Origin of the sequence: Pseudoalteromonas sp. A41-2 (genome assembly GCF_015767615.1) — a bacterium.
Taxonomy (GTDB): domain Bacteria; phylum Pseudomonadota; class Gammaproteobacteria; order Enterobacterales; family Alteromonadaceae; genus Pseudoalteromonas; species Pseudoalteromonas lipolytica.
The window spans coordinates 1,317,631-1,548,316 of record NZ_CP065231.1 but is presented as its reverse complement, the minus strand read 5'-3'; the positions used below and the strand labels follow the sequence as shown (position 1 = coordinate 1,548,316).

Genomic DNA, 230,686 nt, shown 5'->3' with positions numbered 1-230,686 from the left:
AAAATGGAGGCGTTAGAACAATCCCGTCGAGTCGTGATGTTTGAAGTAACTGTTCTATATTACTGATCAGCTCTTCACCACGTAATTCACACGGGTGAATCAACAAATTATAATTGTGTTCATGACACGCAGCTAACGCACCTGTTTGTACCCGCGTGATATAACTCTTACTTGGATTATCGTATAAGCAACCAATAATAAAACTACGGTTCTGCGCTAACCCTCGTGCGATAGGGTTTGGTGTGTAATCAAGCTCTTTAAATACTTTTAGTACTTTTTCGCGTGTAGCATCACTCACGTTTGGCTCATTATTGAGCACACGAGACACTGTTTTTTTAGAAACACCGGCGTAGCTGGCGACACTATTAATGGTTACTTTTTTCATCCGATACTCATCCAACGACACTCCTTGGTTACGCGTTACTATTTACATGTAAACACGCAGCAGCACCAACCAGTGGAATGTTGTCTTGTGTTACAAGCGTAACAGGGATTTGCGACGTATATTGCGACATAATACCTTTATCAGCAAAACGCTCAACAAATCGACTAGATAATAACCGTTGTTGCATACGAGGTAAAATCCCACCACCAATAAATACACCCCCTAAGGCGCCAAATGTAAGTGAAAGATCACCCGCAACACTGCCAATCCAATCACAGAACTGGTTAAGTGTGGCTTCGCATACTTCGCACTGGCCTGTGCTTGCCAGCTCGCTTATTTGCGCTGCATCAAGGTTTTTAGCTTCAACACCTTTAACAGCGGCCATTGCGCGATATAAATGGGCAATGCCTGGACCTGAGAAAACAGTTTCTACAGATACATGGTTTAATTGCTTTTTAAGCTCTTTAATTAACTCACGGTCAAGTTCGGTCACTGCCGCAAGCGTAATGTGTCCTGCTTCACAGCTTAATACAGCACTGCCCTGCGACGTTCTCACTAAACAAGCAGCACCAAAACCCGTACCAGGTCCCATGACAGCAATATTTGCATTGTCATCAGCTTGCCCAGCTTTCACTGCGACATTTTTTGAATCATCTAAATAAGGTGCAGCATACGCAAAAGCAGCAAAGTCATTAATGACTTCTAATTGCGTAAAAGCAAATTCATTTTTAAGGTCGGCAACACTAAAGTGCCAACCTAAGTTAGTAAGGTGTACTTGTCCAGCTTTAATTGGACCCGCAACGGCTAAACATGCTCGCGACGGTTTTGCATACGAAATATGATTAAAATAATGTGATATGGCGCTTTCAAGTGAACCAAAATCTGCGCTTGGAAATTTAAGATTTTGCTCGATAACGAATTGATTTGTTTGTTCGTTAAAGTCTGTGATTAAGGCAAAACGCGCATTAGTGCCACCAATATCGGCAACGAGAATGGGATCAAATTCTGTGTTAGGCTGTGTGTTCATGTTGTTTTCTCTATTTGTCTAAGCTTTTTGCCGCTTATTCTTATATTTTTCAATGGCCTAGCCACTGTATTTGATAATACTTTGAGCTATCCTCTCAAAGCAGCTATCTTTAGTATTAAAAAAATGCTGCCCAAATAAATGGGCAGCCAAATACGTTTTGACAACAAAATGATAAAACAGTGACATTATGACACCGGTGTCAGCTTTGAATCAATAAAAATTTTCATTATTTACCCATGCATACGTATTTATTCACTAAAATGACAGTGTAGGTATGGATAAAAAGTAAAATAAATGCTTGCTTATTAACGTATTTCGCTTTGCTGTGTGACTCATCACAAATTGCTTGAAAAAAATAATAAATAGCCGAAAATGGCACTCACTGACACTGTAACTTGGTAACCATATGAAAGGTAAGGCTACATCATTTGACATTGCACACTATGCAGGTGTGTCTCAGTCAACCGTGTCTCGCGCACTCAGAAATAGTCCGCTGGTCAACGAAGAAACACGTCGACGAGTTCACGAGGTCGCAAAACAGCTTAATTATAAAGTAGATAAAAATGCCAGTAACTTGCGCACGCAACAAAGCAGTACCCTCGCGCTGTTACTCTTTGAAGATCCTACATCGGATGAGTCACAAATAAATCCTTTCTTTTTGGCCATGCTTGGCAGTATTACGCGTGCTTGCGCAAAAGAAGGCTACGATTTATTGGTTTCCTTTCAGTCAAGTAGCTCTGATTGGCAAGCCGACTATGAAGATAGTCACCGCGCTGATGGCCTTATATTACTTGGCTATGGCGACTACTTAGACTATCAACCCAAGTTTAGAACCTTAATTGAGCAAAACACCAAGTTTGTTTGTTGGGGAGCCAGTGTAGATAACCGCCCTGACTTAACGGTTAGCTGTGATAATTATGGTGGCGGAAAAATGGCGGCGCAGCATTTACTGGCAACCGGTCGCACCGATTGTGCTTTTATAGGTGATGCATCAGACCATAGCCCTGAATTTTTTGCTCGCTACCACGGTTTTAAAGATGCCTTTTTGGCAAAAGGGATTACTCTTAGCGAACGAAAAATGGCCAATGCAATTTCTACAGAAGAGTCAGGTTACCATGCCACTCGTTCACTGATTGCTAATAATATTCGCTTTAACTCGCTGTTTGCTGCGAGTGACTTAATTGCTATTGGTGCTATTCGGGCTTTAAAAGAAGCAAAAATCAACGTGCCCGACGATGTTCATGTTGTAGGGTTTGATAATATTGCTGTTGCGAGTTTTGTTAATCCACCGCTAACAACAGTACAGCAAGACACCACACTCGCAGGGCAAATGTTAGTTGATAACCTTTTAAAACTAATTCGAGGTGAACCGGTTGAGAACACCCTACTCCCGCCGCGTTTAATCATTCGAGGTTCAAGTATTTAAATCGCTAGATAAGGGCTCTTAAGCGAGTCAATCTCTAGCCATTTTCATTCACTGACAATTCAACCACCATTAAAATGGCTTTTTTTTCGATTTACCCAAGACTATTACCGCGAAAAAGCAGATAATTACACCTATTATGATGAAAACGCTATTAGCAAGCTTTTAAAGTTTGTAGTAGCTAAGCGCACTAAGGTGGAATTTTTTAATGGAAATTAAAGTTAATTTTCTCGACAACCTCAGACTTGAAGCCAAGTTTGATGACTTCTCTGTCATCGCAGATCAACCTATACGCTATAAAGGCGATGGTTCAGCACCAAGTCCTTTTGACTATTTCTTAGCGTCTTCTGCACTGTGCGCCGCTTATTTTATTAAAGTGTATTGTAACTCTCGTGATATCTCGACGGATGGTATTCGTGTTGCACAAAATAATATTGTTGATCCTGAGGATCGTTACAATCAAATATTTCAAATTCAAGTCGAATTACCAGAGCACCTATCCGAAAAAGATCGCACGGGTATTTTGCGCTCAGTAGAGCGTTGTACAGTAAAACGTGTTATTCAGACAGGCCCTGAATTTAAAATTGATACCGTAGAAAACATTGAAGCCGATGCGCAAGCAATGTTAATGGCAAAACCTGATGAAGATCATAATACCTTTATTTTAGGCAAAGACTTACCGCTTGAAGAAACCATCGCGAATATGACCGCGATACTCGAAGACTTAGGGATGAAAATAGAAATTTCATCTTGGCGCAATATTGTGCCAAATGTATGGTCGTTGCATATTCGTGACGCCGCATCGCCTATGTGTTTTACCAATGGTAAAGGCGCAACCAAAGAAAGCGCACTGTGCTCTGCGCTTGGTGAGTTTATAGAACGTTTAAATTGTAACTTCTTCTATAATGATCAATTTTTAGGTGAAGAAATAGCAAACAGTGCATTTGTTCATTACCCAAATGAAAAATGGTTCAGCCTAACCGACGATGACTCCCTGCCTGAAGGTATATTAGACGACTACACGCGCGACATTTATAACCCCGATGGCGAATTATGTGGCTCTCACCTAATTGATACTAATTCAGGTAACACAGCGCGCGGAATTTGCTCTATTCCTTATGTGCGCCATTCAGATGGTGAAACCGTTTATTTTCCATCAAACTTGATTGAAAATTTATTCTTAAGCAATGGTATGAGCGCGGGTAATAACTTTGCAGAAGCAAAAGTACAGTGTTTGTCAGAGATTTTTGAACGGGCCGTTAAACGCCAAATAATTGAGCAAGAAATTGCTCTTCCAGATGTACCTGACGCAGTCTTAAATAAATACCCAAGCATTGTTGCTGGCATTAAAGGCCTTGAAGAACAAGGCTTTCCTGTTGTTGTTAAAGACGCATCACTGGGTGGTCAATTTCCGGTTATGTGTGTCACGCTAATGAACCCAAAAACAGGCGGTGTATTTGCCTCGTTTGGCGCGCACCCAAGTTTTGAAGTCGCATTAGAGCGCAGCCTTACAGAGCTGTTACAAGGTAGAAGCTTTGAGGGCTTAAACGATGTTCCTAAACCGACCTTTAATAGCATGGCCGTGTCGGAGCCAGAAAATTTTGTTGAGCACTTTATTGACTCAACAGGGGTTATTTCATGGCGCTTCTTTAGTGCGAAGCATGATTTTGAGTTTGTGGAGTGGGATTTCTCAGGCACAAACGAAGAAGAAACCGCAAGCTTATTCGGTATTTTAGAACGCTTAGGTAAAGAAGCCTACATTGCAGAGTTCTCAGATCTTGGTACTGCGTGTCGTATATTAGTCCCTGATTATTCTGAAGTTTACCCAGTCGAAGATTTGATTTGGGATAACACTAATAAAGCCCTAAATTTCCGTGAAGATATTTTAAATCTGCACCGTCTAACTGAAGATCAACTGGCTGATTTAGTTGAGCGATTAGAAGAAAGTGAGTTAGATAACTATATCGATATCATTACGCTAATCGGTATCGAATTTGACGAAAATACGGTATGGGGTCAATTAACAATTCTTGAGCTTAAGTTATTAATTTACCTAGCATTGGGTGATTTAGAAGCCGCTATGGAGCTAGTTGAAGCCTTTTTACAATACAACGACAATACCCTTGTTGAACGAGGTCTATTTTATCAAGCGATGCATGCAACACTGGAAGTTGCGCTTAGCGATGACCTAGAAATTGAAGATTACATTCACAACTTTACGCGTATGTTTGGTCAAGAAACCATGGACGCCGTGGTTGGCTCGATTAATGGGGATGTTATGTTTTATGGTTTAACCGAAACAAGTATGAAACTTGAAGGCTTAGACAGACATCAGCGTTTAATCGACAGCTACAAAAAGTTGCACGCAGCGCGAGCAAAAAAAGCAGGTTTATAAGGCACAATCAGACACAATCAGACACAATCATTTTGCTGAACTGATAAATAAAAAAACCGCTGAGGGTTAAAGCTCAGCGGTTTAATTTTAATATTTAAATGCTCAATTTACTTCAAAGCATCTTCGACAACAGGGTAATGATCCCACACATGTTTATCGCTTAAAGAGCGAAGTAATTTAATGTACTCTGCATGCGTCCACGCAAGTGGTGTCGCTGAGTTCGTCCCCTCGCCTAACACATAGCCAGCTTTATTGTTACCAACACCATCCCACACTTGCTCAGGTAGCATCATGCCTTCATTAGCAAATGCTTCCATGCCTTTTACATACGTGTTTTTGATCGTGTTTTGTTTCATCGCATTTAAGCTATTGCTGGCATTTGCTGCGGCAATTTCATAGTGACCGCGTTCACCCGTGAAAAACGGCCATACTCGCCCACGCTGACCTGGGGTATTATTCCCCCCTTCTGCGTAGTTATTGCCCGTAACTTCGTCTTCGCCGTAACCATCATTACCATAACGACGGTAGCCTGGGAATGACCCTGAGCCATCAGCAAAGTTAAAGGTATAGCGCACTTGTAGGTTATCAATTAAGCTTTCGTCATCATATTCTGGAAGCGTTTTTACAATGCTTGGTGCAAGCGCATCACGAACACCGTAGCGAACCAGCTCTAAAAATCCTCCGTCCAGAATTTGCTTTTTGTCGAAGCCATCACGACCATTATTCGCATTAAGCGTGGTCGATGAGTTTGGATCTTTATCTTGGCCAATGCGAATGAAATATTCTCCATCGGCATTGTCTGATTTTAGGTTACCTTGCGTGGTAAACATGGTGCTTTCGATTTCACTATTGTATTGCTTAGCGGTTTCTAAGTAACGCACTGCGTTTTTAGTATCACCTGCTTTTCTGGCAATATCAGCAGCAGTAACTAGGCCCGCTACAACAGCAGCAGTCGTAGAAGGAGAGTAACCGTTTTGTTCTTCCCAGCGCTCTTGCTGCGTTGCGGGTGGGGTGATTTGTGTATCATTCCACAGAATCTTTGCAAGGCCACCATCTACCAAAAAGTCAGCCGCTGGTTTGAGCATTTTGCCATACCACTGTGTTAACTCTTGGTCGCTAAGTACGTCGGCTTGATGAAGTTTCCATGCAAGCATAATTGGCATAGCCGTTTGGTCAAGTTGCACACCAACCCATTCAAGTTCACCATCAACGTGTGTTTTTTGTAAAAACCAACCAGTGTCTCCCCCGTTACCAGGAGTACGAGCGGTAACTTGTACTTTTTCTAAATATTCAAAGGCTGTCTTAGCTGTTTTAGTATCGCCCATGGCCATAAATGCCATAGCCACCTGATAAAAGTCACGTACCCAGACTGCTTTATAGCCTGTAGAACCTGTTTTAGCTGAGACCGTTTCACCCCATGGGTTTGATAACGACGCAATTAGTGCCCCCGCATGCGTTTTATCTTCTTGCGCCTTTAATACCATGGCACTGGTATAAAGTAGTTTGCCATTATCAGCGGTACTGCTAGTTAATGTGCTAAGGGGCTCAAGGCTTGCTAAGTAGTCTTGCCAACCAATTGCATCACCTTTACCGTTATAGGCATCTAGTAACTTTTGATAACCTTGACTTAAGCTTGCTTGACCTTCTTTTAAGCTCGCAGCTTCTGATTGACCAAAACTTAGTGCTAAATCGAATGTTGTATTAGTTGAAATATCACCCAGTTCAGCAAGTAAACTAACGTTACCCGATTGCTCACCGGTATTTTGGTACGTTGTGCCAAGTGATTGCGACTTTTTAAGTTCTTTTAAACCATCGCTTATCCCCGTAAAACCAACCGTTGCCTGCTTGAATGGCTGACTAGCTTGCAGTGATAAGAAATTATCGCCTTGCCATGCAACTAAGCCTTTATCAGTTACTTTAGCAAAATCGTCTAGGCCGTTATTATCAATATAAGGGTTCACATTCACATAGGCTTTAACGCCTTCTAAATCGGTATTAAATACGCTGCGTACAAACAGAGTTTGACCGTTTGGATCAGTGAAAATATGCTTTTCTAAAGAGAAACGACCTTGCTTATCTTTGCTTACCACTTTATAGGCAAGTGAAAGTGGCCGACCTGCTTCATCTTTGTATAGATAATCAATGCTGACATCAAGATCGTCATTTTCTGTCACAGTAAAATCTTTGCCTACTACAACAAATTGCATATCTTTAATTTGTGCTTGGTGAATAAGACCAAACATGGTTTCAGTGATCATGCCTTTGGCAATTGAAAACCACACTTTTGACACTTTACCAGTCGCAGCTGAATCATCATAATGACCCGCTTTATATTGCTCATAGGATGTGCCAATACCTGTTTTACCTGAATAAGCCCAAAATGGCTCAACACCGGGCGCGCCTGGGGCTGAAATCTGCGTTAACGCTGTTGTTGATACAGATTGCTCAGAGCTACAAGCCGTTAAACCTAAAGCAATAAAACTTGCCGTAATAAGATTAATTTTTTTCATTGTGTGTCCTTATTATTGTTGCTTAACGCGAAGTACAGCGAACGCTGCCAGTACGAGCGACACAGCACCTAGCACTAACGCATAAATGGGTTGGTTATCGAAGAAGTGGCGTAAAATCAAGCCTAAAACACTCGCCGCAAGTAACTGTGGGATAACGATAAAAAAGTTGAAAATCCCCATGTATACCCCCATTTTTTTAGTGGGTACAGAGGTGCTTAACATGGCATACGGCAGTGATAAAATAGATGCCCATGCAAAGCCTACTCCTATCATGGGCCAAATAAGTAGACTGGGGTCTTTAATAAAGATAAAGCTGGCAAGTCCCAAGGCACCCAGCACTAGATTGATTGCATGCGCCAGTTTTAAACCACACTTCTTAACGATGACCGGGATACATAATGCTGCAATGGCTGCAAACCCGTTGTACGCTGCAAACAAAACCCCAACCCAATCGGCTCCGTTGTTATAAGCCAGTGAGCCTGTGTCACTACTGCCGTAATGAAAACTGGTTACCGCTGAGGTTGTATAAATCCACATAGCAAACAGTGAAAACCAGCTAAAAAATTGCACTAAAGCCAGTTGCTTCATTGCCTCAGGCATTGTGAATACATCATTTACTACTTGATAAAAGCCACCCGAGGTTGCATTTTTAGCTTTTAACGCTCCCGCAATGAATTGAATAACACCAAAACTAATTAAACCACCCGCTAATAAATAAAGCTCTTTTTCAAGTGATAACCCCGTAACAATGCCCAGCACCACGATACCAAGCACAGTAAAAATAACCGCACCTTTATTAAAGTTTACATTACTGTGAGTGGCGTTCTGTGCGTCGCTGTGTTCATGTTCATTAAAGCTTTCAAGCTGTTCTGGTGAATATTCTTTGGTGGTAAATATGGTCCAAAAAACGGCAACAAGAAGTACAACTGCACCAAAGTAAAATGAAAACTTTACCGAATCAGGAATTTGACCCGCAGGTGCAGTGTTAGCAATATCAAACCAGTTTGTCATCATCCACGGTAAAGCAGAGGCAACAACCGCACCAATCCCTATAAAAAAGCTTTGCATGGCATAACCAGTTGCACGTTGCTTCTTAGGTAGGTTGTCGCTTACCAGCGCACGGAAAGGCTCCATAGTGACATTAATAGAGGCATCCATAATCCATAGCATCCCCGCAGCAATCCACAGGCTGGGCGAATTTGGCATAATAAATAACGATAACGTTGTTAAAATTGCACCGTAGAAAAAGAATGGACGACGACGGCCTAGTTTATTCCATGTTTTGTCGCTCCAGTAGCCAATAATAGGTTGAACAATTAAGCCTGTTAGCGGTGCGGCAACCCACAAAATAGGGATGTCATCAACATTCGCGCCAAGGGTTTGAAAAATGCGGCTCACATTACCATTTTGTAATGCAAAACCAAATTGGATACCGAGGAACCCAAAACACATGTTCCATATTTGCCAGAAGCTTAGCGTTGGTTTGTTATTATTCATAATCAGCCTTTAGGGTATATACTGCGCTGCTTAAGCCGTTCAGTTTTAATTGAATGGGCGCCTGTTTTGTTAGGTCAGAAATAACAATGTCGGCATGACTTTCTAAGTTATCGGTAAGGGTAAGTGACGTGTGATTAAGCGTGGGGAGTTGCGTTGCATTAAGTGTAAATGACACAGTTTGAGACGCTTGTGAGAAGTTACTCACTACCAACACCAATTGCTGACCTAGCTTGCGGGTAAAGGCTATTACTTGCTCTGAACCAGTTAGCTCAACTGCTTGCATGTCACCGCCCACAATGGCAGGTAACGTATTAAGTGACATTAGTTTTGTGTAATAGGCCCGCAGTTCTGCTTGTTCTTTCGTTAATGCCCCACCATCAAACTTTCCATCATTCATCCATGCTTGATGCGCTGGCACACCCACGTAATCAAAAATACTGGTACGGGTTGGGTCGCCAAATCCAGCGTCTTCAGAGCCATCTTCACCCACTGCTTGGCCAAAATACAGTAATGTCGGCGAGCGAGTCATCAGTGTTGATACCACCATAGCTGGCTTCCCTTTTTCGCTGCTACCCGCAAAATCAGGACTAGCAATACGTTGCTCATCATGGTTTTCTAAAAAGTGCAGCATGTGCTCTTCAATATCGGCCACTTCGCTTTGGATATCAAAAATACTAGTGGCAGGTTGCTTACCTTGCATAACAGCTTTAACGGTATCGTAAAAACCAACTTTGTCGTAAAGGTAGTCCATCTTGCCTTGCTGAATATAAGGACGATAAAGGCTTGGGTTGTATACTTCAGCTAAAATAAACGCATCCGCTTTTTGCATTTTGATAGATGAATTTAAAAAACTCCAAAACTCCACTGGCACCATTTCGGCCATATCATAGCGAAAACCATCCACGCCTTTATCTAACCAGTAAAGCGCGATATCACGGAATTTATACCAGCTGTTTGGTAAGTCTTTGTCTTGCCAGAATGCATAGTGAGCGCGGTAGTCTTTACTCGCATAATCAGCTGGCAACGTTGGAAAATCATAACTGCCGTCAGGCTTAACACCGTAGTTAATTTTTACTGTTTCGTACCAATCATTAATATCTGGTTTTGCTTCGCGAGCTCCATTACCTGTCCATTTAGCGGGCGTTTCATCAAAGTGATTATCAGCAAGTGGGTGTGGCTGCCCACCTAAAACTTGGTAATCTTCACTTGTAGGTACTTGGAATGATTGACCTGTGACATAGTAAAAGTTGTTATCACGTACGTAAGCTTGTGTTGTATCGTCTTCAGCACCAAAGTCTTTAATTCCTTTTGGTTTTGCTACTGAGTCATAATTACGCGCCACATGATTAGGCACAATATCGATGATGACTTTCATGCCATGTTGATGCGTACGTTCGATAAGCTCTACAAACTCTTCTAGCCGACGTTCAGGGTTTATCGCTAAGTCAGGGTTTACATCATAATAGTCTTTAACAGCATAAGGTGAACCTGCTCGGCCTTTTACAACGTCAGGATCATCTTGCGATAAGCCATAGTGTGTATAGTCAGTCACTAACGCATGACGTGGTACGCCAGTGTACCAAATGTGGGTAGTACCAAGCTCTTTTATTCCCTTTAATGCTGCGTCATCAAAATCAGCAAATTTACCCACTCCATTTTCTTCAAGCGTCCCCCATGGTTTATTTGTGGTGTTGGTATTACCAAATAAGCGGGTAAACACCTGATATACGACGGGCTTCGACACTGTTGCATGTGTTTGCTGTTTTTGTGTGTGCTGTTGTGTTGTTGCTTCATTACCACAGGCTGCTAAACCTAAAATAGAAGCCACGACTAATGCAGTTAATTTATATGTTGTCATCACTACTTCATTATTCTGTAAATATCAGTTAATACTAATGTTAAGGGCTACTCACGGACAGTAAATGCATACGTATTCACCCTAAAACTCACAATTATTCAAGTTCAATTAAGCGTGCTTGCATGGCTTTTAAGCGAATAGGCACAGTTAAAGTAACAGATTCGTTGCTCATTAAGTCGACCCCCGTTTGAGTGTTTTTAAGTACTTCTTGCATATAACTGACATCCCACTCAAGGTCATGTTGGTTTTTATTCAATAACACCACAACTTTTTCACCATTGTGCTCGCGCACATAGCTGTAAACACCTTGCTTAGGTGAAAAATGCATTAAACTCCCTTCACTAAGCGCGGGCTTTTCTTTGCGCAGCTTCAGTAATGTTTGCATTGTGCTTAACATGTCTTTTTGGTCTTTAGAGAGTCCTTCACCGGTAAAGGCATTGACTGTATGTGCTCTAAAACCACCTGGGAAATCAATTCGAATATCGCCATGGTCGTTACTTGGGGTATTATCTAATAGCACCTCTGTGCCGTAATAAATTTGTGGAATTCCGCGTGTAGTCAACAGTAATGTCATTGCCAATTTTGTTTTAGCTAGATTTTGACCCAGCTCTGTATAGACACGGCTCATATCGTGATTGTCGGCAAACACTAAAATATTATCGGTATCTGCATATAAAAAATCATTCGCAAGTGATTGGTATACCCTGACCCAGCCCGTGTTCCAGCTTTCTTGTTCATTCAGTGCTTTAATTAGCGCCTCTTGCAATGAAAAATCCATGACACTGGGTAAGTCTGAGGTATAACCATCTTGATTTATTTTTCCGCGTTGCCAGTACGATGCAATTGCAGGATTACTTGTCCACTCTTCACCCACAATATTAAAATTGGGGTATTCGGTCATAATCGCTTTAGTCCAATCTGCTAAGAACGCTTTATCTGAGTATGAATACGTGTCGACGCGAATGCCGCTCAAGTTAGCGTATTCAATCCACCAAATGGCATTTTGAATAAGGTAAGTCGACAATAACGGTTGACGCTGATTTAAATCAGGCATCGACTCAACAAACCAACCATCATTAAATTGGCGCTTATCGTATTGGCTCGCATGTGGGTCTTGAATTGTTTGACGGGCATGCGTTGTGGCATTTTTACCTTTTTCAAACTGACCATCAAAGTTAACCCAATCAGCTGTTGGCATATCAGACATCCACTGGTGCGATGAACCAAAGTGATTAAGAACCATGTCCATCACTAAACCGATACCATGCTCTTTTGCTTTCACTGATAGCGTTTTATAGAGCTCATTACTGCCCATACGCGGGTCGACCTTGTAAAAATCTGTGATTGCATACCCATGATAAGAGTAACTTGGCATATTATTTTCAAGTACAGGTGTTAGCCAAAGTTGAGTGACGCCTAAATTTTCTAGGTATTCAAGACTATTAATCACACCTTGAATATCACCGCCATGGCGCCCGCCCTTAAACTCAGGGTTTGCTGCCTCTTGCATTGAAGCAATACTATCGTTCGTTGGATCACCGTTAACAAATCGGTCAGGATTTATTAAGTACAGTGTGTCTTTATTTGTAAATCCTGGGCGCTTTGCACTGTTTTTATTACGGGTATTTAACCGATATTTAAAGACCGTTCCATCCGACGCTTTAAAGCTAAGTTCACCTGCTTTTGCATTATCGCTGATGCTTAAATTCAGAAATGCGTAGTTAGCATTATTCGTTGTTGTAACCCCTTTAAACTCAACGCCTTTGTAAGGCAACATCTGCCAAGTTTGTTTCGCAATGTTGCCCTCGTGAAGCATAACTTGTAACGATTCGTTCTGCATGCCCACCCACCAGCTTTCTGGTGAGGCAGTGATTGCATAACTCGCTGTCGAATTTAAAAACGTTAATACGGTGCTTACTGCAAAAATTGTATGTGTCTTTTTCATAATTAATTTTGTATTTTTTCTAAAAATTCACTGTGGCTGGGCAGCTGCTCAACCGTGCTATTAATCAAGGTTTTTAAATTGCTAAATAGCTCATTAAGCTGATTATCTGTTAAGGCATTTGTTAAAGGATGATAATCTTCAGCAATCAGGCCTTGCCCTATCAACACTTGTTGCCACGCGACTTCGGCAAATAACTCATCGTCTTCACGCACTAGCTTACCGCTGGTTTTAAATAGCGCTATTTTCTTAGCAAGGCTGCTTGGAATATCCATGCCCTTACAAAGACGCCAAAATGGACTGTCGTCTCGCTCTGTAAGTTTGTAGTGGAGAATAATAAAGTCACGAATTCGCTCAAATTCTGTTTTACTTTGTTTGTTAAATTCATCCACTAAGTTTTGCGTAATACCTTGATGTGGAAAAAACTTAATCAACCGGATAGCTGCACTTTGAATTAAATGAATACTGGTTGACTCTAAGGGCTCTAAAAAACCACTCGATAAGCCAATCGATACTACATTTTTATGCCACTGCTTTAAGCGTCGACCCGTTTTAAATTTAATAATTCGTGGCTCAGTTAAGGGCTTAGCTGGCAAGTTGTTTAGCAGCTGCTGTTTTGCATTTTCATCTGATAGATATCGACTTGAATACACCAAGCCATTACCAACACGATGTTGGAGTGGAATTTGCCATTGCCAACCTGACTCTCTAGCGATAGAGCGGGTATAGGGAATGGCGTTGCTTGCAGACTCACTTTGGACAGCTACAGCGCTATCACACGGTAACCAGTGCGACCAATCTTCAAACCCCGTATTCAGCGTTTGCTCTATAAGTAATGCTCGCAGGCCGGTGCAATCAATAAATAAGTCCCCTTCAATCAGGCTACCATCTTCTAGCTTTAACGCATTGATAGACCCTGTTTGATCGCATTGACTTATCGTTTCTATTTTTCCTTCAATGCGATTAACTCCCCGCGATTGGGCTAATTCTTTTAAAAATTCACCATAGCGTGTCGCATCAAAATGATACGCGTAATGTAAGCCCGCTAATTGAGTATTAGGAATGTTTTTGAGATGGGCAAATTTATGCGCTTTTGCAGCTTGGTAGTTGAGAGAGAAATCCCAAAAATCAGGGGCGTTTTGTGTTTGGTTTGCTTTCAACCAAAAGTGATAAAATGCGCAAAACGGGAAGTCCTTACCTATTTCGCCAAAAGCGTGCATATAACTGTGCCCTTGGCTACGCCAGTTTTCAAACTCTATCCCCAGTTTAATGGTTGCACCAGTCGCCTTGATAAATTCTTTCTCTGAAATACCAAGAGCCCCATTTAAATGCAAAATAGGAGGAATACTTGCCTCACCAACGCCAACAGTGCCAATTTCGGCAGATTCAACGAGAGTAATATCAAGTGATTTTCCAAGCACTTTGTTGAGTAGTGCGGCGGTGATCCACCCAGCAGTTCCACCACCGGCAATCACAACTTTTGTTATTTTTTTTGCTTCCATAGTACACCTAACACCAATTTCAATTCATTGAGTGTAGCCCACTGATATAAAAAAGCCCTTGTAAAACAAATCACAAGGGCAATTTTCTATCGCTGTTTAAGCTAATTACAGCTTGTAGCTGAAACCTAACAGGAATGTACGACCGTAGTCTTGGTAATCACGTACTTGCAGTGCGTTATCACCTTGTAGAGACGTGAACGGCTCTTCTGTGATGTTTTGCACTTGGAAAGTAACACTCAAGTTTTCGAGACCTTGGATACCAGCTTCTGCAAAATCATAGCCGATTTGCGCATCCCAAATTGTTTCGCCTTTGATATCAACTTGCGTTGTTGCAAAGCCTAAACCATAAACATCGCCCTTAAAGTCGCTACGTTTACGCATGCTAGTACGCGCTTGGAAACCATTACGTTCAAAGTACACGGTCAAGCTATCGATTTGGTCCGATAATCCAGGTAACTCATAATCATTACCATTTTGGTCTGTAATATCCTGCTCAACACCAGTATGGCTTGCGATTAAACCAAAACCATCCAGTGAATCACTAAACATAGTGAACGGTAGTGTTAATGAAAGCTCATAACCCCAAAGATCACCTGACCCACCATTAACTTTACCAGAACCTGTACCTGTAGATGAAGCTGGGATTTCACCTGTAGATGGGTCCGCCACACCACTCATGTCGATTTCATATGTACCATCAAAAATCCACTGAGTGATATCTTTGTAGAAAAATGCTGCTGCAAAGTACCCTTCTTCATGGAAGTAGTTTTCGTAACTTAAATCAAAACCTGTTGCCTCTTTTGGCTCAAGTTTAGGATTACCACCTGACACATTCCAAAAGTTGCCATTTTCATCTGGCTGTTGACTGTAAGATGCGTTCACTGATGCATTCATTTCATCTAAACGCGCACGAGAAATCGTTTTCGCAGCACCAAAGCGTATTGTTTGCTCTTCATCAATTGCAAACGATAAGTTTAAGCTTGGTAAGAAATGACTGTAGTCATGACTGATGTCTGTTGGCGTAACAACAACGAGTCCATCCACCGTGTTTGCAGCAAAACCTTGCGAAGATTGCTCGGTTCTTACATAACGAGCACCAATATTACCTGTTACAGGAATAGAGCCAAGTTCAGCATTAATGTCAGCTTGCGCAAAAATGGCGGTTACTTCTTCTTGCACTGTCCACGATTGTGTTTTGTGTTTTTGATCCGTTAAACTTTCTTGTAAAAGGTTATAATAACCATCATTTACTAAGCCGTTCGTATCGTAAGCAACCATGTTACCCATACCGATAAAATCAAGGCTTGCACTTCCTAAACGATACTGTTCAGGAATTGATAACATACCTGGATTGTCTAAAGAGAAGTCTTTTAATGTCATGAAGTAACCTTCAGACACTTTACTCTTCTCACGGTCACGGTAAGACATACCAAATGAAACACGGCTGATATACGCGTTATCTAACACCTTGCTTGCAGCAAGTTTTAGTGTGCTTAATTCATCGTTGATTTCTGGTGCATTGATAAAACCATCTTGGGCTGTATTCTGATATGGCGTATCTGTCAAACCATACTTGTCATTCAATGCAGCGCTTGCACCCCATGATAAAGGACCACCTAATTGAATTAGATCATAATCACTGTAATCAAGATTATGTGAGAACTGCGCTCCGGTATTGCCACCGTCAAAAACATAACCAATCGTATCAGCAACACCATTTGCATCACCGCGGCCTGTACCTGAATAACTCTCGATACTCCAAATTTGACGCTCAACTTCTGAACGACTCGCATCAAACTCAACTGACCATTCGTCATTAATATCGTATTTAGTATTGAAACCAAACTGGGTTAGTTCTGCATTACGCTCTTCATAGTCGTTACGAACAACAACACGCTGGCCTTCTGTTACTGCACTTGTGATAAAACCAGAATCTGCATCTACAACTGCAGAGCTAGGATCGATTGTTCCTTGACCCCAAGCGAATGGTACTTCAATACCACGAAGGATTTTCTCGTCAGAAAAATCTACGTAAAGAGCATCAAATGTCATATTAAGGCGGTCATTCGGTGCTGCTTCAATAACGAGCATTGCTGAATCACGCTCAAGCGTTGATGAACGTACGAAAGGCTTTGCCCCACCTAAAATAGAATAAGTGTTACCATCTTCACCCGTAAATTCTGGATAACCCCATGAATTCCAGCGTTTCTCTTGGTTAGGTGAGCTCATTGTGTTGTAAGCAAATGCAACACCGATGGTGTCATCAGCAAACTGATCAATGTATGAAACCGTACCACGGAAACCTTTATCGTCACCGTCTGGGTTTAATTTATCAAAACCTGTTTGCTCATATTGGCCATTAAACATGATAACTTGCTCGCCTTTACTTAAAGGCTTAACAGTTTGCATGTCGATTACACCAGCAATACCTTCCGCTTCGATACCTGCGCTTGGTGTTTTGTATACCGTTACGCCGCTCATTATTTCTGATGGGTAAAGGTCAAACTCAACACCGCGGTTATCGCCAATTGATACTTGCTCACGACCGTTAAATGTTGTTGCACTTTCGTTTTCACTGAAACCACGCACACTTACGCGACTAGCACGACCATCTAGACGTTGTGCTGTAAGGCCAGGAAGGCGTGCGATTGATTCTGCAATTGATGAATCAGGTAATTTACCGATATCTTCTGCTGAGATTGACTCAACAACTTCAGGAGTGAAGCGTTTCGTGTTAATAGATTCTACAACACTGCCACGAAAACCTTTTACTTCGATAACTTCAACGTTATCGTTTTTTGTTTTTTGGTCTTCTTCTGCAGCATACGCTACAAAGCTATTTAAACCTGCGGCTGTTAAAGCCAGAGTTAATATACTTGGTTTGAACATAGACATGATGTTTTCCCATTACCCAAATTGTAATGTCAACGCCTTGCAGTTATTCATGATAGCAATAGCTGTTAATCGCTGACTGATTTTGTTGTCAACACGAATATTAACGCTCAGATTATTTTCTTAACAAATTTATGCATACGTATTCAGACTAGACGATGCAAACAAAAATTAACAACAAATTTACACGTGGATGTTGTAATGCATTGTTTATTAATCGTTTATTTATAAAACAGAGACGTCAAATGTGAATGAAACATTTTTTATCCAACGTCGTATTGTATTTGGCACAAATACGTATGGAGCACGCCTCTACCTAGTTTATATAAAAGTTGAATGTCATTTAAAAAAGGTAAACGAACGCAAAGTGTTAATTGGTCTTACCAAAAATATTTTGCACCTTTATGGTGAAAGCCAATTAAATTATGCACCACGTAGGCGCGTTGTTTGGTATCACTCTCAACGGCAAAAATTGGTAAATAATTTACTCTTAAAAATAATCGCTGTAAAAGTGGACTCAATCCCTTAGTTTTACAACGATGGCAGATGAAATTACCGTGCATACGTATGCAGAGTTTTTACAGCATCCCACCCTTCACGTATGCTTTTGACATTCTGGCAACATATTAATACGCGTTGCCCTAGGGTTTACATACACTGAGTGTCACGATGGAGAAAAACATGGCTCAAAAGCAGTGGTATAAAGGTGCGGTTATTTATCAGGTTTATCCGCGCAGTTTCCAAGACACCAATGGCGACGGCATTGGTGATATCAAAGGTATCATTGATCGCATTGATTACATTAAAAGCTTGGGTGTGGATGCTATTTGGGTTTCACCTTTTTTTAAATCACCCATGAAGGACTTCGGATACGACATTAGTGATTACCGCGATATCGATCCTATTTTCGGTAACCTAGACGATTTTGACGAATTAATTGCCCAAGCGCATGAGCGCAATATTAAAATCATCATCGATCAGGTATTGAGCCACACTTCAGATCAACACCAGTGGTTTCTCGATAGCCGTGAAGATAAAAATAATGATAAAGCAGATTGGTACGTGTGGGCTGACGCAAAACCTGACGGCACTCAACCAAATAACTGGCTGTCTATTTTTGGTGGTCCTGCATGGCAATGGGAGCCACGTAGAGGGCAATATTATTTACATAACTTTTTTGCTGAACAGCCTGATCTAAACTTCCATAACCCTGAAGTGCGTAAAGCCGTCCTTGATAACGTTGAGTTTTGGCTGAAAAAAGGCGTAGATGGCTTTCGTTTAGATGCCATTAACTTCTGCTACCATGATGCATTATTACGCGACAACCCCGCAAAACCCCCTGAGAAACGTCAAGGTCGAGGTTTTAGCGAAGACAATCCATATGCATTCCAGTACCACTATTACAATAATACACAACCTGAAAACTTAAGCTTTATGCAGGATATCCGTGCGTTATTAAATAAATACCCTGGCACAGTAGCCCTTGGTGAAATTTCATCTGAAGACTCACTAGCAACAATGGCTGAATATACATCGGGTGGCGATAAGCTTCATATGGGATATAGCTTTGAATTACTAACAAACGATTACAGCGCTGAGTATATTCGTAACACAGTAAGTACACTTGAAGAACGAATGACAGAAGGCTGGCCATGTTGGGCGTTTAGCAACCACGATGTTGAGCGTGTTGCGAGTCGCTGGAGCAAAGGGGATAACATCAACCCTGACCAATGCAAAATGTTAACAGCACTTCTTGCATCGCTTCGCGGTAGTGTATGCATGTATCAAGGCGAAGAGCTTGGATTAGGCGAAGCAGACGTTGCATTTGAAGACCTACAAGACCCATACGGGATAACTTTTTGGCCTAATTTTAAAGGTCGAGATGGTTGCCGCACCCCTATGCCATGGGATGCAAGTGATATAGAGCAAGCTGGGTTTTCTACAACAAAGCCGTGGTTACCTGTGGGTGAGCAGCACAAAGCAGTTGCTGTAAGCGCACAAGATGATGACAACAACTCCATTCTAAATGCATACCGTGAGTTTATGGCTTGGCGTAAAGCGAAAGATGTACTGCTAGAAGGAAGCATCGAGTTCATTAATACTGATGAGCCAGTACTTGCATTTTATCGCAGCCTCAACAGCACTAAGATGCTATGTGTGTTCAATCTAAGTGCACAACGCGCTGAATTTACAACTACTGATGTAATAACGCAGCAGCACAATGAACTATCACATCACACTGCTGAATTAACAGATAATACAGTTACTCTGCCCGGGTTTGGTTGTTTTTATGCAACTCTGAGTTAATCATCAGTTGTATTGTGAGAAGGCCCTGCATTATGCAGGGCCTTTTTTCTTAATGATTTGTTGTTTTACTATTAATATAATCTGTCAGCGCGAATAGCACGCCCGAAACAACAAAAGTAACATGTATTAAAACCTTCCACAGTAATTCATCCGTTGAATGATTTGCCGAACTTATAAACACCTTTAAAAGCTCTACTGCCGATATAGCCACAATAGCGCTTATTAATTTCATTTTTAGGCCAGAGAAGCCCACTTTACCCATCCAAACGGGTCTGTCTTCATGGTTATCTATATTGAGTTTAGAAACAAAATTTTCATAGCCACTAAAAATAATGATTAATAATAATCCCGCTAATAAAGCGGTATCAACCAGTGTCAAAATACCAACCAAGAGTTCCTGATTGCTCGCTGTGAATGTATTTAAGGCCATGCTGTATAAGTATTTAAAAAACTTTAATAGTAGAATCACAACCGCAACTAACAAACCGATAAAAAACGGGGCTAGCAACCAACGAGAGCGGAAAATAAAAGTTTCTACGACTCGCTCTAGTGTTGATGGAACTTTTTTAGGTTTTGTTTGCGACACTGACTCTGACATAACTACACGCTCATTTTATTTTTAAAATTATGTGGATAATACGTGGTTTACAATGCCAATGACTAGTTTCTACAGACAAAAAAATGATTATTTTTTGCTTATCTTAACGATAAAAATATTTCGTTATCTTTTTTAGATATTTAGTTTATAAATTCACTCAAGCAAAGTGGATAACAGTTTGCGTTCCATTACTGCGCTTTTCGATGGCAGTAACTATTAATTATGTTGATTAGGAATAATTAAATGAACAAAGCATTGCTAGCACTAATTTTGGCACCTGTATTAAGCGTGTCAGCGTCATACGCAATCGCTAACGAAGCACCTGAAGCGTCACCAGAAATGATCAAAGAATTCACTGAAATGTGTTTAAACTGGGCAAAGGACGACGATATCAGCAATGAAGAATTAAAACCATACGTATTAAAATGTGTTAACGATGAACTTGAAGCTGAAGGCTTTAAGAAAGTAAAAGACGTACAAATCTAATTTATCGTTGATAGCTAATAAAAAACCGGAGTTGACACAATGATGTGCGCTCCGGTTTTTTATGTTCAGCTATTCTATCGCTTTAACAGACAGGCTACTTTTTAGCCTTTGTTGCAGCTTTCTTTTTAGCGGGGGCCTTCTTCTTACTTTCTTCTACCCATTTTCCACCTTGATAATGAGCTGTCCAGCCTGTTGCTTTGCCGTCTACCTCTGTCATCACATACTGTTCTTTATTTTTACGGCTATAACGAACAATTGATGGGTTACCATCTGGATCATGCGTAGGAGCATCTGCTAGGTAATAAAACTTCTCAGAAATACGGTCTCTAAAACGTTTTAATTCTTCAACTTTAGGAGCTCGCGTTTCCCGTGATTTCGGGAATGTATTCGCCGCTAAGAAAATACCCGACGCGCCATCACGCAGCACAAAATACGCTTCTGACTTTTCACACTCTAATTCTGGTAAATGAACAGGATCTTCTTTTGGTGGCGCAGCTTCACCATTTTTAAGTAGTTTACGGGTATTTTTACAATCATCGTTACTACAACCAAAATATTTACCGAATCGGCCAGATTTTAGTTGCATATCAGCACCGCATTTATCGCATTCGATTATTGGGCCGTCATACCCTTTAATTTTAAACGTGCCTTGCTCAACCACATAGCCTTTACAGGCTGGGTTATTACCGCAGACATGCAGCTTACGGGTTTCATCAATTAGGTATGAATCCATAGCTGTTTCACAGATAGGGCAACGCTTCATTTGCATCAACGTTTCTGTCTCGACGTCTTCAACATCGGCAGCAATAGCTTCATCACCAGATACAAGATTCATTGTCGTAGTACAGCGCTCTTTGGGCGGTAAGTTGTATCCTGTACACCCTAAGAAAACACCAGTCGATGCAGTACGAATCCCCATTTTACGGCCACAGGTTGGACAATCTATATCTGTTTCAACCATTTGGTTCTGACGCATACCACCTTGTTCTTCATCTCCTGAAGCGATTTCAAGCTGTTTTGAAAAGTCTGCATAAAACTTATCGAGTACTTGCGTCCAGATGCGCTCGCCTTCAGCGATATCATCTAGGCGACCTTCCATTTTTGCTGTGAAATCGAAGTTCATTAAATCTTCAAAGTTTTCAACTAAGCGGTCAGTAACGATCTCTCCCATTTTCTCAGCAAAGAAACGACGGTTTTCAACTCGCACATAACCACGGTCCTGAATGGTTGAAATAATTGAGGCATACGTTGATGGACGCCCAATACCTCGTTTCTCAAGCTCTTTAACCAAGCTTGCTTCACTAAAACGAGCAGGTGGTTTTGTAAAATGTTGTTTCGGGTCAAGCTCAACTAAGCTCAGAATTTCACCTTGCTTTACAGCGGGGAGTGACTGATCTTCTTCATTTTTCTTACGCACAGCAGGCTGTACTCTTGTCCAACCATCAAAACGAAGGACACGGCCTTTTGCTTTTAATTGGTAATCACCCGCGCCAACCGTTAAGGTTGTTAAATCATATTCTGCTGGCACCATTTGACACGCGACGAATTGACGCCAAATTAACTCATATAATTTTTTCGCATCGGCTTCAACACCGTCTAAATGACCCGACAATACAGAAACACTTGAAGGACGAATCGCTTCGTGCGCTTCTTGTGCATTGCCTTTAGAGCTGTAGCTAATAGGTGCTTTTGGTAGGTACTTATCACCGAACTGCTCAGCAACATAGTCACGGCACATTTCAACCGCATCTTTTGACAAGTTGGTTGAATCAGTACGCATATAGGTAATATGACCTGCTTCATACAAACGCTGAGCAAGCATCATGGTCTTTTTAACACCATAGCCTAAGCGAGTGCTCGCGGCCTGTTGCATAGTCGATGTAATGAAAGGAGCACTCGGTTTGCTTTTACTTGGCTTTTCTTCAACGCTTACAACTTCATACTGAGCTTTCTCAAGGTCACGAACCGCAGACATTGCTTGCTGCTCGTTAACAGGCTTAAATGCCTTATCAGCGTGTTTTGTAACTTCAAGGCGTAAGGCAGACTCACTATTTTTAACATCGGCATGCACATCCCAAAACTCTTCAGGAATAAATGCTTTTATTTCACGTTCACGTTCTACCAGCAAACGAACAGCAACAGACTGAACACGGCCTGCAGAAAGACCGCGTGCAACTTTGGCCCACAACAACGGCGAGACCATAAAACCCACTACTCGGTCAAGGAAACGGCGTGCTTGTTGCGCATACACCATATCGGTGTTTAATTCACCGGGTGTTTCAAAAGCTTGCTGAATCGCATTTTTGGTAATCTCGTTAAAAACAACACGCTTATATTTCTCTGGCTCACCACCGATAATCTGTTCGAGGTGCCATGCAATCGCTTCCCCTTCTCTATCCAAATCGGTTGCGAGATAGATTTTATCGGCATTTTCTGCAAGCTTCTTTAATTCTTGAACGACTTTCTCTTTGCCAGGCAAAACTTCATAATGGGGTTCCCAGCCTTTCTCAGGGTCAATTCCCATACGTGCAACAAGATTTTTGTAATCTCGTTGTTTTTTATACGCAGCTTTTTCTTCTGGTGACATTTTTCGAACCTCAGCAGGGGTTTTCGTTGCTGCTGTTTTCGTTTTGCCTGAACCTGAAGTCGGTAGATCACGTACATGCCCAACACTGGACTTGACGATAAAATCGTTACCTAAGTATTTATTAATTGTTTTAGCCTTTGCTGGAGACTCTACAATTACAAGTGATTTGCCCATAGCTGCCTATTTCTGACCAAGAATTTTAAAAGTTTTTTGCCCTTATAAATGTATATCTATCACATCAAACAAATTAGTATGATTTATTAACATCGGAGCACGAATATTTATAGGTATATCTACAAACACCAATTGTTACAAGCTTTTAATCGAAACTTTTAACCATTGACTGAATAATTGAACAATTTTTGCTTCTAAATTAGCCAAAATGATAATTTGCTGTATTTTTATGGGGAATATATAGAACAGCAACAAAAATGCCAACCTTCTGGTTGGCATTTTTTTAAATTTAAACAATTAAATACTTGTTAACCATCATCACTGATTGCGATTGGAGCTGAGGTAACTAAGCCTTTACCTGTGGTAAATTGAACAACTAGGTTCCCCTCTGCTTTTTTATTTGCTTCAGCCTCTCTACTAATTGTTAAACCAAAAGACATGGCTGACGTTTGACTAGTATTAGGCAGCTCAAAGCCAGATGTTCCACTGTAATCACCATTATCAGTGCTCACTGAAACCGCCGTACTCGCTGGTAATGGGTTATTGTAAACATCTGAAAAATAAAGCTCGAAACTTAAAGCAGCCAATTGGTTGCCAACCATCGCTGTGGTTATATTTATTGAACCTAAATCACAGTAATCAGTGTTATCTGTAGGTTCTAAGTCCAAAATAACGGCAGTTGATGAGTCACCAGCTTGACGATAAATCGTATTACACTGCGCTATATCAACCCCTAATTGCATTGCATTGTCAGTAAAAACTGTTGGGTCTGCTGCAGTTTTTTCATTGAGAGCCGAAGCAAATCGATTACGTAACTCAGCTTTTGTAACGACAAAACGAGTGTATGCTTCACTGCCTGACATAACAATTTCAAAAGTATCCCGAATATCAATGACTTCTTTGGTACATAAACTTTCAAACGTTGCTCCCACGGTTGGGGTAGTCGCGCTTTCAGTACACACTAAACCATTGTATTTACCATCAGCAAGTGTATGCATTCCATTTAAGTCAATATCCCAATTTTCCTCAAATTGTCCTGCATTGGTATTTGTTGGGCTACAGGGATCAGTTGCATCACCTTCTTGGCAAAATTCAGTTGACTTCGTCACAGTGCCACTCACTGGGTCGTAAATAGCTGCTAAACCGTCATAGAAACCATTTTCATTATGGTCGATAAAAGCTTCTGGTAAGTCATAGCCACTGTAATATTCATTAGTATCAAAGCGGCCATTCCCATTAATATCAATATATGATTCTTGACCCTTTGCTGTCACCAACACCGTCGAACGTGCGCCTAATGGTACACCATCGTCAAAAAACGCAGCGTTTCTAATTCCAGCCATACAAGGGGCTGCGGAACCAAAATAAAGGTCACAATTGATAACACCTGTTTTCGGGTTGATACTGTTGATTTTATTGCCCCACTTATCCTCGGTAAATGGCTTTGGATTCTGTGAACGCCACTGCGCAACACATTGACCATCAACTGTATTACACTCAAGTTGAGGGTTAAATTCAGCACCATCAAGAGTGCCAACCGCCCCACCTTCTGTTGTTAAATACACAGCCGTACCATCTGGTACAGGGTTATTAAAGTGATCAGCTAAATAAACAGAGATATCCGTGGTATCACCAATATAATTAAGTGCTTCTATGTTAATTATAGTAGGGCCGGCTGTGAAACTATTACCATCGGGTAAGCCTGAACTAATAGAGACTAAATCTGATACACTCACCACTTGCTCATCAAGTGACACTAATGATAATTCACCTACAGGACACGATACATTACCATTACGTTCCGCTTCTGCTTTTTGGCATTCTAAATACAACTCCTGCCAACACGTGACATTATTATTCTGATCAGCAGGTATGAGCTCTTCAGGTATATAACACGCCTGTACACGTACCGCTTGTGGCACAAAGCCAGCATTTACTTGAATGCGAGCAAGCCCTTCAGAATCGGTAGAAACACTTGCATGTGAATAGCCACCTGCATCTGTTACCTCAGATAGTGAAATGCCACCGTTGGTTGAGCTTAAACGAAAATCCATTCGTTTTTGTTTTGCAGCATTACCGATTTCATCCGTTAGCTTAAATGTTAATTGACTGATTTCCTTACGAGATACGCCACCAGTTCCTTTTAACGCTAAAACATTTTCAGTGGCTTCAATGAATTCTATTGAACTGACTTCTGCAGCAGAAACAGGAACGTTTACATTAACTACTTTGGGCGTGCCACCGGTGAGCACTGTGGCTGTCACAGTATCACCTTGCGAAGTATTACATCCATTGGTTCTGTATGTAGCCGTTGCAACCCCGCTAATACTGGTTGCTTTTGAGTCCATTACAGCCAATCCCGACTCTACGCAACCAGACGTAAACTCAACATCGAGCGGTGTAACAATTGGGTTTCCGTTGCTATCAAAAATCGAAACGGTGATCACCGTAGTTGCACCAGCAGCCAATGGAACATATTCACCGTCGATTGGGTTACCTGACGCATCAAGTTTGTTGTATAGGCCATTGGTGATTTCAACATTAAGCTCTGCGGTGGCAATTTCAAATGCTTTTGAAAGAGTCACTGACTTGGCTGTCACCGACACTTCACCTGCACCACTGTTTGCACCTGGTTGTAGTTTTAAAACCGCGAAACCAAAAGGATCCGTTAATGCTTTGCCAGACTCAGGTAATAAACGACCTAGGTCAGTAGATAACTCTGCGATAATTCCTTCGATTCCATCACCTGAGCTGGTATCGGTAACTTTAACCAGAACGTCAATGAGTTGATCAGATGAAAACTGATTAACAACAACACAGCCCGATGATAAATACGTTGTTTCTAATGAAGTCGTATAGCGATTAGCATCCCAGTCTGCCGCACAACCTTTTAAAAGCTTAATATCAAGTGCGGCTTCTGCATTTTCGATTGGGGCATCATCACCACTCGAAATAAAACCGGCGATTTTAGTAATTGTGTTACCACTTTCATCAGTGTATGTAGCTACAACTTGACCCGCCCCTTTTGAATTACCGCTACTTAAAGTAACAAATGCTTCGCCGTTGGCGTCTGTAAGTGCCGTCCCTAAAACAGGCGTAATTTTACCTGTATAGTTGGTAGAAAAAGAAATCAGTTGACCTGCTAAAGGCGTCTCATCGTCTAATAGAGTGGCTGTTACTGTTCCTTTATTATCTTTACTTACTGGGTTTTCTACACTGAATGGGAGGCCTGAGGCATCAACAATAGAGACGCCCAATGTCACTGTGCCACTCACACTTGAATCATCTGACTCAGAACCGTCTGATGTAAATGCAAATGTATCAAAATAGGTTTCGCCACTGACAGTATAAGAGGCTGTCACAATACCCGCACCGGCAACATCACCCGCTGTAAGCGTCATGAGTGCGTTACCATCGTTATTTGTTAATGCTGTACCTGATGAAGGGGTTAGCGATCCAATATCATCGGCAAGTGAGAATGTAACTCTTTGACCCGAGATAACTTCATCATCACGTTTTAAAGTAGCAACTAGGTCTAATGGTGCACCAGCGGTTACTTCATTATTGCTAGTTTGAGTTCCTTTAACAAAACCATTTAATGTAACCGTGAAAGTTTGATCGCCAGTTTGCGCATTGTCGCCCGCTGTTGAAAAGCTAAAACTACCAGAGAAAACAGTACCTGAGCTTGAGGTAAAACTGGCAATAATTTCATCTGCGCCAGCTTGGGTGCCTGCGTTTAATTTAACTTCAGCATTACCTTCACTGTTAGTCAGCGCTGAGGGTTGATCTAAAGTCCCCAAGTTATCCGCTAATGAAAATGTTATTTTTTTACCTGTTACATCTGAATTGCTACTCGTTAAAGAGGCGCGAATCATTAAGGGCTGATCGGCTGTTACATTATTCGATTCAGTACCATCAGCGCTATACCCTTGCACTGTTATTGTATAAGTTGGGTTATCAGTAGTATTCCCACCGTCTAATGAACCCCCTTCTTTCTCAAGTGATCCACCACCGCCACAGGCGACTAAAAGTGAGCTGAAAACTATAACACTTAGCCATCGCAATAAAGGCATTGACCTCTCCCTAGTTAGCTATTTTCATATTTACATTATTGTTTACCTGATATTAACCTAAAATCTGGACGAATATCATAATTATTTTATCTGAATTGCATCGAATTAATTCTAATATTTATCGAATTTTTCTGTATAAAAATCTTCATGCTGGTAGGCTATGGCAAAATTTATAAAAATATAGATTAGGTGTATGTCAAAAGTCCGTTCATTGAGTCTCACATCTCGTATCATGATTGGTATGGTCTTGGGTGTGATCGTTGGTTTTATCTTCCAAGCAATTTTAGCGGGTGAAGACGATTTCCTTATTCCACTAGGGTTATTCTCTTTGCCAATTAAAGCATTTTTCGTTGATGGTATTTTCCACATTGGTGGTCAAATATTCATTGCCAGTTTAAAAATGCTCGTCGTGCCCCTCGTATTCGTTTCCTTGGTGTGCGGTACGTGTAGTTTAAGCGATCCAAAAACACTGGGCCGTTTAGGGGGTAAATCAATTCTACTTTACTTGGTTACAACAGCGATCGCGATTACTGTTGCGATCACACTTGCACTGTTATTTAATCCTGGCGAGGGTATAAATTTACCGTCAGATGCAACCTACAGTGCGAAAGAAGCCCCGACTCTTGCGCAAGTTATTATTGGGATGTTCCCAACCAATCCAATTGATGCAATGGCAAATGGCAATATGCTACAAGTTATTGTTTTTGCCCTTCTTTTTGGTGTGGCAATGGCTTTAAGTGGTAAAGCAGGTAAGCGAGTTGCTAGTGTATTTGAAGACCTTAACACTGTTATTTTAAAGCTTGTAACACTGCTAATGAACATTGCACCTTATGGCGTGTTCTTTTTAATGGCGAAACTATTTACAACCATCGACTTTAAACTGATTAAAAGCTTGGCACTGTATTTTAGTATTGTGATGCTAGCATTATTTATCCACGGTTTAGTGAACTACAGTATTCTTTTAAAAGTGTTAACAGGACTAAACCCAATAACGTTCCTAAAGAAAATGAAAAATGCGTGTCTGTTTGCATTTAGTACATCAAGTTCAAGTGCAACGATGCCAATCACTCTGGAAACTGCCACTAAAAAATTAGGAGCTCAGAACTCAGTAGCTTCATTCACGGTCCCATTAGGCGCGACTATTAATATGGATGGCACTGCTATCATGCAAGGTGTTGCGACCGTATTTATTGCGCAAGTATTTTCTGTTGATTTAACTATATCAGATTACTTAATGGTTATTTTAACTGCGACTTTAGCCTCAGTTGGTACTGCAGGTGTACCCGGTGTTGGTCTGATTATGCTAGCGATGGTGTTAAATCAAGTAGGCTTGCCTGTAGAAGGTATCGCTATCATTATCGGTGTTGACCGTTTACTTGATATGACGCGAACAGCTGTCAATGTAACTGGTGACTGTATGGTGACATGTGTGGTAGCAAAATCGGAAGGACAGTTCGATGAGAAAGTCTTTAACGACCCTGACGCAGCCAAAGACCTAGAAGATTATCACAAATCAATTAAATAAATTTGGTCAATAAAAAACCCGCTCCTGAAGCGGGTTTTTTATTTGCATGAAAGCGAATAAATTTAAGGATTCATTCCTTTAAAACGTGACATTAAATTTACCCCTGCTTGGCTGATACTTGAACTCAGACCCACCGCGAGTTTATCCGTTAAGTTCTTTTTAACTTTGTACTTTACTTTATAGATTTGGCGTTCATCCGCTTGGTTTAGCAAGATATCATCACTGGTTTCAATTTTGTCCACTAAGCCTCTATCAAAGGCCTGAGTTGCAAACCAATGTTCACCTGTGGCAACCGAATCGATATCAAGTGAAGGACGTTGTTCACTCACGAAGGTTTTAAATAAACCATGTGTTTGTTCTATTTCCTCTTTAAACTTCTCACGGCCCTTCTCTGTATTTTCACCAAAGAGTGTCAAGGTGCGTTTGTATTCACCAGCAGTGATTTGCTCAAAATCCACATCATTCTTCTTCAAAATTTTATTGAAGTTGGGTATTTGTGCAATAACCCCTATAGAACCGACAATTGCAAATGGCGCAGCAACAATTTCGTTGGCAACGCACGCCATCATATAGCCACCACTGGCTGCAACCTTATCAATTGCAACGGTTAAATGAATACCAGCATTGCGTAAGCGTTGCAGTTGAGATGCAGCAAGCCCATAGCCATGAACCACTCCACCACCGCTTTCTAAGCGTACCAATACTTTGTCTTTTTCTTTGTCAGCAATGGTAAGAATTGCAGTGATTTCTTCACGTAAACTTTCAACTTCATGGGCATCTATACTTCCATTAAAATCAATCACATATAATCTTGGCTTAGGGTCTTTATCTTGCTGCTCTTTGGCCTCAGCTTTTTGTTGTTTAAAGTAGGCCTTAAGCTCTTTTTTAGAGAGCGTATTTTCAATAAAGTTTTGCTTAAGATCAGCCAATTGCTCACTTAAATCATCAATGCTTATCTCGCCTTTCTTAGCCTTTGGCTTAACAGCAGCACCCACAATAATCGCAACGATGGCAGCAACAGCAACCACAAAAGTAAGGGTTTTGGCAAAAAACAAGCCATATTCATATAAAAATTCCAAACACTCTCTCCATTAATTGTTAATTCGCCACAATTTATCATGCTTTAAGGCAAAAAAAAGCCACATTATGTGGCTTTTTACTTAATTGGCGGATTTCACTTATTCTGTGACAACATCCGTATTCGTAACCTGTAGAAATTGACCGCGAGCTGCTAAGAAAGTCCCAATTTGCAGCTGCATTTCAGTGGTCGCTGCTGCACTCTCTTGCGCTGTTGCACCTGAGTCTTCAGTAGGCACAGGTGTTAGCACAGAGCTGTGATGTCCTTTAGTAAACTTAACAACATAACTCATAGGATCTGCGGTAGGCGCTTGTGTTTCAGCCACTGTCGTTAACCCCATAAGCTTTGCAAGAGGCAGACTCCCTGCAATTGGGTTGCTTGCAACCATCGGTGGAATAACTTGGTCTGCTTTATTATCTGCACCATCACCCACAACAACACTCATGTATACTGGTGTACCAAGCGCTGCAACTGCAGATGCATAGTTAGAGGGATCGCCACTGTCTAGTGCGGTTTGTGCTGCAAACGCAAATTGCGTTACTACGCCTTGAATATTAGCAAGTTTTTCGGTTTCACCAGCCATAGTTAATGAACCTACATACTCTTTATATGCACATGCTACAAAAGCCGTTTGATCAGCGGCTAAAGAACCACAATTTGAAAGTGCTTCATTTTGTGAATACGCACTAAACTCAGCCGACTCTTCAATACCAGCAGCAAGTAACACAGAACCTTGTACAAATGGGCCAAACCTAGCTGATTCGATTAAGAAACTAGCAAGACCACCGCCACCCACTGGCCAGTGCAACGCTTTTTACATTAAACAGTGGATCAACTTGTTCATCCAACGGTGAATTAGCAACCGCGATAAATGCAGGCGCCACTACAGAGCCCAGTGAATGGCCAAGGAAAGAGACATCTTGTGCATTAAGATCAGCTTGGCCTGTGAAGTTCAAGCCCATACGTAAACCTAATAAATCAGCTACCGATTGACGTAAGCTATCACGTGCAACTAATAATGACTGCAAGTTCATGTAGCTTAACACCGACCCAGTCGATGCATTAAAATCATCGGTGCCATCGCCATTAACATCAACACCGCGGCTCACCATGTCTTGGGTGATCAATTGCTACAGTCGCAAAACCTTGAACTGATAACTGAGCCGTAATGGCTAACATGTCTTCTTTTTTAGACGTAATACCATGTTGTAAAATAACAATTGGCCAACCACCCTCTGGCATTACAAGCTCATCTTCTCCTAATTGCACTCGGACAGCATTAATTACAGGCAAAATTGGCTTCGTAATTTGCACCGGTACATTAGCCATGCTCTGTGTTTTTGGGATGGTATTGTACTTAGTTAGATGTTTCGTTTGGTCAAGCCCTAAATCACGCAATTTACCACCACTTAGCGCCATACAAAGACCATCATTCTCGCTAATTGGATCCGTTGGAAATGATGCTCCCGCAGAAGACGCATAACCAAGTACTGCCACACCACTGTCACACAACCCTTGCCAATAGGTTGCCGACAAATCACTGACATCAGTCCCCGTCGGTGTACCTAGGTACATGGGTAGCATCACGCTGCCTTTTTGATATTGCACCCCTGCAAAAGCTGGCGATAAACCAGTAATACCCCGTGATGCAAATACTTGCTCAACTGTCATAACAGGTCGCTCTGGGATTTGCACTGTAGGACGCGGTAAAGCGTCTTGGGTTAGGCTGGCAGCTAGCAGTTGTTTAACAGTGCCTAATACTTGACCTGCTGATTGCATTGTCATTGCCGCAGAGTAAATAATGTCATCTTTACTGATTTGGCCACCTGAAGTGACAGCATTTTCATAGCTGTTAATAACTGCTTGAAGTGACTTTTGAGAATCAGTAATAAGCGGTGCTTCTTCACTAACAAGCGCATACGTAGACGAAGGCTCAATTGAACGACCTTCAGAGTCCAACAACGACGTCGTTAATACATTTATATATGTACTACCCGCTTTAAATGGTTTTAGCGGAATAACAGCGACAGAATCACTCGAACCTTGCGTAATAAAATCAACACCAAAAGTGAGTTCTGATACCAGCTTACATGCAATACCTGCAGGTACTTGTGAACAGGTCTCATCAGTTTGACTTGCACCCATCACAACTTCAAAAATACGTACAGCACCAGGCCCCCCCGCCGAAGCGGCATCAAGCGAAACACCTGGAGGGAATGCGAGGTCGATTTTAAACGGAGTCTGTGTTGACCAACCATCGAGTGCACCCAATGCAAGTTGAGGATTAGCATACGCGGCACGAGGAACACTGACATTGTTGTCATCTAATTCGCCAGGGATATTCAGTGTACCGTCTAGTGTGCCACTCATTAATAAGTCATTTGGCACAGAGATAACACCGTTGGCAGGGTCAAACTTAACTGTCGCGCTAGGGATGATAGGAGGGCTGTCATTTTTTACATCTTCTAATGTTTCTCCTCCACCACAGCCGGTAATGACTGATGCAATGGCTAGTGAAAGTAGCAATTTTTTCATAATTTCGCTCCGCGCAAATCTTATTGTTATTGTGTGTTCAAGTATAAAAGTAGTCGCTAGACTGCCTTTAGTTAAGTTAATTTAATGTAATTAGGTTATTAATAAGACATTAGACCAGTTAAAGTTAACGTAAAGTTTCAATTTTCGCCACCTTAATTTGCAATAAATTCGATAACTTGGCTTTTTGCTATGGTAAAATAGAAAAAAATGTAATCAATGGTACTTTTATGCACACATATAAAGCTGCTGAGAATGCGCTAAAAGACAAAGTAATTCTAATAACAGGTGCCGGTGATGGTATTGGTCGCGTTGCCGCATTAACCTATGCAAAGCAGGGTGCCACTGTTATTTTACTTGGAAAAACAACCAGTAAACTTGAAGCTGTTTACGATGAAATTATCAATGCGGGTGGTCCACAACCTGCTATTGTGCCAATGGACTTAAAAGGCGCAACTAAGCAAAACTACCGTGATCTAGCTGCTACTATAGAACAACAATTTGGTAAATTAGACGGACTCCTCAATAACGCTGGAATTTTAGGGTCGCTCGGCCCGCTTGAGCACTTTTGCGTTTCAACTTTCGAAAATATCATGAAAGTTAATGTGACAGCGCAGGCTATGATCACTAAATATATGTTCCCAGTACTTCGTAAATCGCCGAGTGCTTCTGTGATATTCACATCGTCAGGCGTTGGCCGTAAAGGGCGTGAGTTTTGGGGAGCATACGCTATTTCAAAATTTGCAGTTGAAGGGATGATGCAAACATGGGCATCTGAAGTAGGTAAAACTAATACCCGTATTAACTGTATTAACCCTGGTGCAACACGGACAGCCATGCGCGCGTCTGCCTACCCAGGTGAAGACAGAGATAAATTGGCTACTGCAGAAGATTTAATGCCAACCTATTTATATCTGATGAGTGATGATTCTAAAGAAGTGAATGGTCAATCACTTGATGCACAGCAAAAATAAAAAACGCGGGTATTAAACCCGCGCTTTACTGTTCATTAACGGCGCTTAGTTTGTTTAACACGGTGATTATGCTTTTTAACCGCTTTACGAATTTGATTAATCTTAGCGCGCTTCTCTTTACGCTTATCTGGGATTGCAGATAGCTTAGTTTGTGTCTCACGGCCTAGCTGTACGGTTTTACGCAAATAATTCACTGTATCTAGGTCAAGCTCTGCCCATCCACCTTGCGGTAAACGTTTATCAAGTTCTAACTTACCATAGCGAATACGGATCAAACGAGACACTTCAACATCTTGTGACTGCCACAAACGACGCACTTCGCGGTTACGGCCTTCAGTTAATGTCACATTAAACCAACGGTTAATGCCTTCTCCACCCATCGGCTTTATATTTAAAAATTTCGCAGGGCCATCTTCAAGCTCAACCCCTTTAGTCAAATTTCGTAACGTTTCGTTAGTAACTTCACCAAATACACGCGCCGAGTACTCACGCTCTACTTCATAACTTGGGTGCATCAAGCGGTTAGCCAGTTCACCGTCATTAGTAAATAACATTAAGCCAGCCGTATTAATATCTAGGCGCCCGACCGCAATCCAGCGATCACCATCAACACGAGGGAGACGATCGAATACTGTGCGTCGGCCTTCTGGGTCTTTACGTGTACATAACTCACCTTCTGGCTTGTTATACATTAATACACGACAAATACGCTCTGCCTTATCTTCAATTTTTACTACATGACCGTCGACACGAATTACATCAGTTGGTTCAACACGATCACCTAAACGGGCAACCTTACCATTTACACTCACGCGATTTGCATCAATGTATTTTTCCATTTCGCGGCGCGAACCCACACCCGCTCTCGCCAACACTTTTTGTAACTTTTCAGTTTCTACTGTACTCATTCAGATAGTTCTCTCACAGAAGGATCACTCAATAGCTGGTTGATTTTACTTTCCTGAGTATCAGGCAAAGGCGGTAACTCATCTAAACCAGCTAATGAAAAATAGTCTAAGAAAGTGGCCGTCGTTGCATAAAGCGCCGGGCGCCCTGGCACTTCTTTGTGCCCAACAACTCTTATCCACTCTCTTTCTAATAACGTTTTAATAATTCCTGAGCCCACCGTTACACCTCGTACTTGTTCAATTTCGCCACGGGTGATTGGTTGTCGATAGGCAATCAGAGATAATGTTTCTAACAGCGCTCTTGAATATTTAGGCGCACGTTCTTGCCATAAATTCGCAAGCCAAGGCGCAAGGCTTGCACAGGCCTGAAAGCGATACCCACTGCCAACAGCAACAAGTTTTATGCCGCGAGTTTGATAATGCGTTTGAATCTGTTCAATTGCATTATTAATTCTGGGCATTGATACGCTTAACTCAGCCAAAACCGTTTCTTTTAAATGACGTTTAGACAGCGGTTTTCCAGCAACAAAAATCGCGGCTTCTATGATTTCGACAAGCTGTTCATCACTGATACGTTTTGTAGCCATTGCACCTAAAGGTCATTTTATTTCACTAACGCTCTATTATGACAGAAGTCACTGAAGGTTGGAAAATTTATTACTAAAAACCAGCGTAATTTACGCCATGCTTTTGCAGCGTGGATAAAACAGAGACTTTTTTGACAGTTTTAGTCATTAAAAAAGCGCTACAAAGAGCGCTTTTATCATTCAGAGTAAGTTATTGCGTCATTCAGCAACACTCACCTGTTTTATAAACAGTTATTTTCATTAAATTGCTGCGTTTTGGTAGCGTTTTACAAAGTCTGTCACCGCTTCGCCATTACATTTTAATGAATTTAAGTTACCTATTTTCTCACGCACAGGAGTTAAGCCTTGCTTAAGTGCTGTAATACAAAGCTGAGTTTCTTTTTGCTGGTTTTTTGCAAAAACTTCAACCTGCGCTTTTTTTGGAACATGCTGTGAGGGTGCTTTTTTAGCGAGCTCACGAATGTCAGTTCCATTGCATAAAATACTTGGTGAAAAACGTGACATTGCGATGCCATGTTTTGCTGCTTCTTTACGAGCAGCGGTAAACCCTTCATTTGCACTTAAACTACATAACTTAGATTCGATACTGTTGTCTGCAGAAAAGTAGCTCGGGTTGCTTGCTAATGTGCCAAATGAGATAGACGCAATTGAAAGCATCACTAATTGTTTTTTCATGGTTTACCTTTAAGTAGTACATAATTTGAACGGGTGTGTTCGCGCATTATATAAACAAAGATAAGCAGATCAACTGAATTATTTATTTAATTTAATAATTAATAATGAGTTAACAATACCTTTAAGAAGTCAATCAATTGTGCAACATTTATTCATAGTGTTTTTCAAAATTTGCTCATGAATAGCCGTTAGTTTGATGGTAGAATTAACCTACTCGTTCTAAACAAAAATAACTTATAGGTGCACGATGAAGGTAATTTCATTCAACATTAACGGGCTGCGTGCTCGTCTACATCAATTGCAAGCCGTTATCGATAAACATCAGCCTGATATCATTGGCTTACAAGAAATTAAAGTTCACGATGAAGCCTTCCCTCTCGAAGACGTGCAAAAAATGGGTTATCACGTTTATTTTCATGGTCAAAAAGCGCATTACGGTGTAGCTATGCTGTGTAAGCAAGAGCCAAAGTCTATTGTTAAAGGTTTTGCAACAGATACAGACGAATCACAGCGCCGTATGATCAGCGTAACTGTGGCGCAAGAAAATGGCCGTGACTTAACGGTAATGAATGGTTACTTTCCGCAAGGAGACAACATTGCTCATGAAACAAAATTTCCTTATAAACGTCAGTTCTATAAAGATTTAATGACGCATTTAAATGATAACCACACGCCAGATCAAGATGTAATCGTGATGGGAGATATTAATATTTCACCGACTGACCTCGATATTGGTATCGGTGAGCCAAATCGTAAACGTTGGTTAAAAACCGGTAAATGCTCATTTCAACCTGAAGAGCGTGAATGGCTAGCCACATTATTAAATTGGGGTTTTAAAGACACGTTCCGCGAACTTTACCCTGAAAAAACAGAGCAGTATTCGTGGTTTGATTACCGCTCGAAAGGGTTTGATGACAACCGAGGACTGCGTATCGACGTTATTTTAGCAACTCCAACTCTTGCTGAGCGTTGTGTCGAATCTGGTATCGATTACGAATTACGTGGAATCGAAAAGCCATCAGATCACGCCCCAATCTGGTCTTCTTTTGACGCATGATAGAGCAATTGCAATGGCAGCTCCCTTTGTGGAGCTGTGTGGCTTTCATACTTTGGCTTAGCTTTGATAAAAACAGCTTTGCACAGCTATTGGCAACGCCAATCAGACAAGTAGGTGTGCTTGCCTGTGCACTTGTGCTTGCTGTGCTGTGGCGTATAAAAGCCGGTATTTTACCTGGCCTCGAATTGCATATACTAGGGGTCAGTGCCGTTACCCTTATTTTAGGCTGGCGGTTGGCAATTTTTGCAAGTGTACTGGCAAGTGCCTTGTTGATTTTAGTGGCTCAGTTGCCCATAAGCCTTCTGCCGATTCACTTACTTTTCACTGCCTTTATACCCATTTCGCTCAGCTACCTGTGTTTTGTGCTTTGCTATACCTACTTACCAAAACACTTTTTTATCTATATCTTTTTCTGTGCCTTTTTAACTGCTGCACTCATCGCCTGTATTAAAATACTCACCAGTGGCATGCTCTATTACGTTATGGGTGAATATAGCTTGATTGAAATTTCGCAAAACTACCTAATTTTATGTGCCATAATTTGGTTTCCTGAAGCGATGCTCAATGGCATGGCTATTACCTTATTGATCACCTATCGCCCACATTGGGTTAAAACCTTTTATGATAAGGACTACTTAGACTCATGAGTCTTCACTACCACTGCCCGCTTTGCAAACACGCACTGACTTTAACTGATAAAACATATCGCTGCGTGAATAATCACAGCTTTGATATTGCCAAAGAAGGCTACGTAAATTTATTACCCGTACAAAATAAAAAGTCGAAGCAACCGGGTGATAACCTCGACATGGTACAAGCGCGCCGCGCCTTTTTATCTGCTGGCCATTATGGCTTTTTACAGCACGCTATTGCTCGCTTAGTCTCTAAATTAAAACCTGTGTCAGTAATAGATCTTGGCTGTGGCGAAGGGTTTTACACCCAAGCGATAGCGAACTCATCGAATGCAACAGTGTATGGGGTCGATATTTCGAAACCGGCAGTGAAATATGCCGCAAAACGCTATGAAAATGCCCATTTTAGTGTCGCATCAATTAGCCAATCGCCCTTTGCAGATAGTGAAGCTGATGTACTGGTAAGTGTCTTTGCCCCGCTTTTTGCAGACGAACTCGCGCGCCTAGCAAAACCCCAAAGCACATTGATTGTGGCAAGCCCCGGCCCATGGCACCTTAAAGAGTTAAAGTCGTTTATTTACGCAGATGTTAAACCACATACCCAGATAGAAGCGCCCAATGGTTTTAGCACAAAATCGACAGAGCTACTTGAGCAACAAACCGTATTAAGTGTTGAAGACATTAAGCATTTGATAATGATGACGCCATTTGCGTGGAAATTTCGCCCTGAACATTGGCAAGAAATAGAACAAAAAGGCCCGCAAACAGTGACATTATCATTTTATGTGAGCCAGTTTATTCGTGACTAAAAGTGTTCTTTTGTGAAGGCTTTGTCCATTTTTTCGAACATATCTTTTAGCAGTTGAGCCAAATCAGAATAGCGTGGTTTTTCAGTCGTTAATTGCGACTGGTAACCATGCGCTTTCATTTTACTATGAAGCTCTGTGTACCAGTTAAACATTGCAGGCTCTAACCGAGTTTCTGCGCGTTTACCTAACCACAACAAACCTTGCAATGGTAATGACAGAAAAAATAATGCAATTGTAATTGCTTGTGGGAAAAATTCACTGCCTAAGTAGTTTACTTGCATAAACACAGTCAGCATTGCCAGTATAGGCATTACTGTAATGGCAAGCTCAGTGGCTTTTATCACTTTAAATTCAGCAAACAAGGGAGCAAGCTCTTGTCGCATAGGCCACTTTTTGGCGTATTGGCGACCTGTTTGCACTTGTGACATGACACTTTTTTGCATCATCACTCCTAGGTTTTCATACTGTTTCACATGTGAGTGTAACACACTCCCGGACACAATCCCTGCAAAACCTGTCCTAGTTTTTTGTTAATCAGGCTAACGTTTAACAACTAAATGAGATAAAATATTATCGGCACAAGTCAACAAGACTTTAGTATAATTACGACCTAACTCTGTTAAGTGTAGCAACAAAATATGTTTTTACTATACTGGCACAGAACACTAATTATCAAGCCGTACTCACTCTGATATTGTATTTTTAGGACTCAGCTATGCCTTTGCAACCTTGCTCACCACGCCATGTTTTAGTATTAAACTGTGGTAGTTCAAGTCTAAAGTTCGCCATTTTAGACGCCACCACCTCCGACGAAATAATTTCTGGTCTTGCTGAACGATTAGGCTCAGAAACACCTTCAATTAAGTACAAATACAAGGGCAACAAGCAAGTTATTGAACTAGCAAATGGTCAAGCACATGACGCGGCAATCGCTGAGTTAGTTAATCTGGTGAATAGTTTAGGTTTAGCAGACAACCTAATAGCTGTCGGGCATCGTGTTGTTCACGGTGGAGAACATTTCACCGAGTCAGTGCTAATCGACAACGATGTATTATCTGCGATTGAAAAAACGGCAGCCTTAGCCCCCTTGCATAACCCTGCAAATTTACTTGGTATTCGCACTGCGCAGCAGGCATTTTCAACGCTGCCACAAATTGCAGTATTTGATACCGCTTTCCATCAAACAATGCCAAATATTGCTTACTTGTATGCCCTACCTTACTCGTTATACAAAGAGCATGGCGTGAGACGATACGGCTTTCATGGTACCAGCCATTTCTATGTAGCGGGTGAAGCGGCAAAATTACTTGGCAAAGAACGCGAACAAACCAATGTGATCAGTGCTCATTTGGGTAATGGCTGTTCTGTGTGCGCCATTAAAGATGGCAACAGTGTTGATACCAGTATGGGCCTAACCCCCCTTGAAGGCCTTATGATGGGCACGCGAAGCGGTAGCATTGACCCGGGTTTATTTACGTTTTTAACCCAGCAACTTAACTATTCTGTACAAGAAATTGATGATCTACTAAACAAACAAAGTGGTCTATTAGGTATCAGTGAGTTATCTAACGATTGTCGCACAATTGAAGAAGCGGCTGTTGCTGGTCATCAGCAGGCTAATCTTGCGCTTGATATTTTCTGCTACCGATTAGCAAAACAAATAGCCGCATTTATGGTGCCTTTGCAGCGCCTAGACGCGCTGATTTTTACCGGGGGTATTGGTGAAAACTCAGACATCATTCGCAAAAAAGTGATCACACAATTAGGCTTTTTAGGCCTTATTTGTGATGATCAAGCAAATTTAGCCGCACGCTTTGGTCACGCAGGCTTAATCACACAAGGTGATGCCTTTACAAAAGCCTTTGTTATTCCAACCAATGAAGAATGGGTAATAGCAAACGACGCAGCACGCATTGCGAAGGAGTGTTAATTATGGCTCGCAGAATAATGTTGATCCCTATTTCAACAGGGGTTGGTTTAACATCCGTTTCGGTTGGTTTAGTACGCGCACTTGAACAAAAAGCGTTAAAAGTAAACTTTTTTAAACCGATTGCACAGCCTCGTTCAGGTGATACAGGCCCCGAGAAGTCAACACAAATTGTGACTCATGGCTCCCCCATCACTCCACCTAAGCCTTTTGATTTAGCCTATGCTGAGCAAATGATTGGGGATGGTAAGGGAGATGATCTACTTGAAGAAATTGTTGAACGCTTTGAAAACACCATAAAAGAAGACGAAATTGCCATCATCGAAGGCATGGTGCCAACGCGACGCCAGCCTTATGCTGGGCGAGTAAACCGTGAGATAGCGCAAACTCTTGGGGCTGATATTGTCTTTGTGCTAACCCCAAGCAACGACAGTAATGACCAAATTGAAGACCGCTTAGAAATTGCTTCTGGTAACTACGGCGGAGTCAATCACCCTCGCGTATTAGGCTGTATTTTTAATAAAGTGAATGCCCCACTTGATGAAGAAGGCCGCGCACGTGCTGACCTTGTTGAAGCGCATGAACCTGAGCAACTTGAAAACGAATTAAACCGTTTAGCTTCATTGCCTATCTTTAGAAAACACCCATTTAAATTACTTGGTTCAATTCCGTGGGATTTTGATCTTGTTGCACCTCGCGTTAAAGATTTATGTGAATACTTAAAAGCGGAAGTCATTAATGAAGGTGATATGGCACACCGACGTTTACGTCACGTTACTTTTTGTGCTCGCACGGTCTCAAATATTTTAAACCATTTTACCCCAGGCGTCCTTTTGGTTACGCCCGGTGACCGCTCCGACGTACTCGTTGCTGCGTGCTTATCAGCAATGAATGGTACAAAAATTGGCGCTATATTACTCACCGGTGGTTTTAAACCTGAAGACCGTATTATGCAGTTATGTGAGCAAGCAATGGACACTGGTTTGCCTATTATTGCCACAAAAGAAGACACTTGGCGCACTTCATTGCTGCTGCACAACTTTAATATGGAAGTGCCGTGTGATGATGACCAACGTATCGATAAAGTGAAGCACCATAACGCCAGCCACATCGACTCTGACTGGCTAGACAGTCTTGCGAAAAGCGTCGGTCGCACCCGAAAAATGTCACCGCCAGCGTTCCGTTTCTTATTAACAGACAAAGCACGCCAAGCGAACAAAACGGTTGTGTTACCCGAAGGTAATGAGCCACGTACAATTAAAGCTGCCGCAATTTGTGGCCAACGCGGGATTGCCAAAACCATTCTCCTTGGTGATAAAGAAGAGATTTTACGTATTGCACAACAGCAAGGTGTTGAGCTTAACGACCATGTAACCATTGTTGAACCTAAAGATGTGATCAACGAGTATGTTGCACCAATGGTAGAAATTCGTAAAAGCAAGGGCCTAACAGAAGTCGTTGCACAAGAACAACTGCTTGATAACGTTGTACTTGGTACGATGATGCTCGAACAAGGCAAAGTAGATGGATTAGTATCAGGGGCCGTTAATACCACTGCTAATACGATTCGCCCGCCATTACAACTTATTAAAACAGCACCAGGCTCGTCATTAGTATCATCGGTGTTTTTCATGTTGTTACCTGATCAAGTGCTAGTCTATGGTGACTGTGCTATTAACCCTGACCCAACGGCTGAACAACTCGCCGATATTGCGATTCAATCAGCTGACTCTGCCGCTGCATTTGGCATTGAACCCCGTGTTGCGATGATCAGTTACAGTACTGGCACATCAGGTTCAGGAGCTGATGTTGAAAAAGTGCGTGAAGCCACCAAGTTAGCGCAGCAAAAACGCCCTGATCTCATCATTGACGGTCCTCTTCAATACGATGCCGCAATTATGGAAAATGTCGCAATTAAGAAAGCGCCTGACAGCCCTGTTGCGGGTAAAGCAACTGTCTTTGTGTTCCCAGATCTTAATACCGGTAATACAACCTACAAAGCCGTACAACGAAGTGCAGAACTCATCAGTATTGGGCCTATGTTGCAAGGTATGCGTAAACCTGTGAATGACTTAAGTCGCGGTGCATTAGTTGACGATATTGTCTACACAATTGCCCTTACGGCGATTCAAGCAAAACAGGCAGAAAGCTTACTAAAATAACCCCTCAAAAATTAGGCTAGTTTATAATTCACTTATAAATTAGCCTGTTACCTTCTTTATACTGAGCTATTCCCATATTTATCCACAGATTCTGTGGACAACCTTCCAGCCCCTCTTTGACTAAAAACACGGCAACTAAATTTATTGCGCTTTAACTTACTCGTATTTATATATACTATAAATTTAAAGGCGACCTAGATAGGATTACAGATGTCAAAACAAACGCTACAGCTTCATAGCACAGAACTTACGATTCATAGCCTTGATGTCAATGACACAATTGATCCTGCCTTACTTCAACAAGCCATTTTTTTTATTGCTAAAACTGCTGACGAATTATCGATTGTTTGTCCGAGTAGTTTTGAACTTCAAAGCCTTGATCAAGAGACTGATTGGCTAGCACTTGAAGTGATTGGTCCATTGGGCTTTTCACTAACGGGGATAATGGCAAATATTTCTGGGGTATTAGCAAAAGCCTCTATTTCAATTTTTGCGTTATCAACGTATGACACTGATTATGTATTGGTAAAAAAACAAAGTATGCCAAAAGCCATAACTGCGCTAAAAAAAGACGGCTACCATGTACTCGGTGAGCAAAAGTAACCCCATGAGTAACGACGTAAAATACTTGCCAGAGCGTACGCTAAGAAAAAGCCAAATAATGGCCATTAAAAGCCCTTTTAGCGGTCGGGTAAAACCAATAACAGAACACCCTGAGCCCTTTTTTCGGTTTTCGACATTGGGTCCGGGGATTTCTGTTGAGCTCACAAGCCATAACATTATTGCACCGTTCGATGGCACCTTATTACAAGTTAAAAATGCGGGTAAAGAATACCTATTACAAGCAAACAATGGCCTGAAAATTTTAATAAATTTATATTTTTCATCTGAAGATGATCACATTAATCACACCAACATTGCTAAATTAAACGGCAATAAAATTTCCCAAGGCGAACGCTTAGCGTATTTCGATTTACGTGAATTAACGCGCCCAATGATAGGCACACTGTGTGTGTTGAATGCTGCAAACCTTGGACCGCTTTATTTTTCGTTATCTCAGGTCACCGCTGGGGTAGATACATTACTAACAGTAACTAAAAAGTAGAATTTATGACGATCATGTATGGTATCAGCAATTGCGATACAATTAAAAAAGCCAAGAAATATTTATCTGATAAAAATTATGACTTTACTTTTCATGACTATCGAAAAGACGGCATTAGTATCGACCTTATCACCGAATTTGCACAACATATAGACTGGCAAGAACTCGTCAATAAGCGTGGCACAACCTACCGTCAACTCACTGATGAGCAAAAACAAAATTTAGATAAAGAAAGCGCTTTAGCACTCCTTGTCGCGCAACCAGCAATGATAAAACGTCCAGTACTGATTCATAACGGTCAGTATCATTTAGGATTTAAAGCTGCTCAATACGACGAGATTTTTGCCTAATGACTGATCCCGTTATTGAATTAGCCCAAGCACTCATCCAACGAGAATCGGTCACCCCTGACGATGCAGGCTGCCAAGCGCTTATGAACGAACGCTTAGAAAAGCTAGGGTTTAATATTGAGTCGCTATTTTTTACCGACACGCTTAATACGTGGGCAAGAAAAGGGACTGAATCTCCCCACTTTTGTTTTGCCGGACATACCGATGTTGTCCCGACAGGCCCAGAAAAAAATTGGCAATTCCCACCTTTTTCAGCCCTTATTAAAGACGGTATGCTTCATGGCCGTGGTGCTGCAGATATGAAAGGCTCTTTAGCAGCAATGGTTATCGCAACTGAGCGCTTTGTTGCTAAACACCCTGACCATAAAGGCTCCATATCATTTTTAATCACCTCTGACGAGGAAGGCCCATTTATCAATGGTACAACCCGAGTGATTGATACACTCGAAGCACGTGGTGAAAAGATTGATATGTGCTTGGTCGGCGAACCGTCTTCGCGTGATGTGCTCGCAGATGTTGTAAAAAATGGCCGCCGAGGCTCTCTCACAGGGTTTTTAACTGTCAAAGGAGTGCAAGGACACGTTGCCTACCCTCACCTTGCTGAAAACCCCATCCATTTAGCTGCCCCAGTTCTTGCAGAACTGAGCCAAACTCAGTGGGATGAAGGTAATGCGTTTTTTCCAGCGACCAGTTTCCAAGTATCAAACATTAATGGTGGCACCGGTGCCGGCAATGTCATCCCTGGTGAGTTAGACATTCAATTTAATTTTAGATTTAGCACCGAAGTAACCTATGAAGAACTACAACAACGCGTTGTTAAAATTGTTGAAAAGCATGGCTTAAACTACGAATTAAGCTGGATTGTTAATGGCTTACCTTTTTTAACCGACCACGGTCCGCTCGTCGACGCAACGGTAAACGCCATTAAACACGTTACGGGTCGCGATACTGCACTTGAAACCACAGGCGGTACGTCTGATGGACGTTTTATCGCACAGACAGGTGCCAAAGTCATTGAACTTGGTCCTCGCAACGACACAATTCATAAAGTGAATGAATGCGTGAGCTGTGACGACCTCATTCAACTTGCAAAGATATACGAAACCATTCTCGAGCAATTGTTAACATGAGTCAGCCCTATTTACTGCAATGCGTTACAGGGTCAAGTAGCTCACATTTAGTTGAGCTGCAGAACCACCGTTTACATGCAGATATTGTTACCGACTTTTTAGCATTACAACAAGGCGCTAAAAGGGCTGGAATTGAGCTTAGAATTGCCTCAAGTTTTCGTGATTTTACGCGCCAAAGTGCAATTTGGAATGCTAAATTTAAAGGCCTTCGCCCTGTTTATACCCTTGAACAAGAAACCGTTGACCTATCGGCATTGAGCGATGCTGAAAAATGCCACTCAATTATGCTTTATTCAGCCTTACCCGGCGCGAGTCGACATCATTTTGGTACCGATTTAGATATTTACGACACTGCAGCCATCAGTGATAGTTATCAACTGCAATTAAGCCCAGAAGAGTATTCAACTTCTGGGCCATTTGCTAGATTAACAGCGTGGCTTGATGATAATCTCGAGAAATATGGCTTTTTTCGTCCATACCGAGAGTACATGGGTGGCGTTGCACCTGAACCATGGCATATCAGCCATATAGCGCAGTCAGCAAACATGATGAAGTACCTTTCTATCGACACATTACAACAGCGCATAACTGAGAGTGACTTATGTGGCAAAAAAGCCATTTTATCCGAGTTAAACAGTTTATATGAACGCTATGTATTAAATGTAAATAGCCCACAATAAGTTACGTTCTCACTGGCCTTTTTGCTAATAGAAACACCATAACAGCGCCAAGAATTAAGGCGCTGGCTATCACTAACCTCATGGTTAATAGCTCATTTAAAAATACCACACCAGCAAACGTTGCTAGTACAGGCACAATAAGTTGAACAACGCCTGCTTGACTGCTTTTGAGTTTAGGTAACACTAAGTACCAAATACTATACCCAACCCCTGATGCCAGTGAACCCGAGGCTATAGCAAGCCAAATGCCGGTAGGTGATAAAGCGTGCCATTGCATCGCCACTAACAAAATGAGTATGGGTACGAGCATTAAGCTCCTAAGAAAGTTATACGCGGTTGCTTGAAGAGGCGCTTCGCATGTTTTTCCTCGAATACTGTATATTCCCCAAGCAACACCACTGACAGCCATTAACACCGCGGGTAATAAGGATGGAACCGTTGCAGAGGGTAACATTAGATACACAAAGCCGGCAAAAGCAACAATGAGTGCGCCCCACTGCAATTTACGCAATGGCTCTTTGCTAATAATACTGTGCCCTATCATCGTCAATTGCACTGCTGAGAATAATATCAGCGCCCCCGTTCCCGTGTTTAAATTAACGTAAGCAATTGAAAAGCACAGCGCATACACAAACAAACTCAATGCACTTAGGTTATTACCTTTGTCCACAACGGTCATCGACTTAACTGATTTAACCTGCCATTTCATTAACAAAAATAAGGTCAATGCACCACTTACTAAACGAATGGCAGTGAAGCTCAAAGGGTCAATATCACCACTTTGTAAAGCCATTCTGCACAATAAAGAATTGGCGGCAAAAGCGCACAAAGCCATCAAGGTATAGAACACAGTGGTTGGCAAAATACAGATATCCTTTTGATAATAAAATACAAGACCGTTCTAAACGTAAATCACTTACGATTTTTTACATAATTTATCATAGACGGTTAAGTCGCGTATGCTACTCTGATTACATTGTCTTATAGGAGTATTCAGTGCATCGACATTTATTTATTGGAGCTGTTTTACTGTTATCTGGTTGCAGTACCATAGGTATTACTGATCTATTCCAAGATTATGCAACACAGTTAAGGCCAGTGCGCCAAGCTGTCAGCCAAAATGATATCGACACAGCCAACCAACTATTACCTAGTAACAGTTCAATGCACAGTAACTATTTGTTAAATCAGCTGGAAACTGCGCGGTTAGCGTTTTTATCAGATCAGCACTCTGAGGCTAACAGCACATTTGAAGCTGTTTATATGAATATGGAAAAAAAGCGCCAAGCTGCAAAACTACAAATAAGCGCAGGTCTTGAGCAAAGTAACGCATTATTAACCAATGACTCAGTCATTAGTTATGAACCACCCGCGTACGAAATGACTATGTTGCATAGCTATAAAGCGCTTAGTTATGTATTTGAAAACCAATTAGAATCGGCTTTAGTAGAAATAAGGCGTGCAAACAAAGTACAAGAAGATGCACTGAAAGATAATCAAGCTGAGCTCGATAAACGCACTGAAGAAGCCGCCGCTGGCTACCCCGACATGACCACGCTAATTGGTGATGTGAAGAACGGTTTTCAAAATGCTTTTACGTTTTATTTATCGGGTATGCTTTATGAGGCGAATAAACAATTTGATGATGCCTATATCGATTATAAAAAAGCCCTAGAGATAAACACCGATAATACATATTTACAACAAAATGTATTACGACTCGCTAAAAAACAAGGTTTTGATCAAGACTTTGAAACTTTTAGTCAGCGTTTTGGTAAGCTCAATGAGGTCAACGCCAATCAAGGTCAGGTTATTATTATTGCCGAGCAAGGCCTGATCCCTGCTAAGCAAGAATATAATTTACGGTTACCCATTTATACTTCGCGTGGCGATGCGCGTTTTTACAGTATCGCCATGCCCGTATACAGTGACGTGCCTTATGTGAGCTCACAAAAAAATATCACGGTCTCGGGTGAAAGTTTAACACTCACGCCGATAGTTCGGCTTGAGTCACTTGCAGCGAAAACATTGAAAGATCAAAGCGCGGGCAGAGTTTCACGACAAGTTTTGAGGCTAGTGGCAAAAGAAAAAATGCGTGCAGAACTTGCCAGAAGTGGTGGTGATGTCGGCAATATTTTAGCGAATATATATAACCTTGCCTCTGAGCAAGCAGATACTCGCAGTTGGTTAACTTTACCAAATCAGTTAAGTATCGCACAAACAGCAATGACCCCTGGTAATCACTCTCTGTGGGTGTCAGGGCACGGAAAAATTGACTTTGCGGTTAGTAAGCAGGGGTTAACCTTTGTCTACCTAACCTTTATTAATAACTACTTTGACTCACATGTAGTCCAACTCTAGGAGCAATAATGAAATATTTAGTGCCATTACTAACCCTATTACTCGTTGCGGCTTGCTCCTCTCGCCCAACCACCTCTGGTATCGGTGTCGAGCAAGCATCACAACAATATAATCAACAACTTATTGTTAATAACCCTGAACTTGGTAACAAGCTTGCGATTTCTGATGTAAAAACTCGCCAAACCAATGGCTTAACCGATGTGGTTGTGACATTAGCAAGTCAGTATAAAAAGTCTCAATATTTACAATATCAATTTACTTGGTATGACGCCGATGGGTTTGTCATAAAAGGCAATCACTCACCATGGCAAGCAATTACCTTGTTTGGTTTTGCAAAAACACAACTACCGGGCTTAGCCCCAACATCTGATGCAGTCACCTTTTCGCTTGCTGTTCGTGAAGTCTCAACAGAAGCACAAGAATTCGAAGATTAAGGAAGCCACAATGAAATTATATTCAGTGAAATCAGCCACCGCTATCGCAATTGCAACGTCGTTACTGTTATCTGGCTGTGCCAACAAAGCAGTTGTCAGTTATGGTGATGCTCAGGCTGTTGAAACAACCGATATCAACTTTGGTTCAACTGATTTGCAAAAGGTCGCCAGCCAAATGACAGATTCGTTATTGGCATCGCCTGTTGTGGGGACATTAACAGCAAATTCGCGTCCTATCGTGTTTGTTGAGCGGATAAAAAATAAAACCAGCGAGCATATTGATACAGAATCAATCACTGACTCTATTTCGACACAATTATTACGCAGCGGTAAATTCCGTTTTGTTGATATGACGCGTGTCGAAGCGGTGCGCGAACAGCTTAATTTCCAAAATGTCGACCCGCTCGTCAATCCCAATACTGCAATCGCATTTGGTCAGCAAGTGGGAGCGCAGTATATGTTATACGGTAACCTGTCGAGCATTGTAAAATCTAATGCAGATAAAGCCGATGTCTATTATAAATTCACAATGCGTTTAATGGATTTAAAAAGTGGCCTGATTGAGTGGGCTGATGAAACTGAAATCCGTAAAACACGCGAAAAATCTACTTTTGGCTGGTAGCCAGGAGGTTATATGAAGTACCTTATTAGTTTATTTAGCCTATGTTTACTGCTCAGTGCGCCGAGTTACGCAGATTATCAGCGTAATAAAGCGGTTCCCGTGCAGCAAGTTTTGTTTGGTTCAGTGCAGTCAGTTCGTAATATTACCGAGCAAGAACTGGTTAAAGACCAAACAAATGGCTGGAAAACCTTTGGCGGCGCACTATTAGGCGGTGTTGTAGGGAATCAATTTGGCGGCGGAAGTGGTCGAACTGTGGCAACTATTCTTGGTTCAATGATTGGCGGGTCGATTGCACACAACCGTCAGCAATCAAGCCGTTATATTGAATATCAACTTGTTGAGTTAATGATTCAAGTAGAAAGTGGCGAGCAATACATGGTCGTTCAAGACAAGGATAGTCGGATGATATTTAATCAAGGTGACAAAGTTCGTCTTGTTTATTTAAGTGATAACACCGTTCGCGTAGATAAGGCTTTTTAATAGTAATACTAATTCGCTTAATTAAGTAATCTATTTTGAGGCAATAAAACCGCGTTGATAATAAGGTAAAAATGTCGTTATTTAGGTGTTATCGGCAATTGCTCTGCATCTATGCAGTCGTAAGTCAGAGATTTTTAACGCGGGTAGCGACAGGTTCAATTCCTCAAAATGATTAAGTCTTATTGCACATTGGAATAAGTATTATTAAGTATTATTGCGAACTGGTAAAAGTAACGGCGAGCAATCGTTACTCCATAAAAAGAAATGCCGCTCACCTAAAGTGAACGGCATTAGAGCCTTAGCTCGCTGTTATGATCGCTGATTTTAGCTCTGTTTGTAATCTGCAAAGAATCGTTGCATCTTACCCATTGCTTCAGTTAAATCATCTTTGTTCGGTAAAAACACCAATCTAAAGTGGTCAGGCTCAGGCCAGTTGAATGCCCTGCCGTGCACGAGCAGTATTTTTTCGGCTTTCAGCAAATCTAAGATCATGCGTTCATCGTTTTTAATCTTAAACTTGTCGGTGTCAACTTTTGCAAAGGCATACAGTGCGCCTTTTGGTTTTTTACAACTAATGCCGTCTATCGCATTTAGTCCTTGCCATGCAATATCACGTTGCACACACAAGCGCCCACCGGGGTTAATTAGATTATCGATTGACTGTACACCACCCAATGCTTGCTGAATCGCATATTGTGCAGGTACATTGGCACACAGGCGCATAGATGCCAACATATCTAAACCACGCACTAAGTCTTCCATTACACTTGTACGGCCACTTAATACCATCCAGCCCATACGCAAGCCCGCTGCTCGGTATGTTTTTGCAAGGCCGTTAAAGGTAATAATAGGCACATCATCACACAACGCCCCTATTGAGGTATGTGTGGCGCCGTCATATAAAATTTTCTCGTATATCTCATCACTTAATAACAGCAACTTATGCTCTCGCGCAATATTAATAAGCTCCATTAATAAGTCATCACTGTAGACAGCCCCCGTTGGATTGTTCGGGTTAATCAGTACCAGCGCTTTTGTCTTTGAGGTAATTTTACTTTTTATATCAGCAATATCTGGAAACCAATCTTGTTCTTCATCACATAAATAATGAACAGGGTTACCACCCGCTAATTTAACAGACGCGGTCCATAGTGGGTAATCGGGTGCTGGGATCAGTACTTCATCATCGTTATCAAGCAATGCTTGAGTCGTCATTTGAATAAGCTCGCTCACCCCATTACCGATATAAATATGGTCGACATCTAGGTTGAATAATCCACGTTGCTGATAGTGTTGATAAACAGCCACACGGGCAGAGTAAAGGCCTTTAGAGTCACAGTAGCCTTGGGCTGAATACAAGTTACGGATGATATCGCGGTGCATATCTTCAGGCATATCAAAACCAAAGGCCGCAGGGTTGCCAATATTAAGCTTGAGAACTTTTTGACCTTCATCTTCCATTTTTCGAGCTTGTGCAAGCACAGGCCCACGAATGTCATAACAGACACCGTTAAGTTTGTGACTCTTTTTTATTTGTGACATGGTTACCTCTACTATTAGACCCTAAGACTAACCTAGCAGAGGCTAACCACGCTAGTGGATTTTTGAGGTTATAACTGAAATAAATTCAAGTTATTAGCGACCAGCAAACCAGGCCTGTAGTTTTTCAACTGAACCTGCAACTTGCGCGTCAAGGTTTTGTGACTTTTCTATTGCTGTATCCACATGCCCCTCGTTTAACGCCTGTTCAATTTCGCGAGCAACATCAGATAAGCTCGATGCACCGAATTGCGCAGCATTTGACTTTAAGCTATGTGCATGACGCGCAGCAACTTCATTTTCTGAATCCAAATTCGCTAAAACTTCACCACTCAAGCGTTGAAACTCACTGCAGCAAAAGGTTAAGGTGTCGGCAAATTGATCACCCAAAAGCGATTCCATACCTTCAAGTGCACCTTCATCTATTGTGATCGTCGTCATGTTTATCCCTTGATCAAAAACGTCATCATTTAAATCGCAACTCTAGCTGTTCATTATAAAAAAGCAACCCTATGACCAGAGCTCATGTATAATAGCCATACTTTAATTGTATGCTAGAAGTTTAATATGGCTAGAGAACTGTGTTCGGGTTGTGGCTTTTCAGTCAGAACCTGCTTATGTAATGCGATAAGCATAATTAATAATAAACTAAAAATCATTATATTACGTCATCCTAGCGAAGAAAAAGTAACTAAAAATACAGCGCACCTGCTTAAATTAGGTTTAGCGAACTGTATTATTTTGAGTGGTGAGTCTGAGCAAGACTTTCCTGAGCTTGCCTCACTGCCAACACAGAGTACGGCACTGTTGTATCCCGCCGATAATGCAATCATGCTTGATAAGTGCACTGATGCAACATTAGACTTTAAACAACAGCTTACTCATTTAGTGGTGCTTGATGGCACATGGAAAAAAGCCTACAAAATGCTGATGCTGACCCCAAGTTTGCAGCACTTCAAGGCTGTCAGCTTCGCCACTTTACCAAAAAACAAATACGTGATCAGAAAAGCACCTCGCGCCGATAGCTTGTCGACATTAGAAGCCGTTGCACAGAGCCTTAATTTAATCGAACAGTGTAATGTTGACCCGCTTTATCATTTACTCACGGCGCTTGTTGAAAAACAAACTCAGCACATGCCTCAAGCAGTCAAGGCACGTTACTTATAATGCGAGTGTCTAAACGTTTAAGTGCGGGGTTTAGCCGCCAAGGTCCCGATTACCGTTTTGATGACCAAGTTGATTTTGACGATATTCGCGACACGTTCGGATTTCGTACCCTCGTTGTGGGTCATTGGGTTACCAAGCAAGAACGATTATTAGCTGCAAATTTAATTTATGACGCGCTGGCAGATCTCGCACAAATACTGTCATTACCACCTGTGGCAATGGGCCTTCGTGGAAAACTGAATTTTGCTTTCGGTCATGGCGGTCAAAAAGGAGTGCAAGCACATTATAATGCGCAAAGCCAAACACTTGCTCTGGCAAAAAATGCCGGAGGAGGAGCCCTCGCACATGAGTGGTTTCATGCCTTTGATCACCATATTTGCCAGCATATGTTCCCACACAGACAACCCATGCAGTTTTGCTCATCATTGTGGTTAACCCAAACACCTGATTTAACACACCCGTTAAATCATTTCCTCAATCAGTTTTTTCATCAGGTTTTTTTAGATACTCAAGGTAATAACCCAAACGAGTTCGTCACACAATCGATAGCCTTTGATAAACAACGACAGCATATTTATATGAGCATGCCAGAAGAACTTGCGGCACGGTGTTTTGAGCAATGCATTGCTGTCCATCCTGCGATTAAAAATAGTTTTTTAGTGAGTGGCTTAAATGACGGTGGTTTAATTTACCCAAGCATAGAGCATACATCACGCTGCTCAGACGCATTATTACGGTATTTTAATCAACTAGGTGTGCTTTTACATCGTGGCTAACATCAACCGACTTAAAGTTCTTGATCCACAGTAAATAATCGTCAGCCTCAAGCGGTTTAGAAAAGTAATATCCCTGCCCTATTTGGCAGCCATAACGTTGTAAAATGGCCAAGCTCTGCGGGTCTTCAATGCCCTCGGCCACCACTTTGGCACCGAGCGTTTTAGCAATATCACAGGTTGCTTTACAGATACTTTGATCATTTAACGAAAAAGCGAGATTAAGAACAAACTGCTTATCAATTTTCACCTCATCAAAGCCCAGTTGACTTAAATAAGCGAGTGAAGAGTAACCTGTACCAAAATCATCAATGGCGAGTTTCACACCAATTAAGCGATAATCGTCCAGTGTTATTTTTATATTTTTACTTTCTTCCAGGGTCGCTGATTCTGTTAACTCAAGCATCACAGAATCAGCACTTACACCTAGCTCATTTAACTTAGTAATAAACAGCACAGGTAAATCTTTATTGAGCAAATCTTTTGCCGAGATATTAATAGAAATGACATGCTCAGGTATTAACTCACAAAACCTTGCTTGCCATTCTATGCCTTTCGCAACGACCCACTCGGTAAGTTGATTAATGACCCCTGAGGACTCAGCAATCGGAATAAAGGTATCAGGGCCGATTGCTCCAAGTGCAGGGTGATGCCAACGAAGTAGCGCTTCGCAACCCACAATATCACCCGTTTCTAAACATATCTGTGGCTGAAAATGTAAGTTTAATTGATCTTCTTCAATCGCTAATTTTAATGATGCGGCAATGAGCAGCCTTTGCTCAGAGAGTCTCGCACTTTCTAAATCAAACATACGCCAGCGCTCACCTTGCAGGCGCTTTTCACTCATAGCTTGAATCGCGCACTGTAGAATTTGTCTGGCGGTATTACCATGTAAAGGATAATGGGCAACACCAATATCAACACTATCAACTAATTTTACATTGTTATGCGTGATGCCCTCTTCAAACACTCCATGAATCAAACAAGCAAATTGCTCTATATGACTCAGTTCCAACTCCCCCATTACAACACAAGCAAAAATACTGTCATCAACGCGTGCTATCCAGACACCTTGATCAACATGGGTTTCCAGCCTTAAAGCATTAATCGATTCAAGCTGTTGGGTAAGTACATCCAGCGTAGTCACAATGCAGTTATTAGCATGCTCATAGCCAAATGTTGCTCTGGCATTTACCAAGACATGGGGCCTGAACAACATCACAGAAAAATGTTGTTTGTGCGCTACTTTTTTCATTATTTCACTCAGTAGCAATTGTTTATTGGGTAATTTTGTATCCGCATCATGTGTCATTGAATAATTAAATGATGAAATTCTGTGTCTATCTTTAAGTAACAACAATGAACTAATAGCTAACGATGTGAATAATACAATGACATTTTGCATGGTGTGATTACCAACACCAAAGCCATTCCACACCAACCAACTAAACGCTTGAACAGACAACGTAAGCACCATTAATAATCTTAAACGCGTACGCTCACCTTTTCCTTTATACAAAATAGTAATCGCAATACCTGCGAGCATTAAAAAGACGATACAACTAAAAATGTACGACGATTGCAGATTGAGTTGTGGCAATAACGAAGCCATTATTGTAGTAATAATTGACACACTTAATAAAGCGATCCACACCGATTTATAGTGACTTTTAAGTCTGTTTATTGCAGCAAAGTGATACAAAAAATAAGCACCAAAACACAATGCATACTGGTTTACAAGCCACTTAGCGCTCCACTCTAACCCGCTAACAAAAAAGCTCGTTAAACCATTATCTATCATAAATCCAATGGTCACTAAAACGAAGTAAGCATTTAATGTCAGATACTTAAAGCGTTTCGATATGAAGTAATACACCCCACATACAAACATGCATAAAACCAATACACCCAGGATAGCGCCATACCCCAAAATTGTTTGGTGTAAATTAACTTCAAACGTTTTAGCTGAAACAACCCCGACTTCAATTGATATCGCATGCTCATGTTGGAAGTTAAGAAGTGCCCAGCGATTTTGACGATTGTGATCGACTAACCAATGTGGTCTCACACTCGATAAGCTGACTAATGATGCCAATCTATCTTTATTTTGAATTTGTAATAAATCATCAAGAAGATAAAACTTTTTCCACGTTAAGTTGGGTTCAGCAATATACACAACGTAGTCTTGATTACTTGGTAACTTATTTAAGTCGATGACAAGCCAATACGAACTGTGTGCTTTTAAGCGAAGTGTTTTGGGTTCAAGCATATTTACTTTATGCTTATCGTCTAATTTCTGCTGCAGTGATTGGCTAACAATAAAAACTGGGTCATCAGTGTTTATCAGCCAAACAGGGAGTTCAGCCGCATTTAAAGTCGCTGTAAAGGTATACAAAAAAAGACAACAAGTAGCAGTTACCAGCTGTTTATAAAACGTAAGGATGCACCTGCTGATTGAAAGCATTTTAGCTCCGTGCCATTAAACACCAGCTAAAAGTATGGGGGGGAACAGCGTAAATTGCCAACTTTTGGGAACGATTTGCAATTAAAGTACTGTGGCCCGTAGGCCACATAAGAAAAGCTTACTTATTATCGTCGCTAATACGACTCGCTACCGCCGAGTTTTGGTCTTTATATTTCGCATCTTTACGGGTGTTGTAAGGATTTTCGGCTGGGCTGGTCATGGTCTCAAAACTCATCGCCCCTATTTTCATCATGGGTCTTAATGCCAAAGGCAATTTACCCGAGTTATAAAACTCAAGCACAATATTACCTGACCAACCTGGGTCAATTCGGTGTGCCGTTACGTGCACCATTAAACCAAGGCGAGCGAGTGAGGAGCGGCCATCTAACCAACCCACAATATCAGCGGGTAACGTAACTTTTTCATGCGTAATCGCCAAGGCTAATTCGCCTGGGTGAAGAAAAAAGGCTTCTTCTTCCGCTAACACGATTTCGTCGCTCATAATCGATTCCATCGCTTTATTAAGTTGATCTTTCGGACCGCTTAAATCAACGTAAGCTGCGGTATGATCTTGAAACACTCGAAACTTATTGCCTAAACGTAAGTCTACCGTCACCCCAGAAATCATGTCTTTACTCGGTGAAGGTTCTATAACGATACGACCCTCGTTAATATATTGCTGAATATGGGTATCTGATAATCTCATTTATTATTCTACCTAAAACAGCCAAACAGTTATTATCAACATGTTGCGCTGTAAAAATTATCTTGCTTCACGTTAGTTCATGCATTTAATGCAATCAATAAGCGTTAAAGCTCACAGTATGCTGGGATTATTGTGACACAAAACTCACTTATCAAGTTAGTCTTACAGACATTTCTTCATGAATTAATTTTTTATACTCATTTAAACCGTTAAGAATAACTTTTACGTTTAGTATGGGGTGAAATGATTTTTTTAATACAATGAATGTATAACAAGACGCGACATAAGCTGAGAAAATATGAACCTTCAAATACGTTAACGAGTTCGTACTCTCGCGATGTTAGTGCGCAAAATAGTAAATAAGCCGCTCAGAGAGCGGCTTTCATGTCTTGGGAGATAACGTGTTGTTTAAAACCTGTAGCGTGCACCAATTGCGTAACGAGCGCCGTATTGACGAGCAAACAAAAACTGCTCTTCGTAACGGCCATAACCGCGCTCGGTTTCATTATTGAGGTTAATTCCCTCAAAGAACACCGTCATGTTTTCGTTTATATCGTAGTTTACGCTTAAGTCCCACTGCCCGAATGTGTCACCAAACTGTGGTGGTGCATCCGCTGAGCCTTGTGATTGGCCAACACCAATCAAGTAAGCGTCACGCCATGCGTAGGTCACTTTTACCGACAAACCGTCTTTGTCATAGAAAGCTTGGAAGTTTGCAGAATTACTCAAACCTGGTAGTGGCGACTGTTGTGTTAGGCTGTCTACGTCAAATTCAACATCACCATCAACAAATGTCGCGTTCACACCTAAGCCAAAGCCGCTTTCACCAAACAAGTGCTGTATCGCAACCTCTACACCATCAACTGACTTACTGTCCGTGTTTTGCGGCTGGGTAATATTCCACACTATTAACGGGTCTGAACTACTTGGTTCTATTTCACCATCAGCATTACCATAGCCAAGGGCAATCATTTCGTTAAAAATGGCTTTGCTTGTGACTTGCTCATTACGCGCTTCAATAGCTGCAATGGCTTCTTGATAACGCGGCCCGTCTAAAATATCGTAAAGGCCATCGATTGTCGTTTCAGTGATTTGACGTTGAATAAAGTTATCCACGTCTTTTTTAAAGTAACCAACAGACGCATAGCTGCCTTCGCCGTAGTAATATTCAATAGACACATCCAAGTTTGTAGACTCAAATGGCAACAGGTTCGTGTTACCTTGCCCACCCGTGCGAGCACCCGGTTTTGGACTGCCGGTCAGGCTGCGTCCACCCGCTAAATCGCCCAAAGGAGCTCGAGCCATCGTTTTACCCCACGAAACACGGCCAACGAGTTCATCGGTTAACTCTACTTTTACATCAATATTAGGTAACCAAATATCATAATTGCCTTGTTCTTGGTAAAAGTTATCGGTGCCGCCAGCTTCATATTGCATGATCCACTCTGATTCACTCACCCAATTCACTTGTTGTTCAACACGTTGGCGTACCGTGCTGGTGACATCCGTTTCTTCATAGCGAAGCCCAGCATTAATTTGTACAAAGTGATTAGCGACATCAAATTCCCACAACGTATTCACGTAGACGCTTTGCGTTTTCTCTTCAACATAACTTTCACTGTCAATGCCATCGAAAAAGGGATCGATTGAATAGTAGTTATCACCTAAAAGATCTTCGTTTAAGTAAGCGAGTTGCCGGGCTAAAGCCTCTTCAAAACTGTAGGTATAGTAATAGTTCGGTTGTAAATCACTGCCTCCCCCCTCAAATTGATCTAACATGTCACCCGTTTCCTTGTAGGTGAACATGCCATCAGGAAAGATTTCTGTGAATGATGGGTTAAAGCCAGGACCCCCTCGCAAACCACTCCATGCAGTGAACCCACCCATGGTTTGTTTTGTATGTGCAGCACCAAATTTCACTTTTACCAATGGGATTTCAAAACGCTCATTAAACCAATGTGTATGCAACTGCGCTTGCTCAACGTTCGACTCACCCGGAGAGTAAATAAACTGGCTGAAATTTGAGTCAATCTCGCTTGGGTCTAGTACCGTAGTCCCGTTGTTCCAATTAACGTAAGCATGCGGGATCTCACCTGTACGGTAATCGTAAACCTTACTACGCAATTGATCTGAACCGAGGATGATTTGCCCCGATGAACCTAATCCGTCATCAGCACCGTTGTCTATTTCATTTTTAGAGTCGTGGTAGTCGAACTCTACTTCCCATTCATTGTTAATTTGCCACTCTAGGTTTAAACCAATTGAGCGTGCTTTAACTTCAGTGGTTTCTCGATTTGCTGTGAATGAGCCATCGTTACCACTAATATCAGCGAATAAAGCAGTACCGTTTTCATCCAGCTCATAGCGATTGATGTTACCACCGAACTCGTTCCAGATACCCCAACCAACGGTATTAACGCCTGTGATTGCTCGGCTTGCTGTGTAATCAAGCGTAGCAACAAAGTTATCAATGGGCGCATACTGCAAAGTCACTTGACCATTTGTACGTTCACGTTCTGCATCCGCAATGCTGTAGTTCATATCTTTCGGGAAGAAATGATTACCAACACGTTTACCTTCGCTGTCGACTGCACGCGGGTCGATAAATGCCCCCTCATCTAGCGTCGGTAAATCGACATTGGCTTGCCAACCCTGAATATTGGCATTTTGCTGTTGAAAATCACGCTCTTGATGAGAAAACGATACCGCAAAACCAACAGAATCTTCAGCGTAGGTATTACTGTACATGGCAGAAAACTCAGGAGTTACATCATCACCTGCCTCGTTTGACGAATCGTGAATAGCCTTAATTGAGGAACTAAATTTTTCACCAGGGCTATTCAATGGGCGAGTCGTGATAATATTGACCGTCGCCCCCAAGCCCCCACTTGGCACATCAGCTTGACCTGACTTAGCCACTTCGAGCGCACTGACACCATCTGCGGCAATATTTTCAAGTGCGTAAGAGCGGGTATAACCCGTCCCCGGCATTTGACGTCCGTTTAACATGATAAGATTAAACTCAGGGCCAAACCCCCGTACTGTGATTTCACTCCCCTCGCCATTCGAGCGGCTGACAGAGACACCCGTTATACGTTGTAATGACTCGGCCAAATTGGTGTCGGGAAATTTACCCATTTCTTCTGCTGAGATGGCATCAATCACTCCCGTTGCGTCTCGTTTCATGTCCATGGCACGGATCATACTGCCACGAATACCTTTAATTTCGATGACTTCGATTTCTTTATCTACTTGCTGTTGCTCATCTTGAGCATACGCCATTGAGAGATTGCCAAACCCTGTTGTCAGGATCATTGCGATTGATGCTGCAAGAGGTGTTTTAATTAATTTTGTGCTTTTCATGATTACCTGCTTTTGCAAAAAATTGTCATGTAAAATGGGTGCTGTTTTGTGTGCACCCTAGCCTGTTGTCAGATGAAATTATGGGTTTGTAATCACGGCATTATCGATACGATAGACCGCACCTTCTCCCATGCCCCACGAGGGAAATACCATGACAACGTCTATTGCACTAATATCAAGACCTGCACTGAGCAAGTCAGACAATGTATAGGTGTAAGTTTGCCATTCCCCGACCACAGGCTCGACGCCTTCTTGGCTAGCACTTAGCGCAAGCTCAACAGCTTGACCTGCATCATTCGATTCGATTTTGAACAACCACTGCGCATCTTGATTGCTGGCATTTGAAACCAGTTTCATTTCAAAACGAACAACCCCTTCAGAAACCATATGAGAAGCATCAAAACTCACGCCATCAGCAGCTAAAAAGCCCATAACAGTAGCTGTTGCACCTATTTTAAACTCAGCCACAGCACCATGCGCTTCATCATCCGTTTCAACTGTTGGTGTACGGCCTGCGCAGCAATCCCAAATACTCCATTGCTCAGCGACATTATCAGCAAATAATGTGAGATCAGACTGTGGTTCTGGTGCATAAATACGTGCATTATCTACACGATATACAGCCCCTTCACCTTGACCCCAAGCAGGGAAAATCATGATCACATCAATAGCGCTGACATCTAAGCCTGCTTGCAGCAACGTACTAATAGGGAAAGTATAGGTTTGCCATTCACCCGCAACAGGGTCAACCCCCTCAACACTGGTGTTCAGATTAACCTCCACAGCGGTTGTACCGTTGTCTGATTCAACTTTTAGCAACCACGCTGCCTCTGGTGTGCTCGACAGAGATATCACTTTCATTTCGAACTGCAACATCCCCTCGTCCACAAGCGCTGTCGCATCAAATTGTGAACCACTACCACCTGATGATGTCCGGTTAATAAAGCCCATAACTGTCGGTTGAGCACCGATAGAAAACTCTGCTGTTACCCCGTGAGCCTCATCATCCATGACTTCAATTGGCGTTGAGCCACCACAACAATCCCACAACGGCCAGTCAATGTTCGTTTCATCTGTGAATAACGTTAATGAAGGTAAAGAGGTCGATGCGCCGTTTGTAATTTCAACATTATCAACACGATAAACTGCACCCTCACCTTGACCCCATGCAGGGAAGATCATGATGACATCAATAAGTGACACATTTAATCCTGCATCTGCAAGTGCTTGCAGTGGAAAGGTGAAGGTTTGCCATACACCGACGACAGGTTCAGCACCTTCAGTACTCATGTTAAGGTTCATTTCGACTGCAGAACTGCCCTCGTCACTTTCTATTTTAAAAAGCCAAGGAGCATCTGGCGTGGCAGGTAATGACATGATTTGCATATCAAATCGTACGTAACCATCCTCCAACATAGCACTTGCATCATAAGGTGAAGCAACACCATTTTCGTCAGTGATAAAGGCTTCACGACTAATAAATCCATTCACTGTTGGCTGCGCACCAATATTAAACTCAACTACTTCGCCACGCTCTACATCTTCAACAAGGGCGGGTGTAGAACCACCACAGCAATCCCATGCAGGCCAATTTGGATTGAAGCTACCATCAAAAATGGTAAGCGGCGTAACCGTGCCATCGCTTGGCGGCGTTGGGGCTGGTGCAGCACCTTCTACCAGTGCATCTTCTACGCTGTCATACCCTGGGCGGACAGTTTCACAGCCTTTACCCGTGTCTGGATTTTGAGCACACTCATAAACTCGTACATAATCAATTTCGAACGCTTGACCATTTTCGAATGCACTCGTATCTATGCCCGTCGCATTAACGTTTTCTGGCCAATCACCACCAACTGCAAAGTTTAATATCAAGTAAAACTCTTGATCATAGGGTGAAGCATCCCAAAATGTCGTTAGTTCACCCGTTGTTTGGTCGAAATATTCTGAATACCATCCTTTATGCTTTAGCGCTAGCGCTTCGCCGCTGGCGTTATAAAGCAGTTCAGACTTTCGCTGAGTCGCGTAGAGGTAGTCATCAATATACCAGCGAATTTCTCCCTCTTGCCATTCTATTGCATAGGTATGGAAATCATCTGCAGGGTTTGACGCCTGATCAAAGGTATACGCTTTGCCGCTTTGATCGTTATTTGGCCACTCTTTACCATAATGCAATGTTCCGTAGATGTTTGATTCTAGACCATCATCGGTAGGCACTTTAAGGTTCACGGCTTCAACAATGTCAATTTCACCAGAGCGGGGCCAACCGCCGTATACTTCGTCTGTGGGCATCATCCAAAAGGCAGGCCATGCACCTTGACCACTTGGCAGTTTAGCGCGCATTTCAAAGCGTCCGTATTTAAAATCAGCTTTATAGCGAGTATTTAGACGTGCTGAGGTATACGGTTTAGTCGCACCTTCCTCTGCGGGCAGTGCAACAATATTTAGAATGCCATTTTCAACAAAAGCATTATCTTTGCTGTCGGTGTAACATTGTTTTTCGTTATTACCCCCACCGGCACAATCAACTTCGAAGTTCCATTTACCATCGTCAATTGAATCGCCATTAAAGTCATCCTCCCATATCATCACCCAATCAGAAGTGGGTTCACTTGGGTTGATAGTGTCGATTTTTGTTTCTGTGGCAGAGCCACCGCAGCCAGCTAATGTCGCTACAGAAAGCGCCATCGCAAGTTGTGTTATGTGTGTTTTAATTCTGTTCATTACATTGAACCCTAACATGAGTGTTTGTTAGTACTCAGCTGATCGGTATAAGTATTTTTTTAATCAGCCAATTGTAAGCGCTTACATTTAAGGGCAAATAAAAAGCCAAACAATGTAAGCGCTTACAAAAGCGTATGTCAGGGTTGTGAAAAGGTCAATAAAATATTAACAAAAATCGAACATTTGTGTCTTTTAAGTAGACAAAAAACACTCTAAAGGGCAGTAAATGCACTGATTAAGCACAAAAACACAAATACCTCATTGTCACAATGAGTAATAAAAAACAAGAAATTAACATTTTTTTCTGTGTTTAATCTTCTGTTATCAGTATTTCTACCGAACTATTTTGTGTTTGCTGGTAATGCAAGCTGCTGGCTAGGATACGTGCAGCATTTTTGTAGGTAGCGCTGATTGATGCTGCATTATCTCGAGAAATTACCTGCCCTTGCTCCGAGCTTTCACGTATTTCAATCGCAAGAGGGATGTTGGCTAATACAGGCACACCATGGCGGTGAGCTAATTTTACAGCGCCATCTTTGCCAAATACATGATTGGGTTCGCCGCAATGACCACATAAAAAGTAACTCATGTTCTCAATAAGACCCAATACTGGAATATTGACCTTATTAAACATAGCAATCCCCTTTTGTGCATCAGCTAGGGCTAAATCTTGCGGTGTTGTAATAATTACAGCGCCACTAGCAGGTACTTTTTGACTCATGGTTAGTTGAATATCACCGGTGCCGGGCGGCATATCAACGATGAGGTAATCAAGTTCACCCCAATCGGTCTCATTCATAAGTTGATTAAGCGCCCCCGATGCCATGGGGCCTCGCCACACTGTTGCATCATCACTCGGCACTAAGAAACCAATTGATTGCGCTTTCAAATTATGTGCTTCAAATGGTAATAAGTTTTTATTATCCAGTGTTTTAGGCTCAGCACCCTGCAGACCTAAAAGTAAAGGGATCGATGGGCCATAAATATCAGCATCTAAAATCCCCACTTTAGCTCCCTCTTGCTCAAGTGCTGAGGCAAGATTCACAGCCGTTGTCGACTTACCCACTCCCCCTTTGCCAGATGCAACAAGTACAATCTGCTTAATCTGCTTAAAGCAGCATTGGTTGGGTAATGACACCTCGGCGTCGATGCTCACCGATACTGAGAGCTTATTGCTAACAAACTCTTCGATTTGTGCTAATTCTCCCTTGCCAGCAAAGGGTAATTCCAGCTTAACCTTAAAGCTTTTGTCGGTATTTATTGTTATTTCTTTTACCCATTGGGCTTCAATCCCAATCGCAAATGCGCTGCTTCTATAAGCAGCTAACGCATCAAGTAGCGGTTCTTTTTCAGCCGATTTACCAGAGAATAATTTTGACAGTCCAAACATAGCAATAAAATAGCGTTTCTTTGATGAAAAGTGCTTCGGAATTATGTAACATTCAAGGCATTAAAACCAGACAATTAGATAATATCATTGCGTTGTTTTGTATATAGGCAACTCGCAATGAATTAAATAATGATATTCATGCATTTTTGCAACGAACTATCCTCAATTCGGAATGATTATGGCACAGCGAAAGATCCTGATTACTAGCGCATTACCTTATGCCAATGGCCCGACTCACTTAGGTCATTTATTAGAATACATCCAAACTGATATTTGGGCGCGTTTTCAAAAGCAACAAGGTCATGAGACCTATTACGTGTGCGCAGATGATGCTCACGGCACCCCCATTATGCTTAATGCGCAAAAACAAGGGATCACGCCAGAGGAAATGGTTAAAAATGTCAGTGTAGAACGCCAACGCGACTTTGCTGATTTCAACATAGAATTTGATAACTATCACAGTACCCACAGCGAAGAAAACAAGCAGTTAAGCGAGCTTATTTATAACCGCTTAAATGATGCGGGCCACATTAAGAAGCACACTATTTCTCAGCTTTTTGATCCAGAAAAAGGCATTTTCTTACCTGACCGTTTTGTAACAGGTACTTGCCCAACGTGTAAGTCTGAAGATCAAAACGGTGATAGCTGTGACGCATGCGGTGCAACATACAGCCCAACTGAACTTATCAATCCACGTTCTGTCATGTCGGGTGCGGAGCCTGTGTTAAAAGACTCTGAGCACTACTTCTTTGACTTGCCAGCCTTTGAAGACATGCTAAAAGAGTGGTTACACTCTGGCACTATCCAACAAGAAATGGCTAACAAGTTAGACGAATGGTTTGCAGATGGCCTGCAGCAGTGGGATATCAGTCGTGATGCACCTTACTTTGGCTTTGAAATCCCAGGTGCTCCAGGTAAATACTTCTACGTATGGCTAGATGCACCCATCGGTTACATGGCCAGCTTTAAGAACCTATGTGACAAGAAAGGCATCGACTTTGATGCGTTCTGGCGTGAAGACTCAGAAGCCGAACTTTACCACTTTATCGGTAAAGACATCATTTACTTCCACAGTTTATTCTGGCCTGCCATGTTAGAAGGGGCAAACTTCAGAAAACCAACGAATGTATTCGCTCACGGCTTTGTCACCGTAAATGGCGCAAAAATGTCTAAATCTAAAGGCACTTTTGTAAAGGCACGTACTTATCTAGATAATTTAGACCCTGAATATCTACGCTACTATTACGCGGCAAAACTTAACAACGGTATTACTGATTTAGATTTAAACCTTGAAGATTTTGCCCTGCGTGTAAATTCAGATCTGGTTGGTAAAGTGGTCAATATTGCAAGCCGTTGTGCTAGTTTCATCACCAAGAAATTTGACGGGAAACTAAGCGACACAGTGATGGATGAAGCGTTACTAAGTGAATTCCAAGCGGCATCAGACAGCATTACTAATCATTACGAGAATCGTGACTATAGCCGTGCTATTCGTGAAATTATGGCGCTTGCAGACAAAGCCAACCAATTTATTGATGCTAAAGCTCCTTGGGTGTTAATTAAAGACGAAGCAAAACAACAAGAAGCGCATGACGTGTGCTCACTTGGTCTCAATATGTTCCGTGTGCTTATCACCTACTTAAAGCCTGTTTTACCAGGAATGGCTGCCAATGTTGAAGCCTTTTTAAATGACGCATTAACATGGCAAGGTGTGCAAACAGCACTAGTGGGTCATGCTATTAATAAATTTAAACCGTTAATGCAACGCGTTGAAATGGATAAAGTAAATAAAATGATTGAAGAATCAAAAGAAAGCCTCGTCGCTGAAAAAGACAAGATTGATCCTAATAGCCCATTAGCGAAAGAGCCAATCAGCCCTGAAATCGAATTTGATGATTTTGCTAAAGTTGATTTACGTGTAGCGAAAATTGCAAAAGCAGAACACGTTGAAGGTGCTGATAAGTTATTAAAATTGACGTTAGATTTAGGTGGCGAAACTCGCCAGGTATTCGCCGGTATTAAATCTGCGTATGCGCCTGAAGACATCGAAGGCAAGCTGACCGTTATGGTAGCGAACCTTAAACCACGTAAGATGCGTTTTGGTATGTCTGAAGGCATGGTGTTAGCAGCAGGCCCTGGCGGCAAAGAAATCTATATTCTTAACCCTGATGAGGGTTCAGAGCCAGGCATGCGTGTCATGTAAGGTAAAACCTTATTGTAAAAAAACCGTTGTGTGCAAACACAACGGTTTTTTTATATTCGGCATTTATGTTGTTGGGCACGCGGGGTGTTCGGTTAATACTTGGGTAATAATTTGGCCAAATACTTGGTGCTGTTGCTCAGTAATAGGGAAAGAGGCGCTGTAAGAAAGCGTATCGGCAAGTTCTCCGGTAATAATTTCATAAAAGGTCATCGCAGTTAGCAAATGCCCAGCATTCGAGGCATGATTACCGTCACTATGGTATAGATTCACTTCTGGTAATCTTGCTATCGCGTTGTCCCACACTAAACCGATGGGCGCAACACAGCTCGTTTCTTTATCACTAATGGATAAATGTAACTTATAAACCGCTTCACCTTCTTTGCTATCCCCCCTTTGTGGGTGTTCAGGGAATAGAATTGGCGTGATTCCCAGCACTTTTGCATTCGCAATTAGACGCTCGGTTTCTGCCGTAGAATAATTTACAGATCCCGATTGAGAATACTTTTGCCCTTGAAAAATCGCATGACTCCACTTGTTTTGTTTTAGCTTTTCGATATTCCCGGGTGAATTCACTATTTCATCCAAAAAACGGCCACTCACCGTGAGGGTCGCAACCTGACTATTACTTAACTCACTCGAAATTAACTGCTCAAGCAAGGTCGCAAGTTTTGCGCTATGACTATTGCCATAAATGATAATGTTATAATCAGCACTTGCGCTATTATCAACAATGTCGGTGCTATTATTAGGAAGTGAGCTGTCAGGCTCGGTTGCGATTGGGTTTTCAGTCTTTGAACTCGAACCACATGCAACTAACCCAACAAAACTCATCAATAAAAAGTAAACAATAAAAGGCTTAAATCGTTTGCTGTCCGTCATTGATTATTCCTTATTTAGACGTATCTTTTTCATGTAGTCAATATTGAGACACAAAACGATAAATAGCCAATTATTATCTGACGCTTACTCACACTTAACTATTTCATCTTCAGGGTGCTAAATATAAATCTTTAAGAAACCGCTCTTTGCGGGGTAAGTAATGATCATCATAATCAAGCGACACCAGCACCCTTTCTGCTTTTCCTAACAGCTCACTACGCGGCACTAAACCGATTACACGCGAGTCTGCACTGTTATCACGGTTATCTCCCATCGCTAAATACATATCTGCAGGGATAACCACTGGCGCAAAATGCTGCATCACAGAGGGGGTCTTCGACACCTGAATTGCATGTTTAATACCCGCAAGATTTTCTAAATACGTTTGCTGCCCTGCTTCATCATCCACTAGCGAGTAATCAAGTGCTTGACCATTAATAATCAATTTATTATCAACTAACTTAACCGTATCACCCGGCACTGCAATCACACGTTTAACTAAGCGGTTATTAGCAGCAGTTGAATCAAATACAATGATATCGCCCGCTTTTGGCTCATCAAGGCGCGCCAGTGAGATATGACTAAATGGTAACCGTAAATCATAGGCCATTTTATCGGTTAAAATACGGTCTCCCTCAACAATTGTCGGCTTCATAGACCCTGTGGGTACTTCATACCAATCGGCAACAGCACTCCTAAATACACTCATTAAGCAGATGAATACAATCAATGAACGGTTATTTTTCCATACGTTAGCAAGCCAATTCATATTCGTTCCTTCTGTTGTTAGTTTCATTAAGAGTCTTTGCCGTTCAAATTAGTTCTTAGCTAAATGTAACGAAATACTTCAAAGATAAAAATATCATACATGGTGTTAAAAATATTTGACACAACCAGCAATGAGTAGTTTACTTAACACCAAGTCAAATATTTTTTACACTGGATGATAAAAGATGAGCTACAAAGAACTGACAATTTGGGGCACGTTGGGAGTGACTATTGGTTTGTTAATTTATTACCTTACTGGTATTAACTCATTACAAACAAACGGAAACCTAAGCCAAGATACAATGGTTTCTTACTTATATAAGGTCGTAATTACTGCGGTGATACTCGAAATTATTATGCAATCAGTGCTTGCAGGCATTAAGCACAAAGAAGCAGATTTAGGTGATGATGAGCGCGATAAACTCATTGAACTTAAAAGCGCTAAGCTTGGCCATTGGTTAACTTCAGCAATTATTTTAATGTGTGTATTTTTAGCCACTCAGATAGAGCGTGTATCTGGTCGCATGTTATTACCTGAAGTTTCAGATTTATATAATATAATGCACTACCTCATTATAGGCTTTTTGATCAGTGAGATTATCACGACAGCCAGTAAGGTGTATTTCTATCGAAGAGACAGCTAATGAAAAAACAGCTCAGTAATACTATTCGAGAATTACGATTTCATCACGATGAAATGACGCAGCAAGCTCTGGCCGAAGCCGTCGGTGTTTCAAGGCAAACAATTGTCGCCATTGAAAAAGGCAAATATTCCCCTTCACTTGAAGTGGCTTTTAAGATTGCTCAATTGTTTGATAAGAAACTCGATGACGTTTTTTCTTATCAATAGCACGCTTGCAATAAAAAAGGTTAGCATGCAGCTAACCTTTTTTATTCTATTTAAGACTGTTGATTTTTAAACTGTGCTTTCGCTTGTTCAACTTCGTCATTACTGATACCTACTGACTCAGCCGCTTCTTTTATTAAATGCGGTTGTGTCATAACCAACGCCATCAGTTGTTGAAGTTTTTCGGGCGGGATCCCGAGTTGCTGAACTAAGCCCATAGCCATCATTGGGTTTTCCATAAATGCTTGAAAAAGCTCACGTACTTTTTCGTCACTCACGTTATGCTCTTTCAGCATTGCGATAATTGGGTTCATACTAACCTTGATTAATTTACTGCTAATAAGCTCAATAATGTGGGCAGTTTTTCGTTATTCAACCAGTAGCACCACTTTACCCGAATTTTCATTATTATCTAAAATGCGGTGAGCCTCAGTTGCATCCTGCCAATGCAGGGTTTTATATATATTAAAGTCAAATTTACCCGCAGCAAGTTCGCCATAAAAGCGAGCTATAAACTGTGCTTTTAGTTCACGTTTAAAAGCAATAGAGCGGTTTCTAAGTGTAGAAGCATGAAATGAAATACGTTTACTCAGCAAACGTGCGAAATCAACCTCAGCAAAGCGCGCATCTAAAAATGCCAACATCACAATTTGGCAATCCATTGCAGCAACAGCAGCATTTTTATTTAAATAATGCCCAGCAACGGGGTCGACAATTGTATTTGCTTGTAACTGATGTGTCTTCATATACTCCACAAAGTCGGTGGTTTTATAATTTATACAGTGATCGGCACCCAACTTTTTTGCATGCGCGCATTTTTCATCGCTCCCCGCAGTAATGACTACCTGAGCCCCAATAGCTTTTGCCATTTGAATAGCGGCACCACCTACACCACTTGCACCAGCGTGTATAAGTGCGGTTTGCCCAGCTTCAAGCTTGCCAAATTGAAATAACGCCGAAAATGCCGTGAGATAAACTTCACTTACCGCAGCCCCTTCAGCCATACTCATTGAGTCAGCAAGCGGCATCACCTGTGCTGCATCTACCGCAACATACTCACTGTATGCGCCTCCGGCACACAAAGTAAAAACGGGTTTATTAAGCCAATCAACCTCAACGTTTTCCCCTTGTGCGACGACAGTGCCAGCACACTCTAGACCTAAAATCTCACTGTCGCCTTTAGGAGGTGGGTATTTATCTTGCCTTTGTAAACAGTCAGCACGATTAACGCCTATTGCGGCGACCTTAATCAGTACCTCATCGTGTTTAATATTCGGCTTTTCAATTTCTGCAAACGTTAACTGTGAATTTTCGTGCTTAATATAACGCATAACACCTTCTATTTAATTCGCTGCCAGATTTCAGCTTCCACCAATTTACCATTTTCATATAAAGTATGATGCCATAAATCACCGTCTACTTTGTAATCAAATGCCATGGTTTTACCTTGTAATGAAGGCACATTACCATAAGAAAAAGTCTCGATAAATTGCTGGTCTTGCAAAACATATTTGCCGCCACCCGCATAATGAAAATTGCCATTTTTCTGCGTAATATAACTAAAATGAGTATCGGTAATTAGCTTTACCGAGGTTAATTCGGGTGCTTTTGCCGTAACATACCCTTCCTTTGTCGCATACTTTCCTTCAACAAACTGCCAACTCCCCACCAACGGGTTCGCATTCGCGAATGAGGCTAGCAACAAACTTGAAATGCCGAATATTTTTAGCATAGTGTACTCCCTTAATTGTTCGTATTAGCATACGCCAATACCGGATCCCGATGAAGGACTACGTGGTTGAGATTTTTTCACCCCTGTTTTGCTCTCATTTCACTAAATCGCCACGATTGTTTATACGGATACACATCCAATAATTGTCCCTCATTAATAGCCGCTTGCAGTCGCTGCCACATAGCAACACTGAAAATGTCGTGATGCACAGCATTAAAAAATGAAAATGCCGTTTTATTTGCACTGAAAAATACCTTGAATTGGCTCGGAAACACATCGTTTTCAGCAATATCAAAGTAACTCTCGCTGCTTAACTCTTCTAACGAGTCAGCACTTTTTGGTAACTCTCGAAATTGACACGCCGTCATCGGGCAAATTTCATCGTAATCATAAAACACCACTCTTCCCCAGCGGGTCACACCAAAGTTCTTCATCAACATATCGCCTGGAAAGATATTTGCACCTGCCAGCTCTTTGATAGCTTTACCATAATCAATCATAACAAGTTCAAGTTTTCGTTCATCACACTGATTAATATATAAATTAAGCGGTGTCATTTTCCGTTCAACATACACATGACGCAAAATAAGCGCATTACCCGATATAATTAAACTGTCGCCAATTTGGCGCTTCATCGTAGTGAGTAATTCTTCACTAAATCGACTTAAATCAAACGCTAAATAACGAAATTCATGGGTATCAACCAAGCGCCCCACGCGATCGGCTTGCTTTACAAAGTCGTATTTCGCCATGACATGTTGTTTAGTGGCGGTTTTTGGTGCGCTAAATTTATCTTTAATCACTTTGTACACATAATCAGAGCCAGGTGTCGTAAATACCAACATCACCATGCCAGGCGTACCTGGGGCAATAATGTATTTATCATCAGGAGGGCTATTTTTAGTGGTATCAACTTTATAGCGATAAAACTCGGTTTTGGCATGCTTGATAAATCCTATCGCGTTAAATAACTCAAAACGTTGCTTATGGGGCATCAGCACGCTGAGGTAATCAACGTAACGCGCAGGTTGGTCGGTGTCGACCATAAAGTAGGTTCGCGCAAACCCAAATAGCAGACTAAGTTGATCGGCGCCCATCATGACAGCATCAATGTGCAGCCCTTTTTCACTATTTAGTAAGGCTATGGCAAACGGCATATTATCACCATTTTTAGCAATGCATCGCCCAATGATGTAACACGCTTTATTTCTAAAAAATAATGAATTAGCGTATTCGATATACCCATCATTCAGTGCTAACAGCTCATAAACCTGTGGGCACTGTTTTTTTGCTCCTGCGATTAAAGTACGCTGCAACATGTCAATATCATCAGTGAAATGTGCATAATCGGAGCGAAATACATGACGACTCACAAGGGTTTTTATCGCATTTTCAAAACCACTTTGTAACGAGATCCGACTTACCAGAGAATCAAACGGACGAGGCCCTAAGCGGTACCGTGCCTTTAAAACAAACAAATGAACATTACGGATTTTACGTGAGTCCCAAATAGCCCCAAATGTCGAGTTGAAAAACGTATGTGCAATGGGCTGGTTTTCGTGATTTTTCACCATTTCTGCATAAATTTGTTTTGCTAATAACCACAGAGCAGGATCGTTAACTTCGCTGTAAGCTATGATCTTTACAGCTTCACTTACTTTTTTTACTTGGCCTTCGTAAACCTGTAACCGTAACTTCATTGCTGTTTGCACTTGATGCCATTGACGTTGTTCAAACCGACTTTGTGCCCCTAAAGTGATATTCAAAAACTCTGCAAACATGGCCTCAAACCCTGCATACACAGCGCGGGCTAGTTTCGTGGCAATAATATTCTTTAGTTGTTCCGACTCTGTTTTTTTACGAAAAATTGCATCGTGTTGAGGCATTATTGATATCACTTATGCTGATTATTTTAGTTGCCGTGTTTACACACAATAGCAAGCACGCTTTAATTTAGGTAATTAATAAAGATAATAAATAAGATTGATCAGATGAATATTAGGCATGTCGACCTAAATCTATTGGTGTATTTAAATGTACTGATAGATGAGCAAAATGTATCAAAAGCAGCCAATAAACTTGCCTTAACGCAGCCTGCGATGAGCAATGCATTAAAACGGTTACGTGATTTATTTGACGATCCCTTGCTCGTTCGAGCCGCTGGCACAATGACACCCACAGCCAAAGCGCTGAGTCTCAAGCCTGAAATTGAAGCACTGCTAAAAATGGCCGAAGAAATCACGCAACCAAGTGAACTGTTTGACCCAAGCACTGCAAATATAACGTTTCGGATCATGGCAAATGATTATCTAGAATCAACCTTAATAGCCCCTTTTATCACCCAACAACTGGCGAAAAGCCCCGGCCTTAATTTTGATATTTTGAGTCCAAGCGACGTCAACTTACACGATATGGAAAAGGGCACAATCGATTTAGCTATAAACCGCTTTAATGGTTTACCCCGTTCATTTCACCAAGCCAGTGTCTGGCGCGATAACTATTGCTGCTTAAGTCACCCTGACAATCCTTATCTACAACAGCAAACGCTTGAGAACTACCTTGCACAAGAGCATATTTGGGTAAATCGGGCTGGCTGGGGGGTTGAAGCAGCGGTGACTAATAAATCCGGAAGTCAAAAATTAGGCTGGGTAGATGAAGCATTATGGCAGCTCGAACAAACGCGTAATATTCGTGTATTCACTCGCCATTACATGGTCGCAAGCTTGCTCTGCCAATCGCCTAAATTGATAGCCACGCTGCCTCGACGTCAAGCGATGTTGCTCGCAAAACACACCGATTTAGTCATAAGTCCAGTGCCATTTCAAATTGTTCCCATTGAAGTAAAAATGCTGTGGAGCCCATTATTACACCATGCAAACCCGCACCAATGGCTGCGTCGAGAACTATTAGCTTTTGCAAATACAGTGGCCGACAGATAACAAATTAACAATATTGATAAAATCAATATCAGTTATTGAAAACAACAATTTCATTAATAATGAGTGACAGGCTAGAGTGAAGTTAAGCACATAAACAAAGAGAACTTGATATGGAAACTTCAGCACAATTCACTCAACAAGACGGCCTTTACATTAATGGTCAATTACACACTTTTATTGAACAGCAACTTTGTAAAAAAAGCGAAATTGCGTGTGACGAGATATACCAGATTCTTGCAATACTGGTTGATGAATTTGGGTGTCAGTGTCGTAAAACGAAACACCAAGCAGATGATGTTTTACCAACAGAAACACTGTTAACTGCCTACAGCTCTGTACGCACTCATCCACATTGTCATGTAGATGCTCAAACGACGACCGCTGTACTTGATGAGTATTGCTGCCAAGTACCGGCTATTTTAGTGGTTGCTCTTATGGATACGCTAACAGGTATTACAAGCGACGAGCCTGGTGCAAAGCACATTTACCAACGTGCCGCAGCACTGACAGGTAAACCATGCGTCTACGCCATTAATAGCGCACACGCTGCTTAATATGCGCATTACTTTGAGTTACTTATTCGAGCGATGATGTTTTTTGCAAAATCACTGCAATTAAGCATCGTCGCACCGGTGACATAGTCAGCCAAATCAAAGGTAAGCTCTTTTGCCAATAATGTTTCTTCCAGAGCTGATTCCACTTTTTGTGCAGCCTCCTGCCACCCCATAAAACGCAGCATCATTACCGCACTTAAAATACTACTGCTTGGGTTCGCCGTGTTTTCACCCGCTATCCGGTTAAAAGTGCCATGTGTTGGCTCAAAAAAAGCGACCTCATTATTTAAATTTGCTGCTGGCATTATACCAACGCCACCGACTTGTGCAGTCAACATATCGGCCAAATAATCACCATTTTGATTGGTGGTTACGATTACATCAAATTGTTCTGGTGTAAGCAACGCCTGCTGAAGCATATTATCGGCAATCACTTCTTTAATGACAAAATCGTCCTGATTGTCACGCTTTATTAGCAACCAACGGCCATTCTCATGGGCAACAGCATTAAACTCTTGCTCTGCAACCGCAAAGGCCCAGCGTTTAAACGCCCCTTCTGTAAACTTTAATACATTCCCTTTATGCACCACAGTTAAAGATTTACTTTGTTGTTTTAGTGCATAATTGAGTGCATATCGCATCAAACGCTCGGCCGCTTCTTTTGAACTATTTTTAATGCCAAGCCCACACTGGGTATCAAAACGTAATCGTGTCACCCCCATTTCTTGACATAAAAAGTCGAGCATTCGCTCGTTGTCAATACTGCCAGCTTGCCATTCAATACCCGAGTAAACATCTTCTGAACTGTCGCGAATAACGGTTATGTGGGTTTTTTCAGGCTCTTTTAATGGTGAGGGTAAATGCGGATAACTGCGGATAGGCCGCATATTAACGAATAAATCCATTTCATGGCGAAGTGCGACGTTCAAAGAACGAAAGCCCCCACCCAAAGGAGTGGTTAGCGGACCTTTTATGGCAATTTTAAACTGCCTTACGGCATGGAGTGTTTCTTGTGGAAACCAATCTCCGTCGTAGAGTGCGGCCGCTTTTTCACCGTTAAACACTTCCATCCAGTGAATCCGACGCTCTCCCTGATAAGCTGCCTCAATAGCAGAATCAACGATACTTCGCATAACGGGGCTAATATCTTGCCCAACACCATCCCCTTCAATGTAAGCGATTACTGGATTGTCAGGAATACACCACTGGCCATTTTTATCGATGGTGATTTGTTCACCCTGCTCTGGCACTGAAATATGTTGATACTGCATCATAACGTTTTAGCAACTAGTCGGTTGAATATGCTTTGTGAGTATCTATTAATACCAAGATTTGTCTGCACTGTCTGCGTATGTATGGAAATACCCATTATTCAAATCATTAATGACACACTTTGTCTATTTCGTCTTCCATGGCCTTAAATAGCGAGGCAAACAACTGCGTGTCTAGCGTTACGGTGTCATTTTTTAATGCACTATCAACAGCAAGTGCTTTGATATAAAGCGTCTCACACTCAAACATGTTGGCTGCGCCCTTTAACATGTGCACATTTCGACTTAAGCCTTCGATATCCATTTTTTTATATTGCTTACGCATATCGGCATATTGATTTTTAAGTCCTTTGATATAGTCATCCTTAAGCAGTTGGAATTCGTGTTCAGGTAGCTTTATATCAGCCAACTCATCGCAGTCTAGGTAACTGGCAATTTTATGACTAAATGCATTACGGTCTATGGGCTTTGCAATTAAATCGGTGAAACCTTGGTTCATGTAACGCTCTACCTCATGCTTCATCGTGTTCGCGGTTAAAGCAATAATGGGCACCGAGATCCCCGTCGCATGCATCATTTTCAGTGCTTCTTGACCATCCATAATTGGCATTTGAATATCAAGTAATATTAAGTCAAATGTGTTCTCAAGCGTTTGCTGCACGGCATCTTTACCATTTTCAACCGTTGTGACTGTTAGCCCCATACGCTCTAAAATACGTGCAAATAAACGTCTGTTGTCAGGGTGATCTTCAGCGAGTAACACCCGACCTTTTAAATTTTCTGGCGCATCAAGTTTACTAAACGGAGAGGTTTCGACTAATCTAACTTCACTCATATCATTGAGCCAACGCGTATTGTCTGTTGTGTACACAGCGATTGTTAAAGTAAACTCACTACCTGAGCCAACGTAACTTTTTACACTGATATCACCATCCAGTTTTAGCGCTAAACTTTTAGAAATATTAAGACCCAAACCTGTGCCACCATACTGACGAGAAATACTCGAATCCGCTTGGTAAAAGGCACTGAATAACGACTTTTGTTCAGAATCTGTCATGCCAATACCGGTGTCTTTCACACTGATCGCTAAGGTATTATTCTCACAACTCACCGTAAGCGTTATTCGCCCAACCTGAGTAAATTTTAGTGCATTGGTCGTCAAATTTAATAATATTTGCCTTAATCGGCTAGGATCGGTCACGATGTAATCAGGCAGAGGGAATTGATAATCAACGCTAAATTTTAAGCCTTTATCACGTATTTGCTTACCAATAAGTGATTCAATATTCGCTATCGTGGCAAATAAATCGGTTTCAATGAGATCAATTTCAAGCTTATTCGCCTCTATTTTCGACATATCCAAAATATCATTAATAAGGCCGAGTACATGGCGACTATTTTGTAAAATGACACCGATGCCATGATTTCGTTCATGAGGCTTAATATCACCAAGCATAATGCCATCAGCATAGCCAATAATCGACGTCATGGGTGTGCGTATTTCGTGGCTAATATTGGCTAAGAAGCGACTTTTAGCTTCATTTGCGTCTCGTAATTCATCGGCTAATTCTTCAAGTTCAAGTGTTCTTAACTGTACTTTTTGCTCGAGATTTTTATTAAGCTCAACATTATCCTCATGCAACAACCTAAATTTATCAGCGACAGCAAACGCAAGTAGCATGGCATCCATCGCGGTGCCAATCAGTCCTAATAAATATAAATTCATCGACGTGGCAGGCAATAATCCTAAGTTTGTAAGATTACCCACCATGTTAGGCACCATCATGGCAACATAGGCCAGTACAAAATAACGTGCAGGTTTGAAGCCAATCAACATACAACGTACACCGATATACAAGCCTAAACACAAAGCGACACCCGTTACTAATGTTGACCAATAAAAACCAAAGCTAGGCCACACAACACAAAATGGGATCCCCAATGTTGCGATAACCCCGACAGTCAGAGACAGCTGCGATAATTTCGGAAACGTTTCCTTTAACTTAAGGAGATTATTGTAAAATAAAATGTTGGTCAGTGGCGTGAGTGCAAAACCTAGCCAATGTAAGTGCGGGTTGTAATACCCAAACAATTGATCCGAAATATGAAAGAAATGACTCCATGCGAACACCCACGAAGCGGTGAATAAAGCATAATATAAATGCGTGACGTCTTTAGACACTAAATAAATTAACAGGTTATACAAACCAAGCGCTATACCGACCCCAAAACACAGCATGATGATTACATTTTCGAGCGTGATAATTTCGAAATAATCTTGATACGGCGTTAACACTAACTTTGCAGGAGTATAAAAATAATCGCTTTCAAAATGTGTGATCAACGTATAGCGCTTGCCTTTTTCAAGGTTTAGGCGGTTTCCATAGTGAAATGCAAATTGGTTTTTTTCGACGCCACCTGTCACAAAACTTCGTACAGGTTGAGAAACATCGGTTAGGTCATAAATCCGACTTTCTATTTTTGAAACCAAGGTATTGTAGGGGTACAGGACAAGGTCTTCGATATCACTTTGATTTTCTATATCGACAATCAACCAGTAACCGCCCCCAATCGAACTGATACGTGATTGTGGCCTTTTTGAGGCACGCCAGCGTTTAATATCAGCCGCAGATTGAGGAAATCGATTGTCTCTCGCAGCTAATATTTGCCCGACATCATGTAGGTTCTGCTCAAAAGATGCGTCTGTATATATAAACGCTTGTTCGGCGCACACTGAATACGTTGAATAAAATAGAAAAAGCAAACTGCCTAAGAATAGCTTTAACCGCATTCACAGCGCCCCTAATAAACAAAAGTCATAAATCATCAAAATTGAAAAGCCACATCAAAGCCATAACGTCGCCCTTCTCCTTTAAAGTCTTCTAACATACCCAGAAATGAACTCAAATCGAATTTTAACTGACTGTACTCTGTATCAAATAGATTTTTTCCCCATAATATAAACGACCAGTTATCTACATCATATTTAAAGTGTGCATTAACAAGGCTGTAGCTTTCTTGACGGGCGTACGGGTTCATATTTTGATCAAAGTAAAATGCTGACTGATAGTCAACCATCACATTGGCTGAAAACGGGTTATTCATTAACCGCGTATCATACTGCAACCCTGCCGATACATTCCATTTTGAAGTAAAAGGTAATTGATTATCGGTGATACTATTACCCAATGGATCGACATACTCTTCGTACTCAGCATGTGGAATATAGCCCACTGATAACTGCATAGCGAGTTGTTGGGTGGGCTGATAATTTATTTCACTTTCGAGACCATAAATTATAGAGTCGGCTACATTTTCAAGCAATTGAACTGGCGGCATTTGCGGTGTTTCAGAGGCTTGATTCATAAACACTTGCTGGTCATTATAATCATAATAAAACGCAGCCCAGCTCATTCGTAACCGTTGTTCCGGCCAATACGTTTTCAGGCCAACCTCATGGGCATTTAAACGCTCCTTGCCGTAATCAGCTAAGATTGCTTGTTCTTCAGATGATAAAAAGCCGCCATTATACCCGCCACTTTTGCTGCCATTAGCAAAACGATAATACAGGTTCGCTGTGTCAGAATACGTATAATTGAGAGCAAACTGACCGGTAATGCCATTATCGGATTGCTTATCAGAAACCGTGTAAAATGGCACTAAAACCCCTGCTAAATCATTTGGGTTGACTACCACATTTAAGGTTGATGTAGAGCTGTATTCAAGTGATTCATAATCGTAACGTAGACCTGCAGTGAGCAACCAACGCGTGGCTAATGGCACTTCAATTTGGCTAAATAGCGCTACGTTTTGTGTATCGATATGATTATCGTAATAAAATGTGGCCGTTAAATCTGCAGGCAAAATACCACGAAAGTCGCGTAAAATATCATTGATGTTATCTTGCTTAATCGTTTCATCAGCAAAATACACCCCACTGGTCAGCGTGTAATGAGTAAATTCATTAAGGACCCTAAACTCTTGACTGAATAAATGGGTGTCTAAACCTAACACTCCTTCGCACAACCTAGCAGGTGAGCCATCGCAATTAAATGCATGGCTTCGCTCTAAATTATTAAAACTACTTACGGAGGTCACCGTTGTGTTATCACTCGACTGCCAATTTAATTCGCCGATAAAGCCATAGCCGTCTGATTTATGCGGTGAGTCATTATTAACACTCACAGTAAAAAAGTCGTCACTCCCATCGTTAAACCCAAAGCTATCAAAGCACCGTGTTGAACCCGCATCGGCTGGTGAACATAATTCACCCGTTAATGGGTTTGCTATAATACCGATACTCCCCACTGGCTGCGAAATGCCATCCCAATCTTCAATATGTGCTTGCAGGTAAAGCTCTACGTTATCCCATTGACTTAACAGTGACAGCCGTGCATTTTTTTGCTCCATGCCCGCGGTCGGTGATGCAGAAAAATTATTTTGTGTCGAATAGTCATAATCTTGATAATTGAATGCTAACCGCATCGCCGTTTCATCGCCCAGCGGTTGGTTCCACATCCCCTCTAAGCTACTGGCGTTATTGTTGGCAATACCCAGTGTTAACGACCCTGCTTGCTCAAACTCAGGCCTATTTGTGCGGATTAAAATTGCCCCACCGGTTGAGTTTCGACCAAATAACGTGCCTTGCGGGCCACGCAAAATATCAACATGCTCTACGTCATACAGGTTAATAATTTGGTTATTTGCCGAACCAACCGCCACGCCATCAAGGTACATAGCTACAGGCGATGTATTCGCAGTATTGTAATCAAGTAAGCCAATTCCCCGAATACTGACGGCGGGAGGTGTGCCCTCGGCCGCGTTTTGCGTTATTTTCACGTTCGGTGCAAATAACCCTATTTCGGTTGAATCTTTAAAATGCTGCGTTTTTAAAAGTTCGCCATTCACTTGGCTTACCGCAACACTGACGTCTTGAATTGATTGTGGACGCTTCTGTGCATAGACACTAATAACTTCCATGTCCTTTTCAGCCTCTGTATTTTGCGCTGAGGCATTACCCATGACACATGCCGCTAAGCAGCTACTCGCAAGCATAGTGAGTTTAGGATTGAATTGATAAGGACGTTTCATTCGTTTTTAGACCTTAAAAAGAGGGACGTATGTTAAATTATTGTAATTTCCAGTAAGTATAGACCAAACAACGCTGTAAAGTCGCATAAAAAGCAGAGGGTTAACGGCTTTTATGCCACATTAAAGTCGCTGTTGACTAAACATTACCCTTTTTCAAAAGCGTGTTCGCCGCTAATTTGACTTGGAAAGCCGCAGAGTGAGCGTGACGTTTGCATGCCAGCCATCACCGCCGCTTCAACACAGCCAGCATTAACGCCTGTTTTTATCCAATCGCCAGTAAGGCGTAAGTTTTTATAGTGGCTGCCATCAGTCGCTAATCTAAATTTGCTCGACCCTGTAACAGAGAGTACATAACGCTCACTGGGATCAATATTTACCCGCCAATACTGTTGCTCTAAAACAGGCAAAATACTGTGTGGATCTTGGTAAAACACCTGCCAGTCAAACTTATTATTGGTATAAGCGTGCGGCCACAATGCTTGCATATCAATGCTGAATAAATACTGCATATTTTGTTTAACCTCAGCTTTCATTTGCTCAGGAAAATGATGTGCCGTAGCGGGTGGATAATGCTCACACGTAAAAGCGCTACAAAAGTAGGCAATATTAACGGGCGGATCACTGTCTGGCCACGCCTCTTTGTCAACGAGATTGCTCATTGCAGCCCATGTATCGAAGGGTTCAACAAAACCACTTAATATAGGCCCTTCTTGAGCCGAATTGGTATCGGTAAAGCCGAGTTGTTGATCAGTTTTATTCAACCAAACTTGGCAAGCTTGTGTCGCAACACTCTTCACCTTACTTGCTTGTAAAGCAAGGGCATTATCGTCGCTAAGTAAATCTGCCGCCACATGCTCAAGCGAAGCAACAGATACCCCCAATATTAGGGTATCAAAATCAACTCCATGCACTAACGTAAGACTTGGAAGTGGCTGCTTAAAATGCGCTTCATATACTTCTGGCCAGTCACTCCAGAACGACTCTAAATTAACCTGATATTCTTGCAACAAATGCGCTTGTAGCGGGTTTATTTGGTCTAAGAGCGGCTCACTTGGCCAACAAGGCAGCTGCTTTACATTGATAAGCGGCGCATATTCACCCGAATTTAAGCTGACCTGCTGACGCAGTTCAATATGCGATACCACAGCTTGCCCATGAGAATCTTGACCCGGCGTTAATTGTGTAAGCTGGTGGAAAAATTTAAATTTTACACCGCGTTTTTTGAGTAGCTCATAAATAGGAGCAAAAATGACATCTCCCATGCCTGCTTGCATTTTCCACATCACTCCCCCTTTATAACAAAGGCCAATTCTTAGCATGGCAAGTGCTGCAACACCGGCCTCAACATTAGGCTTGTTAAAGTCGCCATTGGGGTATGCAAACACCAAGTCATAAAAACCTCGTACAGGAGCAGAATTAACGCTATAGGCTCTATTTGCACCATTTTTTTCGAGCCATTGACGAAAATCATAACAATTAATTACCCCAAAACCATCGCGATAAACTTTATCTTTTATCAGACCTGTCAGCATCGCAATAGCCAGATCGGCACAAATATATAGCCTGCGCAGTTGTGCATTATCATCCAGTAACTCTATTACTTGCTCTTTAAACCAACGCTTTAATTTGCGAACGATATACCAAATCACTAAACGATCAGCTTGCTTGTCTGTGTGGGTTGTTTGCTGTGCGGTAAACTGTTGTAAGTGCGTAAGTAAAGAGCGAGGAGTGGAGATAATCTCGGCCGCATCCGATTCAATGTCATCAATAAACTGTTTTGCCGAGGTAACCTGAGTATCAATATTCGCTTTTATTTGCTGATAGAGGTGCTTTAGTAAAAACTGATCTCGTGGCTTTTTAGTAACTAATGTGGTTTTTGCGTGTTGCTCACAGACATCTTCAATGTCTTCGGTCCATTTTTTCAGCCAAGCCAGTGTCATCGTAACAAAATCCCACACTGTAATATCCAAGCTTCCATCTGCTGGATTACCCGCAACGGTTGGGAAATCTATCGGCCATGTTTGCCACTCGTTATCGATAAACTCTTGTAATGCAATAAAACTATGCGGCTTAAACGCCTGTTGCCAAGTTGCAAGCGGTGAACTCGCTGGCCTGTCCAAATTATTGTAGACCCCTTGCAAAGTGCGAAAGCTATTTACATAAGCACCAAACCACACATGCAAGCCATGCTCTTCAATACGTTGACCAAAGTGCTGATTGCGACCACTTGCGCCTTTGCCTCCTAAGCGCCATCCTTGTTGATAAACGGTTATTTCGCGATGTTGCTGCCAATCTTCTTGCTCGGTTAAATACACCGCGGCAGTCATTGCAGCAACGCCACCCCCTACGATTGTGATTTTTTCTTTGCTCATGGTCATCCTTTACGCAGGTAAAACCTGGCTTGCGCCAAGTTGATCAAAGTCCATATTGATGTAAAAAGGCAAATGTACCGCTTGGCTTCCTAATTGAATACCAAACATATCGTGCAACGGAAAACTCGCTACTGACTTCACATCAAGGGTAAAATTATTAGTTAACAACTTAAGTTGGTGAATTTTTTTTATCACTGATGGAGAATGCACAACAGAGCGATAAACGGCACTTGTACCCTCTCCATCTGGGAATTGCTTAAACAATATTTGATCCATTTGCGGGTGAATAAACCCCTCAAACAGTTGCTTGATTAATGAAAAATCTACGCCTTTAACTTCATCATCAAAAAAATCAGCCACTCGCTTCGAAAAAAGAGCAAGGTTATCTAATAAGTTTTCTGATGTGTTGATATTGTCTTGTTCAATTGATAATAGTTCATGCATTGCAAGCTTTGAATTAGCCGAGAACACATCAAAACACGGCAATGAAATTGAAAAACGTGATGTTTTGTTCGCCGGTGTGGGCATGTCATAGTCACATAAATATTTGTTGTAACCCCATACCTCACGCCCATTTATTAGCGCATAAATATTATTCACACTAATGAAGGCGGGATACCAATACAGGTGGGCAATATCACCATTAACCACTTTAGAAACAGGTAACCAAATAATAATGTCGGTTTCTTGCATCCAGCCCTGTTCAGAAAACGGAGGGGTCAGAGACGATATTTTTTCAATATCAGTAAACGTGAGTAAACACACACTGCCTAACACATTGAATGACACAGAATCATTTGCAACTGTATTGAGTGTCGCATCGACATATTGCTGCATTTTTTGCTCACAAGCAGACACGAAAAAACCATACATTGCCGCGTTAATCATGCGGCATGGCGGCTTAGCAACGGGGTTTGATAAAAAGTGGCAGTATTTATATGGGTTAGTCATAGTCATTAACTAAATTGTTGTTTACTCATGACTATAGACTAGTTTTACTAGTTCGTTACAAGTTGTTCATTGCATTTTTTGGTGAAAAGTTGCTCTATATATGCTTGGTAACCAGCATGATCAAAATTATCAGATAACGGGTTCATAAAACCATGGGCATACTGTGATACTTCACAGCTGACATTCGGTTTATCTCTGAGTGTAGCCACCACTGGTGCAATATCAAAATGTGCTTCACTGTGCGCAAAAATAAACTGACAAGGCACTGTCGCCGATAAATCAAGGTGATTTCTAACTTGTGATGGGTAAAATGCAATAATTTTCTTTATGTAGGGGTTTTGTAATTCTGCTTGCGCTCGCCAAACTGCTGATGCCCCCGCACTAAAGGCAATGATCGTAGTTGGTCGCTTAACAGCGGCCATTTTAATGTAGACTCGCTCAAGATAGGTGTCGTGACCACACTGATTCAAAAAGTGTTGATATTGAACGTGCTCAGAAACCGGTGTTTGTATTTCTCCTAAATAAGGTTCACACAAACTGACTTTGCCACTAAGCTGCTGCGCAAGCTGTGATAAATGTGCTGTATTTCCGAATATATCTGACACCAAAAGGTAGTTCATTTATGTACTTCTGTGTTGTTATTATTGTGCCCGTAAAGAATACGCGTGTTTCAAATAAACATCCAGAAAAATAATACTTGCGTTTAAATATTTATTGCAGTAGTCTACTCGTCTGGTTTTTATAAACCTCGCGGTTAACCCCTTACCTTGATCCAGTAATTCCCGCATATTCGTATAAATACTTGCACCTGTGTGACTCAATGACATTTTGATGAATTTTAAAATTATCACCAAACTGTCACAAATATAGTCAACACTGTAGGCAAGACAACAAATGTCAGTCTGTATTATAAGTTCCCTTACAAAGCTCTACAGAACACTGACAAAAAGAAAGAGTGAGTTTTATTATGTCATACAAATACAATGGATCTTTGATCCAAATAGCACATCCAGTGCAATCAATTTCGGTTAACAAACAGCGTGTAATTTTTAGCGACACGCAAGGCCTAAAGAATGCCATCTTCCAAAAGGCGAGCGATGCACGCCAATTTGTAAAATGGTTAAAGGCCAACTAAACCCAAACCGAAAAAGCGCCAGCATACCACGCTGGCGTTTTAGTTTTTAACTTTCGTACGCTTATCTAAATTCCTGCTACACTTATATTTTTAACCTACGAATAGGTAGTGAAAATGCGTTTGGCATGGTTTTTTTTACTATTTTTTTTGTGCCCTTTTGCAAATGCAACTAATCAATCTAAAACGATTGAATGGATCGTAGTTGATTTTGCCCCCTACTACATAATGAATGACCGTTACGAAGGTATGGGACGTGACGAAAGTGTCATTAAACTGCTTAAAAATGCTCTACCCGATTACACTTTCACACGCACTTTATTGCCTGCTAGTCGTGCCATTCATGAGCTATCAAATCCACACAATAATTACTGCATGTTGTCTCTATATCAAAGCGAACATCGCAAACAACACATTGCATTTACAACACACACGTCCACTGTAGGTTTGTCACCCTCCATTGCGATTCGTAAAGAGCTAATTGAAAAACTTAATTTAGATCCCTCTAAGCCGGTATCACTAAAGTCATTACTTAACGACAAACACCTTGCATTAGGTGTATCAATGAGCCGCTCATTTGGCAGTAATATAGATAACGTAATTAACTCAAGCCATGATGCAAATATTATCTCAAGACCAGGCCGCGATACCCTTGCAAGCTTAACTTATATGCTACACAAAAAGCGCATTGATATTTTATTAGGATACCCAAGTGAGCATTATTATTTGGCGCACTCGATGGGATTCGAGAATGAATTAACCCAACTAACACTCTCTGAAGCGCCTAAATTAAGTGTTGGTTATATTGGCTGCACAAACAATGAACAAGGCCATGCAATGATTACCTTGTTAGATAAAGCGCTGGAGGAAATAGCGCATACACAAAATTTTGAAGATATCTTAGTACGATGGTTGCCAGATAACTTAAAACCAATCTTAGAAAAAAGGTTAAGAGATAGAAATGAAAGTGCCGCTCATTAAGCGGCACGTTTCGTGTAGTCGTTACTTACGAATACCTTCGATAAACAGGCCAATATCAACATGAGTTGATGCTGGGCCTAAGTTGTAATCAATACCATAATCAGCCAGTTTTAAGCTTGTTTCACCTTCAAAGCCAACACGGTAACCACCCCATGGATCTTTACCTTCGCCAATTTTATCAATTTCAAAAGTAATCGTTTTTGTTACACCGTTAAGTGTAAACTCACCAGTTACATCGGCTTCATCGCCTTCTTCATCAAACTTGATTGATGTGCTTTTAAACGTCGCTGTAGGGTATTTATCTACATTTAAGAAGTCTTTACCACGTAAGTGCTTATCACGTTCAGCATGGTTCGAATCGATACTTTTTGTGTCAATAGTGACATTGATCTTTGATGCATCCGGTGCTTTGTCATCGTAACTAAAATCACCTGAAAACGTATTAAAACGACCGTGTAACCAGCTATAGCCTAAATGTTTGATTTTAAATGTAACAAATGCGTGAGCACCGTCTGTATCAATCACATAGTCTGCGGCATTTGCATTCGCAGTAGATAAAAGTGCAGCGCTTAGTGCTGTGCTTAATAATAATTTTTTCATATTAATCATCCTTCAATGGTTTGATCATTCTAATTAAGGTTTTATCTTTATCGATAAAATGATGTTTTAGTGCCCCTAAAGCATGTAAAACAACAACACCTATAAGCCCATACGCGGCATAAAAGTGAATTTTACCTGCAATATCTTCTTGATTAGCCACCGACTCGGGTAAAGCCGGAACAGCAAATAAGTTAAATACGTCGATCGCACGGCCATCAGCCGTCGAAATTAAGTAGCCAGATGTAACAATGACAATAAGGGCTAAATAAATTAATTTATGTACAGAGTGCGCAGCCATGTTTACCGCTTTAGAGCTTCCTGCAACAGGGTCTGGTTGCGTGCCTAATAAACGCCAGCCAAATCGAAACAATAATAAAGCAGCTAAGGTAATGCCAACGCTTTTGTGTAAATCAAGAGAGCCTTTGTACCACGTATCGTAATAGGTTAACTCAACCATATAGACACCTAAGCCAAACAGACCAAATACCCCAAGTGCCATTAACCAGTGAAGTAAGATAGCTACCCAGCCGTAACTTGACTTTGAATTCTTTAACATACTCATTTCCCATGAGAACCATGAAACTAAACACAGCTTAGCTCAGCTGTAATACAATGAAAATAGCGTAAAACAAACAGCTTCTGTGCGTATACGCACAAGTAACATTAGAATAGTCAGTGGTTAGTGGATTAAAAGCTTCTCTCAGTAAAACGGGTGTCTAAACTCTGACAGCTTTAAACTTTAACTTTCTTCCACCAGCCCTACGTAAATCTGGCTATTGGCATCAACTTGAAAGCAGCTTATGAGGTTTTCTTTTACCAGCTCTAGCATAGCGATAAAGCTTACAACGACACCGCTTCGGCCTTCTTCAACGGTAAACAGCGTATGGAATGGTAATTGTGATTGGGCTTCGGATAGCTTGTCTAAAATTAAGCTCATGCGCTCACGAGTAGACAGTGCTTCTGCGGTGATATGATGATGTTCAAATGTTTTAGCACGTGCCATTACATCGCTTAATGCAAGTAATAAGTCTTTCATTTCGACGTCTGGTAATAGCGCTTCACGCTCGCTAAACTCGGGGGCTAATGCCTCTGCTACAAAAATATCACGACCTTCTCGAGGGATCTCGTCAAGGTTTTCTGCTGCTTTTTTAAATTGCTCGTATTCTTGTAAGCGTCTGACTAGCTCTGCGCGCGGATCGTCGTCTTCTTCCAGTTCCTCATGTTTTGGTAACAGCAATCGTGATTTAATTTGTGCTAACAAGGCTGCCATCACTAGGTATTCACCCGCAAGCTCGAGTTGAAACTCACTCATCATTTCAACATAGCGAACGTATTGTTCCGTAATACTAAAAATCGACAGCTCTAGTACATCTAATTTATGCTTTTTAATTAAATACAAGAGTAAGTCGAGCGGACCTTCAAAGGTCTCTAAAATAACCTCAAGTGCATCGGGTGGAATGTATAAATCTTCAGGCTTGTCGACCACCGCTTTACCATGCAAAAAAGCCAGTGGCAGCTTTTGCTGCACTGGCTCTTGTATGTCGTTTGGGGCATTACGCTCTGAGCTTGTCAATGATGTCTCTATATTTCAAACGGTTTAGTATCGCCACAACCAACACGTAAAATTTCGATATCATCATCTGATAAATCAATCACTGTAGTGGCCTGTTCAGGAAGATAACCACCATGAATAATTAAATCAACTTGCTTTTCGATGCGATCACGAATTTCATCGGGATCAGCTTCGGTGAATTGCTCACCCGGTAAAATTAAGGAACACGACATCAACGGCTCCCCTAATTCAGCCAATAAGGCACATGTAATCGGGTGTTCAATAACGCGAATACCAATGGTTTTTTTCTTTTCGTTTAGTAAACGTTTAGGAACTTCCTTGGTTCCTTTAAAAATAAAGGTGTACGGTCCTGGTGTGTTATTTTTAATCAGCCTAAACAGCTGATTGTCTACACGTGCATATGTTGAGAGCTCAGATAAATCGCGACATACCAAGGTAAAATTATGGTGTTTTTCAATGCCTCGAATACGTTCTATGCGCTCTTTTGCTTGTTTATTACCAATACTGCAACCAATCGCATAACCCGAATCAGTTGGGTACACGATAACTCCACCTTGTTTAATAATATCAACAGCTTGACTAATTAATCTCGGTTGTGGATTATCTGGATGGATATGAAAAAACTGACTCATTACACACTCCTATTGCCCTTCCCACGCTTGCCAAACACCTTGGCAATCTTTGGGTAAGTATAAATTTTTTCCCAGCTCCAACCAGCTTGTAGGAAAATGAAAGTCTGACCCCTGTGAGGCGAGTAAATCATATTCTCTAGAAAGCTCACCTAAAAACTGGCGTTCACTCGGTGCTTGCTGGGGTTGTGCAACTTCCATTGCATCGCCCCCCGCGTTTTTAAACTCGACTATCAACTTACGCAACCACTTATTCGACATTTGATAACGACCAGGATGCGCCAGAACAGCCACCCCACCCGCTTGATGAATAGCCGCTATCGCCGTTTGCATATCGCACCAGCAACTTGGTACATAGCCTGTTTTGCCACGGCCTAGGTATTTTTTAAAGACACCTGGAAAGTTTTTGGCTACGCCGCGCTCAATGAGTGCGCGAGCAAAGTGCCCGCGGGTAATTTGGGCATTGTCGGCAAATGCTTTCGCGTCGTCATAAATACCTTCAAAACCATTTTTTGCGAGGCGATGACCTATTTCGATGGCACGCTCTTCACGCTTCGCCTGTTGCGAGCTTAATAGCGAAATCAAGGCTTCATTCTCATCGTCGATATTTAAACCAACAATATGAATTTCAAAGCTTTCCCACTTAGTTGACACTTCAACACCGGCAATTAATTTAAGCGGTAAATCGTCATTCGCAATGATGTCACGTGCAGGGGCTATCGCCGCCAATGTGTCGTGATCGGTAATTGCGAACACATCTATATTTTTTTCAACCGCGCGGTGTAATAGTTGCTCGACTGATAGCTGACCATCAGAATATGTGGTGTGGCTATGTAAATCGTATTTTATCAAAGGAAAAGACTGCTTAACGTAAGTTCTTGAATCATTGATAGGAGTATAACAAAGATTTTATACTAATTGTTGTAAATTAATGCTTGACAGTATCGGCTCAGGTACGCTTTACTGTATGCACTTTAAGACACGTTGAAAAAGAAATAACAATGAACAAAACAATTCAAATCACAATTTGGTGGTGGCACTCGTAACTAGCGGGTGACGAATTGTCGTGTCTATACGATTTCAAAACCCGCTCATGTAGCGGGTTTTTTTATATCTAAATTTTAAGGTTTTATAAATGAATAACATAGCAACTCTTACACATCATTGGTGGTGGCGCCTGGCTTAGCGGGACGGTAAGGGTCTATCTAATTTATAGACATTATTATACGAACCCCGCTTAAGCATCGCTTTGCGGGGTTTTTATTTTTGGGAATGAGGGAGAATAAGGTTTGATTTTTAGTCATATAACAACGACACCGGGTGAGGTGACCAGTATCACTCAAGTGCGTGACTACATTAGTAGCCCACTTGCGTTATACAGTTTACTCGATAAACCCAATTCACTGCTGTTAGAGTCTGCAGAAATTGACTCTAAAGACAGTGTCAAAAGCCTAATTTTGGTTGACTCAGCGCTACGTATTGTTTGCCATGGTAAACACGTCACACTGACAGCACAGTCAAATAACGGCAAACAATTACTACCTTATTTACAAAGCCATGTGCAAAACTGCGATGCAGTGCTTATTGAAGACACACTCACATTGACCTACAACGAAGTAGCGAGCGATATTGACGAAGCCAGCAAACTGATTGCCGACAATGCTTTTAGCGCTCTTCGTAGCTGTATAAACAGTATAAAAAGCACCACAGACAACCCTTTTTCAGTCTTTCTTGGCGGGGTGTTTGCCTACGACATGGTCGCAAATTTTGAAACGCTGTCTGACGTACCTGAAGGTGAAAACAGCTGCCCAGACTATGTTTTCTATTTAGCCGAAACACTTGTGATAATTGACCATCAAGCCAAAACCACCGAGTTGATTGGTAATGTGTTTAACGGCCCAGAAGTGCACGCCAATTGCTTCGAAGTCGGTCAGCAGCTAGAACGCTTGAACAGCGAATGTGACAACGCAGCGCAATACCAAGGACAAAAGCAAAGCGGTGCAAGCTCTGTCTCGGTTGATGTCAGCGATGAGCAATACTGCGAGCATGTCATCAAATTAAAAAAGAACATTGTCGATGGCGATATCTTCCAAGTCGTACCATCACGTACTTTTTCTCTTACCTGCCCAGATTCACTTCATGCCTACAGCCAACTTAAGCAACAAAACCCCAGTCCTTACATGTTTTACATGCGCGACGAAGAGTTTGTGTTATTTGGTGCATCGCCTGAGTCAGCACTTAAATATTGTGTTGATAGCAAGCAAGTTGAAGTGTATCCAATTGCAGGTACTCGCCCACGCGGTAAATTTGCCAATGGACAAATAAACCCAGATTTAGACAGCCGCATTGAACTTGAACTACGTAACGACCAAAAAGAGCGCGCTGAACATTTAATGCTGGTTGATTTAGCCCGTAACGATGTCGCCCGTATAAGCGTGCCGGGTACACGCCATGCCAAAGAGCTATTAAAAGTAGACCGCTACTCACAAGTGATGCATTTAGTTTCACGCGTGGTCGGTACATTAAAACCTGAACTTGATGCCCTGCATGCGTATCAAGCATGTATGAATATGGGCACCTTAGTCGGTGCTCCCAAAGTACGAGCCGCTGAACTTGTACGTCAAACAGAACAAAAGCGCCGTGGTAGCTACGGTGGTGCAGTTGGTTATTTAACCGGTGATGGTGCGATGGACAGCTGTATTGTTATTCGCTCAGCCTTTGTGAAAAACGGCATGGCTTATGTACAGGCAGGTGCTGGCGTGGTGTTTGATTCAGACCCGCAGTCAGAAGCCAATGAAACGCGCGCTAAAGCACAAGCAGTGATTACCGCAATTCAATCGACTTATGAGGCACAATAATGAACACACCATCAGCCTATAAAATCTACTTTTTAGATAACTTTGATTCATTTAGTTATAACTTAGTCGATGAACTTTCTATGTTAGGGTGCGAGTTAGTGGTATACCGTAACAATATCAGTGCACAAAGCATTTATAACAAAATGTGCCAAGAAACTGTGCCAGTATTACTCGTGTTATCACCTGGGCCGGGAGCCCCCTCAGATGCGGGCTGCTTAATGGCATTAATTGAGCTTTGTAAGGGACGTTTCCCAATGCTAGGTATTTGTTTAGGCCAACAAGCATTAACACAAAGTTATGGTGGCGTGATTGGCCATGCAGGTGAAACCGTTCATGGTAAATCGTCGATTATTGCGTTGTCTGATCACCCTGTATTTGCAGGGATGGGTGAAAAAATGCCAGTAGCGCGTTATCACTCACTCATGGCAACTAAAGTGCCAGACGCAGTCGATGTCATTGCCTCGTATGAAAATATTCCAATGGCAATTTATCACCCGCAAGATAATGCACTTGGTTACCAGTTTCATCCAGAATCGATTTTAACGCCAAACGGCGCCTTGCTATTACAGCAAAGTATTGAGTTTTTAACCGCACGCGTGCAGTAGAGGAATAACATGGAAGCAACAACCCTATCCCCGTTAAACCAATTATTGGCCAATCAACACTTATCGTTTGAGCAATCAAGTGCCTTATTCGATGCAATAATGAATGGCCAATTAAATGATATAGAGCTAACTGCTGCACTTATCGCGTTAAAATTTAAAGGTGAAACGAGCGACGAAATCGCTGGCGCTGCAGCATCTATGCGCGCCAACGCAGTGCCATTTACCACCAGTAAAACACTGTTAGCCGATAGCTGCGGTACCGGTGGCGATGGCTCAAATACGATTAATATAAGTACCACGGCTGCCATTGTTGCCGCAGCCGCGGGTATCAATATGGTAAAACATGGCAACCGTAGCGTATCGAGTAACTCGGGGTCAGCTGATTTACTAAAAGCCTTGGGCATCAATATTGATATGAGCCCAGAGCAAGCTGCCACATGCTTAGAAAACACTGGCTTTGCATTTTTATTTGCCCCGCATTATCACAGCGGTGTGCGTCATGCGATGGGGGTACGTACTGCCCTGAAAAGTCGCACTATTTTTAATATTTTAGGTCCGCTTGCCAACCCAGCCGCCCCCCACGTGCAATTGCTTGGTGTCTACGATGCATCTCTTTGCTTACCGATGGCCGAAACCCTAAAAACCCTCGGCACGCGTCGCGCTATGGTAGTGCATGGAGCCGGTACCGACGAAATTGCGCTACACGGCGAAACCAAGGTCGTTGAGCTCAATGATGGCAAACTAACCGAGTACACGCTGACAGCAAACGATTTTGGTCTTGCAAACTATTCACTTGAACAATTAGCAGGTCAAGGCCCAGAATATAATGCGAAAGCCAGTTTAGCGATTTTACAAGGCCAAGGGGAAGACGCTCACAACGCAGCCATTATTGCCAACGTTGCAGCGCTACTTTACCTAACAGGCAAAGCAAGCGACTTAAAAACAGCCGCGAAACACGTAACCGAGTTGTTAGCATCTGGCAGCGCGATGAACACATTGAACGCAATTATTGAGGTAAGTCATGGCTAACGTATTAGACAAAATTGTTGCCGACAAACGTATCGAACTTGAAACCAGAAAAGCACAGCGTCCACTTACATCATTCATTGCGGATGTTGTGCCAACCACCCGTGATTTTGAAGGTGCGCTGGCAGCAAAAGGCACACAATTTATTTTAGAATGTAAAAAAGCATCGCCTTCTAAAGGGCTTATCCGTGAACCGTTTAACTTAGATGAAATTACAGCGGTCTATAAAAAATACGCAACCTGTATAAGCGTATTAACCGACGAGAAATATTTTCAAGGAAGCTATCACTACCTTGAGTATGTGCGCAGTCAGGTTGAGCAGCCGATTATTTGTAAAGACTTTTTCATCGATGAGTACCAAGTGTATTTGGCACGGTTATCAGGCGGTGATGCCATTTTATTAATGCTGTCAGTACTCAATGATGAGCAATACTTAGCACTGCATAACGTCGCAGATACTTTAAATATGTCGGTGCTGACTGAGGTTAGCAACGAAGAAGAAGTGAGCCGTGCACTTGCACTGAATGCTCGTTTGATTGGCATCAACAACAGAGACCTGCGTGATTTAAGTACGGACTTGGCAACCACTGAACGCTTACGCACCTTAATACCAAACGACAAAGTAGTTATTTCAGAGTCTGGTATATACACACACAACGATGTAAAACGCCTTGCTCCTTTATGTGACGGTTTTTTAATTGGCAGTTCACTCATGGCTGAACGCGATTTAGACGCAGCTTGCCGCAAGGTGATTTTAGGTGAAAATAAAGTGTGCGGTTTAACCCGTTCACAAGATGCTGAGGCTGCTTATCAAAGTGGTGCGGTGTATGGAGGGTTAATTTTTTACCCTAAATCGCCTCGTTATGTTGATATTGACTGCGCAAAACAAGTGACACAAAGTGCCCCGCTTGCCTATGTTGGCGTGTTTGTTAACGCACCACTTGAACAAGTCGTTGACTACGCACAAAGCCTAAAATTAGCCGCCGTCCAATTACATGGCGATGAGAATAGCGAGTATATTCAAAGTCTCAGAAAGCAGTTGCCACTTGGCTGTGAGATTTGGAAAGCGCAAGCGGTAAATGGCACGTTACCAAAACCGCTTGAAGGGGTTGACCGCCACTTATACGACACATACAGCAAAACCCAAAAAGGTGGCACTGGCGAAGCCTTTGATTGGTCAATATTAGACACAGCCACAGTGCCATTTATGTTAGCGGGCGGCTTAAATCCAGAGAATATTCATGCAGCGCTTTATCGCGGTGCCAAGGGGCTTGACCTAAATTCTGGCGTAGAAGCGTCAGCAGGTAAAAAATGCCCAACAAAATTACACAATGCGTTTTCGCATATCAGAAATTATTGAGGTTAGAATGCAAAATCCAGCTTATTTCGGTGAATTTGGTGGTATGTTCGTACCACAACTGCTTGTACCAGCACTTAAGCAATTAGAAGCAGAGTTTAATAAATCACAAAACGATCCTGCTTTTCAGGCAGAATTTGAAAAATTATTGAATGAGTACGCAGGTCGTCCAACGCCATTAACGTTAACCCGAAACTTAATAAAAAACCCCAAGGTTAAATTGTATTTAAAGCGTGAAGATCTCCTTCACGGTGGTGCACACAAAACCAACCAAGTACTGGGCCAAGCGTTATTAACAAAACGCATGGGTAAAAAAGAAGTGATTGCAGAAACAGGGGCTGGTCAGCACGGTGTTGCAACAGCACTTGCGTGTGCCCTACTTGGTTTAAAATGCCGCGTTTATATGGGTGCAAAAGATGTTGAGCGTCAGCAGCCTAACGTGTTTCGTATGAAGTTAATGGGCGCAGAAGTTATACCTGTAACAGCCGGTTCTGGTACGTTAAAAGACGCAGTAAACGAAGCACTTCGTGATTGGTCTGCAAACTACAAAGATGCCCATTATTTGCTAGGTACAGCAGCAGGTCCGCATCCATTCCCGACCATGGTTCGCGAGTTCCAAAAAATGATCGGCGAAGAGGCAAAACAGCAAGTATTAAAAGCAGAAGGCCGTTTGCCTGATGCCGTATTAGCCTGTGTAGGGGGTGGCTCAAATGCCATTGGTATGTTCACTGATTTTATCGATGAGCCAAGTGTAAAACTCATTGGTGTAGAGCCTGCGGGTAAAGGCTTAGATACCCACCAGCACGGTGCTACTTTATGTAAAGGCACGAAAGGTATTTTACACGGCACCTATACGTACATTATGCAAGATAATGATGGCCAAATTGAAGAGTCTTACTCTGTTTCTGCTGGCCTTGATTACCCTGCGGTGGGTCCTCAACACGCTCATTTACATGAAACAGGCCGAGCTCAGTACGTCGGTATTACCGATACCGAAGCACTTGAAGCATTTCAGCTCCTTGCTAAAAATGAAGGGATCATCCCTGCGCTAGAATCGAGTCATGCACTGGCTTATGCACTGAAATATGCCGAGCAACAAACCGAAGACACAATTTTAGTGGTTAATTTAAGTGGCCGAGGCGATAAAGATTTGGCTCACGTTCACAGTGTTTTATCAGAAGGAGGCGCGCTATGAGCCAAACTAATCGTTACGGACACATGTTCGCCACATTAAACGAGACAAACCAAGGTGCGTTTGTGCCCTTTGTCACCATTGGCGATCCTAATAAAGAGCTCAGTGTAGAAATCATCAAAAGTTTGATAGATGGCGGCGCAGATGCGCTTGAGCTAGGTATCCCGTTTTCAGATCCAATTGCCGATGGCCCAGTTATTCAAGCAGCGAACATTCGCGCACTTGATGAGAACATAAATACCCAAGACTGTTTTGATATTATTAAACAAGTACGTGAATACAATGCCGACATTCCCATCGGTTTATTACTGTATTCAAACCTTGTGTTTAAACGGGGCATCGAAAAGTTCTATCACGATGCAAAAGACGCCGGTGTTGATTCAATTTTAGTGGCTGACGTGCCGCTGCACGAATCAAAGCTGTTTCGTCAAACGGCAATGAAAAATGGCATTGACCCAATTTTTATCGCAACCCCGAATGCCGATGACGACACCTTACGTCAGTGTGCATCTTATGGCCGTGGTTATACCTACTTGCTTTCACGCGCGGGGGTTACGGGCACTGAAACCAAAGCACAAATGCCTGCTGATTCATTGGTTAAAAAGTTAAAAGAGTACCATGCAGCCCCTGCTTTGCTCGGCTTTGGTGTATCAACACCTGATGATGTGAAATCGGCGCTTGAATCGGGTGCTGCTGGTGCAATTTCAGGCTCTGCGGTTGTAAAAATCATCGAAGCAAACCTTGACGACCAAGCAGCAATGCTAAGTGGTTTAAAGGCGTTTGTTGCCAGTATGAAAGCGGCAACGAAGTAACGCGCAACCAATATTAAAAAAGGGCCCTGTGGCCCTTTTTTGCTTCTTATGACTAATGATGACGATGAACGCCTTCTTTTATTTCCTCAATAAACTTACGATTGAACGCCTCTAAGTCAGCAGGACTGCGGCTTGTTACAATCCCTTCGTCGACACACACTTCTTGGTCAACCCAATTGGCACCAGCATTAATTAAGTCGGTTTTAATGCTCGGATAAGAGGTCACTTTCCGATCACGTAATTTGTTAATCTCGGCTAATAACCATGGGCCGTGGCATATCGCCGCAATCGGTTTGTTCTTACCGGCACTGAAGAAGCCATCCACAAATGCTTTTGCATCGCTATCTTGTCGTAACGTATCTGGATTAAATAATCCACCTGGCAGTAATAACGCGTCATACTCCGTTGAATCAGCTTCACTCACAACACGGTCTACAGTGACACGCTCCCCCCATTGATTTTCATTCCAGCCTGTAATATCCCCACGTTCAAGAGATACCACTTCGACTAGCGCCCCAGCTTCTAATAAAGCGCTTCGGGGTGACAGTAGTTCGCTTTGTTCAAAGCCATTGGTGGCTAGAATTGCAATCTTTTTACCATTAAGTTGGCTGTTTAAATCTGACATGTTACCTCCTTATTACTGTGAAACTACACCAGTAAAAGCAGACAACATGCCAAGCTTAATACATTGATATTATTGAAATTAAATTTAATGAGTTGCGACAAGCTCTGTAAATACTACAGTGCCTTTGCAAATCCTACTTAAAGAATATCCTTTAAAGCTTTGGCAGGCTTAAAAACAGGTTTATTTGCGCCTTCAATTTCAATTTCTTCACCCGTTTGTGGATTGCGGCCTTTACGTGCTGGGTAATAACTTAAAGCAAAGGTACCAAACCCGTTAATTTGTACTTGATCACCTTCTGAGAGTGATTTTTCAATGGCATTTAACATACTATTCAGCGCTGCTTGGGTGTCTTTTTTAGTTAATTCACTGTGGGCTGCCATTTGTGACACTAAGGCGGCTTTATTCATAAACTGCTCCAAAATACGCCGCTTAATCATCTAAGGTTAAGCGGAAAAAGATAAGGTAAAACAACCTAAACACGGGTTTAGGTTAAATTGGCTCGGCAGGCTAAGCGTTAAGGAAAGCTAAGTCAACCTTGTATCTTAGCCAATATATTGATACAACCCATTATCTTTTTAAATGAGAGCATTTTAAAATCTATGCATGCAATTATTGAATATATTCCGCTGATTCTGTTTTTTGCGGTTTTCAAACTCGTTGATATTTACTGGGCAACAGCAGTACTTATGCTAACTACCTTGATACAAGTTGCGTATTGTTATTTTAAGGAAGGTAAAGTACCGACTCGCCACTGGGTCTTTTTTGCTATTGCCGTCGTGCTAGGAACATTAACGTTAGTTTTCCATGATGAGCAATTTGTAAAATGGAAAGCCACAATTGTATACGCAATTTTAAGTTTCACCTTATTATTTAGCCGTTATGTACTTGGTAAAAACCTCGTAAAAAAAGCATTGAGTTCAATTTTAGAAAATGCCTCAGAAAGTAAACAAGAAGTCATTGTTCCCGACTCCTTGTGGAATAAACTAAATTTATTCTGGGTGGCTGTTACAGCGGGTATCTCAGCACTTAATATTTATATTGCTTATAATTTTTCACTCGATTTTTGGGTTAACTTTAAAGTATTTGGTTTAATGGGTATCACCTTTGTTTGCGTACTTGCGACCATTATCCTGCTGTTCAAATACTTACCCGAAGATGACGAAAACACCGATACGAAAGAACTGTAATGTCATAAAACTGTCGTCTTAGCTTGGTAACGTAAACAAAAAACGCGCTGAGACGACATTGAACGCCAATCAATACCGCTGGTTTGAATTTACCCTCATATTTGTTTCGCTTCCGCTTTTAGGCTTCTTGTTACGCGCACACCTTGCGAATTGGCTGATACCCGCCCTAATCATTTTAATGAGTGTCTGCGGGATGTTACTGTTATCAGACCCCCACTTTAAGCGCTTTCGTTTAACCAGTCTTGGTCAATTTAGTGCCGTTAAGCGCAGGCTATTTAGCTTTTTCTTTTTAGGTGCACTCTTTTCAGGTATGTTTTACGGCATCATAAATCAAGAAAATTGGTTTTCATTACCCCGAAACTCATTCAACGACTGGCTGTTATTGTTGCTGCTTTATCCTATTTTATCTGTGATGCCACAAGAGCTGATTTTTAGGACGTATTTTTTTCACCGTTATAAACGCATTATGCCAAGCAAAACAGTGCGGATTTTTGTGAGTGCTTCAGTCTTTGCCCTCGCTCATATTGTCTATGCCAATGTACTTGCGGTACTGCTTGCCTTTATGGGCGGCCTGTTGTTCTCCTATACATATGCGAAAAGCCGCTCCACTTTTGTTTGTGTTATCGAGCACAGCTTATGGGGGCTTTGGATGTTTACTTTAGGACTGGGTGATGTTTTAGATGCAGGGGCTATTTAGCGAATATAAAAAAGCCGCGCAAGGTGCGCGGCTCAATAACGAACGGGTTTTTAAAATCCGAAAATACTAAATGCAAAGAACTTCGTTGCGACAGTATTTACAAATATAAGCAATAAAATAGCCGGAATAAATGTTGATAAAGAGAAGTTCACATACTTTTCTGTAAAGCTGCCTATATAACCTTCACAACCTTGGCTTAACTCTTCAGATAGATTTGCTTTTTTCCAGCGATACATAACGAACAAGCACACCATTAAACCATTCAGCGGCAAAATAGTATCGTAGAACACGTCATAAACAATATCGAATAAGCTTTTATCTGCGCCACCATAATTTACAAACGACGTTAACGACTCCACCATACCAAACGACATGGTGCATAAAACCGTTAAAACACCTGTTGAAAGCGTTAAAATAGCTAACGCTTTTTTACGGCTAATACCTTTACGATCGCTTAGCGTTGCTGTTGGTACTTCAACAATTGAAACCAATGACGTAATTGCGGCAAAAAACACCAATAAGAAAAATACAAAAGCAACGACCGACGCACCAAAGTATCCGATGTCAGCTTGAAGAGCTAACAGAATTTTGGGTAAGTACACAAAAATCATTGATACTGATGAATCTGATAACGTACTTGGATCTGTATTTGGGTTAAAACTAAAAATAGCAGGTAACACCATAAGACCAGCAATAAATGCCACTAATGAATCCGTGACCGCGACCATTTTTGCACTGCCAACAATGTCATCTTTCTTAGAAATATACGACGCATAGGTCATTAAGATACCCATACCTAACGATAAAGAGAAAAACGCTTGAGCCAATGCCCCATTTAATACGCTAGCATCCATTTTACTGAAATCTGGAACGATGTAATATTTAACACCCGCCATAGCATTATCAAGGGTTAATACATAAACAACTAAGGCCGTTAAAAGTACAAAAAGCGCTGGCATCATAAACTTCGCGGCTTTTTCAATACCTTCTTTAACACCACCCACCAGAATTAAATTTACAATAATGGCGACAACAGCCATGTAACCAAACACAGTATAACTGTTTATAAACGTGCCAAAATTATCTGGCTGAGCGAGTGCATCTAAATTACCCAATGCAGTTTGCGATAAATAACCAAAAATCCACACTGTGATTACCATATAAAAAACAGCAATCATAAATGGCGTTAATACTGCTAAAAAGCCTGCAAAGTTCCATTTAGGATCGTTACCCGCTAAAAGCTTGTACGAACCAAGGGGATCTTTTTGCGCCTTGCGACCCATTGCCATTTCGGCCATCATTACCGGTAAACAAATAAAAATGACAAACAGTGCATAAACTAAAAGGAAAGCGCCACCGCCATTTTTAGTTGCCGAAACTGGAAAACCCACTAAGTTACCAATTCCTACAGCAGAACCCGCTGCCGCTAAAATAAAACCGAGGCGGGAGCTAAAATGCTCGCGTTTTTCGCTCATTTAAAAACCTTATTATTATTTTTTCAATCCCGCGACTCTACCAGTGTTACACCGCGTATTTCAAGCTTTATAAGTTAAAGCTATATGCCCAGCTGTAAAGATTATTACGCGAATAACTTCTCGTCTATTGACAAGAATATGCTACTATTTTCAAAAATTACTTTGGGAACACACCATGTTGTATATGATTTATTCAACAGATGTTGAAAATAGTTTAGAGGCACGTAAGTCTGCACGTCCTGCTCACTTAGCTCGCCTGCAAGAGTTAGCCGATCAAAACCGATTATTCACTGCGGGCCCATTGCCAGCAACTGACAATGAAGATCCTGGCGAAGCTGGATTTACTGGCTCTTTAGTCGTTGCAGAGTTTGAATCATTAGAAGCGGCTCGCGAATGGGCAGCCAACGATCCTTATATCGCTGCGGGCGTTTATGATAATTCTGTGGTTAAGCCGTTTAAAAAAGTATTTGGTTAAGCCCTTTTAGGCCTGAACTTAACTGAAGCAACAATTCAGTGTTTGTTCACTGCTTATTAACTAAAATTTGCTCGTTGAATCACTTAATTTAACGTTTTTACTTGAGTTTTAGTTAATTGGTTAATTAAACTAAAAGGGTCTGGTTTAGGAGTTCCCCATCATGCGCATATTGTTAGCCTTCAGTTTTAGCCTACTATTTGCACTTTCAAGCTATCAAGCTGCTGCAAATAACAAGCAACCTGCTGAGGTGACTAAAAAGCAAGCTGTTGTTATAGCTAAAAAAGCTGAAGATGGCCGAACCCTCAAGATCACAGAGCAAGAAAAAATATATACCGTGAGAATTTTAAAAACGAACGGCCATGTGGTTGATGTCCACGTGAACAAAAAAACTGGCGAAGTGAAAAAGGATTAAGAATGCGAATTTTAGTAATTGAAGATGATTTACATTTAGCAGACAACCTTCGTAATGCTCTAGAAAAAGAGCGTTATAGTGTAGACCTTTGTCACGACGGTGAAGCTGGTTTATTTCATATTACAGAGTACCCGCTTGATATGGCTGTGGTCGATCTTGGCTTACCAAAAATTGATGGTATTGAGCTAATCAACAAAGCACGTGCTCAGGGTATTACAATCCCTATTTTGATTTTAACAGCACGTGACCGTTGGCAAGATAAAGTAGAAGGCTTAGATGCTGGCGCAGATGACTATTTAACAAAACCATTTCATGTTGAAGAGTTAATTGCCCGTTGTAATGCACTTATCCGCCGCAGTGCAGGTAAAGCAAACCCAGAAATGACAGCCGGCCCGATAAAAATCCATACCCGCTCACAACAAGTCTGGGTTAATGACAGAGAATTAAGCTTAACGGCATACGAATACAAAGTGTTAGAGTACTTGATGGTTAATCCGCAAAAAGTGATCTCAAAATCTGAGTTAACTGAGCATATATACGACCAAGACTTTGACCTTGACTCAAACGTTATCGAAGTTTTTGTTTTACGTTTGCGTAAAAAGCTTGACCCTGAGGGTACATTGAACCCTGTTGAAACATTACGCGGCCGTGGTTACAGGCTTAAAAGTCAGTGGTAGCATCGCAAATTCCGCTTAAAGTAAGGCAAGGATTTATCCTTGTCTTTGTTTTATTGGTCGCTTTACCCATTTTATTTTTCTCAATTGGTAAAGCTTATTATGCCTCCCTAGTAGAAGCGACCGAAAAAACCCTTGAAGCTCACCTTTACTCATTGATCTCTGAAGTTGATTTCACCGAGCGTGGTATTGTGATGCCAAGCACAATTTTAACGCCAGAATTAAACCGATTAAATTCAGATACCTATGCAATGATTTACCGAGGTGATTTACCCGTCTGGTATTCTGAGTCAGCCACAAATATTAATTTTATTCCCGATAACTTTGAAGCGCCTGCAGGCTCAGCTGATTTTCGCCGTGTAGAGTACAATAATGTTGTGTACTGGCAATTAACGCTCACCGTTATATTAGAAAACATCGATCAATCAGAGCATGCTCGCTTCATTTTGCTCAAACGCAACGACGCTCTATTGCGTTTAATGGATGGTTTTAAACAAACACTCGTCAATTGGATGTATGTAATGGGGGTAGCCATTGCGGCATTGATGGCAATCGGCTTTGTTTGGAGTGCGCGACCTTTACAACGGTTAGATAAAGAAATTAAAGCGATTGAATCGGGTGATAATCAACAAATAAAAGGGCTTTACCCTGTTGAGCTACAAACAATCAAAGCCGATTTAAACCTTTTGCTTGAATCACAGCAGCGACAAAAAGAACGTTACCGTGCTTCACTCAGCGACTTGGCGCATGCCCTAAAAACACCGCTGGCTGTATTAAAGTCGAGCCCTTTAGCCAATGACGCAGATGCACAAGAACAGCTAGACCGCATAAATGTGATGATCGAACATCAATTAAAACGCGCTGCAACGGGAGCATCTGACACGTGGAAAAAGCAAACCCACATCAAACCTGTTATTGATTCTATCCTAAGTGCAATGACTAAAGTGTATCGTGATAAAGATATTATTTTTACTTCAGAGGTGAGCGAAAAAGATTACTTCTTAGGGGATAAAACTGATTTAATGGAGCTACTTGGGAATTTAATTGATAATGCATGTAAAGCCTGCCGTTCTCAGGTCGATATAAAGGTTATACAAAATAAAACGTTAACGGTGAGTATCTGTGATGACGGCCCGGGTGTCCCACACGATAAGCGTGAATCGTTATTAACACGTGGCACACGTCTAGACACTTACGAGAGCGGTCATGGGGTGGGTATGGCCATCGTTTCCGATTTAGTAAACTCCTACAATGGCACACTAACAATCAGCGATGCTGAAAAACTAGGTGGTGCAGAGTTTATCTTAGAGTTTAATTATCATGATAAAAAATAGACCTTCTTTAATCAGTTCATCAGCCCTAATAAGCTTACTCGCCCTCAGCTCGCATGCAATCGCAGATCAAAACTGTGTGCTTAAAGGCAATCATCCTGATGAAACTAGGCATTATATTCAATGCTTAGATCAAACCATTGAAGATTTACAACGTGACCATAAAATGTGGGTCAACAAACTTACAATGGATATCGAAAAAATTAAAGAAGAGACAGGTAATAGTCAAATTTTGCCTATTTTTCAGCGTAGTTTAAAAAACCAAGAACGTTATTTAGAAGACAGCTGTCGTTGGCGCTACTTACAAAAAATGCCAAATGCAACAACAGCGGCAATTACCTATAAACACTGTGAGATTGAGATTTTAGAAAATCATATTAAAGTTTTACAACGACCATTAAATTAAAAAAGGCGCTTAAGCGCCTTTATTAATCTTCTAGTTTTAACTCTTCACCATTACCAAGCAAAGTAGCAAGCCAGCGCCCTTCTTGACTTGTCTCTAGCGCAATTTTAACGATCATCGTAAGCGGTACCGACAACAACATACCTACAGTACCCATGAGCCATCCCCAAAATATTAACGATAAAAAAACCACCAGCGTTGATAAACCAAGGCCTTTACCCATAAATTTTGGTTCAACAATATTTCCCATTACAGTGTTAATAACGAGATAACCACCGGCAATAAAACTGGCCACCAGCGGGCCCTGGGTTATCAGCGCCAATAATACTGCAGGTATCGCGGCAATAATCGACCCTATATTAGGAATGTAGTTAAACATGAAAGCAACAACACCCCACAGCACAAAATAATCAACATTAAGCGCCCAAAGCATAAAACCAGCCAGCAGACCCGTGCCTAGGCTCACCATCGTTTTTATGGCTAAATAGGAGTTAATTGAGTCTAAGAAACGGTCAATTTGCTTCATTTTCATTTCGGGGTCATCTAATGCCAAATGTATCTTTTTGCCCAACATAGGGCCTTCAAACAGCATGAATACTACGGTTAGAATAATCAAAAATAGATTTGCCATTACACCACCCAGCCCCGTTAGCATGTTAGTGGCAACATCGATTATTTTACCTGGATCAAACAGTGATATTATTTGTTCTTTGTCTATCAAAATGTTGTAACGCGCGGCAACATTTACTACCCACACAAATTCTTCTTTTAATTGCGCTTTATATTCTGGGAGATTCTTCGAGAAATCTGTCATCGATTGCCCAACCAACCCGGCAAGACTGATCCCCACACCAACAATTATCATCATTACAAATATCACTGCTATCGCTTTGGGGATGCCATATCGGGCAAAAAAACGAATTAAGGGATTACATATAATGGCAATAAATGCCGCCAAGACAAATGGAATAACAATCACACTTGCAGCTTTAATTCCTGCTAGAACAATAACTAATGCAGCAAATATCACTAAACTCTTATTAACACCCGTCAAACTCGACAAAATAAAATCCTTGTAAACTATTTCCCCCAGTGTAAGTGAAATGAGCAACAAAATAAATCACAACGCACTTGGCATAATAAGTGCTTAGCATATGTACGAAATTTGTACAAATTATAATATTGAGTTACCATGCGTTGAAGGCGCTTAAAAGGAGTTATAAATGTCACATTTATCAGAACAAGAGCTCTCTTTTTTCAACAGCCTATTTGAGGCAGAACACGGTGTAAAAGATTTAACAACCGACACTAAAATATCTGTTAACTTTAATTTACCCGACAAGCTGAATGGTCTGTTAAACAATGCCAAGCTAACCTTACTTGCTGAAGTGGGTATTTATCAATTGTGGTTTCCACTTGAGTTTATTGTTGACGACAAAGGGCAAGTTACCCCCACGTTAAGTGCCCCCGAAGTGATCGATACAAAAGGAATTGAACGCAGCTGGCGTACCCCCAACCTAGAATTGCAAACAGAACAATACCTGATTATTTCACTGTCTAGCACGGGCGTATTGTTGCAACCCAAAAATGCTGAGGAAACGCTCGATAAAGAAATTTTACTCGCTTTTAATCTGCCGAATAATGAGCATGTCGTCATTAGTGCAAAACCTGTGCGTGTCACAAGTAATGGCGTTGCAGCTAAAATAGAAAAAATTTGCGAAGGTGAAGACGCTATGCGTCAATACTTGTTTGATATTCATAAGCATCATCATGCAAAACTGTATGAAGAGGAAAATATTTCCACTGACCTTATCTAGTTGCAGGCTATGCTGAGCTTCGTTAAGCTTGGCTTTTTTGCACCTAAATCCAAAAAGGTATTTTATGAATTATCCTATCGGAACCCCTGGTAAGCCATGGAACGACGCAGATAAAAAAGCATGGCTTGAGTTACAATCTGTCAAGCGAAGCTACCAAGATGATGTTGTTTCACAATTAGACGCCTTATCAGCTCACTTCGATATTGAGCAGTATGGTGCACTAAGTTATGACACCGAAAACTACCCTCTTTACATTCTAAAAAGTAAGCATTGGCAAGCAGATAAACCGTGTGTGCTGATAACCGGAGGTGTTCATGGCTATGAGACAAGTGGCGTTCATGGTGCACTAGCCTTTGCTAAAACAAAAGCAGCTGACTACCTTGAACATTTTAATATCTTGGTTGCGCCGTGTATTAGCCCATGGGGTTACGAAACAATCAACCGCTGGAATCCGAACGCAACAGATCCTAATCGTTCATTTTATAAAAATAGCCCCGCAGAAGAATCAGCAGCTATTATGTCTTTTTTAGCAAAGCATGATATCGCACCGTTAGTGCATGTTGATTTGCATGAAACAACCGATACCGATAACAGTGAGTTTCGTCCAGCGCTGGCAGCCCGAGATGCAAAAACCCACGATAATTGGAACATTCCTGATGGTTTTTACCTTGTTGCAGACAGTGAACGACCGCAGGATGCCTTTCAAACCGCAATCATTAAAGCCGTTGAAAAGGTAACACATATTGCTCCAAGCGATGAAAACAACCAGCTCATTGGTGTTGTACAAACTCAATTTGGCGTCATAAATTACGAGGCGAAAAAATTGGGTTTATGCATGGGTTTAACCAATGCAAAATATGTTACTACCACAGAGGTATACCCTGACAGCCCACACGCTAACGATACAATTTGCATCAATGCTCAAGTCGCTTCTATTACCGGAGCACTTGATTACGTTGTTAATAATTAGTTAGTTATAAATCAATTATGTTGCATATAAATTATACACATACGGACGTAATGCAGGTAAATTATTAATTAAAATAAACAATAGCGAAAAAGTTATGCTTTTTCGCTATTGTTCAAAAAATCGCTAGACACGCACTGCAGATTGTATAAAATTCGCGCTCTTTTAATTAGATAGGGAAGCAAATTGAATTTTAAGAATCACTATGGCAGTGTCGCTATAATCACTGATGGCCCCATTATTATTGGGCAATTTTCTGGTAATATTAATGCACGTTTGGTCAACGACTTCGCGGCTGGATTAAAAAAACATATTTGCGATTTAGCTGGAAAACCGTGGGCATACATTAGTCATTCAACAAATTTATATGCAACTACCCCAGATGCTGAGCACGGTTTTGTCAGCTTATTAAAAGAGTTGAAAGATACCAATTGTAAAGCCACCGCGTTTATATTTAGCTCATCCATTGTGCTAAACCAAATGAAGCGTGTAATTGCTCAAGCACAATCACCGATTCAAATTCTAGACTGTTTATATGATGATTTAGACAGTGCAAAGGCCTATGTTCTAAAACAACTAGAGTTAGCAGAAATGGCTTGTTAAAAACAAGCCATTTAATACCAATGTGCAAAAATACTTAATCTTTTTGAGTGATTAAACCAGTCGCTACCTGCGTTAAAAATGTCTGGTTTCAAACACCTAAATAACTAAATTTTTGCCTTGTTATCAACGCGGTTTTATTGCCTCAAAATAGACCACTTAATTAAGCACAATGGTATAGGTAGCCACTGTTTAATCTCTGTAGAATTTACTTTCTTTCGTTATGCCAATACTCGCATCTTCCAGTGCTTGTATATGAAAACGAATTGATGTCACTTTTGATTTTAACCCATAGCCATCTGCAACAACAGTCACTGGCACTCGCTTCATTTTACCGGCTTCAATTAAAATTGACTCTGGTACTTGCAACACTGCCCCATCAATTCCTGAAATGCCAATCGTATAATTTAACGGCTGCTGTGTTTTATTGATAATCGACAACGTGTAAGGATTCTCAACTAGCCCTTCAAAGTTAACCCGATATAAAGCGTTTCTATCCCTTATCACTGATGCTTCGATTGGCGTACGCATTGCTGTCCATACAACCATAGCTAAAATAAACAAAGCTGTTAGACCACCATAACCAAGTAGCTTCAACCTAAATGGATTTGTCGTTTCACCATCCATTTGCTTTTCAGAAGCATATTTTATTAACCCTTTTGGATAGTTAAATTTTTCCATTGTACTATCACAAGCATCAATACATAACCCACAGTTGATGCACTCGTATTGCAAGCCATTACGAATATCGATGCCAGCAGGGCAAACTTCAACACATAGATTACAGTCAACACAGTCACCTAGCCCAAGTGCTTTAGGGTCGGCTTTACGTTTACGTGCACCACGTGTTTCTCCCCTTTGTTGGTCATAAGTTACCACTAACGTGTCTTTATCAAACATCACTGATTGAAAACGAGAGTAAGGACAGGCGACAGTACACATTTTTTCACGTAAAAAACCCGCATTGCCATACGTACAAAATGCAAATAAAAACACCCAGAAGCTTACAATACCTGACATTTCAAGCGTAAATAAACTCATGTATAACGACTTTGCAGGAATAAAGTACGCCATAAAAGACATCGATGTGATTAATGAAATAAGTAACCACGCAGCATGTTTAATCACTTTTTTTTGTACTTTTGTTGCCGACCAAGGTGCCTTATCCATTTTTATACGTTGGTTTCTCGATCCTTCTATTTTTTGCTCAACCCATGTAAACATTAACATCCAGATTGTTTGCGGACAGGTGTAGCCACACCATACTCGCCCTAACCAATTCGTAACGAAAAACAAGGCAAATGCACCAGTCATAAATAACATAGCTAAAATCATAAAGTCTTGGGGTAATAGCGTTAGGCCAAACAAGCTAAACTTTTGACTCGCAACGTCTAATAGCACTGCTTGGTGACCTTTATAAGGTATCCATGGAATCGCTATAAATATAAGCATTAAAACCCATCCAAGGTATCGACGAATACGTTGAAAACGGCCTTTTTGCTCACGAATATAAATGGGACCCTCTTGATTATAGGGCTTGATGATTAGGTCTTGCTCTTTGATTTCTAATTTCATTTTGCTACTTACTGTTAGTCTCGGTTCTAACAAGTAAGAGCAACAATCAGGCCAACAACAAAACACACATAACACATTGAAAAATAACGATATAAAATATATAAAACGCCTTAATTTCGTGAAATACCGCGAGCTTGCGTGATATTTCGCGCCTTAGTATTTAATACCTAGCTTTTTCATTTTTGATCGCAGAGTACTTTCTGGCAACTCAAGTAATGTCGCAGCACCATCCTCACCAGAAATTTTGCCATGACACTGCTTGAGTACAGTACAAATATGCTGTTTTTGCGCGGCATCAAGTGAAAGTACCACACCAGAAGCAGGGTCTTTATCACTCAACGCAGATGATAATTGCAGAACATTTTGTTTTGATAGAATTGCTTCACGCTCAAGTATGTTTTGTAATTCACGAATGTTGCCAGGCCACTCGTAGTTAGCAAGCTGTGCCAAGGTTGTTTTTGTAAGACCTTTAAAGTGTTTGCCAAGACGCTTATTAAGCTGGTTAATAATATTAGCAGCAAGCAAGGGGATATCTTCTTTTCGCTCACGCAATGCTGGTACGCGAATAGGAAATACATTTAATCGGTAATAGAGATCCATACGGAAACTTCCCTGCTCTACCATCTGCCATAAGTTTCGATTTGTGGCTGCAATAACACGAATATTCACAGTTAAAGTGTGTGTTCCCCCTACGCGCTCAAACTCATGTTCTTGTAATACTCTCAAAAGTTTACTCTGTAATTCAAGCGGTAGCTCTGCTATTTCATCTAAAAAAAGCGTTCCGTTATCAGCTAACTCAAAGCGACCTTTCCTGCGTTCATTCGCGCCTGTAAACGCCCCTTTTTCATGACCAAATAATTCAGATTCGATCAAATTTGCTGAGAATGCAGCACAATTTACTTTGATAAAAGGTTGCTCAGCTCTCGTACTCAAACGATGTAAGTTACGTGCGACAAGTTCTTTACCTGTGCCATTCTCCCCCAAAATAAGCACTGTGCTGTTTGTTTGGCTGACAAGGGTAATTTGTTCAAGCATCGTTTGAAATGAGTGACTTTTTCCAACAAGACCCGAATCTTGCCAATCTTCATTTAACTCAGAAATAAGATAAGCATTCTCTTCTTGTAATTGTTCAGATAAATGCTGTACTTGCGCCAATGCATCACGCAAAGCGAGTTCAGTTTGCTGTTGTTTTGAAACGTCGCGAAAAATCGCGACAGCCCCTATCAGCTCACCATTCTTATAGACAGGTGTTGAGGTGTATTCTACTGCAAAATGGCTTCCATCTTTGCGCCAAAACACCTCATCGGTTACATGCCGGTGCTTGCCATCAAACATGGTGCAATATATCTGACATTCGTCGGCAGGATATGGCGAGCCATCTTTTCTAGTATGATGATGATATTGATGAATTTTTTTACCTAATAACTCATCGGCATGCCACCCCGTCATGCGCTCTGCAGCAGGGTTAACAAACACCGCATTGCCCGATAAGTCAAAGCCATAAATCCCTTCACCTACCGCATTGAGTAATAATGTTGGGTCGTTTAAAAATTCCTTAATCATACATAGGCTCCACTCGCGAAATATCACGAGCATTATGACAAGCTTTTAATTAGCAAACAAGTAAAGTAATAAAGGACTGTTATACCAATTGGCTTAATTAAGTGGTCTATGTTTAGGCAATAAAACCGCGTCAATAATAAGGTAAAAATGTCGCTATTTAGTTGTTTTCGGCAATTGCTCCTGCATTGCTCTACCTCCTGCATCCATGCAGTGGTAAATCAGATATTTTTGTCGCAGGTGGCACAGGTTTTACCACTCAAAATGATTATCTATTTTTACGAATTGGTGATAGTCAGTTGGCAACTAAGTTTGACGTTTACAAAATTACACTGACGTTTTTAGAAAAACGACTTAACTATTTTTAAATTGACGCACTCAATACATTAAAAAAGCGGCATTTTGCCGCTTTTTACACTGCTTGCTGATACCCTTTCTAGAGAGTAGGTACTAAGAGAATTTCACCCTGTGATACTTTCATATCCAAAGGTAACTTACTTAGTAGTGCCACTTTAGGGTCATTCATATTTAGTTTATAAACTGGATTAACGGCTAAAAAGCTATTTATAACTTGCATCGCTTGCTCATCTAGTAAGTTTAAATTACCTTTAAACCCAGCAGTATCGACCGTGGTGTCTATTAATTTCACATTACGAAGAAACACCGCTTTTTTCTCACTGTCATAGAAAGGACTGCCTTCGATTTTTAGTTTTAATCTTACTGGGTATTTAAGTGCAAACGCTTTAATCACTGCACTTGAGTCTGCGCCTAAAACGACTACGTCGCGTTTATCTGGACCAACGTTAACACTTAAGTCATTTACTGAAAAATCAACTGGCAAACCCATCAACTTAATTTGTTCACTGAGTTTTGGTAACTGATTTGCAAGTGCAGTTTCTATTTCTGAATTTGTAAATGAATAAACAGAGACACCTTGATCTGTGCTCTTACACGCCCCTAAAAATAAACACGTAAGTAATATTAAAATTCTCATTTTTTTCCTCAAAAAAGCCGCTTTAAAAGCGGCTTAAATCAACCATGTTAACTTATTTAATCTTTCAATAATCAAGATAAGTAGGATATGACACCCCACTTATCTTGAGAGAAAACTAAATACCTTAATCGATTGCTATTAATCGTTAAATTGCGAATATAACTTTAAGCCTAGCTAGTGTGTCAGGTGAAACTGAACCTTCACTGACCGCTAAAAGTTGTTTTAAATAGTAGTAAACATCAGCCTGTTCGCCACGATGCTTATCATCAAGCATTGCAACTTGCTCTGTCATACGTAATTGGCTATCGGCTGATTCAACCCCTGCTAAAATTTCAATACGTGTCAACAACTGCTGCGCAGTTAATGCTGTTGTTAACGAAGCCTGAAATTGAGCCGGTATAGTACTGCCCTCTTCTAGGGCACTAAACAAAGCAGCTAGCTTTGATTGTTCAGCTTGTTTACCAAGCACCTCTGTTTTCGCCGCGATGGCACTTTCTAATTGCGCAACTCGACCACTAAGTGATTTAGAGTAGTCTAATGCCGATAATTTAGCCGCTAAGTCTTTAAGTTGTGCTAAGTGAACCACACTGCCTAACGCAGACTCAAGCTCGGTTAATTCCACTGCAGCGACTTCATCATTATGCTGTTGAGCTTGCTTTTGTATTTCAAACTCTGCGCTACGCTTTGCAAATGTCTCATCGTTGACACGTCTAAATTGCTGCCATAACGTGTTTTCTGCTTTCATGCCAGCAAAACCAATTGTTTGCCATGTTTGTTGCAATGCCTTTAATTGCTGACATGCGGTTGCAAGGTCGTCAGATTGAGAAAGTAGTGTTGCCTGCTCAACGAGGGCACTTTTCTGTTCCGCATTGGCTTTGTGAAATGCTGCTAACTTCGCATTCACTTGCGACTGAACCGTTTTGAACTCGCTGTGTAATTCACGATACGTTTTAGGGTCTACATTACCCGCAGAACGCCATGATTTACTGATGCGGTTATACTTACTTTCAAACTGTTTCCAGTCAAAATCATCGGTCTGTGCATCAAGCTCAGCTAATTGCTGCATTTGTGCAATAATATCTAAACGCTGTGTTTTTGCGTGCTCGCGCAACTGCTCTTGCTCTGCAAAATACTCACGACAAGGCGTGAACAACACTTCAATGTGTTGATCAAAAAGTTCACCCTGCTGTTTTTCGGCATCAGTATCTAAACGACCTAATTCATTCCAACGACGGCGTAATTGTTTAACTTGCTCAGCACGCTGTTTAGGATCGGTACATGGCGTTGCAACAAGCTCACTGACCTCTTGTAAAATAGCGTCGCGCTTCGGCGCCGATGCATATTTTTGCCAGTCTTTCGCTTCTGCTAGCTGTGCCTCAAGATCTGCTTTTAATGTATTTAATGGCTGCTTATAAGACTCAGTTAATGTCTCATATAACTCTTCAAATCCTTTAAAAACACCAAAGGCAACATTAAAACGACCTTGATCAATCAAACGTTTAACATCACGTGCTTTGCGCTTCGCGGCTTGTTGGTTTTTGTCAAACTTACTCGTTAATGGCAACATAGCATGTTGCCACGCTTTCACACATTCCGTTAAGTTAGCTTTAAAGCGCCCTTGTAGGCGAGACGGGATATGCGAGAGTTTTTTTCGCGCGAATTTGCTTTTCTGCTCAAACTCTTTATTTAGCGTATCAAACTGTGTTTCATCGTCGCTTGTCGTAACCGCAGATAAAGCATCGAATGCCGCTTTATAGTCAGCAATTGCAGCAACTAACTGCGGTAACTGCTCCACTTGTTTAAACAAATTCGCTAAATGCTGTTTCACATCACGTACATTTTGATTGTCAGCAAGCTCAGTCTCAGCAAGTGCCTCTTTTGCTTGACTTACTTTCGCTTCAAGCCAATCTTGCTGTATTTGTTCTGGGGTCTCTAGACCGAGCTGTAATGCATTTTCAATTTCTTCGCCTAGCGCTTCTAAAGTAGCCAGTGCTAACACTTGACGCTGTTGCTCTGCAAGCTTTTGCTGTTGCGCCTCATGCTCTTTGCTAAGCATCGCAAGATGTGTATCTAACTTTGCGATAATGGCTGAGTATTTTTTATCTAATAAGTTGACTTGTTCATCCGTTAGCCACTTTAACTCGATGGCCTGCCATTGCTGTAGTAAATCAGCATGTTGCTGAGATACTAGGTTGAAATCACTTTTTTCACGCAGTGCATTAAGTTTAGCAAGTACAATTCGGGTATCAGCTTCAACTTTAGCCGGCATTTCAGCGGCTAAACGCTCATTTTCTAAATGGGCAGCAAGTTGCGTATGCGCTTCACCTTTAGCATGTTTCAAAAGTGGTTTAGACAGTTGGTGTTGAATTACAAGTTCAACTAATTTGAGCTGTAACTCTTCGCTTCCTTCTTTGAAAGCTTTATCAACTAGGTTTGGGTTAGCTAAGCGTTTTAGTAACTTAACACGTACTTGAATTTCTTTTTCTGCAAACGCGAGTTTTTCAAGTGTTTTAACGGGTGCAAAACGTTCAATGAATTCGTTTTTTATGCTCTCATCAAGCTGACTGTCGGTGTTTAACACCGCTTGATTTATATGCTGTTCGGCAATCTCTTTTAATGCCTGATCTTGTTTATATACTTGCCACCATAAAACAATATCATTTACTTTATTCAATGCTTTTTTACGGATTTCTGCTGAACTGTCTTCAAGCGCGATGCTATTCAAAATGTTGACATCACGTTCTGAGTCAAGGCGTTCAACAGCAGCCAAACGAACTTGGCTCTTAGGGTGTTTCCATTTCGGTGTAAATAGGTGTTTAAAGATCATTTTCACTAAACCTAGCTATTTCATTTTCAGATGCGAATTCTTTTTGCAATTGAGCTTTGCTCTTTTGCACCATTTCACCATTGGCACCAATGGTAAACTGCTCATTGGTCTGCGAAACTTTAGCTTGATAAAGCATCACGAGTTGAACGGTTTGTTGTTTTTGCTCTTCAGTCAATACTGTGCCATCAGGCCATTTGCCTGTTGATGCGCCATACTGAAGACGTTCAAATACTTCTGGGGTGATATTCTTAACGATGTGATCAATATTCATGTTACTTTTTCTTTTTTAAAACAACTAAATAGATACGGCTTACAATATACCATACAAAGCCTACTGCCATGGCTGCCGAATAGGCATACCACTCTAAAGATTCTGCTTCAGGGTGAATAAAGTAATAACAGAAAAAGCCCCCTAAAAATAAAATCAGTGCGAGGAAAGAATGATTCATAAACTTTTGCTGTTTACGAATGCGCGTTTCTTTTTGCATTTGCTGCAACTGCTCATTGCTCAGCTCAGTGACTTGGCACTCACAATGAGGACATTGTTTATGTTTGTCAGATATTGATTTTGCACATTGCGGGCAACTAATAATCGCCATATCTTTCTCCATACTACGCATAAAAAAGGCGCCTTTAGGCGCCCTTTATTGTACTTGTTTTATGAGTCGATGTCTTTTTCGAATTGCATTCAATCGTGAAGATTCGAAAATAGTAATAACTAAGACGCTCTAACCCACACTTTAAGTTTATTGCTTTAGCAACTTATAATTTATCTTTTGCCTTTTGTTCAAGGCGTTTTTCCCAGAATGTGGCATTTTTAATCCCTAACTTAATAGGGTCAAATGTAATTTCGCCACCGGCTTTCTTTTGCTCTTCATAATCGCGTAAACAATTAAGCGCAGGCTTAGCCACGAAAAAGATAGCTAAAATGCCCACAATATTAATCCACGCCATTAAGCCAACACCGATATCACCAATAGCCCAGATATACCCAGAGCTATTAACCATACCGTATGCCACCATAAACATAATAACGAGCTTTACAAGAACAAGTGGAATGCTCCCCTTGAAGTAACGATTTAAGTAAGCAACGTTTGTCTCTGCGATATAGTAATAAGCAAGAATTGTCGTAAATGCAAAGAAAAACAACGCAATACCAACAAACGCCTGGCCAAAACCACCAAACACACTAAATAATGCCATTTGCGTAAAGGCTGCTGAGCCAATTTCAGTTGCTGCATCAACGTTTTGAACAATAAATTGCCCTTCAGGTAATTCACCTACGATATTATATTGTTGAGTAATTAAAATCATTAATGCCGTTGCTGTACATACAAAGATAGTATCAACATAGACTGAAAAAGCTTGCACTAACCCTTGTTGTGCTGGGTGATCAACCTCAGCGGCTGAAGCAGCATGCGGCCCCGTACCCTGACCCGCTTCATTTGAGTATATACCGCGTTTTACACCCCAACCTATCGCTGCACCAAAGCCCGCTTGAGCCGTAAATGCGTCAGTAATAATAAGTGAAAAAATACCCGGTACTTTATCAAGGTTTATAAATACCACGATTAAAGCAAGAACAATGTAACCAAGAGCCATAAATGGCACAACGATTTGAGTAAAGTTGGCAATACGTTTAATGCCACCAAAAATAATGAATGCTAACACAATCAAAATGATCGCAAGTGCAACCAGTTTAAAGCTACCAACATCACCAAAACTTGTGCTCACTAATGTACCTTCGCCAAACACTTGGGTAAATGAGTTACCTACCGCATTCGCTTGTACACCTGGTAAAAATACACCGCATGCGATAATTGCCGACACAGCAAATAGCACTGCTAACCACTTTTGTTGTAAGCAACGATCAAAGTAATAAGCAGGGCCACCGCGATACTGGCCATCTTCTTCTGATTTATAAATTTGACCTAGTGTTGATTCTGCATACGCGGTACTGGCTCCTAAAAATGCCACGACCCACATCCAAAAAATAGCACCGGGGCCACCAAAACCAATTGCTGCAGCTACACCTGCGATGTTACCAACACCAACACGGCCTGATAACGAAACTGCCAAAGCTTGAAATGATGAAATACCGGTATTAGAACTGTTTGAGCTTAGTAGCAACTTACACATTTCTTTGAAATGTCTAACTTGAGCAAAACGGGTTAAAACGGAATAAAACAGACCTGCGCCAAGACATAAATAGATGAGTGCACTACTCCAGACTACGTCATTAACGGCGCTTACAAAAGCTTCCATGGATATCCTCTATGATTATATTTTTTATTGTTAGTTACGATACTCGGCGTTATCTTGTGAGAATGCGCGACATACATATAGATGCGAGAAATAAATACTAAGATTAATTTACTTCTCAGCTAAACGTATTGAATATTAACTTAAATCAACCAACCTTGTTAACAGTTAATTTTCAATATAACAAATCTAATTACGTGATATGTAGCAGAAACAAGGACGGGCATCAGTATTCGCTGATGCCCGTCATTGGATTAGACTCGTTATCGTAATTTATCGACAACGTTAACAATGGCCGCTAGTGTATCTTGACCAAATTGATACGAGCGACGATCTGACCAGCCATAGTCAGGATCTGGTAAATCGTTATTATCTTTAAATGGCATTTCAACAGTGTACGCCAAAGCATTAAACTCATGAGCAACTGCAGAAGAACCAACCGTTAAGTTCGCTTGGCCTGGTTCATCTTTCGGATAACCGTGCTCATCTTGGAATTCAGGTGTCACTGTTAATAGCGCTGCTTTGAAGCTGTCTTCAAGCTCTTTTAAGCGGTCATCGTATCCCGGAATGCCTTCGCTGCCCGCAACAAAGTTATATGGAATAGCTTCGTCACCATGAATATCTAGGTGCATATCAAGGCCTGTTTCACGCATTTTATTTAGCACTAAGAATACTTCAGGGCTATTTTCCATGCTTGGCGTTTGCCATTCACGATTTAAGTTCACGCCTTTAGCATTGGTACGCAGATGACCACGAACGCTGCCATCTGGGTTCATGTTTGGCACAATGTAGAACACCGCTTTTGATAAAAGTGCAGCGGCATGTGGGTCTTCATCATCAAGTAATTTATGTAGTAAACCTTCAACGTACCACTCAGCCATCGTTTCGCCTGGGTGTTGGCGTGCAGTAATCCAAATTGTTTTCTTATCACTGCTTGGAATACCAACACGTAGCACACTCATGTCACGACCATCTAACGTTTCGCCGAGTGTTTCAAGCTCACAAGCGTGCTGGCTTTGTGCCCATGCTAATAAATCTAAATGACGGTCATAGCTGTATGGCGCAAAATACGCGAAATACACGCTGCCACACTCTGGTTCCATTTCAAATGATAGTGTGCCATTTGCGTACTCTGAAGGGACACGGAACCACGTTTGACGGTCGTAAGACGCAACAGCATGGTAACCTTCCCAACCATCTGGGTAGGCTGAATTTTCTAAGTTGTTGATATGTAACTTGTGGTTTTGAAATGGGGTTGTTTCTAGACGAAAGTGAAACCACTGGAAAAAATCAGACTGATTATCTTTATTGATTTCTAATTGAATATTCAGCGGGTCAACGGCTTCAATAACCTTGATGTTACCACTGTCAAAATTGCTGGTAATTTTCATTCTATAAACCTATTGCTTAAAAATAATTCTTAACGACGTAGTCATTAGATAAGAATTAAGTCAACGCACCGATTAGGACGTTTTGTTAGTAATATGTAGCAGACTAAATACAGCCTACCACATGCAGAAAATTTGCAAAAACTTTCACGACTAAAAAAGCCAGCAATATGCTGGCTTTTAAATTTATCACGTTAGTTATTAGCGAGGTAAGCTTGGGAACGTTACTTCAGCCATATCACGCATACAACGTACTACTTGGCAGCTATAACCAAACTCGTTATCGTACCAAACGTAAAGTACAACACGGTTGTCATCAACAATCGTCGCTTGTGAATCTACAACACCTGCATAGCGGCTGCCCACTAAGTCTGTAGATACGATTTCTGTTGATGCTGTGTAATCGATTTGGTCACGTAAATCTGAATGCAGCGCAGTATCACGTAAGAAAGCATTTAACTCTTCAACGGTTGTGCCTTTTTCAAGGTTAAGGTTTAAGATAGCCATTGATACGTTAGGTGTAGGTACACGGATAGCGTTACCCGTCAGTTTACCTTCAAGTTCAGGTAATGCTTTTGATACAGCTTTAGCAGCACCTGTCGAAGTGATAACCATGTTAAGTGCCGCAGCACGACCACGACGCTCAGCACTGTGGTAGTTGTCGATTAAGTTTTGGTCATTTGTATAAGAGTGAACCGTTTCAACGTGGCCATTCTTAATACCAAACTTATCGTTTAATGCTTTAAGCGTTGGTGTGATTGCATTTGTTGTACAGCTTGCTGCACAGACAATTTTATCTTCAGGCTTGATATCTTTGTTATTTACACCGTAAACGATATTTTTAATATTACCTTTCGCAGGCGCAGTTAAAAGTACTTTTGAAGCGCCTTTTGATTCTAGGTGAAGTCCAAGACCTGCTTCGTCTTTCCAGATACCAGTATTATCAACGATAAGCGCGTTGTCGATACCGTATGCAGTGTAATCAATTTCGTTAGGTGAGTTAGCATAGATAACTTGGATGTAGCTACCGTTCGCTTTAATTGCATTGCGCTCTTTATCTATCGTAATAGAACCATTGAAAGGACCATGGATTGAGTCACGACGCAATAAACTTGCACGCTTTTCAAGGTCACCGTCTTTACCGCCACGTACAACTATCGCGCGTAAGCGTAAGTCTGCATAAGGACCTGATTTTTCAATTAATAAACGAGCTAACAAACGACCAATTCGGCCAAAACCATATAAAACAACGTCACGTGGCTCTTTACGCTCTGCATTCGCAATTTCAGCAAGCTCTTCAGTTAAATACTCTTCAACAGAACGGCCTTTAGCGGCATCGTTATATAAATAACCGTATGCTAATTTACCAATATCGATGCGTGCTGAGTTTAAATCCATTTTGCTGATGGCTTCTAAAAATGGGAAGCTCTCGCGCAAACGTAATTTAGTGCCTTCAAACTGAGCAACAGTTTTGTGGGCTTTGATGATATCGATAGGGCTAGCATTAACAAGCGGGCGGCCATAAACAGCAATTTCGATACCGCGGTTACGGTATAGGCGACCAATAATTGGTTGCATGCTTTCTGCGTAATCTTGGCGTTCTTGCCAGCTGTTTGTGTATTCTAACTCGTGAGATGAGGTCATTTTTTTTACCTAATTAAACAATTTTGAACGGATAGCCTTAAAAATATGCTGTGATTTGAGAGCAACACATCTCAGGCAGGGGTATTCTAATTTAAACTCAAATGATTCTCCACTGTTACAGAACAATTCATTGCGCTAGAATAAAGTCGTATTTATTAACTCGAGGTTAAGGAATGTTACTAAGAGCAAGCGTTTTGCTTGGTTTATTGGCATTAACAGGGTGTGAAGATCCGCTTACACTGGCTAAAGTGTGCGACGAAACACCGGGTTTTTGTAGTGATCTAAACAAAGATAGCCACTGCAAAGAACAACGTGCCGATGTGATAATTCAACGTTATGTTGAATATAAGTCACCCACTGACGAAAACAAATATCAATTATTGAAAGACTTTGAAAAATATAATCAATGTGTGTCTTTGGCAGCAAAAATTGAGCATATTAAGTTAAAAGAAAAAACCACATCTCGTGTGGAAGGTCATTTAACCAGTATTAAAGAAATGACACGTATCTTCCAAGACACAAAAGATACCAATCATCCAGGGCTACTCTATTACCATTGGTCACGCAATAACGACCAATCAGCGTTATCAAAATTACTTGCTTTAGAGAACAAACAAGATAAACGCGTAACAGAAAATGCAGAAATACAATTTTTCTTAGCCAGTTACTATGTCAAGTTTGACGATGAAAAAACCATTGATCTGCTCTACAAAACATTAGAGCTAAATAAGGCGGGTCAAACACCTAACCCAGAAATTTATCCAACACTTGTAAGCTTATTTTACAAACACGAAAAATATAAGCACGCTTACACATTTGCACGTGTTGCACAATTATCAGGGTTTGAAAATGTTGATATCTTGCCGATTGAGCACAAGCTCACCGTTTCTGGTAAAAGTCTCGACAGCCTCAATGAGCTCGCACAAAAAACTTACGACAGCATTCAAGCTGGCGAATTTGTCTCGCCCCGAGGCTTTTAAAAATAAAAAAGGCAGCGAATGCTGCCTTTTCTTATTTTGATTTGCTTGTACCAACTTCCACACGAGTTTTAAGCTTCTGACCTGGTCTAAAGGTCACAACTCGGCGTGCCGAAATAGGGATGTCTTCGCCTGTTTTCGGATTACGGCCTGGACGTTCTTTTTTATCTCGAAGATCAAAGTTACCAAATCCAGAGAGCTTAACCTGCTCGCCTTTTTCTAGCGCTGAGCGGATTTCTTCAAAAAACGCTTCAACTAAATCTTTGGCATCTTTTTTATTGATCCCGAGTTTTTCAAATAGGTGTTCAGCTATGTCGGCTTTAGTAAGCGCCATATCTAGTCCCTCAACGATGCGTTAAATTGTTCGGCCAATGCGGCCACCACATTATCAACTACTTGATTGATATCTTTCTCTTCGAGCGTTCTATCAACCGCTTGCAGTGTTAGAGCAATCGCCAAACTCTTATAATTTGGCTCAATACCTTTGCCCTTATACACATCGAATAAGTTTAGGTCAACCAATTGATTTCCGCCAACTTTTTCTATGACCTTAAAAATATCACCCGATTTCACGTGATCTTCCACTAAAATCGCGATATCACGGCGGTTTGACGGGAATTTCGACACTGCAACTGCTTCAGGTAATTTTCTTTTTTCAAGAGCCGACATTTCAATTTCAAACACGAATGCTGTGTTATTGATATCTAGCGACTTTTGTACTTGTGGGTGAACCGCACCAAAGAAACCAACCTTTTTACCATCAGCATAAATAACGGCAGATTGACCAGGGTGTAAGCCATCTGACTGTTCTGCTTTTATCTCAAAACGTGACATATCGTTGCTAATAGCTAAAAGTGCCTCAACATCGCCCTTTAAGTCATAAAAATCAACAGGACGCTTTTCTTGAACCCAATGTTCACCGTGAGCAAGACCCGAAATCACACCACCGATTACCGCAACTTGGTTTACCCCGTTTTCGGCCTGTTCGTCACGTAAGAATTTTAAGCCATGTTCAAACAAACGAACACGCGGTTGCTGACGATTTTGGTTATACACCAATGATGCCAACAAGCCAGGCATTAAGCTTACACGCATCGCTGACATTTCAACTGAAATTGGGTGCGGTAATATCAATGCATCACTTTGCGGATGCAGGATTGCTTGTGCTTTAGGGTCTACGAAGCTGTATGTGATGGCTTCTTGATAACCACGTGTCACTAAAGTATTACGGAATTTAGTAACCGAAACATGTGATTCATTGTGGTTAGTCATTTTTAGCTTAGCTGTCGGCGCTACGTTTGGAATGCTGTTATAACCAAACACACGCGCCACTTCTTCAATTAAGTCTTCTTCGATACGGATATCAAAGCGGTAACTAGGTACATCAGCGCTCCATACACCATCGACAATTTTCACGTCTAAGCCTAAACGCGTTAGGATATCAGTAACTTTTGCATCATCAATGTGATAACCAATGACACGGTCTAAACGCTCACGGCGTAAACGCACTTCAGTTACTTTTGGCAATTTATCATTTGCAACCGCTTCAACGACTGGACCTGCTTCACCACCTACAATATCAAGTAACAGTGCTGTTGCACGCTCCATTGCATCTTTTTGCAAGGCAAAGTCAACACCGCGCTCATAGCGATGTGATGCATCTGTGTGAAGACCGTAACTACGTGCTTGGCCCGCAATAGCAACTGGGTTGAAAAACGCACTTTCTAATAAAATATCAGAGGTTGATTCTGTCACACCTGACTTTTCGCCACCAAAAATACCTGCAATAGCAAGCGCTTTGTTGTGATCTGCAATAACAAGCGTAGACTCATTCAGTTTAGCTGTGTTGCCATCAAGAAGGACCAACTCTTCGCCCGCATGAGCGCTGCGAACTTTAATGCCGCCTTCAATCGCATTTAAGTCAAATGCGTGCATTGGGTGGCCAAGCTCTAATAACACGTAGTTTGTTACATCAACCACTGGGTCGATTGAACGAATACCACTGCGGCGCAGCTTTTCTACCATCCAAAGTGGTGTCTGTGCATCTAAGTTAATTCCCTTGATTACACGACCTAAATAACGAGGACAGGCATCATCGTTAACAAGTTCAATTGAAACTTTGTCGTCGATCGTTGCAGCAACTGGCGCAATATCAAGTGTATTAACATCAATACTGTTTAGAACACCCACTTCACGGGCAAGACCTTTTATGCCTAAACAGTCACCACGGTTTGGTGTAAGGTCAACATCAATGATGTTGTCATCTAGGTTTAAATACTCGCGTAAATCTGTACCGATTGGTGCATCAGCTGGCAATTCCATGATGCCGTCGCCTTCTTCGCTGATCCCTAATTCAACGAATGCACACAGCATACCATGTGAGGGTTGACCACGAAGCTTGGCTTTTTTAATTTTAAAGTCGCCAGGTAAAACTGCACCAACCGTGGCGACAGCTACTTTTAGTCCTTGACGGCAGTTTGGTGCACCACACACGATATCAAGAAGCTCATCACCGCCAACATTTACTTTAGTCACACGTAGTTTGTCTGCATCTGGGTGCTGACCGCATTCAACAACTTCACCAACGACAACACCGGTAAATTCTGCCGCTGCGGGCTCCACGCCATCCACTTCAAGACCAGCCATTGATAACTGTTCCGAAAGAGCCTGCGTGTCGATTGCTGGGTTAACCCACTCTCTTAACCACTTTTCACTAAATTTCATTTTATTTCTTCACTCTTAACGGAACTGGTTTAGGAATTTTAAATCGTTTTCGAAAAATGCACGTAAGTCATTTACGCCATAACGTAACATTGTTAAGCGCTCTACACCCATACCGAATGCAAAGCCGGTGTATTTTTCAGGATCGATACCTACTGATTTAAGAACGTTAGGGTGTACCATGCCACAACCAAGTACTTCTAACCATTTACCGTTTTTACCCATTACGTCAACCTCTGCTGATGGCTCAGTAAATGGGAAGTAAGATGGACGGAAACGAATTTCCATATCTTCTTCAAAGAAGTTACGTAGAAAATCGTGAAGAATACCTTTTAACTCTGTGAAACTAACATCTGTATCAACCATCAAGCCTTCCACTTGGTGGAACATCGGCGTGTGCGTTTGGTCATAATCGTTACGGTATACACGACCAGGAGAGATAATACGCAATGGCGGCTGTTCCGTTTCCATAGTACGAATTTGCACACCACTTGTTTGCGTACGTAGCACAAGCTTAGGATTAAAATAGAAAGTATCGTGATCCGCACGCGCTGGATGATGCTCAGGAATATTTAATGCGTCGAAGTTATGAAAATCGTCTTCAACTTCAGGACCTGATTTAACCGCAAAACCTAATTCGCCGAAAAAGCTCTCAATTCGCTCAATTGTACGAGTTACTGGGTGTAAGCCACCTGTTGGCATGACACGACCGGGTAATGTTACGTCGATCGTTTCTGCGGCTAGCTTTTCTTCAAGAGCCTTACTTGCTAGTAACTCACGCTTTTCGTTGATTGCTGTTTGTACTTCTTGTTTTGCTTGGTTAATCACTTGACCCGCTTCTTTACGCTCTTCAGGGGCAATCTTGCCAAGCGTTTTAAGTAAGTTGGTGATTTCACCCTTTTTACCAAGGTAATTAACCCTGATATCTTCTAATTGCGCGATTTCACTCGCACTGGCTACAGCCTCAAGTGCTTGCGCTAAAATATTTTCTAAGTTCATTGAGTACCTGGTTTTTCACAGAGGATTTTGTAATAGCTAATGATAACTGAAAGCAAGGACTAGATTCTAGCCCTACTAAAGCTTTAACGTTGATTTTATGAAAGGAATAGTTAATTTTCTTTGTGCAGCCATCGATGCATGGTCAAGTTTGTCCAATACATCCAATAATGCTCGCATATCACGACTTAATCGGGTTAATAAAAAGCGGGCACACTCATCGGTTAATTCAAGGCCACGCATATGAGCACGACGTACTAGCGCTTCTGCTTTATCATCATCGCTCATAGAACGAATTTGCAACGTTGTGCCCCACTTTAAACGCGACTCCAAGTCGGGCAAATTAATATGCAACATGTCTGGAAGCAAATCAGCCGTTACCACTAAAAACTTGCTCGGCTCGTTAAAGCGATTAAAAAAGTTAAAAAGGCCTTTTTCCCACGCATCATTCCCTGCAATAAGGTGCAAGTCATCAATACATAGAACATCGAGCGTTTCTAATCCTTCGAGCACAACTGGACCAAAATCAATGACCTCTCGCATCGATAACAACATCGTTGATAGACCCAGTTCTTGCGCGTGAATACAGGTTGCATAAAGTAAGTGTGACTTGCCTGAGTCACCTAAACCACACAAATATGTGTATTGAAACTTGCTATTTAACTTAGTAAAAGCATCTTTCAAGTGGCTGACTTCAAGCGAGTTTTCACCACCAAAATACGATGTAAATGTTTCATCATCAGGCAACGTTACTGGCAATGCCATTTGCATAGGTTCTTGCACGAGTGTTAAAGCCCCTGCCATTGATACTCTAGTTCATCGTTGTTGACGACTTGATAAAAATCTCTTGGGTTTTGGTAGGCTTTAAAAGCACTATCAAGTTCTAATGCTTTTCTAAAATCATTCATACTGCCAGTGTGGTTCACAACAAATTGTACGGAGTCAGGAGTACGAACAGCAATTTGTGCTTGTGTAACAACACTTAAACTTTCTAAGCGACGTTTTGCAAACTCAATATCAACAAAGTTCGTAATTCCTTTTAAATGAAAGGTTGCGGTTGCGAGTTGCCCAATCATGGTAGGATCAATGGCGTACTCAAGCGCTAAGCCGCCTGCTAGGCTATCTACCATATCAGCCACAATTTGTTGCTTATCACCCACCAAGCGATTCGATTCAAACAATTCATCATTGGTAAACCGCCAATCAAGCACCCACGTTTCAGAATCCTGCTGTTTATACATGCGCGCAGTAATACTTCTTTCAGCACTGTAACGACTTGAAGCTCGCTCTACAGGGTCTGAAAAGTTCCCCCATACTTCTGGTATACCGACAATGGCTCGATCTTCTAAATCAAGCAATGGCACAACAACGGGTAAACCGCGGCGACCTGCTTTATCATATATAAGCTGTTCAAGCTGAGGGTAACTTTCTTGTGTCACAAGTTCGCGACGCCAGTTATCTTCAATTGCAAGCCAAATTGCCACCAATGGACGACGAGTCCCCCAAAGTGGGAGATTTAAATCTTTAATTAACGCATTGATTTTATTCGCTTCAAATTTTACGACGAGATTTAAAGTGCCATCTGCTTTTTCGTCGTATTCGAATTTAAGCATGTAATCTGAAATGTCTTTCGTGCGCTCTTTCGCGGTTGGATTTTGATCCGCACTCGTGTCGCCACTCACTTTAACCAATACATTCAGAAGCGCTTCACGGCTTGCTGCTAGGCGAGCATCGCGTGATTTATCAGCCACTTTAAGGGTATCTTGGTATAAGTTGGTTACTTCAACTGCAAATACTGACGCACTCGAAAAAAATAATAATAAACAAATAAGTAATCTAGACACTGGCTATTAGTTCTTGCTTTTAAACTCATTTGATCCTAAATCAAAGCCATAAACAAAGCAAAGTTAATTTACTGAACGGTCGCTGATCATAAGGTGATTCATCGTGCACAACGCTGTTAGAAGACTCATTAATAAAGGACGAATCAGCGCTAGGCGAAGTAGACAGCTTTAAAGATTTCAGCCCACTCTTCCCCTTTGATCGATACATCGTGATTAAACACCGTAGGAGATTTATGGACTCCCATAAAATAATGACACTGCGAGTAATCGTATGCGTTTTCGTGCGTTTGGTTCTTTTCGCGAAAGCGCTAAAAGCTGTTCAGCTATGTTTTGGTTCAATGTTATTAACCGGTGATTTTATATAGCCTATATTAGATCAGATATTTAAGCGGAATGGTATTAGTTTAGCGTAAAGTGAGTGATTCAATAAACCCCTTCATTTTTGTCATCATGATTAAACAACATGGGAATCGTTATTAAACATCTGATTACAAAGCGTGGGAACGGCTTTAGCCGTGAATGTCAGGGGTGTTGTATGAAGGGCATATCAGACACTTTCGGCACTAAAGTGCCTCCTACGTCTCTTCACCTTGCGCTTATGCGCCTTTTATCTCTGTATGCAATCTCGGCATAGTGCTGGACGATTTAGCCCTGAACGCAAAAAACCCGCTGCATTGCTGCAACGGGTTTCTCTAATTAGGAGCCATGGTGCGCTACGCAGTAGGATGTCCTACTTTCACATGGTCAATGCCACACGATGCTTACAAAGATATAGGTCGTAGGGGTCTTGGTTGGGTATTTTATTTTTCTACAGGCAACAAAAAACCCGACTCTTTCGAATCGGGTTTTTCTAATTAGGAGCCTGGCGATGTCCTACTTTCACATGGCAAATGCCACACTATCATCGGCGCTGTTTCGTTTCACTACTGAGTTCGGCATGGAGTCAGGTGGGTCCAAAACGCTATTGTCACCAAGCAAAATGCGTGGAAAGGATTCTCGACAAAGCGCATCGCGCTTACGAGTCCTTTGCGCAAGGTGAACTGATTTCGCATTAAGCGCTGCGGTTCACCCTACATAAAATTCGGAATTCTGATAATCGTAAATCTACTTTAGTATACTAACTTCTGTCTGTTACGCTGTCATAAAACGCGTTTGGCGTTGTATGGTTAAGCCTCACGGGTAATTAGTACAGGTTAGCTTAATGGCTCACACCACTTCCACATCCTGCCTATCAACGTTGTAGTCTTCAACGGCCCTTCAGAGACTTTAAAAGTCTAGTGAGAACTCATCTCGAGGCCTGCTTCGCGCTTAGATGCTTTCAGCGCTTATCAGTTCCGAACGTAGCTACCGGGCAATGCCATTGGCATGACAACCCGAACACCAGCGGTTCGTTCACTCCGGTCCTCTCGTACTAGGAGCAACCCCTCTCAATTCTCAAACGCCCACGGCAGATAGGGACCGAACTGTCTCACGACGTTCTAAACCCAGCTCGCGTACCACTTTAAATGGCGAACAGCCATACCCTTGGGACCGACTTCAGCCCCAGGATGTGATGAGCCGACATCGAGGTGCCAAACACCGCCGTCGATATGAACTCTTGGGCGGTATCAGCCTGTTATCCCCGGAGTACCTTTTATCCGTTGAGCGATGGCCCTTCCATTCAGAACCACCGGATCACTATGACCTACTTTCGTACCTGCTCGACGTGTCTGTCTCGCAGTTAAGCTGGCTTCTACCATTACACTAACCGTACGATGTCCGACCGTACTTAGCCAACCTTCGTGCTCCTCCGTTACTCTTTGGGAGGAGACCGCCCCAGTCAAACTACCCACCAGGCACTGTCCGTAACCCCGATTAGGGGCCAACGTTAGAACATCAAAACTACAAGGGTGGTATTTCAAGGACGGCTCCACAAAGACTAGCGTCTCTGCTTCAAAGCCTCCCACCTATCCTACACATGTAGGTTCAATGTTCAGTGCCAAGCTGTAGTAAAGGTTCACGGGGTCTTTCCGTCTAGCCGCGGGTACACAGCATCTTCACTGCGATTTCAATTTCACTGAGTCTCGGGTGGAGACAGCGTGGCCATGGTTACACCATTCGTGCAGGTCGGAACTTACCCGACAAGGAATTTCGCTACCTTAGGACCGTTATAGTTACGGCCGCCGTTTACCGGGGCTTCGATCAAGAGCTTCGTCCGAAAACTAACCCCATCAATTAACCTTCCGGCACCGGGCAGGTGTCACACCGTATACGTCATCTTGCGATTTTGCACAGTGCTGTGTTTTTAATAAACAGTCCCAGCCACCTGGTCACTGCGGCTCCAATCAGCTTAAAGAGCAAGTCTCATCACCAATCGGAGCGTACCTTCTCCCGAAGTTACGGTACGATTTTGCCTAGTTCCTTCACCCGAGTTCTCTCAAGCGCCTTAGTATTCTCTACCTGACCACCTGTGTCGGTTTGGGGTACGATTCGGTATAATCTGAAGCTTAGAGGCTTTTCCTGGAAGTATGGCATCAACAACTTCACCACCTTAGTGGCTCGTCTCGTGTCTCAGTCTTAAGAGTCCGGATTTTCCTAAACTCTCAACCTACTCACTTTCACATGGACAACCAACGCCATGCTTGCTTAGCCTGCTCCGTCCCCCCATCGCAATTATACCAAGTACGGGAATATTAACCCGTTTCCCATCGACTACGCCTTTCGGCCTCGCCTTAGGGGTCGACTTACCCTACCCTGATTAACATGGGATAGGAACCCTTGGTCTTCCGGCGTGCGGGTTTTTCACCCGCATTATCGTTACTCATGTCAGCATTCGCACTTCTGATACCTCCAGCAACCCTCCCGGGTCACCTTCAACGGCTTACAGAACGCTCCCCTACCACTCAAAATAAATTTTGAATCCGCAGCTTCGGTGCATAGTTTAGCCCCGTTACATCTTCCGCGCAGACCGACTCGACCAGTGAGCTATTACGCTTTCTTTAAAGGGTGGCTGCTTCTAAGCCAACCTCCTGGCTGTCTGGGCCTTTCCACATCGTTTCCCACTTAACTATGACTTTGGGACCTTAGCTGGCGGTCTGGGTTGTTTCCCTCTTCACGACGGACGTTAGCACCCGCCGTGTGTCTCCCGGATAGTACTTTACGGTATTCGGAGTTTGCAAAGGGTTGGTAAGTCGGGATGACCCCCTAGCCTTAACAGTGCTCTACCCCCGTAAGTATTCGTCCGAGGCTCTACCTAAATAGATTTCGGGGAGAACCAGCTATCTCCCGGTTTGATTAGCCTTTCACTCCTAGCCACAGGTCATCCCCTAACTTTTCAACGTTAGTGGGTTCGGTCCTCCAGTTGATGTTACTCAACCTTCAACCTGCCCATGGCTAGATCACCGGGTTTCGGGTCTATACCTTGCAACTCAACGCCCAGTTAAGACTCGGTTTCCCTACGGCTACCCTAATCGGTTAACCTCGCTACAAAATATAAGTCGCTGACCCATTATACAAAAGGTACGCAGTCACCCAACAAGTGGGCTCCTACTGCTTGTACGTACACGGTTTCAGGTTCTATTTCACTCCCCTCACAGGGGTTCTTTTCGCCTTTCCCTCACGGTACTGGTTCACTATCGGTCAGTTGGGAGTATTTAGCCTTAGATGATGGTCCACCTATATTCAGTCAAAGTTTCACGTGCTCCGACCTACTCGATTTCACTTAAGATGCATTTTCGTGTACGGGACTATCACCCTGTATCGTCATACTTTCCAGAATGTTCCACTAACACATAATAAGCTTAAGGGCTGGTCCGGTTTCGCTCGCCGCTACTTCCGGAATCTCGGTTGATTTCTGTTCCTACGGGTACTTAGATGTTTCAGTTCTCCGCGTTCGCCTCTTACACCTATGTATTCAGTGCAAGATACCTGCAAGCAGGTGGGTTTCCCCATTCGGAAATCCTAGTCTCAAGTGCTTTTTACTAGCTTGACTAGGCTTATCGCAAGTTAATACGTCCTTCATCGCCTCCAACTGCCAAGGCATCCACCGTGTACGCTTAGTCACTTAACCATACAACCCAAACGGGTCTTTGTTAGTGACAGCTGTTAACTTCGCCAGAAGTTAATTCATCAAATAATGATGAGAATACTAAAGTAGATACCGATTAATCTGTCGATTAATTGGCATATTTTTACTTTTGAAAACTCTTGATAAATAACAATGTATTCATCAGAATTTATTATCAGCTTTCCAAATTTTTAAAGAGCATATTAATTAGTGAAGCCAATGGCTTTACTAACTAACAATCATCTGTGTGGACACTACGAACAAATAAGTTCTAAATCGTATAAGGAGGTGATCCAGCCCCAGGTTCCCCTAGGGCTACCTTGTTACGACTTCACCCCAGTCATGAATCACTCCGTGGTGAACGTCCTCCCGAAGGTTAGACTATCCACTTCTGGAGCAACCCACTCCCATGGTGTGACGGGCGGTGTGTACAAGGCCCGGGAACGTATTCACCGCGTCATTCTGATACGCGATTACTAGCGATTCCGACTTCATGGAGTCGAGTTGCAGACTCCAATCCGGACTACGACGCACTTTAAGTGATTCGCTTACCCTCGCAGGTTCGCAGCACTCTGTATGCGCCATTGTAGCACGTGTGTAGCCCTACACGTAAGGGCCATGATGACTTGACGTCGTCCCCACCTTCCTCCGGTTTATCACCGGCAGTCTCCTTAGAGTTCCCGACCGAATCGCTGGCAACTAAGGATAGGGGTTGCGCTCGTTGCGGGACTTAACCCAACATCTCACAACACGAGCTGACGACAGCCATGCAGCACCTGTATCAGAGTTCCCGAAGGCACCAAACCATCTCTGGTAAGTTCTCTGTATGTCAAGTGTAGGTAAGGTTCTTCGCGTTGCATCGAATTAAACCACATGCTCCACCGCTTGTGCGGGCCCCCGTCAATTCATTTGAGTTTTAACCTTGCGGCCGTACTCCCCAGGCGGTCTACTTAATGCGTTAGCTTTGAAAAACAGTTCCGAGGAACCGAGCTTCTAGTAGACATCGTTTACGGCGTGGACTACCAGGGTATCTAATCCTGTTTGCTCCCCACGCTTTCGTACATGAGCGTCAGTGTTGACCCAGGTGGCTGCCTTCGCCATCGGTATTCCTTCAGATCTCCACGCATTTCACCGCTACACCTGAAATTCTACCACCCTCTATCACACTCTAGTTTGCCAGTTCGAAATGCAGTTCCCAGGTTGAGCCCGGGGCTTTCACATCTCGCTTAACAAACCGCCTGCGTACGCTTTACGCCCAGTAATTCCGATTAACGCTCGCACCCTCCGTATTACCGCGGCTGCTGGCACGGAGTTAGCCGGTGCTTCTTCTGTAAGTAACGTCACAGCTGAATGCTATTAACATCCAACCTTTCCTCCTTACTGAAAGTGCTTTACAACCCGAAGGCCTTCTTCACACACGCGGCATGGCTGCATCAGGCTTGCGCCCATTGTGCAATATTCCCCACTGCTGCCTCCCGTAGGAGTCTGGGCCGTGTCTCAGTCCCAGTGTGGCTGATCATCCTCTCAAACCAGCTAGGGATCGTCGCCTTGGTGAGCCATTACCTCACCAACTAGCTAATCCCACTTGGGCTGATCTTATGGCGCGAGGCCCGAAGGTCCCCCGCTTTGGTCCGAAGACATTATGCGGTATTAGCAGTCGTTTCCAACTGTTGTCCCCCACCATAAGGTACATTCCCAAGCATTACTCACCCGTCCGCCGCTCGTCAGCAGAGTAGCAAGCTACTCTCTGTTACCGCTCGACTTGCATGTGTTAGGCCTGCCGCCAGCGTTCAATCTGAGCCATGATCAAACTCTTCAATTAAAAGTTTTTTCTGTCCTTCCCATTAAGGGAGCGGACATGCTCAATGAATTCTGAATTTATTTAACATCTTTCGATGTTGAATTGACTGTGCTGAAATAAGTAAACTTATTTCCGTTGGTCACTCAGTTTAAATTGAGACTCTAAATTTGTTTGTCTTACTACCTAAGTAGCTCGACTGTTAGAACTCAATCTGTACGAGTGCCCACACAGATGATTGCTTTATATTGTTAAAGAACGTTTCGAGTTGCTTTCGCGTCTCGAGGGATGCGTATAATACATCCTTAATTTTTCGAGTCAACACTTAATTTTAAACTTTCTTTCGAAGACTTAAAACCGAAGTTTTACTTAACTCTCTGCTACGTTGTTCAGCGTCTTTCGTTGCTGCCCGCCGTGTCAGTGAGGTCGCATTATAGGGAGATGGATTTTTTACGCAAGCACTTTTCTTACTATTTTTTAATTATTTTTAAATACGTTAGATACCCACTAAGTACCAACATCTTACCCACAAAACCCTGTGGATAACTCTGGTTTTTTAACAGAATTACTAAACTATCCCTCTTTGTTGTGGTAAGTTGCGCCGCAGATTTTCCACTCGCTCACAAGGCATGTAAAATGACAGATATTATAAATAGTATAAGTGGCCTACTTTGGGGTCACATTCTGGTTTACCTATTAATAGCTGCGGGGCTATTTTTTACTCTTCGACTCGGTTTCATTCAATTCACCCAATTCCCCCATATGATCAAGGTTATGTTTCATAGCCGCCAAGGTTCAGGAGAAGGCATCTCCTCTTTTCAAGCTTTTTGTACTTCTTTAGCCGCTCGCGTTGGTACAGGTAATATGGCGGGTGTAGCAGTTGCACTTTATTTAGGGGGCGCAGGTGCTATTTTTTGGATGTGGTTGATTGCTTTAATTGGTATGGCAACCAGTTTTGCTGAAAGTACACTTGCGCAAGCTTATAAAACGGTCGATGAAGACGGTAACTTTCGAGGTGGTCCTGCTTATTATATGGAATACGGTTTAGGTAAACGTTGGATGGGCGTGATCTTTTCGCTGTGTTTGATCCTTGCCTTCGGCCTTGTATTTAATGCTGTACAATCTAACTCTATCGCTGCAGCGTTTGATGTCGCGTTTGGTATTCCAAAATATATTGTCGGTATTACGCTTGTGCTTGGTTCAGGCATTATTATTTTTGGTGGTTTAAAGACAATTTCTCGATTCGCAGAGATGGTTGTTCCCTTTATGGCGCTTGCCTACTTACTCGTCGCACTTTATGTCTGTGCAATCAACTATGAATTATTACCTAATGTGTTTATGCATGTAATTAATAGTGCATTTGGACTTGAACAAGCAGGTGCAGGTGCTATTGGTTATGGCGTGATGCAAGCAATGATCCAAGGTATAAAACGTGGTTTGTTCTCAAATGAAGCAGGTATGGGTAGCGCCGCGAATGCTGCTGCAACAGCAACACCTAATCCGCCACACCCAGCTTCACAAGGTTATGTACAAATGCTTGGCGTCTTTGTTGATACCATTATTATATGTACAGCCACAGCGGCTCTTATTTTATTATCTCAACAATTAATCCCAGAATCAGGGGTTACGGGTATTGCACTGACACAAGCAGCACTTGAGGAGCATGTTGGAAGTTGGGGCGCAACCTTTGTTGCAATTGCGATTTTATTCTTTGCATTCACATCGATAGTTGCCAATTACTCATACGCTGAAACAAATCTATTATTTCTAGAACATAACCACGCTGCAGGTATGGTGATCTTCAGATTATTAGTGCTGGGTATGGTAATGTTTGGCGCACTTGGTGAGTTACCTATTGTCTGGACTCTCGCTGATATATCCATGGGCCTTATGGCTATCGTCAACGTTATTGCGTTATTTATGTTGTCAGGTGTCGTAATTTGGCTTGCTAAAGACTACAACACCCAACGTAAAGCGGGCAAGCTACCCACGTTTGATCCGTCACAAAACGAAAAATTAAATCAAACAATACCAAAAGGTGCTTGGCGTAAGTAAGCTTGATAAGTCTTTGCTTAATTTAGTGTCGTATTTTCAGGGAGCTGTTCAGCTCCCTTTTTTGATTCTGCAAGCTTTTCAAAAACCGTGAGTAAGAATGTAACTTGCTGTTCGGTTAACGTTACTTTTAGCTTTTCTGTTAACTGAGCTTTGACTTTTGTTTTAAGGGCTTGCTTTTGTTCTGCCGAAAATAGCGGCTGAGTTTGTTGTTGGTAAGATTGCACTGCCGTGAGCACTTCCATCACCACTTCATTGTCAAAATCAACAAGTGCTGTTTTCGCTTTCTCGAGAGCTTGTTCTGTTTTATCAAATGCCGTTGAGACTTTTTTGACTAACACACTGACTTCATGAATCTTCAGTACGTCATTGATGTTAGACATGATAATCGCAACCGGAATAAGAACAAGCGCAATGGCGAAACACACACCAAACACTGCGCCTACCCAAAACTGATTTAAACCACGTTTAAATTGTTCCATTATCTGTCCTTGATACTTTATGAATAATACCACTGATAATGTAAGGAAATTTAACGCATACATTAATCAAGTAGCCATAAACAAACTATAAAGCTATTTTGGAAATAACAAAACTAATTAGAGTAAATAAGGAAATAGAAATAAATATGAAATAGAGTAGATATAAACTTTGAAGTATAAATGGTGCCCGGGGCCGGACTTGAACCGGCACGTCCTTACGAACGAGGGATTTTAAATCCCTTGTGTCTACCAATTCCACCACCCGGGCATCGGGTCGCTCTAAGAGCATGTGGAGTATTAAATGGAGGCGGAACCCGGAGTCGAACCGAGGTAGACGGATTTGCAATCCGCTGCATGGCCACTCTGCCATTCCGCCTTATCGCTTCCAAATAATTGGAGCGGCACACGAGGCTCGAACTCGTGACCTCAACCTTGGCAAGGTTGCGCTCTACCAACTGAGCTAGTGCCGCAAATTTAGTGTTTTATCCATACAGTTTAAACTAAATAAAGTTTAAATGGTGCCCGGGGCCGGACTTGAACCGGCACGTCCTTACGAACGAGGGATTTTAAATCCCTTGTGTCTACCAATTCCACCACCCGGGCATCGGGTTTGCTATTTAAAGCAAGTGGATAAAGCTAATATGGAGCGGCACACGAGGCTCGAACTCGTGACCTCAACCTTGGCAAGGTTGCGCTCTACCAACTGAGCTAGTGCCGCATCATATTAACTCTAAAGTTAAACTATTTTAAAACTACATTTGGTATTGTAGTTAACCACAAATGGTGCCCGGGGCCGGACTTGAACCGGCACGTCCTTACGAACGAGGGATTTTAAATCCCTTGTGTCTACCAATTCCACCACCCGGGCATCGGGTTGCTCAAAGAGCGTGTGGAGTGTTGAATGGAGGCGGAACCCGGAGTCGAACCGAGGTGGACGGATTTGCAATCCGCTGCATGGCCACTCTGCCATTCCGCCAAATTAGATAATTGGAGCGGCACACGAGGCTCGAACTCGTGACCTCAACCTTGGCAAGGTTGCGCTCTACCAACTGAGCTAGTGCCGCTTTTCTTTATCTTGTGGGCTATGCCCTCTCAACACGGACGCATTCTACAGAGATTATTAAACGCGTCAATATAAAAAATGCGAGTTTTAAACTGTTTGCTTATTTTTTATCTAAAATGGTGTGTAATTATACGTTTAGGATCAATTTTTGGTCAATTCTGACCAAGCAGCAAACAAATATTGCAGCATCGAACTCAATGTTAAGAACGTGGCAATATATAAAAGTCCATAACTTAAATAAATCATCCAGGTATCAAACTGCCAAATAAGTCCGATTATCGCCAACATTTGTGCAGCTGTTTTGAACTTGCCCATATTAGATACAGCAACGTTATCTCGTTTGCCCTGCTCTGCCATCCATTCGCGTAAGGCAGAAATAACTATTTCACGGCTAATGATAACAAGTGCGGGAATCGTCATATATAAATTCTGATAATGACTAGATAATGCCACTAATGCAGCACAGACCATTACTTTATCGGCAACAGGGTCTAAGAATGCACCAAAAGGTGTAGACTGATTTAAACGGCGTGCTAAATAGCCATCAAGAATATCAGTAATTGATGCAAGCCAAAAAACAAACGCGGCCGCGAAAAACGCCCATGAATAAGGTAAATAAAATATCACCAAAAAAATGGGGATAAGAAAAAGTCTAAAGGTTGTGAGTGTGTTTGGAATATTCCACATAACTACTTGGAGATGTCTTTTTTTCTATATTCGCATGAAGGCTACGCCTTGTCATGCAAATGATTAAATATCTTTTCAGCCATTTCAGGGCTGATCCCAGGAACTTGTTTTAGTTGTTCTATATTAGCAGCTTTTACCCCTTGCATGCCCCCTAAATATTTTAATAATGATTGTCGGCGCTTTTGCCCCACACCATTTATTTCTTCAAGTAATGATTGAGTCCGTTGTTTCTGACGCTTATTACGATGTCCTGCAATTGCGAAACGGTGTGATTCATCGCGAATATGTTGGATCAAATGAAGTGCCGGCGCATCTGAATCAAGCGGAATAGTCTTCCTACCGCCGTCAATCAATAAGGTTTCTAAACCGGGCTTACGGCTCGTGCCTTTTGCTACGCCAACTAACAGTGGCATTTTGCTATGGGGCCAATTTTCAAAATATTGCTCAGCACGCGATAATTGCCCCTTACCACCATCAATAAAGATAACATCTGGGATCTTGTCTTCATCAACAACTTTGTTATAACGCTTGTTTAACGCAAACTCCATGGCGGCATAGTCATCACCGCCAGTAATACCCGTCACATTAAAGCGACGATACTCTTTATTATTTGGCCCTTGTGAGTCAAACACGACACAACTTGCTACTGTGTTTTCACCCATTGTATGGCTGATATCAAAACACTCCATGCGATTAATGTCGTCAAGCCGAAGTGTTTCTTTTAATTGCGCATAACGCTTGTTAATTGAGTCTTGCGTGCTTTGTTTTACACTTATGCTGTTAAGCGCATTCTTATTTGCAAGCTTTAAGTATTGCGCTCTCTCACCTCGATTCGCTACTTTCAAGGTGACTTTACGCTCTGAAATTGTGGTAAGCGCATTACTCAATGGCTCACTTTCTTCAATAGCAAACGGCAAAATGATTTCTTTTGCAATTCGCCCTGTTGCACCCGGTGCTAAATAGTATTGCCCTAAGAAGGAGGTGAGAATTTCTTCTTGCCCTGAATCCTTAGGGACTTTAGGAAAATAAGTCTTACTGCCTAATACTTTATGATCGCGGATCATTAATAAATGTACGGCATTTAAACCGTTTAAATGTGCAAAGCCCACCACATCCATTTCAGCATGATTACCTGAAATAGATTGTTGCTCTTGCATTTTTCTAAGCAACAAAATTTGGTCACGTACTTTAGCAGCCAGTTCAAACTTTAGTGCTTTACTGGCCTGTTCCATTTTTGTAATTAAATCGGCAATAACTTCATGTGACTTGCCAAGTAGAAACTTACGAACAAAGTCGACTTCTTGACTGTACTCTTCATCAGATACTTTGTTGACACAAGGTGCAGAACAGCGTTTTAACTGATACTGAAGGCATGGGCGACTTCGTGCACGATAATAGGCATCTTCACATTGACGAACAGGAAAGATTTTTTGCATTAGCCGTAAGCTTTCTGATACCGCACCCGCACTTGGAAAAGGACCGAAGTACTCACCTTTAATTTTGCGACTACCACGATGAAACGCCAAACGGGGATGTTTATGATTTGTCAGTAAAATATACGGATACGATTTGTCATCTCGCAGTAAAATATTATAGCGAGGCTGATATTTTTTTATAAGGTTGTTTTCGAGAAGAAGAGCCTCAGTTTCTGTATTCGTCAGGGTAACTTCAATGCCACAGATATTGCTAACTAATACACGCGTTTTACTGTCTGTTACATTGCTGCGAAAATAACTTGTAACACGCTTTTTGAGGTTCTTTGCCTTACCGACATAAATAACTTGCCCTTCACTATCAAGCATTCGGTATACACCGGGTTCGCTTGATAGTGTTTTAAGAAAACGGGCGGAATCGAAATCAGACATTGAGCAAATTAATGCGAGCTATCAATGTCGATCATTTTATGACGTATCGCCAAATGGGTTAACTCAACATCGCCACCCACATTTAGCTTTTCAAACATACGATAGCGATAGCTATTGACTGTTTTAGAGCTGAGGTTTAAACGCTCTGCGATATCTTGTGCTTTTTCACCTTTGGTGATCATAAGCATAATTTGCAGTTCACGCTCAGATAAACTTTGGAAAGGGTTTTCATCAGTACGACCGCTAACTTGCGCAAGAGCAATCTGCTGGGCAATTTCAGGCGCAATATAACGCTGACCCGCATTAACAGCACGAATGGCATTAACCATTTCATCAGACCCAGCCCCTTTGGTTAGATAACCATGGGCACCAATTTGCATTACTTTACTTGGGAATGGATCTTCACAATGTACAGTAAGCACAATAATTTTCACATCAGGGCAGTAACGACAAATTTTCTTCGTCGCTTCTAAGCCGCCAATACCTGGCATATTCATGTCCATTAACACGATATCAGGTGAGTTTTGACGGCAAAATTGCACCGCTTCTTCACCTGTTTTAGCTTCACCCACCACTTTAAAACCACGAACATCATCAAGTATACGTCTGATCCCTGTCCGTACAAGCTCATGGTCATCAACTAAAAGTACATTAATCAATGGAACACCCTCAAATAACCCAAATATATGCTTTTGCACTATTTAATGTGCCACATTAGCACAGAAGAAGTGAAACGATAAATCAAAATATCGTTTCACTCGTTAATTTTACGCTGCGGCTTTCTCGCTAAAGCGATCAACCCACAACGCAATGATACCATCGCCTGTTACATTACAGGCAGTACCAAAACTGTCTTGCGCTAAATAAAGGGCAATCATTAATGCCACTGCACCTTCATTAAAACCAAGCATACTTGTTAACAAGCCTAACGCAGACATCACTGCACCACCTGGTGCACCCGGTGCTGCAATCATTACAACGCCTAACATCATAATAAATGGCAACATACCAAACAATGACGGCACATCCATATTAGGTGATAAAAACATGACAGCCATCGCACAGGTAACGATTGTAATCGTCGAACCTGATAAATGAATGGTTGCACATAGAGGCACAGTAAAGTTTGCAACATCTTCTTTTACATTGTTGGCTTTACTAGAGCGTAACGAAACTGGAATCGTCGCCGCGCTCGACATTGTACCTAAAGCAGTAAAATAAGCTGGCAGCATATTTTTTACAAGCTCTAATGGGTTACGCTTTAATAATAAACCAGTTGTTACATATAAAACGGTTAGCCATAACCAATGCATTATAAGTGCGGCAAGTAACACAATACCGAAGGTTTGAAGGGTATCAACAACGGTACCAGCCACTGTCATTTCAGCAAACACACCAGCAATATAAAATGGTAATGCTGGAATAATTACTTTCGCCAACAAGCCATCAATAACATCGCGACCTTGATCTGACACTTTCTTTAAAGTATCCAGCTGCAACTGGCTCATACCAATACCAAACACAAATGCGGTTGCAAGCGCGGTCATCACACCCATTAACGGCGGAATTTCTAGATCAATAAAGCTACCCACTTCTGTGGCAACTTCAGCTTCAAATGTTAAGCCACCATCAAATAATGGGATCATGGCACTCACGAGTAAAAATGCCAATGTGCCAGCAATGATGGTAGAGCCATAGGCAAAGCCAACTGTTTTGCCAAGTAAGTGGCCCGAGCCTTTTGGCAAACCAGCAATACCTGATGCAATAAAAAATAAAATAATCAGCGGAATCGTAAAGGTGATCAACTGACCAATAATTTCTTTTGCTGTATAAAGGAGTTCAACACCCGTTAGTGGCACATACAAGCCCACTAAAATACCGGCAACAATACCGGCAATTAATTTAAGAATTAACTTCATAACGATCACTTCTTTTTTTTGGTGGTAACCTTTTACCACGTTTTGATTTACTTTTGTTATAAAACAGCCAAATTTGTGTTTGATTGCCTAATTTACCACCACGATTATCCTGAATCTAATTTGAACGTAAATATATGCACCCTATCGCGTTGCATTTGTTAACAAACTCGTAAATTAATAACATGCGCGCAGTTTTGAATACCAAAAATAGTACTTATGTATAAATCAATTTTAAGTGTGGCCCTTTTGTGTACGCCTTTTACAAGCTTGGCGACTAGCCTACCCATTCAACTTCCATTTATTGCTGAATCTGCAACAGTTGATGGTCAACTGGATGAACCTAGTTGGCAGCAAGCCAGAAAAATAGTAATCGATAATGTCACTTGGCCTTACGAGAATGCTAAGAGCCCAGTTACTACCTTTGCCTATGTCTATGAAGATGGCGAAACCTTATACATAGGTTTTGAAGCAAACGATCCGAACCCTGAACTTATTCGCGCTTTTTACCGTGACCGTGATGCTGCATGGAATGATGACCTAGTCGGCCTAAAAATAGATTCATATAATAATTCGCAGCTTGCTTATCAATTTTTTATTAATCCATTAGGTGTGCAACAAGACTCCATTGAAAACGAGCTTACAAAACATGAAAGCTCTTCATGGGATGGTATTTGGGATAGCGAAGGCGTTATTCATGACCGTGGTTATACCGTTGAAGTGGCTATTCCACTTCGCGTACTTAACTTCGATGACAGCATTAAAACCAAAACCATGGCTATGGAGTTTGTCAGATTCTTACCACGCAGCGAACGTTTGCGTATTTCTAATATGAAAATTGACCACGGCAATAACTGCTGGATTTGCCAAATGCCAAGCTATCAAGGTTTTGAAGAAGCCAAACAAGGGAATAACGTGGCCGTGATCCCCTCTATTGTATTAGGCAAAAATGAAACCCGAGAGATAGAGAATGCTCATATTGATGAATGGGAAAGTGAAAACACCACCGAAGCAAGCTTAGATTTGAAATGGGGTATAACACCCGATATCACATTAAATGCCACTATTAATCCTGACTTTTCACAAGTTGAGGCCGATGTAGCGCAGTTAAGTGTTAACAACAACTTTAGCTTGTTCTTTCCTGAAAAGCGGGCATTTTTTCTTGATAATGCAGACTACTTTGCTTCAACACTCAATTTAATCCACACCCGTAATATTGCTCAACCTGATTACGGCACAAAAATAACGGGTAGCAAAAATGGTCATACTTTCGCAGGCTTTATAGCCAACGACAATCAAACCAATGTGCTGATCCCTGGCAACTTGGGCTCGTCGCTTGTCTCTCTAGATAGTAAAAGTGAGAACGGTGCTTTGCGCTATCGATACGATTTTGAATCAGGTTTGTCATTAGGCTCAACAGCCACACACCGTCAGAGTGATGACTACAAAAACACGGTGTACAGCATCGACAGCAAATATAAACCAACGGTGAACGACACGTTTCTCGTACAAGTCCTGAAGTCGGAAACTCAGTACAGTCAAACATTTATCGATGAGCTTTGCGATGGCAATAACTGCACACAGCCAGAACAAGTGACATGTGAAATCAATCGCGACTGTGATTATAACGAAGGAGTTTTACGGGTACTCAACCAACAGGAGCAATCAGGGAACGGTTACTTTGTAAAATACCAACACGACGAAAAATATTGGCGTGCGTTTGCAGACTATAATTACCGCGATGCCGACTTACGCGCTGATTTAGGTTTTATTTCACAAGTTGATTTTAAAAAATTTACCACCGGTGGTGAATACCGCTGGTATGGCGATAAAGGTAATTGGTGGAATCGAGCTAACCTTTATGCCGATTGGGATATTACACATAACGAGAATAACGAACTACTTGAGAAGGAAGCGCAGTCAAGTTTTTCAGTCAGTGGCCCATTACAAAGCTTCTTTGAGTTATCAGTTGAACATCGAAACCGCAGAGGGCTTCGTCATGACAAGTCACGACTAGACATAGATGACAACACGGATCTATTTAGCGAAAACGGCATTGGCTTTTACAGTGACTTTAAGCCACAGGCAGGTTTGTTTGCCTCTCTATATATGTATACCGGAAATGCAGTCGATTTAGCGAATAACCGTGTTGGTGAAAAGCTGCATATTCGCCCTGTTCTAAATATGAACTTAGGTAAGCACTTTGAAGTACGATTACGTCATACATACGAACAACTAGAAGCTGATGGTAGCGATGTTTTCACTGCTAATTTAAGCGATGTACGTTTGACTTACCAATTTAACGTCAATAGCTTTTTACGTCTCGCTGTTATTTACACAGACCTAGAGCGCAATCAAGCTAACTATCAAGACGACGTAGACAGCCAATACAAAAAGCTCGCCACACAATTACTGTATTCATACAAATTGAACCCACAAACAGTCTTTTTTGCTGGCTATTCTGATAATGGCTACCAAGATGATGAACTGTCATCAATCACCCAAGAACAACGAACCTTATTTGCTAAGTTCAGCTACGCTTGGTTATTGTAGACTCATTGAGGGCACTCAAACGAAGTGCCCTTTTTTTCCTTTAGTTTTAAAGCTTATTCCTAAATGCTATAAGCCTATTCGCTATATGTTATAGCCAAACTTTACTTTCGTTTTTTATTAGGCGAAGTAAAGTGTGACTATTACAGATCGATAGCCTAAGCTATTTGATCCCGATTGAATAAATTGCTTCCAAGGGAACATTATGTCTAACATTTTTGAAGATAATTCATTAACGATTGGTAACACACCAATTGTAAAGCTTAACCGCGTTACCACAGGTAATGTGTTTGCTAAAGTAGAATCACGTAACCCGAGCTTCAGTGTTAAATGCCGTATCGGCGCTTCAATGATCTGGGAAGCTGAAAAGTCTGGCGTTTTAACAAAAGACAAAGAGTTAATTGAACCTACATCTGGTAATACGGGTATTGCATTAGCATTCGTAGCCGCTTCTCGTGGTTACAAATTAACTCTGACTATGCCAAATACAATGAGCTTAGAACGTCGTAAGCTATTAAAAGCATTGGGTGCAAACCTTGTGTTAACCGATGGTGCTAAGGGGATGAATGGCGCAATTGAAAAAGCGAAAGAAATTCAAGCGAGCGAGCCTGAAAAGTACATTCTTTTACAACAATTCGAAAATCCAGCCAACCCTAAAATCCACTTTGAAACCACGGGCCCTGAGATCTATGATGCAATGGATGGAAAAATCGATATCTTCGTAGCTGGTGTAGGCACGGGCGGTACAATCACTGGCGTGAGTCGTTACCTTAAGCTTGAAAAAGGCCTAAATGTGCAATCTGTTGCTGTTGAGCCAACAAATTCACCTGTTATCAGCCAAACGCTTGCTGGTGAAGAAATCAAACCAGGCCCTCATAAAATTCAAGGTATCGGAGCCGGCTTCATCCCGGGCAACTTAGATTTAGAAGTTGTCGATTCAGCGGAGCAAGTATCAAATGAAGATGCGATTGCAATGGCACATGAATTGATGAAAAACGAAGGGATTTTAGTCGGGATTTCTTCTGGTGCAGCGGTTGTTGCAGCTAAACGTTTAGCTGAAAAACCAGAAAATGCAGGCAAAAATGTTGTCGTTATTTTACCAAGTGCAACAGAGCGTTACTTATCTAGCCCATTGTTTGCAGAAGAGTTTAGCGACAAAGAGTTAGTACAGTAATTACACACTCAAAATCAAAAAAAAGGATGCATGTGCATCCTTTTTTATTACATAAAATTCAATATTATCCAATAAAGTTACTGAGTTAACTTTACATCACTGCCATTTCGTCACACACTTAAAGTTATCTTGAACTGCCAAACAATAACAATGAAAAAAATACTCTTTATTTGTGCTCTATTAAGTGGCGTGCTGCTGTTCGGTTGCGGCTCTGAAGATTCTCCAAAAGGTGAAAAGAACACACCAGGAAACACAGCAACCTTATATTTCGATGCCCTTTATAATCAAAAAGATTTCGATCTTGCAATGCAATATGCCACCCCTAAAATGGCGCGCATTATGAAATCTTACGGCACAGCAAGCCAATTTGCGCGTAACCTTATTAATATGCAATACGATGAAGTCGTGATTGAAGTCGATATGACAAATATGAGTCTACGCGAACAGTACGGTGATAAAGCGAATATAAACCTAATATTTACCGGCTACTTTAATGGTAAGAAAATAGATGATATGCGCAGTGTTCAAATGATACGTAAAAAGAGCAATTGGTATATCGAAAAAATTAATCCAGACCCATTTGCACGATAAATAACGTTTAAAAAAGCCTTGCTCTTGCAAGGCTTTTTTATACTATGAGCTACAGCTCACCGGGGGCAAAGTTATCAACAGCAATGGCTCGTTTTCGCAGCGCATTTGCTTCATTCATTCGCTCAACAACCGTGTCGTTAATCAAGTTTTTCTCTGCCGCTGCCGCTATCGCATCTTCAAGCTCTAAATTACGGCCAATGGTGCCCTCTTTTTGCCACTTGCGCAGCTGCTTGAAGTCTTCATGAGTATCAATCATCGCCATAAAGGCATTTTCCATCACACCCGTCCCCGCATTCTCATCTACATAGCACAAGTGTGTTAACCTATCTCTGAACACACCAGGCTTACTCATGTGCTCACACATAGTTTGCGCCAGCTCATCACTTGGGCGGTGATAATGGTTGCCTAATGGAAACACAATACGTTTAAGTAAAAAGTTCACTACAGGGTTTGAGAAGTTTTTGAAAAAGCCATCAAATGCTTGGCCAATACTAAACAGTGAATGTTCTACTGCGTATTGAACAAACGGTAAATCGGCCTGTTGACGCCCTTCATCTTCGTAACGTTTAAGTACACAAGAAGCTAAATACAGGTGGCTGAGAACATCGCCTAAGCGTGCTGAAATCATTTCTTTGCGCTTTAACTCGCCGCCTAAAACTAACATCGCTACATCGGTGCAAAACGCTAAGCCTCGGCTCATGCGCCCTAATTGCTTATAATACACAGAAGTGGCACCACTCACAGGCGCTTTGGCAAAATAACTACGCGTTAAACCGTGTACAAAAGCCATCCCCGCATTACTCCCAGCAAACAAAATATGCTGTAGTAGTAGCGCGTCGAACTCTTTTAACGCTAAGTCGTGATCTTCCATTGCAGCAGCTTCCATTTCTTTAAGTACAAATGGATGGCAGCGGGTTGCGCCCTGACCAAAAATCATTAAATTACGGGTAAGAATATTCGCGCCTTCTACCGTAATAGACACTGGGATCCCCATATAACCATGAGCTAGATAGTTATTAGGCCCGACTTGAATTCCCTTGCCTGAATGAATATCCATTGCGTCGTTCATTACTGTACGACCCATTTCTGTCATATGGTATTTGGCAATCGCAGTGACTACCGAAGGGCTCAATTTTAAATCAATGGCTCCTGCGGTCATTAACCTTGCAGACTCAAGCGTGTAAGTTAACCCGCCGATGCGTGCCAAAGCCTCTTGCACTCCTTCAAATTGACCAATAGAGACACCAAACTGTTGACGAACAGTGGCATAGGCAGATGTCATCCGTGAAGCTAAATGCCCGGTTGCTGTGCTTAAGGCGGGTAACGAAATACCGCGGCCTGCGCTTAAGCATTCAACCAACATACGCCAACCTCGTCCTGCACCCTGCTTTCCACCAATAATCCAATCAAGCGGAATAAATACATCTTTACCGTACGTGGTGCCATTCATAAACGCCATATTCAATGGATAGTGGCGCTCACCTGTTTGCACGCCTTCGTGGTCGGTTGGAATTAACGCACACGTAATGCCCAGCTCTTTTTTATCACCTAGTAAACCATCGGGGTCATACATTTTAAACGCGAGCCCCAACACGGTCGCAATCGGTGCAAGCGTAATGTATCGTTTCGACCAGTTAAGTTTTAAACCAATGACTTCTTCGCCATTAAACTCACCTTTACACACGACACCCGTATCAGGAATACTCCCTGCATCTGAGCCGGCCTCAGGTCCTGTTAATGCAAAGCATGGCACATCATCACCTTTTGCAAGGCTTGGTAGCCAACGCTCTTGCTGCTCTTTTGTACCGTAATGAAGCAGTAATTCTCCCGGTCCTAAGCTATTAGGAACCATAACCGTCACAGCGGCTGTTAGACTCTTAGTGGCAATTTTAGACACAATGGTCGAGTTAGCAATTGCCGAAAATTCACGACCACCAAACTTCTCTGGAATGATCAGTGCAAAGAAACCTTCTTTTTTCAGGTAATCCCATACTTCTTTAGGCAGGTCTTTATCTTTTTGAACAATTTGATAATCGTCGAGCATTGCCAGCAAGGTTTCTACTTGCTCAGCTAAAAATGTACGTTCTTTTTCGCTCAACTCAGGCTTAGGAAAGCGATGTAGCTTTTGCCAATCAGGGTTACCACTAAATAACTCACCATCCCACCAAACATCACCCGCTTCCATTGCTTCGCGTTCTGTTTGAGATAAAGGCGGTAATACCCTTTTAAACATACTAAATGTAGGTCGCGTGATCAGGTTTATGCGAATATCTTTCACAGCAAAAATCACAATCACAGCAACCAGTAACAGAATAATTACAGTAGTCATTGTGCAATCCTTTTATTTTAATCAACTGCCTCAAGTATGACTGATCGTACCATAAATACAACGTGTCAAATCGTAACGGTGACTCAATTCGGCTCTTCGCTTGTTCTTTTTTTCGACACTGCTATTATGCCACTACCATACTAAAACTACTGACACATCAGAGCTCAGCCAGTAGTTCGATAACAATAACATTCTTTAGGGAAAAACTATGAAGACTCCATTTAAGCTCAGTGTGAGTGCTGTAATGGTCGCAAGTGCGTTGGCACTTTCTGGCTGTAACGACGAAGCGCCTACTGCGAAAACAACGACCACGCAAACACCACCCCAAGCAACAGCACAAGATGCAGATAAATTTATCGCAGAAACAGAAAAAGAATTAAGTGCACTGTTTTTAGAATCGAGCCGTGCTGAATGGATTTACGCAAACTTCATTACTCATGACAGTGCTGAGTTATCAGCAGAAGTTAATCGAAAAATGACTGAATCGGTTGTGCGACTCGCTAACGAAGCAGCCAAGTTTGACAGTATAGAGCTTGATTACGATGCGCGCCGAAAACTCGATAAACTAAAGCTAGCTCTCACATTGCCTGCACCTCAAGATGCAGCAAAAACTGCTAAGTTATCACAGCTTGTGGCTGAACTCGGCGGTATTTATGGTAAAGGGAAATATTGTAAAGAAGAGGGAAGTTGTTTAAGCCTAGGTGAAATGACCGCTAAAATGGCCACCAGCCGAGACTACAACGAACTACTCGATTTATGGCAAGGTTGGCGACAAGTATCAAAACCTATGCGCCCGTTGTATGAACAACAGGTTGTGCTAACCAATGAAGGCGCTAAAGAGCTAGGTTACGCAGATACAGGTGCAATGTGGCGAAGCAAGTACGATATGCCTGCTGATGATTTTGCCAAAGAACTCGATCGTATTTGGGGTCAAGTTAAACCACTTTACGAATCGCTTCATTGTCACGTTCGTGCAAAACTGGGTGAACAATATGGTGAAGATAAAGTACCCCAAGACCAACCAATCCCAGCACATCTATTAGGCAACATGTGGGCACAAACGTGGGGCAATATCTATGATGTTGTTGCGCCTGAAAACGCAGATCCTGGTTACGATGTGACAGCATTGCTTGCTGAACACGATTACGATGAACTAAAAATGGTTCGCGGTGCAGAAAAATTCTTTACATCAATGGGATTCGCACCACTTCCTGACACGTTCTATGAACGTTCATTATTTATAAAGCCTCGTGATCGTGATGTGTTGTGTCATGCCTCTGCATGGAACATCGATAGTAAAGACGATTTACGAATTAAAATGTGTATTCAACGCACAGGCGAAGAGTTCTCAACTATTCACCACGAGTTAGGGCATAACTTTTATCAACGTGCCTACAACACTCAACCGGTTTATTATCAAGAAAGTGCGAACGATGGTTTCCATGAAGCAATTGGCGACACCATTGCCCTCTCGGTAACGCCGGGTTACTTGAAAGAAATAGGCCTGTTAAATGAAGTGCCTGATGAGTCTAAAGATATTGGGCTATTAATGAAAATGGCTCTTGAGAAAGTCGCCTTCATTCCATTCGGCCTGCTTGTCGACCAATGGCGCTGGAAGGTATTCTCTGGCGAAGTAACACCTGAAAACTATAATAAAGCATGGTGGGAGTTACGTGAGAAATATCAAGGTGTGCAAGCGCCAATCGCTCGAAGTGAATCAGACTTTGATCCCGGTGCAAAATACCATGTTCCAGGTAATGTGCCTTATACACGTTATTTCTTAGCTCATATTTTACAGTTTGATTTCCACAGAAGCCTTTGTAAAATTGCGGGCAACGAAGAAGCCATTCATCGCTGTTCTGTGTATAACTCTAAAGAGGCTGGTGAGAAACTAAATGCAATGCTTGAAATGGGCTCGAGTCGTCCATGGCAAGAAGCACTTGCAACCATTACCGGTAAAGAACAAATGGATGCCACTGCAATCTTAGATTACTTTGCACCATTACAAAAATACCTTGATGAACAAAATAAAGACCGTGAGTGCGGTTGGTAAACAACCTAAAGCAAAAAGCCCGCATATGCGGGCTTTTTCATATAATCAAATAAATGATTAGAACTGCAGGCTAACGTTTGCGAAGTATGCATCGTAATCTGAGTCATCCCAGTTGTTTGCATAACCCACTTTTAAGCCCACATTTTTGTTGAAATAATGTTGAGCACCAAAGCTGTAATCATCTTCTTTGTTAAATGTAACAAATGCCGATGTTGCTTTTGAGAAATAGTAGTTAGAACCTAACTCCCATGAACTACCTGCATTATCAGTATCAGAGATAGTCCCTTCAACCGTTAAGTAATTACCTTGTTTAAGGTCCATGAAGTACTTCGCATTCACCGCGCGATAATCAAAGTCATCATCCGCTGTTAATGTGAAGCCCACGTAATCTGTGCTGTTTAGCTGGTGATTGTACTTAAGATCAAACATCACCGAATTTTCACCGTCTTCAACGTCGATGAATGTCGCTTTTAACAGTAGGTTCGGATTAAAGAAATAACCCGCAGATACGTTAAATACATCTGTGCTCGAACCATAGTCATAATTGTTATAGCCCGCACCAAATACGAAATCTTTTACAAAGTACTCACCGCCAAGACCCGTCACATCACCAAAGTCATCATCAGCATACGAACCATACACGTTGGTTGTTTTGTTGATGTATTCAAATTGATCATACGGACCTAATGTCGTCTTTGGAGCAAAGTAGTAAGTTGAATCAACACTCACAGTGTCGTTGCCATCGGTGTCCATGTACCCTAAATGGCTAATTGATTGATAACTATCCGCAGCAGTCGCGGCAGTTGACAGAAGCATACTTGAAATAATAACTGCTAACTTTTTCATAAACAGATTTCCCTATTAACATTGTTTTATTGCTATTAAAAACTAGCCTGTTGGCTAATGTGGGCACATGCTAACGTGAGAAAACTGAACAACAACTTAACTAAGCATTTGTTTTTACTATACTAATTGTAATAAAGTGTCGGTAAATGTAAAGAAAAAGTTGGCTTAAACGGATGTTCAAAGCCCCCTTTTTCTAGAAAAGAACAAGCAGTTCAGTACCTTATATAGAGAATTGGCTTATAATTTTATAAACTTCATTAATGTTATCTCCGGCTTTAAAGTCTTTAGTGATTGGTGTTGGATCTGACCCAACCCAAATTTTCAACTCCGCATCTAAATCAAAATGACCGGCACTTTCCTTACTAAACTTGGTGATTTTTGAATAAGCAATACTCAAAATTTCCATTTTAGAACCAGTAACACCTTGTTTATCAATAAGGATTAGTCTTTTATTGGTAAAGATAAACATATCGCGTACAACCTTGTAGGCTTTTTGTACGCTTTCTCCTTCAATTAATGTATTGGCAATTAAATGCTCTAAGTCACTGTTATCGACTTCGCTTGCATTCCCCATTAACCCACTTAATAGACCCATGATTAGCTCTCCTTATTAAATATTTGATTTTCAAGTGTATGACCATTAACCAATTGGCGATAGTGCCAACCTTGTTGATAACAAAAATGAAGAAGATTGATATCAAATGGGTCAGCGCCTTTTTCAAACTCTATAACATATTCTTTTGATTGACTCATATAGACATGGTTGACCTCTGGCAAACTTGATAGTTTGGTCTCTACCCCGTCGTATAATTGACTCAGTTGCAAAGTGATATAATGTTTGTTGTCCTGACTTGTTGAACGAGCTTGATGCTCGCTTAACACACCTTGGTCTAAATGCAGCACTTGAGAGCATAAACGCTCGAGTTCAGTTAAATCATGCGAGCTCAAAATAAAAGTCGCTTCATTGCTAAGTGTACTGACAAGCTCGCGCACTTCACGCGCATGAATCGGATCAAGGCCAGCGGTTGCTTCATCTAGCATCACGATTTCAGGTGTGCCTATTAATGCTTGCGCAATTGTGACGCGCTTGCGCATGCCATGCGATAAATCATCAGGGCGATGTTTAGCTACCTCAGCCAAACCAACCAGCTCAAGTACGCGTGCGGTTTCTTTGTTGCGTACCGCATTGCTTAAGCCTTGTAATTGACCATAAAAATTAAGTTGATGGGCAATGCTAAAGCGCGGGTCCAGTTGAGCATCTTGTGGTAATGCAGTGAGCTTACCAAACAAGGCCGCACTGCCCGGTTTATGTCCCATTACCGATAAACTTCCTGCGCTAGGTAAAATGTAACCACAGAGCAAACTAAATAGCGTTGTTTTACCGGCTCCATTTGGCCCAACCAATGCCACTGGTGCCCCTTTACTAATTTCGAAACTGACATTATCGAGCGCACGTTTACTGCCATAATTTTTCGATAGACCTTCGCCACGAATTAATACGGTCATAATGAACTCCTTGCAAAAATACGCTCAGCCACAACTAACAAAACAGCTGTCTGCAGCAAAGGTAAACCGACACCTAACATCAGCCCAGCCCTTTGCCCTGCCATAAGGTCAATTTGATAACCTGGAAACAGATAATTTAACACCTCAAAAATAGGCCATTGCCAGCTTAAAAGACCAATAATAATGTTCCCTGCTGCAAAAAATAAAATAGCCAAAACAAAGGATAATCGCGCAGAACGTGCAAACGTATTTAAAAAACTCATTAACGCGATAAATGGCATAACGGTGATCACTAAATGCAGTAATAAAACAACACTGCGGCTAAGCCCAGATACAAATAAGCTCGGCTCTCGGTACGCTAACATCGAAACAGTGGCCATTAAGGTCACAAATAAAAGTACGGTGAGTATTAATAACTGCCCTAAAAAGCGACCTATAATTATTTCGCTACGCGTCGCTCTCAAGGATAAAAAGCGCAGTGTGCCGCGTTGTTTATCTCCCACGGTTTGGTCACTGCATAAAAATAAACAAAAACCAGGAAAACTAAACAAAGCAATAAGCCAATACACCGCAAGCTCTGATTCTGGCCAATCGAGAAGTTTACTAATTCCGATAGCACCAAACATTTGCCTCGCAAAATCGGCAAAATCTGGCGAACTTATTAAGCTAACAGATTGCGCTATGGGGTAGCGTAAAATTAATAACCAACAAATGGCAAATGCGGCAACGGCTAGTAACCCTCTTTTAGTTAAAAAGAGTCTTACAAGCTCAAATTGTGCAATTTGCGCAAGGCGTTTAGGATGTAACTGCGTCACTCATAATCCTTAATGAATTTTAATATTTAATTTACACTAAGGTGAAACAGCTTGAATTACCAGAAAAAAAGAGCCGATAAACGGCTCTTATGTAACAAAGTATATTTTTAAGTTAGAGGTGCTGCTCATAAATGGCGAGTGCTTGATCTAAATCGGCTAGCAAATCAGCCACATCTTCTAGGCCTATATGTAAACGTATCACAGGGCCTTGCGTCCAACCTGTTTCAGAACGCAGTCCTTTCATGGTTAAGTTTGCCGTGACGAGGCTTTCATATCCTCCCCATGAAAAGCCCATTTTAAAATGCTGTAAGCTATCTAGAAATGCATCAATGGCTTGCTGATTACCTGCTTTCATTACAAATGAAAACAAGCCATTACTGCCATCAAAGTCACGCTTAAAGAATTCATGCCCTGGGCATGTTTCGAATGCAGGATGGCGTACATGATCAACCAATGGGTGGGTTTCAAGCCATGTTGCAACGTCAATTGCAGCTTGCTCATGTTGTTTTAATCTCACAGCCATCGTACGAAGGCCGCGCAATGCTAAATACGCATCATCTGCTGAGGTACATTGACCCAATAAATATGAGTTTTCTCTTAATGTTGGCCAATATTTTTTGTTTGAAACCGCCACACCCATCATTACATCGGAGTGACCAACAATGTACTTTGTTGCAGCTTGAATACTGATATCAACACCGTGCTCAAGTGGGCGATAATGCAATCCGTTCCCCCACGTATTATCGAGCATGGTCATCACACCACGTTCGTTTGCTTTAGCAACCATCGCTGGCACATCTTGAATTTCCATGGTGATTGAGCCCGGCGATTCTAAAAATAGCACGCGGGTGTTGTCTTTTATAAGCGCACTAATGCCCGCGCCAATGCCTGGCGGGTAGTAAGTGGTTTCTATGCCCAAGCCCGCCAGTATTTTATCGCAAAAGTCGCGTGTCGGCTCATAAGCCGTGTCGACCATTAAAATATGATCACCCGTTTTTACAAACGACAATAAAGCGTTACTAATAGCCGCAGCGCCTGATGGATAAAGCGCACAGCCTTCGCCACCTTCAAGTTCAGCGATGGCTTCTTGTAATGCAAAGTGTGTTGTTGTTCCTCGTCTGCCATAAAACAGTGTTTTATCACCCCGTTTTTTTGCTGCTTCTTTTAACTCTGCAACTGAGTCGAATACCACCGTTGACGCACGTTGCACTACCGGGTTAACAACGCCTTGTGTATAGGCTTTCTTACGCCCTGCAGAGACGAGTTGGGTATTTCTATTTATCTTTTTCATTTGTTTTCCAATCTGCTTTACAGGTTGCGCCAGTGCTCAACCAAAAATCGTGAAATAGAATCTTGTCGTGTTAGCTTAAGGTGATTGCCTTGTTCATGCCATTGCCCAAATTCATTAAGTTCAGCACGACTAAACCATCTCGCATCGTCTAATTCGTCTTTATCAACTAAGATATCTTCTGACACGGCGGTTGCCATAAAACCAAACATTATAGAGGAAGGAAATGGCCACGGTTGAGAGGCAATGTATTGAATCTCTGTCACCTCAATCCCCGCTTCTTCCATTACTTCGCGTGCAACGGCTTGTTCTAACGTTTCGCCAGGATCAACAAATCCAGCAAGCGTTGAATAAACCCCTTCGGGCCAACTGGCTTGGCGACCTAGTAAACAGCGCTCAACGCCATCAGCAAAGGTTTTTGTTACAATCATAATAACGGCAGGATCAGTGCGCGGGAATGTTTGATGTTGACAGGTTTGATTTTCACATAAGCGTGAATGACCCGCTTCAACCATGTTATTTTCATGACCACATCGACCACAAAAACGATGCGTTGCATGCCAAAAGCATAAACCTCTGGCAAGGGCTGCAATAGAGCCTTGTTTAAGTTCAACTTGAGGGCCTAACTTGCGAATATCAACAAATTCAGCACCATCAAGTACGGGAGCTATTACCGATTCTGGAACGTCACTTACATCCAATGCAAAATGAGCAATGTCCTGCTCATCAAGGCCAAGCAAAATGCCTTTTGATAAGTCTAAATGATCCACTTGCGATAACCGTAAATAACATACTTGCGGCGTATCTTTTACGAATAAACTTTGATTTTTATTAACCAATAACCAGCGGCTTTGCGAATTTATTTGTGCCTTTAGCCACTTAGGATCTTTGCGACGATTTGATGCACGGTCCAATGGCATTTGAGAGTAATTCAGCATGACGTTCCTTTGAAATAATTTACATCTTCTACTCTAACCATTTAAAGAAACTACGTTTTAGTATCCTAAAAAGGTTCGTCTACGAAATTACCATAAGCTGATGATAAACCCAATTTATAACGGGCATAAAAAAAGCCCAAATGGGCTTTTTTATGCTCTCTCACAATTTTACAAGCTCGCTAGGTGTGCCTGTAATTTTTGGTTTTCAGCCTCTATGTGCTGATAAAACGCTAAATCTTCTAATTTACTTGCGGCAGCTTTATCGATAATAATCACTGCATCTTTGTGTAGCTGCAATGCTGATGCTGGGCATTTCGCCATTAATGGGCCTTCAACCATCGCATGTACAGCATCGGCTTTACTTTCACCTGTTGCTAGCAGCACCACTTTTTTAGCGTCGAGAATGGTGCCAATCCCCATCGTAATTGATAAATGAGGCTGGTATTCGCCCTCAGCAAAAAAACGCGCATTATCATCTATCGTTGCTTTAGTCAGTGTTTTAACACGTGTGCGTGATGCAAGCCCTGACGACGGCTCATTAAAGCCAATGTGACCATTACGACCAATGCCCAGTAATTGCACATCAATGCCGCCCGCATCGACAATTTTTTGCTCGTAGTCTTTACACGCAACCAAAGGATTCTCTGCATCCCCTGGCGGCACATGCGTATTGGCTTTATCGATATCAATATGATTAAACAGCTGCTCATTCATAAAGTATCGGTAACTTTGTGGATGCTCACCTGTTAAACCTAAGTATTCATCTAAATTAAATGTTGTCGCTTGGCTAAAGGAAATATCACCCGCTTTATTTTTAGTAATGAGTTCTTGATATAGCGCAACAGGTGTTGAACCTGTTGCGAGACCAAGTACTGACGCTGGCTTTTTTAATAATTGTTTTGCAAAGATGTCAGCACCATAGGCTGCGACTTGTGCGGCATCATCAAGAATCACTATTTGCATATCGATTAGCTCTAATTTTAAGTTGGAAAAAAATGGGATCTAAAACCCAACCACACGTGCAATCTAATTGGGTTTTAGATCAAGCCACTGCCAGGATACGGTACAGTGACTACAACCATTATGACAACGCTGTCATTATCACTTTTAGATTTAAGTTTGTAAAGTAAAAGTGAATAAAAAATAACTGTTTTCGACAAAAATATGGGGCTATTTTGTCATACACTCACGAAAATTTTGCGGCGGTACATCCAATGTAACACCAGCATTTGAACGGCCAGTAATGCAATAACACTCATTAAAGGCTGCCATATTTCTGGTGTTGAGCGGATCACTCCACCAAACACACTTTGGCTTACATAGCCCCAATTCACCAAACTTGATGCCAAATAAATAATAATTGAATTAGCACCAATGATCACAAATGGATACGCTGCTCGCTGGCCTGGCAGAATATCCACCAGCGCGTAAAACACAGCAAGTAACATCGCACTCCAGCCAACAGTGACCAATACAAACGAACTCGTCCATAATTCTTTATTTACCGGAAAATGTAAGTCCCATAACCAGCCTAAACACACACAGATAACCCCTGAGGCAAACAGTATCACCGACATTTTCCATTCACCCATTTGCTGAGCTCGGGCAATAAGTTGGCCTGCAAACACACCGATTAAAGCATTAACAATCGCTGGAACATTCGACAGCACGCCTTCTGGGTCAACGACACGGTTTTGATAGCTAATGCCTGGTAATAAATGTGCATCAAACCATGCATTCCAACTCCCCGCTGCAGATAAGTCCCCTGCACTGCCACCGGGTACTGGCACAAAGCACAAAAGGACCCAATAACCGACTAAAATAGACAATGCCGTGATAACTTGAGTACGCAGACTCGTGTGCCACACTAGCATGGCACAAAAAAACCACGCGATCGCAATGCGACCAAGTACACTGGCATAACGGATTTCATCAAGCGCCACAGGCATGCCTGTGCCCCAACCATGATTATACAAAATCCCTAATAGGCACAATAATAACAAACGCTTAGCTGCCTTACGGTAATACACTTTACGCTCATCCCAACTTAAGTGGTCAATGCGCTTCGGTGCAAGCCCCATAGCAACGCCTGATAAGAAAATAAATAACGGGAAAATTAAGTCATAAAAAGTAAAGCCATGCCAGGCACTGTGCACAGTATGTGCTTCAAATACTTTCCAGCCAGTCCAGCCTGTTAACACAAATAGCGCTGCGAATATCGACTGACCACCTAATATCCAAAACATGTCCATGCCACGAAGCGCATCTAATGAGGCTAAACGTTTTTTTGTAGGGTGTGTTGTTGTCATGTTATTACCTCGAATACAAAAAGCCCCGCGATACAACGGCGGGGGTTTTTACCAGGGAAGTTAATTACAGCGCTTTACCAGCAATAAAAGTAGCTGTCACACATTGATGCTCATCAAGTACGACAAAATCGGCATCATAGCCTTCTAGTAAGCGGCCTTTTTTCTTTAAACCGAGGTACTGTGCAGGATACAGTGACGCCATGCGTAATGTTTCCGCTAAACTAACATCTAATGTATTCACGGTGTTTCGCACCGCGCTTGCCATGTCTAATACACTGCCCGCCAACTCGCCCGTCGTTGAATTTAAACGATCACCTGTTCGAATTACTTTTCGACCATCAAAAAAATCAAATTCCATATCATTTGTACCCACAGGTGGCATCGCGTCTGTGACTAACATGATTTTCCCACGTTGCTTAGTACGAATTGCCAACTTGGCTGATGATGGGTGTACATGGTGACCATCAACAATCAATCCGCACCAGCTGTTATCATCCCAAAGCGCGGCACCAACAACACCAGGCTCTCGAGAAGTGAACGCTGACATAGCATTAAATAAGTGTGTAAACCCATCGGCTCCCGCTGCAAGTGCTGCATTCGTTGTCGCAAAATCAGCATTCGTGTGACCAATAGATACTTTTACACCACACTCGATTAAACGAGCAATGTCGTTGGTACTGACACTTTCAGGTGCCAAGGTCACCATTTTTATACCCAAGTCTTGACGTGCATAAATCGCAAATTCTTGTTCTGTTATTGGTCGAATGAATTGCTCACTGTGCGTGCCTTTTTTAGGGAATGATAAATGTGGGCCTTCAAAGTGTATTCCTAGTACCCCAGGTACCCCCTCAGCAAGTGCTTTGGCTGTTGCATCAGCCGCCATCGCCATTACTTCGACTTTATCGGTGATCAAGGTGGGCATCAGTGCCGTAGTGCCAAATTGACCATGTGCTTTCGCTATTCGGTCTAAGCATTCTGTTGTTTGCTCAGCATTAAAGAAGGCACCGCCTCCTCCATTCACTTGTACATCAATGAAACCCGGAGCGACTAAGCCATCTAATTCAATCGCATTATCAACAGCATCAACAAATGTCATCACCCCATTTGCAACACTAAAAAAAACATTTTCTAAAAACTCGTCACCGGTAAACAATGACGTAGCATGATAAGTAGCCATTACAGAGCAACCTCTTGATTTTGTTCGAGCACTGATTGTTGTGCGAAATACACAGCGCCCATTTCTGGTGGCTGAATAGGCGCTTCTACGCGTTTTGCTATCTCGGTATCAAGCCATTTATTAAGGGGCTCTGCTAGGCCACCAATCATCGATAATCGAGGAGGCTTATTTTCAAGTAAACGGTGCGCTAATTTACTCACATAATCAGCACCATCTTGAACGATAGCAGTGGCAACCGCATCGCCATTATTAGCAGCGTCAAACACATAGCGCGCTAGTTTTGCATAACTACTTGAAGGCTGTCCCGACATTTGCTCAACAATACCCATCGCATTTTCAGCAGAAAAATGTTCAGTAATCACTCTCGTTAAGCTCGTTGAAGGCCCTAAGCCATCTAAATTAAGTAATGATGCTTTAATTGCTTCTAAGCCCATCCATGCGCCACTTCCTTTGTCACCTAACGCAAAACCGTGGCCACCAAAGTTAGTTGTGCGACCATTTACGCATGAAAAACCACATGAGCCAGTGCCTGTGATAATAACAGCGCCATCACTGCCCTCATGTGCCCCTATACACGCGGTGTGTAAGTCGGTCGTTAAGAACATTTGTTTGAATGGATGATCCCATTCCATAATTTTATCGTAAAGGCTCGGAAGATTTACACCCGCTAATCCTAAGCCAGCATAAAGTTGATGAACCGTTTCAAGGGGTAATCCCGCGTCTCGAAGCGCTAGCTGTGTGGAAACCATGATTGATTCAAGTGTGCGTTCCAAACCATGTAATGGATTCGCTGGACCACCCAGGCCGGTTCCTAATACACCCTGTTTAACAGAGTAGATAGTTGCTCGACATTTCGTTCCGCCACCATCAATACCAATAAACAACTGGTCCTCACTCACACTCTTCGCCATCATTTAACGACCCCTAACCTTCGTTTAGTTTTTGTCTCAATCGCACTTTTTTTCTTATCTGAATGCGAAATCATCTCGACCCATGTTGATTTAATGTTACACAACAAATGACAGCGTTGTCATTATATTTTTTATAAAAATTAGCATTAGTTTCATATTTATTCATAATCCACTGAATTAAATAGCTTTATTTAAAGGTAAGAAATTTTAATTCTCCACCAAGGATGGCTGATAACGCTTTCATTCACACCTTTTTTGGCATAAATCTGGTTTTGACAAACCACGTTTCCTTTATTTGTAATCAGTGTAACTCATGTTAGCTTAGCTGAAATAATACTTTATTTAAATATTTTATTTATTATGGAATAATTTTTCTTCACTTACCGAGCAACAAAGAATCATCAATACAATGAAACTCAGCAGCAGCGTGTTTAAGCACATCGGCAGTAAGGTATTCAGCGCCATACACATCGCAAGGAATGTGGTAGTTGTGTGCTAGGTGGCCAAGCAATAAGGCAAAGTCACCATCGCCGGAGAGCAAAATCATTTTATCGAGTTGTTTTGCATGCTCAAGCATATCAATGGTGATACCAACATCCCAATCCCCTTTTGCGCTCCCATCGCGGCGTTGAATAAAAGGTTTAAGTTTTACCTCAAAGCCAATCGCACGAAGAATATTTTGAAACTGAGACTGTTTCTCATCACCGCGATAAATTGCATACGCAATCGCGCAATCAATCTGATACCGTTCGCTCATTTTCGCCCAGAAGGCATTGTAATCAAAATTCTTTTTATAGCTCTCTCTGCAGGTATAATAAATATTCTGCACATCAACAAAAATGCCGACTTTTGGCTTATCAACTGCTTGCATACTGATTCTATTCTTAGTGGTTTGATCACACTGTAGCATATCTTGGTTGAAATTTACGAAAGAGTAACCTAAATTGGTTACATAAAACAAAGTAACCGAATTTGGTTACTTATCGCGATGTAACTGAATTAAGTTACTTTAAAAAGGAAATCCATAATGATAGCGGTGATCAGTGGTGATTTAATTAAATCACAAAAAATCCCCCAGCAAGAATACGACGCGATGCTGTATCAGCTTGATCAGAGTCTACGCTTTATTGCTAATCGGTTCGACGCTGACTATACCATTTACCGCGGCGATGCTATGCAACTGCATCTAGCGACGCCTGATACAGTATGTTGTGCGGCGATACTTTTATATTTGCAAATGAAAGCCGCTAATTATGAGCTCAGACAAAGCCTGGCCATTGGAAAGGTTGATAATCCACGGGCTGATATAAAAACAGCCACAGGCAGTGCCTATACTCTATCTGGGCGGGGGTTAGATAATATGGGCCATCAACGACTCACTTTACAAATCGACAATCAGCCCCTTGACGAGGGTTTTTTACTCAATATTGAACTAATTGAAGTATTACTTGAAAAAATGAGTCAAAAACAAGCAAATGCGTTGTTTTATTATTTAACAGCAGAACACAACAATCATGCCGAACTTGCTAAAGAACTCGCAACAAGCCGAGCCAATGTCACAAAACTTTTAAATTTAGCTCACTACCAATTAATTGAACGTTTTATGCAGTACAGCCAAACCACACTCAAAGGAATGACAACATGAGTTTTTCATTACTTATCGTAAGCTTAGTTTTAGCGCATTTAATTGCCGACTTTTACTGGCAACCCATGAGCTGGGTGCATGACAGAAATACACGCCACTTTCGTGCCAGCAAACTTTACTTACACGTGCTCACCCACGGTGTTAGCTCATTTTTGGTGCTATTACTTTGGGAGTTTAATTATGGTTGGCAAGCACTTTCAAGCGTCGTTATCGCCACGGCAGTAATTATGGTTACACACTATGTAATCGACCTTGCTAAATCTTACTCAAGTAAAGGCGTGGTTCCTTTTATTGTCGACCAACTTGCACATTTAGTTATCTTGTTATTACTGGCTATATGGTTAAGCGACAACGATGAGTTTTTTACACATAGCTGGGAATGGTTGATGCAACCGGCAACATTATGGGTGCTGTGTGGCTATTTATTGGTTTTAAATCCAACAGCGGTGTTTATTCGCATGATGTTAGAGCGCATCACATCTGGCTTTAGCGCCACTGGCAGTTTACCAGCCGCAGGACAAAGTATTGGCATGCTTGAGCGCGTATTAATGCTAACATTTATCTTACTGGACCAATTTGCAGGCGTTGGCTTTTTACTTGCAGCAAAATCCGTATTCCGCTTTGGTGATTTAAGTGCCAGTAAAGATAAAAAACTGACTGAATACGTTATGCTCGGTACCTTACTCAGTGTCAGCATGACTTTATTCATTGGCTTAGCGGTTAATTACCTCAAAGCAGTGTGACTTTGCAGACCCATAAAAAAACGCGCCAAAATAGGCGCGCTTTTTATTAATCAACCGATAAATTAGCTGTTATTTGAGCCACCGTTTTTAGGGCGACGTTTGCGTTGAGCATTCCCCCCTACAGACTGACGCTTAGCCCATGGGCTTTGTGTTTGCTCGTCACTTCCTTTAGTGGCATTAGATTTTTTTCCCGAACCACCACGGCGTGGACCTATGCCACTGCCATTGCTATTTGGTTTTTTACTATCCGACTTCGGCTTAGAAAACGGCTGTTTGGCTTTTTTCGGCTTTTTAGGTTTAATTGGGCGTGCATCAAGCTCTCTTTCAGGCACGGGATTGCTTGGTTCAAACCCTGCTTCAGTCGCGCGCGGGATCAATTCACCAATAAAACGTTCAATACCGTATAGATCAATGGCATCCTCGGCTGTCACAAACGAAATAGCATGCCCAGAAGCACCTGCACGACCAGTTCGACCAATTCGGTGTACATAATCTTCGTACACATTCGGCAAGTCGTAATTGATAACGTGCGGCAGCTCAACAATATCAAGCCCTCGGGCTACGATATCTGTGGCAACTAATACGCGTACTTCGCCATTTTTAAAACCTTCAAGCGCTTTAACACGCGCACCTTGCGATTTATTACCATGAATAGCCGCGCCCACAATGTCATCACGCTCTAACTGTTTAACCAAACGGTTAGCACCGTGTTTGGTACGGCTAAAAACTAATACCTGTTGCCAATTGTTGGTACGAATCAAATGGCTCAATAGGGCTGTTTTTCTTGACTTATCAACCGCGTAAACCGATTGTGACACAGATTTTGCGGTGGTGTTTTTAGCTGCTACAGAAATCTCGACTGGGTCGTTAATAAGTCCCTTTGCTAAGGCACGTATTTCATCAGAGAACGTCGCTGAAAACATCAAATTTTGACGCTGCGTAGGTAACTTCGCAATGATACGTTTAATATCGTGAATAAAGCCCATATCAAGCATACGGTCGGCTTCATCAAGCACTAACACTTCTAAGGTATCAAACTGGAGCGCATTCTGATTATGTAAATCCAGTAAGCGTCCCGGTGTTGCAACTAAAATATCAACACCTTTACGAAGGCGCATCATTTGCGGGTTAATTTTAACGCCACCATACACCACAAACGAACTAATATTAGAATGCTTAGCATATTCTTCTACGTTTTCGCTCACTTGTAATGCAAGCTCACGTGTAGGTGCAAGCACAAGCGCGCGCACGCGATTTCCACTTGCCTTTTTGCCTTTGGCTAAACGCTCGATTAACGGTAAAGTAAAACCTGCTGTTTTGCCTGTACCGGTTTGCGCCGCGGCCATCACGTCTCTACCCGCTATAATCGCAGGGATCGCTTGTGTTTGAATAGGCGTAGGTGTTTCATAGCCTTTTTCTAAAACTGCATTAACTAAAGACTGTGATAATCCTAAGCCATCAAAACTCATAGTGTCTCTCAAATTCAAAAAGTCAGCTGAATTGCCGAAGTGCGCGCATTATACCTATGATAGCCAATAATGCATGGAATTATTTTATAACGGCGATTTATTGGTATGTGTATTAAAGACGAAAAAAGCGGCCTGAGCCGCTTCTTTCTAGTCGTTTGCTTTTACTTAACGCCTAGCTCACGTAAACGTTCTTGTAAATAACTATCGGCAGTATAGCGCTCAGACAATACAACATCTGGACGCGGGTGAAGGAATAACGGTAACGAAATGCGTGATTTCGTTGACGCTTTACCCGTTGGGTTGATCACACGGTGAATAGTCGATGGGAAGTAACCACCTGACGCTTCTTGTAACATGTCACCAATATTGATGATCAGGTTACCAAAATCACACGGAACATCTAACCAACCGCCATCTGTTGTTTGTACTTGCAAACCTGGTTCGTTCGCTGCTGGTAAAACCGTTAATAAGTTAATATCGCCATGTGCTGCGGCGCGAATCGCACCCGGCTCTTCATCACCCGTCATGGGGGGGTAATGTAAAATACGTAGAAGTGTTTGCTCAGAGTCTGCAATCATATCTTTAAGATCGATAGAAAACTTAGCACGCACGTCTTCTGGTGCTTCAGCTTGAACCCAGCTTAAAAGTGTGGCTGCAAACTCATTGGCTAAGCGATAGTACTCACGAATTTCTTCTTCTAATTGTGCGGGCACTCGGCCTTTAGGATAAACGTGGTAGTACTCTTTAATATCTTTTACGGTAAAGCCTTTTGCAACTTCAGACACAGACGGCGGGAAATAACCATCTTGTGTTTCTTTTGAGAATAAAAACGCATGCTTTTGCTCAGAATTAAAGAATTCTTGCCAATTTTTATAGATTGATTCAACTAATGACTGAGGAATTGGGTGATTTTTTAATACACCGAAACCTGTGTTTCTTAGTGACTCAACAAATTGAGCGGCCGCATCGCTCGCTTTATAATCAACGGTAGGTAAATGTTGCATTGTCTTTTCCAGTGAATAAGGTTCTAGAAGTCTGTGCTAAGCATAGCATTTCTTCATTATAGCGCTTCGCGAGGATAGAGAAACGCAGTTAAAAATATAAGGACTTATGTCCTCCCCTACAGGCTGAGTTCCTGAAATTTGACACAGATCAACTAAACTTTATCGACTATAATACACACGCTAGAACGCACTTTAATGTGCTTATTTAGATACGTTTCAACGTAAAAGGATTGTTTATGTTCGCCAGGCTTCACCTTGTACTTTTCAGCTTACTAATGCTACTCGGTCAATATACCTTTGCAGTAGAACAGACAAGCTATAAGGTTGAAAATATTAAAGACAATATATACCGCTTTAGTGCCGGCCATTACCACAGCGCCTTTATGATCGTTGATAAGGTTGCATTAGTGACTGACCCACTCAATAGTGATGCCGCACAATATTTAAAAAGTTATATAAGGAAAACGTTTAACGCCGACATTAAATACATGGTGTACAGCCATAGCCATGTTGACCATGCCATGGGCGGTAATGAACTCATTGATAAAAACACCACGGTCGTTGCTCACCAGTTTGCAGCTGATGACCTTAAATTAAATAAAGTGCCTACAGCCCTACCTGATCTTACATTTACCGATACACTCAAAATCGAATTAGGTGATAGTTACGTGCTTCTTAATTACTACGGGCCAAATAATGGCCGAGGTAATGTCAGTATGCGTTTTATGCCAGCTAATGTACTTTACGTTGTTGATTGGATTGTACTTGGCCGCATGCCTTATAAAAACCTCATAGGGTACGATATTAACGGAATGCTCTCTTCCACAAAGGCCATTCTTAATGAGCCACCTTTTGCTGTGTTTATAGGTGGGCACGCTGATACTGGCAACCGCGATGATGTGGTGTCTTACTTACACTATATTGAAGACTTACATGCAGCCGTTCGCGATGGCATGTTAGCGGGCAAAAAACTCACAACCTTACAAAAAGAAATTACTTTAGAGAAATACAGCCATTTAAAAATGTATCAACAATGGCTGCCACTAAATATAGAAGGTGTGTATAACAACCTCGTTGAGATGGGCTATTTTAATTTCCGCAGCGATATTGATGCCCAGTTTTAACTGAATATCAAAAAAAATTAATAGCGTGATAAAAACGCATCGAGCTCTTTGCGCATACGCTCGACCAGTACTTTTGGACCACCATCATACATATCATTATGGCGAGAACCTGCCATTGTTACTTGTGTAACAGGGTATAAAGCCAACTCTTGCTGTGTGAGCAATACGTTGTCATCTGCAGGGTAGTCACTGCCGCGTAGCGTAAGCACAGCAATGTTTTTATTACGTGGTATCAGCATACGACGATGATCAAGGGTGATCACTTTACTCACTTTCGCTGGGTAAATAGCGGCATACAAGGCTGCAATATCGCCGCCATTTGAATGCCCAAACAAGGTTAACTGGTTAAAATCATACGCAGGATAACGCCCTTTAAGTTCATTCACTAAAAACACCAGCGTTTCTACACCGCGATGCCAATTTTCCATCCGCGTCGTCATGTAAGGCGGCTCAGGATTTAAACTTGGGTCACCGTTTAATTCATGCGCAACTTCAACCGTTAAATAGCCATGCTGATGAAAAACCTGCTGCGCAAATTGATAATCTGTATGCGCCATACCGTAACCTGCGCCAATAAAAACAACGGGGCACTTTTTCTGCGCGGTGCATTTACTATCGGTAGGCGTTATCGTCACTGAAATATGGCGCGATCGTTGGGTATCAAACAAAACCTCAGTTTCAGTAGCAATGGCTCGCTGTCCAAAAAGCGTAAACGCTAATAACAAAGTTATTTTTCTTAGAGTCAACACTTTCTACTGCTCTAATTTATATTCTAAACTGCGTTTAACCATCGGCCACTCGCCATCAATAATTGAAAACACCACCGTGTCACGCACATGCCCATCGGCCATTACTTGGTGGTTTCGAAGTACACCGTCTTGTTTAGCCCCTAAGCGTGCAATAGCATTGCGTGATGCCAAATTGTGCCAATGAGTACGAAACTCTACAGCAATCACATGCAGGGTTTCAAAAGCATAACTAAGCAGTAACTTTTTGCATTCGGTATTGACGGCTGTGCGCTGAAAGCGCTTGGCATACCAAGTATAACCAATTTCTAAACGGCGGTTTTTAGTATCAATATTACAAAAACGGCTTGAGCCGATAACCTCGCCACTTTGCTGGTCTATAACTGCAAATGGTAATGCTCGGCCCTGAGCTTGTTGCTCAAATGCCATGGTTAAATAATCATCAACACGCTCTTCATTGGGCACAGAGGTAAACCATAATTTCCACAACTCGCCATCTGCGGCTGCATTTACAAGTGCATCACGATGCGCTGGTGTTAATGGCACTAATTTAATAAATTTTCCTTCCAAGGAGGTGGGACTTAAATTCATGACTTTCCTTAATCCTATTAGTAATGGTACTTAATCCACCAGCTCTATATCGAGCCCGGCGAGTAAGTCCAAAGCTGCATAACGCTCGAATTTAGCTTTACTTATATTATTAGCGGTTATATCAATAGCAAAATGGCTGGCACCAATAAAATTAGCTTTACTGAGGTTGGTTTGTTGAAACACGCTGTCACGAAAATCAGTATCAGTAAAATCAGCAGATGATAAATCCGCATGCCTAAAATCAACATCTTTAGCAAAACAGCTGCGCATTTTTAAGGCCTTTAAACTGAGTTCAAAAAAGCTGCTATGGCTAAGTTCACAGCCAATAAAACTCACAGGGGCACGGGTGGCAAGCAGCGGCCAATCAACATCTGTAAAGCGTACACTGTTTAATTTACACGCTTTAAAGCTCACCTCTTCAAGTGAGGTATACTTGAGCCCAAGCGCCGCTAAATTACAGTTTTTAAACTCGCATTCTATAAACCGACAGTTTTCAAACTGGCTGTGGCTAAAGTCACAGTCGATAAATTCGCATTGCTCAAATTCGCAATGCGAAAATGTTTGCCCTGCTAGGTTTACTTCAAAGGTGTGTTCAAAATAAAGCGAATGGCTTGTGATCACGCGCTCGTCTCAATATCTTTTTTAAGCGCCAGTACAGCAATAAATACCAGACCAAATAAAGGCATTAAACCTAACAAACCACCGATAATAGCGACAATGATAGGGGTTGTCGTTTTACGTTTACCGAGGTAATAACTCATTACAGCAAAAAACGGAACTAAAATAAGCATTAAGTAATTAATAAAGCTGGCGTTTATATTCATACCCACTCCTTGAAATACACCATATAAAAATTAATTTAAACACAAAAAAGCCCTAAGGGGTACACCTTAGGGCTTTCATTAAAGCTTATAATTCAGTTTATTAAGAATTACTCAGCGTCTTTTGCAACCACATTAATCGCAAGCTCTGTTAACGAATCCGCATTGGCTTTGCTTGGTGCATCTGTTAATAAACATGATGCTTGCGTTGTTTTAGGGAATGCAATTACGTCACGAATGTTATCAGTACCGCATAACAGCATAACTAAGCGGTCAAGACCAAACGCAAGACCTGCATGCGGTGGTGTACCGTATTTTAGGGCGTCAAGTAAGAAACCAAACTTGTCTTGTTGCTCTTGTGCATCAATACCTAAGATTCTAAACGCTGTTTCTTGCATGTCGGCGTTGTGAATACGTACTGAGCCACCACCTACTTCATAGCCATTCAATACCATGTCGTATGCATCAGAGATTGCTGCGGCAGGGTTTGCCTCTAGCTCTGCTGGCGAAATTTCTTTTGGAGCCGTGAATGGGTGGTGAACCGCATGTAATGTACCTTCGTCGTCTTCTTCGAACATTGGGAAGTCAACAACCCATAGCGGTTTCCAGCTATCAAGGTTTGTAATACCTAAATCAACACCAATCTTAAGACGTAGCGCACCCATTGCTTCGTTAACCACGTTGCGTTTGTCTGCACCAAATAGAATGATATCGCCCGATTGCGCATTAGTACGCTCAAGTAATTGGTTAATCACGTCTTCATTTAAGAATTTAGCGATTGGTGATTGTACACCTTCAACGCCCGCAGCACGGTCGTTAACCTTCATCCATGCAAGGCCTTTCGCCCCATAAATACCGATGAATTTAGTGTAGTCGTCAATCTGCTTGCGAGAAAGCTCTGCACCGCCTGGTACAGTTAACACGGCAACACGGCCTTTTTCGTCGTTTGCAGGGCCTGAGAAAACTTTAAATTCAACGTCTTTGACTAAGTCAGCAACATCAACAAGTTGCATTGGGTTACGTAAATCTGGCTTATCTGAACCGTATAAACGCATTGCTTCGCTGTAAGGCATGACAGGGAAGTCACCTAAATCAACGTCAAGCAGTGATTGCCACATTTCACGGATCATTTTTTCTGTCATCGCACGAACTTCATTAGAGCTCATGAATGACGTTTCTAAATCGATTTGTGTGAATTCTGGCTGACGGTCAGCACGTAAATCTTCGTCACGGAAACATTTAACAATTTGATAGTAACGGTCAAAACCCGACATCATTAGTAATTGTTTAAATAACTGTGGCGACTGAGGCAATGCATAAAAGCTGCCTTTGTGCACACGGCTTGGTACTAAGTAGTCACGCGCACCTTCTGGTGTTGCTTTTGTAAGTACGGGTGTTTCGATATCTAAGAAACCATTGTCATCTAAGAAACGACGCACAAAGCTGCTCGCTTTTGCACGTAGTTTAATACGGTCACTCATTTCAAGACGACGTAAATCTAGGTAACGGTATTTTAAACGGCGCTCTTCAGAGTTTTGCTGATTAAAATCAAGAGGTAATGGCTCTGAACGGTTGATGATAGTTAAGCTTGTGCCTAAAATTTCAACTTCACCTGTTGCCATGTCTTTATTTACTTGGCTTTCAGGGCGTGCGCGAACAACACCTTTTAACTGCACACAAAACTCTTGGCGTAGTTTATTCGCAGTGTCCATTAATCCTTCTACTTCAGGATCAAATACCACTTGAACGAGCCCTTCTCTGTCACGCAAATCGACGAAAATAAGTCCACCAAGGTCACGGCGTTTATTGATCCAACCACATAGTTCAACTTCTTGATCTACGTGAGATTTATTTAGCTGTCCGCAATATATAGAGCGCATAGTATTCCTGTCAGTTAAAGACTTATAGCCGCCTGCTCTTAAGAGTTCGCTATTTTGAGAGCAAAAGCCACTATACAAAGTAATCATTTAAGGCTGAGCATTATACCCAAACCATCTCAAAATGCGAGTACCAGCAGTGCGCCAAGAAGCCTAAATATGCGCACTGACTTCTGAGCATTCATTTCTTTTGTTACACTACGCGCAGTTTAAATTTATTGGTTGATTTAATGCTGTACTTAGGTTGTCCGCAGTGGTCTAGCACCGCATGGAAAGGAAATTTACTCTCTAGTCACTGTAAAAGTGCCGACATGCTCAACGAGTACGCGCACACCTTCAATTCGGTTGAGGGCAATACCAGCTTTTATGCTGACCCAAGTCACGAATCATTATTACGCTGGTGCGATGCTGTACCCAACGACTTTAAATTCACCTTTAAATTTCACCGACGCTTTAGCCATGAATTACAACTCACCAATATAAACAATGAGCTAAATGCATGGCTGACCCTGTTTGAACCTATTTTTGCCAAAACTGGGCAAATTATGTTGCAGTTACCAAGTGCCTTTGGCCCTAATGCTCTGCCCCTGCTGACTAATTTTATTGCCCAGTTACCCAAACACCTCAATTATGGTGTTGAAGTACGCCATCCCGCGTTTTTTCAAAAAGGTGATGCTGAAATTCGCCTTAATCAGCTACTAATTGAAAACAACATTAATCGCATAAGTATGGATACACGGGCTTTATTTGCAGTGCCCGCAGAAACAGATGCATTGATTGATGCGCAAAAGAAAAAGCCTTATTTGCCTGTACATGCTATAGCAACGGGCAGTAATCCGATGCTGCGCTTTGTGATTGCAAGCCTTAACCATGAATACAAATCGTATTACCAACCTTGGCTTAAAAAAATAAAACAATGGCTTGAGGAAGGTAAATCACCGTATGTGTTTTTTCATACCGCCGATAACCGCGAATCGCCACTATTGGCGAGGCAATTTTGCCAAGATTTAGGTTATAATCACCCGGTACTCGCGCCTTTTACAGGTGAGCGAGAAGCCAGCCAAAGCAGTTTATTTTAATTTCAGAGTGCATATGAAAGACTACAGCCGTTATTTTCAAGGTTACCCGCCCCATATCGTTGACCAAGTATTACAGCTTTTTAGTAATGACAAAGCCGCACAGTATTTAAAAGGTAAATACCCTGACGCGCATAACATCACCAGTGATAAAGCCTTATACAATTATGCAACCGAGCTTAAAAAACGTTACCTTAAAAACGCCCTGCCTTTTGGTCGTGCCGCGTTTAAAAAACAAGGCGATATGGTCACCAATGCGTTAGGTACGCATACTTTTCGTATGCAAGGCAAAACGCGTAAGCACGACCTAGCCATTAACAGCGACTTACTATGCGCACCAGAGCCGTTATTAAAAGCATTGGTTGTTCACGAACTTGCACATTTTAAAGAAAAAGATCATAACAAAGCGTTTTATCAACTCTGTTGCCACATGGCGCCGCAATACCATCAACTCGAGCTTGATTTAAGAATATTCAGTGTGTTGGTAGGTGAAGGGAAAAATCCGTACTGAAGCTATCTGCTAAACTTCAGTAACCTCAAACCTTCTTTGCCCTATCAGCTGCCCTGATTCGGTAACCACTTTAACGACCCATTTTCCTGCGGGATTAGCAGGGAAATTCGTTTTGTGGCTCCATGCTCTATAGCCTTCTTTACGACCGCCGGAAATATCCAGGGCTATGCGTTCAACTTCTTTACGATTATGCACCCAAACATGGAAGACTTTTTCATTTAAACCTCTTGGGGCTTTAACTGCGCTAAAGCTGTATAGACCTTTTTGATGTAAATCATACTCGGTTAACTTTTGGATAGGCTCTATTGGTTTACGGGCTTGTTCATCAAGCTGATACGACACGCTCATATCGGTTAAACGCAGTGCCGCAGGCGGCACAAAGCTACGTAATTGCCAAAGCCCGGCACTTAAAGCGCAAAGCAATAGCACCAACAGCGGGAAACGCCACCATTTTGCATTCGGCATCAAATTGCCAAGACTTGGAATTGTTAAAATAACAGCCGTGATCAGCGCAATTTCAAAACTTTGACTGGTCGTTAATTTTAATAAAATAGGTAAGGTAACCGACAACACGACAAACAAAGAAAAGCTATGAAACACACTAAACCAGACACTGTGCCTTGCGAGCTTTTTGTAATAGAGGGGATCAACAACAGAAACGAACGCACAAAGAATGATTAAGGCGGTAAACGCAGCCTGACCATGATCCCAGGTTGTCACCGCTAAGAAAAATGGTAAAGCAAAAAACAGGCTTTCTTGCTGCACAACTTGCAGCGCAAAGCGCATCACGTTGGGCGACACCGCCACACCAAAACGCTCCTCTACTTTATCTCTTAGCCAGTTATCTATTAACAACCACAACCAAGTGACTAATAACAAAATAGAGATAAGTTGCGAAAACGATTCTTTTCGCTCAACAAATACATAGCTTGCCACACCACTGCAAAACGCTAACACCGCCATCAACCCCGGCCGCTTCTGCATCATGAAAACAAATTTAGTTATAACGTTTTTTAAGTAATTCATGCAGTCATCAAATCCTTTTTAGGCTTTGTGAGTAAAGCATAAATTAGATGAATGTAGGCTTTAAAACGAGCTTTTAGTTCAAAGCTGTAAGATATTTAGATAAAGTTAACGAGCATCGAGTATTTTTTCTAAAAGGAACAAATGAAATGTTATATAGAGTCTTGATAATACTTTTATTACTTTTTAAGTGTACAACTGCGAATGCTTTTGAAGATTATAACTTTCTAAATGGTGAATGGACTTGCAAGATGAAATCAGTATTAGAAAACGATGCAATACTTGAAGTTGATAGCCACATAACTACTTCAATTAAAAATTTAAACTCATACGCAAAAAGCTTTTTTAAAATTTATTTTAAGCAAAACCCTGATTTGGCCTCTATTATCTCTGTTGAATCGTCAGAAAAAATGGATTTTGAGGGTGATATCATGATCAGCTTTGATTCTAAAACCCATAAAACAGATTTAATCAAAGATGAGCTAAATATCTTTTCACCAGAATCTGTGAAAAGCTTTACTCGAGGGCCTTCAGTGACAGTTAAATCAAAAATTCAAAAGATAGACGATGAGACTATTACGTTAATTGGGATCCCTGCTAAAGATGTTATCAATTGCTTTAAAGCACAAAAAAGCGCGGTCTAAACCGCGCCTCTGTTTTATCTAACAGCTGAAAGCCCAAGTCGTTGAGTTACAACCCTAATTCAGCCATAAAATCATCATCGGCATCGTCTGCTTGTGATGCTGCTTTTTGCTTTTCAGCTTTTTGTTTTGCTTCGTTTTCAATGATGTCATCAGGGTCAACCGCTTCTGAAATATCAAAGTCATGAAGCTTGATAAACTCAGTTTTATCCATCGCAAGCTCAAGATAGAAGATATTTTGCTTCGATGTAGTGAATGTCACGCGGCGTGCTTGTGGTCTATCCATAGTGGTATCAACCGAAATCTGTACTTGCTTGTTGATTGCCATCATCTTAGGTTGGTTTTGGGTGATAGACGTATGCAATTGGTCACGTACTTTAGAAGTAAAGTCACCCACGATTTGGTTCATCAGCTCACCAAGTACGTTGGCAACGTCGTCTGATAAATGGCTATTGGCTATTTCTTCTTCTGGCATACCCATACTGCGCATATAATCATGGTAAATTTCCATCGCCGCTTGTGCCGTGAAGTTTGTTACCACCAGGCCTGTAAAACCACCATCGAACAATACAAAACAACCTATATCTGGGCGCATGCAGGTACGGGTAATTTTTTGTACCATAGCCGAATAGCTAATTTTATTGCCACTTGCTGACGATAATACGCCGGTTACTGAATGACACAGAGTTGATAAGATATCTTCTGTACTGATCACTTTGCTTTTAGTCATTAAACTTCTCTTTCTTGTACTTGTTATTGATAATTCTAGCCAAGCTACTGAATTTATCACTGACTATCCAGCTAAAAATGCTAAAATAGCGGTATTATTTTTTAAAGAGACTGTTCACGTGACGCAAAAAGACAGTATTTATGCCACTGAGCAAGCGGTTAAAGACTTTAGTTTTGACCAACATGTAGTTGAAGTATTCCCAGATATGATCCAGCGTTCGGTGCCGGGTTATGCCACTATTGTTAGTACCATGGGAAAACTAGCTGGTGAGTACGCACAAAGTAACTCAAACCTATATGATTTAGGCTGCTCGTTAGGCGCTGTAACATTAAGCATGCGCCGTAATATTCGTACAGATAACTGTAATATCATTGCGGTAGATAACTCACAAGCCATGGTTGAGCGTTGTAAACTGCATTTACAAGGCTTTCGTTCTGAAGTACCCGTTACAGTTACCCTTGGTGATATTAACGATTTAGCCATTGAAAATGCTTCTGTTGTAGCAATGAACTTTACCCTGCAGTTTATTCCGCCTGAAAAGCGCCACGCAGTGCTTGAGAAAATCTATGCTAATTTAAAGCCCGGTGGCGTGTTGCTGCTTAGCGAAAAAATTAAAGGTGAAAATGAGCAATGCAATAATTTGCTGATTGATTTACACCATGATTTTAAACGTCACAACGGTTACTCAGAACTTGAGATCAGCCAAAAACGCACAGCGATTGAAAATGTTATGCGCCCTGATCATTTGAGTACTCATTTAGCACGCCTCACTGAGATTGGCTTTAGCCAAACCCAAGTATGGTACCAATGTTTTAATTTCTGCTCGATGATTGCCATCAAGTAACAGCACAACGATATAAAGAGTATTTCATGTCTCAATGGTTTAACCAATTTTACGCTGCAATAGCACAAAGCCCGCTCAGTCATTGGCTCGAAACCTTGCCTGCTCAACTTAAGCATTGGGAGCAAGAAGCAAGTCATGGTGATTTACCCAAATGGCAAAAGGTATTAAAAAACTTACCAGAAATCAGTACGGATCATGTAAACCTGCAAGATAAAGTACAGATAGGCACAGGCGATGAGTTATCAGAAGGTCAACAAAAGCAGCTCACCCATTTATTAAAACGCATGATGCCTTGGCGTAAAGGCCCATTTAGCTTACACGGTATCGACATTGATACTGAATGGCGCAGCGATTGGAAATGGGATCGTTTGTTGCCGCATATTGAGCCATTAAAAGGCCGTACAGTACTTGATATTGGCTGTGGTTCTGGTTACCACTTATGGCGTATGCGTGGTGAAGGTGCCAACTTTGTGGTGGGCATTGACCCCTCTGATCTATTTTTATGCCAGTTTCAAGCGATTAAACATTACCACCAAGATGACAATGTTCACTTATTACCACTCGGTGTTGAAGCACTGCCAGAGCTTAAAGCGTTTGATACCGTGTTTTCGATGGGGGTGTTATATCATCGTCGCTCGCCTATCGACTTTTTAGCCCAATTAAAAGCACAGCTTCGTCCTGGGGGTGAATTAGTGTTAGAAACGCTGGTTGTCGAAGGTGACGAACACACGGTACTTGTGCCCACCGATCGTTACGCAAAAATGCGCAACGTGTGGTTTATTCCAAGTACGGCAGCATTAAAGCTGTGGATGGAGCGCGTTGGTTTTAAAGATGTCCAAGTTAAAGATTGTGCAATCACCACACTTGAAGAACAACGCAAAACCCAGTGGATGGAAAACGAGTCACTGGTTGACTTTTTAGACCCCACCGACACCAGCAAAACGATTGAGGGCTACCCTGCTCCTCTGCGGGCTATTTTAACGGCGAAAGCCTAACCTATTTTACCCCTCTTTATTTAGGCGCCAGAACACACTGGCGCCTCTATCTTTACACCTTCATTCTCATTTTGCGGACAACTGTCCTTGTCAAGTCGGTTAAAGTGATTTTTCAACTAGCCGCGCCAGTGCAATTGTTGTAAAATACGCGCGTTTCTAAGCAACCCACATGCAACTTTTTTGAGGAAAACCTGTGAGCGAACAAAAACAGTCTCTTAGCTATAAAGACGCGGGCGTAGATATCGATGCCGGTAATGCACTTGTTGAGCGTATTAAAGGCGTCGTTAAAAAAACCAAACGTCCTGAAGTAATGGGCGGTATCGGTGGTTTTGGCGCACTTTGCGAACTACCAACTGGCTATAAAGAGCCTGTCCTGGTTGCTGGCACAGACGGTGTTGGTACAAAACTACGTTTAGCAATCGATCTTAAAAAGCACGATACAGTGGGTATCGACCTTGTTGCTATGTGTGTAAACGACCTTATTGTACAAGGTGCTGAGCCACTATTTTTCCTTGATTACTATGCAACGGGTAAATTAGACGTCGACACTGCAGCCGATGTTGTAACAGGTATCGGTAAAGGCTGTGAGCTTTCTGGCTGTGCGTTAATCGGCGGTGAGACTGCTGAAATGCCAGGTATGTATGAAGGTGAAGACTACGATATGGCTGGTTTCTGCACCGGTGTTGTAGAAAAGTCAAAAATTATCGATGGCACTAAAGTGGCTGCTGGCGACCAATTAATCGCTCTAGCATCAAGTGGTCCTCATTCAAACGGCTTCTCATTAATTCGTAAAGTACTTGAAGTATCAGGTGCTGACACAAGCGCTGACCTAGACGGCAAAACACTGGGCGATCACCTTTTAGAGCCAACTCGCATCTACGTTAAACAACTTCTTGAGTTATTTAAGCAGGTTGACGTTCACGCGTTATCGCACATCACAGGCGGTGGTTTCTGGGAAAATATCCCACGTGTTTTACCTGAATCTGCAAAAGCAGTGATCAAAGGTGACAGCTGGGAATGGCCTGTAATTTTCAACTGGTTACAAGAAAATGGCAACATCACAACTCACGAAATGTACCGTACATTTAACTGTGGTGTTGGCATGGTATTAGTTGTTCCAGCCGATAAACTTGAGCAAAGCCTAGCGATTCTAAAAGATCTTGGCGAAAATGCATGGCATATCGGTGAAATCCAAGATGCAAAAGCTGGCGAAGAGCAAGTTGAAATTTTAGGTGGCCGTGATTAATGGCCCCTTGTCGTCTTGTTGTATTAATTTCTGGTAGTGGTTCGAATCTTCAGGCCATCATTGATGCCTGTGGACGTGGTGAAATTAACGCCGATATCGCCGCTGTAATTAGTAATAAAGCCGACGCCTATGGCCTTGAACGAGCAAAGAATGCAGGTATACAAACACGTGTACTTAGCCATAAAGACTTTGACTCACGCGAGGCCTATGATGCAGAGTTAATGGACATTATTGACAGTTTTGAACCAAATCTGGTTGTATTAGCTGGTTTTATGCGTATTCTAACACCTAACTTAGTGCAAAAATTTAAAGGAAAAATGTTGAACATTCATCCTTCTTTGTTGCCTAAGTACCAAGGGCTGAATACCCACCAACGAGCGATAGATGCAAAAGATGATGTTCATGGCGTTAGTGTTCACTTTGTGACAGAAGAGCTAGACGGTGGTCCCGTTGTGCTTCAAGCCAAAGTGCCGGTACTCGAAAACGATACCGCAGAAACACTCGCACAACGTGTTCATCAGCAAGAACATATAATCTATCCTTTGGTGGTCAAGTGGTTCAGTGAACAACGACTCAAGATGGAAGCAGATTATGCAGTTTTTGACGAAAAACAACTTCCTGCACACGGCGCGCACTACCCAGAATAAAAATCGAAGTGCCCTACTCGCGTGTGTGGGCACTTTATTACTTCCTACCAGTGTTTTAGCTGGCGATCTCACTCAATACCAAGCCAAATACGATGTACTTCGTAAAGGTGAAACCCATGGTAAAGCAGTACGCGAACTTAAAAAAACAGCCAACGATAGCTATGTGCTAACTTATCATAGTGAAATCGAATGGATGATATTTTCTGATTCACGAAAAGAAACTTCAAAATTTACCTATCAAGATCAAAAAGTATCGCCTTTAAGCTACACAATGGAGCGCTCTGGTACAGGACCTGATAAAGAGTACACATTAAAATTTGATGCTGCACAAAAGCAAGTGAACAGTAATCAAAGTAAATACCCGCTAAAATTTGATTGGTCAGATGATTTTCAAGACTCTCTGTCGTACCAAGTTCAAGTGCGCGAAGAGTTAAAGCAAGGTAAAACCCAGCTTTCATACCCATTAGTAGATAAAAAAGGAAATCTGCGTAGCTACGACTTTGAAGTCATTGGCACCGAAATGATTTCTTTACCAATCGGCAATATTGAAGCCATTAAAGTAAAACGCTTATACGATAACGATAAACGTCAAGCCCTTGCTTGGTTTGCTCCCGAAATGGATTACATGTTAGTGCGTATGTGGAAAGGCGAAAAAGGCGTGGAACAGTTTGAAGTACAACTTAACTCATTCACAGTAACAGCACCTGTGAGTACGCCGACTGCGGTTAAGCAAGAAATGAGTAACGAAGCGCCGTAAAAGCGCTTCGATGTTATCGTTATATTTTCTCGCCCATTTTAAATAGCACGAACTCACCTGGTTCCATTTTTTGCCAGCGCTCATCGTGGGTAAGTGGTCGGGTTGCAATGACAGTAACCACATCATTCGGTGTGGTTTCTTTTTGAAAATCAACCACCATATCAGCATCAATTAATGTGGCTTTGCCAAACGGCGCACGACGGGTGATCCAATGCAGATTATTAGTACAATAAGCCAACACATACACGCCATCCGTTAATAGCATATTAAACACCCCCTTTTCTCGCAGAGTATGGGCGAGTTTTGCGGCATAACGGAAAACCGACGCCATGTTGGATGGGCGCTTAGGGTACTTTTCACGAATTTTATCGAGTAGCCAGCAAAAAGCCAATTCACTGTCGGTGTTGCCAACTGGCCGATAGTAATCAGGCTTTAAGTCATGATAATTAGACAACTGACCATTATGTGCGTAAGTAATTTCGCGGCCCCATAATTCACGCGTGAATGGGTGTGTATTTTCAAGACACACGCGGCCACGATTGCCCTGACGAATATGACTAATAACCGAAATACTCTTTATAGGATACGCTTTAACAAGCTTCGCAATCTCAGATTGGCAGCTTGGCTCAGGATCCTTAAACGTACGGCAGCCTTTTCCTTCATAAAAAGTAATGCCCCAGCCATCTTTATGTGGTCCGGTGTTACCGCCACGTTCTAATAAGCCTGAAAAACTAAAACAAATATCCGTTGGTACATTGGCAGACATGCCAAGCAACTCACACATAGAACTCTTTACCTATAAAACTAAATGAAGGAATGGCATTAATAGCGAAGCTGTGCCAGCAGTTATTGTTAAACATAGCGACACTATTAGCAACTACCCTATTTGTATTTTATTAACTATCTGGTTGAACACGCTAAATTTTTACTTTTATCAACATTATTATTTATTAAATCGCAATAATAAACCCGAATGCCAATCTGGTTGTCTGCTCATCATGGTTTACACTGTAAAAAAATGAACAGGTAAAATTAGTTTTATCCGTGTCCCCCTCTTGATAATTAGCGTTTCTAGCGCTACTCTAAGAGAGGTGGTCTGACCTCTATTAAGGAATAATCAATGACTCTCTTATTTTTACTTGGTTTACTCGTGCTGCTTAGTATTGCGAGTTACCACAGAGCAAGCTGGAATACCTGCTTAGGTATTGCCATTGCGACCTTACTTGTTGGCACTTTTGCTGGCGCGTTTGGCGCAATTAGTTGGCTACTATTCTTATTAATTGCTGTGCCACTTTCTGTGACTAGCATTCGTCAACAATACATTATCAAGCCTATTTTTGCTGCATTTAAAAAAGTAACTCCGACAATGTCGGATACAGAAAAATCAGCAATCGATGCCGGTACAACATGGTGGGAAGCGGATCTATTCTGCGGCCGTCCTGACTGGAATAAATTACATCAATACCCAGTACCCAAACTAACCATTGAAGAGCAAGCCTTTATTGATGGTCCTGTTGAAGAAGTATGTGGCATGCTTGATGATTGGCACGCAACTCATGAATTAACCGATTTACCACAAGATGTTTGGCAATATCTAAAAGATAATAAATTCTTTGCCATGATCATCAAAAAAGAATACGGCGGTTTAGAGTTTTCTGCGTTTGCACAATCATGCGTACTGCAAAAGCTTACGAGTAAATCAACACTACTTTCTTCAATTGTTGGTGTGCCTAACTCGTTAGGTCCAGGTGAGCTGCTTCAGCACTATGGTACTAAAGAGCAAAAAGATCATTACTTACCACGCTTAGCAAGTGGTCAAGAAATTCCATGTTTCGCCCTAACCTCACCTGAAGCCGGTTCAGACGCGAGTGCTATTCCTGATTACGGTGTCGTATGTAAAGGTCAGTGGAATGGTGAAGAAGTGGTAGGTATTAGCCTAACATGGAATAAACGTTACATTACCCTTGCACCTGTTGCGACAGTGCTTGGTCTTGCTTTTAAATTACAAGATCCAGACGGTTTATTAGGTGATGACAAAGAGCCAGGTATTACTTGTGCGCTCATCCCAACAGACACCCCTGGGGTTGAAATTGGTCGTCGTCACTTCCCGCTAAATGTTCCATTCCAAAATGGTCCTACTCGCGGTAAAGATATTTTCGTTCCACTAGATTACATCATTGGTGGCCCTAAAATGGCTGGCCAAGGCTGGCGTATGTTGGTTGAATGCTTATCGGTAGGCCGCGCAATCACCTTGCCGTCTAATTCAACGGGTGGAATTAAAACCATCGCACTTGCTACTGGTTCATACAGCCGCATTCGTCGTCAATTCCGTTTACCTATCGGTCAAATGGAAGGGGTTGAAGAGTCACTCGCAAAACTTGCAGGTTATGCCTACAGCTCTGATGCCGCAGTCAGCATGTCGACCGGTGCCGTTGACCTTGGTGAAAAGCCGTCAGTGGTATCAGCTATCATTAAATACCACTTAACAGAACAAATGCGTGAAGCAACCATTCACGGCATGGATGTTCACGGTGGTAAAGGCATTATGCTTGGTCCAAACAATTATTTAGGCCGTGGTTACCAAGGTGCGCCAATTGCAATAACAGTTGAAGGTGCAAACATTCTTACGCGTAACATGATCATTTATGGTCAAGGTGCAATTCGTTGTCATCCGTTCGTACTTACTGAACTAGGTGCATGCTCGATTGAAGACCGCGAAGAAGCACTTGCAGTATTCGACAAAGCACTTATGGGTCATATTGGTTTTACCATTTCGAACCTAGTACGTACTAAGTGGTTAGCATTCACCGGTGCGCGCTTTACAAGTACGCCGTACAAAGATGAAACCGCAGAGTTTTACCGCGTAGCGTCACGTTTTAGTGCTTCACTTGCATTAATGTCTGACATCAGCATGGCTGTGTTTGGTGGCTCATTAAAACGTAAAGAGCGTATCTCAGCACGTTTAGGTGACTTACTAAGCTACTTATACCTAGTGTCTGCAACACTTAAACGTTACAACGACGAAGGCCGTAAAAAAGAAGATTTTGCGCTTGTTCAATGGAGCTGCCAAGATCACCTTTATCACTGCCAACGTGCACTGGCTGACTTAATTAATAACATGCCGTCTGCTGCGCTTCGTGCGATGCTTAAAATCATGTTATTCCCATTTGGTCGCCCAGTACGCAAGCCAACAGATAAGCTTGAGCACAAACTCGCACACTTATTACAAGTACCTAGCGAAACACGTAACCGTTTAGCAAGTTATGTATACCTTAAAAATGAGCCACTTAACTTAGTGGGCCGTCAAGAGCAAACGCTTAAAGACGTACTAGAAGTTGAACCATTATTTGATAAAGTATGCCGCGAAAAAGGTGTAAAACTGCCTTTCTTCCAACTTGATAAAGTGGCACAAATGGGCCTTGAAGCAGGCATTTTAAGCCAAGCCGAAGCTGATAAATTAGCTGCTGTTGAAAAAGCTCGTCTCGATGTAATTAACGTAGACGATTTTGACCCAGCTGACCTCGTTGCAGGTAAAGCTGCACGTAGCGGAAATAACAGCAAAGCTGATGCAGCTTAAGCAATTAACGCTATTCCAATTGTTATAACACACCAAACCAGCGCAAAATGCGCTGGTTTTTTTTGCGCTAAAAGCTGCTGTAAAAAGCACCACACAGCAGCCAAAGCGACCAGCGGCCATTGTAAAACATTTAACAAAAGCATTGCCGCCAATGTCGCTGCACCATAAAACAGTAAACTGGGTATAAAATGACTTAAATAAAACCGTCTGTACTGACCATTTGTTTGAAAAAACATTCGGTATTTTTGAAGCACTGCAAAGCAATCAAACTGTAATGAACTACTTAGTAATACACAGTTTGCCAACACCATAACCTGTATCGCATGATTAAAGTCGCTACGAATTTCAACTAGTTGCACTGCGGCTAATAGGCTTGCAGTAAACAAAGCACTTCGCCAAATTACACTCCAGCTGTGCTCCAAAAAGTAACTAATCCAAAATGAAGTGAGTGAACTAACCACACGTTTGTGACTGAGGTTCATGTTAGGAAAAAATAAACTCCCCATAAAACCAATTAAAAAGCCGCTATGGTAGTGTAAGGAATCTAAACTAAACGGTAAAAGAACCAGAATACTACACGCTAAAAAACCATAAAATAGCGAATAAGGTCTATAAATTACCATTAAACCGCACAGCCACTGCAACAGCATAAATAGAATAAAATGAGGAACCTGCAACCATTGCTGAAGACGAAGGTCAACGGCTATCAATAAGCTTGCCATTAACCACACATTACTGAGTAGTAAAAGCTTACAGTCGATTAAAATTAGCCAAGCAGGCTTAAAGATATGTGCTTGAAAGGCTCTATTTTCTGAGTTTGTTATAGCAGGAGCAACAGCCCATAACATAACGGCTTGCAGTGCCAGATAGAGCAAAGCTAACTGGGCGCTAAAACGGGCATGTTCATGGCTGTCTACAATTTTACCCAGCCCCAAAAATAACAATAGCGCGATGCCTAAAACCGCAGGCCCAAGCACTAACGCAAACAACAAACCAAAGTTTTTAAGCTGCGCCAGTAAGTTCTTAAGTGCAGTTGTATATGCTAAATAGCGGTAGCTCATTAATGCATTATAACGTGACAAGCTCTCTATCATAATGACGTACACTCAAAGCCTTGGTGTAAAAACACATCTGGCTCGTGGCTGGTTAAAATGATTTGCCCATCGGGTTTATCACTTAAATAGTTATCAAGCAAATTGAGTAAATAATGGATACTTGCTTGGTCAAGTGCTGCACTCGGCTCATCTAAAAGCAAATAAGGCGCCCGCTTCATAAACGTGATTATAAGCTGGCATTTTTTTTGATTGCCTGTCGATAATGCACTAAAACGGGTGTGTAAGTGTTCGCTGAACTTAAATCCGTTAATAAGGTCAATTGGCGCAGGCACATTTAAGGCTTTACAGGTCAGTTGAATAATTTGCTGAGCCGTTAAAAAATCAGGTAAACAAATGCGATCGCTGGCAATAGCCACATACTTTTGTGGTGAACTATGCTGTTTATTAGCATACATTATTTGCCCCGACTGTGGTTTTTCAAGGCCAGCAATTATCATCAGTAACGTGGTTTTGCCACTCCCATTGCTCGCCTGTAAGCACATTTTCTTACTGTTAAATTGCTTATTATAATTTTCGAACACGGTTGCTGTAGCAAAACGCTTATTGAGATTTTTTATTTCTATCATTGCCATTCCTTTGCGAAATTTAAATTGTAACACAGCAATGTCCCTAAAAAGTTACATGCTTTGTAACAATTATTTAGCTGCAAAACTTGCGTTTATATATTGAACAAGTAAGACTCAATAACGGAAAAATAATAAGGAATAATTAAAATGAAACCGAGTTTTCAACTAGCAGCCATTGCGTGTGCATTAAGCCTTGCATTAGCAGGATGTTCACAATCAAACCAAACGACCACCAGCGAAATTAGTCAGCAACAAGAACACACTATTAAACAGTATGACGCTGAAACATTTTTTGATACCACTTCAATTATGGGCAGCAGCTTTTCACCTAAAGGTGACAAAATCCTTGTTAGCAGTGATGAAAGCGGCATCTATAGCCTCTATGAAATTGATATTAAAACAGCGAACAAAACACGTTTAACAAACTTTGAAGACAGCACCTATGCTGTTCGCTATTTTCCAAATGATGAGCGCGTATTATTTACCAAGGACTCAGGCGGGAACGAGCGCTATCATATTTATGTACGTGAGACAGACGGCACTGTCAAAGACCTAACTCCTGGCAATGAAACTCGTGCCAGCTTTGCGGGCTTTACAGACGATGGCAAACACTTTTTTATAACGAGTAATCAACGCGATCCTAAGTTTATGGATTTATATCGCGTAGACAGTTCACGCTATGAAATAACACCTGTTTATCAAAATACTCTTGGTCTAGATGTCGGGGCGATTAGCCCTGATGGCCGCTTTATTGCCTTATCAAAAAATAACTCTAATAAAGACAGTGATGTGTTCATTCTCGATACAATGAAAAAAACGCTCAAACCTGAGCTAATCACTCGTCATGATAATGAAGCGCAATATGGCCCTGAAACATTCTCAAAAGACAGCAAGTCTCTGTATTACTCGACCGATGCAAAAGGTGAATTTTCACAGGTTTGGCGCTATGACTTAACGACAGGTGAGCACAGCCCCGCCCTAAAAGATGACTGGGATGTCAGCTTTATTTACTTCTCAAAATCAGGGCGTTACCAAGTAAGTGGGGTTAATGCTGATGCCAGTACTAAAGTGACAATCATTGACACAAAAACCAATAAACAAATCGATATGCCTGCCTTGCCCCCGGGCAATTTACGTGGTGTAAGCTTTTCAGCTGATGAAAAGAGCATGGCGTTTTACCTAAATTCAGATACCTCGCCAAGTAACTTATTTGTTTGGCAATTAGGCGAAACGAAAGCAAAAAAACTGACCCATACTTTAAGCGATGCAATTGATCAAAATGATCTCGTTGAAAGCACGATTGTGCGTTTTAAAAGCTTTGACGGTTTAGAAATCCCTGGCGTTTTATATAAGCCCAAACAGGCTAATAGTAATAATAAAGTGCCTGCTCTAGTGTGGGTGCATGGGGGTCCGGGCGGCCAGAGCCGCACAGGTTACAGCGCAATGCAGCAGCATTTAGTTAATCATGGCTATGCTATATTTGCTGTAAACAATCGCGGTAGCTCTGGCTATGGTAAAACTTTTTTCCATTTAGATGATAAAAAGCATGGCACAGACGATTTGCAAGATATTGTCTACGGGAAAAAACACTTACAGAGCTTAGACTGGGTTGATGCTGATAAAATTGGCATTATGGGTGGCAGTTACGGTGGCTTTATGACGGCAGCGGCGCTGGCTTTCGAGCCTGAAGAATTTAAAGTGGGTATTAATATTTTTGGTGTAACTAACTGGGTAAGAACATTAAACTCTATACCACCTTGGTGGGAAAGCTTTAAAAAAGCGCTGTACGATGAAATGGGTGACCCTGCAACTGATGGCGAACGCCATCGAGCGATATCTCCCCTCTTCCATGCTAAAAACATTACGAAACCACTGATGGTTATTCAAGGTGCAAACGACCCTCGTGTATTGCAAGTTGAGAGTGATGAGCTTGTTGCCGCAGTAAAAGCGAATGGTGTCCCCGTAGAATACGTGTTGTTCGATGACGAAGGTCATGGTTTTACTAAAAAAGAAAACCGTATCAAAGCATCAAACGCGTACCTTGAGTTTTTAAATACGTACTTGAAAAACTAAATTTTAGAAGCCGGTGTACACCGGCTTCTTTATCAAAACACCTGTATAAACCTCAAATATCCTGCATACAAACTACTGTATAAACTTCGATATAAAACACTATATATATTATTTCATCCATTTTTCACAAAATATCACACTGCAAAGAAACAAAATAACCAATTGTTTTTAAAGATTTAATTTTTTAAAATTATTAAAAGCTGAATAATTGGTTAAAAAAATAGCAAAAAAACACTTGCGCAAAAACACTGTATAAACTACTGTATACACATACTGTATAAACAACCAGTGAGTGAAAGTTATGTTACAGCCAATTACCTTAAGAACCGTTAAAAGCTATCAACAAGATAACGACAAAGCGTCGGTTAATTTAATTCAAATTGAAGACGAAATTTCAGCAACATTTGAGCTATTAAAGGTATTACATCACTATAACAGTCAAAGTGCGTGGACATTGTTAATTGCACCTGATCATGTGCCAAGTAAAGCATTACTCGATTCATGTTCAATCGACACCAGTAAACTGTTAGTGATCAGACAAAAGCACCTTGTGAATCTTGAATATGTGTTAAGTTCGGCGCTGCACAACGGTAACTTTGCCGCAGTGATCACCTGGACAGATATTGTCAGCAACAATCAACTAGATTCTATGACTCTTAATTTAGAACACGCATCTGCAAAGTTTTACTGCTTCACCAAAAGCAACCCATTAAACAATTTAGTACCGCAGCCACAATAGGCTTGCTAAAATAGCAATTTATTGTTTTAGGTAAGTTGTTATGACATCACTCACACACTCCCTTTGTCCTTGTGGCAGCAAACAAGATTTCTCGCTTTGCTGCCAATCTTTGCACGCAGGCGATAGCCAAGCGCAAACGCCGGAACAACTTATGCGTTCTCGCTTTAGTGCTTATGCCTTAAAAGATGCAAAATATGTCTTTACAACATACGCACAAAGCCAACAAACCGCTAACCCTGTTAGCGAAATCAAAGATTTTGCTAATAGCTGTCGTTTTACCAAGCTAAGCGTTTTAGATACTGAATATAACGAGCAAGAAGGTTTTGTAGAATTTAAAGCAAATTACTTTTACCAAAACTTGTATTGTGAGTTACACGAGAAATCGCGTTTTATTAAAGAAGATGGACTATGGCGTTACCTTGATGGTGAAATAACGCCCGTTGCTGATATTAAAATTGGCCGTAATGATGAATGCCCTTGCGGTAGCGGCAAAAAATATAAAAAGTGTCACGCAATTTAAATCACGGCTATTCACTTTTTATATAGCCAATCTAAACCTTGACTAGCCATTGTAGGGAAAGCCGTTGCGTGGTGGGCATGTGATATAAATCAACACAAAATAATGTCATTGTATTTCAGACAATAAAAATGGGCCTCAAGGCCCATTCTTAAATTCTATGAATTATAACGACTATTCTTCGTCAAATTCTTGTAACTGGCGTTGTGCTGGACGCGCTAGAATCTCGACATAAAACGATGTAAGCCCTTTTGCTTCAATATCGCTAATGCATTTATTAATTTCCGCCACATGAACGACTTTCGCGTCGTCAGCTGACTCTCCAAATTTACAATCAAATGCCCAGTAATCGGCATCTTCTGGGAGAGTTTTATTACGCTCACGTTTTAAATACTTCTTCACTTCGTGCTTAGCTGCATCAACCATGCGAGGGTATTTAATTTTCTCATGGTTAAGCGTGAATGTTTTCTTCATTATAGTCCTAATAACTTGGTTCAATGATAATGGCATAAAGCCATTTGGGCGCATTATAACAAGCACATAAAAAATTAGCTGTACTTTTTACTGATTTGCACCAATTTACCTATCTTTGTAAGTGTAGCGTACAAGGCGAGTATGACAATTTCAATTAATTAAGCAGTTGCCAATTGCAAAGGCTGATGAATCGCCTCGTCCGTTAAGCTGTCATAAAACGCAGCTGCATCCATTTGCATACGCTCTGTGGGTGCGTTTTTATCGTAATAGCGTTTTCTGACTGCTGGCTCACAGTTATCGATGACTTCTAACGGCACATGATTTTTATCATCGCGGATAGCAAGCGGCTCAGGACTGAGACAATTACGTAGGCGAATATCTGACAAGCCACCTTGTAAAAGTCGCAGCCCATTATTCTGCCCGATTAACATATCATATTGTTCAGGCGCTAATGGTTGTTTTGGGCCTGCCCCTAACTCATTTCTGAGTACGTGTTCTGAACTCTGAGTATCGGTTAATTCTGTTTTCGGTAAATGAAACTGGCTAAAATCAAGCGCATCATGAGACAGCATCGCCAATAATAAGGCAAACTCACCTTGGCGGTGTTCATGAACACTTTTGTTAAGACGATTATCAAGTTGACTCTCGTTGAGCAACAAACCATCAATTTGCATAGACTTTGGCCGAATAGTTTCAAGATTAACCAGTTATCGGCATTAATCTATTTTTCTTTAGTTTTTTTCTTTACTTAAAGAGCCAGTTTGCTATTATCAGCGCCGTTGCATTGGAGGGGTTCCCGAGCGGCCAAAGGGATCAGACTGTAAATCTGACGGCTCAGCCTTCGCTGGTTCGAATCCAGCTCCCTCCACCACTTTTCTACGCTCAGTTAAGTGGGGCCAAATGCAATAAAAATTAGTGTGGAGGGGTTCCCGAGCGGCCAAAGGGATCAGACTGTAAATCTGACGGCTCAGCCTTCGCTGGTTCGAATCCAGCTCCCTCCACCACTTTCCTTCTCTGCTAATTCACTATTCTATTTTTCATATTATTGTTTACTTCTCTTTTCCTAAATCGTTAAACTAAAAATACAGCTATTTTCAATTAAATTATCCTTTTGTTATACCATTACGCTTAATTATGTGGTCTATTTTGAGGCAATAAAACCGCGTTGATAACAAGGCAAAAATGTAGTTATTTAGTTGTTCTCGGCAATTGCTCCTGCATTGCTCTACCTCCTGCATCCATGCAGTCGTAAATCAGACATTTTTAACGCAGGTAGCGACTGGTTTAATCACTCAAAATGATTAAGTATTTTTGCGGATTAATGGAATGGACTCTCTCCACTCCCCAACGGCGTCATAATGCGCCATAGTAGTTTAGGGTAAGTTTTAGCGTAAACAAAGTAGAGAGAGTCACATGAATAAAATAACAATTGGATTAGATATCGCCAAGAACATTTTTCATTTAGTTTGGTTATCAAACTCGGGAAAAGTGCTCAAAAAGAAAAAGCTCAAACGCACTAACATGAAAGAGTATTTTTGTAATTTAGAGCCCGCAATTGTCGTCATGGAAGCGTGTGGCTCATCAAACTACTGGGCACAAAGTATTCAAAACTATGGTCATGAAGTGAAAGTTATCGCTCCACAATATGTAGTCCCTTACCGAAAAGGAAATAAAAATGATTTCAATGATGCAGAAGCGATAGCTGAAGCTTCACAACGAGTGAATATGCGATTTGTGCCAATAAAAAGTGTAGAGCAACAAGACATTCAACTGTTGCACCGTATAAGAGAGCGGCGAATAAAATGTAGAACGGCCTTAGTGAATCAAACCAGAGGCCTCTTAGCCGAATATGGTATTAGCCTCTCGCAAGGCGTTAATCAAGTGAGAAAGTCTATCCCCGATATTTTAGAAGATGCGAGTAACATGTTAACGCCATTGTCTCGTCGATATATAGCCAGTTTGTATGATGAATTAATTGAGGTAGATAAGTTAATCACGGATTTGGATAGCGAGATAAAAGCTTTAAGCCATCAGATAGAGCAGTGCCAGAAATTAGAAACAATGACAGGAATAGGTCCCATCATCGCAACAGCTTTGTATAGTGCAATAGGTGATGGTAAAACCTTTAAAAGTGGGCGTCATATGGCAGCTTGGCTGGGACTAGTTGCCAAACAGCATACGACTGGCGATAACCCCAAGTTAAAGGGAATAAGTAAACGAGGAAATACTTATTTGCGAACTCAGCTGATTAATGGTGCCAGAGCTGCGTTAGTCAAATCGGGGAGTAAAGCTGACAAGGTAAGCTTATGGGCAAATAACCTGCGGGAGCGGCTGCCATTTAATAAAGCAGTGGTTGCATTAGCGAATAAAATGGCGCGAATGGCATGGGCGATGACCGTAAAACAAGAGAGGTACAAATTTGTATAAAAACATTAACCGCAATTAAAAGACAAAAGTTCAATAGCAAAAATTGCAAAGATTGAGATTGACGGAAAACGGTTCATAGCCGTCCTATTTAAACCTGATAATACCAAAGGCTGTTAGAAGCCGTCGAGATTGATAAGGTGATAGGGGCGGATATCCATCAGGGCTAGAGCGGATAAATCTGCTCATAAAAAAGCCGAATATATGGCAGCAATGAACTTTGAAATTCTATCAATTACTGTCTTGCAATCGGAGAGAGTCCATATATGGTATTAGAGCCAGCGTAAAAATGGACCATTCACTTTCAGCCAATTGCTTGCTTTTTTATGTTCGGGATAAAACTCACTCACCCGTTGCCAAAATGCCGCACTGTGATCCATATGCTTTAAATGCGCAAGTTCATGAACAACAACATAATCAATAACCCATAGGGGCGCACTGGCTAAGTGCAAATTAAAGGTTAACTCTCTTTGGCGATTACAACTGCCCCATCGCCGCTTGTAATGTTGAATTTTAAGACGTGTTGGTAACGCTTCTCTCATTTGAATACAGTAGTTTTGTATACGCATCTCAAGGTAGGTTTCTAACTTGTCATGTAAAAACTCTTCCATCAATGCAAGATACTTTGCGTCTGTGAGTTTAACGCGCGGTGAAATAGCAAGGGTTAATTCATGAGTATCAGTGTCTTGATACCATTGGCTGCAATTTTCTTGCTTAAATACAAGGGGAATTACCTGATCAAATAGCTTGATTTGCGAATTTTTAATGGGAAATTGACACTGCTCAGCGTGTAATGATTGTTTAGTAACTTGCTCTGCAACCCAATGCTGCTTTGTTTTTAACCACGCTTCAATATCTTTACGCGGGACAAAGTGAGGTGCATACACAGTCAACTGCTGCTCGGCGACTTTAATCGCGACAGTTTTTCTACGTTTACTGCGTTTTAACGTGTACTCAAACAAAATAAGCCAATGTAATTAATAAAATCTTTGTATTATATTTTACCCCGTAAAATACCTGCTAATCTATAAAGATGACTCATAAATAAGTTTTTATTCTTATGCCTGATAAACCGTGTTGTAGCTACATTTCACCAACAGGTAACACGTGTCAAGAAACCGATATGGGTTCTGGGTATTGCTTTTGGCATGACAATAAATTTGATAAATCAGGCTTAGAGCTGACTCAAAAACTTGAACGATATGCGAAAAAGGGCGGGTTACTTCAGGGTCTGCAATTACAACGTGCAAATTTAGTGGGTCTAAATTTAATAAAGAAAGATGATGAAGAAGGTTATGATCTTTCTTACTGCAATTTTTATCGAGCCAATTTGTCGGGGGCACATCTTTTCAACAATAAAATTGCCAATGCATCCTTAATGAAAGCGAACCTTCATAGCGCCAGCTTACACTACTGCGATTTGCGAAATACCAACCTACTTGGGGTTAAACTCAGTGATAGCCGCATTGATAATATCGATTTAGGCGAACAATTACTGCAAGAAGCCGAGGCGTTTAAAGCTCGTCGAAATAGGCAATACTCGACTGCGCGCGACTTATTTGAACAATCCGAAGAAATATACAGAAATTTACGTAAAGCGTCTGAACACCAAGGGCTTTTCGAGCTCGCGGGTAACTTTACCTATAAAGAATTAAGAATGCGCCACGCACAGTACCCGAAAGGATCAACGAAACAAATTACTTCCAGCTTTATTGACATGTTATGTGGTTATGGTGAAAAACCTGAAAATGTCATTCGCTTTAGTCTGTCTCTTATCGTTTGTTGCGCAATATGTTACTTTTTATTTGGTGTCAGCTATCAAGATTCATTGCTTAGATTTAGTTTTGATAATTCGTTCGATGATAACGTATCAGCACTTTTAAACAGCATTTACTTTAGCGTTGTTACTTTTACAACGCTAGGCTATGGCGATATTACCCCCATTGGATTATCAAGGCTCATAGCAGCGATTGAAGCATTTTGTGGCAGCTTTTCGCTAGCGCTGTTTGTGGTGGTGTTTGTAAAGCGTATGACACGTTAATGGATTATGTGAGAACCTTGATGCTTTTTAGCCTCGTACATTTTCCGATCAGCACGATTTATAAGCTCCTCAGCACCGACTGTGCTGTCTAAAGGCGCTGAAATAATGCCAAAACTCAAATGTAACGCGGGGTATTTTGCTTCAAAAGCAACGATCAGCTTATTACATATCGCAATGGTGTTTTCTACGTCGCAATCTGGCATGATCAGGCAAAATTCATCTCCCCCATAACGACAGGCAATGTCTATTTCTCTTGTATTCTTTTTAAGATATTTCCCGATGAATTTTAATACCTCGTCACCTTTCAAATGCCCTTGTGTGTCATTCACTGATTTAAAGTTGTCTAAATCAAAATATACAATAGTCAAAGGTAGCTTCTGACGGCGCGCTCTTGCTAATTCTCGCTGAAACAACTCTTGCATTTCTCGGCGATTATACAAATTTGTGAGGGGGTCTAGTTTGGCAAGTTTTTCAAGTTCATGTGTACGCTGCGCCACTTTCTCTTCAAGCCCTTTCGCATACACTTCTGTTCTTCGTTTCGCATTTTCTATTTCGCCAACAAGACTCGCAATGTACGTATCAAACACTAACGTTGTATCAAAATAAATAAGCTTATCAATAATGGTTAATGTTTGATTTAGCTCTGCATGGTCTTTTATGGTGTTTCTTAACACATCAAAAATGAGCTCTTTAAGGGTACATACCGCCGATAAATACAGTTTGGGCTCTACCCCAATTCGCTTATGTACCATGCCAATACGTAGCCGATTATTAACGTAATCATTTTCATAACAGCCACAAAATAAATCTATAATGTATTGTCTTTGTGCATCTCTTAAACGTGTCAGTGTGTCAGCATCTCCAATAAGTAATGAAATTTCATCGACTTCTGTTTGCTTTTTATAGAACTCATCAACCATTTTCTCAATCGCCGACTCGATAAGTGGTTTATAGTTAATGAGTGATGCTAAGCATTGTGAAGAGAGCCCTAATAAATTCATTCTATGCTGAATTTCAACATCATTTATTTGCATTTGCTCGACGAGTGTCTGCTCAGTCCTGCGCATGGGTAGTCTCACACTTAAGTATTTTCTAATTAAATATAGCTAATGAAATAAATCCTACTTAGTCTGTCATATCTTTTTTCTCTAAATCTAGCGCAAATTGTATTAGACTGACATTACTTGCAGTCTGAACGAATTATTATGCTCGCGAAATTTTTTATTACCGATCAAAATCCAAGCTTAATCATAAGTGGGGTGTACAATCCTAGTTTAGTTGTCCTTTCGATTGCTACCGCTATTTTTGCTGCATATTTCTCATTGCATATTATTGATTTAGCCAATAAAACCCGCTTTGAATCATACAGAAAACTAGGCAATGCAACCGGCTCTCTAGTCTTGTCTGGCGGAATTTGGAGTATGCACTTTATTGGTATGCTTGCATTTTCTTTATGCACAACCATTAACTATGATCCTGCTCTGACATTTTTTTCGTTTATTCCTGCTTTTTTAGCCTGCTACACAGGTATGTCACTAATACGCAGTAAAGACATTGCACATATTCCCGCAGGGTTAAAGTTACTCATGAGTTCTGTGTTAGTGGGCGCAGGTATTGGTACCATGCATTACACGGGTATGGCGGCAATGGAAATGAGCCCATTACTTCGTTATGACCCTATGTGGTTTGCTGCATCCATTTTTGTTGCCGTGTTTTTATCATTTATTGGGCTGTATACTCGCTTTCATTTGAACGACCACTTTCAAAATTTAACCGCATTACAAAACCGGATTATTTGCGCCATTATTTTAGGTTTTGCTGTCGCCGGTATGCATTACATGGGCATGGCTGCAACGCGATTTGTCGCGACCTCCCCTTTTTTATCCGATAACACAGACAATACCAATCTTGTTTTTATTGCTGCCATGGTGTCATTTGCTACCGTGTTATTAACCGCTGTCGTTGCGATTATCAATGGTATGGTGCGCTATCGTATGCTGCTTGCTGAAAAATCGGCAGAAGAATCACGACTCGATGCCATTTTAAGTACGGCAATCGATGGTATTGTGACAATTAATTGTCGCGGTATTATTTTAAGCTTTAATAAATCTGCAGAAAGTATCTTTGGCTGGAAACAAGAAGAAGTGCTCGGTCAGAACGTGAAAGTGTTGATGGATGACGACATTGCGGCTCAGCACGATGGTTATTTGCTAAACAGTGGCAACCACGCTCTTAAAAAAGTGATTGGCGTTAACCGCGACGTGTGTGCAAAACACAAGGAAGGTCATTTATTCCCTATTCGCTTAGGTCTTGGTGAAGTGAAACAACCCGATGCAGAAACGTTGTTTGTGGGCTTCATAACCGATTTAACTGAACAACGCGCATTACAACGCAGCCTAGAAGAAAAAGAACAGCAATATCGCACGTTAATGAATAACACGCCTGGCGCTGTATTTCGTTGTTTGCTCGATGACCATTGGAGCATGCTGTTCATTAGTCCCAATGTATTTGATCTAACGGGCTATACTGCCGAAGAATTTACGTCAAAAGCCATCAGTTTTGCTGACATTATAAATAAAGAAGACGAAGCGCATATTAATGAGATCATGACAAAAGCAATCTCTGAAAAAAATCAATATGCACTTGAGTATCGCGTACGCCATCGCAGCGGTAAGGTCGTTTGGGTATTAGATCAAGGTTCTATTAACAAAACGGATGATTCTGAAGTTCAGTGGATTGATGGTGTATTAGTTGATATTACCGCACGCCATATCTATGAAGAATCATTAAAACACGCAAAACAAGAAGCTGAAGCCGCTGCACAAGCTAAACAGGCATTTATGGCAAATATGAGCCATGAAATTCGCACGCCCATGAATGCAATTATCGGGTTCAGCGATATTTTAATGGACAGCCCACTTAATAAAGAACAACAAAAGCACATCGTTACCGTAAATAATGCAGCACGCTCATTATTGCATCTTCTTAACGATGTTTTAGACTCGGCAAAATTAGAAAAAGGCAAACTCGATATTCATCACGAGCACTTTAATTTACAAGCCCTTCTCGATAACATCGTTTCTACCTTTTGGCTTGAAGCAAAGCGCAAAAACCTGTTATTAGATTTAAAAATTGCTGATGATGTCGCACCAATTTATATCGGTGATGACGCGCGTATTCGTCAAGTACTCAATAACTTAATTGGTAATGCGGTTAAGTTTACAGAATCAGGTTCTGTCACGATTAGTGTAAGTAAGACACAAAACAATCAGCTCTTTTTTGAGGTGCAAGACACTGGGATTGGCATTGCAAAACACCGCTTGAAAGCAATTTTCCAACCTTTTGAACAAGCCGATGGAACGATGACGCGTCGCTTTGGCGGCACAGGCTTAGGCACCACCATAAGCAAGCAATTGGTCGAGCTTATGGGAGGCACAATAAGTGCCGTGAGTAATGAAGGCGAAGGCAGTTGTTTTTTCTTTTCTCTTCCTTTGCAAGAAGGCGACATTAATAAAGTAGATAAACTCAGTAATAACCTACTTACATTACCACCTCTTCGTGTCTTAGTGGTTGATGATATTGAACAAAATGTCGAGCTATTAAACATATTACTCTCACAAGCTGGCCACACAGTGTATAAAGCAAAAAATGGGCTAGAGGCTATTGCTGAATTTAAACAACACAGCTTTGATATCATTTTAATGGATATCCACATGCCTGAATGCGATGGTATAACTGCTTGTAAAAAAATTCGTGAATTAGAGCAGCAACAACAATTAAAGAAAACACCTATCATCGCGTTGACCGCCAGCGTGCTTCAACAAGATAAGCTCACAGCTAAGCAAGCAGGTATGAATGGCTTTGCAAACAAACCCGTCGATATACAACAAGTTAATCATGAGATAGCGAAAGTGCTCGGTTTAGAAATTAAGCACATCACAGCTAAGCCTGATAACAAAGCAAAGCAACATATCAATTATGTTAAAGGTATCCAAATGTGGGGTAGCAAAGAAAAGCTTAATACTGAAATACGCTTATTTCTTGCTAATCATCAGCAGAGTATTCTACGTTTAAAAGAGTCAACACTTAATGCATCTGAACAAACGACACTGTTACACACGCTAAAAGGTGTGGCGGGCAATTTGACACTAACGAAATTACTGTATTTATTGTCGCAGGCCGAAAAAGAACAGGGTAAAGAAGACTTTTCTAAATTAATAACTGCGTGCTATCAAGAGTGGCAAGCACTGGCTACTTTACTCGATGAGCAAGAGCAGGTTAATACTGATAAAACACCTTCGCAAGCGGTATCGATAAGCGTATTTTTAAATCACATCGAGGCACTACAAAATCAAGCCGAGCATGCTGAAATAGATGATGAACTACTGAGTGATGTTCAAAACAATGCCCCTGTCGAGTATAAAGACACAGTCGCAGAGATAGTTGGACATTTTGATAACTTTGACTTTGATGCAGCAAGTACTGCATTAGCCAATTTAAAGCACCGCATTGCAGCTGATTAAGGAGCAGTCATGAGTCAAATTACTGATCGAGCAAGAATTCTTGTCGTTGATGATGAGCCCGCAAATCTTAAGGTCATGCGTGAAGTTCTTGCAAATGACTATCGGTTATCATTTGCTAAATCGGGTGATTTAGCTCTGCAGCTCATTGAAAATGAACCTCCAAAGCTAATTTTACTGGATGTCATGATGCCAGATATGAATGGCTTCGAGGTATGTAAAATTTTAAAAGCGAACCCTGAAACAGCTCATATTCCCGTGATATTTGTCACGGCACTGTCCCATGAACAAGATGAGTCCGAAGGCTTTTCACTTGGTGCTGTTGATTATATAACCAAACCCATCAGCCCTGCTATTGTGCGAGCCCGAGTGAAAACACATTTATCGCTAGTGCAGGCCGAGCAATTACAATTAGCCCATATCGATTTAATTAATCGCTTAGGCCGAGCGGCAGAATATAAAGACACAGATACAGGTGAGCATATCGCCCGTATGAGTCGCTACAGCAAAGTACTCGCGTTAGCTTATGGTATGACTGAATACCAAGCTGAACAGTTGAAACAAGCCGCCCCTATGCATGATGTTGGCAAAATAGGCATACCTGATTCGGTACTTTTAAAACCCGGCCGTTTAGATGCCAACGAGTTTGAGCATATGAAGCAACATGCTGTCATTGGTGCAAAAATACTCGAAAATTCAAGCTCTCCCCTATTACAGCTCGCTCATAAGCTTGCACTGGAGCATCATGAAAAGTGGGATGGTACGGGTTACCCTCTTGGTTTAAAAGGAGAAGAGATCAGCATTGAAGGTCGTATCGTCAGTATTGCTGATGTATTTGATGCACTCACCTCTGTGCGCCCATACAAAGATGCGTGGCCAGTTGAAAAAGCAGTAGAGCTGCTACAAGCCGAATCAGGCAAACACTTTGATCCCCAACTCGTCGATTTATTCATTGGCCAAATCGACGCAATTATCGAGATTAAAAATACTTACTCTCGCTAGTTTATACCCATTAAAAGGGGCCTTACTTAAGCCCCTTTTTAATTTGCTCATAATCATGAGAGGTAATTTCATGACTGTTGCCAGCACAGTCTTTAAAATACATAGAATAAGTCACGCCATGGTCGGCAATCACCGTTTTTATATTAAATTGAGCTAAATGCTCAAGCCACGCTAAAAATTGCGCTGCGTTTACACTAAAAGCGATCCCTTTACTATTACCGGGCGCTTCAAATAATGCGAGACGGATTGTTTTTGCCTGATCTTCAAGGGTTAATGGACCTTTACCTTCATCCCAAAAAGCAAGCTCAGGAACCACAGAAAAACCTAACACATCACGGTACCATGTCACTGCCCGCGCCAAATCATCAACATTTAAATGGCAGTGATCAACCCCGTTTAATAAAGGTACACCCATGGTTACTCACCAATCTCAGATTTAAGTTGCTCTAGAAAGGCCAACATATACTCTGTTCGTCTTTTTGCTTCATCTTTCGCCGAAGGTGTATTCATACTTTGGGCGATATGTAATAGTTTAATAAAAAAGTGATCAAGCGTGTATTTAGTGTCATCAGGCTCACGATGTAAACAGAATGGATCGTCTTTATGGTAAAGATAACGCCCTATCGAGCCACCCACTTTCATGCAGCGACTTACCCCAATAGCCCCTAATGCATCCATTCGATCAGCGTCTTGGACTATTTGTGCTTCAACACTTTGTACTGCGATGTTAGCGCTAAAACTATGTGCAACAATGGCGTGATGAATTGCGGCAAAGTATTGCTCAGGGTAATTAATGGATGATAAAAAACTCAACGCTTTGTCTGCAGCCATTGTTGACGCTTTCGCTCTATCAGGGTGGTTTTTAGCAACCGCAACGCAATCATGTAACCAGGCTGCGGGTAACACGACTGCCATATTAGCCTCTTCTGCAGTGCACAGCTGTTTTGCAACCCTCACCACTCGCTCAATGTGGCTAATGTCGTGTGCCACATCGGCATGAAGTAAAGATAAAATAAAATCTCGACACTGGGTTTCAAGTTCTGCAAAGTCTATTTTTGACTGCATAAAGCGGCTGTTACCATTAACTGATTGAAATTATGCTTACTTTAACGTGGTTACTGGATTTGTTCAAAACATTCATTGTATGTTTGCCAGTGCTTCATTAAACTATGCCCCCTTTTGTTTGACGCGAGAATCCCTATGTCATCTGCTATTTACCTACAAGCTGGACGAGAAAAATCATTAAAAAGAAAACACCCTTGGGTGTTCTCTAAAGCCATTAAAAAAGTAAAAGGTAAACCAGGACTAGGTGATACGGTTACTATTTATGATAATGACGGTAAGTTTCTCGCCATTGCAGCTTACAGCCCAGAGTCACAAATACGCGCACGTGTATGGAGCTTTGACCAAAACGAAGTGATTGATCAAGCATTCTTCGAAAAGCGTCTTCGCCGTGCGTACGATGCACGCCAGCAAGTGATCAGCGAGGGAGGCTTAACAGGCTTTCGTTTAAGTGCTGCGGAGTCTGATTACTTACCGGGTATCACAATCGACAAGTTTGATAACGTATTAGTATGTCAGTTACTCAGTGCAGGTGCAGAGCGCCACAAGGGCGAAATAGTCGCGGCATTAATGGCTATTTTTCCTGGCTGCGATATCTACGAGCGCTCTGATGTCGACGTGCGAACAAAGGAAGGGTTAGATCCAATCAAAGGTGTTCTGTGGGGTAATGCACCGACAGAGCCCGTATTAATTGAAGAAAACGGCCTAAAGCTAGAAGTCGATATTATAGAAGGTCATAAAACAGGCTTTTATTTAGACCAACGTGACAGTCGTGCGGCTCTAGAACGCTTCTCTAAAGATAAAACAGTGCTTAACTGCTTTAGTTATACTGGCACATTTTCGCTGTACGCATTACGTGGCGGCTGTCAGCATGTAACCAATGTGGATGTTTCGCAACCTGCGCTCGATACCGCCAGACGCAATGTGGAGCACAACAACCTAGATTTGAATAAAGTCGACTTTGTTAAGCAAGACGTCTTTAAGTTACTGCGTCAATACCGTGATGAAGGCAAGCTGTTTGATACCATCGTGATGGACCCGCCTAAATTTGCAGACAATAAAGCACAGCTGACCGGCGCATGTCGCGGCTATAAAGATATTAATATGATTGCGATGCAAATACTAAAGCCCGGTGGCACCTTATTAACGTTCTCGTGCTCTGGCTTAATGGAACAAAACTTATTTCAAAAAGTGGTTGCCGATGCAGCGCTAGATGCAGGTAAAGATTTACTGATTATGGAACGATTAAACCAAGCTGCCGACCACCCTATTGCTGGCAGCTACCCCGAAGGTTTTTACCTAAAAGGCCTTATCTGTAAAGTGTACTAAAACAGCTAAAACCTAGTTAAAGTGAACAATTTCAAGTCCTGCACTCAAGGAGCCATCTTGCTCCTTGGTTGCTCTAATAACTTTAACTGTTGCATCAAACGAGGTGATTGCTGTGCTCGTAGAGGCAATCACCACTCGGTAAACACTGCCAATTTCTAATACTTCATCACAACATATTGCTAAGCCTGTTGCACTTAAATCAGTGCATGTAACGACTATTTCGGTGTGACTATTTTCGCCCTCTAAAGGTATTAACTTTGCGGGGGTATGAATTTGCATGCGGCGAAAATCGCGCTTTTCCTCATGGAACATGACGCCTCCTTACACAAGTGCTTTTATTTTTTCTATGAGTGTTTTTACAGAAAATGGTTTCACTACATAGGCGTCACATCCAGCATCAAATCCTGCTTTTTGCTCAAGTTCAGATTCTAAGCCAGATACCATAACAACGGGGATATTTTCTGTTTCCGGGGTGTTTTTTAATAACCGACACGTGTCATAACCATCAAGACCAGGCATACACACATCTAATAAAATGGCATTGGGAGGGTTTGCAATAGCCGATGCCAAACACGATGTTCCTGAATCTGCATAGCTTAACGAAAACTCATTACTTAAGGTTGCTTTGAGCATTTCGAAGTTAAAATATTCATCGTCAACAACCAAAATTTCTGGTCGTACTCGACGTGAAGTGTCTGCTGGAACTGCAATCGGTTTATCCTTTTCTATGCCCACATAATCTCCTTTTAGCATTTGTGTTACTAATTCAAGCGCAATGAATTCACTGTTTCATTGCGCATACCTTTACTGAATTATAACTCACATTCTTTGATTGCGTTTAAAACACGCTTTGCAGATACAGGATAAGGTGTCCCTAGTGTTTGTGCAAATAAAGAAACACGTAATTCCTGCTGCATCCAAAAAATAGACCTGATTTCATCAGGTACGGGCATTCCTTTGGGAATTTTATTCGCCAGTTTTTGATACTGTTCAGCCACTTTTTCTAGTTCAAGTACACATAAACGATCTCGATTAGGATCAACAGGGAGTTTTTCTAGACGACGTTCAATCGCTTTTAAATAACGAATTAAATCCGCCATTTTTGCCGCGCCGTGCTGACTTACAAACCCTTTAAAAACGAGGCTTTGTAATTGTGATTTAATATCACCATGAGCAGTGATCATGGTTAAATCTACGCGCCCTTTCATACGCTTATTAAGACTGTGAGCAATGCTTAGCACTTGCTCAACTTGCGTTGCTATGTCGACCACCGTATCGCCCAACTCACCACGAATTTGCTCTTTAGCCTGCTCAAATGCTTGCTGAGTACGAATGTTGCCGTACTTTATCAATAAACTATCAACACCTGCAGCAATACAATCATCAATCAAATCATTCACTTTACCAAAGGGGTTAAAATACAACCCAAGCTTAGATTTATTAGGTAAATTTTGCTGCAAATACTTAATCGGTGACGGAACATTTAAAAGCACTAAACGACGTAAGCCCTGTTGGTGCGCCTGCTGTGCTTTTTGTTCGTTATCAAATAACTCAACCGCAGCGGAGTCTTTTTTATCGACTAAAGCTGGAAACGCTTTTATTTCATACTGACCTTGCTTTTTAACATAGGAAGCTGGTAACTCACCAAAGCTCCACTGTGTTAAGTCGGCTTTTTCTATGCCTTTATCAGCCACTTTTGATAAGGTATCGGTGACTTTACCCTGAAGCTGAGCTTTCAACTTAGCCAAATTTAGGCCTCGAGCAAGTAACTTATCGTGCTCATCGCGAACTTCAAACTGCAAACGCAAATGAGGGGCCAACGTTGAGTAATCCCAAGCGTCTGGCTCAACACGTACCCCTGTCATACGCAGCAAACGAGTGCTTATGGCGTCAATTAAATTGCCTTGCATAGGCTCAATTGCCGCTAATACAGCATCGGCGTAGTTCGGAGCTGGAACAAAATTACGGCGTAGTGTTTTTGGTAATGACTTAATTAATGCGCAAATCAACTCATGCCTAAACGCAGGAATATGCCAATCAAAGCCGGTTTCTTGTACTTGATTAAGTAATGCAACCGGAATTTGAACCGCAACACCATCAACAGCTTGCCCTGGATCAAAATGGTACGTCAGCGGCAAGAGTAAGTTTTCTTGTTGCCATGTATCTGGGTAATCAAATTCGGTGACATGATCAGCACCATGCTGCATTAACGCTTCACGTGACATGTGCAAAAAGCGTTTATCTTTTTGTTTTTGTTGCTTCCACCAGGCGTTAAATGCCGCACGATTGTTGATATCAGCAGGAATTTTTTTGTCGTAAAACTCATACAGTGTTTGCTCATCCACTAAGATATCGCGACGACGAGACTTATTCTCAAGCACTTGAATATCATCAATAAGCTCTTGGTTATACTGTAAAAAGCCTTCATTCTGACCAAGCTCTTGTTCTACCAAAGCGCCACGAATAAACAACTCTCGGCTCACTTTAGGATCAATTTTGCTGTATACACAACGACGCTTATTAACAATAAGCAGGCCGTATAAAGTTTGCTGCTCGAAGGCGATAACAGCACCCGGTTTTTTCTCCCAATGAGGCTCGCTGTAGCTGCGCTTCACTAAATGTTGAGCAAAACCTTCAACCCATTTAAGGTCGATACGGGCATTTATACGAGCGTAGAGTTTACTTGTCTCCACCAGCTCCGCAGCCATAATCCATTTAGGGCTCTTTTTAAATAATCCTGAGCCCGGAAAAATATGGAACTGACTATTACGTGCGCCTTTGTAAATTTGTTTTTCGTCTTTAAAACCTATGTGGCTCAACATACCGCTTAAGAGTGACTGATGAATTCGGTCGCTGTCGGCTACGTTAGTTGTTGCTTTCATGCCCATTTCATTACACACAGTCGACAGTTGATAAACGATATCTTGCCATTCTCGAATACGCATATAAGCTAAAAAGTCTTTTTGACACAGCTTTCTAAACTGGCTATTGCTTAACTCACTTTGTTGCTCTTCAAGATAATTCCACAGATTTAAAAATGCGATAAAGTCTGAATCTGGATCATCAAATCGGCCATGTTTTTCATCAGCTGCTCCCCGCTTTTCTTGGGGTCGCTCACGGGGGTCTTGAATCGAAAGCGCAGCAACAATAATAATAACTTCACGCAATGCCCCAAGGCTGTCTGCGGTTAGCACCATTTTGGCTAAACGCGGGTCGACGGGTAAACGACTTAAACTACGTCCTGATTTAGTCAGCTCAGTTTGCTTATGGCGCTTAGCAGGTTTAACCGCCTCAAGCTCTTCGAGTAACGTTAAACCATCATTGATGTTACGACTGTCTGGCGCTTGTACAAACGGAAATTGTTGCATATCGCCCAGCCCAAGGCCTAGCATTTGCAAAATAACCGACGCTAAGTTAGTACGTAGAATTTCAGGGTCAGTAAATTCTGGACGCGAATTAAAATCATCTTCGCTGTATAAACGAATACAAATACCCGCTTCGATACGACCACAACGGCCTTTACGCTGATTGGCACTGGCTTGTGAAATTGGCTCTATTGGTAAGCGTTGTACTTTTGTACGGTAGCTGTAACGGCTAATTCGCGCGGTGCCTGGGTCAATAACATACCGAATACCGGGCACGGTTAACGAGGTTTCTGCCACATTTGTGGCTAAAATGATGTGGCGACGTGAATGCGGTGCAAAAATACGATTTTGCTCGGCATTTGATAAACGCGAATAGAGTGGCAGGATATCTGCGCCTTTTAAGTTGCGTTTAGAAAGCGCATCGGCAGTGTCGCGTATTTCACGCTCACCATTCATAAAGATAAGAATGTCACCGGGTCCTTCGTCACACAGCTCGTCAACGGCATCAAAAATACCTTGCAGTTGGTCACCATCGGCTTCCATCTCTTCTTTATTAATCTCTGTAGTTGGGCGATAACGTACTTCTACAGGGAAAGTGCGTCCTGACACTTCAATAATCGGGGCGTCATCAAAATGCTGAGAAAATCGCTCTGGATCGATGGTTGCTGAGGTAATAATGACTTTTAGATCGGGGCGTTTTGGCAATAAATTCTTTAAATAGCCCAAAATAAAATCGATATTTAGGCTACGCTCATGGGCTTCATCGATAATAATCGTATCATATTGATTTAAAAAGCGGTCTTGCTGAATTTCAGCCAGCAAAATACCATCGGTCATCAATTTTATATAACTATTATCTGAGACCTGATCACTAAAACGAATTTTAAAACCGACTTGCTGACCAAGCTCACATTGCATCTCTTCAGCAATACGGTTAGCAACACTGCGAGCTGCCAAACGCCTTGGTTGAGTATGCCCTATGTAGCCCTCTACCCCACGACCAAGCTCTAAGCACATTTTTGGAATTTGTGTTGTTTTACCCGAGCCAGTTTCACCTGCAATGATCACCACTTGGTTGTTGGCAATCGCCTGCTTAATATCCTCTTTCTTTTGGCTAACAGGAAGTTGCTCTGGATAGGTTACTGATGGTAATGCCGCTATACGTTGAACACGCAATTGCTGTGAGCGAGCAATATCATCCGCAATTTTTTGCGCTATGTTCGCTTGCTTTGTTTCATCGTTTATTTTTTTGATGCCATGCAGGCGTTTTTTGAGGATGAATTGATCTTTGCGTAAGCATGTTTTTAATTCGCCGAACAGCGGACCTAGGTTAACCACCCGATACCCTTATAGTTATTTGCCAATAGGGCAACCATTGTATCAAATAATCTATTGAGTGGTCATGGCTTATTTATGCCAATTCGCTCAATTAAATGAACAGTTTTGAGGCAATCAAACCGAGTTGATAACAAGGCAAAAATGTCGTTATTGGAGTGTTCTCGGCATTTGCTCCTGCATTGCTCTACCTCCTGCATCCATGCAGTCGTAAATCAGACACTTTTAACACAGGTAGCGACAGGTTTAATCCCTCAAAATGATTAAGTATTACTGCTACTTGGCATTATTCGCTCGGTTGGAATAGGCATGGCACATACGTCGATGTAATGTGGGCTTTCAACGAACCAATCTTCTACTCGATTTTTGCGCGCATCGATTAACTGTTTAAAAGCTGTTGAATCTGTTTTCATTACTTTAAACTGGCTTGTATCAGTGTCTGTAATATCAGCCAGAACTTGCATATCTGTAATAGGATTAAATACCGCACCTTCAATGGGCTTTCGCATTAATTGGTTAAAGTGCTCCATCCCCTCTAATACACGCCCAAATACTGTAATATTTCGGTCTAGGTAGCGCTGTGCATTACCTATCGTGACATAAAATTCTGTGCCACCACTGTTAATATCGTTATCACGAGCCATTGCAAAGATGCCGGGGCAATGCACTTGCCATGTTTGTGTTTGACTTTCATTTTGCGCAACCGCGAACCCATTTAGAAAGCCCGTTTTTACTGCGTAACCATCTGGGCCTTTTAATTCAGTGATCGCCAGTGGTGTATCCGTTTTGAAGTAAAATTCAGCAGGCAGCGCTTTTTTCGCCTTTTTAACCGACTTTGTTTCATTCGCGTCACCACCTTGCGCGACAAAACCTTCAACAAAGCGGTAAACACTCAGCCCTTGATAAAAACCTTCTTGGGCGAGTAGTCGCATATTTTTGGCGTGCAAAGGCGCCAAGCCATCATTGAGCTCAATATACGCGGCACCCGTCGGGAGAGTAAGTTTAAGAACGTTGTTTGGTTGCACAATGCGCCATTGAGACTCATCTGCGGTTTCAATAATTTCAGCTGCTGAGCGTTTTTCAACGTTATCAGCAGCGTGAATAGGCCCTGTTAAAAGTGCAGCAACGCATACCGTTAATAGACTAAATTTCATTATTATTATCTTTTAAGTAATTGACAATTCAGCCTATTAACTTCTTAACAATTAAGCAAGTAAAAATACCCCAACGCACTGTGATACGATTCGCTTAATTAAGTGCTCTATGTTGAGGCAATATAACCTCGTTGATAACAAGGCAAAAATGTCGTTATTGAGGTGTTCACTGCAATTGCTCCTGCATTGCTCTCCCCCCTGCATCCATGCAGTCGTAAATCAGACATTTTTAACACAGGCAGCGACAGGTTTAGTCCCTCAACATGATTAAGTCTTATTGCGGATTGGTATGGTTATTAATCCCAATCAAACTTATACAGAATATCAACATTTTGATAAAGACCGCTGGTTACTTCAATATACAGTTGTGACAAGAGTTGATAGCGCACTGCCACCTCACTCAATGAATCAAAAATCCCCACGCTGTATTTCACTTGAATACCGGGCGTAACATAGCCTGATATTTCAACTTTAGTATCATCGCCACTGCCTGTAGAACTCAAGCTCACATCCGATAAACCAAAGCTTTCGCCAATTTTAGATACCACACCTTCACTGCGGTTAACACCTTGCGCTAATAATAGTTGCGTCAACATTGCATCGGTTGAGCTGTCCCCTTCGTCAAGTGGCTGACCATTCAATAAGTAAGCCAATGCTTGTGCTTGATCCATTGCCGGCTCTGAGAACACTTTTAACGATGGCTGTTCCACATTCCCGGTTAAAGTAATACCCGCAACCACACCATTTGCGGTGTTATCAGGGTTGCGAATAGCTTTAATATTTAAATACGGTTTATCTATAGAGCCACTAAAGCCGACTTGACCTGTCCGTATTTGTAAATCTTGGCCAAAAGCGCGGTAGGTTCCTTCAACAAGGTTTAATTCTCCGGTGGCAATCATCGGTGTCGTTTGGTCCATGTTGATATTAATATCCCCTTCGACTTTTGACTGTAATCCAAATGAATCAATACGCACGTCTCTTTCAACCAGTACCTTTAAGTTGATAGCGTAATCGAAAGGAACTTTTTCAGCTTGTTGTTGTTCAATATCCACAATGACTTCGTCATCACTGACTTGCACAGCCCCCTCGGGTAGCTCCTCAATGGCAATCCGCCCCCACGGAACAACAACCTGCCCTTCAAGGTTAAAGGCATTATTTTTTAATGACATAGTGAGCTCAGGCGACACTTTAAAGGTGACATCTTGTTGCGCACGTACAAAGAACTCATTGCCTTGCAATTGTAAATTTACATCGGGTAAATCTGCATGCCAATCAACACCCCCAGATAACTTTAGCGCTCCCCCTTCACGGTCTTTTAGCTCACCAGTCACTGTCGCACTTTGATTATTAAAAGCGATATTCACCTGTGAGTTTTGCAATGAAACAGGAAGCGTTGCTCCTTCTAAGTTAATGCTGTCAACATTAAGCTCACCATTAATGAGTGGCTCTTTTAATGAACCTGCCAAGGCAAGCTGACCCTTAATATCACCATTTAGCTGCTCTAACGTGCCAATAAAAGGCTGTATATTCGTGAGTAGAATTTTTTCAATAACCAGATCACCCGAGAGTAATTGCTGGTTTTGAATATCCTCTACATTAATTTGTGAGGTTACTTTTCCAAGTACTGATGAGTCGAGTGTCGCTTCAAGCTTCGCCGTTTCTGCATCACTTATCGCAGACAGGCTGAAGACCTCAATCGGTAGCTTATAAACTGTCGCACCATCGATTAGTGATGCAGCTAGTTCTTGCGTATTAATGTTAGCTCGCAGGGTTTTTAGCTCTGCGTTATGCCAGTTGGCAACAAACTCACCTTGCGCTAAGCCGGTTAAATCGAGATTATCAGGTAAGAAATGTTTAAACTCTGGTATCGATAACGCCCCAAGTTGCGCATTAAGTTGACCCAATTGCTTTGTTTGCTGCAAGGTGTTTACACACAACTGAGACTTTTCACTTTGCCAACAGTGTGCCGAGACATTAAAGTCTTGCGTCTGCGTATTTACACTGACATTAATGGCTTTATCTGTTCCAAAACGAACTTTATTATCGGTAACAAGTATTTGACTTAACGCCCCTTGCCACGTGTTCTTTGTGAACTTTCCATCTAAATCAAACGACACTTTACCTTGATCAGCATCCAGTAAAAATACGACATGGTGATCCGTTTTGTCACCTGAGGCATTAAGTTCAATCTGATTAATTTTGTGCTCAGCAAAACTAGCTGAATCCAAAATAAGCGATATCTCTGTTTGCCAGTCCGCAGCATAATCAAACTGCCCGTTTAACGCCAAACCCTCAACTTGGATATCCTGATAACTTAAAGTATTGAGGAGCAAGTTCACATTGGCTGTCGGTTCAAGGCGTGCTCCGCGCAATTTAAGGTCTGCACTTCCTTTCCCCAGCAAAGGAAGCACACTTTGTTCACTTGCATCAAGGCGGATTTTACCGTCAACAAGCCATGTATCATCGACTTGACCCGATAGTGTAATTTCGTTATTTCCACTTTTAAGCTCAAGCTTATCAAAACTCGCGTGAAGGCTGCTGTCGAGTTTAAAGTCAGAGGCGACGTTCACAGGGATATCATTTACTGTGCCATCAATCACTGTGTTTGCTAAGATTAGCTGCCAATCCTCGTCTTTTAGAGTGAAGGAGCCATTAAACTTGCCAGATAAATTACTGCTTACGGCATCCGTTAAGTACTGAGCTTTTAAATCGCTTAACGTGCCTGAAAACTGACTTGTCACGCCCTCAGACCAATCTGCTGATGCGTTAACCGTAGCTTGGCTGTCGTTAGCACTGAGCTTTAGTTGATCAATTTTGACTCGTGTAAGGCCTCCATTTGCCTGCATTTCAGTTAACATCGCAGGGTATGCACCTAGCCGACTTGTTAAATTCACATTAATGGCGTAATCATCCGCATCGCCTTGCATACTGATAGCAAGGTCAGATAAACGTAATTGCGCAGCTTCTGTGTCTAACAGCCACGTATCAATGCCACCTTTTAGGCTAAACGGGTAATTCGTTTGTTGTAGATTGACTTGACCACTCAGTGTAGCTGGGTATTGACCCTGCGTAGTGAGGTTTAAGTTTAAATCCCCTAAACGCCCATTTAAGCCAAGAGTTGCTTGGTGCTGAGAATTAACCACAGACAACGAGGCATCAACTTTATTATCACCCCTTAAAAGCGCATGAAACTGGGTATTCAACTGCCAGTCAATGTAACGTGCAGCCAATTTCTCGACGCTGATTTCACTCTCTTTCGCTATCGCTTCAAGTTCAATGTTGTTAATAACGTGCGCACTTTCAGCTGCAAAAGGAGTTATTGCAACTTTATCGACCTTAAATGCGTGCAATTGCACATTAATTGGTAAGGTAAAATCAAGTGATGGTAGAGCTGGCAGCTCATTCAGCGGCGCACTTTTTGGGGCTTCTTTTACTTCATGCAATGCAACTGCAATATCGGCGATAGTAAATGCGTGTACGTTGATATCAGATTGTGATGCATAGGCTGTCAGGTTTAATTTGCTCACCGTCACATCAGCACTTGCATGCTCCAAGGTAAAACGATTAACAGCAATGCGTTTAACCGTGACATTTATCGGCAACGTTATTTGCTCAGCCGTGGTGGGCTCACCGTCAGTCATTTCTGTATCGGTTGGTTGTGGGTTTTCTGCCAAAGAAGGGGGTGTATCAAGTTTTAAATCTATTGTTTGCGCACTTAAGTTGTCTACACAAACACCATCACACCCCCACCAGTACAAATCAATTTTTAGTTGTTTTGCTGAAAACTTGAGTCCTTGTTTATCGTACGAGATATCGAATGCATCATTGTACAAAAAACGCCCGCTCGGTAAATTTATCTTCAAGCCATCTACTAATTTATTAGCTGAATATGCAATAAAGTGATTTCCTGGCGCGGTGAATAATAAACAAAAAAGTATGACGCCTACGCTGACTAGTATGGCTGATAAAATCGTCGTCGTTTTTTTAAACTTGTTCATTAAATTTCAGGCCCTATGGTAATACTTAAACGGGTACTTTTACTCTCTTTTGTCAGCCCCCATGCATGATCAATGCGAACGGGTCCAACGGGCGTTAAGTAACGAAAACCAAAACCAGCACCTACTTCAACACGATCAGTAAAATCATTAGTCGCTGTACCACTGTCTACAAAGACGGCAGCTCGCCAATGTTCTGCAAATTGATAGTTATACTCAACAGTTCCAGTGGCTAGGTATTTCCCCCCAATAAGGCGACCTTTTTCATCTTCAGGAGAAATTGATTGATATGCAAAACCACGGACACTTTGGTCCCCCCCCGCATAGAAACGCAGTGAAAAAGGCACATTGTCAATATCATCCACTAACATGGCCCCCAAATTGGCACGTAAAAATATCATGTGACGATCAGCAACGGTTGTAAGCCAAGCGTTCTGCAATTGAAGTCGCAAAATATTTGTCGTTGAAAACATGTCTTTTAAACCAAATTCAGCAGATATAAGCCATTGATAACCCTCGTAAGGTGTTGTGCCACCTTCGGTGTCTTTTTTCGCGTAACTAATGCCTGGCATCAGCATTTTAGAGCTTTGCTCTTCATCGCCAATTTGGTAGGTTTCTCTATCGCGTCTTAAAAAGGCAGTACGCACCCACTCATCATCAGTTAACCACTGGCGCTGCAGTTGGGCTGTTAAAATTTTACTGTATACATCATTCGTCAGCTTATCTTCGAGCTTATAACCAACTGAAAAACGCCATAAATCATCATTTGGATCATTTACCGGCACAGTATAACCTAACGATATGTCTTGTTGCTTTTCAGAGACATTCAGGTTGCTTTCGAGATAGTGTCCGTCTTGTGTAATCCACGGTTTAGACCATTTAAAACGCACTTTTGGGCCTAGGTCGGTACTAAATCCTCCCCCCACTTCGTAACTATTTGCAGGCTTGTGCAAAACATCAACATTCACTGGCACCTTGCCATCTTTTCGATTTGCTATGTCGGCATAGACTCGTACACTCGTAAAATAAGGGGTACTCGAGAGCGCTAGATTGTAGTCGGATACTTCTGTTGATTTGTAAGGTTGACCTGCCTTAAATTCAGCTAAAGATCGAATGTATTTTTCAGCTGGCGTTTGATTACCTATCGTTATTTCACCAAATTGATAACGAGGACCGGTATCAACATTGAAGGTAATTTTCGCACTGTTTTTCTTAAGAGATACAGCCAAGGTATGTGCATGCCATTTAGCATCAAAATACCCCAGCTCTAAAAGTTGACTTTCAATACGCTTCCTTGCCGCTTCATATTTAGCGTGATTTAAAAAATCACCCGGTTTTAAACTAATACTATCTACAGCAACCATAAACTCAGGATCCGCTTTACCGGCCCCGCTAATGGTAATATCGACGTCGGATATACGTGTCACTGGCCCACGCTCTATATCAACGATGATCAACTGCTCGGCGTTATCAAATTTTATTTTAACGACAGGCTTATAATACCCCAGTGCTTTTAAGCTCGCCTTTACTTGGCTTTTAGCATGACGCTGCAAGGCTTTAGACGTTTTTTCATCTATTAACGGTTTAATGTAAAGCGCGACGTTTTTTTCAAGGTCGCCATTGACCCCTTGAATTTTATAATCTTTGATGATCGTTTCAGCACTAAATGCATTATTACTCAGTGAAAAAAATAAAATTAAAAAGACAAAAAAGAAATGCCGAATGTACAAAAAATATCCTTACTTTTTTGAAAGTGTCATAAATCAGATAAATACAAAATGATACTAGCACAGTGAAATAGCCACTGACATAATTGAAGTGTTAAAATTAGTGCGCGTTAACCAATTATTTTCGCTACAATAGCTAACAATTCCTAGATTTATAATGAATGAGCGATTAAATGCATTTCCCTGACGACGAAAATGGTCAATTATTAGCAGAAATTGCAGCGGCTGGTGTTGATTTAACCAGCATGCAAGTAATAGATTTCTATATTCTTTTTGAACAAAAACCTGAAGCAGAAAAGTTCGCAACGGCAATTGCAAGTGATGAACTAGCGCCTGCAACAGAGTTAGTAAAGTGTCCCGACACCGGGGTGTGGGAAGTCGTTACACGTGTTGAAATGGTCCCTGACCACACGCTATTAAGCCAAACTGAACAATACCTCGAGAGCATCGCAAATAGCCACAACGGCTATGGTGATGGTTGGGGTTTAATGGCTGACGAATAAACACGCGACATAACGCCTGCATATGGCAGGCGTTGATTACTTTAATTGATTGGCTTTTCTATAATTACCCTGATAATCAAATAGTTTCTGGGCAACTTTCCAACCATACTTTTTGTTCTTTCGGGCAATAACAAAATCTGGCGCGACCAATACATGTTGTTGTTCAATAACCTGTTCTGCTGTTTTCCAGGTAATCGGGGCACTATTCCCTTGAGCTCGCCGACCAAATTGCTTGTTAAAGATAAAACGGCCTGTGTCGTTGCTAAGATTAAAAACTTCGTCGCAACTGGCACCATCCTCATCAAAATAGCTAATTTTCAACAGCCCATTTGCGATAAGTTGTGCCGATAAACCACTACAGCGAAGCACCAACGCATCTTTTAAATTAAGGGCTTCACGCAACTTATCATCGGGGTCTGTCATCATGGCTGAGCAAGCTTGGCATTGCCTCGCTGCTATATCATTTTGCTCACCGCACTGCTCACATTCTTTAAACCTAAAACGGTAGTCGCACTGTATTTGCGTGCCATCATCATCGTCTAGAAGACCTTGGCAGCGACGCCCAAAGTGCTCAATGACATTGCCTGCGGCATCTGTTTTTCCCCAAAAAATATTCGCAAAGCCACAACCAGGACACAGTACTTGCACAGGTTCGTTGTCACTTTGGGCTTTTTTACTGCCCACCTCTGGGTAAAATAAGTCAAAGCCATTGCCTGCGTAATCAATCACTAAGCACTCTTTTTTCCCCTCACTTAATCTAAGCCCCCTGCCAACAATTTGCTGATATAAACTGACTGACTCGGTTGGACGCAAAATGGCAATAAAATCGACATGCGGCGCATCAAATCCGGTGGTGAGTACAGACACATTGACCAAAAATTTCAACTTTTTCGCTTTAAATTGATTGATGATAGTGTCGCGCTCGTTGTTATCTGTATCACCAGTAATTAATGCGGTATTGTCAGTTGGCAAGTAGCCGACGATTTCTTTGGCATGCATGACTGTTGCCGCAAAAATCATGACGCCGTGCCGATGCTCACTGTAGTCAATAACCTGCTCAATAATCGCCTTCGTTGCGCGGGTATTATCTTTGAGGAGCGCATTCATATTTTCAGCACTATAGCGTCCAAATGAATCGCTGGGTAAAGATGAAAAATCATAATGGCTTATGGCTGCGTCTACTTCATGAGGCGGCGTTAAATAGCCATGTTTAATCATGTAACGAAGCGGTAACTCAAAAATACACTTTTTAAAGGGTGCGTCTTTATCTCCCCTTACAAAGCCATGATAATGATGATGATAAACCCACCCCATTCCCATACGAAAAGGAGTCGCGGTTAACCCCAATACTTTTAGCCGGGGGTTCTGTTTCTTAAGGCTGGATATCACTTGACCATACTGACTTTGATCATCCCCACTGACGCGATGACACTCATCAATAATGAGTAATGAATACGTATCACTAAGTTGCGCCGTATTGCGCGCTAGTGACTGCACACTTGCAAACGTAACCTGTTCTTTAAGCGATTTTTGTTTAAGCCCTGCAGAGAAGATACTCGCTTCAAAACCAAAGCTGATGTACTTTTGCGCGTTTTGCTCTACGAGCTCTTTAACATGCGCTAAGACTAAAATTTTCTGTTTAGCAATACGTGCTAATTCAGCAATCACTAAACTTTTGCCCGCGCCTGTTGGTAATACAATCAGTGCCGCCTCGTCCGATTGCTTAAAGTGGCTAACCGTTCGCTGTACGGCCTCTTGCTGATAAGGTCTAAGTACGTATTTCATTATTTTGTGCAGTAATAAAGACAAAAAAGGGAAGCATGTGCTTCCCTAAAAGTTCATATGGGTGAAATTAAGCGAGGTGCTTAGTTAAGTCAACACCTTGGAATGCTTTAGGGCGTTTACCACGGCCTGTCCACTCAATAATTTCACCATTGTATTCGATGCGGTATTTAGGTTTTACTTTCGTACGCTTATCTGTGCCTACTACATCTTGTAAATCTTCTAATGTAAGTCCTTTTTCTTTTAGCAGATCGAGTACTTCTTTTTTAGCTTCTTGCTGTTGAGTATATTTCTCGATAGCTGAATCAATTAACTGTTTTGCTTTTTCAAGTTCAGTTAAAGACGCAGATTTGACAAAAGATCGGATTTCTTTCATTTAAAGCTCTCTTAATTATAAAAGTTAAAGATACATATCAATACACAGCTTAGTATATGGTGAAAAAATAAAATAATCTAATTTAAGTTTATTATAACCATAACTTTATTTTTTCGATCACGTCGCTTAACTCTACAATTAATTCCCTGACTATTAATGTCTCTTTTTCTTGATTAAAGCGATTTTCAGTACTCACTATAAGTTTTGATAATGGCGGGTATTGCAACATCACAATAGCCCCCTTAAGTTTATGAATAGCAGGGGGAATTTTTTCTATATCTTGGTTATCCACATGTGCAGTTAGCGTGTTTAGATCTTGTTTCAAGCTCGTAATAAACACCTCTGCTAGTGTTTTAGCATCATTTTCATTACCAAAAACATTTAACCAATGCTGTTTATCTTTTATACCTTGCAGGTTTGATACTGGCGCCTCATCTTGTACCTGTATTTCATCTTTATTTACCTCAATAAACTCGGCTAAACGATTATATAACTCGTTAAGTTTATATGGCTTAAATAACACACTGTTCATGCCTGCATCTAACGCTTTATTTAGGCACTCTTGTGAATCGTCAGCAGTAAAACCAATGATCGGTAAATACTTAAACTTTTCTTTATTACGTAACTGTTTAGCTAATTTAAAGCCATCTAAATGAGGCATATGACAGTCAGTTAGTAATACATCAAAATTATCATTTTCTAGGGCTTTTAATGCGGCTAAACCGTCTTCAACCATCACGGCTTTTATGCCTAATTTTTGACACTGTTTTTCTAAAAGAAGCTGATTAGTTTTATTATCTTCTGCAATTAGAATCTGCCCATGCAACGCAGTTGTGAGGCTGTGTGGTAATACGTCAACACCACAATGAACATTGTTAACCAGCTCTCTGAGTAAATCGGGATAAAGAGGATCAACAAGTAAAATATGGCAACTACATTTTGCGGGAGTTTGAGTATCATTAGTGCTGGCCACGATGATGTATTTATTTTCAATATTACAAATATTCTTTTGCCAATTTTTACCCCATCGCTCAATGGCATACTTTTCATCAATAATCATATTATCAACTTGCTGAAATACGTTAGCATCTAAAGGATGACTGAGCTGATTATGTTTAACTCCCATGCTTGCTAAATTATTCAGTAATAAATGATTCTGAGTACACACAGACCAATAAACAGAACTCGCTGCTAAATCAGGTTTAGCGACTTTAGTCAAAGGAACCGAAATAAATACATTCGTACCTTTTCCAAATGTACTGGAAATATTAATTTCACCTTTCATCGCTTCTATTAATTGCTTAGCAAGTGTTAAACCAAGCCCTGTGCCGCCATAACGTCGCTCTGTCGAGTTATCAGCTTGCTCAAAGGGTGTAAAAGTATGCGCAAGTTGCTGGGCAGTCATTCCTGCGCCGGTGTCGGATATCTCAATCTTCAAGGTCTGTTTTTCAAATAAAACGTCGCAACTAATCGCGCCTTTCTCAGTAAACTTAACGGCATTATTTAAAATATTAGACAAAACTTGCAGTAAATGACTTACATCTATACGCGCTTGAGTAAAAGCAGCTGTTCGCCACGTTAAACGGAATTCGAGACCTTTTTGTTTTGCTAAATATTCATGCGCCCTTAAAACACGGCACAGGTGGGACTCGAGATCTACATCTTGGCAATCGATTTCAATTTTACCTGAGCTTGTATTTGCAAAATATAAAATGTCATCAACCAAGTTACGTAATTTCGAAATCGCACTGTCAATATGTTCTACGAGGTAGAACTGCTCTTCATCTAAATAAGAAGCCCGCAGTAATTCAATAAAACCATTAATGCCAGATATGGGGGTTCTTAACTCGTGACTCATGGTCGCGATGAATCGGCTTTTAGCTAAATCGGCCTGATGAGCCAGTTGATTTGCTTTACTTAAATCTGCTTGCTGGCGCTTGAGTAAACTAATATCAAGCAATATACCATTCCAGCGAACGCCTTGAAGTTGATCATCAGAATTTTTTTCGCCTGTCGCAATGTAACGACACCAAATTTTCTGCCCTAAGTTATTAACCCTAAACTCAATATCAATCATTGAGTTACGCTTTGCCGCTCGCTTAAAACTCTTCGCAATTTTTACTCTGTCTTCATCAACAATAAGCGGTGAAATACACCCTGTCATACCGCGTTGGTTAATGGTTCGAGATGTAATCCCTAAAAGGCTTTGCGCTCCTTTACTTATGTAAGTATAAAACCCCTCACCATTGTCATAGTATTCATATTGAAATACCCCGCCGGGTATCGTATCCGTGATCGTCTTTAATAATTTTTGAACAGATTCATTTTCTCGCTGCAGATTATTATGCTCTGTGACATCAGTTATCACAGTCATGATCCCTGCGATATGGCCGTCAATCCCCAAAAAAGGCTTCTTTGTATAAAGCAACTCGAGTGGTTTACCCAGACGATTGGTGAAGCGGATATGTTGATTAATTATTTTACCCGAAGTAAGGCTTTGCTTATTTTGATCTAATAATTCTTTAACGACTGCAAGATCACTGCGCAAAAATTGCTGCTCGTCATCCCAAAGATGCGCGAAATTATCTTTATACGCTTTATTCCACATGATGCGTTTTTGGTCTTGATCCTGAATAACAACCATCGTGGGTAAATCATCAATTAACTTTTGCGTAAAATTAAGCTTACTCAGTGCAGCCTGTTCTGATTGCTTACGACTCGCTATTTCCCGATTTATATTGAGACGCCGATTGATAAAGTAAGTCATTGATAAAACAACTAAAATCAACACCAAAATTGCAGTGATATTGACCGTTTTTTTATCATAACCACGCTCTATATTAAAAATACCATGACGATTTACTACATGGCTAAAATCATTACTGGTTAAGGTTTTAAATAAACTGTCTAGCAACGTTGTTAATTCAGAAAAGTGCCTATTAATTAAAAAATAAATTGGCTGTGTATATCGATATTTAGGGTTGATATAAAACTCACCAATATAAAACTGGTTTAGCTGATACGCTGCAATGCTCTGCGGTAGCATAGCCGCATCAACAGCATCATTTCGTAGTGCATAGAAAAGCGTTTGAATTGAGTCAAATGACACGGTTTCGATAGGCTCGCTACCAACTAGTTTTTCTTTAGGGTCTGCAAACGCCTCAATATAACCAATACGGCGAATTTTACTCGCACGCTTAGAAACCAATACCATTTCGAAGCTATAATGTGAGGGTAACGCAATTAATATTCCTTCATCTATTTTGTCAGGTGTCATCGATGGAATGATATCGATTTTATTTGCAAGAAATAGCTTTTCTAACTCTTTACTATTTGCAGCGGGTATATATTTAAACTGGATACCACTTCTCTGTGAAAGCAATGCAAGAGTATCATTTAAATACCCAGTAGCTTCACCTGTTTTACTGGTTGAATTAACGGGGTATAAACCATCAATAAACGAGAATGTGAGTAAATAGTTAGTACTCTGCTGTGCATCAATACGGTTAAAATCACGCTTGAATTTACTGTATGCCTTTGCAGCGATGTATTCTTCACTGGCAGAACTTTCCCACAGCTGTTTAGTTGCAGGTGAAATAGAGGCGAGTACCGAGTTAACTTGATTTCGTAATGCGGTTTCCTCTTTATTAAACATGACGTGAAGGGTTTCACTCTCGAGCCAAATAGGACTAACAACCTTTAAGTTATTTTTAGAGTGATTTTTTAATTGGTGAGACAACACTGAATAGTCCCCCATAAACGCGTCAAACGTACCATCAGCAACCTTGTCTATCGCATCTTCAGGTTGAATAAATCGGTTTATGAATAAAGCACCATTTTCGGCTAAATACTCACAGTGTGAGCTCCCCGTTATACATACCCAACGCAGACTCGCTAAATTCTTTAATGCATCATTAGCAATAGACTGGTTTGCAACAATGCCCCGTGGGGCTTCCATAAATGCGGAAGAGAATAAAAAATGCTTTTTACGTTGCTGGGTTTTATTAAGACCCACAGTAAAATTAATTTCGCCCGCCTGAAGCGCATCTAACAGTAAATCGAGACTGTCGTATACATGATACTCTAATTCAGCATCTGCTAATCGCGCAATCTCATTACTGTAACCAACGATGACCCCCGAAAACCGGCCATTTTCATCACGTGTATGATAAGGAAAGAAGTTATAATTAACGATACCTGCTTTGAGCTGCTTTGCATATGCACAACTTGAAAGGAAAGCAAATGTTAACGCAATGAAAAATAAGAATCGCTTATTCAGAATGATGCCAATAAGAAGGTTAAAATTTGTTACATTTTAGCAGTGTAAATTAAATACAACAATTCAGAAATCCCCACTGCTTAGATTTCTTTACGGCAAAGACTATTTAAAAGCCCTAACAACAACTTTACGTGTATCACTTAAGCTAACTCGTTTTAACGTGTGAACAACACCACTCTAATTCACCTTAGTTCAAATACAGTTTATAAGGTGATAAAAAATCATGGTTTATGCCAGGCATAAGCAAGCTGTAAACAGCAAAAATACTTCACCTAAATGACGATGGATATTTGACTACCCAAATTTATACCATTCCGCTTAATTAAGTGGTCTATTTTGAGGCAATAAAACCGCGTTGATAACAAGGCAAAAATTTAGTTATTTAGTTGTTCTCGGCAATTGCTCCTGCATTGCTCTACCTCCTGCATCCATGCAGTCGTAAATCAGAAATTTTTAACGCAGGTAGCGACTGGTTTGATCACTCAAAATGATTAAGTATTTTTGCGGATTGGTACTAATATTAAGAATATTCTTGTACGAAGGAAAGGCTATTGGAGCGTAATGATGAATGATACACCATAAAGAACAGGAACGTTCTTTATGGTGTATTTTATTGATAATACAGACTAATTATACTGTATTAAAATTTATAAGATGCTTGAAGGTAACCAAATCGACCGATATTGTCATAGATGGCTGAGCCTGCACCTGTACCCGTTGTGCTTCCTGGTAACCTACGGTTAAATAAGTTGTCAACACCCAGTTTAAGGCCAACGCCATTTTCAAAGTTATATGCGAATGAAGCATCAGTTATAAAGTATGAGCCATAACGCATTTCACTTGATGGATTTGGGTTAGTATCTAACGACGTGTGATCATATAGTTCAACACCATCTATAAAGCGTGTGCTAAAACCAACTTTATAGTTATTGTAAGTATAATCAACGGTTAGATTACCTTGCCATGTCTCTTCACCTAAAACACCTTCATAATCAGTGTAGTTTTCTGGCTCTGCTGAGAATGGATAATCTTTTGCTTCAATTAGGTATGTACCAATGAAGCTAGTATTGAATCGACCACCTAGTGCGTCAAAGTCATATGCAAACTCAAAGTCAACACCAGAATTTAAACTACGAGCAATGTTAAGCGCAAACCCTTTTAGTAGGGTAATTTCGCTCGTTTCAGGATCGCGAGTAATTAAATTACAGAATTGATTATCAACACCTGTAGGCGAATCAACACAACGGTCAATAATAGTTTGGAAACCGATACCACTAATTGTATCGTCAATGTCAATTTCCCAGTAATCCGCAGTTACGCTGAAGCCTTCTAACCAACTTGGTTGATAAACGATACCAGCCGTAATTGATTTTGATTCTTCAGGTTGCAAATCAGGATTACCACCGACTAAAGTTTCAAGAGTTGCGCTATCGTAGTTAGAATCGAAGTCTGCTGGAACACCTAATGCAGCACAGTTTGCAGCACGTATTGCTCTGCCCTCAGCGCTTAACTGATCCAACTCAGAAACCTTACAACTATCATCTACATTAGTAAATGACTGGCTCTGACCAGAGAATAACTCGTCAATGTTTGGTGCTCTCATTGCTTCTGAAACAGTGAAACGTGCTCTCAACTCTGGGTTAATGGTCCAATCTAAACCTAACTTCCAGCTTGTTGCATCACCAATTGTAGAATAATCCGCATAACGAACAGCCGTATCTAAAACGAGTGAATCGATTAAAAAGACTTCTTCTAGTAATGGAATCGATAATTCAAAGAATGCTTCAGATACATCATATCCACCATCGGTTTCACCTAGGGCATTAAAGAAAGTAGCCCCGGTTTTAGCAAATGGGTCTTCAATAGTGACGCTTGATTCGTCTCTATATTCGATACCACCAGCGAAACCAACCATACCCGCAGGTAATTCAAAAAGTGCAGAATTAGAGAATGTCGCATTAAACACAGTTTGCTCAATCTCTGAAGTTCCTACAGACGTCGTAGTAACATAGTCAATCGCTTGCTGGCTAATAGCACCATCGCCCATAATATTAGCAGCTACACAGCCATCAGCACGGGCTTCTTCACTACGACAAACAATATTTCCTGCGTCATCAAAAACCGCATCTATTGCATTGGCATAATTAGCCATGATGACGTTTGCACCATTAATACGTTCTATCTCTGACTTACCATGTACCAAAGATATATCCATGCTCCAGTCTTCAGTCAAGTTACCTTTGAACCCTGCTACGAATCGTGTTGTCTCACGCGTATTTTCTTCTAAGCGGCGACCGATATCATTGTACATTTTATTGACACCAATGATCGATAGACCTTCTTGATCCATTAGGGCTGCTGTATCTTCAGATAAGAAAGCATTATCACGCTTTATTAAGTTTGCACCACTGAAGAAGCGGAAGAAAGGCTGACCAATATTTTCCCCTTCGGTTTTAGAGTACTTTGCTTGGAAATATGCATTCAAGTCATCTGTAACATCATAATTAACTTTGAAATTTAAGTTAATGCGGTCAAACTTTGGCTGAATTTCCGAATATTGGCGTAAATTAATATAATCACAATCTGGGCCACCACAATATGAGCCGTCCTCAAAACTGCCTGTATTTACAGGTCCTAACGTGCTGTCTGGGTTAAATCGACCCATAATCGCACCAGTGTTAGGGTTCCAAACTGTACCCGCGTTAGAGATTAAATAATAGCCCGCATTTGGTACTACTATTTTGTCTGGAAAATCTTCACTGTCTAGCATATCTTCAGGTCTTTGCATACCTGTCACGACTTCATATGGCATCGAAGCATAAGATGTCGAAGTCCACGGGTTATCTAATGCATTTAGAGAATCCTGTGAATTGTATTCGAAAGAGATAGCCGCATTACCGCGCCCTTCTGAAAAATCTTGACCGTATGAAAAAGTAAACTTCTCATTTTCATAATTATTGTTATCCGCAAACCCTTTCGTTGCAGATACATTAAGGCCTGTTATTTCTTCTTTTAAAATGAAGTTAACAACCCCCGTTACAGCATCAGCACCATATACAGCTGACGCACCACCGGTGATAATCTCAACTCGTTCAATCCACGCACTAGGAATAGTATTTGTATCTACAGAAGATGTACCTGGGGCACTAGAAACGTGACGTTTTCCATCTACAAGTACCAACGTACGCTCACTACCCATACCACGTAAATCAAGTAAGCTTACACCGGCTGTACCAATAAATCGGCCTGAGTTAGCCAGTGAATACGTCGTTGCTAGTGCAGGTAGCTTGTTTAAAACCTCACCGATATTCATTGCACCAGTGCTTACTAAATCTTCACCTGTAATTACAGTAACTGGTGATGGAGAGATAGCCCCTTCACGAAAAATGCGCGAACCTGTAACCTCAATACGCTCAACTTTTTCTACGCCTTCATCATTTTCATCTGCCGCAATAGAGCTTGCAGAGAATAGTGAAGTTGACGCTGCACTGAAAGCAAGTGCTAAGCGAACGGCCTTCGAAACCTGATTATTTAACATTGTATTCTCCCTGGTCATATCCATATTATGACTTATTAATTTTTATTTAACCCCGCCATAGGCACTAATACCTTAATGCGGTGATTAAATACTAATATCCTAGATAACTTCTGGTCAACATGTTTTTAACTTGCGCTTTTTAAAAAAAATCAATATAAATACAAACGCAACAAAAAATAAAAAATTTAAAATAAACCAAACAATGTAAAAACAAAATTGCAACAATATATTAATAATGCATATTTAAAAAAAACATTAAAATCCCACTATTTTAAAGGGAGACAGTCTAAAAACGCAGGAAAGAAGAGAGCATCAACCTTAAAACACATAAATCCAAAAAACAGAACAATTAACAACCACTAAGCTCATCACCTATAACGTCCTCATAAGTCAAAAAGGTTATAAACACTGATGATTTGCGAACATAAAATACTAAAGACACAACTTTTCATAAATAAAAGTAACTTTGATAGCCTTCGGCATAATTACCACCCGATAGACGGATCAGCTATGTACATTTACATGTCAAACTCACCACCCAAGCATAAGTACTTGATTTTAATATATTTTTAGTTCAAATGGCCAGAAAGCTAAATTTGAGACGCAGGAAAGATTTTAAATGTTCGAGATTAATGGCATATCAGTGTCAAAATATGCAGCTGCTATGCGAAATGAAATGGACGGCTACTTCATAACTGGAAGCACTACCCTATTCTTAATTCAATATTGTTGAATGACAAAAGATCTAATATAAAAAGTAAAGAAGTGACATTTCTAAAAAACACCATTACAAATATAAAGTTTATTTTCATTCACGTGAAAATTAATAGTACAAAATATTAAATATAATCTTCCAAAACTTATTATAAAAACCCCTCATAAAAACACAAAAACTTAACAAACGTAAAAACAAGCATTAAAAATAAATAAAGACATGAAACCATTGCACTCAAAGCCAATACCAAAGAGCTAGAAATGCCACTTGTATTTACATTTAATTACATATGATAAGGCAATGTTACAACAATGTATTTACAACACTTTCAACTCTGATATTCTTAATACCTACAATTAAAAAACCAAAAACAATTGGATTGATATGAGATATATAAAAAGTTTAGGCCTCTTACTTTTACTATTTAGCCAAATGACTTTTGCTAAAAACACCCTTGAAGACTTCTTTAACAGCAAAGATTATCAACAAGTAAAAATCTCGCCTAATGGAAAATACTTTTCGATTACATTTCAAGATGAGACACAAGTTAAGCTTGTGATTCTCGATAGAAAGACAAAAAAAGTGCTATCCAGTTATGGATTTGGTGAATATCAAAAAATAGCTAACGTCATCTGGGTAAATGATGAACGCTTCATCATGTCAGTCAAAAAAACCGTTGGTTATTTAGATACTAAAGGTGGTTCACCTTACTTCATAGCTTCAAACTTTGACGGCTCTAACCGACGGGAATTGTTAGCGTCACAAACATCGTTTTACAACATTTTAAGTATTTTACCTGACGACAAAGAAAACATATTAGTTACAAAACAACATTATGCTGATGATTTTGCAGTAAAAGTTCATAAGGTAAATGTTTATAATGGTCGTTCTAGTTATCAAGCAGATCAACCTAAAGAAGATGTCTTTGGCATGGTTGCAGATGTGTCAGGCCAACCAAGAATTGCTTTTAGTTATGTTGAAAAAGAAGAGCATGAAATGGGGAAAGGTGAACTCAACATGTTCTATAAAAAGACACCTAATTCAGACTGGGAGACATTTAACCTAGGAATCTTAAATTATAATCCTGGTGATAACCTTTCAATTATTGGCATGAACAAGTCAGGAAATTTAGCGTACTTTACTAATGACTCTACCACTAAGAACATAGCCGTATTTTCTTTTAATTTGGAAACAAATGAACTTAAGAAACTGATAGAAGACGCAGATGTTGATATTTCAACACCTATATATGGCTTTTCAGGTGAGGTTGTGGGTGTTACGTATGATCCCAATTATCCTGCATATCATTATTTCTCGGATGCAGGGGATAACGATGTTTTAAAAAGGCTAAGTGACTCATTCCACGCATATAGGCTAAGATTTACAAGTCATGCCAAAGAACAAAAGCTTTCTGTCTTTGAAGTTTCATCAGATAAATCACCCACAGAATTTTACCTTTACGACATTACCTCGAAGAAAGCGAGTTTTGTCGCTTCGATGAACGAGAAAATAAACAAAAAGGAACTAGCAACTGTAGAGCCATTCAAAATATCAGCACGAGATGGTGTCGTATTACACGGTTATATAACGATACCAAATAATAAAAAAGAACCATACTCTGCAGTAGTAATGCTGCATGGAGGACCTCATGGTGTCAGAGATTTCTGGGGGTTTAATGCTGAAGCTCAGTATCTCGCAAGTATTGGATATGCAGTGTTGCAAGTAAACTTCAGAGGCTCTGGTGGCTATGGTAGCTCATTTTTAAAGAGTGGTTACAAAAATTGGGGTACAAAAATGCAAGATGATGTAACTGATGCCACCCACTGGGCTATAAAGCAAAAAATTATCGATAAAAATAATATCTGTATATATGGTGGGAGTTATGGTGGTTACGCAGCACTAATGGGCGCAGTAAGAGAGCCTGACTTGTACAAATGTGCTATTGGATATGTAGGCGTATACTCTATCCCTGAAATGTTTTCCAGTGGAGATATCCCAACGAGAGATTCTGGGGTGAAATTTTTAAATACTGTGCATGGTATGGACGTAGAAGATCAGAAATCTCGTTCACCTGCATATAATGTTGATAAAATTAAGGCTAAACTTTTTATAGCTCATGGCTCGGATGATATTAGGGTTCCTATGGAGCAATATGAAGCGCTAACTTCAGCCCTTGATAGAATTAATTACCCTTATGAATCAATGGTAAGAAATGAGGGGCATGGTTATCATAAGCCTAAAAATCGCACTGATTTTTACAATGCTATGACAAAGTTTTTAGATGAAAATCTTAAATAGAGTTTAAAGAACCAGAAATAAAATTAGCAAAATTTTAAGCCGTTAGTTAAATAACCTCTAACGGCTTAATGTTAAACAGAGTGTATATAATTAAGTTTATTAACCTAGTTGTGATACGCTTTGAGGAAATAAAAAAGTTCACTGCTCTTATAAATAGCGTGCATTAATTAATCTGAGCAGCTTATATTTACTAGGAAGTTTTTATAATGTTCATGCTTTTTTGTAACGCTAACTTAAATTTAAAGTCCTTTTATTAGTGATAAATACACAGAAACACAATAGAAATATTCAGCGGGAGATTCGTTTTAACGAAACAAGGGGCCCTTGCCTCTTTACTCGATAACAACGGTCCATGCAAAGTGTTCTTCATCAACTGACATTGGGTTAATACTTTTAATCTTTAATTCTAGACTCGCTTCATCGAATGCGCTGCGAATAGAGTTTTCAGTCATTGACACACGTGTTTGCTCTTCAAGCCGTTTAATTTGAAATTCAACATTAGTCTGTAATTTATCAATTGCAGTATGCGACTCTGAATTAATGTTTTGCATTATTTTTGCAACATTACTTACAACATCTTGAAACCACTGTAATGAATTATTGTCCAGTGAAAACTCATTTAGTGATTTAATGAGTTGTTTATTTTTGTTAGTAAACTCAAGCTGCTGATTTGTAAGCTTGAGATCAACCAATGTTTTTAGTTTTTCAAACAGTTCCAACTCAACCAAAGATTTAAACACTGACAGTCCTGCTGCCGAGTTTAGTGCAATTTGTGATGATGCACTGTGCATCATAAACACCGCTTGGCCACCTGGTTTTAAAACCCGGGTCACTTCTTTGAGGGATGATTCCCACGACGAATATTCGAAGCCAAATTGACTAACTAACAGATCAAAACAATCATCTTCATAAGGCAACTGTTCAAGGTTAGTCGCAAATGAAAAATTTATATCTTTAATGATTTTTTCTAATTTCACATCATTTGACTTTATCGAACTTACGTCTATGTCAGCCGCATCACAAGCATAAATATCAACCAACTTATTCTGTGAATTTGCCGCAGCTTTTAGCCAAATAGCAAGTGCCCCCTTACCGGTTGCTAAATCAAGTACCTTTAGATTTTCACTGCTTATTTCACTAAGAGTTTTCTGCCAAAAATGCAGTATTTCTTTAGGGTAACCAAACTCATTTTTAAGTTCTGCAAAACTTGAAAAACCATCTGTTGAATTCCAATATTGTTCCCAATGCATAATAAAGTCCGAATTTGATACGCACACACTCCAGCTCATATTATAAAGAATCAAAAAACTAGATTCTATAATTAAAGTCTCTACTGTGTATTCGTATTAATAAAGAGGGGCGAAAGAGGTTATAAAATAAAAGAGCGACATATAATAATGTCGCTCTTTTCTAGTTAAACTTAAACAATATTAGAATGATTGTTTAAAGTTGAAGTACATGATACGACCGAAACCTGAGTATAGGTTGAAGTTGTAGTCACGACCATCATAAGCAAATAGAGGTGGCTCTTTACCAAATGCATTTTGAGCACCGAAGCTGATCTTAGAGTTCCAAGGCGTGTTATACGCTACTTGAAGGTCATGAGTTACCCACGTAGGAATATGACCAATACACTTACCATCTGCATCGATGTCTTCACATTGGCTATCAATAAGGTTTAAGTTCCAAGTTACATCAAAATCAGCAACTGAATAAACATTTGATAATGTTAGACGTTGTTGTGGTACACCAGGGTCTTTAACGAAGTTACGACCACCGTCCGTGCTGTAATCAAGGATGTGAGAGATGTTTAAGTTAGTTGTTAAACGACCTGCATCACCGAAATCAAAGCTTGAACGTGCTTTAAAGTCTAAACCAGAAGTTTCAAGTGTACCATCGTTACCGAAACCACGAACTACATTAGTAATACCGCCATTTGGTGCACGAGTTACTGTAAATGCTGGCGGAAGTGAGTCACCACGTAATGTTGCATCAATAATGTATTGAGAACCAAACGCACGGATACGGTTAGTAATCTCGATATCATAGTAGTCTAGCTCAAAATCGATGTTATCAGTCGCTTGATATACGATACCTAATGACATTTGCTCTGATTGCTCAGATTGTAGATCAGGGTTAGAGATAACAGTTGCATTAATTTGTGATGAACAACCAGCTGCCTCACCGATTGCCGCACATGTTAAATCATCGCTTACTGAGTCAGCAGACTCTGCTGGCTGTTGTGTAAGGTCTGGTAATGACGGTGCACGGAAACCTTTACCCCAAGAAGCACGAAGTACTAACGCATCAATTGGGTTATAACGAGCAGATACTTTTGGTGAGAAATCTGAACCATAGTCAGAATAATCATCGTAACGACCAGCGAAGTTTAGTTCAAATTGCTCAGTTACTGGTACTAGCGCTTCGAAGAATAGACCTCGAACAGAACGTGAACCACCTGCAGAGCTACCTGATGAACCACCTACTTGACCCGCTTCAGAAAGTGAATCGTAGTTATCAGCATAATCTTCTGTACGGTATTCAAAACCTACGAAACCTTGGATAGCACCAGCATCAGTTTCCATGATGTCAAATGCCGCATTCGCAAAGACTTCTTCTTGGTTAAATTTACCAGTACGAGACGTCGTTACAGTCATCGCGTTACGTACTTCTGCTGAAGCACCAAACGGGTCGTTTAACATGTAAGTACCGTCATTGATATACTGACGAGCGATACTACGAAGAATGTAACCACTACCTACGTTGTGGCTTTCGTTGATTGTTTTACGTGCGCCAGCTTCAACTGAAACACTACCAATCATACCATTAGTTCCGAATGTGATATCTTTCAACTCTGTAGAAAGGTTGTTATCACGATTACCTAGAGCAGCAAAACGGTGCCAAAAATCGAGTGGCTGTTGCTCAAGCTCTAACGAAGGATCGTAAATAGGGCTATCAGGGTTAGTTGGGTTATTTGGGCTATCCGCATCAATTTGGTCTGGGCCATATGCAGTCTCATCTAGACCTGGTGCGTAACGACCAAATGACTTAGTTTGTGCGATATTGATGTTAGAGAAAATGCTCCAGTCATCATTGATGTCAAAACGTGCTTTTACGAAAGCTGAACGGTTTTTAATTGACGCTTCATCAGCAGATACAGCTGCGAAGTTAAAACCACAACGCGCACCAATTCGGTAGAAGTTTTCGTTACCAACACCTTCACAAGTAGCTTCTGGCGAGAAGAAATCAAAGTTACTTGCACCTGGGATGTAATTACCCTCATCATCTTGTGCCATTGTTGTGAAGTTGTTTGAGTACACTGAACCACCTGGTGAATACCAAGGGAAGTCACGAGCGTAAACAATATCACGACCATTCCATGAAGCACCTGCAAGCACTGATGCATTATCAGAAGAAGCACCGAAAACTACAGAACCATTTTCACGATCGCCACCTTCATGCTCAATACGACCAGAACCTAATGTAACTTCTGCGCCGTTGTAATCTTTACGAGTGATTACGTTGATTACACCACCAATTGCATCTGAACCGTACAATGCTGATGCACCATCTGAAAGAATTTCAACACGCTCAACAGCTGCCATTGGGATGAAGTTTAAATCTTGGCTAGAACCAGTAAGTGTTGACTTAGGTAAACGACGACCGTCAACTAGAACTAATGTACGGTCAGAACCTAGACCACGTAAACTTACAGTAGTAGCACCTTGCGCAGAGCTACCAGACTGTGGACGAAACGAACCCAGACTGTTGAAAGTTGTGTTACGAAGTAGATCAGCAACTGAAGATTCACCACTAAGCTCAATTGCTTCACGGTCAATTACTGTGATTGGTAAATCAGTAGCCATATCAACACGCTTAATGCGTGAACCAGTTACTTCAATTCGCTCAACCTTTTCAGCACTTTCTTCATCTTCTGCTGCCATAGTGCTAACAGAAAAAGAAGCAGCTGAAGCTGCACCAAAAGCGATCGCTAAGCGAACAGCTTTTGAAACTTTATTATTTAACATTTGATTCTCCCTGGACCACTATACTGTGGCTATATTTTGCATAAGCTTGTTTATTATTTGTTATCGGACATGCGTCGCGACCAACAAATAATAAACAAATTAAACAAAATATCCAGAGTTTTGTTTATAAAAAATTAATAAATTGATACAAAAATTAATTAAACGCTCAAAAAAAGCACTATTTTAACATTAATAAAGCTGTGGAATTTACAACACTTGGGCAAAAAACAATCAGAACAGCTGGGTTTGACTAGAATATAGCCCCTTTGAATTAGTCCCTGAAACCTCAATAATCATGTTAACCAGTGGCAACAGCTGTTTATTAACATAAACACCATAATCGAACTTGTGATTTCCGGTATAATACTCAGCGCCTTTAAGCGTATATACGTATTCAATTACTTGACCTCGTTGTATTTGAGCATTGGGGTTATGTGCTAAATATTGCTTCGCAGCTTTGACATGAGGAGGGATATTTTTTTGATAGTCTGTTAGGTGTTGACCTAGACGTTTTCGATAAACCAGTAGCGAGTCATACTCGCCTGCGTAAAGCTTTTCCACATAGTTATCAAATAGCTGCCTGATCAGCTCTTGGTTGTATTGTTCGCTAAATAAAATTTCAAAGAGTGCGACCTGAAACCTGTGCGCAAGCTCTGTCCAATCACTTCGCACTGTTTCCATTCCTTTAAACACAAGTGCTGTTTTGCCATGTTTTTCTACTCTACCTACATAGCGTTTCTTTGAACCGGTGGTTTTGCCCCTAATTGTCGGCATAAAAAATGGGCTGTAGTGAGTTTCAAACTCAATTTCTAAGAAATTTTCTAATTTATATGTTTCCTGTAATACATTTTCCCAGCGTTTGTTTATATTTCTTGCCAGCTTTGTACCAATTTCGTTACAGCTCTGAGAGTTTAATTCATCATCAAGTTTCACAAACGTGGAGTCAGTATCACCATAAATTACCTTATACCCCCACTCTTCTAGCCACTTTTTAGTAGTTTGCATAATTTCATGACCACGTAATGTAATTGAACTTGAAAGACGAGGATCGTAAAACCGACAGCCTTTCGAGCCTAAAACGCCATATAAACTATTCATGATGATCTTTATAGCCTGAGAAAGCATTGGCTGTTCATTGTCTTTAGCAAGTTGCCTCGTTGCGGCAAGTTCACGAATAAGCTCAGGTAGGTGGTGCTCTGTTCTTGAGAAAAGGGCTTGATTAAAGCCTTCAATTGCGTGATTAGGGTGTTTTAGACCCTCCACCATACCAAGTGGATCTATACAAAAAGTGCGCATTATTGATGGATATAAGCTTTTGTAATCAAGTACTAATATATTTTTATATAAACCAGGCTCCGAGGACATGACATAACCACCTGGACTATCAAAGCTAAGACCATGATCGCCTGAGTTTGGAGCTACATAACCACTGCGATGCAATAAAGGAAGATAAAGGTTAGTAAAGGCCGCAACGGATCCACCCATTCTTTCAAGCTCTAAGCCGGTTAGTTGACTTCGAACAACGGCAAAATCGAGTAACTTAAGCTTTTCGAAAATGCGTTGTACTAAAATGCAGTCTTGGCGGTTGTAGCAAGCAAGTGCGCGCTTATCTTCATTAAATTGGCGAACGATTTCGTCTAAGCGGTTATCTGAAGAAATCAGTTTTTCTTCACCTAACTCAATATTTGCCACATTCGCGAGGCTAAAGCTATCGTAGTGATATGTCGCATTTTTAAGTGTATCAATACCATCAATAACAACCCTGCCTGGGATCGTTAAACGTGTAAAATTACCAGTTCTGAGGGTCATTTTTTCATTGTTACGACCCAGAGGCAGCCCTACACCTAATGCTTCAGAACGAGCATAAAGTACTGTAAAATCAAACTCAATGACGTTCCAGCCAATAATAACGTCAGGGTCAATGACTTGCACACACTCACAGAGCTTATACAATAAGTCGATTTCATCCTCACACCATATAACATTGAAGTTAAGATCAGCGGTGTCCTCAGCTTTACCGATCATAAGAACAGCATCTATGCTCTTTCCGACTAGTCCTACTGAAAACAGCACCCCTTCTCCATCACATTCGATATCTAACGATACAGTCGTAAAAGTGGGTGTGAACTCGGTATTTTGTTTAAACTGAACGTCTGCTAATACGGGGTAAGGCTGACCTTTAATTAACCGTCCTTTGGCCCACACCGAACCTTTGATAAAACGCTCCATTAAAAACCGGTCAACCGGTCTAATATCGTCTTCGTAAACTTTGATGAAATGGGCTTTTAGCTGTTTTGCAGCGCGGTAATAATGCTTAAGTGAAGAAAAATAGCACGACACAACAGCCTGCTGCTGGAAGCTTTTTAATTGCACTGGCTTAAATTCACATGCCACATTGTGCTGTGCCAAGATTCGAGTTGCCGCAGCAACATCTTTTTCATTAATGAAAAAGAGCACTTTTTGCGGTGGGCTAATCAGCTTGACAGGTCCTTGCTCAGACAAAATCCACACCACAATGGATACGTCATGCGTACTATCAAAGCATTGTGTTGAAAGAATAAAGCCAGAAGTTAATTGCATCTATATGACCCTTTAAACCCAAATATGAAAATGCGAAATGCATAAAACAAATGCTAATCAACAAATTTACTAACAAGTCGCTTGTAGTTACTCAGTTAACTCTCTAAAATTAATTACTGTAATTATATACATACTTTAGGTTATCTGGGCATGCTTTCTGACTCATTAAAAAAAACTATTCGGCAAATTCATAAGCATGTAGCTGATAATCTCACTGATTACCGCCCACGAAGTAGTCAAAACTACTTAGTTGCTGAAATAGCCAAAACACTGGCGGGTGAATACCATAAAAGCCAACGTATCTGTGTTATAGAAGCCGGCACAGGCACGGGTAAATCGTTAGCTTATTGTTTAGGTGCGCTGCCACTCGCTATGGCAAAAAAGAAAAAGCTGGTTATTTCAACGGCGACCGTTGCACTGCAAGAACAGCTAATTAATAAAGAGCTGCCTTTTTTCAAAGAGCATTCAGGCCTCGATATCAAGTTTGATCTTGTTAAAGGCCGACAACGATATATTTGTGCACAAAAGCTCAGCAACGCGGTCAATGGCGATAGCCAAACCCAAATGGAGTTCATGCCCACACTTTCTTCTCCCTTAAGTGATATGGAAACAAAGTGTTTAAAACAGCTGTACGATGCGTATTCAAAAAAACAATGGCAAGGCGATCGCGATAGCTGGGCCGACACAATTCCCGATAAAGTATGGGGCCTTATTGCTTGCGATAAGCACTCATGCCAACGACAAATGCGTGCTCATCAATTATGTCCATTTCATATGGCGCGCCAGCGGTTAATGCAGATGGATGTGCTTGTTATCAACCACTCATTATTGCTTGCCGATCTTGATTTAGGCGGCGGAAAAATACTGCCTGAACCCGATAACACCATTTATGTTATTGATGAGGCGCATCACTTAGCCCATATCACTCGCGACTTTTCATCTGCCGCAGCGACCATCAAAGGCACGATAGAGTGGCTTGATAAACTGGTAAAATTTGCAGGCAAAATGGCCAACGTTTTGGTAGGCCAAAAGGCCATTGGGCAAAATTTTAAACTGA

Annotated in this window: 181 protein-coding genes, 10 tRNA genes, 3 rRNA genes and 1 pseudogene (2 of these 195 running past the window's edge); 76 read left to right on the top strand and 119 right to left on the bottom strand. The window is 41.4% G+C overall.

The features are described 5' to 3' along the window. Both IT970_RS07110 and glk read right to left on the bottom strand, forming a co-directional pair. On the bottom strand, positions 1 to 385 hold the start of the coding sequence (locus IT970_RS07110; RefSeq protein WP_036968823.1) for a LacI family DNA-binding transcriptional regulator. It extends 629 nt beyond the left edge of the window; only the first 385 of its 1,014 coding nucleotides appear in the window; its start codon is at positions 383 to 385; its stop codon lies beyond the left edge, outside the window. Positions 386 to 413: 28 nt separating this feature from the next. Then, a complete protein-coding gene (gene glk / locus IT970_RS07105; protein ID WP_065979840.1) occupies positions 414 to 1,412 on the bottom strand; it encodes a glucokinase in 999 nt (332 codons plus the stop codon). A gap of 406 nt (positions 1,413 to 1,818) precedes the next feature. Between glk and IT970_RS07100 the strand changes: the two genes are divergently transcribed. Together IT970_RS07100 and IT970_RS07095 are read left to right on the top strand one after the other, a co-directional pair. Then, positions 1,819 to 2,838, top strand: a complete 1,020-nt coding sequence (locus IT970_RS07100; protein ID WP_036968830.1) for a LacI family DNA-binding transcriptional regulator — start codon at positions 1,819 to 1,821, stop codon at positions 2,836 to 2,838. A 205-nt stretch (positions 2,839 to 3,043) separates the two neighbouring features. Continuing rightward, the gene (locus IT970_RS07095; RefSeq protein ID WP_065979839.1) at positions 3,044 to 5,230 is read left to right on the top strand and encodes an OsmC domain/YcaO domain-containing protein; all 2,187 of its coding nucleotides are present in this window, start codon (positions 3,044 to 3,046) and stop codon (positions 5,228 to 5,230) included. Between the two features lie 107 nt (positions 5,231 to 5,337). Here IT970_RS07095 and IT970_RS07090 read toward each other — a convergent pair whose 3' ends face one another. The 6 genes from IT970_RS07090 to IT970_RS07065 form a co-directional block, all read right to left on the bottom strand. Further along, entirely contained in the window at positions 5,338 to 7,740 is a 2,403-nt protein-coding gene (locus tag IT970_RS07090) for a glucan 1,4-alpha-glucosidase (RefSeq protein WP_196857710.1), read from the bottom strand. Positions 7,741 to 7,752: 12 nt separating this feature from the next. Then, a complete protein-coding gene (locus IT970_RS07085; RefSeq protein ID WP_074988286.1) occupies positions 7,753 to 9,237 on the bottom strand; it encodes an MFS transporter in 1,485 nt (494 codons plus the stop codon). Next, positions 9,230 to 11,095, bottom strand: coding sequence for an alpha-amylase family glycosyl hydrolase (locus IT970_RS07080; protein ID WP_075593640.1), 1,866 nt, complete (start codon positions 11,093 to 11,095; stop codon positions 9,230 to 9,232). The genes IT970_RS07085 and IT970_RS07080 overlap by 8 nt, the downstream gene beginning before the upstream one ends. A 94-nt stretch (positions 11,096 to 11,189) precedes the next feature. Continuing rightward, entirely contained in the window at positions 11,190 to 13,040 is a 1,851-nt protein-coding gene (locus IT970_RS07075; protein WP_118844216.1) for an alpha-amylase family glycosyl hydrolase, read from the bottom strand. Positions 13,041 to 13,042: 2 nt separating this feature from the next. Continuing rightward, positions 13,043 to 14,539, bottom strand: coding sequence for a tryptophan halogenase family protein (locus tag IT970_RS07070; protein ID WP_075593642.1), 1,497 nt, complete (start codon positions 14,537 to 14,539; stop codon positions 13,043 to 13,045). Positions 14,540 to 14,644: 105 nt separating this feature from the next. Then, complete coding sequence (locus IT970_RS07065; RefSeq protein ID WP_075593643.1) at positions 14,645 to 17,434, bottom strand: TonB-dependent receptor; 2,790 nt, start codon at positions 17,432 to 17,434, stop codon at positions 14,645 to 14,647. Positions 17,435 to 17,678: 244 nt separating this feature from the next. Here IT970_RS07065 and IT970_RS07060 point away from each other — a divergent pair, with 244 nt between their 5' ends. Both IT970_RS07060 and IT970_RS07055 read left to right on the top strand, forming a co-directional pair. Beyond that, positions 17,679 to 17,960 carry a hypothetical protein gene (locus IT970_RS07060; protein ID WP_075593644.1) on the top strand — a complete coding sequence of 94 codons (282 nt, stop codon included), beginning with the start codon at positions 17,679 to 17,681 and terminating at the stop codon, positions 17,958 to 17,960. A gap of 152 nt (positions 17,961 to 18,112) precedes the next feature. Beyond that, positions 18,113 to 19,738 carry an alpha-glucosidase family protein gene (locus IT970_RS07055; RefSeq protein WP_075593645.1) on the top strand — a complete coding sequence of 542 codons (1,626 nt, stop codon included), beginning with the start codon at positions 18,113 to 18,115 and terminating at the stop codon, positions 19,736 to 19,738. 49 nt (positions 19,739 to 19,787) lie between these two features. On the opposite strand, the gene IT970_RS07050 is transcribed toward IT970_RS07055, so the two are convergent. Further along, positions 19,788 to 20,336 carry a TIGR00645 family protein gene (locus IT970_RS07050; protein ID WP_036968856.1) on the bottom strand — a complete coding sequence of 183 codons (549 nt, stop codon included), beginning with the start codon at positions 20,334 to 20,336 and terminating at the stop codon, positions 19,788 to 19,790. Between the two features lie 243 nt (positions 20,337 to 20,579). On the opposite strand from IT970_RS07050, the gene IT970_RS07045 reads away from it, so the two are divergent. Further along, entirely contained in the window at positions 20,580 to 20,822 is a 243-nt protein-coding gene (locus tag IT970_RS07045) for a hypothetical protein (protein WP_036968859.1), read from the top strand. A gap of 94 nt (positions 20,823 to 20,916) precedes the next feature. Here the strand turns inward: IT970_RS07045 and topA are convergent, their stop codons facing one another. Together topA and IT970_RS07035 are read right to left on the bottom strand one after the other, a co-directional pair. Then, complete coding sequence (topA, locus tag IT970_RS07040) at positions 20,917 to 23,583, bottom strand: type I DNA topoisomerase (protein WP_036968862.1); 2,667 nt, start codon at positions 23,581 to 23,583, stop codon at positions 20,917 to 20,919. 308 nt (positions 23,584 to 23,891) lie between these two features. Continuing rightward, positions 23,892 to 27,656: a hypothetical protein gene (locus IT970_RS07035; RefSeq protein WP_075593647.1), complete on the bottom strand. Its 3,765-nt coding sequence runs from the start codon at positions 27,654 to 27,656 to the stop codon at positions 23,892 to 23,894. A 193-nt stretch (positions 27,657 to 27,849) separates the two neighbouring features. Here IT970_RS07035 and IT970_RS07030 point away from each other — a divergent pair, with 193 nt between their 5' ends. Then, positions 27,850 to 29,181 (top strand): dicarboxylate/amino acid:cation symporter, encoded by a 1,332-nt coding sequence (locus IT970_RS07030; protein WP_036968865.1) that lies wholly within the window; start codon positions 27,850 to 27,852, stop codon positions 29,179 to 29,181. Between the two features lie 62 nt (positions 29,182 to 29,243). Here the strand turns inward: IT970_RS07030 and sohB are convergent, their stop codons facing one another. Beyond that, positions 29,244 to 30,260 (bottom strand): protease SohB, encoded by a 1,017-nt coding sequence (gene sohB, locus IT970_RS07025; RefSeq protein WP_065979832.1) that lies wholly within the window; start codon positions 30,258 to 30,260, stop codon positions 29,244 to 29,246. 99 nt (positions 30,261 to 30,359) lie between these two features. Next, positions 30,360 to 32,794 (bottom strand): annotated as a pseudogene (locus IT970_RS07020) (VolA/Pla-1 family phospholipase). A 227-nt stretch (positions 32,795 to 33,021) separates the two neighbouring features. Between IT970_RS07020 and IT970_RS07015 the strand changes: the two are divergent. Further along, positions 33,022 to 33,765, top strand: a complete 744-nt coding sequence (locus IT970_RS07015) for a YciK family oxidoreductase (protein WP_196857709.1) — start codon at positions 33,022 to 33,024, stop codon at positions 33,763 to 33,765. Between the two features lie 35 nt (positions 33,766 to 33,800). Here the strand turns inward: IT970_RS07015 and rluB are convergent, their stop codons facing one another. The 3 genes from rluB to IT970_RS07000 all read right to left on the bottom strand — a co-directional run bounded on the left by rluB (position 33,801) and on the right by IT970_RS07000 (position 35,935). Beyond that, the gene (rluB, locus tag IT970_RS07010) at positions 33,801 to 34,673 is read right to left on the bottom strand and encodes a 23S rRNA pseudouridine(2605) synthase RluB (protein WP_036968876.1); all 873 of its coding nucleotides are present in this window, start codon (positions 34,671 to 34,673) and stop codon (positions 33,801 to 33,803) included. Continuing rightward, the gene (scpB, locus tag IT970_RS07005; protein ID WP_036968879.1) at positions 34,670 to 35,260 is read right to left on the bottom strand and encodes an SMC-Scp complex subunit ScpB; all 591 of its coding nucleotides are present in this window, start codon (positions 35,258 to 35,260) and stop codon (positions 34,670 to 34,672) included. The genes rluB and scpB overlap by 4 nt, the downstream gene beginning before the upstream one ends. A 240-nt stretch (positions 35,261 to 35,500) precedes the next feature. Further along, positions 35,501 to 35,935: a hypothetical protein gene (locus IT970_RS07000; protein ID WP_036968882.1), complete on the bottom strand. Its 435-nt coding sequence runs from the start codon at positions 35,933 to 35,935 to the stop codon at positions 35,501 to 35,503. A gap of 247 nt (positions 35,936 to 36,182) precedes the next feature. Between IT970_RS07000 and xthA the strand changes: the two genes are divergently transcribed. From xthA to IT970_RS06985, 3 genes are read left to right on the top strand one after another with little or no spacing between them, the layout of a single operon-like run. Continuing rightward, positions 36,183 to 36,992, top strand: a complete 810-nt coding sequence (gene xthA / locus IT970_RS06995; protein WP_065979830.1) for an exodeoxyribonuclease III — start codon at positions 36,183 to 36,185, stop codon at positions 36,990 to 36,992. Then, entirely contained in the window at positions 36,989 to 37,639 is a 651-nt protein-coding gene (locus IT970_RS06990) for an energy-coupling factor ABC transporter permease (RefSeq protein WP_118844215.1), read from the top strand. The genes xthA and IT970_RS06990 overlap by 4 nt, the downstream gene beginning before the upstream one ends. Beyond that, positions 37,636 to 38,433 carry a putative RNA methyltransferase gene (locus tag IT970_RS06985; protein WP_118844214.1) on the top strand — a complete coding sequence of 266 codons (798 nt, stop codon included), beginning with the start codon at positions 37,636 to 37,638 and terminating at the stop codon, positions 38,431 to 38,433. The genes IT970_RS06990 and IT970_RS06985 overlap by 4 nt, the downstream gene beginning before the upstream one ends. Here the strand turns inward: IT970_RS06985 and yfbV are convergent. Next, on the bottom strand, positions 38,430 to 38,876 hold the full coding sequence (gene yfbV, locus IT970_RS06980) for a terminus macrodomain insulation protein YfbV (RefSeq protein WP_036968894.1): 447 nt from the start codon (positions 38,874 to 38,876) through the stop codon (positions 38,430 to 38,432). The two genes, IT970_RS06985 and yfbV, sit on opposite strands and share 4 nt — an antisense overlap. Positions 38,877 to 39,148: 272 nt before the next feature. Between yfbV and IT970_RS06975 the strand changes: the two genes are divergently transcribed. From IT970_RS06975 to IT970_RS06945, 7 genes are all read left to right on the top strand, one after another. Further along, on the top strand, positions 39,149 to 40,363 hold the full coding sequence (locus IT970_RS06975; protein WP_196857708.1) for an acetate kinase: 1,215 nt from the start codon (positions 39,149 to 39,151) through the stop codon (positions 40,361 to 40,363). A 2-nt stretch (positions 40,364 to 40,365) separates the two neighbouring features. Continuing rightward, complete coding sequence (gene pta, locus IT970_RS06970) at positions 40,366 to 42,522, top strand: phosphate acetyltransferase (RefSeq protein ID WP_036968900.1); 2,157 nt, start codon at positions 40,366 to 40,368, stop codon at positions 42,520 to 42,522. Positions 42,523 to 42,732: 210 nt separating this feature from the next. Then, positions 42,733 to 43,125, top strand: coding sequence for an ACT domain-containing protein (locus tag IT970_RS06965; RefSeq protein ID WP_036968903.1), 393 nt, complete (start codon positions 42,733 to 42,735; stop codon positions 43,123 to 43,125). A gap of 4 nt (positions 43,126 to 43,129) precedes the next feature. Beyond that, on the top strand, positions 43,130 to 43,627 hold the full coding sequence (locus tag IT970_RS06960; protein ID WP_075593652.1) for a PTS glucose transporter subunit IIA: 498 nt from the start codon (positions 43,130 to 43,132) through the stop codon (positions 43,625 to 43,627). A gap of 5 nt (positions 43,628 to 43,632) precedes the next feature. Next, positions 43,633 to 43,977, top strand: coding sequence for an ArsC family reductase (locus IT970_RS06955; RefSeq protein WP_036968906.1), 345 nt, complete (start codon positions 43,633 to 43,635; stop codon positions 43,975 to 43,977). Beyond that, positions 43,977 to 45,107: a succinyl-diaminopimelate desuccinylase gene (gene dapE, locus IT970_RS06950; protein WP_036968908.1), complete on the top strand. Its 1,131-nt coding sequence runs from the start codon at positions 43,977 to 43,979 to the stop codon at positions 45,105 to 45,107. Before IT970_RS06955 ends, dapE begins: the two co-directional genes overlap by 1 nt. Continuing rightward, positions 45,104 to 45,787: a M15 family metallopeptidase gene (locus IT970_RS06945; RefSeq protein ID WP_065979825.1), complete on the top strand. Its 684-nt coding sequence runs from the start codon at positions 45,104 to 45,106 to the stop codon at positions 45,785 to 45,787. The genes dapE and IT970_RS06945 overlap by 4 nt, the downstream gene beginning before the upstream one ends. Before the next feature lies 1 nt (position 45,788). Here IT970_RS06945 and IT970_RS06940 read toward each other — a convergent pair whose 3' ends face one another. Continuing rightward, the gene (locus tag IT970_RS06940) at positions 45,789 to 46,649 is read right to left on the bottom strand and encodes a DMT family transporter (RefSeq protein ID WP_268260712.1); all 861 of its coding nucleotides are present in this window, start codon (positions 46,647 to 46,649) and stop codon (positions 45,789 to 45,791) included. 134 nt (positions 46,650 to 46,783) lie between these two features. Between IT970_RS06940 and IT970_RS06935 the strand changes: the two genes are divergently transcribed. Genes IT970_RS06935 through IT970_RS06920 form a run of 4 tightly spaced genes read left to right on the top strand, consistent with a single transcriptional unit; the run spans position 46,784 to position 49,684 of the window. Next, positions 46,784 to 48,148, top strand: a complete 1,365-nt coding sequence (locus IT970_RS06935; protein WP_065979824.1) for a COG3014 family protein — start codon at positions 46,784 to 46,786, stop codon at positions 48,146 to 48,148. A gap of 8 nt (positions 48,149 to 48,156) precedes the next feature. Beyond that, the gene (locus IT970_RS06930) at positions 48,157 to 48,582 is read left to right on the top strand and encodes a YcfL family protein (protein WP_036968913.1); all 426 of its coding nucleotides are present in this window, start codon (positions 48,157 to 48,159) and stop codon (positions 48,580 to 48,582) included. 10 nt (positions 48,583 to 48,592) lie between these two features. Continuing rightward, positions 48,593 to 49,204 carry a penicillin-binding protein activator LpoB gene (lpoB, locus tag IT970_RS06925; protein ID WP_036968915.1) on the top strand — a complete coding sequence of 204 codons (612 nt, stop codon included), beginning with the start codon at positions 48,593 to 48,595 and terminating at the stop codon, positions 49,202 to 49,204. Between the two features lie 12 nt (positions 49,205 to 49,216). Then, positions 49,217 to 49,684, top strand: a complete 468-nt coding sequence (locus tag IT970_RS06920) for a glycine zipper 2TM domain-containing protein (protein ID WP_036968917.1) — start codon at positions 49,217 to 49,219, stop codon at positions 49,682 to 49,684. 324 nt (positions 49,685 to 50,008) lie between these two features. On the opposite strand, the gene IT970_RS06915 is transcribed toward IT970_RS06920, so the two are convergent. Together IT970_RS06915 and IT970_RS06910 are read right to left on the bottom strand one after the other, a co-directional pair. Further along, entirely contained in the window at positions 50,009 to 51,226 is a 1,218-nt protein-coding gene (locus IT970_RS06915; RefSeq protein ID WP_036968919.1) for a pyridoxal phosphate-dependent aminotransferase, read from the bottom strand. A 93-nt stretch (positions 51,227 to 51,319) separates the two neighbouring features. Beyond that, positions 51,320 to 51,664, bottom strand: coding sequence for an Hpt domain-containing protein (locus IT970_RS06910; RefSeq protein ID WP_065979823.1), 345 nt, complete (start codon positions 51,662 to 51,664; stop codon positions 51,320 to 51,322). A 126-nt stretch (positions 51,665 to 51,790) separates the two neighbouring features. Between IT970_RS06910 and IT970_RS06905 the strand changes: the two genes are divergently transcribed. Then, positions 51,791 to 52,390, top strand: coding sequence for a tRNA-uridine aminocarboxypropyltransferase (locus tag IT970_RS06905; protein WP_065979822.1), 600 nt, complete (start codon positions 51,791 to 51,793; stop codon positions 52,388 to 52,390). After that, positions 52,387 to 53,166, top strand: coding sequence for a CLCA_X family protein (locus IT970_RS06900; RefSeq protein ID WP_371915637.1), 780 nt, complete (start codon positions 52,387 to 52,389; stop codon positions 53,164 to 53,166). The genes IT970_RS06905 and IT970_RS06900 overlap by 4 nt, the downstream gene beginning before the upstream one ends. On the opposite strand, the gene IT970_RS06895 is transcribed toward IT970_RS06900, so the two are convergent. From IT970_RS06895 to apbC, 5 genes are all read right to left on the bottom strand, one after another. Next, complete coding sequence (locus IT970_RS06895; protein WP_196857707.1) at positions 53,132 to 55,558, bottom strand: EAL domain-containing protein; 2,427 nt, start codon at positions 55,556 to 55,558, stop codon at positions 53,132 to 53,134. The two genes, IT970_RS06900 and IT970_RS06895, sit on opposite strands and share 35 nt — an antisense overlap. A gap of 187 nt (positions 55,559 to 55,745) precedes the next feature. Then, entirely contained in the window at positions 55,746 to 56,333 is a 588-nt protein-coding gene (dcd, locus tag IT970_RS06890) for a dCTP deaminase (protein ID WP_036968938.1), read from the bottom strand. A gap of 408 nt (positions 56,334 to 56,741) precedes the next feature. After that, positions 56,742 to 59,648: a TonB-dependent receptor gene (locus IT970_RS06885; RefSeq protein WP_371915638.1), complete on the bottom strand. Its 2,907-nt coding sequence runs from the start codon at positions 59,646 to 59,648 to the stop codon at positions 56,742 to 56,744. Between the two features lie 126 nt (positions 59,649 to 59,774). Then, positions 59,775 to 62,417 (bottom strand): glycoside hydrolase family 16 protein, encoded by a 2,643-nt coding sequence (locus IT970_RS06880; protein ID WP_180311516.1) that lies wholly within the window; start codon positions 62,415 to 62,417, stop codon positions 59,775 to 59,777. Between the two features lie 310 nt (positions 62,418 to 62,727). Beyond that, complete coding sequence (gene apbC / locus IT970_RS06875) at positions 62,728 to 63,807, bottom strand: iron-sulfur cluster carrier protein ApbC (protein ID WP_036968944.1); 1,080 nt, start codon at positions 63,805 to 63,807, stop codon at positions 62,728 to 62,730. A gap of 178 nt (positions 63,808 to 63,985) precedes the next feature. Between apbC and metG the strand changes: the two genes are divergently transcribed. Next, positions 63,986 to 66,010 (top strand): methionine--tRNA ligase, encoded by a 2,025-nt coding sequence (gene metG / locus IT970_RS06870; protein WP_196857705.1) that lies wholly within the window; start codon positions 63,986 to 63,988, stop codon positions 66,008 to 66,010. Between the two features lie 63 nt (positions 66,011 to 66,073). Here metG and IT970_RS06865 read toward each other — a convergent pair whose 3' ends face one another. Together IT970_RS06865 and lepB are read right to left on the bottom strand one after the other, a co-directional pair. Further along, a complete protein-coding gene (locus tag IT970_RS06865; RefSeq protein ID WP_196857704.1) occupies positions 66,074 to 66,889 on the bottom strand; it encodes a hypothetical protein in 816 nt (271 codons plus the stop codon). Positions 66,890 to 66,998: 109 nt separating this feature from the next. Further along, a complete protein-coding gene (gene lepB / locus IT970_RS06860) occupies positions 66,999 to 67,658 on the bottom strand; it encodes a signal peptidase I (RefSeq protein ID WP_196857703.1) in 660 nt (219 codons plus the stop codon). Positions 67,659 to 67,842: 184 nt separating this feature from the next. Here lepB and IT970_RS06855 point away from each other — a divergent pair, with 184 nt between their 5' ends. Together IT970_RS06855 and IT970_RS06850 are read left to right on the top strand one after the other, a co-directional pair. Continuing rightward, entirely contained in the window at positions 67,843 to 68,301 is a 459-nt protein-coding gene (locus tag IT970_RS06855) for a hypothetical protein (protein ID WP_036968948.1), read from the top strand. After that, positions 68,301 to 68,507: a helix-turn-helix transcriptional regulator gene (locus IT970_RS06850; protein WP_196857702.1), complete on the top strand. Its 207-nt coding sequence runs from the start codon at positions 68,301 to 68,303 to the stop codon at positions 68,505 to 68,507. The genes IT970_RS06855 and IT970_RS06850 overlap by 1 nt, the downstream gene beginning before the upstream one ends. A 50-nt stretch (positions 68,508 to 68,557) precedes the next feature. On the opposite strand, the gene IT970_RS06845 is transcribed toward IT970_RS06850, so the two are convergent. The 4 genes from IT970_RS06845 to aceK all read right to left on the bottom strand — a co-directional run bounded on the left by IT970_RS06845 (position 68,558) and on the right by aceK (position 72,122). Beyond that, on the bottom strand, positions 68,558 to 68,818 hold the full coding sequence (locus tag IT970_RS06845) for a DUF2999 family protein (RefSeq protein WP_036968953.1): 261 nt from the start codon (positions 68,816 to 68,818) through the stop codon (positions 68,558 to 68,560). 54 nt (positions 68,819 to 68,872) lie between these two features. Then, on the bottom strand, positions 68,873 to 69,835 hold the full coding sequence (locus IT970_RS06840; protein WP_036968955.1) for a zinc-binding dehydrogenase: 963 nt from the start codon (positions 69,833 to 69,835) through the stop codon (positions 68,873 to 68,875). An 8-nt stretch (positions 69,836 to 69,843) separates the two neighbouring features. Further along, positions 69,844 to 70,236, bottom strand: a complete 393-nt coding sequence (locus IT970_RS06835) for a hypothetical protein (RefSeq protein ID WP_036968957.1) — start codon at positions 70,234 to 70,236, stop codon at positions 69,844 to 69,846. 77 nt (positions 70,237 to 70,313) lie between these two features. Beyond that, the gene (gene aceK, locus IT970_RS06830) at positions 70,314 to 72,122 is read right to left on the bottom strand and encodes a bifunctional isocitrate dehydrogenase kinase/phosphatase (RefSeq protein ID WP_196857701.1); all 1,809 of its coding nucleotides are present in this window, start codon (positions 72,120 to 72,122) and stop codon (positions 70,314 to 70,316) included. A 105-nt stretch (positions 72,123 to 72,227) separates the two neighbouring features. On the opposite strand from aceK, the gene IT970_RS06825 reads away from it, so the two are divergent. Then, positions 72,228 to 73,175, top strand: coding sequence for a LysR family transcriptional regulator (locus IT970_RS06825; RefSeq protein WP_036968959.1), 948 nt, complete (start codon positions 72,228 to 72,230; stop codon positions 73,173 to 73,175). A 110-nt stretch (positions 73,176 to 73,285) separates the two neighbouring features. Further along, a complete protein-coding gene (locus IT970_RS06820; protein ID WP_196857700.1) occupies positions 73,286 to 73,729 on the top strand; it encodes a hypothetical protein in 444 nt (147 codons plus the stop codon). Positions 73,730 to 73,737: 8 nt separating this feature from the next. Here the strand turns inward: IT970_RS06820 and icd are convergent, their stop codons facing one another. The 6 genes from icd to IT970_RS06790 all read right to left on the bottom strand — a co-directional run bounded on the left by icd (position 73,738) and on the right by IT970_RS06790 (position 84,034). Continuing rightward, positions 73,738 to 75,000 carry an NADP-dependent isocitrate dehydrogenase gene (icd, locus tag IT970_RS06815; protein WP_196857782.1) on the bottom strand — a complete coding sequence of 421 codons (1,263 nt, stop codon included), beginning with the start codon at positions 74,998 to 75,000 and terminating at the stop codon, positions 73,738 to 73,740. 109 nt (positions 75,001 to 75,109) lie between these two features. After that, a complete protein-coding gene (locus tag IT970_RS06810) occupies positions 75,110 to 77,791 on the bottom strand; it encodes a 7TM diverse intracellular signaling domain-containing protein (protein WP_065979816.1) in 2,682 nt (893 codons plus the stop codon). A 35-nt stretch (positions 77,792 to 77,826) separates the two neighbouring features. Continuing rightward, positions 77,827 to 80,091, bottom strand: coding sequence for a TonB-dependent receptor (locus IT970_RS06805; protein ID WP_118844207.1), 2,265 nt, complete (start codon positions 80,089 to 80,091; stop codon positions 77,827 to 77,829). A 143-nt stretch (positions 80,092 to 80,234) separates the two neighbouring features. Next, complete coding sequence (locus IT970_RS06800) at positions 80,235 to 82,463, bottom strand: NAD(P)-binding protein (RefSeq protein WP_196857699.1); 2,229 nt, start codon at positions 82,461 to 82,463, stop codon at positions 80,235 to 80,237. A 9-nt stretch (positions 82,464 to 82,472) separates the two neighbouring features. Then, positions 82,473 to 83,414: an acetoacetate decarboxylase gene (locus IT970_RS06795; protein WP_143474478.1), complete on the bottom strand. Its 942-nt coding sequence runs from the start codon at positions 83,412 to 83,414 to the stop codon at positions 82,473 to 82,475. 47 nt (positions 83,415 to 83,461) lie between these two features. Beyond that, positions 83,462 to 84,034 carry a dienelactone hydrolase family protein gene (locus IT970_RS06790; RefSeq protein WP_118844204.1) on the bottom strand — a complete coding sequence of 191 codons (573 nt, stop codon included), beginning with the start codon at positions 84,032 to 84,034 and terminating at the stop codon, positions 83,462 to 83,464. Between the two features lie 629 nt (positions 84,035 to 84,663). On the opposite strand from IT970_RS06790, the gene IT970_RS06785 reads away from it, so the two are divergent. Then, positions 84,664 to 85,527 carry a TIGR02285 family protein gene (locus tag IT970_RS06785; RefSeq protein ID WP_118844203.1) on the top strand — a complete coding sequence of 288 codons (864 nt, stop codon included), beginning with the start codon at positions 84,664 to 84,666 and terminating at the stop codon, positions 85,525 to 85,527. A gap of 21 nt (positions 85,528 to 85,548) precedes the next feature. Here the strand turns inward: IT970_RS06785 and IT970_RS06780 are convergent, their stop codons facing one another. The 5 genes from IT970_RS06780 to rnm form a co-directional block, all read right to left on the bottom strand. Continuing rightward, positions 85,549 to 86,127, bottom strand: coding sequence for a YceI family protein (locus tag IT970_RS06780; protein ID WP_036968973.1), 579 nt, complete (start codon positions 86,125 to 86,127; stop codon positions 85,549 to 85,551). Between the two features lies 1 nt (position 86,128). Continuing rightward, positions 86,129 to 86,683: a cytochrome b gene (locus tag IT970_RS06775; RefSeq protein ID WP_036968975.1), complete on the bottom strand. Its 555-nt coding sequence runs from the start codon at positions 86,681 to 86,683 to the stop codon at positions 86,129 to 86,131. A gap of 183 nt (positions 86,684 to 86,866) precedes the next feature. Next, entirely contained in the window at positions 86,867 to 87,700 is an 834-nt protein-coding gene (locus IT970_RS06770; protein WP_268260788.1) for a segregation and condensation protein A, read from the bottom strand. 8 nt (positions 87,701 to 87,708) lie between these two features. Continuing rightward, a complete protein-coding gene (locus IT970_RS06765; protein ID WP_036968977.1) occupies positions 87,709 to 88,332 on the bottom strand; it encodes an L-threonylcarbamoyladenylate synthase in 624 nt (207 codons plus the stop codon). 9 nt (positions 88,333 to 88,341) lie between these two features. Then, a complete protein-coding gene (gene rnm / locus IT970_RS06760) occupies positions 88,342 to 89,181 on the bottom strand; it encodes an RNase RNM (RefSeq protein WP_036968979.1) in 840 nt (279 codons plus the stop codon). Positions 89,182 to 89,618: 437 nt separating this feature from the next. On the opposite strand from rnm, the gene IT970_RS06755 reads away from it, so the two are divergent. From IT970_RS06755 to trpA, 6 genes are read left to right on the top strand one after another with little or no spacing between them, the layout of a single operon-like run. Next, complete coding sequence (locus IT970_RS06755) at positions 89,619 to 91,187, top strand: anthranilate synthase component 1 (RefSeq protein ID WP_196857698.1); 1,569 nt, start codon at positions 89,619 to 89,621, stop codon at positions 91,185 to 91,187. Next, positions 91,187 to 91,792 (top strand): aminodeoxychorismate/anthranilate synthase component II, encoded by a 606-nt coding sequence (locus tag IT970_RS06750; protein ID WP_065979808.1) that lies wholly within the window; start codon positions 91,187 to 91,189, stop codon positions 91,790 to 91,792. Before IT970_RS06755 ends, IT970_RS06750 begins: the two co-directional genes overlap by 1 nt. 9 nt (positions 91,793 to 91,801) lie before the next feature. Further along, on the top strand, positions 91,802 to 92,821 hold the full coding sequence (trpD, locus tag IT970_RS06745) for an anthranilate phosphoribosyltransferase (RefSeq protein ID WP_118844201.1): 1,020 nt from the start codon (positions 91,802 to 91,804) through the stop codon (positions 92,819 to 92,821). Next, positions 92,814 to 94,178, top strand: a complete 1,365-nt coding sequence (gene trpCF, locus IT970_RS06740) for a bifunctional indole-3-glycerol-phosphate synthase TrpC/phosphoribosylanthranilate isomerase TrpF (protein WP_118844200.1) — start codon at positions 92,814 to 92,816, stop codon at positions 94,176 to 94,178. The genes trpD and trpCF overlap by 8 nt, the downstream gene beginning before the upstream one ends. Before the next feature lie 7 nt (positions 94,179 to 94,185). Further along, positions 94,186 to 95,370, top strand: coding sequence for a tryptophan synthase subunit beta (gene trpB, locus IT970_RS06735; protein WP_036969276.1), 1,185 nt, complete (start codon positions 94,186 to 94,188; stop codon positions 95,368 to 95,370). Then, positions 95,367 to 96,179 (top strand): tryptophan synthase subunit alpha, encoded by an 813-nt coding sequence (trpA, locus tag IT970_RS06730; protein ID WP_036968988.1) that lies wholly within the window; start codon positions 95,367 to 95,369, stop codon positions 96,177 to 96,179. The genes trpB and trpA overlap by 4 nt, the downstream gene beginning before the upstream one ends. Before the next feature lie 52 nt (positions 96,180 to 96,231). On the opposite strand, the gene IT970_RS06725 is transcribed toward trpA, so the two are convergent. Both IT970_RS06725 and IT970_RS06720 read right to left on the bottom strand, forming a co-directional pair. Further along, positions 96,232 to 96,804 (bottom strand): type 1 glutamine amidotransferase domain-containing protein, encoded by a 573-nt coding sequence (locus IT970_RS06725; protein ID WP_036968990.1) that lies wholly within the window; start codon positions 96,802 to 96,804, stop codon positions 96,232 to 96,234. Between the two features lie 137 nt (positions 96,805 to 96,941). Next, a complete protein-coding gene (locus tag IT970_RS06720) occupies positions 96,942 to 97,211 on the bottom strand; it encodes an HU family DNA-binding protein (protein ID WP_065979805.1) in 270 nt (89 codons plus the stop codon). 192 nt (positions 97,212 to 97,403) lie between these two features. On the opposite strand from IT970_RS06720, the gene IT970_RS06715 reads away from it, so the two are divergent. Together IT970_RS06715 and IT970_RS06710 are read left to right on the top strand one after the other, a co-directional pair. Further along, entirely contained in the window at positions 97,404 to 97,991 is a 588-nt protein-coding gene (locus IT970_RS06715) for an inner membrane-spanning protein YciB (protein ID WP_036969278.1), read from the top strand. A gap of 58 nt (positions 97,992 to 98,049) precedes the next feature. Further along, positions 98,050 to 98,688, top strand: a complete 639-nt coding sequence (locus IT970_RS06710; RefSeq protein WP_036968994.1) for a CPBP family intramembrane glutamic endopeptidase — start codon at positions 98,050 to 98,052, stop codon at positions 98,686 to 98,688. Positions 98,689 to 98,738: 50 nt separating this feature from the next. Here IT970_RS06710 and IT970_RS06705 read toward each other — a convergent pair whose 3' ends face one another. Beyond that, positions 98,739 to 100,163, bottom strand: a complete 1,425-nt coding sequence (locus IT970_RS06705; RefSeq protein WP_036968996.1) for a sodium-dependent transporter — start codon at positions 100,161 to 100,163, stop codon at positions 98,739 to 98,741. A gap of 175 nt (positions 100,164 to 100,338) precedes the next feature. On the opposite strand from IT970_RS06705, the gene IT970_RS06700 reads away from it, so the two are divergent. From IT970_RS06700 to IT970_RS06680, 5 genes are all read left to right on the top strand, one after another. Next, positions 100,339 to 100,638: a YciI family protein gene (locus tag IT970_RS06700; RefSeq protein ID WP_036968998.1), complete on the top strand. Its 300-nt coding sequence runs from the start codon at positions 100,339 to 100,341 to the stop codon at positions 100,636 to 100,638. 160 nt (positions 100,639 to 100,798) lie between these two features. Beyond that, positions 100,799 to 101,050, top strand: coding sequence for a PepSY domain-containing protein (locus IT970_RS06695; RefSeq protein ID WP_074988345.1), 252 nt, complete (start codon positions 100,799 to 100,801; stop codon positions 101,048 to 101,050). 2 nt (positions 101,051 to 101,052) lie between these two features. Then, a complete protein-coding gene (locus IT970_RS06690; RefSeq protein ID WP_036969002.1) occupies positions 101,053 to 101,727 on the top strand; it encodes a response regulator transcription factor in 675 nt (224 codons plus the stop codon). Continuing rightward, positions 101,721 to 103,058 (top strand): ATP-binding protein, encoded by a 1,338-nt coding sequence (locus IT970_RS06685; protein WP_036969003.1) that lies wholly within the window; start codon positions 101,721 to 101,723, stop codon positions 103,056 to 103,058. Before IT970_RS06690 ends, IT970_RS06685 begins: the two co-directional genes overlap by 7 nt. Next, positions 103,045 to 103,461 carry a hypothetical protein gene (locus IT970_RS06680; RefSeq protein ID WP_196857697.1) on the top strand — a complete coding sequence of 139 codons (417 nt, stop codon included), beginning with the start codon at positions 103,045 to 103,047 and terminating at the stop codon, positions 103,459 to 103,461. The genes IT970_RS06685 and IT970_RS06680 overlap by 14 nt, the downstream gene beginning before the upstream one ends. A gap of 22 nt (positions 103,462 to 103,483) precedes the next feature. Here IT970_RS06680 and IT970_RS06675 read toward each other — a convergent pair whose 3' ends face one another. Then, positions 103,484 to 104,521, bottom strand: a complete 1,038-nt coding sequence (locus IT970_RS06675) for an AI-2E family transporter (RefSeq protein WP_036969008.1) — start codon at positions 104,519 to 104,521, stop codon at positions 103,484 to 103,486. A gap of 160 nt (positions 104,522 to 104,681) precedes the next feature. On the opposite strand from IT970_RS06675, the gene IT970_RS06670 reads away from it, so the two are divergent. The 3 genes from IT970_RS06670 to IT970_RS06660 all read left to right on the top strand — a co-directional run bounded on the left by IT970_RS06670 (position 104,682) and on the right by IT970_RS06660 (position 106,845). After that, the gene (locus tag IT970_RS06670; protein WP_065979804.1) at positions 104,682 to 105,275 is read left to right on the top strand and encodes a hypothetical protein; all 594 of its coding nucleotides are present in this window, start codon (positions 104,682 to 104,684) and stop codon (positions 105,273 to 105,275) included. A 64-nt stretch (positions 105,276 to 105,339) separates the two neighbouring features. After that, positions 105,340 to 106,245, top strand: a complete 906-nt coding sequence (locus tag IT970_RS06665) for a M14 family metallopeptidase (RefSeq protein ID WP_036969012.1) — start codon at positions 105,340 to 105,342, stop codon at positions 106,243 to 106,245. 183 nt (positions 106,246 to 106,428) lie between these two features. Next, complete coding sequence (locus IT970_RS06660) at positions 106,429 to 106,845, top strand: hypothetical protein (protein ID WP_036969014.1); 417 nt, start codon at positions 106,429 to 106,431, stop codon at positions 106,843 to 106,845. 189 nt (positions 106,846 to 107,034) lie between these two features. Here the strand turns inward: IT970_RS06660 and ccoG are convergent, their stop codons facing one another. The 9 genes from ccoG to IT970_RS06615 form a co-directional block, all read right to left on the bottom strand. Beyond that, positions 107,035 to 108,417, bottom strand: coding sequence for a cytochrome c oxidase accessory protein CcoG (ccoG, locus tag IT970_RS06655; RefSeq protein WP_036969016.1), 1,383 nt, complete (start codon positions 108,415 to 108,417; stop codon positions 107,035 to 107,037). A gap of 153 nt (positions 108,418 to 108,570) precedes the next feature. Beyond that, a complete protein-coding gene (locus IT970_RS06650; RefSeq protein WP_036969017.1) occupies positions 108,571 to 109,980 on the bottom strand; it encodes a sigma-54 interaction domain-containing protein in 1,410 nt (469 codons plus the stop codon). A gap of 433 nt (positions 109,981 to 110,413) precedes the next feature. After that, a complete protein-coding gene (locus IT970_RS06645) occupies positions 110,414 to 110,971 on the bottom strand; it encodes a DUF1439 domain-containing protein (protein WP_036969019.1) in 558 nt (185 codons plus the stop codon). Between the two features lie 145 nt (positions 110,972 to 111,116). Then, positions 111,117 to 113,798 carry a DUF349 domain-containing protein gene (locus IT970_RS06640; RefSeq protein ID WP_196857696.1) on the bottom strand — a complete coding sequence of 894 codons (2,682 nt, stop codon included), beginning with the start codon at positions 113,796 to 113,798 and terminating at the stop codon, positions 111,117 to 111,119. After that, positions 113,788 to 114,069, bottom strand: coding sequence for a YeaC family protein (locus tag IT970_RS06635; protein ID WP_036969024.1), 282 nt, complete (start codon positions 114,067 to 114,069; stop codon positions 113,788 to 113,790). Before IT970_RS06635 ends, IT970_RS06640 begins: the two co-directional genes overlap by 11 nt. A gap of 1 nt (position 114,070) precedes the next feature. Then, positions 114,071 to 114,397 carry a hypothetical protein gene (locus tag IT970_RS06630; RefSeq protein ID WP_036969280.1) on the bottom strand — a complete coding sequence of 109 codons (327 nt, stop codon included), beginning with the start codon at positions 114,395 to 114,397 and terminating at the stop codon, positions 114,071 to 114,073. A 163-nt stretch (positions 114,398 to 114,560) separates the two neighbouring features. Next, complete coding sequence (locus tag IT970_RS06625; RefSeq protein ID WP_196857695.1) at positions 114,561 to 116,063, bottom strand: alanine/glycine:cation symporter family protein; 1,503 nt, start codon at positions 116,061 to 116,063, stop codon at positions 114,561 to 114,563. Between the two features lie 260 nt (positions 116,064 to 116,323). Beyond that, on the bottom strand, positions 116,324 to 117,451 hold the full coding sequence (locus IT970_RS06620; RefSeq protein ID WP_074988356.1) for a M14 family metallopeptidase: 1,128 nt from the start codon (positions 117,449 to 117,451) through the stop codon (positions 116,324 to 116,326). A gap of 198 nt (positions 117,452 to 117,649) precedes the next feature. After that, positions 117,650 to 119,092, bottom strand: coding sequence for a glyceraldehyde-3-phosphate dehydrogenase (locus IT970_RS06615; protein ID WP_036969029.1), 1,443 nt, complete (start codon positions 119,090 to 119,092; stop codon positions 117,650 to 117,652). A 173-nt stretch (positions 119,093 to 119,265) separates the two neighbouring features. Between IT970_RS06615 and IT970_RS06610 the strand changes: the two genes are divergently transcribed. After that, entirely contained in the window at positions 119,266 to 120,072 is an 807-nt protein-coding gene (locus IT970_RS06610) for a DUF2989 domain-containing protein (protein WP_036969031.1), read from the top strand. Between the two features lie 31 nt (positions 120,073 to 120,103). Here IT970_RS06610 and ihfA read toward each other — a convergent pair whose 3' ends face one another. From ihfA to IT970_RS06570, 8 genes are all read right to left on the bottom strand, one after another. Then, positions 120,104 to 120,403, bottom strand: coding sequence for an integration host factor subunit alpha (gene ihfA / locus IT970_RS06605; protein ID WP_036969033.1), 300 nt, complete (start codon positions 120,401 to 120,403; stop codon positions 120,104 to 120,106). Between the two features lie 2 nt (positions 120,404 to 120,405). Then, positions 120,406 to 122,793 carry a phenylalanine--tRNA ligase subunit beta gene (pheT, locus tag IT970_RS06600; protein WP_074988358.1) on the bottom strand — a complete coding sequence of 796 codons (2,388 nt, stop codon included), beginning with the start codon at positions 122,791 to 122,793 and terminating at the stop codon, positions 120,406 to 120,408. 15 nt (positions 122,794 to 122,808) lie between these two features. Further along, positions 122,809 to 123,789 carry a phenylalanine--tRNA ligase subunit alpha gene (gene pheS / locus IT970_RS06595; protein WP_074988360.1) on the bottom strand — a complete coding sequence of 327 codons (981 nt, stop codon included), beginning with the start codon at positions 123,787 to 123,789 and terminating at the stop codon, positions 122,809 to 122,811. 75 nt (positions 123,790 to 123,864) lie between these two features. Continuing rightward, positions 123,865 to 124,590 carry a DnaA regulatory inactivator Hda gene (gene hda, locus IT970_RS06590; RefSeq protein ID WP_213019300.1) on the bottom strand — a complete coding sequence of 242 codons (726 nt, stop codon included), beginning with the start codon at positions 124,588 to 124,590 and terminating at the stop codon, positions 123,865 to 123,867. Beyond that, positions 124,575 to 125,630: a DUF2066 domain-containing protein gene (locus IT970_RS06585; RefSeq protein WP_036969039.1), complete on the bottom strand. Its 1,056-nt coding sequence runs from the start codon at positions 125,628 to 125,630 to the stop codon at positions 124,575 to 124,577. Before IT970_RS06585 ends, hda begins: the two co-directional genes overlap by 16 nt. A gap of 860 nt (positions 125,631 to 126,490) precedes the next feature. Then, a 5S ribosomal RNA gene (gene rrf, locus IT970_RS06580) occupies positions 126,491 to 126,605 on the bottom strand. Between the two features lie 187 nt (positions 126,606 to 126,792). Further along, positions 126,793 to 129,678, bottom strand: a 23S ribosomal RNA gene (locus tag IT970_RS06575). A 278-nt stretch (positions 129,679 to 129,956) separates the two neighbouring features. Beyond that, positions 129,957 to 131,497: ribosomal RNA gene (locus IT970_RS06570) — 16S ribosomal RNA — on the bottom strand. Together the 16S, 23S and 5S rRNA genes form the textbook arrangement of a ribosomal RNA operon. Positions 131,498 to 132,109: 612 nt before the next feature. Here IT970_RS06570 and IT970_RS06565 point away from each other — a divergent pair. Then, complete coding sequence (locus tag IT970_RS06565; protein ID WP_036969309.1) at positions 132,110 to 133,528, top strand: alanine/glycine:cation symporter family protein; 1,419 nt, start codon at positions 132,110 to 132,112, stop codon at positions 133,526 to 133,528. Positions 133,529 to 133,545: 17 nt separating this feature from the next. Here IT970_RS06565 and IT970_RS06560 read toward each other — a convergent pair whose 3' ends face one another. From IT970_RS06560 to IT970_RS06500, 13 genes are all read right to left on the bottom strand, one after another. After that, complete coding sequence (locus IT970_RS06560) at positions 133,546 to 134,007, bottom strand: hypothetical protein (RefSeq protein ID WP_036969311.1); 462 nt, start codon at positions 134,005 to 134,007, stop codon at positions 133,546 to 133,548. 181 nt (positions 134,008 to 134,188) lie between these two features. Next, positions 134,189 to 134,275: transfer RNA gene (locus IT970_RS06555), tRNA-Leu, on the bottom strand. A gap of 34 nt (positions 134,276 to 134,309) precedes the next feature. Then, positions 134,310 to 134,383 (bottom strand) — tRNA-Cys (locus IT970_RS06550). A gap of 18 nt (positions 134,384 to 134,401) precedes the next feature. Then, positions 134,402 to 134,477 (bottom strand) — tRNA-Gly (locus IT970_RS06545). A 46-nt stretch (positions 134,478 to 134,523) separates the two neighbouring features. Next, positions 134,524 to 134,610, bottom strand: a tRNA-Leu gene (locus tag IT970_RS06540). A 39-nt stretch (positions 134,611 to 134,649) separates the two neighbouring features. After that, positions 134,650 to 134,725 (bottom strand) — tRNA-Gly (locus IT970_RS06535). 63 nt (positions 134,726 to 134,788) lie between these two features. Then, a tRNA-Leu gene (locus IT970_RS06530) sits at positions 134,789 to 134,875 on the bottom strand. A gap of 34 nt (positions 134,876 to 134,909) precedes the next feature. After that, positions 134,910 to 134,983: transfer RNA gene (locus IT970_RS06525), tRNA-Cys, on the bottom strand. 12 nt (positions 134,984 to 134,995) lie between these two features. Continuing rightward, positions 134,996 to 135,071, bottom strand: a tRNA-Gly gene (locus tag IT970_RS06520). Positions 135,072 to 135,211: 140 nt separating this feature from the next. After that, positions 135,212 to 135,757: a CDP-diacylglycerol--glycerol-3-phosphate 3-phosphatidyltransferase gene (gene pgsA, locus IT970_RS06515; protein WP_036969313.1), complete on the bottom strand. Its 546-nt coding sequence runs from the start codon at positions 135,755 to 135,757 to the stop codon at positions 135,212 to 135,214. 41 nt (positions 135,758 to 135,798) lie between these two features. Beyond that, entirely contained in the window at positions 135,799 to 137,622 is a 1,824-nt protein-coding gene (gene uvrC, locus IT970_RS06510) for an excinuclease ABC subunit UvrC (protein WP_074989866.1), read from the bottom strand. A gap of 8 nt (positions 137,623 to 137,630) precedes the next feature. Next, complete coding sequence (uvrY, locus tag IT970_RS06505) at positions 137,631 to 138,281, bottom strand: UvrY/SirA/GacA family response regulator transcription factor (protein ID WP_036971600.1); 651 nt, start codon at positions 138,279 to 138,281, stop codon at positions 137,631 to 137,633. Between the two features lie 108 nt (positions 138,282 to 138,389). After that, positions 138,390 to 139,541, bottom strand: a complete 1,152-nt coding sequence (locus IT970_RS06500; protein ID WP_036971603.1) for a dicarboxylate/amino acid:cation symporter — start codon at positions 139,539 to 139,541, stop codon at positions 138,390 to 138,392. Between the two features lie 216 nt (positions 139,542 to 139,757). Between IT970_RS06500 and IT970_RS06495 the strand changes: the two genes are divergently transcribed. The 3 genes from IT970_RS06495 (at position 139,758) to IT970_RS06485 (ending at position 143,853) form a co-directional block, all read left to right on the top strand. Further along, entirely contained in the window at positions 139,758 to 142,091 is a 2,334-nt protein-coding gene (locus IT970_RS06495; RefSeq protein WP_180311502.1) for a carbohydrate binding family 9 domain-containing protein, read from the top strand. Between the two features lie 202 nt (positions 142,092 to 142,293). After that, the gene (gene cysK / locus IT970_RS06490; RefSeq protein ID WP_036969317.1) at positions 142,294 to 143,262 is read left to right on the top strand and encodes a cysteine synthase A; all 969 of its coding nucleotides are present in this window, start codon (positions 142,294 to 142,296) and stop codon (positions 143,260 to 143,262) included. 150 nt (positions 143,263 to 143,412) lie between these two features. Then, on the top strand, positions 143,413 to 143,853 hold the full coding sequence (locus IT970_RS06485; RefSeq protein ID WP_036969320.1) for a hypothetical protein: 441 nt from the start codon (positions 143,413 to 143,415) through the stop codon (positions 143,851 to 143,853). A 49-nt stretch (positions 143,854 to 143,902) separates the two neighbouring features. On the opposite strand, the gene IT970_RS06480 is transcribed toward IT970_RS06485, so the two are convergent. After that, a complete protein-coding gene (locus IT970_RS06480; protein ID WP_036969322.1) occupies positions 143,903 to 146,182 on the bottom strand; it encodes an acyl-CoA dehydrogenase in 2,280 nt (759 codons plus the stop codon). Positions 146,183 to 146,390: 208 nt separating this feature from the next. Here IT970_RS06480 and IT970_RS06475 point away from each other — a divergent pair, with 208 nt between their 5' ends. Next, positions 146,391 to 148,235: a M2 family metallopeptidase gene (locus IT970_RS06475; RefSeq protein WP_118844195.1), complete on the top strand. Its 1,845-nt coding sequence runs from the start codon at positions 146,391 to 146,393 to the stop codon at positions 148,233 to 148,235. A 57-nt stretch (positions 148,236 to 148,292) separates the two neighbouring features. Here the strand turns inward: IT970_RS06475 and IT970_RS06470 are convergent, their stop codons facing one another. The 11 genes from IT970_RS06470 to IT970_RS06420 form a co-directional block, all read right to left on the bottom strand. Continuing rightward, positions 148,293 to 149,081: a putative porin gene (locus IT970_RS06470; protein WP_036969325.1), complete on the bottom strand. Its 789-nt coding sequence runs from the start codon at positions 149,079 to 149,081 to the stop codon at positions 148,293 to 148,295. A 220-nt stretch (positions 149,082 to 149,301) separates the two neighbouring features. After that, the gene (locus tag IT970_RS06465) at positions 149,302 to 149,676 is read right to left on the bottom strand and encodes a PH domain-containing protein (RefSeq protein WP_036969326.1); all 375 of its coding nucleotides are present in this window, start codon (positions 149,674 to 149,676) and stop codon (positions 149,302 to 149,304) included. Positions 149,677 to 149,678: 2 nt separating this feature from the next. After that, the gene (locus tag IT970_RS06460) at positions 149,679 to 150,587 is read right to left on the bottom strand and encodes an ABC transporter ATP-binding protein (RefSeq protein WP_118844194.1); all 909 of its coding nucleotides are present in this window, start codon (positions 150,585 to 150,587) and stop codon (positions 149,679 to 149,681) included. Then, positions 150,584 to 151,402: an ABC transporter permease gene (locus tag IT970_RS06455; protein WP_036969330.1), complete on the bottom strand. Its 819-nt coding sequence runs from the start codon at positions 151,400 to 151,402 to the stop codon at positions 150,584 to 150,586. The genes IT970_RS06460 and IT970_RS06455 overlap by 4 nt, the downstream gene beginning before the upstream one ends. Before the next feature lie 112 nt (positions 151,403 to 151,514). Continuing rightward, positions 151,515 to 152,693, bottom strand: a complete 1,179-nt coding sequence (locus tag IT970_RS06450; RefSeq protein WP_036969333.1) for a cystathionine beta-lyase — start codon at positions 152,691 to 152,693, stop codon at positions 151,515 to 151,517. A gap of 17 nt (positions 152,694 to 152,710) precedes the next feature. Continuing rightward, positions 152,711 to 153,628 (bottom strand): NAD(+) diphosphatase, encoded by a 918-nt coding sequence (gene nudC / locus IT970_RS06445; protein ID WP_036969334.1) that lies wholly within the window; start codon positions 153,626 to 153,628, stop codon positions 152,711 to 152,713. 168 nt (positions 153,629 to 153,796) lie between these two features. Continuing rightward, positions 153,797 to 154,591 carry a glucosamine-6-phosphate deaminase gene (nagB, locus tag IT970_RS06440; RefSeq protein ID WP_180311498.1) on the bottom strand — a complete coding sequence of 265 codons (795 nt, stop codon included), beginning with the start codon at positions 154,589 to 154,591 and terminating at the stop codon, positions 153,797 to 153,799. Positions 154,592 to 154,806: 215 nt separating this feature from the next. Then, positions 154,807 to 155,937, bottom strand: coding sequence for a transmembrane glucosamine N-acetyltransferase NagX (gene nagX / locus IT970_RS06435; RefSeq protein ID WP_065979347.1), 1,131 nt, complete (start codon positions 155,935 to 155,937; stop codon positions 154,807 to 154,809). A 64-nt stretch (positions 155,938 to 156,001) separates the two neighbouring features. Further along, a complete protein-coding gene (nagA, locus tag IT970_RS06430) occupies positions 156,002 to 157,114 on the bottom strand; it encodes an N-acetylglucosamine-6-phosphate deacetylase (protein ID WP_196857694.1) in 1,113 nt (370 codons plus the stop codon). Continuing rightward, a complete protein-coding gene (gene nagK / locus IT970_RS06425) occupies positions 157,114 to 158,028 on the bottom strand; it encodes an N-acetylglucosamine kinase (RefSeq protein ID WP_196857693.1) in 915 nt (304 codons plus the stop codon). Before nagK ends, nagA begins: the two co-directional genes overlap by 1 nt. A gap of 373 nt (positions 158,029 to 158,401) precedes the next feature. Then, positions 158,402 to 158,896, bottom strand: coding sequence for a LabA-like NYN domain-containing protein (locus tag IT970_RS06420; RefSeq protein WP_081759726.1), 495 nt, complete (start codon positions 158,894 to 158,896; stop codon positions 158,402 to 158,404). Between the two features lie 156 nt (positions 158,897 to 159,052). Here IT970_RS06420 and IT970_RS06415 point away from each other — a divergent pair, with 156 nt between their 5' ends. Then, a complete protein-coding gene (locus IT970_RS06415; protein ID WP_065979348.1) occupies positions 159,053 to 159,670 on the top strand; it encodes a hypothetical protein in 618 nt (205 codons plus the stop codon). Further along, positions 159,667 to 160,413, top strand: coding sequence for a DUF3307 domain-containing protein (locus IT970_RS06410; protein WP_180311495.1), 747 nt, complete (start codon positions 159,667 to 159,669; stop codon positions 160,411 to 160,413). Before IT970_RS06415 ends, IT970_RS06410 begins: the two co-directional genes overlap by 4 nt. A gap of 62 nt (positions 160,414 to 160,475) precedes the next feature. Here IT970_RS06410 and IT970_RS06405 read toward each other — a convergent pair whose 3' ends face one another. Further along, a complete protein-coding gene (locus tag IT970_RS06405; protein WP_036969351.1) occupies positions 160,476 to 161,882 on the bottom strand; it encodes a DEAD/DEAH box helicase in 1,407 nt (468 codons plus the stop codon). Between the two features lie 161 nt (positions 161,883 to 162,043). Further along, positions 162,044 to 162,886 carry an isopenicillin N synthase family dioxygenase gene (locus IT970_RS06400; protein WP_036969353.1) on the bottom strand — a complete coding sequence of 281 codons (843 nt, stop codon included), beginning with the start codon at positions 162,884 to 162,886 and terminating at the stop codon, positions 162,044 to 162,046. Between the two features lie 236 nt (positions 162,887 to 163,122). Here IT970_RS06400 and IT970_RS06395 point away from each other — a divergent pair, with 236 nt between their 5' ends. Then, positions 163,123 to 164,010: an MBL fold metallo-hydrolase gene (locus IT970_RS06395; RefSeq protein WP_196857692.1), complete on the top strand. Its 888-nt coding sequence runs from the start codon at positions 163,123 to 163,125 to the stop codon at positions 164,008 to 164,010. 17 nt (positions 164,011 to 164,027) lie between these two features. Here IT970_RS06395 and IT970_RS06390 read toward each other — a convergent pair whose 3' ends face one another. The 5 genes from IT970_RS06390 to aspS form a co-directional block, all read right to left on the bottom strand. Next, positions 164,028 to 164,741 carry an alpha/beta hydrolase gene (locus IT970_RS06390; RefSeq protein ID WP_174403867.1) on the bottom strand — a complete coding sequence of 238 codons (714 nt, stop codon included), beginning with the start codon at positions 164,739 to 164,741 and terminating at the stop codon, positions 164,028 to 164,030. A gap of 21 nt (positions 164,742 to 164,762) precedes the next feature. After that, a complete protein-coding gene (locus tag IT970_RS06385; protein ID WP_036969359.1) occupies positions 164,763 to 165,347 on the bottom strand; it encodes a GNAT family N-acetyltransferase in 585 nt (194 codons plus the stop codon). A 30-nt stretch (positions 165,348 to 165,377) separates the two neighbouring features. Further along, positions 165,378 to 165,968 carry a pentapeptide repeat-containing protein gene (locus IT970_RS06380; RefSeq protein WP_231387321.1) on the bottom strand — a complete coding sequence of 197 codons (591 nt, stop codon included), beginning with the start codon at positions 165,966 to 165,968 and terminating at the stop codon, positions 165,378 to 165,380. Next, positions 165,965 to 166,171 carry a hypothetical protein gene (locus IT970_RS06375; protein ID WP_036969362.1) on the bottom strand — a complete coding sequence of 69 codons (207 nt, stop codon included), beginning with the start codon at positions 166,169 to 166,171 and terminating at the stop codon, positions 165,965 to 165,967. Before IT970_RS06375 ends, IT970_RS06380 begins: the two co-directional genes overlap by 4 nt. 107 nt (positions 166,172 to 166,278) lie before the next feature. Continuing rightward, positions 166,279 to 168,048, bottom strand: a complete 1,770-nt coding sequence (gene aspS, locus IT970_RS06370; protein WP_036969365.1) for an aspartate--tRNA ligase — start codon at positions 168,046 to 168,048, stop codon at positions 166,279 to 166,281. A gap of 227 nt (positions 168,049 to 168,275) precedes the next feature. Between aspS and IT970_RS06365 the strand changes: the two genes are divergently transcribed. Further along, the gene (locus IT970_RS06365; protein ID WP_118844191.1) at positions 168,276 to 169,124 is read left to right on the top strand and encodes a DUF72 domain-containing protein; all 849 of its coding nucleotides are present in this window, start codon (positions 168,276 to 168,278) and stop codon (positions 169,122 to 169,124) included. Between the two features lie 13 nt (positions 169,125 to 169,137). Further along, positions 169,138 to 169,632, top strand: a complete 495-nt coding sequence (locus tag IT970_RS06360) for a M48 metallopeptidase family protein (protein WP_118844190.1) — start codon at positions 169,138 to 169,140, stop codon at positions 169,630 to 169,632. Between the two features lie 9 nt (positions 169,633 to 169,641). On the opposite strand, the gene IT970_RS06355 is transcribed toward IT970_RS06360, so the two are convergent. Beyond that, positions 169,642 to 170,658, bottom strand: coding sequence for a DUF5924 family protein (locus tag IT970_RS06355; protein WP_162898031.1), 1,017 nt, complete (start codon positions 170,656 to 170,658; stop codon positions 169,642 to 169,644). A gap of 248 nt (positions 170,659 to 170,906) precedes the next feature. On the opposite strand from IT970_RS06355, the gene IT970_RS06350 reads away from it, so the two are divergent. Further along, a complete protein-coding gene (locus IT970_RS06350) occupies positions 170,907 to 171,299 on the top strand; it encodes a hypothetical protein (protein ID WP_143474495.1) in 393 nt (130 codons plus the stop codon). A gap of 46 nt (positions 171,300 to 171,345) precedes the next feature. On the opposite strand, the gene IT970_RS06345 is transcribed toward IT970_RS06350, so the two are convergent. After that, positions 171,346 to 172,026, bottom strand: a complete 681-nt coding sequence (locus tag IT970_RS06345) for a DUF3334 family protein (protein ID WP_036969376.1) — start codon at positions 172,024 to 172,026, stop codon at positions 171,346 to 171,348. Between the two features lie 118 nt (positions 172,027 to 172,144). Here IT970_RS06345 and cmoA point away from each other — a divergent pair, with 118 nt between their 5' ends. From cmoA to IT970_RS06320, 5 genes are all read left to right on the top strand, one after another. After that, positions 172,145 to 172,870, top strand: coding sequence for a carboxy-S-adenosyl-L-methionine synthase CmoA (gene cmoA, locus IT970_RS06340; protein ID WP_036971611.1), 726 nt, complete (start codon positions 172,145 to 172,147; stop codon positions 172,868 to 172,870). Between the two features lie 26 nt (positions 172,871 to 172,896). Then, entirely contained in the window at positions 172,897 to 173,865 is a 969-nt protein-coding gene (gene cmoB / locus IT970_RS06335) for a tRNA 5-methoxyuridine(34)/uridine 5-oxyacetic acid(34) synthase CmoB (RefSeq protein WP_036969378.1), read from the top strand. A gap of 193 nt (positions 173,866 to 174,058) precedes the next feature. Further along, the gene (purM, locus tag IT970_RS06330; RefSeq protein WP_036969381.1) at positions 174,059 to 175,111 is read left to right on the top strand and encodes a phosphoribosylformylglycinamidine cyclo-ligase; all 1,053 of its coding nucleotides are present in this window, start codon (positions 174,059 to 174,061) and stop codon (positions 175,109 to 175,111) included. Further along, positions 175,111 to 175,758 (top strand): phosphoribosylglycinamide formyltransferase, encoded by a 648-nt coding sequence (gene purN, locus IT970_RS06325; RefSeq protein ID WP_065979357.1) that lies wholly within the window; start codon positions 175,111 to 175,113, stop codon positions 175,756 to 175,758. Before purM ends, purN begins: the two co-directional genes overlap by 1 nt. Continuing rightward, complete coding sequence (locus IT970_RS06320; RefSeq protein ID WP_083422938.1) at positions 175,703 to 176,515, top strand: DUF3108 domain-containing protein; 813 nt, start codon at positions 175,703 to 175,705, stop codon at positions 176,513 to 176,515. Before purN ends, IT970_RS06320 begins: the two co-directional genes overlap by 56 nt. 19 nt (positions 176,516 to 176,534) lie before the next feature. On the opposite strand, the gene IT970_RS06315 is transcribed toward IT970_RS06320, so the two are convergent. After that, positions 176,535 to 177,299, bottom strand: coding sequence for a class II glutamine amidotransferase (locus IT970_RS06315; RefSeq protein ID WP_036969389.1), 765 nt, complete (start codon positions 177,297 to 177,299; stop codon positions 176,535 to 176,537). A 336-nt stretch (positions 177,300 to 177,635) separates the two neighbouring features. On the opposite strand from IT970_RS06315, the gene fadE reads away from it, so the two are divergent. After that, on the top strand, positions 177,636 to 180,092 hold the full coding sequence (gene fadE / locus IT970_RS06310) for an acyl-CoA dehydrogenase FadE (RefSeq protein WP_036969391.1): 2,457 nt from the start codon (positions 177,636 to 177,638) through the stop codon (positions 180,090 to 180,092). Here the strand turns inward: fadE and IT970_RS06305 are convergent. Further along, the gene (locus tag IT970_RS06305; RefSeq protein WP_206770814.1) at positions 180,089 to 181,174 is read right to left on the bottom strand and encodes a DUF6136 family protein; all 1,086 of its coding nucleotides are present in this window, start codon (positions 181,172 to 181,174) and stop codon (positions 180,089 to 180,091) included. The genes fadE and IT970_RS06305 overlap by 4 nt on opposite strands. An 8-nt stretch (positions 181,175 to 181,182) precedes the next feature. Further along, on the bottom strand, positions 181,183 to 181,773 hold the full coding sequence (locus IT970_RS06300) for an ATP-binding cassette domain-containing protein (protein ID WP_196857690.1): 591 nt from the start codon (positions 181,771 to 181,773) through the stop codon (positions 181,183 to 181,185). A 147-nt stretch (positions 181,774 to 181,920) separates the two neighbouring features. Between IT970_RS06300 and IT970_RS06295 the strand changes: the two genes are divergently transcribed. From IT970_RS06295 to IT970_RS06285, 3 genes are all read left to right on the top strand, one after another. Next, a complete protein-coding gene (locus IT970_RS06295) occupies positions 181,921 to 183,846 on the top strand; it encodes a S9 family peptidase (RefSeq protein WP_196857689.1) in 1,926 nt (641 codons plus the stop codon). A gap of 301 nt (positions 183,847 to 184,147) precedes the next feature. Beyond that, positions 184,148 to 184,585, top strand: coding sequence for a SulA-like leucine-rich domain-containing protein (locus tag IT970_RS06290; protein ID WP_036969400.1), 438 nt, complete (start codon positions 184,148 to 184,150; stop codon positions 184,583 to 184,585). Positions 184,586 to 184,625: 40 nt separating this feature from the next. After that, positions 184,626 to 185,105 carry a YchJ family protein gene (locus tag IT970_RS06285; RefSeq protein ID WP_196857688.1) on the top strand — a complete coding sequence of 160 codons (480 nt, stop codon included), beginning with the start codon at positions 184,626 to 184,628 and terminating at the stop codon, positions 185,103 to 185,105. Between the two features lie 171 nt (positions 185,106 to 185,276). On the opposite strand, the gene IT970_RS06280 is transcribed toward IT970_RS06285, so the two are convergent. Together IT970_RS06280 and IT970_RS06275 are read right to left on the bottom strand one after the other, a co-directional pair. Then, the gene (locus IT970_RS06280; protein WP_036969405.1) at positions 185,277 to 185,576 is read right to left on the bottom strand and encodes a DUF6172 family protein; all 300 of its coding nucleotides are present in this window, start codon (positions 185,574 to 185,576) and stop codon (positions 185,277 to 185,279) included. 158 nt (positions 185,577 to 185,734) lie between these two features. Then, the gene (locus IT970_RS06275; RefSeq protein ID WP_065979363.1) at positions 185,735 to 186,250 is read right to left on the bottom strand and encodes a VC2046/SO_2500 family protein; all 516 of its coding nucleotides are present in this window, start codon (positions 186,248 to 186,250) and stop codon (positions 185,735 to 185,737) included. A 112-nt stretch (positions 186,251 to 186,362) separates the two neighbouring features. Between IT970_RS06275 and IT970_RS06270 the strand changes: the two genes are divergently transcribed. From IT970_RS06270 to IT970_RS06260, 3 genes are all read left to right on the top strand, one after another. Continuing rightward, a tRNA-Tyr gene (locus tag IT970_RS06270) sits at positions 186,363 to 186,447 on the top strand. Between the two features lie 48 nt (positions 186,448 to 186,495). Next, positions 186,496 to 186,580, top strand: a tRNA-Tyr gene (locus IT970_RS06265). A 409-nt stretch (positions 186,581 to 186,989) separates the two neighbouring features. After that, on the top strand, positions 186,990 to 188,003 hold the full coding sequence (locus tag IT970_RS06260; protein WP_065979998.1) for an IS110 family transposase: 1,014 nt from the start codon (positions 186,990 to 186,992) through the stop codon (positions 188,001 to 188,003). A gap of 269 nt (positions 188,004 to 188,272) precedes the next feature. On the opposite strand, the gene IT970_RS06255 is transcribed toward IT970_RS06260, so the two are convergent. Next, a complete protein-coding gene (locus tag IT970_RS06255) occupies positions 188,273 to 188,962 on the bottom strand; it encodes a M48 family metallopeptidase (RefSeq protein ID WP_036969409.1) in 690 nt (229 codons plus the stop codon). A gap of 98 nt (positions 188,963 to 189,060) precedes the next feature. Between IT970_RS06255 and IT970_RS06250 the strand changes: the two genes are divergently transcribed. Further along, entirely contained in the window at positions 189,061 to 190,041 is a 981-nt protein-coding gene (locus IT970_RS06250) for an ion channel (RefSeq protein ID WP_036969411.1), read from the top strand. Here the strand turns inward: IT970_RS06250 and IT970_RS06245 are convergent. After that, positions 190,038 to 191,108, bottom strand: coding sequence for a GGDEF domain-containing protein (locus IT970_RS06245; protein ID WP_036969415.1), 1,071 nt, complete (start codon positions 191,106 to 191,108; stop codon positions 190,038 to 190,040). The two genes, IT970_RS06250 and IT970_RS06245, sit on opposite strands and share 4 nt — an antisense overlap. 138 nt (positions 191,109 to 191,246) lie before the next feature. Here IT970_RS06245 and IT970_RS06240 point away from each other — a divergent pair, with 138 nt between their 5' ends. Together IT970_RS06240 and IT970_RS06235 are read left to right on the top strand one after the other, a co-directional pair. Next, positions 191,247 to 194,564: a PAS domain S-box protein gene (locus tag IT970_RS06240; RefSeq protein ID WP_196857687.1), complete on the top strand. Its 3,318-nt coding sequence runs from the start codon at positions 191,247 to 191,249 to the stop codon at positions 194,562 to 194,564. Positions 194,565 to 194,573: 9 nt separating this feature from the next. Then, on the top strand, positions 194,574 to 195,563 hold the full coding sequence (locus IT970_RS06235; RefSeq protein ID WP_036969419.1) for a response regulator: 990 nt from the start codon (positions 194,574 to 194,576) through the stop codon (positions 195,561 to 195,563). A 22-nt stretch (positions 195,564 to 195,585) separates the two neighbouring features. On the opposite strand, the gene IT970_RS06230 is transcribed toward IT970_RS06235, so the two are convergent. After that, entirely contained in the window at positions 195,586 to 195,978 is a 393-nt protein-coding gene (locus tag IT970_RS06230) for a VOC family protein (RefSeq protein ID WP_036969421.1), read from the bottom strand. A gap of 2 nt (positions 195,979 to 195,980) precedes the next feature. After that, a complete protein-coding gene (locus tag IT970_RS06225) occupies positions 195,981 to 196,628 on the bottom strand; it encodes an HD domain-containing protein (RefSeq protein WP_036969424.1) in 648 nt (215 codons plus the stop codon). 135 nt (positions 196,629 to 196,763) lie between these two features. Here IT970_RS06225 and IT970_RS06220 point away from each other — a divergent pair, with 135 nt between their 5' ends. After that, positions 196,764 to 197,954 carry a class I SAM-dependent methyltransferase gene (locus IT970_RS06220; RefSeq protein ID WP_036969427.1) on the top strand — a complete coding sequence of 397 codons (1,191 nt, stop codon included), beginning with the start codon at positions 196,764 to 196,766 and terminating at the stop codon, positions 197,952 to 197,954. Between the two features lie 12 nt (positions 197,955 to 197,966). Here IT970_RS06220 and IT970_RS06215 read toward each other — a convergent pair whose 3' ends face one another. The 6 genes from IT970_RS06215 to IT970_RS06190 all read right to left on the bottom strand — a co-directional run bounded on the left by IT970_RS06215 (position 197,967) and on the right by IT970_RS06190 (position 209,533). Beyond that, positions 197,967 to 198,266 carry a PilZ domain-containing protein gene (locus IT970_RS06215; protein WP_036969429.1) on the bottom strand — a complete coding sequence of 100 codons (300 nt, stop codon included), beginning with the start codon at positions 198,264 to 198,266 and terminating at the stop codon, positions 197,967 to 197,969. 9 nt (positions 198,267 to 198,275) lie between these two features. Further along, positions 198,276 to 198,683 (bottom strand): response regulator, encoded by a 408-nt coding sequence (locus IT970_RS06210; protein ID WP_256213682.1) that lies wholly within the window; start codon positions 198,681 to 198,683, stop codon positions 198,276 to 198,278. Between the two features lie 83 nt (positions 198,684 to 198,766). Further along, positions 198,767 to 202,657 (bottom strand): ATP-dependent RNA helicase HrpA, encoded by a 3,891-nt coding sequence (gene hrpA / locus IT970_RS06205; RefSeq protein WP_065979367.1) that lies wholly within the window; start codon positions 202,655 to 202,657, stop codon positions 198,767 to 198,769. 260 nt (positions 202,658 to 202,917) lie between these two features. Next, positions 202,918 to 203,808 carry a peptidylprolyl isomerase gene (locus IT970_RS06200; protein WP_196857686.1) on the bottom strand — a complete coding sequence of 297 codons (891 nt, stop codon included), beginning with the start codon at positions 203,806 to 203,808 and terminating at the stop codon, positions 202,918 to 202,920. 296 nt (positions 203,809 to 204,104) lie between these two features. After that, a complete protein-coding gene (tamB, locus tag IT970_RS06195; RefSeq protein WP_196857685.1) occupies positions 204,105 to 207,806 on the bottom strand; it encodes an autotransporter assembly complex protein TamB in 3,702 nt (1,233 codons plus the stop codon). After that, positions 207,806 to 209,533, bottom strand: coding sequence for an autotransporter assembly complex protein TamA (locus tag IT970_RS06190; RefSeq protein ID WP_065979370.1), 1,728 nt, complete (start codon positions 209,531 to 209,533; stop codon positions 207,806 to 207,808). Before IT970_RS06190 ends, tamB begins: the two co-directional genes overlap by 1 nt. A gap of 170 nt (positions 209,534 to 209,703) precedes the next feature. Between IT970_RS06190 and IT970_RS06185 the strand changes: the two genes are divergently transcribed. After that, positions 209,704 to 210,033, top strand: coding sequence for a ribonuclease E inhibitor RraB (locus IT970_RS06185; protein ID WP_036969441.1), 330 nt, complete (start codon positions 209,704 to 209,706; stop codon positions 210,031 to 210,033). 36 nt (positions 210,034 to 210,069) lie between these two features. Here the strand turns inward: IT970_RS06185 and IT970_RS06180 are convergent, their stop codons facing one another. The 4 genes from IT970_RS06180 to IT970_RS06165 form a co-directional block, all read right to left on the bottom strand. Next, positions 210,070 to 211,818, bottom strand: a complete 1,749-nt coding sequence (locus IT970_RS06180; RefSeq protein ID WP_036969443.1) for a DEAD/DEAH box helicase — start codon at positions 211,816 to 211,818, stop codon at positions 210,070 to 210,072. Positions 211,819 to 211,885: 67 nt separating this feature from the next. After that, a complete protein-coding gene (locus IT970_RS06175) occupies positions 211,886 to 212,191 on the bottom strand; it encodes an H-NS histone family protein (RefSeq protein ID WP_036969446.1) in 306 nt (101 codons plus the stop codon). A 91-nt stretch (positions 212,192 to 212,282) separates the two neighbouring features. Further along, a complete protein-coding gene (locus IT970_RS06170) occupies positions 212,283 to 216,386 on the bottom strand; it encodes an ATP-binding protein (RefSeq protein ID WP_269216524.1) in 4,104 nt (1,367 codons plus the stop codon). Positions 216,387 to 217,110: 724 nt separating this feature from the next. After that, complete coding sequence (locus IT970_RS06165; protein ID WP_036969450.1) at positions 217,111 to 220,008, bottom strand: TonB-dependent receptor plug domain-containing protein; 2,898 nt, start codon at positions 220,006 to 220,008, stop codon at positions 217,111 to 217,113. A gap of 1,099 nt (positions 220,009 to 221,107) precedes the next feature. Here IT970_RS06165 and IT970_RS06160 point away from each other — a divergent pair. Continuing rightward, positions 221,108 to 223,021, top strand: a complete 1,914-nt coding sequence (locus IT970_RS06160) for an alpha/beta hydrolase family protein (RefSeq protein WP_036969452.1) — start codon at positions 221,108 to 221,110, stop codon at positions 223,019 to 223,021. A gap of 332 nt (positions 223,022 to 223,353) precedes the next feature. On the opposite strand, the gene IT970_RS06155 is transcribed toward IT970_RS06160, so the two are convergent. The 3 genes from IT970_RS06155 to IT970_RS06145 form a co-directional block, all read right to left on the bottom strand. After that, complete coding sequence (locus IT970_RS06155; protein ID WP_051501799.1) at positions 223,354 to 224,271, bottom strand: class I SAM-dependent methyltransferase; 918 nt, start codon at positions 224,269 to 224,271, stop codon at positions 223,354 to 223,356. A gap of 180 nt (positions 224,272 to 224,451) precedes the next feature. Continuing rightward, positions 224,452 to 227,049, bottom strand: a complete 2,598-nt coding sequence (locus tag IT970_RS06150; RefSeq protein WP_036969455.1) for a TonB-dependent receptor plug domain-containing protein — start codon at positions 227,047 to 227,049, stop codon at positions 224,452 to 224,454. A gap of 231 nt (positions 227,050 to 227,280) precedes the next feature. Beyond that, positions 227,281 to 229,629: a DNA polymerase II gene (locus IT970_RS06145; RefSeq protein WP_196857683.1), complete on the bottom strand. Its 2,349-nt coding sequence runs from the start codon at positions 229,627 to 229,629 to the stop codon at positions 227,281 to 227,283. Positions 229,630 to 229,779: 150 nt separating this feature from the next. Between IT970_RS06145 and dinG the strand changes: the two genes are divergently transcribed. Next, positions 229,780 to 230,686, top strand: partial view of an ATP-dependent DNA helicase DinG gene (gene dinG / locus IT970_RS06140; protein WP_036969462.1) — the start only. 1,169 nt of this gene lie beyond the right edge of the window; only the first 907 of its 2,076 coding nucleotides appear in the window; the start codon lies at positions 229,780 to 229,782; its stop codon lies beyond the right edge, outside the window.

What these genes read in the sequence shown, in the direction of transcription:
- glk (WP_065979840.1), bottom strand. Translation starts at nt 1,412, where the DNA reads ATGAACACACAGCCTAACACAGAATTTGATCCCATTCTCGTTGCCGAT.
- IT970_RS07100 (WP_036968830.1), top strand. Translation starts at nt 1,819, where the DNA reads ATGAAAGGTAAGGCTACATCATTTGACATTGCACACTATGCAGGTGTG.
- IT970_RS07095 (WP_065979839.1), top strand. Translation starts at nt 3,044, where the DNA reads ATGGAAATTAAAGTTAATTTTCTCGACAACCTCAGACTTGAAGCCAAG.
- IT970_RS07090 (WP_196857710.1), bottom strand. Translation starts at nt 7,740, where the DNA reads ATGAAAAAAATTAATCTTATTACGGCAAGTTTTATTGCTTTAGGTTTA.
- IT970_RS07085 (WP_074988286.1), bottom strand. Translation starts at nt 9,237, where the DNA reads ATGAATAATAACAAACCAACGCTAAGCTTCTGGCAAATATGGAACATG.
- IT970_RS07080 (WP_075593640.1), bottom strand. Translation starts at nt 11,095, where the DNA reads ATGACAACATATAAATTAACTGCATTAGTCGTGGCTTCTATTTTAGGT.
- IT970_RS07075 (WP_118844216.1), bottom strand. Translation starts at nt 13,040, where the DNA reads ATGAAAAAGACACATACAATTTTTGCAGTAAGCACCGTATTAACGTTT.
- IT970_RS07070 (WP_075593642.1), bottom strand. Translation starts at nt 14,539, where the DNA reads ATGGAAGCAAAAAAAATAACAAAAGTTGTGATTGCCGGTGGTGGAACT.
- IT970_RS07065 (WP_075593643.1), bottom strand. Translation starts at nt 17,434, where the DNA reads ATGTCTATGTTCAAACCAAGTATATTAACTCTGGCTTTAACAGCCGCA.
- IT970_RS07055 (WP_075593645.1), top strand. Translation starts at nt 18,113, where the DNA reads ATGGCTCAAAAGCAGTGGTATAAAGGTGCGGTTATTTATCAGGTTTAT.
- IT970_RS07050 (WP_036968856.1), bottom strand. Translation starts at nt 20,336, where the DNA reads ATGTCAGAGTCAGTGTCGCAAACAAAACCTAAAAAAGTTCCATCAACA.
- IT970_RS07045 (WP_036968859.1), top strand. Translation starts at nt 20,580, where the DNA reads ATGAACAAAGCATTGCTAGCACTAATTTTGGCACCTGTATTAAGCGTG.
- topA (WP_036968862.1), bottom strand. Translation starts at nt 23,583, where the DNA reads ATGGGCAAATCACTTGTAATTGTAGAGTCTCCAGCAAAGGCTAAAACA.
- IT970_RS07035 (WP_075593647.1), bottom strand. Translation starts at nt 27,656, where the DNA reads ATGCCTTTATTGCGATGGCTAAGTGTTATAGTTTTCAGCTCACTTTTA.
- IT970_RS07030 (WP_036968865.1), top strand. Translation starts at nt 27,850, where the DNA reads ATGTCAAAAGTCCGTTCATTGAGTCTCACATCTCGTATCATGATTGGT.
- IT970_RS07015 (WP_196857709.1), top strand. Translation starts at nt 33,022, where the DNA reads ATGCACACATATAAAGCTGCTGAGAATGCGCTAAAAGACAAAGTAATT.
- rluB (WP_036968876.1), bottom strand. Translation starts at nt 34,673, where the DNA reads ATGAGTACAGTAGAAACTGAAAAGTTACAAAAAGTGTTGGCGAGAGCG.
- scpB (WP_036968879.1), bottom strand. Translation starts at nt 35,260, where the DNA reads ATGGCTACAAAACGTATCAGTGATGAACAGCTTGTCGAAATCATAGAA.
- IT970_RS07000 (WP_036968882.1), bottom strand. Translation starts at nt 35,935, where the DNA reads ATGAAAAAACAATTAGTGATGCTTTCAATTGCGTCTATCTCATTTGGC.
- xthA (WP_065979830.1), top strand. Translation starts at nt 36,183, where the DNA reads ATGAAGGTAATTTCATTCAACATTAACGGGCTGCGTGCTCGTCTACAT.
- IT970_RS06990 (WP_118844215.1), top strand. Translation starts at nt 36,989, where the DNA reads ATGATAGAGCAATTGCAATGGCAGCTCCCTTTGTGGAGCTGTGTGGCT.
- IT970_RS06985 (WP_118844214.1), top strand. Translation starts at nt 37,636, where the DNA reads ATGAGTCTTCACTACCACTGCCCGCTTTGCAAACACGCACTGACTTTA.
- yfbV (WP_036968894.1), bottom strand. Translation starts at nt 38,876, where the DNA reads ATGCAAAAAAGTGTCATGTCACAAGTGCAAACAGGTCGCCAATACGCC.
- IT970_RS06975 (WP_196857708.1), top strand. Translation starts at nt 39,149, where the DNA reads ATGCCTTTGCAACCTTGCTCACCACGCCATGTTTTAGTATTAAACTGT.
- pta (WP_036968900.1), top strand. Translation starts at nt 40,366, where the DNA reads ATGGCTCGCAGAATAATGTTGATCCCTATTTCAACAGGGGTTGGTTTA.
- IT970_RS06965 (WP_036968903.1), top strand. Translation starts at nt 42,733, where the DNA reads ATGTCAAAACAAACGCTACAGCTTCATAGCACAGAACTTACGATTCAT.
- IT970_RS06960 (WP_075593652.1), top strand. Translation starts at nt 43,130, where the DNA reads ATGAGTAACGACGTAAAATACTTGCCAGAGCGTACGCTAAGAAAAAGC.
- IT970_RS06955 (WP_036968906.1), top strand. Translation starts at nt 43,633, where the DNA reads ATGACGATCATGTATGGTATCAGCAATTGCGATACAATTAAAAAAGCC.
- dapE (WP_036968908.1), top strand. Translation starts at nt 43,977, where the DNA reads ATGACTGATCCCGTTATTGAATTAGCCCAAGCACTCATCCAACGAGAA.
- IT970_RS06945 (WP_065979825.1), top strand. Translation starts at nt 45,104, where the DNA reads ATGAGTCAGCCCTATTTACTGCAATGCGTTACAGGGTCAAGTAGCTCA.
- IT970_RS06930 (WP_036968913.1), top strand. Translation starts at nt 48,157, where the DNA reads ATGAAATATTTAGTGCCATTACTAACCCTATTACTCGTTGCGGCTTGC.
- lpoB (WP_036968915.1), top strand. Translation starts at nt 48,593, where the DNA reads ATGAAATTATATTCAGTGAAATCAGCCACCGCTATCGCAATTGCAACG.
- IT970_RS06920 (WP_036968917.1), top strand. Translation starts at nt 49,217, where the DNA reads ATGAAGTACCTTATTAGTTTATTTAGCCTATGTTTACTGCTCAGTGCG.
- IT970_RS06915 (WP_036968919.1), bottom strand. Translation starts at nt 51,226, where the DNA reads ATGTCACAAATAAAAAAGAGTCACAAACTTAACGGTGTCTGTTATGAC.
- IT970_RS06910 (WP_065979823.1), bottom strand. Translation starts at nt 51,664, where the DNA reads ATGACGACGATCACAATAGATGAAGGTGCACTTGAAGGTATGGAATCG.
- IT970_RS06905 (WP_065979822.1), top strand. Translation starts at nt 51,791, where the DNA reads ATGGCTAGAGAACTGTGTTCGGGTTGTGGCTTTTCAGTCAGAACCTGC.
- dcd (WP_036968938.1), bottom strand. Translation starts at nt 56,333, where the DNA reads ATGAGATTATCAGATACCCATATTCAGCAATATATTAACGAGGGTCGT.
- IT970_RS06885 (WP_371915638.1), bottom strand. Translation starts at nt 59,648, where the DNA reads ATGATCCTGACAACAGGGTTTGGCAATCTCTCAATGGCGTATGCTCAA.
- IT970_RS06880 (WP_180311516.1), bottom strand. Translation starts at nt 62,417, where the DNA reads ATGAACAGAATTAAAACACACATAACACAACTTGCGATGGCGCTTTCT.
- apbC (WP_036968944.1), bottom strand. Translation starts at nt 63,807, where the DNA reads ATGTTTGGACTGTCAAAATTATTCTCTGGTAAATCGGCTGAAAAAGAA.
- metG (WP_196857705.1), top strand. Translation starts at nt 63,986, where the DNA reads ATGGCACAGCGAAAGATCCTGATTACTAGCGCATTACCTTATGCCAAT.
- IT970_RS06865 (WP_196857704.1), bottom strand. Translation starts at nt 66,889, where the DNA reads ATGACGGACAGCAAACGATTTAAGCCTTTTATTGTTTACTTTTTATTG.
- lepB (WP_196857703.1), bottom strand. Translation starts at nt 67,658, where the DNA reads ATGAATTGGCTTGCTAACGTATGGAAAAATAACCGTTCATTGATTGTA.
- IT970_RS06855 (WP_036968948.1), top strand. Translation starts at nt 67,843, where the DNA reads ATGAGCTACAAAGAACTGACAATTTGGGGCACGTTGGGAGTGACTATT.
- IT970_RS06850 (WP_196857702.1), top strand. Translation starts at nt 68,301, where the DNA reads ATGAAAAAACAGCTCAGTAATACTATTCGAGAATTACGATTTCATCAC.
- IT970_RS06845 (WP_036968953.1), bottom strand. Translation starts at nt 68,818, where the DNA reads ATGAACCCAATTATCGCAATGCTGAAAGAGCATAACGTGAGTGACGAA.
- IT970_RS06840 (WP_036968955.1), bottom strand. Translation starts at nt 69,835, where the DNA reads ATGCGTTATATTAAGCACGAAAATTCACAGTTAACGTTTGCAGAAATT.
- IT970_RS06835 (WP_036968957.1), bottom strand. Translation starts at nt 70,236, where the DNA reads ATGCTAAAAATATTCGGCATTTCAAGTTTGTTGCTAGCCTCATTCGCG.
- aceK (WP_196857701.1), bottom strand. Translation starts at nt 72,122, where the DNA reads ATGCCTCAACACGATGCAATTTTTCGTAAAAAAACAGAGTCGGAACAA.
- IT970_RS06825 (WP_036968959.1), top strand. Translation starts at nt 72,228, where the DNA reads ATGAATATTAGGCATGTCGACCTAAATCTATTGGTGTATTTAAATGTA.
- IT970_RS06820 (WP_196857700.1), top strand. Translation starts at nt 73,286, where the DNA reads ATGGAAACTTCAGCACAATTCACTCAACAAGACGGCCTTTACATTAAT.
- icd (WP_196857782.1), bottom strand. Translation starts at nt 75,000, where the DNA reads ATGCAGTATCAACATATTTCAGTGCCAGAGCAGGGTGAACAAATCACC.
- IT970_RS06810 (WP_065979816.1), bottom strand. Translation starts at nt 77,791, where the DNA reads ATGCGGTTAAAGCTATTCTTAGGCAGTTTGCTTTTTCTATTTTATTCA.
- IT970_RS06805 (WP_118844207.1), bottom strand. Translation starts at nt 80,091, where the DNA reads ATGAAACGTCCTTATCAATTCAATCCTAAACTCACTATGCTTGCGAGT.
- IT970_RS06800 (WP_196857699.1), bottom strand. Translation starts at nt 82,463, where the DNA reads ATGAGCAAAGAAAAAATCACAATCGTAGGGGGTGGCGTTGCTGCAATG.
- IT970_RS06795 (WP_143474478.1), bottom strand. Translation starts at nt 83,414, where the DNA reads ATGACTAACCCATATAAATACTGCCACTTTTTATCAAACCCCGTTGCT.
- IT970_RS06790 (WP_118844204.1), bottom strand. Translation starts at nt 84,034, where the DNA reads ATGAACTACCTTTTGGTGTCAGATATATTCGGAAATACAGCACATTTA.
- IT970_RS06785 (WP_118844203.1), top strand. Translation starts at nt 84,664, where the DNA reads ATGCGTTTGGCATGGTTTTTTTTACTATTTTTTTTGTGCCCTTTTGCA.
- IT970_RS06780 (WP_036968973.1), bottom strand. Translation starts at nt 86,127, where the DNA reads ATGAAAAAATTATTATTAAGCACAGCACTAAGCGCTGCACTTTTATCT.
- IT970_RS06775 (WP_036968975.1), bottom strand. Translation starts at nt 86,683, where the DNA reads ATGTTAAAGAATTCAAAGTCAAGTTACGGCTGGGTAGCTATCTTACTT.
- IT970_RS06765 (WP_036968977.1), bottom strand. Translation starts at nt 88,332, where the DNA reads ATGAGTCAGTTTTTTCATATCCATCCAGATAATCCACAACCGAGATTA.
- IT970_RS06750 (WP_065979808.1), top strand. Translation starts at nt 91,187, where the DNA reads ATGAACACACCATCAGCCTATAAAATCTACTTTTTAGATAACTTTGAT.
- trpD (WP_118844201.1), top strand. Translation starts at nt 91,802, where the DNA reads ATGGAAGCAACAACCCTATCCCCGTTAAACCAATTATTGGCCAATCAA.
- trpCF (WP_118844200.1), top strand. Translation starts at nt 92,814, where the DNA reads ATGGCTAACGTATTAGACAAAATTGTTGCCGACAAACGTATCGAACTT.
- trpB (WP_036969276.1), top strand. Translation starts at nt 94,186, where the DNA reads ATGCAAAATCCAGCTTATTTCGGTGAATTTGGTGGTATGTTCGTACCA.
- trpA (WP_036968988.1), top strand. Translation starts at nt 95,367, where the DNA reads ATGAGCCAAACTAATCGTTACGGACACATGTTCGCCACATTAAACGAG.
- IT970_RS06725 (WP_036968990.1), bottom strand. Translation starts at nt 96,804, where the DNA reads ATGTCAGATTTAAACAGCCAACTTAATGGTAAAAAGATTGCAATTCTA.
- IT970_RS06720 (WP_065979805.1), bottom strand. Translation starts at nt 97,211, where the DNA reads ATGAATAAAGCCGCCTTAGTGTCACAAATGGCAGCCCACAGTGAATTA.
- IT970_RS06715 (WP_036969278.1), top strand. Translation starts at nt 97,404, where the DNA reads ATGCATGCAATTATTGAATATATTCCGCTGATTCTGTTTTTTGCGGTT.
- IT970_RS06705 (WP_036968996.1), bottom strand. Translation starts at nt 100,163, where the DNA reads ATGAGCGAAAAACGCGAGCATTTTAGCTCCCGCCTCGGTTTTATTTTA.
- IT970_RS06700 (WP_036968998.1), top strand. Translation starts at nt 100,339, where the DNA reads ATGTTGTATATGATTTATTCAACAGATGTTGAAAATAGTTTAGAGGCA.
- IT970_RS06695 (WP_074988345.1), top strand. Translation starts at nt 100,799, where the DNA reads ATGCGCATATTGTTAGCCTTCAGTTTTAGCCTACTATTTGCACTTTCA.
- IT970_RS06690 (WP_036969002.1), top strand. Translation starts at nt 101,053, where the DNA reads ATGCGAATTTTAGTAATTGAAGATGATTTACATTTAGCAGACAACCTT.
- IT970_RS06680 (WP_196857697.1), top strand. Translation starts at nt 103,045, where the DNA reads ATGATAAAAAATAGACCTTCTTTAATCAGTTCATCAGCCCTAATAAGC.
- IT970_RS06670 (WP_065979804.1), top strand. Translation starts at nt 104,682, where the DNA reads ATGTCACATTTATCAGAACAAGAGCTCTCTTTTTTCAACAGCCTATTT.
- IT970_RS06665 (WP_036969012.1), top strand. Translation starts at nt 105,340, where the DNA reads ATGAATTATCCTATCGGAACCCCTGGTAAGCCATGGAACGACGCAGAT.
- ccoG (WP_036969016.1), bottom strand. Translation starts at nt 108,417, where the DNA reads ATGAAATTAGAAATCAAAGAGCAAGACCTAATCATCAAGCCCTATAAT.
- IT970_RS06650 (WP_036969017.1), bottom strand. Translation starts at nt 109,980, where the DNA reads ATGATTAAGGAATTTTTAAACGACCCAACATTATTACTCAATGCGGTA.
- IT970_RS06645 (WP_036969019.1), bottom strand. Translation starts at nt 110,971, where the DNA reads ATGAGAATTTTAATATTACTTACGTGTTTATTTTTAGGGGCGTGTAAG.
- IT970_RS06640 (WP_196857696.1), bottom strand. Translation starts at nt 113,798, where the DNA reads ATGATCTTTAAACACCTATTTACACCGAAATGGAAACACCCTAAGAGC.
- IT970_RS06635 (WP_036969024.1), bottom strand. Translation starts at nt 114,069, where the DNA reads ATGAATATTGATCACATCGTTAAGAATATCACCCCAGAAGTATTTGAA.
- IT970_RS06630 (WP_036969280.1), bottom strand. Translation starts at nt 114,397, where the DNA reads ATGGCGATTATTAGTTGCCCGCAATGTGCAAAATCAATATCTGACAAA.
- IT970_RS06625 (WP_196857695.1), bottom strand. Translation starts at nt 116,063, where the DNA reads ATGGAAGCTTTTGTAAGCGCCGTTAATGACGTAGTCTGGAGTAGTGCA.
- IT970_RS06620 (WP_074988356.1), bottom strand. Translation starts at nt 117,451, where the DNA reads ATGAAAATTACCAGCAATTTTGACAGTGGTAACATCAAGGTTATTGAA.
- IT970_RS06615 (WP_036969029.1), bottom strand. Translation starts at nt 119,092, where the DNA reads ATGACCTCATCTCACGAGTTAGAATACACAAACAGCTGGCAAGAACGC.
- IT970_RS06610 (WP_036969031.1), top strand. Translation starts at nt 119,266, where the DNA reads ATGTTACTAAGAGCAAGCGTTTTGCTTGGTTTATTGGCATTAACAGGG.
- ihfA (WP_036969033.1), bottom strand. Translation starts at nt 120,403, where the DNA reads ATGGCGCTTACTAAAGCCGACATAGCTGAACACCTATTTGAAAAACTC.
- pheT (WP_074988358.1), bottom strand. Translation starts at nt 122,793, where the DNA reads ATGAAATTTAGTGAAAAGTGGTTAAGAGAGTGGGTTAACCCAGCAATC.
- pheS (WP_074988360.1), bottom strand. Translation starts at nt 123,789, where the DNA reads ATGAACTTAGAAAATATTTTAGCGCAAGCACTTGAGGCTGTAGCCAGT.
- hda (WP_213019300.1), bottom strand. Translation starts at nt 124,590, where the DNA reads ATGGCAGGGGCTTTAACACTCGTGCAAGAACCTATGCAAATGGCATTG.
- IT970_RS06565 (WP_036969309.1), top strand. Translation starts at nt 132,110, where the DNA reads ATGACAGATATTATAAATAGTATAAGTGGCCTACTTTGGGGTCACATT.
- IT970_RS06560 (WP_036969311.1), bottom strand. Translation starts at nt 134,007, where the DNA reads ATGGAACAATTTAAACGTGGTTTAAATCAGTTTTGGGTAGGCGCAGTG.
- pgsA (WP_036969313.1), bottom strand. Translation starts at nt 135,757, where the DNA reads ATGTGGAATATTCCAAACACACTCACAACCTTTAGACTTTTTCTTATC.
- uvrC (WP_074989866.1), bottom strand. Translation starts at nt 137,622, where the DNA reads ATGTCTGATTTCGATTCCGCCCGTTTTCTTAAAACACTATCAAGCGAA.
- IT970_RS06500 (WP_036971603.1), bottom strand. Translation starts at nt 139,541, where the DNA reads ATGAAGTTAATTCTTAAATTAATTGCCGGTATTGTTGCCGGTATTTTA.
- IT970_RS06495 (WP_180311502.1), top strand. Translation starts at nt 139,758, where the DNA reads ATGTATAAATCAATTTTAAGTGTGGCCCTTTTGTGTACGCCTTTTACA.
- cysK (WP_036969317.1), top strand. Translation starts at nt 142,294, where the DNA reads ATGTCTAACATTTTTGAAGATAATTCATTAACGATTGGTAACACACCA.
- IT970_RS06485 (WP_036969320.1), top strand. Translation starts at nt 143,413, where the DNA reads ATGAAAAAAATACTCTTTATTTGTGCTCTATTAAGTGGCGTGCTGCTG.
- IT970_RS06480 (WP_036969322.1), bottom strand. Translation starts at nt 146,182, where the DNA reads ATGACTACTGTAATTATTCTGTTACTGGTTGCTGTGATTGTGATTTTT.
- IT970_RS06475 (WP_118844195.1), top strand. Translation starts at nt 146,391, where the DNA reads ATGAAGACTCCATTTAAGCTCAGTGTGAGTGCTGTAATGGTCGCAAGT.
- IT970_RS06470 (WP_036969325.1), bottom strand. Translation starts at nt 149,081, where the DNA reads ATGAAAAAGTTAGCAGTTATTATTTCAAGTATGCTTCTGTCAACTGCC.
- IT970_RS06465 (WP_036969326.1), bottom strand. Translation starts at nt 149,676, where the DNA reads ATGGGTCTATTAAGTGGGTTAATGGGGAATGCAAGCGAAGTCGATAAC.
- IT970_RS06460 (WP_118844194.1), bottom strand. Translation starts at nt 150,587, where the DNA reads ATGACCGTATTAATTCGTGGCGAAGGTCTATCGAAAAATTATGGCAGT.
- IT970_RS06450 (WP_036969333.1), bottom strand. Translation starts at nt 152,693, where the DNA reads ATGAAAAAGATAAATAGAAATACCCAACTCGTCTCTGCAGGGCGTAAG.
- nudC (WP_036969334.1), bottom strand. Translation starts at nt 153,628, where the DNA reads ATGCTGAATTACTCTCAAATGCCATTGGACCGTGCATCAAATCGTCGC.
- nagB (WP_180311498.1), bottom strand. Translation starts at nt 154,591, where the DNA reads ATGCAAATAGTGATTCTTGATGATGCCGCACAAGTCGCAGCCTATGGT.
- nagX (WP_065979347.1), bottom strand. Translation starts at nt 155,937, where the DNA reads ATGACAACAACACACCCTACAAAAAAACGTTTAGCCTCATTAGATGCG.
- nagA (WP_196857694.1), bottom strand. Translation starts at nt 157,114, where the DNA reads ATGGCTACTTATCATGCTACGTCATTGTTTACCGGTGACGAGTTTTTA.
- nagK (WP_196857693.1), bottom strand. Translation starts at nt 158,028, where the DNA reads ATGATGGCGAAGAGTGTGAGTGAGGACCAGTTGTTTATTGGTATTGAT.
- IT970_RS06420 (WP_081759726.1), bottom strand. Translation starts at nt 158,896, where the DNA reads ATGCAAGCAGTTGATAAGCCAAAAGTCGGCATTTTTGTTGATGTGCAG.
- IT970_RS06415 (WP_065979348.1), top strand. Translation starts at nt 159,053, where the DNA reads ATGATAGCGGTGATCAGTGGTGATTTAATTAAATCACAAAAAATCCCC.
- IT970_RS06410 (WP_180311495.1), top strand. Translation starts at nt 159,667, where the DNA reads ATGAGTTTTTCATTACTTATCGTAAGCTTAGTTTTAGCGCATTTAATT.
- IT970_RS06405 (WP_036969351.1), bottom strand. Translation starts at nt 161,882, where the DNA reads ATGAGTTTTGATGGCTTAGGATTATCACAGTCTTTAGTTAATGCAGTT.
- IT970_RS06400 (WP_036969353.1), bottom strand. Translation starts at nt 162,886, where the DNA reads ATGCAACATTTACCTACCGTTGATTATAAAGCGAGCGATGCGGCCGCT.
- IT970_RS06395 (WP_196857692.1), top strand. Translation starts at nt 163,123, where the DNA reads ATGTTCGCCAGGCTTCACCTTGTACTTTTCAGCTTACTAATGCTACTC.
- IT970_RS06385 (WP_036969359.1), bottom strand. Translation starts at nt 165,347, where the DNA reads ATGAATTTAAGTCCCACCTCCTTGGAAGGAAAATTTATTAAATTAGTG.
- IT970_RS06375 (WP_036969362.1), bottom strand. Translation starts at nt 166,171, where the DNA reads ATGAATATAAACGCCAGCTTTATTAATTACTTAATGCTTATTTTAGTT.
- aspS (WP_036969365.1), bottom strand. Translation starts at nt 168,048, where the DNA reads ATGCGCTCTATATATTGCGGACAGCTAAATAAATCTCACGTAGATCAA.
- IT970_RS06365 (WP_118844191.1), top strand. Translation starts at nt 168,276, where the DNA reads ATGCTGTACTTAGGTTGTCCGCAGTGGTCTAGCACCGCATGGAAAGGA.
- IT970_RS06360 (WP_118844190.1), top strand. Translation starts at nt 169,138, where the DNA reads ATGAAAGACTACAGCCGTTATTTTCAAGGTTACCCGCCCCATATCGTT.
- IT970_RS06355 (WP_162898031.1), bottom strand. Translation starts at nt 170,658, where the DNA reads ATGAATTACTTAAAAAACGTTATAACTAAATTTGTTTTCATGATGCAG.
- IT970_RS06350 (WP_143474495.1), top strand. Translation starts at nt 170,907, where the DNA reads ATGAAATCAGTATTAGAAAACGATGCAATACTTGAAGTTGATAGCCAC.
- IT970_RS06345 (WP_036969376.1), bottom strand. Translation starts at nt 172,026, where the DNA reads ATGACTAAAAGCAAAGTGATCAGTACAGAAGATATCTTATCAACTCTG.
- cmoB (WP_036969378.1), top strand. Translation starts at nt 172,897, where the DNA reads ATGTCTCAATGGTTTAACCAATTTTACGCTGCAATAGCACAAAGCCCG.
- purN (WP_065979357.1), top strand. Translation starts at nt 175,111, where the DNA reads ATGGCCCCTTGTCGTCTTGTTGTATTAATTTCTGGTAGTGGTTCGAAT.
- IT970_RS06320 (WP_083422938.1), top strand. Translation starts at nt 175,703, where the DNA reads ATGCAGTTTTTGACGAAAAACAACTTCCTGCACACGGCGCGCACTACC.
- IT970_RS06315 (WP_036969389.1), bottom strand. Translation starts at nt 177,299, where the DNA reads ATGTGTGAGTTGCTTGGCATGTCTGCCAATGTACCAACGGATATTTGT.
- fadE (WP_036969391.1), top strand. Translation starts at nt 177,636, where the DNA reads ATGACTCTCTTATTTTTACTTGGTTTACTCGTGCTGCTTAGTATTGCG.
- IT970_RS06300 (WP_196857690.1), bottom strand. Translation starts at nt 181,773, where the DNA reads ATGATAGAAATAAAAAATCTCAATAAGCGTTTTGCTACAGCAACCGTG.
- IT970_RS06295 (WP_196857689.1), top strand. Translation starts at nt 181,921, where the DNA reads ATGAAACCGAGTTTTCAACTAGCAGCCATTGCGTGTGCATTAAGCCTT.
- IT970_RS06290 (WP_036969400.1), top strand. Translation starts at nt 184,148, where the DNA reads ATGTTACAGCCAATTACCTTAAGAACCGTTAAAAGCTATCAACAAGAT.
- IT970_RS06285 (WP_196857688.1), top strand. Translation starts at nt 184,626, where the DNA reads ATGACATCACTCACACACTCCCTTTGTCCTTGTGGCAGCAAACAAGAT.
- IT970_RS06280 (WP_036969405.1), bottom strand. Translation starts at nt 185,576, where the DNA reads ATGAAGAAAACATTCACGCTTAACCATGAGAAAATTAAATACCCTCGC.
- IT970_RS06275 (WP_065979363.1), bottom strand. Translation starts at nt 186,250, where the DNA reads ATGCAAATTGATGGTTTGTTGCTCAACGAGAGTCAACTTGATAATCGT.
- IT970_RS06260 (WP_065979998.1), top strand. Translation starts at nt 186,990, where the DNA reads ATGAATAAAATAACAATTGGATTAGATATCGCCAAGAACATTTTTCAT.
- IT970_RS06250 (WP_036969411.1), top strand. Translation starts at nt 189,061, where the DNA reads ATGCCTGATAAACCGTGTTGTAGCTACATTTCACCAACAGGTAACACG.
- IT970_RS06245 (WP_036969415.1), bottom strand. Translation starts at nt 191,108, where the DNA reads ATGCGCAGGACTGAGCAGACACTCGTCGAGCAAATGCAAATAAATGAT.
- IT970_RS06240 (WP_196857687.1), top strand. Translation starts at nt 191,247, where the DNA reads ATGCTCGCGAAATTTTTTATTACCGATCAAAATCCAAGCTTAATCATA.
- IT970_RS06235 (WP_036969419.1), top strand. Translation starts at nt 194,574, where the DNA reads ATGAGTCAAATTACTGATCGAGCAAGAATTCTTGTCGTTGATGATGAG.
- IT970_RS06230 (WP_036969421.1), bottom strand. Translation starts at nt 195,978, where the DNA reads ATGGGTGTACCTTTATTAAACGGGGTTGATCACTGCCATTTAAATGTT.
- IT970_RS06225 (WP_036969424.1), bottom strand. Translation starts at nt 196,628, where the DNA reads ATGCAGTCAAAAATAGACTTTGCAGAACTTGAAACCCAGTGTCGAGAT.
- IT970_RS06220 (WP_036969427.1), top strand. Translation starts at nt 196,764, where the DNA reads ATGTCATCTGCTATTTACCTACAAGCTGGACGAGAAAAATCATTAAAA.
- IT970_RS06215 (WP_036969429.1), bottom strand. Translation starts at nt 198,266, where the DNA reads ATGTTCCATGAGGAAAAGCGCGATTTTCGCCGCATGCAAATTCATACC.
- IT970_RS06200 (WP_196857686.1), bottom strand. Translation starts at nt 203,808, where the DNA reads ATGAAATTTAGTCTATTAACGGTATGCGTTGCTGCACTTTTAACAGGG.
- tamB (WP_196857685.1), bottom strand. Translation starts at nt 207,806, where the DNA reads ATGAACAAGTTTAAAAAAACGACGACGATTTTATCAGCCATACTAGTC.
- IT970_RS06185 (WP_036969441.1), top strand. Translation starts at nt 209,704, where the DNA reads ATGCATTTCCCTGACGACGAAAATGGTCAATTATTAGCAGAAATTGCA.
- IT970_RS06180 (WP_036969443.1), bottom strand. Translation starts at nt 211,818, where the DNA reads ATGAAATACGTACTTAGACCTTATCAGCAAGAGGCCGTACAGCGAACG.
- IT970_RS06175 (WP_036969446.1), bottom strand. Translation starts at nt 212,191, where the DNA reads ATGAAAGAAATCCGATCTTTTGTCAAATCTGCGTCTTTAACTGAACTT.
- IT970_RS06165 (WP_036969450.1), bottom strand. Translation starts at nt 220,008, where the DNA reads ATGTTAAATAATCAGGTTTCGAAGGCCGTTCGCTTAGCACTTGCTTTC.
- IT970_RS06160 (WP_036969452.1), top strand. Translation starts at nt 221,108, where the DNA reads ATGAGATATATAAAAAGTTTAGGCCTCTTACTTTTACTATTTAGCCAA.
- IT970_RS06155 (WP_051501799.1), bottom strand. Translation starts at nt 224,271, where the DNA reads ATGCATTGGGAACAATATTGGAATTCAACAGATGGTTTTTCAAGTTTT.
- IT970_RS06150 (WP_036969455.1), bottom strand. Translation starts at nt 227,049, where the DNA reads ATGTTAAATAATAAAGTTTCAAAAGCTGTTCGCTTAGCGATCGCTTTT.
- IT970_RS06145 (WP_196857683.1), bottom strand. Translation starts at nt 229,629, where the DNA reads ATGCAATTAACTTCTGGCTTTATTCTTTCAACACAATGCTTTGATAGT.